This window comes from Leptolyngbya sp. 7M (assembly GCF_018128485.1).
Genome location: NZ_CP070897.1, coordinates 5,191,837 through 5,415,361 on the forward strand (window position 1 = coordinate 5,191,837; position 223,525 = coordinate 5,415,361).

242 protein-coding genes, 2 tRNA genes and 18 pseudogenes (2 of these 262 running past the window's edge) are annotated in these 223,525 nt (G+C 50.0%); 137 read left to right on the top strand and 125 right to left on the bottom strand.

The features are described from left to right. Positions 1-337, bottom strand: partial view of a calcium-binding protein gene (locus tag JVX88_RS27060; RefSeq protein ID WP_211621686.1) — the 5' end (the start) only. Its footprint begins 542 nt before the window's first position; the window shows 337 of its 879 coding nt (coding positions 1-337); its start codon is at positions 335-337; its stop codon lies off the left edge, out of view. Here JVX88_RS27060 and JVX88_RS44450 point away from each other — a divergent pair. The 3 genes from JVX88_RS44450 (at position 329) to JVX88_RS27075 (ending at position 2,562) form a co-directional block, all read left to right on the top strand. Then, positions 329-544 (top strand): AAA-like domain-containing protein, encoded by a 216-nt coding sequence (locus JVX88_RS44450; RefSeq protein WP_211621687.1) that lies wholly within the window; start codon positions 329-331, stop codon positions 542-544. The genes JVX88_RS27060 and JVX88_RS44450 overlap by 9 nt on opposite strands. Next, positions 531-2,066 (top strand): AAA-like domain-containing protein, encoded by a 1,536-nt coding sequence (locus tag JVX88_RS27070; RefSeq protein ID WP_211621688.1) that lies wholly within the window; start codon positions 531-533, stop codon positions 2,064-2,066. Before JVX88_RS44450 ends, JVX88_RS27070 begins: the two co-directional genes overlap by 14 nt. Before the next feature lie 142 nt (positions 2,067-2,208). Beyond that, the gene (locus tag JVX88_RS27075; RefSeq protein ID WP_211621689.1) at positions 2,209-2,562 is read left to right on the top strand and encodes a DUF1257 domain-containing protein; all 354 of its coding nucleotides are present in this window, start codon (positions 2,209-2,211) and stop codon (positions 2,560-2,562) included. A 93-nt stretch (positions 2,563-2,655) separates the two neighbouring features. Here the strand turns inward: JVX88_RS27075 and JVX88_RS27080 are convergent, their stop codons facing one another. The 3 genes from JVX88_RS27080 to JVX88_RS27090 all read right to left on the bottom strand — a co-directional run bounded on the left by JVX88_RS27080 (position 2,656) and on the right by JVX88_RS27090 (position 7,052). Continuing rightward, on the bottom strand, positions 2,656-3,273 hold the full coding sequence (locus JVX88_RS27080; RefSeq protein WP_211621690.1) for a hypothetical protein: 618 nt from the start codon (positions 3,271-3,273) through the stop codon (positions 2,656-2,658). A gap of 213 nt (positions 3,274-3,486) precedes the next feature. Next, a complete protein-coding gene (locus JVX88_RS27085; protein ID WP_211621691.1) occupies positions 3,487-5,037 on the bottom strand; it encodes a cytochrome P450 in 1,551 nt (516 codons plus the stop codon). Positions 5,038-5,318: 281 nt separating this feature from the next. Then, complete coding sequence (locus tag JVX88_RS27090; RefSeq protein WP_211621692.1) at positions 5,319-7,052, bottom strand: ATP-binding protein; 1,734 nt, start codon at positions 7,050-7,052, stop codon at positions 5,319-5,321. Here JVX88_RS27090 and JVX88_RS27095 point away from each other — a divergent pair. After that, the gene (locus JVX88_RS27095; protein ID WP_211621693.1) at positions 7,043-8,290 is read left to right on the top strand and encodes a hypothetical protein; all 1,248 of its coding nucleotides are present in this window, start codon (positions 7,043-7,045) and stop codon (positions 8,288-8,290) included. The genes JVX88_RS27090 and JVX88_RS27095 overlap by 10 nt on opposite strands. A gap of 351 nt (positions 8,291-8,641) precedes the next feature. Here JVX88_RS27095 and JVX88_RS27100 read toward each other — a convergent pair whose 3' ends face one another. Further along, positions 8,642-9,982: a mechanosensitive ion channel family protein gene (locus JVX88_RS27100; protein WP_211621694.1), complete on the bottom strand. Its 1,341-nt coding sequence runs from the start codon at positions 9,980-9,982 to the stop codon at positions 8,642-8,644. Between the two features lie 61 nt (positions 9,983-10,043). Further along, positions 10,044-10,301, bottom strand: a complete 258-nt coding sequence (locus JVX88_RS27105; RefSeq protein ID WP_263975267.1) for an alpha/beta fold hydrolase — start codon at positions 10,299-10,301, stop codon at positions 10,044-10,046. Between the two features lie 12 nt (positions 10,302-10,313). Here JVX88_RS27105 and JVX88_RS27110 point away from each other — a divergent pair. The 5 genes and pseudogenes from JVX88_RS27110 to JVX88_RS27125 form a co-directional block, all read left to right on the top strand. After that, positions 10,314-11,972 (top strand): annotated as a pseudogene (locus JVX88_RS27110) (AAA family ATPase); the annotation flags it as partial. 135 nt (positions 11,973-12,107) lie between these two features. Beyond that, positions 12,108-12,671: pseudogene (locus JVX88_RS44455) on the top strand (helix-turn-helix transcriptional regulator); the annotation flags it as partial. 171 nt (positions 12,672-12,842) lie between these two features. Continuing rightward, complete coding sequence (gene cas6, locus JVX88_RS27115) at positions 12,843-13,517, top strand: type I-MYXAN CRISPR-associated protein Cas6/Cmx6 (protein ID WP_211621696.1); 675 nt, start codon at positions 12,843-12,845, stop codon at positions 13,515-13,517. Positions 13,518-13,643: 126 nt separating this feature from the next. After that, entirely contained in the window at positions 13,644-14,351 is a 708-nt protein-coding gene (locus JVX88_RS27120; protein ID WP_211621697.1) for a 3-dehydroquinate synthase family protein, read from the top strand. A 101-nt stretch (positions 14,352-14,452) separates the two neighbouring features. Then, positions 14,453-15,292 (top strand): AI-2E family transporter, encoded by an 840-nt coding sequence (locus JVX88_RS27125; protein ID WP_211621698.1) that lies wholly within the window; start codon positions 14,453-14,455, stop codon positions 15,290-15,292. Here JVX88_RS27125 and JVX88_RS27130 read toward each other — a convergent pair. Then, a complete protein-coding gene (locus JVX88_RS27130; RefSeq protein WP_211621699.1) occupies positions 15,289-16,335 on the bottom strand; it encodes an Ig-like domain-containing protein in 1,047 nt (348 codons plus the stop codon). The two genes, JVX88_RS27125 and JVX88_RS27130, sit on opposite strands and share 4 nt — an antisense overlap. Positions 16,336-16,946: 611 nt before the next feature. Here JVX88_RS27130 and JVX88_RS44460 point away from each other — a divergent pair. Then, positions 16,947-17,033, top strand: a pseudogene (locus JVX88_RS44460) (hypothetical protein); the annotation flags it as partial. 69 nt (positions 17,034-17,102) lie between these two features. Then, complete coding sequence (locus JVX88_RS27135) at positions 17,103-17,306, top strand: hypothetical protein (protein WP_315875303.1); 204 nt, start codon at positions 17,103-17,105, stop codon at positions 17,304-17,306. A 534-nt stretch (positions 17,307-17,840) separates the two neighbouring features. Here JVX88_RS27135 and JVX88_RS27140 read toward each other — a convergent pair. Then, the gene (locus JVX88_RS27140; RefSeq protein ID WP_211621700.1) at positions 17,841-18,779 is read right to left on the bottom strand and encodes a lipid-A-disaccharide synthase; all 939 of its coding nucleotides are present in this window, start codon (positions 18,777-18,779) and stop codon (positions 17,841-17,843) included. Between the two features lie 166 nt (positions 18,780-18,945). On the opposite strand from JVX88_RS27140, the gene coaD reads away from it, so the two are divergent. The 3 genes from coaD (at position 18,946) to JVX88_RS27155 (ending at position 21,654) form a co-directional block, all read left to right on the top strand. Then, positions 18,946-19,512 (top strand): pantetheine-phosphate adenylyltransferase, encoded by a 567-nt coding sequence (gene coaD, locus JVX88_RS27145; protein WP_211621701.1) that lies wholly within the window; start codon positions 18,946-18,948, stop codon positions 19,510-19,512. A gap of 5 nt (positions 19,513-19,517) precedes the next feature. Continuing rightward, the gene (locus JVX88_RS27150; RefSeq protein WP_263975268.1) at positions 19,518-20,123 is read left to right on the top strand and encodes a hypothetical protein; all 606 of its coding nucleotides are present in this window, start codon (positions 19,518-19,520) and stop codon (positions 20,121-20,123) included. Positions 20,124-20,403: 280 nt separating this feature from the next. After that, entirely contained in the window at positions 20,404-21,654 is a 1,251-nt protein-coding gene (locus JVX88_RS27155; RefSeq protein WP_211621702.1) for a UvrD-helicase domain-containing protein, read from the top strand. Between the two features lie 237 nt (positions 21,655-21,891). On the opposite strand, the gene JVX88_RS27160 is transcribed toward JVX88_RS27155, so the two are convergent. The 10 genes from JVX88_RS27160 to JVX88_RS27205 all read right to left on the bottom strand — a co-directional run bounded on the left by JVX88_RS27160 (position 21,892) and on the right by JVX88_RS27205 (position 30,111). Then, positions 21,892-22,713 (bottom strand): cytochrome P450, encoded by an 822-nt coding sequence (locus JVX88_RS27160; RefSeq protein WP_211621703.1) that lies wholly within the window; start codon positions 22,711-22,713, stop codon positions 21,892-21,894. Between the two features lie 105 nt (positions 22,714-22,818). After that, positions 22,819-23,493 (bottom strand): SDR family oxidoreductase, encoded by a 675-nt coding sequence (locus JVX88_RS27165; RefSeq protein WP_211621704.1) that lies wholly within the window; start codon positions 23,491-23,493, stop codon positions 22,819-22,821. Between the two features lie 437 nt (positions 23,494-23,930). Continuing rightward, positions 23,931-24,854 (bottom strand): transglutaminase-like domain-containing protein, encoded by a 924-nt coding sequence (locus JVX88_RS27170; RefSeq protein WP_211621705.1) that lies wholly within the window; start codon positions 24,852-24,854, stop codon positions 23,931-23,933. A 31-nt stretch (positions 24,855-24,885) separates the two neighbouring features. Next, positions 24,886-25,371 (bottom strand): DUF5615 family PIN-like protein, encoded by a 486-nt coding sequence (locus JVX88_RS27175; RefSeq protein ID WP_211621706.1) that lies wholly within the window; start codon positions 25,369-25,371, stop codon positions 24,886-24,888. After that, positions 25,365-25,703 (bottom strand): DUF433 domain-containing protein, encoded by a 339-nt coding sequence (locus JVX88_RS27180; protein WP_211621707.1) that lies wholly within the window; start codon positions 25,701-25,703, stop codon positions 25,365-25,367. Before JVX88_RS27180 ends, JVX88_RS27175 begins: the two co-directional genes overlap by 7 nt. A 72-nt stretch (positions 25,704-25,775) precedes the next feature. Beyond that, positions 25,776-26,423 carry an ankyrin repeat domain-containing protein gene (locus tag JVX88_RS27185; protein ID WP_211621708.1) on the bottom strand — a complete coding sequence of 216 codons (648 nt, stop codon included), beginning with the start codon at positions 26,421-26,423 and terminating at the stop codon, positions 25,776-25,778. 300 nt (positions 26,424-26,723) lie between these two features. Further along, positions 26,724-27,437 carry an NAD-dependent epimerase/dehydratase family protein gene (locus JVX88_RS27190; protein WP_211621709.1) on the bottom strand — a complete coding sequence of 238 codons (714 nt, stop codon included), beginning with the start codon at positions 27,435-27,437 and terminating at the stop codon, positions 26,724-26,726. Beyond that, a complete protein-coding gene (rfbF, locus tag JVX88_RS27195) occupies positions 27,361-28,212 on the bottom strand; it encodes a glucose-1-phosphate cytidylyltransferase (protein ID WP_211621710.1) in 852 nt (283 codons plus the stop codon). The genes JVX88_RS27190 and rfbF overlap by 77 nt, the downstream gene beginning before the upstream one ends. A gap of 347 nt (positions 28,213-28,559) precedes the next feature. Continuing rightward, complete coding sequence (locus JVX88_RS27200) at positions 28,560-29,432, bottom strand: phosphatidate cytidylyltransferase (protein WP_211621711.1); 873 nt, start codon at positions 29,430-29,432, stop codon at positions 28,560-28,562. A 319-nt stretch (positions 29,433-29,751) separates the two neighbouring features. After that, positions 29,752-30,111, bottom strand: coding sequence for a hypothetical protein (locus JVX88_RS27205; RefSeq protein WP_317134454.1), 360 nt, complete (start codon positions 30,109-30,111; stop codon positions 29,752-29,754). 25 nt (positions 30,112-30,136) lie between these two features. On the opposite strand from JVX88_RS27205, the gene JVX88_RS27210 reads away from it, so the two are divergent. From JVX88_RS27210 to JVX88_RS27240, 7 genes and pseudogenes are all read left to right on the top strand, one after another. Beyond that, positions 30,137-30,595 carry a hypothetical protein gene (locus tag JVX88_RS27210; RefSeq protein WP_211621712.1) on the top strand — a complete coding sequence of 153 codons (459 nt, stop codon included), beginning with the start codon at positions 30,137-30,139 and terminating at the stop codon, positions 30,593-30,595. A gap of 104 nt (positions 30,596-30,699) precedes the next feature. Next, positions 30,700-31,650: an AAA family ATPase gene (locus JVX88_RS27215; protein WP_211621713.1), complete on the top strand. Its 951-nt coding sequence runs from the start codon at positions 30,700-30,702 to the stop codon at positions 31,648-31,650. A 101-nt stretch (positions 31,651-31,751) separates the two neighbouring features. Then, entirely contained in the window at positions 31,752-32,258 is a 507-nt protein-coding gene (locus JVX88_RS27220; protein WP_211621714.1) for a TOBE domain-containing protein, read from the top strand. Positions 32,259-32,525: 267 nt separating this feature from the next. Further along, complete coding sequence (locus JVX88_RS27225; RefSeq protein ID WP_211621715.1) at positions 32,526-32,975, top strand: DUF4383 domain-containing protein; 450 nt, start codon at positions 32,526-32,528, stop codon at positions 32,973-32,975. Between the two features lie 32 nt (positions 32,976-33,007). Then, positions 33,008-33,130 (top strand): annotated as a pseudogene (locus tag JVX88_RS27230) (glutathione-dependent formaldehyde dehydrogenase); the annotation flags it as partial. A gap of 175 nt (positions 33,131-33,305) precedes the next feature. After that, positions 33,306-33,509, top strand: coding sequence for a hypothetical protein (locus JVX88_RS27235; RefSeq protein ID WP_211621716.1), 204 nt, complete (start codon positions 33,306-33,308; stop codon positions 33,507-33,509). Positions 33,510-33,523: 14 nt separating this feature from the next. Then, complete coding sequence (locus JVX88_RS27240) at positions 33,524-33,934, top strand: hypothetical protein (protein WP_211621717.1); 411 nt, start codon at positions 33,524-33,526, stop codon at positions 33,932-33,934. 14 nt (positions 33,935-33,948) lie between these two features. Here the strand turns inward: JVX88_RS27240 and JVX88_RS27245 are convergent, their stop codons facing one another. The 3 genes from JVX88_RS27245 to JVX88_RS27255 all read right to left on the bottom strand — a co-directional run bounded on the left by JVX88_RS27245 (position 33,949) and on the right by JVX88_RS27255 (position 36,383). After that, positions 33,949-34,215 (bottom strand): SAVED domain-containing protein, encoded by a 267-nt coding sequence (locus JVX88_RS27245; protein WP_225931742.1) that lies wholly within the window; start codon positions 34,213-34,215, stop codon positions 33,949-33,951. A 900-nt stretch (positions 34,216-35,115) separates the two neighbouring features. Then, the gene (locus tag JVX88_RS27250) at positions 35,116-35,340 is read right to left on the bottom strand and encodes a DUF4347 domain-containing protein (protein WP_211621719.1); all 225 of its coding nucleotides are present in this window, start codon (positions 35,338-35,340) and stop codon (positions 35,116-35,118) included. A gap of 362 nt (positions 35,341-35,702) precedes the next feature. Next, entirely contained in the window at positions 35,703-36,383 is a 681-nt protein-coding gene (locus tag JVX88_RS27255; protein ID WP_211621720.1) for a potassium channel family protein, read from the bottom strand. A gap of 118 nt (positions 36,384-36,501) precedes the next feature. Between JVX88_RS27255 and JVX88_RS27260 the strand changes: the two genes are divergently transcribed. Further along, on the top strand, positions 36,502-36,804 hold the full coding sequence (locus JVX88_RS27260) for an alcohol dehydrogenase catalytic domain-containing protein (protein WP_263975270.1): 303 nt from the start codon (positions 36,502-36,504) through the stop codon (positions 36,802-36,804). A gap of 785 nt (positions 36,805-37,589) precedes the next feature. Here JVX88_RS27260 and JVX88_RS27265 read toward each other — a convergent pair. Continuing rightward, the gene (locus JVX88_RS27265; protein WP_211621721.1) at positions 37,590-38,369 is read right to left on the bottom strand and encodes a GMC oxidoreductase; all 780 of its coding nucleotides are present in this window, start codon (positions 38,367-38,369) and stop codon (positions 37,590-37,592) included. A 68-nt stretch (positions 38,370-38,437) separates the two neighbouring features. Here JVX88_RS27265 and JVX88_RS27270 point away from each other — a divergent pair, with 68 nt between their 5' ends. Beyond that, on the top strand, positions 38,438-39,058 hold the full coding sequence (locus JVX88_RS27270; protein ID WP_225931743.1) for a WD40 repeat domain-containing protein: 621 nt from the start codon (positions 38,438-38,440) through the stop codon (positions 39,056-39,058). Between the two features lie 146 nt (positions 39,059-39,204). Here JVX88_RS27270 and JVX88_RS27275 read toward each other — a convergent pair whose 3' ends face one another. Both JVX88_RS27275 and JVX88_RS27280 read right to left on the bottom strand, forming a co-directional pair. Then, the gene (locus tag JVX88_RS27275; RefSeq protein ID WP_211621723.1) at positions 39,205-39,600 is read right to left on the bottom strand and encodes a response regulator; all 396 of its coding nucleotides are present in this window, start codon (positions 39,598-39,600) and stop codon (positions 39,205-39,207) included. 209 nt (positions 39,601-39,809) lie between these two features. Beyond that, a complete protein-coding gene (locus JVX88_RS27280; RefSeq protein ID WP_211621724.1) occupies positions 39,810-40,046 on the bottom strand; it encodes a response regulator in 237 nt (78 codons plus the stop codon). A gap of 1,034 nt (positions 40,047-41,080) precedes the next feature. Here JVX88_RS27280 and JVX88_RS44465 point away from each other — a divergent pair. Next, positions 41,081-41,401: pseudogene (locus JVX88_RS44465) on the top strand (MGH1-like glycoside hydrolase domain-containing protein); the annotation flags it as partial. Positions 41,402-41,560: 159 nt separating this feature from the next. Here JVX88_RS44465 and queA read toward each other — a convergent pair. After that, positions 41,561-42,745 carry a tRNA preQ1(34) S-adenosylmethionine ribosyltransferase-isomerase QueA gene (gene queA, locus JVX88_RS27285; protein ID WP_211621725.1) on the bottom strand — a complete coding sequence of 395 codons (1,185 nt, stop codon included), beginning with the start codon at positions 42,743-42,745 and terminating at the stop codon, positions 41,561-41,563. Between the two features lie 625 nt (positions 42,746-43,370). On the opposite strand from queA, the gene JVX88_RS27290 reads away from it, so the two are divergent. From JVX88_RS27290 to JVX88_RS27305, 4 genes are all read left to right on the top strand, one after another. Further along, positions 43,371-45,047, top strand: a complete 1,677-nt coding sequence (locus JVX88_RS27290) for a non-ribosomal peptide synthetase (RefSeq protein WP_225931745.1) — start codon at positions 43,371-43,373, stop codon at positions 45,045-45,047. A gap of 472 nt (positions 45,048-45,519) precedes the next feature. Continuing rightward, positions 45,520-46,173: a MotA/TolQ/ExbB proton channel family protein gene (locus tag JVX88_RS27295; RefSeq protein WP_211621727.1), complete on the top strand. Its 654-nt coding sequence runs from the start codon at positions 45,520-45,522 to the stop codon at positions 46,171-46,173. Beyond that, positions 46,160-46,558 carry an ExbD/TolR family protein gene (locus tag JVX88_RS27300; RefSeq protein ID WP_211621728.1) on the top strand — a complete coding sequence of 133 codons (399 nt, stop codon included), beginning with the start codon at positions 46,160-46,162 and terminating at the stop codon, positions 46,556-46,558. Before JVX88_RS27295 ends, JVX88_RS27300 begins: the two co-directional genes overlap by 14 nt. A gap of 103 nt (positions 46,559-46,661) precedes the next feature. Further along, positions 46,662-47,576: a YegS/Rv2252/BmrU family lipid kinase gene (locus tag JVX88_RS27305; protein WP_211628888.1), complete on the top strand. Its 915-nt coding sequence runs from the start codon at positions 46,662-46,664 to the stop codon at positions 47,574-47,576. A 30-nt stretch (positions 47,577-47,606) separates the two neighbouring features. On the opposite strand, the gene JVX88_RS27310 is transcribed toward JVX88_RS27305, so the two are convergent. Continuing rightward, positions 47,607-48,176, bottom strand: coding sequence for a Uma2 family endonuclease (locus JVX88_RS27310; RefSeq protein ID WP_211621729.1), 570 nt, complete (start codon positions 48,174-48,176; stop codon positions 47,607-47,609). A gap of 250 nt (positions 48,177-48,426) precedes the next feature. Further along, positions 48,427-49,176, bottom strand: a complete 750-nt coding sequence (bioD, locus tag JVX88_RS27315; protein WP_211621730.1) for a dethiobiotin synthase — start codon at positions 49,174-49,176, stop codon at positions 48,427-48,429. A gap of 99 nt (positions 49,177-49,275) precedes the next feature. Between bioD and JVX88_RS27320 the strand changes: the two genes are divergently transcribed. Further along, a tRNA-Pro gene (locus JVX88_RS27320) sits at positions 49,276-49,349 on the top strand. A 17-nt stretch (positions 49,350-49,366) separates the two neighbouring features. Here the strand turns inward: JVX88_RS27320 and JVX88_RS27325 are convergent. The 6 genes from JVX88_RS27325 to JVX88_RS27350 all read right to left on the bottom strand — a co-directional run bounded on the left by JVX88_RS27325 (position 49,367) and on the right by JVX88_RS27350 (position 54,149). Then, on the bottom strand, positions 49,367-49,918 hold the full coding sequence (locus tag JVX88_RS27325) for an ABC transporter substrate-binding protein (protein ID WP_211628889.1): 552 nt from the start codon (positions 49,916-49,918) through the stop codon (positions 49,367-49,369). Between the two features lie 27 nt (positions 49,919-49,945). Further along, positions 49,946-50,527, bottom strand: a complete 582-nt coding sequence (locus tag JVX88_RS27330) for a Uma2 family endonuclease (protein WP_211621731.1) — start codon at positions 50,525-50,527, stop codon at positions 49,946-49,948. Between the two features lie 33 nt (positions 50,528-50,560). Continuing rightward, on the bottom strand, positions 50,561-50,785 hold the full coding sequence (locus JVX88_RS27335; protein WP_211621732.1) for a DUF2283 domain-containing protein: 225 nt from the start codon (positions 50,783-50,785) through the stop codon (positions 50,561-50,563). A gap of 86 nt (positions 50,786-50,871) precedes the next feature. Next, positions 50,872-51,081 (bottom strand): hypothetical protein, encoded by a 210-nt coding sequence (locus JVX88_RS27340; protein ID WP_211621733.1) that lies wholly within the window; start codon positions 51,079-51,081, stop codon positions 50,872-50,874. 218 nt (positions 51,082-51,299) lie between these two features. Continuing rightward, the gene (locus JVX88_RS27345) at positions 51,300-52,898 is read right to left on the bottom strand and encodes a GAF domain-containing protein (RefSeq protein ID WP_211621734.1); all 1,599 of its coding nucleotides are present in this window, start codon (positions 52,896-52,898) and stop codon (positions 51,300-51,302) included. Positions 52,899-53,177: 279 nt separating this feature from the next. Further along, entirely contained in the window at positions 53,178-54,149 is a 972-nt protein-coding gene (locus JVX88_RS27350; protein WP_211621735.1) for an MFS transporter, read from the bottom strand. Between the two features lie 495 nt (positions 54,150-54,644). Between JVX88_RS27350 and JVX88_RS43340 the strand changes: the two are divergent. Beyond that, positions 54,645-54,788 (top strand): annotated as a pseudogene (locus tag JVX88_RS43340) (ABC transporter substrate-binding protein); the annotation flags it as partial. Here JVX88_RS43340 and JVX88_RS27360 read toward each other — a convergent pair. From JVX88_RS27360 to JVX88_RS27385, 6 genes are all read right to left on the bottom strand, one after another. Next, positions 54,772-55,653: a rhodanese-related sulfurtransferase gene (locus JVX88_RS27360; protein WP_211621736.1), complete on the bottom strand. Its 882-nt coding sequence runs from the start codon at positions 55,651-55,653 to the stop codon at positions 54,772-54,774. The pseudogene JVX88_RS43340 and the gene JVX88_RS27360 sit on opposite strands and share 17 nt — an antisense overlap. Before the next feature lie 768 nt (positions 55,654-56,421). Further along, positions 56,422-58,065 (bottom strand): type I polyketide synthase, encoded by a 1,644-nt coding sequence (locus JVX88_RS27365; RefSeq protein ID WP_211621737.1) that lies wholly within the window; start codon positions 58,063-58,065, stop codon positions 56,422-56,424. A gap of 294 nt (positions 58,066-58,359) precedes the next feature. After that, on the bottom strand, positions 58,360-58,719 hold the full coding sequence (locus tag JVX88_RS27370; RefSeq protein ID WP_263975272.1) for a hypothetical protein: 360 nt from the start codon (positions 58,717-58,719) through the stop codon (positions 58,360-58,362). 390 nt (positions 58,720-59,109) lie between these two features. Next, positions 59,110-59,424 (bottom strand): cupin domain-containing protein, encoded by a 315-nt coding sequence (locus JVX88_RS27375; protein WP_211621739.1) that lies wholly within the window; start codon positions 59,422-59,424, stop codon positions 59,110-59,112. 282 nt (positions 59,425-59,706) lie between these two features. Further along, on the bottom strand, positions 59,707-60,534 hold the full coding sequence (locus JVX88_RS27380; RefSeq protein ID WP_211621740.1) for a hypothetical protein: 828 nt from the start codon (positions 60,532-60,534) through the stop codon (positions 59,707-59,709). 60 nt (positions 60,535-60,594) lie between these two features. Then, complete coding sequence (locus tag JVX88_RS27385; protein WP_211621741.1) at positions 60,595-61,368, bottom strand: hypothetical protein; 774 nt, start codon at positions 61,366-61,368, stop codon at positions 60,595-60,597. Positions 61,369-62,309: 941 nt separating this feature from the next. Here JVX88_RS27385 and JVX88_RS27390 point away from each other — a divergent pair. Further along, on the top strand, positions 62,310-63,113 hold the full coding sequence (locus JVX88_RS27390) for a serine/threonine protein kinase (protein ID WP_263975273.1): 804 nt from the start codon (positions 62,310-62,312) through the stop codon (positions 63,111-63,113). Here the strand turns inward: JVX88_RS27390 and JVX88_RS44470 are convergent. Next, a pseudogene (locus tag JVX88_RS44470) lies at positions 63,092-63,259 on the bottom strand (hypothetical protein); the annotation flags it as partial. The gene JVX88_RS27390 and the pseudogene JVX88_RS44470 sit on opposite strands and share 22 nt — an antisense overlap. Positions 63,260-63,377: 118 nt before the next feature. Next, entirely contained in the window at positions 63,378-64,658 is a 1,281-nt protein-coding gene (gene murJ / locus JVX88_RS27400) for a murein biosynthesis integral membrane protein MurJ (RefSeq protein ID WP_211621742.1), read from the bottom strand. A 774-nt stretch (positions 64,659-65,432) separates the two neighbouring features. On the opposite strand from murJ, the gene JVX88_RS27405 reads away from it, so the two are divergent. Beyond that, entirely contained in the window at positions 65,433-66,338 is a 906-nt protein-coding gene (locus JVX88_RS27405; RefSeq protein WP_211621743.1) for a DASH family cryptochrome, read from the top strand. Here the strand turns inward: JVX88_RS27405 and JVX88_RS42365 are convergent. Then, positions 66,282-67,868, bottom strand: a complete 1,587-nt coding sequence (locus JVX88_RS42365; RefSeq protein ID WP_317134455.1) for a calcium-binding protein — start codon at positions 67,866-67,868, stop codon at positions 66,282-66,284. The genes JVX88_RS27405 and JVX88_RS42365 overlap by 57 nt on opposite strands. Positions 67,869-67,940: 72 nt before the next feature. Here JVX88_RS42365 and JVX88_RS27415 point away from each other — a divergent pair. The 4 genes and pseudogenes from JVX88_RS27415 to JVX88_RS27430 all read left to right on the top strand — a co-directional run. After that, positions 67,941-68,069 (top strand): annotated as a pseudogene (locus JVX88_RS27415) (two-component system response regulator); the annotation flags it as partial. Positions 68,070-68,107: 38 nt separating this feature from the next. Next, positions 68,108-68,665, top strand: a complete 558-nt coding sequence (locus JVX88_RS27420) for a chemotaxis protein CheW (RefSeq protein ID WP_211621744.1) — start codon at positions 68,108-68,110, stop codon at positions 68,663-68,665. 477 nt (positions 68,666-69,142) lie between these two features. Continuing rightward, on the top strand, positions 69,143-69,586 hold the full coding sequence (locus JVX88_RS27425; RefSeq protein ID WP_211621745.1) for a hypothetical protein: 444 nt from the start codon (positions 69,143-69,145) through the stop codon (positions 69,584-69,586). Positions 69,587-69,851: 265 nt separating this feature from the next. Beyond that, complete coding sequence (locus JVX88_RS27430; protein WP_211621746.1) at positions 69,852-71,294, top strand: glycogen/starch/alpha-glucan phosphorylase; 1,443 nt, start codon at positions 69,852-69,854, stop codon at positions 71,292-71,294. Here the strand turns inward: JVX88_RS27430 and nuoB are convergent. Further along, positions 71,225-72,013, bottom strand: coding sequence for an NADH-quinone oxidoreductase subunit NuoB (nuoB, locus tag JVX88_RS27435; RefSeq protein WP_211621747.1), 789 nt, complete (start codon positions 72,011-72,013; stop codon positions 71,225-71,227). The genes JVX88_RS27430 and nuoB overlap by 70 nt on opposite strands. A gap of 1,373 nt (positions 72,014-73,386) precedes the next feature. Here nuoB and JVX88_RS27440 point away from each other — a divergent pair. Then, on the top strand, positions 73,387-73,743 hold the full coding sequence (locus tag JVX88_RS27440; RefSeq protein WP_211621748.1) for a septal ring lytic transglycosylase RlpA family protein: 357 nt from the start codon (positions 73,387-73,389) through the stop codon (positions 73,741-73,743). 51 nt (positions 73,744-73,794) lie between these two features. Here JVX88_RS27440 and JVX88_RS27445 read toward each other — a convergent pair whose 3' ends face one another. Further along, positions 73,795-74,448, bottom strand: a complete 654-nt coding sequence (locus tag JVX88_RS27445; protein ID WP_211621749.1) for a GntR family transcriptional regulator — start codon at positions 74,446-74,448, stop codon at positions 73,795-73,797. On the opposite strand from JVX88_RS27445, the gene JVX88_RS27450 reads away from it, so the two are divergent. The 4 genes from JVX88_RS27450 (at position 74,448) to JVX88_RS27465 (ending at position 76,970) form a co-directional block, all read left to right on the top strand. Further along, positions 74,448-75,431: a hypothetical protein gene (locus tag JVX88_RS27450; RefSeq protein WP_211621750.1), complete on the top strand. Its 984-nt coding sequence runs from the start codon at positions 74,448-74,450 to the stop codon at positions 75,429-75,431. The genes JVX88_RS27445 and JVX88_RS27450 overlap by 1 nt on opposite strands. A gap of 68 nt (positions 75,432-75,499) precedes the next feature. Then, the gene (locus JVX88_RS27455) at positions 75,500-75,829 is read left to right on the top strand and encodes a DUF433 domain-containing protein (protein WP_211621751.1); all 330 of its coding nucleotides are present in this window, start codon (positions 75,500-75,502) and stop codon (positions 75,827-75,829) included. A gap of 8 nt (positions 75,830-75,837) precedes the next feature. Then, positions 75,838-76,200 (top strand): DUF5615 family PIN-like protein, encoded by a 363-nt coding sequence (locus tag JVX88_RS27460; RefSeq protein ID WP_225931190.1) that lies wholly within the window; start codon positions 75,838-75,840, stop codon positions 76,198-76,200. Beyond that, a complete protein-coding gene (locus JVX88_RS27465; RefSeq protein WP_211621752.1) occupies positions 76,116-76,970 on the top strand; it encodes an aldo/keto reductase in 855 nt (284 codons plus the stop codon). The genes JVX88_RS27460 and JVX88_RS27465 overlap by 85 nt, the downstream gene beginning before the upstream one ends. 675 nt (positions 76,971-77,645) lie before the next feature. On the opposite strand, the gene JVX88_RS27470 is transcribed toward JVX88_RS27465, so the two are convergent. Beyond that, a complete protein-coding gene (locus JVX88_RS27470; protein WP_211621753.1) occupies positions 77,646-78,023 on the bottom strand; it encodes a hypothetical protein in 378 nt (125 codons plus the stop codon). 202 nt (positions 78,024-78,225) lie between these two features. Between JVX88_RS27470 and JVX88_RS27475 the strand changes: the two genes are divergently transcribed. Both JVX88_RS27475 and psaJ read left to right on the top strand, forming a co-directional pair. Continuing rightward, the gene (locus JVX88_RS27475; protein WP_211621754.1) at positions 78,226-78,711 is read left to right on the top strand and encodes a Photosystem I reaction center subunit III; all 486 of its coding nucleotides are present in this window, start codon (positions 78,226-78,228) and stop codon (positions 78,709-78,711) included. A gap of 33 nt (positions 78,712-78,744) precedes the next feature. After that, positions 78,745-78,873, top strand: coding sequence for a photosystem I reaction center subunit IX (gene psaJ / locus JVX88_RS27480; protein ID WP_036004000.1), 129 nt, complete (start codon positions 78,745-78,747; stop codon positions 78,871-78,873). A gap of 137 nt (positions 78,874-79,010) precedes the next feature. Here the strand turns inward: psaJ and JVX88_RS27485 are convergent, their stop codons facing one another. From JVX88_RS27485 to JVX88_RS27500, 4 genes are read right to left on the bottom strand one after another with little or no spacing between them, the layout of a single operon-like run. Beyond that, entirely contained in the window at positions 79,011-79,364 is a 354-nt protein-coding gene (locus JVX88_RS27485; RefSeq protein WP_317134456.1) for an ATP-binding protein, read from the bottom strand. Beyond that, positions 79,361-80,038 carry an ImmA/IrrE family metallo-endopeptidase gene (locus tag JVX88_RS27490; RefSeq protein ID WP_211621755.1) on the bottom strand — a complete coding sequence of 226 codons (678 nt, stop codon included), beginning with the start codon at positions 80,036-80,038 and terminating at the stop codon, positions 79,361-79,363. Before JVX88_RS27490 ends, JVX88_RS27485 begins: the two co-directional genes overlap by 4 nt. Beyond that, positions 80,022-80,384 carry a helix-turn-helix domain-containing protein gene (locus JVX88_RS27495; protein WP_211621756.1) on the bottom strand — a complete coding sequence of 121 codons (363 nt, stop codon included), beginning with the start codon at positions 80,382-80,384 and terminating at the stop codon, positions 80,022-80,024. Before JVX88_RS27495 ends, JVX88_RS27490 begins: the two co-directional genes overlap by 17 nt. 4 nt (positions 80,385-80,388) lie before the next feature. Next, on the bottom strand, positions 80,389-80,679 hold the full coding sequence (locus JVX88_RS27500; protein ID WP_211621757.1) for an acyl carrier protein: 291 nt from the start codon (positions 80,677-80,679) through the stop codon (positions 80,389-80,391). Positions 80,680-80,780: 101 nt separating this feature from the next. On the opposite strand from JVX88_RS27500, the gene JVX88_RS39195 reads away from it, so the two are divergent. Further along, a complete protein-coding gene (locus tag JVX88_RS39195; protein WP_317134457.1) occupies positions 80,781-81,365 on the top strand; it encodes a prolipoprotein diacylglyceryl transferase family protein in 585 nt (194 codons plus the stop codon). A gap of 278 nt (positions 81,366-81,643) precedes the next feature. Beyond that, positions 81,644-82,432, top strand: a complete 789-nt coding sequence (gene cobM, locus JVX88_RS27510) for a precorrin-4 C(11)-methyltransferase (protein ID WP_211621758.1) — start codon at positions 81,644-81,646, stop codon at positions 82,430-82,432. Positions 82,433-82,447: 15 nt separating this feature from the next. Here cobM and JVX88_RS27515 read toward each other — a convergent pair whose 3' ends face one another. Beyond that, on the bottom strand, positions 82,448-82,588 hold the full coding sequence (locus JVX88_RS27515; RefSeq protein ID WP_211621759.1) for a hypothetical protein: 141 nt from the start codon (positions 82,586-82,588) through the stop codon (positions 82,448-82,450). Between the two features lie 37 nt (positions 82,589-82,625). On the opposite strand from JVX88_RS27515, the gene JVX88_RS27520 reads away from it, so the two are divergent. The 6 genes from JVX88_RS27520 (at position 82,626) to JVX88_RS27545 (ending at position 88,705) form a co-directional block, all read left to right on the top strand. Then, entirely contained in the window at positions 82,626-82,898 is a 273-nt protein-coding gene (locus JVX88_RS27520; RefSeq protein WP_211621760.1) for a PleD family two-component system response regulator, read from the top strand. Further along, positions 82,895-84,367, top strand: coding sequence for a PAS domain S-box protein (locus JVX88_RS27525; RefSeq protein ID WP_211621761.1), 1,473 nt, complete (start codon positions 82,895-82,897; stop codon positions 84,365-84,367). Before JVX88_RS27520 ends, JVX88_RS27525 begins: the two co-directional genes overlap by 4 nt. A 20-nt stretch (positions 84,368-84,387) precedes the next feature. Beyond that, positions 84,388-85,683 (top strand): phytoene desaturase family protein, encoded by a 1,296-nt coding sequence (locus JVX88_RS27530; RefSeq protein WP_211621762.1) that lies wholly within the window; start codon positions 84,388-84,390, stop codon positions 85,681-85,683. 295 nt (positions 85,684-85,978) lie between these two features. Beyond that, complete coding sequence (locus JVX88_RS27535) at positions 85,979-87,127, top strand: AI-2E family transporter (RefSeq protein WP_211621763.1); 1,149 nt, start codon at positions 85,979-85,981, stop codon at positions 87,125-87,127. 112 nt (positions 87,128-87,239) lie between these two features. Beyond that, positions 87,240-87,569, top strand: coding sequence for a hypothetical protein (locus JVX88_RS27540; protein ID WP_211621764.1), 330 nt, complete (start codon positions 87,240-87,242; stop codon positions 87,567-87,569). A 32-nt stretch (positions 87,570-87,601) separates the two neighbouring features. Next, complete coding sequence (locus tag JVX88_RS27545; RefSeq protein ID WP_036002994.1) at positions 87,602-88,705, top strand: AI-2E family transporter; 1,104 nt, start codon at positions 87,602-87,604, stop codon at positions 88,703-88,705. A 16-nt stretch (positions 88,706-88,721) separates the two neighbouring features. Here the strand turns inward: JVX88_RS27545 and JVX88_RS27550 are convergent, their stop codons facing one another. Then, positions 88,722-89,135 carry a cell division ATP-binding protein FtsE gene (locus tag JVX88_RS27550; RefSeq protein ID WP_317134458.1) on the bottom strand — a complete coding sequence of 138 codons (414 nt, stop codon included), beginning with the start codon at positions 89,133-89,135 and terminating at the stop codon, positions 88,722-88,724. 2 nt (positions 89,136-89,137) lie between these two features. On the opposite strand from JVX88_RS27550, the gene JVX88_RS27555 reads away from it, so the two are divergent. From JVX88_RS27555 to JVX88_RS44475, 5 genes and pseudogenes are all read left to right on the top strand, one after another. Beyond that, positions 89,138-89,458, top strand: a complete 321-nt coding sequence (locus JVX88_RS27555; RefSeq protein ID WP_211621765.1) for a sugar transferase — start codon at positions 89,138-89,140, stop codon at positions 89,456-89,458. 583 nt (positions 89,459-90,041) lie between these two features. Beyond that, positions 90,042-90,713: pseudogene (locus tag JVX88_RS39200) on the top strand (YdcF family protein); the annotation flags it as partial. Continuing rightward, positions 90,644-91,087, top strand: coding sequence for a DUF1028 domain-containing protein (locus JVX88_RS27560; RefSeq protein ID WP_225931748.1), 444 nt, complete (start codon positions 90,644-90,646; stop codon positions 91,085-91,087). The pseudogene JVX88_RS39200 and the gene JVX88_RS27560, both read left to right, overlap by 70 nt. Positions 91,088-91,115: 28 nt before the next feature. Beyond that, on the top strand, positions 91,116-92,150 hold the full coding sequence (locus JVX88_RS27565; protein WP_211621766.1) for an ABC transporter ATP-binding protein: 1,035 nt from the start codon (positions 91,116-91,118) through the stop codon (positions 92,148-92,150). A gap of 24 nt (positions 92,151-92,174) precedes the next feature. Beyond that, a pseudogene (locus tag JVX88_RS44475) lies at positions 92,175-92,396 on the top strand (ATP-binding cassette domain-containing protein); the annotation flags it as partial. Between the two features lie 153 nt (positions 92,397-92,549). Here JVX88_RS44475 and JVX88_RS27575 read toward each other — a convergent pair. Then, on the bottom strand, positions 92,550-92,864 hold the full coding sequence (locus JVX88_RS27575) for an STAS domain-containing protein (RefSeq protein ID WP_211621767.1): 315 nt from the start codon (positions 92,862-92,864) through the stop codon (positions 92,550-92,552). An 81-nt stretch (positions 92,865-92,945) separates the two neighbouring features. Further along, the gene (locus tag JVX88_RS27580; protein WP_211621768.1) at positions 92,946-93,515 is read right to left on the bottom strand and encodes a 2'-5' RNA ligase family protein; all 570 of its coding nucleotides are present in this window, start codon (positions 93,513-93,515) and stop codon (positions 92,946-92,948) included. A 190-nt stretch (positions 93,516-93,705) separates the two neighbouring features. On the opposite strand from JVX88_RS27580, the gene JVX88_RS27585 reads away from it, so the two are divergent. Next, complete coding sequence (locus JVX88_RS27585; protein ID WP_211621769.1) at positions 93,706-93,978, top strand: hypothetical protein; 273 nt, start codon at positions 93,706-93,708, stop codon at positions 93,976-93,978. A 71-nt stretch (positions 93,979-94,049) separates the two neighbouring features. Further along, positions 94,050-94,892, top strand: a complete 843-nt coding sequence (locus JVX88_RS27590) for a glutamate ligase domain-containing protein (protein WP_211621770.1) — start codon at positions 94,050-94,052, stop codon at positions 94,890-94,892. A gap of 28 nt (positions 94,893-94,920) precedes the next feature. Here JVX88_RS27590 and JVX88_RS27595 read toward each other — a convergent pair whose 3' ends face one another. Then, positions 94,921-95,457 carry an NUDIX hydrolase gene (locus tag JVX88_RS27595; RefSeq protein ID WP_211621771.1) on the bottom strand — a complete coding sequence of 179 codons (537 nt, stop codon included), beginning with the start codon at positions 95,455-95,457 and terminating at the stop codon, positions 94,921-94,923. A 181-nt stretch (positions 95,458-95,638) separates the two neighbouring features. On the opposite strand from JVX88_RS27595, the gene JVX88_RS27605 reads away from it, so the two are divergent. Next, positions 95,639-97,081 (top strand): WD40 repeat domain-containing protein, encoded by a 1,443-nt coding sequence (locus JVX88_RS27605; protein ID WP_225931750.1) that lies wholly within the window; start codon positions 95,639-95,641, stop codon positions 97,079-97,081. A 100-nt stretch (positions 97,082-97,181) separates the two neighbouring features. On the opposite strand, the gene JVX88_RS27610 is transcribed toward JVX88_RS27605, so the two are convergent. Beyond that, entirely contained in the window at positions 97,182-97,658 is a 477-nt protein-coding gene (locus tag JVX88_RS27610) for a polysaccharide biosynthesis/export family protein (protein ID WP_211621773.1), read from the bottom strand. Between the two features lie 1,373 nt (positions 97,659-99,031). Here JVX88_RS27610 and JVX88_RS27615 point away from each other — a divergent pair. Both JVX88_RS27615 and JVX88_RS27620 read left to right on the top strand, forming a co-directional pair. Further along, complete coding sequence (locus JVX88_RS27615; RefSeq protein ID WP_211621774.1) at positions 99,032-100,528, top strand: class I SAM-dependent methyltransferase; 1,497 nt, start codon at positions 99,032-99,034, stop codon at positions 100,526-100,528. Next, positions 100,509-101,003, top strand: a complete 495-nt coding sequence (locus JVX88_RS27620) for a class I SAM-dependent methyltransferase (protein ID WP_211628895.1) — start codon at positions 100,509-100,511, stop codon at positions 101,001-101,003. Before JVX88_RS27615 ends, JVX88_RS27620 begins: the two co-directional genes overlap by 20 nt. A 77-nt stretch (positions 101,004-101,080) precedes the next feature. On the opposite strand, the gene JVX88_RS27625 is transcribed toward JVX88_RS27620, so the two are convergent. Continuing rightward, positions 101,081-101,359 carry a hypothetical protein gene (locus JVX88_RS27625; protein ID WP_211621775.1) on the bottom strand — a complete coding sequence of 93 codons (279 nt, stop codon included), beginning with the start codon at positions 101,357-101,359 and terminating at the stop codon, positions 101,081-101,083. 397 nt (positions 101,360-101,756) lie between these two features. Between JVX88_RS27625 and JVX88_RS27630 the strand changes: the two genes are divergently transcribed. The 3 genes from JVX88_RS27630 to JVX88_RS27640 all read left to right on the top strand — a co-directional run bounded on the left by JVX88_RS27630 (position 101,757) and on the right by JVX88_RS27640 (position 103,632). After that, positions 101,757-102,242, top strand: a complete 486-nt coding sequence (locus JVX88_RS27630) for a hypothetical protein (RefSeq protein ID WP_211621776.1) — start codon at positions 101,757-101,759, stop codon at positions 102,240-102,242. Between the two features lie 264 nt (positions 102,243-102,506). After that, on the top strand, positions 102,507-103,214 hold the full coding sequence (locus tag JVX88_RS27635; protein ID WP_211621777.1) for a hypothetical protein: 708 nt from the start codon (positions 102,507-102,509) through the stop codon (positions 103,212-103,214). A gap of 22 nt (positions 103,215-103,236) precedes the next feature. Then, the gene (locus JVX88_RS27640) at positions 103,237-103,632 is read left to right on the top strand and encodes a hypothetical protein (protein WP_211621778.1); all 396 of its coding nucleotides are present in this window, start codon (positions 103,237-103,239) and stop codon (positions 103,630-103,632) included. An 83-nt stretch (positions 103,633-103,715) separates the two neighbouring features. On the opposite strand, the gene JVX88_RS27645 is transcribed toward JVX88_RS27640, so the two are convergent. The 4 genes from JVX88_RS27645 to JVX88_RS27660 all read right to left on the bottom strand — a co-directional run bounded on the left by JVX88_RS27645 (position 103,716) and on the right by JVX88_RS27660 (position 106,996). Then, positions 103,716-104,684 carry an AMP-binding protein gene (locus JVX88_RS27645; RefSeq protein WP_211621779.1) on the bottom strand — a complete coding sequence of 323 codons (969 nt, stop codon included), beginning with the start codon at positions 104,682-104,684 and terminating at the stop codon, positions 103,716-103,718. A 369-nt stretch (positions 104,685-105,053) separates the two neighbouring features. After that, positions 105,054-105,317 (bottom strand): hypothetical protein, encoded by a 264-nt coding sequence (locus JVX88_RS27650; protein WP_211621780.1) that lies wholly within the window; start codon positions 105,315-105,317, stop codon positions 105,054-105,056. An 18-nt stretch (positions 105,318-105,335) separates the two neighbouring features. After that, entirely contained in the window at positions 105,336-105,866 is a 531-nt protein-coding gene (locus JVX88_RS27655) for a hypothetical protein (protein ID WP_211621781.1), read from the bottom strand. 254 nt (positions 105,867-106,120) lie between these two features. After that, positions 106,121-106,996 carry a hypothetical protein gene (locus tag JVX88_RS27660; protein ID WP_211621782.1) on the bottom strand — a complete coding sequence of 292 codons (876 nt, stop codon included), beginning with the start codon at positions 106,994-106,996 and terminating at the stop codon, positions 106,121-106,123. 26 nt (positions 106,997-107,022) lie between these two features. Here JVX88_RS27660 and JVX88_RS27665 point away from each other — a divergent pair. After that, positions 107,023-107,691, top strand: a pseudogene (locus JVX88_RS27665) (citrate/2-methylcitrate synthase); the annotation flags it as partial. Positions 107,692-107,700: 9 nt separating this feature from the next. Here the strand turns inward: JVX88_RS27665 and hpsU are convergent. Together hpsU and JVX88_RS27675 are read right to left on the bottom strand one after the other, a co-directional pair. Then, positions 107,701-108,333, bottom strand: coding sequence for a hormogonium polysaccharide biosynthesis acetyltransferase HpsU (hpsU, locus tag JVX88_RS27670; RefSeq protein WP_211621783.1), 633 nt, complete (start codon positions 108,331-108,333; stop codon positions 107,701-107,703). Positions 108,334-108,345: 12 nt separating this feature from the next. Further along, the gene (locus tag JVX88_RS27675; RefSeq protein ID WP_263975274.1) at positions 108,346-108,633 is read right to left on the bottom strand and encodes a hypothetical protein; all 288 of its coding nucleotides are present in this window, start codon (positions 108,631-108,633) and stop codon (positions 108,346-108,348) included. A 50-nt stretch (positions 108,634-108,683) separates the two neighbouring features. On the opposite strand from JVX88_RS27675, the gene JVX88_RS27680 reads away from it, so the two are divergent. After that, complete coding sequence (locus tag JVX88_RS27680; RefSeq protein WP_211621784.1) at positions 108,684-109,604, top strand: pyruvate kinase; 921 nt, start codon at positions 108,684-108,686, stop codon at positions 109,602-109,604. A 70-nt stretch (positions 109,605-109,674) separates the two neighbouring features. On the opposite strand, the gene JVX88_RS27685 is transcribed toward JVX88_RS27680, so the two are convergent. Next, positions 109,675-110,238, bottom strand: coding sequence for an NADPH-dependent FMN reductase (locus JVX88_RS27685; protein WP_211621785.1), 564 nt, complete (start codon positions 110,236-110,238; stop codon positions 109,675-109,677). A 51-nt stretch (positions 110,239-110,289) separates the two neighbouring features. Between JVX88_RS27685 and JVX88_RS27690 the strand changes: the two genes are divergently transcribed. Beyond that, positions 110,290-110,634 carry a hypothetical protein gene (locus JVX88_RS27690; RefSeq protein WP_211621786.1) on the top strand — a complete coding sequence of 115 codons (345 nt, stop codon included), beginning with the start codon at positions 110,290-110,292 and terminating at the stop codon, positions 110,632-110,634. Positions 110,635-111,597: 963 nt separating this feature from the next. Here the strand turns inward: JVX88_RS27690 and JVX88_RS41165 are convergent. The 4 genes from JVX88_RS41165 to JVX88_RS41170 form a co-directional block, all read right to left on the bottom strand. After that, the gene (locus tag JVX88_RS41165) at positions 111,598-112,254 is read right to left on the bottom strand and encodes a type II toxin-antitoxin system VapC family toxin (protein WP_263975275.1); all 657 of its coding nucleotides are present in this window, start codon (positions 112,252-112,254) and stop codon (positions 111,598-111,600) included. Beyond that, the gene (locus JVX88_RS27700; protein WP_211621788.1) at positions 112,251-112,532 is read right to left on the bottom strand and encodes a hypothetical protein; all 282 of its coding nucleotides are present in this window, start codon (positions 112,530-112,532) and stop codon (positions 112,251-112,253) included. Before JVX88_RS27700 ends, JVX88_RS41165 begins: the two co-directional genes overlap by 4 nt. A 106-nt stretch (positions 112,533-112,638) precedes the next feature. Beyond that, the gene (locus JVX88_RS27705) at positions 112,639-112,845 is read right to left on the bottom strand and encodes a hypothetical protein (protein WP_211621789.1); all 207 of its coding nucleotides are present in this window, start codon (positions 112,843-112,845) and stop codon (positions 112,639-112,641) included. Continuing rightward, positions 112,845-112,973 carry a hypothetical protein gene (locus JVX88_RS41170; RefSeq protein ID WP_263975276.1) on the bottom strand — a complete coding sequence of 43 codons (129 nt, stop codon included), beginning with the start codon at positions 112,971-112,973 and terminating at the stop codon, positions 112,845-112,847. Before JVX88_RS41170 ends, JVX88_RS27705 begins: the two co-directional genes overlap by 1 nt. Positions 112,974-113,132: 159 nt before the next feature. On the opposite strand from JVX88_RS41170, the gene JVX88_RS27710 reads away from it, so the two are divergent. After that, complete coding sequence (locus JVX88_RS27710) at positions 113,133-113,318, top strand: hypothetical protein (RefSeq protein WP_035999744.1); 186 nt, start codon at positions 113,133-113,135, stop codon at positions 113,316-113,318. 2 nt (positions 113,319-113,320) lie between these two features. On the opposite strand, the gene JVX88_RS41175 is transcribed toward JVX88_RS27710, so the two are convergent. Then, on the bottom strand, positions 113,321-113,452 hold the full coding sequence (locus tag JVX88_RS41175) for a hypothetical protein (RefSeq protein ID WP_263975277.1): 132 nt from the start codon (positions 113,450-113,452) through the stop codon (positions 113,321-113,323). Between the two features lie 166 nt (positions 113,453-113,618). After that, positions 113,619-115,190: an ABC transporter ATP-binding protein gene (locus tag JVX88_RS27715; RefSeq protein ID WP_410503803.1), complete on the bottom strand. Its 1,572-nt coding sequence runs from the start codon at positions 115,188-115,190 to the stop codon at positions 113,619-113,621. Here JVX88_RS27715 and JVX88_RS39205 point away from each other — a divergent pair. The 3 genes from JVX88_RS39205 (at position 115,116) to JVX88_RS27725 (ending at position 116,736) form a co-directional block, all read left to right on the top strand. Beyond that, on the top strand, positions 115,116-115,274 hold the full coding sequence (locus tag JVX88_RS39205) for a hypothetical protein (protein ID WP_225931867.1): 159 nt from the start codon (positions 115,116-115,118) through the stop codon (positions 115,272-115,274). The genes JVX88_RS27715 and JVX88_RS39205 overlap by 75 nt on opposite strands. A gap of 177 nt (positions 115,275-115,451) precedes the next feature. Next, positions 115,452-116,102, top strand: a complete 651-nt coding sequence (locus tag JVX88_RS27720) for a hypothetical protein (RefSeq protein ID WP_211621791.1) — start codon at positions 115,452-115,454, stop codon at positions 116,100-116,102. Positions 116,103-116,349: 247 nt separating this feature from the next. Then, positions 116,350-116,736 carry a calcium-binding protein gene (locus JVX88_RS27725; protein ID WP_211621792.1) on the top strand — a complete coding sequence of 129 codons (387 nt, stop codon included), beginning with the start codon at positions 116,350-116,352 and terminating at the stop codon, positions 116,734-116,736. On the opposite strand, the gene JVX88_RS27730 is transcribed toward JVX88_RS27725, so the two are convergent. After that, the gene (locus JVX88_RS27730) at positions 116,720-116,956 is read right to left on the bottom strand and encodes a hypothetical protein (protein ID WP_211621793.1); all 237 of its coding nucleotides are present in this window, start codon (positions 116,954-116,956) and stop codon (positions 116,720-116,722) included. The genes JVX88_RS27725 and JVX88_RS27730 overlap by 17 nt on opposite strands. 368 nt (positions 116,957-117,324) lie before the next feature. Between JVX88_RS27730 and JVX88_RS27735 the strand changes: the two genes are divergently transcribed. The 5 genes from JVX88_RS27735 to JVX88_RS27755 all read left to right on the top strand — a co-directional run bounded on the left by JVX88_RS27735 (position 117,325) and on the right by JVX88_RS27755 (position 122,800). Next, a complete protein-coding gene (locus JVX88_RS27735; protein WP_211621794.1) occupies positions 117,325-118,206 on the top strand; it encodes an MBL fold metallo-hydrolase in 882 nt (293 codons plus the stop codon). A gap of 543 nt (positions 118,207-118,749) precedes the next feature. Next, positions 118,750-119,964: a response regulator gene (locus JVX88_RS27740; RefSeq protein WP_211621795.1), complete on the top strand. Its 1,215-nt coding sequence runs from the start codon at positions 118,750-118,752 to the stop codon at positions 119,962-119,964. Positions 119,965-120,057: 93 nt separating this feature from the next. After that, positions 120,058-120,858, top strand: a complete 801-nt coding sequence (locus tag JVX88_RS27745) for a TldD/PmbA family protein (RefSeq protein ID WP_263975278.1) — start codon at positions 120,058-120,060, stop codon at positions 120,856-120,858. 59 nt (positions 120,859-120,917) lie between these two features. Next, positions 120,918-121,652 (top strand): DUF3153 domain-containing protein, encoded by a 735-nt coding sequence (locus tag JVX88_RS27750; protein ID WP_211621796.1) that lies wholly within the window; start codon positions 120,918-120,920, stop codon positions 121,650-121,652. A 14-nt stretch (positions 121,653-121,666) separates the two neighbouring features. Then, the gene (locus tag JVX88_RS27755; protein ID WP_211621797.1) at positions 121,667-122,800 is read left to right on the top strand and encodes an acyl-CoA dehydrogenase family protein; all 1,134 of its coding nucleotides are present in this window, start codon (positions 121,667-121,669) and stop codon (positions 122,798-122,800) included. A gap of 368 nt (positions 122,801-123,168) precedes the next feature. On the opposite strand, the gene JVX88_RS27760 is transcribed toward JVX88_RS27755, so the two are convergent. Then, positions 123,169-124,233 carry an LLM class flavin-dependent oxidoreductase gene (locus JVX88_RS27760; protein WP_211621798.1) on the bottom strand — a complete coding sequence of 355 codons (1,065 nt, stop codon included), beginning with the start codon at positions 124,231-124,233 and terminating at the stop codon, positions 123,169-123,171. A gap of 85 nt (positions 124,234-124,318) precedes the next feature. Continuing rightward, the gene (locus JVX88_RS27765; protein WP_211621799.1) at positions 124,319-124,657 is read right to left on the bottom strand and encodes a phosphopantetheine-binding protein; all 339 of its coding nucleotides are present in this window, start codon (positions 124,655-124,657) and stop codon (positions 124,319-124,321) included. A 415-nt stretch (positions 124,658-125,072) separates the two neighbouring features. Here JVX88_RS27765 and JVX88_RS27770 point away from each other — a divergent pair, with 415 nt between their 5' ends. From JVX88_RS27770 to JVX88_RS27785, 4 genes are all read left to right on the top strand, one after another. Further along, positions 125,073-125,504, top strand: a complete 432-nt coding sequence (locus JVX88_RS27770; protein WP_211621800.1) for a hypothetical protein — start codon at positions 125,073-125,075, stop codon at positions 125,502-125,504. A gap of 28 nt (positions 125,505-125,532) precedes the next feature. Continuing rightward, positions 125,533-126,135 (top strand): GNAT family N-acetyltransferase, encoded by a 603-nt coding sequence (locus JVX88_RS27775; RefSeq protein ID WP_211621801.1) that lies wholly within the window; start codon positions 125,533-125,535, stop codon positions 126,133-126,135. A gap of 27 nt (positions 126,136-126,162) precedes the next feature. Next, complete coding sequence (locus JVX88_RS27780) at positions 126,163-126,441, top strand: ester cyclase (RefSeq protein ID WP_211621802.1); 279 nt, start codon at positions 126,163-126,165, stop codon at positions 126,439-126,441. A gap of 201 nt (positions 126,442-126,642) precedes the next feature. Continuing rightward, positions 126,643-127,437: an alpha/beta fold hydrolase gene (locus tag JVX88_RS27785; protein WP_211621803.1), complete on the top strand. Its 795-nt coding sequence runs from the start codon at positions 126,643-126,645 to the stop codon at positions 127,435-127,437. Between the two features lie 567 nt (positions 127,438-128,004). Here JVX88_RS27785 and JVX88_RS27790 read toward each other — a convergent pair. The 3 genes from JVX88_RS27790 to JVX88_RS27800 all read right to left on the bottom strand — a co-directional run bounded on the left by JVX88_RS27790 (position 128,005) and on the right by JVX88_RS27800 (position 131,341). Further along, a complete protein-coding gene (locus JVX88_RS27790; RefSeq protein ID WP_211621804.1) occupies positions 128,005-129,459 on the bottom strand; it encodes an SBBP repeat-containing protein in 1,455 nt (484 codons plus the stop codon). A 384-nt stretch (positions 129,460-129,843) separates the two neighbouring features. After that, the gene (locus JVX88_RS27795) at positions 129,844-130,845 is read right to left on the bottom strand and encodes a diguanylate cyclase domain-containing protein (RefSeq protein ID WP_211621805.1); all 1,002 of its coding nucleotides are present in this window, start codon (positions 130,843-130,845) and stop codon (positions 129,844-129,846) included. 115 nt (positions 130,846-130,960) lie between these two features. Beyond that, the gene (locus JVX88_RS27800; protein WP_211621806.1) at positions 130,961-131,341 is read right to left on the bottom strand and encodes a sensor histidine kinase; all 381 of its coding nucleotides are present in this window, start codon (positions 131,339-131,341) and stop codon (positions 130,961-130,963) included. Between JVX88_RS27800 and JVX88_RS27805 the strand changes: the two genes are divergently transcribed. Next, entirely contained in the window at positions 131,292-132,245 is a 954-nt protein-coding gene (locus tag JVX88_RS27805) for an SAM-dependent methyltransferase (protein ID WP_211621807.1), read from the top strand. The genes JVX88_RS27800 and JVX88_RS27805 overlap by 50 nt on opposite strands. Here the strand turns inward: JVX88_RS27805 and JVX88_RS27810 are convergent. After that, positions 132,217-132,591, bottom strand: a complete 375-nt coding sequence (locus JVX88_RS27810; RefSeq protein WP_211621808.1) for a hypothetical protein — start codon at positions 132,589-132,591, stop codon at positions 132,217-132,219. The two genes, JVX88_RS27805 and JVX88_RS27810, sit on opposite strands and share 29 nt — an antisense overlap. A gap of 24 nt (positions 132,592-132,615) precedes the next feature. Between JVX88_RS27810 and JVX88_RS27815 the strand changes: the two genes are divergently transcribed. Together JVX88_RS27815 and JVX88_RS27820 are read left to right on the top strand one after the other, a co-directional pair. Next, the gene (locus tag JVX88_RS27815) at positions 132,616-132,888 is read left to right on the top strand and encodes a DUF1295 domain-containing protein (protein ID WP_211621809.1); all 273 of its coding nucleotides are present in this window, start codon (positions 132,616-132,618) and stop codon (positions 132,886-132,888) included. Positions 132,889-133,094: 206 nt separating this feature from the next. Continuing rightward, a complete protein-coding gene (locus JVX88_RS27820; RefSeq protein WP_211621810.1) occupies positions 133,095-134,141 on the top strand; it encodes a D-alanine--D-alanine ligase family protein in 1,047 nt (348 codons plus the stop codon). A gap of 340 nt (positions 134,142-134,481) precedes the next feature. Here the strand turns inward: JVX88_RS27820 and JVX88_RS27825 are convergent, their stop codons facing one another. From JVX88_RS27825 to JVX88_RS27835, 4 genes are all read right to left on the bottom strand, one after another. After that, positions 134,482-134,796, bottom strand: a complete 315-nt coding sequence (locus JVX88_RS27825; protein WP_211621811.1) for a class I SAM-dependent methyltransferase — start codon at positions 134,794-134,796, stop codon at positions 134,482-134,484. Positions 134,797-134,813: 17 nt separating this feature from the next. Further along, a complete protein-coding gene (locus JVX88_RS39220; RefSeq protein ID WP_225931191.1) occupies positions 134,814-136,109 on the bottom strand; it encodes a thioester reductase domain-containing protein in 1,296 nt (431 codons plus the stop codon). After that, on the bottom strand, positions 136,006-136,374 hold the full coding sequence (locus tag JVX88_RS27830; RefSeq protein WP_225931192.1) for a thioredoxin family protein: 369 nt from the start codon (positions 136,372-136,374) through the stop codon (positions 136,006-136,008). The genes JVX88_RS39220 and JVX88_RS27830 overlap by 104 nt, the downstream gene beginning before the upstream one ends. Positions 136,375-136,625: 251 nt before the next feature. Then, positions 136,626-137,399 carry a PspA/IM30 family protein gene (locus tag JVX88_RS27835; RefSeq protein WP_036005588.1) on the bottom strand — a complete coding sequence of 258 codons (774 nt, stop codon included), beginning with the start codon at positions 137,397-137,399 and terminating at the stop codon, positions 136,626-136,628. On the opposite strand from JVX88_RS27835, the gene JVX88_RS27840 reads away from it, so the two are divergent. The 3 genes from JVX88_RS27840 (at position 137,398) to glmS (ending at position 140,924) form a co-directional block, all read left to right on the top strand. Then, positions 137,398-137,571, top strand: a complete 174-nt coding sequence (locus JVX88_RS27840) for a hypothetical protein (RefSeq protein WP_211621812.1) — start codon at positions 137,398-137,400, stop codon at positions 137,569-137,571. The genes JVX88_RS27835 and JVX88_RS27840 overlap by 2 nt on opposite strands. A 102-nt stretch (positions 137,572-137,673) precedes the next feature. Next, positions 137,674-138,216: a DapH/DapD/GlmU-related protein gene (locus tag JVX88_RS27845; protein ID WP_211621813.1), complete on the top strand. Its 543-nt coding sequence runs from the start codon at positions 137,674-137,676 to the stop codon at positions 138,214-138,216. A gap of 11 nt (positions 138,217-138,227) precedes the next feature. Further along, positions 138,228-140,924 (top strand): glutamine--fructose-6-phosphate transaminase (isomerizing), encoded by a 2,697-nt coding sequence (gene glmS, locus JVX88_RS41180; RefSeq protein ID WP_263975279.1) that lies wholly within the window; start codon positions 138,228-138,230, stop codon positions 140,922-140,924. Here glmS and JVX88_RS27855 read toward each other — a convergent pair. Then, positions 140,886-141,299, bottom strand: a complete 414-nt coding sequence (locus tag JVX88_RS27855) for an SPFH domain-containing protein (RefSeq protein WP_211621815.1) — start codon at positions 141,297-141,299, stop codon at positions 140,886-140,888. The genes glmS and JVX88_RS27855 overlap by 39 nt on opposite strands. Positions 141,300-142,306: 1,007 nt before the next feature. Here JVX88_RS27855 and JVX88_RS27860 point away from each other — a divergent pair. Both JVX88_RS27860 and JVX88_RS27865 read left to right on the top strand, forming a co-directional pair. Beyond that, positions 142,307-142,552: a cadmium resistance transporter gene (locus tag JVX88_RS27860; RefSeq protein ID WP_211621816.1), complete on the top strand. Its 246-nt coding sequence runs from the start codon at positions 142,307-142,309 to the stop codon at positions 142,550-142,552. Positions 142,553-143,057: 505 nt separating this feature from the next. After that, positions 143,058-144,185 (top strand): ABC transporter substrate-binding protein, encoded by a 1,128-nt coding sequence (locus JVX88_RS27865; protein WP_211621817.1) that lies wholly within the window; start codon positions 143,058-143,060, stop codon positions 144,183-144,185. A 456-nt stretch (positions 144,186-144,641) separates the two neighbouring features. Here JVX88_RS27865 and JVX88_RS44480 read toward each other — a convergent pair whose 3' ends face one another. After that, positions 144,642-144,818 (bottom strand): DUF760 domain-containing protein, encoded by a 177-nt coding sequence (locus JVX88_RS44480; RefSeq protein WP_225931193.1) that lies wholly within the window; start codon positions 144,816-144,818, stop codon positions 144,642-144,644. A gap of 66 nt (positions 144,819-144,884) precedes the next feature. Next, a complete protein-coding gene (locus JVX88_RS27875) occupies positions 144,885-145,790 on the bottom strand; it encodes a hypothetical protein (protein ID WP_410503734.1) in 906 nt (301 codons plus the stop codon). A gap of 733 nt (positions 145,791-146,523) precedes the next feature. Between JVX88_RS27875 and JVX88_RS27880 the strand changes: the two genes are divergently transcribed. Both JVX88_RS27880 and JVX88_RS27885 read left to right on the top strand, forming a co-directional pair. Further along, a complete protein-coding gene (locus tag JVX88_RS27880; protein WP_211621820.1) occupies positions 146,524-146,970 on the top strand; it encodes a hypothetical protein in 447 nt (148 codons plus the stop codon). A gap of 65 nt (positions 146,971-147,035) precedes the next feature. After that, entirely contained in the window at positions 147,036-147,356 is a 321-nt protein-coding gene (locus JVX88_RS27885; protein ID WP_211621821.1) for a hypothetical protein, read from the top strand. A 69-nt stretch (positions 147,357-147,425) separates the two neighbouring features. Here JVX88_RS27885 and JVX88_RS27890 read toward each other — a convergent pair whose 3' ends face one another. After that, positions 147,426-148,928 carry a TonB-dependent siderophore receptor gene (locus JVX88_RS27890; protein WP_315875362.1) on the bottom strand — a complete coding sequence of 501 codons (1,503 nt, stop codon included), beginning with the start codon at positions 148,926-148,928 and terminating at the stop codon, positions 147,426-147,428. Between the two features lie 6 nt (positions 148,929-148,934). Continuing rightward, entirely contained in the window at positions 148,935-150,032 is a 1,098-nt protein-coding gene (locus JVX88_RS27895; RefSeq protein WP_211621823.1) for a hypothetical protein, read from the bottom strand. 482 nt (positions 150,033-150,514) lie between these two features. On the opposite strand from JVX88_RS27895, the gene JVX88_RS27900 reads away from it, so the two are divergent. Continuing rightward, a complete protein-coding gene (locus tag JVX88_RS27900) occupies positions 150,515-151,963 on the top strand; it encodes a response regulator (RefSeq protein WP_225931194.1) in 1,449 nt (482 codons plus the stop codon). Between the two features lie 159 nt (positions 151,964-152,122). Next, positions 152,123-153,310 (top strand): AAA-like domain-containing protein, encoded by a 1,188-nt coding sequence (locus JVX88_RS27905; RefSeq protein WP_225931195.1) that lies wholly within the window; start codon positions 152,123-152,125, stop codon positions 153,308-153,310. A gap of 421 nt (positions 153,311-153,731) precedes the next feature. Here JVX88_RS27905 and JVX88_RS27910 read toward each other — a convergent pair whose 3' ends face one another. The 3 genes from JVX88_RS27910 to JVX88_RS27920 form a co-directional block, all read right to left on the bottom strand. After that, complete coding sequence (locus JVX88_RS27910; RefSeq protein ID WP_225931196.1) at positions 153,732-154,727, bottom strand: class I SAM-dependent methyltransferase; 996 nt, start codon at positions 154,725-154,727, stop codon at positions 153,732-153,734. 110 nt (positions 154,728-154,837) lie between these two features. Continuing rightward, positions 154,838-155,314, bottom strand: a complete 477-nt coding sequence (locus JVX88_RS27915; protein ID WP_211621825.1) for a hypothetical protein — start codon at positions 155,312-155,314, stop codon at positions 154,838-154,840. Between the two features lie 51 nt (positions 155,315-155,365). Then, the gene (locus JVX88_RS27920; protein WP_211621826.1) at positions 155,366-156,310 is read right to left on the bottom strand and encodes a DUF2382 domain-containing protein; all 945 of its coding nucleotides are present in this window, start codon (positions 156,308-156,310) and stop codon (positions 155,366-155,368) included. A gap of 422 nt (positions 156,311-156,732) precedes the next feature. Here JVX88_RS27920 and JVX88_RS27925 point away from each other — a divergent pair, with 422 nt between their 5' ends. Continuing rightward, on the top strand, positions 156,733-156,975 hold the full coding sequence (locus tag JVX88_RS27925) for a hypothetical protein (RefSeq protein WP_211621827.1): 243 nt from the start codon (positions 156,733-156,735) through the stop codon (positions 156,973-156,975). A 151-nt stretch (positions 156,976-157,126) separates the two neighbouring features. Here JVX88_RS27925 and JVX88_RS27930 read toward each other — a convergent pair whose 3' ends face one another. The 3 genes from JVX88_RS27930 to JVX88_RS27940 all read right to left on the bottom strand — a co-directional run bounded on the left by JVX88_RS27930 (position 157,127) and on the right by JVX88_RS27940 (position 158,512). Next, positions 157,127-157,411 (bottom strand): Mo-dependent nitrogenase C-terminal domain-containing protein, encoded by a 285-nt coding sequence (locus tag JVX88_RS27930; protein ID WP_211621828.1) that lies wholly within the window; start codon positions 157,409-157,411, stop codon positions 157,127-157,129. 146 nt (positions 157,412-157,557) lie between these two features. Then, on the bottom strand, positions 157,558-157,938 hold the full coding sequence (locus tag JVX88_RS27935; protein ID WP_211621829.1) for a response regulator: 381 nt from the start codon (positions 157,936-157,938) through the stop codon (positions 157,558-157,560). Beyond that, positions 157,913-158,512, bottom strand: coding sequence for a response regulator (locus JVX88_RS27940; protein WP_263975280.1), 600 nt, complete (start codon positions 158,510-158,512; stop codon positions 157,913-157,915). The genes JVX88_RS27935 and JVX88_RS27940 overlap by 26 nt, the downstream gene beginning before the upstream one ends. On the opposite strand from JVX88_RS27940, the gene JVX88_RS27945 reads away from it, so the two are divergent. Continuing rightward, complete coding sequence (locus JVX88_RS27945) at positions 158,506-158,850, top strand: DNA polymerase (RefSeq protein ID WP_317134461.1); 345 nt, start codon at positions 158,506-158,508, stop codon at positions 158,848-158,850. The two genes, JVX88_RS27940 and JVX88_RS27945, sit on opposite strands and share 7 nt — an antisense overlap. 99 nt (positions 158,851-158,949) lie before the next feature. Further along, positions 158,950-159,342 (top strand): nuclear transport factor 2 family protein, encoded by a 393-nt coding sequence (locus JVX88_RS27950; RefSeq protein ID WP_036005263.1) that lies wholly within the window; start codon positions 158,950-158,952, stop codon positions 159,340-159,342. Positions 159,343-159,392: 50 nt separating this feature from the next. Here the strand turns inward: JVX88_RS27950 and bioB are convergent. Continuing rightward, a pseudogene (gene bioB, locus JVX88_RS27955) lies at positions 159,393-160,117 on the bottom strand (biotin synthase BioB). 102 nt (positions 160,118-160,219) lie between these two features. Between bioB and JVX88_RS27960 the strand changes: the two are divergent. Further along, positions 160,220-161,254, top strand: coding sequence for an AAA-like domain-containing protein (locus JVX88_RS27960; RefSeq protein ID WP_211621830.1), 1,035 nt, complete (start codon positions 160,220-160,222; stop codon positions 161,252-161,254). Between the two features lie 100 nt (positions 161,255-161,354). Beyond that, a pseudogene (locus tag JVX88_RS27965) lies at positions 161,355-163,241 on the top strand (AMP-binding protein); the annotation flags it as partial. On the opposite strand, the gene JVX88_RS39240 reads toward JVX88_RS27965, so the two are convergent. Both JVX88_RS39240 and JVX88_RS27970 read right to left on the bottom strand, forming a co-directional pair. Beyond that, positions 163,239-163,466, bottom strand: coding sequence for a Uma2 family endonuclease (locus tag JVX88_RS39240; RefSeq protein ID WP_317134670.1), 228 nt, complete (start codon positions 163,464-163,466; stop codon positions 163,239-163,241). The pseudogene JVX88_RS27965 and the gene JVX88_RS39240 sit on opposite strands and share 3 nt — an antisense overlap. Positions 163,467-163,529: 63 nt before the next feature. Next, positions 163,530-163,730 (bottom strand): hypothetical protein, encoded by a 201-nt coding sequence (locus JVX88_RS27970; protein WP_211621832.1) that lies wholly within the window; start codon positions 163,728-163,730, stop codon positions 163,530-163,532. Between the two features lie 157 nt (positions 163,731-163,887). Here JVX88_RS27970 and JVX88_RS27975 point away from each other — a divergent pair, with 157 nt between their 5' ends. Further along, positions 163,888-164,214 (top strand): hypothetical protein, encoded by a 327-nt coding sequence (locus JVX88_RS27975; RefSeq protein ID WP_211621833.1) that lies wholly within the window; start codon positions 163,888-163,890, stop codon positions 164,212-164,214. Then, on the top strand, positions 164,199-164,432 hold the full coding sequence (locus JVX88_RS27980) for a DUF2283 domain-containing protein (RefSeq protein ID WP_211621834.1): 234 nt from the start codon (positions 164,199-164,201) through the stop codon (positions 164,430-164,432). The genes JVX88_RS27975 and JVX88_RS27980 overlap by 16 nt, the downstream gene beginning before the upstream one ends. Before the next feature lie 291 nt (positions 164,433-164,723). Here JVX88_RS27980 and JVX88_RS27985 read toward each other — a convergent pair whose 3' ends face one another. Both JVX88_RS27985 and gvpN read right to left on the bottom strand, forming a co-directional pair. Next, positions 164,724-165,212: a gas vesicle protein gene (locus JVX88_RS27985; protein WP_225931197.1), complete on the bottom strand. Its 489-nt coding sequence runs from the start codon at positions 165,210-165,212 to the stop codon at positions 164,724-164,726. Next, entirely contained in the window at positions 165,209-166,465 is a 1,257-nt protein-coding gene (gene gvpN, locus JVX88_RS27990) for a gas vesicle protein GvpN (protein ID WP_211621835.1), read from the bottom strand. Before gvpN ends, JVX88_RS27985 begins: the two co-directional genes overlap by 4 nt. A gap of 18 nt (positions 166,466-166,483) precedes the next feature. Here gvpN and JVX88_RS27995 point away from each other — a divergent pair, with 18 nt between their 5' ends. From JVX88_RS27995 to JVX88_RS28010, 4 genes are all read left to right on the top strand, one after another. Further along, entirely contained in the window at positions 166,484-166,837 is a 354-nt protein-coding gene (locus tag JVX88_RS27995) for a hypothetical protein (RefSeq protein ID WP_211621836.1), read from the top strand. A 533-nt stretch (positions 166,838-167,370) separates the two neighbouring features. Continuing rightward, positions 167,371-168,174 carry a hypothetical protein gene (locus JVX88_RS28000; RefSeq protein WP_211621837.1) on the top strand — a complete coding sequence of 268 codons (804 nt, stop codon included), beginning with the start codon at positions 167,371-167,373 and terminating at the stop codon, positions 168,172-168,174. Positions 168,175-168,792: 618 nt separating this feature from the next. Next, positions 168,793-169,140 (top strand): hypothetical protein, encoded by a 348-nt coding sequence (locus JVX88_RS28005; protein ID WP_211621838.1) that lies wholly within the window; start codon positions 168,793-168,795, stop codon positions 169,138-169,140. A gap of 571 nt (positions 169,141-169,711) precedes the next feature. Beyond that, positions 169,712-169,876: a hypothetical protein gene (locus tag JVX88_RS28010; RefSeq protein ID WP_211621839.1), complete on the top strand. Its 165-nt coding sequence runs from the start codon at positions 169,712-169,714 to the stop codon at positions 169,874-169,876. Positions 169,877-169,880: 4 nt separating this feature from the next. On the opposite strand, the gene JVX88_RS28015 is transcribed toward JVX88_RS28010, so the two are convergent. Together JVX88_RS28015 and JVX88_RS28020 are read right to left on the bottom strand one after the other, a co-directional pair. Continuing rightward, positions 169,881-171,158, bottom strand: coding sequence for a glycoside hydrolase family 15 protein (locus tag JVX88_RS28015; RefSeq protein WP_263975282.1), 1,278 nt, complete (start codon positions 171,156-171,158; stop codon positions 169,881-169,883). Between the two features lie 41 nt (positions 171,159-171,199). Next, the gene (locus tag JVX88_RS28020; RefSeq protein WP_211621840.1) at positions 171,200-172,861 is read right to left on the bottom strand and encodes a S8 family serine peptidase; all 1,662 of its coding nucleotides are present in this window, start codon (positions 172,859-172,861) and stop codon (positions 171,200-171,202) included. Between JVX88_RS28020 and JVX88_RS28025 the strand changes: the two genes are divergently transcribed. The 10 genes from JVX88_RS28025 to JVX88_RS28065 all read left to right on the top strand — a co-directional run bounded on the left by JVX88_RS28025 (position 172,823) and on the right by JVX88_RS28065 (position 178,781). After that, positions 172,823-173,596, top strand: coding sequence for a glycosyltransferase (locus JVX88_RS28025; RefSeq protein WP_225931198.1), 774 nt, complete (start codon positions 172,823-172,825; stop codon positions 173,594-173,596). The genes JVX88_RS28020 and JVX88_RS28025 overlap by 39 nt on opposite strands. Before the next feature lie 76 nt (positions 173,597-173,672). Continuing rightward, entirely contained in the window at positions 173,673-174,431 is a 759-nt protein-coding gene (locus JVX88_RS39250) for a hypothetical protein (RefSeq protein ID WP_225931199.1), read from the top strand. After that, the gene (locus tag JVX88_RS28030; RefSeq protein WP_317134462.1) at positions 174,428-174,898 is read left to right on the top strand and encodes a UbiA family prenyltransferase; all 471 of its coding nucleotides are present in this window, start codon (positions 174,428-174,430) and stop codon (positions 174,896-174,898) included. Before JVX88_RS39250 ends, JVX88_RS28030 begins: the two co-directional genes overlap by 4 nt. A 238-nt stretch (positions 174,899-175,136) precedes the next feature. Continuing rightward, a complete protein-coding gene (locus JVX88_RS28035) occupies positions 175,137-175,778 on the top strand; it encodes a type I restriction endonuclease (protein ID WP_211621841.1) in 642 nt (213 codons plus the stop codon). A 120-nt stretch (positions 175,779-175,898) separates the two neighbouring features. Then, positions 175,899-176,048 (top strand): hypothetical protein, encoded by a 150-nt coding sequence (locus JVX88_RS28040; RefSeq protein ID WP_211629109.1) that lies wholly within the window; start codon positions 175,899-175,901, stop codon positions 176,046-176,048. A gap of 207 nt (positions 176,049-176,255) precedes the next feature. Continuing rightward, entirely contained in the window at positions 176,256-177,023 is a 768-nt protein-coding gene (locus JVX88_RS28045; RefSeq protein WP_211621842.1) for an SH3 domain-containing protein, read from the top strand. Positions 177,024-177,038: 15 nt separating this feature from the next. Beyond that, positions 177,039-177,590, top strand: a complete 552-nt coding sequence (locus JVX88_RS28050) for an amidohydrolase family protein (RefSeq protein WP_211621843.1) — start codon at positions 177,039-177,041, stop codon at positions 177,588-177,590. Then, positions 177,587-178,045: an AAA-like domain-containing protein gene (locus tag JVX88_RS28055; protein ID WP_211621844.1), complete on the top strand. Its 459-nt coding sequence runs from the start codon at positions 177,587-177,589 to the stop codon at positions 178,043-178,045. The genes JVX88_RS28050 and JVX88_RS28055 overlap by 4 nt, the downstream gene beginning before the upstream one ends. Before the next feature lie 84 nt (positions 178,046-178,129). Next, a complete protein-coding gene (gene clpS / locus JVX88_RS28060; RefSeq protein ID WP_211621845.1) occupies positions 178,130-178,456 on the top strand; it encodes an ATP-dependent Clp protease adapter ClpS in 327 nt (108 codons plus the stop codon). Positions 178,457-178,466: 10 nt separating this feature from the next. Next, positions 178,467-178,781, top strand: coding sequence for a DUF2103 domain-containing protein (locus JVX88_RS28065; RefSeq protein ID WP_211621846.1), 315 nt, complete (start codon positions 178,467-178,469; stop codon positions 178,779-178,781). Here the strand turns inward: JVX88_RS28065 and JVX88_RS41185 are convergent. From JVX88_RS41185 to JVX88_RS28085, 5 genes and pseudogenes are all read right to left on the bottom strand, one after another. Continuing rightward, complete coding sequence (locus JVX88_RS41185; RefSeq protein WP_263975283.1) at positions 178,778-179,065, bottom strand: pentapeptide repeat-containing protein; 288 nt, start codon at positions 179,063-179,065, stop codon at positions 178,778-178,780. The genes JVX88_RS28065 and JVX88_RS41185 overlap by 4 nt on opposite strands. 36 nt (positions 179,066-179,101) lie before the next feature. After that, positions 179,102-179,188: pseudogene (locus JVX88_RS44485) on the bottom strand (pentapeptide repeat-containing protein); the annotation flags it as partial. Then, positions 179,160-180,653: pseudogene (gene psaA / locus JVX88_RS28075) on the bottom strand (photosystem I core protein PsaA); the annotation flags it as partial. The pseudogenes psaA and JVX88_RS44485, both read right to left, overlap by 29 nt. A gap of 106 nt (positions 180,654-180,759) precedes the next feature. Continuing rightward, entirely contained in the window at positions 180,760-181,569 is an 810-nt protein-coding gene (locus JVX88_RS28080) for an ATP-binding cassette domain-containing protein (RefSeq protein ID WP_211621847.1), read from the bottom strand. A gap of 11 nt (positions 181,570-181,580) precedes the next feature. Continuing rightward, positions 181,581-182,360: an FtsX-like permease family protein gene (locus tag JVX88_RS28085; protein ID WP_225931201.1), complete on the bottom strand. Its 780-nt coding sequence runs from the start codon at positions 182,358-182,360 to the stop codon at positions 181,581-181,583. A gap of 276 nt (positions 182,361-182,636) precedes the next feature. On the opposite strand from JVX88_RS28085, the gene JVX88_RS28090 reads away from it, so the two are divergent. The 8 genes from JVX88_RS28090 (at position 182,637) to JVX88_RS28125 (ending at position 189,510) form a co-directional block, all read left to right on the top strand. Next, the gene (locus JVX88_RS28090; protein WP_211621848.1) at positions 182,637-183,086 is read left to right on the top strand and encodes a GNAT family N-acetyltransferase; all 450 of its coding nucleotides are present in this window, start codon (positions 182,637-182,639) and stop codon (positions 183,084-183,086) included. Beyond that, the gene (locus tag JVX88_RS28095; protein WP_211621849.1) at positions 183,079-183,774 is read left to right on the top strand and encodes a DUF547 domain-containing protein; all 696 of its coding nucleotides are present in this window, start codon (positions 183,079-183,081) and stop codon (positions 183,772-183,774) included. Before JVX88_RS28090 ends, JVX88_RS28095 begins: the two co-directional genes overlap by 8 nt. 291 nt (positions 183,775-184,065) lie before the next feature. Continuing rightward, entirely contained in the window at positions 184,066-185,514 is a 1,449-nt protein-coding gene (locus JVX88_RS28100) for a cache domain-containing protein (RefSeq protein ID WP_211621850.1), read from the top strand. A 279-nt stretch (positions 185,515-185,793) separates the two neighbouring features. Then, entirely contained in the window at positions 185,794-186,204 is a 411-nt protein-coding gene (locus JVX88_RS28105) for a polymer-forming cytoskeletal protein (RefSeq protein WP_211621851.1), read from the top strand. A 49-nt stretch (positions 186,205-186,253) separates the two neighbouring features. Next, on the top strand, positions 186,254-187,198 hold the full coding sequence (gene aroC / locus JVX88_RS28110) for a chorismate synthase (RefSeq protein ID WP_211621852.1): 945 nt from the start codon (positions 186,254-186,256) through the stop codon (positions 187,196-187,198). Positions 187,199-187,276: 78 nt separating this feature from the next. Beyond that, complete coding sequence (locus JVX88_RS28115; RefSeq protein ID WP_211621853.1) at positions 187,277-187,870, top strand: chromophore lyase CpcT/CpeT; 594 nt, start codon at positions 187,277-187,279, stop codon at positions 187,868-187,870. Positions 187,871-188,089: 219 nt separating this feature from the next. After that, positions 188,090-188,710: a hypothetical protein gene (locus JVX88_RS28120; protein ID WP_211621854.1), complete on the top strand. Its 621-nt coding sequence runs from the start codon at positions 188,090-188,092 to the stop codon at positions 188,708-188,710. A 362-nt stretch (positions 188,711-189,072) separates the two neighbouring features. Next, positions 189,073-189,510, top strand: a complete 438-nt coding sequence (locus JVX88_RS28125) for a hypothetical protein (RefSeq protein WP_211621855.1) — start codon at positions 189,073-189,075, stop codon at positions 189,508-189,510. 28 nt (positions 189,511-189,538) lie between these two features. On the opposite strand, the gene JVX88_RS28130 is transcribed toward JVX88_RS28125, so the two are convergent. From JVX88_RS28130 to JVX88_RS28145, 4 genes are all read right to left on the bottom strand, one after another. After that, positions 189,539-190,219: a hypothetical protein gene (locus JVX88_RS28130; protein WP_211621856.1), complete on the bottom strand. Its 681-nt coding sequence runs from the start codon at positions 190,217-190,219 to the stop codon at positions 189,539-189,541. Next, positions 190,212-191,087: an aromatic ring-hydroxylating oxygenase subunit alpha gene (locus JVX88_RS28135; protein ID WP_211621857.1), complete on the bottom strand. Its 876-nt coding sequence runs from the start codon at positions 191,085-191,087 to the stop codon at positions 190,212-190,214. The genes JVX88_RS28130 and JVX88_RS28135 overlap by 8 nt, the downstream gene beginning before the upstream one ends. 141 nt (positions 191,088-191,228) lie before the next feature. Further along, positions 191,229-191,780, bottom strand: coding sequence for a DUF3865 domain-containing protein (locus JVX88_RS28140; RefSeq protein ID WP_211621858.1), 552 nt, complete (start codon positions 191,778-191,780; stop codon positions 191,229-191,231). A gap of 17 nt (positions 191,781-191,797) precedes the next feature. Further along, positions 191,798-192,418: a CDP-alcohol phosphatidyltransferase family protein gene (locus tag JVX88_RS28145; RefSeq protein WP_211621859.1), complete on the bottom strand. Its 621-nt coding sequence runs from the start codon at positions 192,416-192,418 to the stop codon at positions 191,798-191,800. A 157-nt stretch (positions 192,419-192,575) separates the two neighbouring features. Here JVX88_RS28145 and JVX88_RS28150 point away from each other — a divergent pair, with 157 nt between their 5' ends. Then, positions 192,576-193,421 carry an NADH-quinone oxidoreductase subunit J gene (locus JVX88_RS28150; protein ID WP_225931756.1) on the top strand — a complete coding sequence of 282 codons (846 nt, stop codon included), beginning with the start codon at positions 192,576-192,578 and terminating at the stop codon, positions 193,419-193,421. Positions 193,422-193,497: 76 nt separating this feature from the next. On the opposite strand, the pseudogene JVX88_RS44490 reads toward JVX88_RS28150, so the two are convergent. Together JVX88_RS44490 and JVX88_RS28160 are read right to left on the bottom strand one after the other, a co-directional pair. Then, positions 193,498-194,088: pseudogene (locus JVX88_RS44490) on the bottom strand (ABC transporter substrate-binding protein); the annotation flags it as partial. Positions 194,089-194,098: 10 nt separating this feature from the next. Continuing rightward, positions 194,099-194,977, bottom strand: a complete 879-nt coding sequence (locus JVX88_RS28160) for a TonB-dependent siderophore receptor (protein ID WP_211621861.1) — start codon at positions 194,975-194,977, stop codon at positions 194,099-194,101. Positions 194,978-195,090: 113 nt separating this feature from the next. Here JVX88_RS28160 and JVX88_RS28165 point away from each other — a divergent pair, with 113 nt between their 5' ends. From JVX88_RS28165 to JVX88_RS28175, 3 genes and pseudogenes are all read left to right on the top strand, one after another. Then, positions 195,091-195,738: an ATP-binding cassette domain-containing protein gene (locus JVX88_RS28165; protein WP_317134463.1), complete on the top strand. Its 648-nt coding sequence runs from the start codon at positions 195,091-195,093 to the stop codon at positions 195,736-195,738. Between the two features lie 129 nt (positions 195,739-195,867). After that, a complete protein-coding gene (locus tag JVX88_RS28170; RefSeq protein ID WP_211621862.1) occupies positions 195,868-196,176 on the top strand; it encodes an acyl carrier protein in 309 nt (102 codons plus the stop codon). Between the two features lie 20 nt (positions 196,177-196,196). Beyond that, positions 196,197-196,397 (top strand): annotated as a pseudogene (locus JVX88_RS28175) (beta-ketoacyl synthase N-terminal-like domain-containing protein); the annotation flags it as partial. A 100-nt stretch (positions 196,398-196,497) separates the two neighbouring features. Here JVX88_RS28175 and JVX88_RS28180 read toward each other — a convergent pair. Then, a complete protein-coding gene (locus tag JVX88_RS28180; protein ID WP_211621863.1) occupies positions 196,498-197,556 on the bottom strand; it encodes a mannose-1-phosphate guanylyltransferase in 1,059 nt (352 codons plus the stop codon). A gap of 537 nt (positions 197,557-198,093) precedes the next feature. Between JVX88_RS28180 and JVX88_RS28185 the strand changes: the two genes are divergently transcribed. From JVX88_RS28185 to JVX88_RS28205, 5 genes are all read left to right on the top strand, one after another. Further along, positions 198,094-199,389 (top strand): ABC-F family ATP-binding cassette domain-containing protein, encoded by a 1,296-nt coding sequence (locus tag JVX88_RS28185; RefSeq protein WP_211621864.1) that lies wholly within the window; start codon positions 198,094-198,096, stop codon positions 199,387-199,389. 302 nt (positions 199,390-199,691) lie between these two features. After that, complete coding sequence (locus JVX88_RS28190) at positions 199,692-200,165, top strand: glutaminase (RefSeq protein ID WP_263975638.1); 474 nt, start codon at positions 199,692-199,694, stop codon at positions 200,163-200,165. Between the two features lie 126 nt (positions 200,166-200,291). Next, a complete protein-coding gene (locus JVX88_RS28195) occupies positions 200,292-200,879 on the top strand; it encodes an HdeD family acid-resistance protein (RefSeq protein ID WP_211621865.1) in 588 nt (195 codons plus the stop codon). Between the two features lie 396 nt (positions 200,880-201,275). Further along, positions 201,276-201,689 carry a fatty acid desaturase gene (locus tag JVX88_RS28200; protein ID WP_317134465.1) on the top strand — a complete coding sequence of 138 codons (414 nt, stop codon included), beginning with the start codon at positions 201,276-201,278 and terminating at the stop codon, positions 201,687-201,689. Further along, positions 201,686-202,675, top strand: a complete 990-nt coding sequence (locus tag JVX88_RS28205) for a methyltransferase domain-containing protein (RefSeq protein ID WP_211621866.1) — start codon at positions 201,686-201,688, stop codon at positions 202,673-202,675. The genes JVX88_RS28200 and JVX88_RS28205 overlap by 4 nt, the downstream gene beginning before the upstream one ends. A 92-nt stretch (positions 202,676-202,767) precedes the next feature. Here JVX88_RS28205 and fni read toward each other — a convergent pair whose 3' ends face one another. From fni to JVX88_RS28220, 3 genes are all read right to left on the bottom strand, one after another. Next, positions 202,768-203,679, bottom strand: a complete 912-nt coding sequence (gene fni, locus JVX88_RS28210) for a type 2 isopentenyl-diphosphate Delta-isomerase (protein WP_211628906.1) — start codon at positions 203,677-203,679, stop codon at positions 202,768-202,770. 211 nt (positions 203,680-203,890) lie between these two features. After that, the gene (locus JVX88_RS43355; protein ID WP_211621867.1) at positions 203,891-204,781 is read right to left on the bottom strand and encodes an iron-containing alcohol dehydrogenase; all 891 of its coding nucleotides are present in this window, start codon (positions 204,779-204,781) and stop codon (positions 203,891-203,893) included. Between the two features lie 69 nt (positions 204,782-204,850). Further along, positions 204,851-205,396 carry a Ycf51 family protein gene (locus JVX88_RS28220; RefSeq protein ID WP_211621868.1) on the bottom strand — a complete coding sequence of 182 codons (546 nt, stop codon included), beginning with the start codon at positions 205,394-205,396 and terminating at the stop codon, positions 204,851-204,853. Between the two features lie 231 nt (positions 205,397-205,627). Here JVX88_RS28220 and JVX88_RS28225 point away from each other — a divergent pair, with 231 nt between their 5' ends. Further along, on the top strand, positions 205,628-206,020 hold the full coding sequence (locus tag JVX88_RS28225) for a uracil phosphoribosyltransferase (RefSeq protein WP_317134467.1): 393 nt from the start codon (positions 205,628-205,630) through the stop codon (positions 206,018-206,020). On the opposite strand, the gene JVX88_RS43360 is transcribed toward JVX88_RS28225, so the two are convergent. The 5 genes from JVX88_RS43360 to JVX88_RS28250 all read right to left on the bottom strand — a co-directional run bounded on the left by JVX88_RS43360 (position 205,916) and on the right by JVX88_RS28250 (position 209,785). Beyond that, entirely contained in the window at positions 205,916-206,527 is a 612-nt protein-coding gene (locus JVX88_RS43360) for an Hpt domain-containing protein (RefSeq protein ID WP_211621869.1), read from the bottom strand. The two genes, JVX88_RS28225 and JVX88_RS43360, sit on opposite strands and share 105 nt — an antisense overlap. 229 nt (positions 206,528-206,756) lie before the next feature. Next, positions 206,757-207,386 carry a methyl-accepting chemotaxis protein gene (locus tag JVX88_RS28235; protein WP_211621870.1) on the bottom strand — a complete coding sequence of 210 codons (630 nt, stop codon included), beginning with the start codon at positions 207,384-207,386 and terminating at the stop codon, positions 206,757-206,759. Next, complete coding sequence (locus JVX88_RS28240) at positions 207,313-209,082, bottom strand: condensation domain-containing protein (RefSeq protein ID WP_211621871.1); 1,770 nt, start codon at positions 209,080-209,082, stop codon at positions 207,313-207,315. The genes JVX88_RS28235 and JVX88_RS28240 overlap by 74 nt, the downstream gene beginning before the upstream one ends. Then, the gene (locus JVX88_RS28245) at positions 209,082-209,399 is read right to left on the bottom strand and encodes a phosphate-starvation-inducible PsiE family protein (protein WP_211621872.1); all 318 of its coding nucleotides are present in this window, start codon (positions 209,397-209,399) and stop codon (positions 209,082-209,084) included. Before JVX88_RS28245 ends, JVX88_RS28240 begins: the two co-directional genes overlap by 1 nt. A gap of 315 nt (positions 209,400-209,714) precedes the next feature. Beyond that, positions 209,715-209,785: transfer RNA gene (locus JVX88_RS28250), tRNA-Gly, on the bottom strand. A 383-nt stretch (positions 209,786-210,168) separates the two neighbouring features. On the opposite strand from JVX88_RS28250, the gene JVX88_RS28255 reads away from it, so the two are divergent. The 3 genes from JVX88_RS28255 to JVX88_RS28265 all read left to right on the top strand — a co-directional run bounded on the left by JVX88_RS28255 (position 210,169) and on the right by JVX88_RS28265 (position 213,837). Continuing rightward, entirely contained in the window at positions 210,169-210,723 is a 555-nt protein-coding gene (locus tag JVX88_RS28255; RefSeq protein WP_211621873.1) for a DUF3370 family protein, read from the top strand. Between the two features lie 1,234 nt (positions 210,724-211,957). Continuing rightward, a complete protein-coding gene (locus tag JVX88_RS28260; protein WP_211621874.1) occupies positions 211,958-212,317 on the top strand; it encodes a twin-arginine translocation signal domain-containing protein in 360 nt (119 codons plus the stop codon). Then, the gene (locus tag JVX88_RS28265; RefSeq protein ID WP_211621875.1) at positions 212,314-213,837 is read left to right on the top strand and encodes an Hpt domain-containing protein; all 1,524 of its coding nucleotides are present in this window, start codon (positions 212,314-212,316) and stop codon (positions 213,835-213,837) included. The genes JVX88_RS28260 and JVX88_RS28265 overlap by 4 nt, the downstream gene beginning before the upstream one ends. 316 nt (positions 213,838-214,153) lie before the next feature. Here the strand turns inward: JVX88_RS28265 and rfbB are convergent, their stop codons facing one another. Then, the gene (gene rfbB, locus JVX88_RS28270) at positions 214,154-215,251 is read right to left on the bottom strand and encodes a dTDP-glucose 4,6-dehydratase (RefSeq protein WP_211621876.1); all 1,098 of its coding nucleotides are present in this window, start codon (positions 215,249-215,251) and stop codon (positions 214,154-214,156) included. A gap of 468 nt (positions 215,252-215,719) precedes the next feature. Here rfbB and JVX88_RS28275 point away from each other — a divergent pair, with 468 nt between their 5' ends. Then, positions 215,720-216,970, top strand: a complete 1,251-nt coding sequence (locus JVX88_RS28275; protein ID WP_211621877.1) for an oligosaccharide flippase family protein — start codon at positions 215,720-215,722, stop codon at positions 216,968-216,970. Between the two features lie 171 nt (positions 216,971-217,141). Here the strand turns inward: JVX88_RS28275 and JVX88_RS44495 are convergent. Next, positions 217,142-217,318 (bottom strand): annotated as a pseudogene (locus tag JVX88_RS44495) (LysR family transcriptional regulator); the annotation flags it as partial. Positions 217,319-217,598: 280 nt separating this feature from the next. Here JVX88_RS44495 and JVX88_RS28280 point away from each other — a divergent pair. After that, a complete protein-coding gene (locus tag JVX88_RS28280) occupies positions 217,599-218,279 on the top strand; it encodes a type 1 glutamine amidotransferase domain-containing protein (RefSeq protein WP_211621878.1) in 681 nt (226 codons plus the stop codon). 28 nt (positions 218,280-218,307) lie between these two features. Here the strand turns inward: JVX88_RS28280 and JVX88_RS28285 are convergent, their stop codons facing one another. Further along, positions 218,308-218,505, bottom strand: coding sequence for a PQQ-binding-like beta-propeller repeat protein (locus JVX88_RS28285; RefSeq protein ID WP_211621879.1), 198 nt, complete (start codon positions 218,503-218,505; stop codon positions 218,308-218,310). Positions 218,506-218,673: 168 nt separating this feature from the next. Here JVX88_RS28285 and mreD point away from each other — a divergent pair, with 168 nt between their 5' ends. Further along, complete coding sequence (gene mreD / locus JVX88_RS28290; protein ID WP_211621880.1) at positions 218,674-219,243, top strand: rod shape-determining protein MreD; 570 nt, start codon at positions 218,674-218,676, stop codon at positions 219,241-219,243. Here the strand turns inward: mreD and JVX88_RS28295 are convergent. From JVX88_RS28295 to JVX88_RS28310, 4 genes are all read right to left on the bottom strand, one after another. Continuing rightward, positions 219,240-220,022 (bottom strand): HAD family hydrolase, encoded by a 783-nt coding sequence (locus JVX88_RS28295; RefSeq protein ID WP_211621881.1) that lies wholly within the window; start codon positions 220,020-220,022, stop codon positions 219,240-219,242. The genes mreD and JVX88_RS28295 overlap by 4 nt on opposite strands. A 113-nt stretch (positions 220,023-220,135) precedes the next feature. Next, positions 220,136-221,563: an NADP-dependent isocitrate dehydrogenase gene (locus tag JVX88_RS28300; protein ID WP_211621882.1), complete on the bottom strand. Its 1,428-nt coding sequence runs from the start codon at positions 221,561-221,563 to the stop codon at positions 220,136-220,138. 63 nt (positions 221,564-221,626) lie between these two features. Beyond that, entirely contained in the window at positions 221,627-223,222 is a 1,596-nt protein-coding gene (locus JVX88_RS28305) for an MGH1-like glycoside hydrolase domain-containing protein (RefSeq protein WP_211621883.1), read from the bottom strand. Then, on the bottom strand, positions 223,186-223,525 hold the 3' portion of the coding sequence (locus tag JVX88_RS28310) for an NAD(P)-dependent oxidoreductase (RefSeq protein WP_211621884.1). The gene runs 62 nt beyond the window's last position; only the last 340 of its 402 coding nucleotides appear in the window; the start codon falls outside the window, past its right edge; its stop codon occupies positions 223,186-223,188. Before JVX88_RS28310 ends, JVX88_RS28305 begins: the two co-directional genes overlap by 37 nt.

Here is a 223,525-nt window from a genome sequence, read left to right on the forward strand (position 1 = left end):
CTCTGGTTCCCTGTACCAACCGTAGGGCATTTGCAGGTAGGGTCGGAGTCGTTGGGCTAGATCCTGTAGCATCTACAGGATCCGTGGTCACGGTGGTATCGACTGTGGGCGGTAGAGTTCCAGAACTAGTGGCAGATGCGCTACCGCTGCTGGCAGTTGCACCGGGAGTATAGATTGTGTCGCTGCTGCTCGTGATCGTACCATCAGGAGCAATGATAGTGGCGCTACTGCTGCTGCCTGCTCCCGTAGGGTCTACAAACGAATTAGAACTGCTAGAGTTACTGCTAGTCGCTGCAAGATTCTGATCGGTTCCTGAATTGTCAGCAGTTTGATTCACTGGGTCACGCTAAACCAACAGCCACAGCTTGCAGGAGCGTTTCACCAAGTCGTAACCGCTATGCAGCCAATTCGCTTATCGATTACGCATGTTTATAAACTCTATAGTATGGGTCTGATTACACGACAGGGAGACTCTGTTGTGCCTCGCTGTGAACTGTATCGGCAATACTTCCAAGAACGGCTTGATCCCTATGCTAAGCGATGATTACTATCAGGTTGGTGGCTCTCTGGAATACCAGCATCCTACCTATGTGGAGCGGCAGGCGGATCACGATCTGTTTCACCACTTAAAAGGTGGGCACTATTGTTATGTGCTAAATTCGCGGCAAATGGGGAAATCGAGCCTGCGGGTCCAGGTGATGAAACGCCTCAAACAGGCTGGAGTTCAGTGTGGATCAATTGACATCACGGGTATTGGCAGTAATGTAACGCCAGCAGAATGGTATGGTGCAATTGTTTCAGAACTGCTGCGGGGATTTGGACTAAGCAGAAAAGTTGATTTTAGAACTTGGTGGCGAGAACAGGAAGTTTTATCTCCGATTCAACGGCTGAAGGAATTTATCGAGAATATACTACTGCAAGAATTCTCTCAGCCAGTTGTTGTCTTTATCGACGAGATCGATAGCATTCTCAAGATTTCCTTTAAAGATGACTTCTTTGCTTTTATTCGTGCCTGCTATAACCATCGAGTTGATGATCCAATCTATAAGCGATTAACGTTTTGCCTACTCGGTGTGGCAACACCCTCTAACTTAATTCAGAATAAAGAACAGACACCTTTTAACATTGGTGAAGCTATTGATCTATCTGGGATTGAGTTAGAACCAGCCAAAGCAGCGCTCTTACCTGGGTTGGTAAATTATGCAGAGCATCCAGAGCGAGTCTTAGCTGAAATTCTTGCCTGGACTGATGGACAACCGTTTCTGACTCAGAAGGTTTGCCGCCTAGTGCAAACGCTGACCAGCCCCATCGCCAGCGGGGAAGAACCCAACCAAATCGCGCAGTTAATTCGCCAGCGAGTTTTGGATAATTGGGAAGCACAAGATGAACCTGAACATTTGCGGACGATTCGTGACCGTGTCTTGCGCAATCCTAACCAAGCCGGACAGTTGCTTGGACTGTATCAACAGGTGCTAGACCAAACGGCTATTGATGACCCAAATGCTGGACTTGTAGCCGACGGCAGTGCTGAACAAATGGAGCTGCGTCTGACCGGGTTAGTGGTCAACCACAAAGGTAAATTGCGCGTTCACAATCGCATCTACGCTGAAATATTTAATCACGCCTGGGTAGAGCAAGCCCTAGCCGATCTGCGTCCCTATGCCCTAGCCCTCAACCTTTGGATCGCGTCGGGTGAGCAAGACGAATCCTGCCTGCTGCGGGGTCAAGCCCTCCTCAACGCCCAGTCCTGGGCTGCAAACAAGTACCTCGGCAGCCAGGACTACCGCTTTCTTGCGGCCAGTCAGGAATTAGCCAAACAGGAAATGCAGCTCTTTCTAGAACAGGAGAAGCAGGCATCCCTAATTCTGACCGCAGCAAATCAGGAAGCAGCTCAACGGATTCGCATCGGTTCCGCCATTCTGGCTGGCTGTTTGAGCTTGGCCGTCTTTGCAGGCATTGTGGCAGCTAGCACGACCTATCGGCAGCGAGAAGCCCGGACCATCTCGTGTCCTACTAAAACGCCATTCCAATTCCAATCCAGACCTGATGTGCTGATAAATCATTAATCAGCCTATTGTCTCTCCCGTACCTACTACTGTACGTGCACTATATGCAGCCAAGTTGGGCTGGCTGTTCTAAACCGGTGGACAGTTAGCCCAACTTCAGTATGCAACTTTCAATTCTTCAGAATCATCCTTGGAGGAACTCATGTCTCATTTTCAAACGCTACGCAGCAAACTCACAGATATTGAGCTACTGAAAACATCCCTGCGAGAGTTGGGCATCACAGTCCAATCCAACACTGAAGTTCGCGGTGCTGGATGTCAACGCATTCAGGCTGATGTTGTGGCTGTGCTAGAGGGTGGCTACGATATAGGTTGGTCTCGCAATTCTAATGGCTCACTCGATCTGGTTGCTGACCTCTGGGGTGTGGCCAGCAAACACAACCTTGCCGAGTTGATGTCCTCGATTAACCAAAAATATATGCTAAGTAAGACATTGACAGCAGTACAGCAACCGGGACTACAGCATGCTAGAGTGCAAGTGATCATGCAAAGCTAACTAAAGAATCGCTAAAAACTAGTTATAGATATAGCTAACGTAACTGAGTATAGCTAGTAGACATAACTGAGCCTACCTCAGTGTTCTCCATCTCTATGCTTGCCAACCCACTGCACTCACCCTCAGCGCTGTTTTCAAGTCTGGAGTCAACGTGATGTTGTAGCTAAAGGGAGACTTCTTTGTTTGATCAATCTGCTGCATCGGAGCGCCGTCCAGCTTGCGGGGGGCAAAGTAGGATAGACCATTCACCCACAGGTTGTTACCGCTCATGCTCATGCCCTTCACCACAAAGCTATTGCTTTTGCCGTTATTAATGGCTGACAAGTAAACTGCTGATAGCAGCTTGCCGTTAGCTGGATCTAACCGGGCGACTACCGCAACCTTGGGACCGCCCCCGTTTCCATAACTGCGCAACCACGGTTGAGTTGCTCCTCCGCTCACTCGACGAAAGTCTTGGTTCGGCTGTCCCTGAGTCCCATCGATGCTAAAGGCGGCATACAACTGCTTGCCGTTGTAGAACAAGCCGTAGCCCCGACCGTCAGCGCCGGTAGTTTCATACTTGGTGTTGGCCCACTTTAGCCTACTGCCTTCATACGCTAGCACAATCGGATCCTGGTTGAGTTTGGTTACTTGGTTGGTGCCAATGAATAGCGTCATTCGCCCTACAGTGATCCGAGCTGCCCCACTAGCAGCGGCGGCTTGAAAGCTCATATTGCGGGTCAACTTGATCGTTCGATCTACAACTGATGCTGCTGAGCGCCTTGTGCTGGAACGAGTTTCAAGCAGAGAATTGCTCAGTTTAGAGCGACCAGAGACTGACGTTTCCAGAGCCACCGATTGATGGATTGAACTGTTTGAATAAGGTACTCGAACCATAGCTAAGACTGTAAAAGCGGTTGAATAGTTTAAATAAACACTCTGCTTTTAGAAAGAGCAGTTAGAAAATGGCAGTAGCAATGTGATCTGAAACAAACAACAGAAAAGGATTTTATGAGAATCAGGACATTGATTTCGAATGAATTTATCAGTTACTTTGCTACAGTAATCCTTTGTAGAATCTGAACGGGGTGCAGGGGTTCCACCCCTGCGTGGGGGCGCTGCCCGCAGTTGCAAATTGCCTGGAGGCACAAAGGTAATGCCACGGCGGGCTGGACGGTGTATAGGCTGGATGGGTCGCGTTGAAGTGAACTGGTAATACCGCATCAGGGTGGCCAAAATTAGCTTCATTTCAAACAGGGCTAGGGCCATACCAATGCAGCTACGATTGCCGCCCCCAAAGGGGAAATACTCATACGGCGACAGTTTGCAGTTCAAGAAGCGCTCTGGACGGAATTGGTCGGCCTCTGGATAGGTCTGGGCACGGCGGTGCGCTAAATAGATACAGGGAACCAGAACAGTACCCGGCTCAAACTGATAGCCCTTCAGCTTAATCGTTTGCTTTACTTTCCGCGGCTGGGAGATCAGCGCAATTGGATAAACCCGCAATGCTTCTTTACAAACTGCCGTGAGATAGGGTTGTTGGGAGAGCTGAATCGGATCGATATCCGTCGGCAGGTGTTCCAATTCGCTGCGCAAGCACAACAGTACCGCTGGATTTTGGTAGATCCAGTAAAAGGCCCAAGTTAAGCCTGATGCCGTCGTTTCATGGCCCAATAGCAGCAGGGTCATCAGTTGATCTCGCAGTTCCTGATCGCTGAGGGGCTGATCTTCACTGTCGCGGGCGGCAATCAGCAGCGAGAGGATGTCCGTTGGCTCTGACGGCTGATCTGGCGGTTCAGATCGTTCCGTCGGTTCGCCTGCCATCCGTTGCCGTCGTTCGGCAATTTCGGCATAGAGCAATTCGTCGATCTGCTGACGCAAATGCACAAATCGACCCCAGGGACTCCAACGACCCAAATCCTGCTGTAAGGGCGGCAAAAAGAACTGCACCGAATAGAGGGGCGAATTCACCCACTCCAGCAAGGTATGCAGCAATGCCTTCAACCGCGTATAGCGTTGACCGAGCTGCATGCCAAACACCACCTGCAGGATGAGTTCTAACGAAATCTCTAGCATCTGCTCTTGCACCGAGATCACCGATCCCACCGACCAAATGGCCGCCTTTTGTTGTGTGATGGTGCGAATCAGCTCACCGCAGCGAAACAGTCCTTCTCCATGCAGAGCGGGCATCAAGAGCTGGCGCTGTTTCTGGTGGCTGGTCCCGTCTTGCATAATCAGGGACCGATCGCCGGTCAGGGGCCGAAACACATGGGTAACTTTGCCTAACTCAATTTGATCTGCCAACTGGGTATAGATCGCCTGAATCGCCCCTGGATCGCTGAAAAACACAACCGGCGGCGAATTAGAACCGAGCACACGCAAGGTAAACGCATCGCCATAGCGCTGAGCACAAGTATCTAGAAAACCCGTTGGGTCTGCAATCATATGGAGCGTTTGCAGCAAGGCTGGCGTAGTAGGACCTTCTGGCAGTTTCATCACTCGGTTCCAAGCTCGATGGTGAACGTCGATGGAGGCACAGCCCTATTGTAGGCACACATATAAGCCCACTATTAAGCCCACCATTGCAGGCACACTGTTCTTTCACCGTCGCCTACTGACTCACAAGCTAGCACAGGGGTCGCAATGATTCGTTACCTGATTTCAATCCTCAGGTCGGCTGAAACGGCCAAAAACCGCGCTGATTCATCGTACAATTGCAACGGTTGAAACCCTCACGGTGAGAAGGTTCCGGGTCTAATCCCAGCTTTCCTGCTCTTTTAACAAAGCGGATTTAGCTTGGCTGATTCGTTCTCACTAATGCGTAGTCCTAGCCATGTAAATCCAGCCTGAGAAGCTAAACAAAATCGCCGATCTGGTTCATCCACCTGTGAAGACCAGTGCTGCCATTCCTGAATAAACGTTGTATCATCCCCCAGTAACCATATATCAAAGCATCGTAGCAAAGCAGATTCAGCCGCTGCTATTAAGCCAGCATCTTCCAAATCGCCATAGTATGTACAAGGCGCAGCGCACTCTTTGCAGCCTGAATGGCGCATTAATGCCAGCGACTCTTCTCGAAACAGCTTGATTGGACTCAACTTCCGATGAGATAACTGTTGCTTGGCATTGTCTACTTGTACCAATACCGCTTTGCCAATCCGATCATTATGAACAACACTCATACCCGGAGCAAGCAGGTTTAAATACCGCTGTTGCTCTTCATTCAAATTCAGTGCTGATCCTACAGCCATCCGGTCATCGCCAGCGACTAAACGATGTACAATCTTCAAGTTTGTGATCTTAAGAACTTCTGGGGCGAGTTTGGTAGGAATCTGATCGGCCACGATGAAACCCTCACCGTAAGCCCGCATTTCTGCTAGCAGATCCGTGAACATCTCTACAGCCTTGCTGCGCGGATCTCCATGTTCTGGCGAGGAGGCACCTCCTCTAGCGGCCAATAGGCGGTGAGCTTCTTCTACTAGGGTAAGATGCTGCAACTGTTCTATGCGACTAGCGGGCTGATAGCGTTGGCGAACCTCAGCATACTCATGCAAAAGTACCAGCAGCAGCGCCATCATGAACGCCTTCTCTTCATCATCGCCCAAGTGCTTCAGCTCAATCACGGTAGGATGTTGAAACAATTCCTCAGCCGGAGTCGATCGCTGAGTATTCAAGGTTTCCCCCTTACTACCGAGAATCAGTCCTTGTAGACGGGAGCGCAGGGCGGCACCTAAATTTTGATGTACTTCCTGGGCATATTTCTTGCGTTGGAGGACCACCTCGATCTGGTCGTGCAGGTCTTGAAGCGTTGGCATCAAGGCGGCTTGCTGAGCTAGTGTAGGCTCCTCTGGCAGAAAACGGTTGAGTCCTGTGCGTAAGCTCCAGCCGCGCTCTGTGTAGACGCTAATCAGTGCCTCTTCTAAAACTTGGTGCATACCGCCGTACATAGAAAAAGAGGCGTTGAATACGGCTTTGAGTAAATCGATGTGTAATCCCAGAGGTGTGCCCGGTACCGGAGCTAAGGGATTGAGGCGCAGGGGTCGCGCATTTGCACTACCAGGGGAATAGACTCTCAATTCTGCAAGCATTGGCAGCCCAGTTAGCATCCGGTATTCTGATTTAGCTGGCTCAATCACTAAAAAGGGAACTCTAAAATGCTCATAGGCATTCAGCAAAAGCTGCATACAGGTATTTGTTTTGCCATATCCCGGTAAACCCGTAACAAAAACATGTTTATTCAGCGTTCCGCTATCAAGTTTGAGTTGTCCTACGACTTGGCCCGTTGCATCAACTATCTGTCCAAGTGGGATCGTGATTTCTTTAACTTCGGGAACTGTGACTCCGAAGCAGGCTGTCTCCCGTTGGGGAATACCCGGAATTTCGCGTTGAGGCAGATTTATAAGGGTTCCCAATTCGGCTGCTGTGGTGCAGGTAAAGAGACCACCCCAAGTATTATCAAGCTCAGGTTGATGAGCTGGCCGGCCAACTCGCCCAGAACGGGTTGCAATCACCTCAGGTAGACGATTCGTTAGCAGAACTGCGCAGCCTCAGCCAGCAATTGATTGCAGAAAATCCATTTGCAGGAGCAAATCAGGAGAATGCTTGGGCTGCTGTACAGCAACACCTACGAGCAAGAACGGAAGAACCGTTCGCCAGAGAAGCATTTAGTCGGTTCTGGAGTGCGACCCATTTAGCCGAACAGGGATGGCAGCAGGAGCTTGCTTTTTGGGATGACCAAATCCGTCCCTTGGTGGAAGCTAACTACTATCGTCGGGTTGATCAGGCAGGCAGAGCCGTCGATTATTTCTGGCTGATCGATCTGCCATTTGTGACTCTGTTCGCGACCGATATTTTAGCCCGCACGCTCTCTTTACGATATCGAAATCCTAATTTAACCTGGCTGAATGTTGGTTTGCGGCGCTGGTACGACCTATTTTTACTGCTTCCCTTTTGGCGATGGCTACGAATTATTCCGGTTGCTTTGCGGCTGTACCAGGTTGATTTACTGGATCTAGAACCGATCCGCACTGAGGCGCAGCGAGATACGATTGTGCTAGTGGGAGCTGATCTAGCCGGTATTGTTGGGATTCAGCTGATCGAGCAAATGCAGACTGCGATTCGGCAAGGCGATTTGCTAAGTTGGTTATCCTCTTTTGAGGATTCCAATCATGATTCCAACCGTTTGCTTAGTGATTCTGCTGATCGTCTATCGAATCCTGAATCGGATCATGCCCCTAGTCAAAATTCTGATCAAGATTCGCCCAATACTCCCCCAGCCCTTGTTGATCAGCAGGAGATCGCGGCAATTGCAAATCACCTGTATGATGTCGGATTACACCAGATTTTGCCCCGAATTCAGCCGGACCTGGAGGATTTGGTACAACACAGTCTGACTAACACCCTAGAGCAGGTGCCAGGATACGCTCAGTTAAATCATTTAGCTGGGTTGGGTCGCGTTTCAAGCCAAATGGTACAACAGCTAGCCAATTCAGTCGTGCACGGTGTCTATCACACTATGACTGGAGTTTTACTGGATCCAGAAGGCAAAGAAATCACGGCGCGCTTACAGCGAAATTTACGCATCGCAATTGTTGAAGAGCTAGGCCAGGATCATGCTACGCAGGAAATTCAAAATGAGCTGGTGAATATCCTCGAAAACATCAAACAGAATTACGTTAAAGCTGTGGTGGAAGCTAGTGGCGAAGAATTAGCAGAGCGAACAGAGGTATTGCATCGGCAAATTCGTTAGTGCCAATATTAAGCAAGTCAACCTGATTAAACAGTAGATGCAGTGCGGGCATCTTGTCCGCGCCGAGACATTTGCACTACGGATCTTCAAATTTGTTGCTCTAAGTACCTCGGCATAATTAAAAACCAGATTCAAAACCCTGCGCGGGCGGCGCAGGGTTTTGGGTTTTATGTTTAATTATGCTCACCTACTTAGCTAGTATCAATGTTGGAGCTAAATGTTAGCACCCATCACAGATGAACCTGGACTCAGTTAACTGATTAATCCCTAGATATCTCATTTTCCTTTGCCGCAAGTTCTCCCAGCTTTGGGCTCCACCATCCCTTAGTGGTTTGAAAATAAACTACATCTTTATGCTTGCTGGTCCTCTAGCAAAATCAGAAATCCATTGATCACATCTTTGATCAGGTTTTGGGAGGCCAGCGAAATCCCGACGCCCACTACCCCAGCCAAGGTCAGCAAGGCAGGACTGATAGAAACTCCTATCGTAGAGAGGGCTGCAATAATGCCCACACTGCCCCACACCAGTACTGCAATGCTTTTGGTCACTCGCGAAAAGGTGGTGAATCGCAGCATCAGCCGCTGAGAGGTGTTCGTTGCTAAACTCGTGCTGCTTTGCAGCGCCCAAAACAGCCGATCAATAATCACTTCGCTGAACCGAATGGCTAGATAGATCATCAAAACCACCATCAACAGCCGAATCGGAATTTGCACCCACTGCACCATGACGGGCTGAAGCCAGCGCGTGTAGGGGAACAGGCCGAAAACTACAAATAAGCCAATGCCCCAAAGCAGCAGTTGGGCAAGTTGAGAGAGCCGCCACTGAATGTCGTTAAACCGACGCTTTTGCTGCACCATTGCTTGGCGCTGAAGTAAAACCGTGGTGATTTCAGGCGAAGTTTCCGGATTAGCAGCCACCGACAAATCGGTTTGCTCGGAGTGGGATTGAACCGATAGTTTTTTGCGCTTGGCCCTTAAGTAGCGCTGCCAGAGTGATAACAACAAGCTGCTAATCACCGTAGTTAACAAAATTGCTCCTGCCCACCAGACCTGCTGCTGTAAAAACTGCGGCTGTCGCTCCTGCTGAGCTGAGAGCAGAGCATCTTCTACAATGGCGCTAATTTCTTCGGCCCACGCAGAGGGGTTAGTACCGTTGATCTGGGCGTCAAGCGCCGTAACGGTGAGTAACTGATCGTAGTTGGATTCACCATCGCGACGGTAGCTGACATAAATTACAGGCTGTCCACTGCTAGAGTCAGTTTCTGTTGTGATCTCTAAACTTTCTGGGTCAAATCCGCGATCGACAATTTGCTGGAGTCGCCGTTCAATAATCTCTACGCGAGATTGCAGCGAGGCCGAGTCTTCCTGTGAATCTGCCTGATCCTGAAGCGCAGGAACCGCAATGGTAAACAGCCGGCGACCATCCAAACGCACGACCCCACGAGTTATCTCGGCTGTATCGAGCAAATCACCCAGAACCGGCAGCCGATTTTCTAACTGACGCAGCGGGGAAGACAGAATTTCCGTCGGATTGGGGCTAGATATCTGTCCCCAAGCAATTGTCTGCGGCCCGCTGATCACTAGCGCACTGACTAGCAAACTCAGCAAGATGGCGAACCAAGTCGATCGGCCTTGGCAAATTCGATAAATTCGCTGTTGGGTTTGCCGCATTGAATCCAACAAATTTCTCATTTGGCTTTGCCTCACACCGAATTTTAGAGTTTTAAGGTTAGAAGTCTGGAAGAGGAAGCGGCTAAGCGGGCGGTAGCTGCAAAAATTCCCGCATGTATTGGTTTACGAGGTCAGGTTTTTCCTGCTGCACCCAATGTCCGCATTGGGGAATGTAGCGCACTGTCAGATCAGCAACATACGCCTCGGTGCCATAGGTTAGCTCTTTACCCAGAGCCACGTCATCTTCTCCCCAGATCAGCAGCGTCGGAGTCGTCAGCATACCCCAATTTTGGGACGTTAACTCTGGCTGCCAGAAGTTGGCCCGGTAGTAGTTGAGCATTGCTGTCAAGGGCGGGGTGAATTGCGCTGTATCGGAGCCACTACGCTTGACGAATACCGCAAACATATCGAAAAGGATGCAGCCCTAGAGCGTCGCTTCCAGCAGGTGTATGTCGGTCAGCCCAGCGTGGAAGATACGATCTCGATTCTGCGCGGTTTGAAAGAGCGCTATGAGCTGCACCACGGGGTGAATATTTCCGATAGTGCCTTGGTTGCTGCTGCCACTCTCTCGAACCGCTACATCAGCGACCGCTTCCTACCCGACAAGGCGATTGACCTGGTAGACGAAGCTGCTGCCAAGCTGAAGATGGAAATTACCTCCAAGCCAGAAGAGTTGGACGAAGTGGATCGCAAGATCCTTCAGCTCGAAATGGAGCGGCTGTCGTTGCAGAAAGAAAGCAGCGTTGGCTCACGGGAGCGCTTAGAGCGGCTAGAGAAAGAACTGGCCGACCTGAAGGAAATCCAGAGCAGCCTCAATGCGCAATGGCAGGCGGAAAAAGACGTGATCGTTCAAACCCAAAAGCTGAAGGAAGAAATCGACCGCGTCAATATCGAGATCCAGCAGGCCGAACGCGACTATGACCTCAACCGAGCTGCGGAGCTGAAGTACGGCAAACTCACCGATTTGCAGCGCAAACTCCACGAGGCCGAAGCTAAGCTGGCTCAAACCCAAACCAGCGGTAAGTCGCTGCTGCGGGAAGAAGTCACTGAGGCGGATATTGCCGAAATCATCTCGAAGTGGACCGGCATTCCGGTCAGCAAGCTGGTCGAGTCGGTGATGGCAAAGCTGCTGCATCTCGAAGAAGAATTGCACCGGCGAGTTGTAGGCCAAGAAGAAGCCGTCACGGCGGTAGCGGATGCAATTCAGCGCTCACGGGCTGGACTGGCCGACCCGAACCGTCCGATTGCTAGCTTTATCTTCCTCGGTCCGACCGGTGTGGGTAAAACCGAACTGGCTAAAGCCCTAGCCGCCTACCTGTTCGATACCGAAGAAGCAATGGTGCGGATCGATATGTCCGAGTATATGGAGAAGCACGCGGTTTCGCGGTTAATTGGTGCGCCTCCAGGCTATGTGGGTTACGAGGAAGGCGGCCAGCTCACCGAGTCGATTCGGCGTCGCCCCTATGCAGTGATTCTGTTTGACGAGATCGAGAAGGCCCATCCCGATGTGTTCAACATCATGCTGCAAATTCTCGATGATGGTCGCGTCACCGATTCGCAGGGCCGAACGGTGGACTTTAAGAATACAGTGATCATCATGACCAGCAACATCGGATCGCAATACATCCTGGATATTGCCGGAGACGATCAGCGCTACGAAGAGATGAGATCGCGGGTGATGGAAGCAATGCGGACCAGCTTCCGTCCTGAATTCCTCAACCGGGTAGACGAAATCATCATCTTCCACAGCCTCCAGAAGTCCGAACTGCGGCAAATTGTCCAGCTTCAGGTCAAACGCCTAGCCGAGCGTTTAGCCGACCGCAAGATGGCGCTGCGCCTCTCCGATGCAGCCCTCGATTTCCTGGCTGAGGTGGGCTACGACCCAGTCTATGGTGCCCGTCCACTGAAGCGAGCCATCCAGCGCGAACTGGAAACCCAAATTGCCAAGGCAATTCTGCGCAGCGAATTCCACGATGGCGACACAATCTTTGTCGATGTGGAAAACGAGCGCCCGGCAATTGCTCGACTAGCCGAACGACTGCCGGAACAAAGCTGGGTAGACCTGCAACAGGTTGCCGATGAGCGGATTCTGTTTCGCGCTGGAGCCACCACCGACCTTGATCCGGACATCTGGCATCAGTTAGAAACCGCCTGCCGCACGCAAAAAACCGTGCAGATGACCTATTACACCGCCAGCCGCGACAGTACCTCTGAGCGCAAGCTGGACCCCTATGTGCTACACATCTATCGCGGCACGAACCCCTACGTGATCGGCTTCTGCCATCAGCGGCAAGAGATTCGCTGGTTTCGGGTAGACCGAATCAAAGTGCTCACGGTTCTAACAGAGAGCTTTGTCCCTGATCCCACCTTTGATGCCAAAGACCATCTGGAGCTAATCTTCCAGCATGAGGCAGGTGGTGTACCCCAGCCCGTGGCGATCTGGTTCGATGCTAAAACGGCTCCCTATGTGCGAGAGCGGCGCTGGCATCCGTCACAGGAAATTCAAGAACACCCAGACGGCTCGATGACGCTGCATATGGTTGTTCGCGGATTGAACGATCTGAAGCGATGGGTGCTGGGCTATGGAAAGGGAGCAATCGTGAAGGCTCCGCCAGAGTTGGTGCAAATGGTGCGCGAGGAAGTGGCTATTATGTATTGCCAATATGAGATGAACCAGGATGCAAACAATGCGATAACGGCTGATCTGTGAGCCAGCGGAACTCAGTCATTTTCCTGATCTAGTCATCATCACCCTGGAGGTGATGTAGGTGCAGTGAGGGCGTGTGTGAAGGAATAATAAAGCGGGAATTCTCGAAGGTGGGGGAGTGGGTAGAGGTAAGGCGAGTAAGCTATTCAAATTTGTGAGTGAAGGAGATGCAACGTGAATTTTCTAGAGGTTCAATTTACTTTACGGGGGAAAACACTACCTGCAGATCATGGCTATGCGCTCTATTCAGCCGTGAAACAATTGATGCAAGGGTCTCCGCCAAGCTGCGGTGCAGAGGAATCTGCTATTCCCATTAATCTTCCAGTCGATGTTCGACTATGCAGTATTGCAGGCATCCCCGATAAAGACGGCATGATTTATTTACATCGCGGTTCACGCATGCGGTTAAGATGCCCGGCTGAGCAGGTGCAATTCTGGTATCGTCTGCTGCAAAATCAGGTTCTTGATATTCGCGGACATCTGATTCGATTGGTTCAGCCACGGCTGACGTTGCCCCAACCCAGCGATACGCTCAAGGCACGATTGGTCACGTTTAAGCTAGAGGCAATCAATCATGCAGAGGTTCCGTACTATTTTTTGGAATCTTGTAAGAAAGGATTAGAGCGTTTAGAAATCAATGCTCAAGCTTCGATTGACAGCACAACCGAGGGCGATCTAGCACGGCGTACTTTGCAGGTCAAAGACAAGAAAATCTTGGGGTATGGCGTGGTTGTGGAAGGGCTAAGCGATGCGGATTCGCTAAAGCTGCAATGGTATGGCTTAGGGGGACGGCAACACTTTGGCTGTGGCTGGTTTTACCCGGTGCGGGAGGAAGCCAATGTTAGTTAAGCATCCAGTAAAGCATCAACCCTTACGTCCGAAATTGCTGCTGGCAAAATCGAAGGAAACCCCTTGGAAAGGAGCATATACATTAGCTGGACATACAGCGTCTGTGGTTGAAGCCCCCTTCTGGCCATGGTGGATGCGGCGATTGGAGGCAAAACCGGCGTCAACCATCCTCAGGGCAAAAATCTGATCGGTGCCTTTCATCAGCCCAAGCTGGTCTTGATCGACCCGCAGGCATTGGCAACGCTGCCGCCGCGTGAGTTTCGAGCTGGCATGGCTGAGGTGATTAAATACGGCGTAATTATAGATGCGGAACTGTTTAGTCAACTCGAAGCTGCCAAGCGGCTTGATCAGCAGCGCTATATTCCAGAGCCTCTGCTGCAAGAGATTCTCACCCGTTCCTGTCAGGCAAAAGCCGATGTGGTGGGCAACGACGAAAAAGAAGCAGGACGGCGGGCAATCCTGAACTACGGGCACACGATTGGCCACGCGATTGAAAGTTTGACCGGCTATCGCGTGGTGAATCACGGTGAGGCGGTTGCGATTGGGATGGTGACGGCTGGGCAAATTGCAGTGGAACTGGGCTTGTGGGAGCAAGATGCTGCCGATCGTCAAAAGCAGCTGATTCAAAAAGCCGGATTGCCAACCAAATTACCTGCCACTAACCCTGCGATTGACATCGACGAAATCGTGGCCGCTCTGCAAACTGATAAAAAGGTGACGGCTGGCAAAGTGCGGTTTATCTTGCCTACCCGCATCGGCGATGTAACCATCCGGGATGATGTCGAGAACGACTTAATTCGCAGGGTTTTGCAGAAAATGCAGACTCGTGAGTGATGGGTTGACAAAACTGCAACCGCTGACGGCTGAAGTACTGTTTCAGGCTCTAGGATCGAGGCAGGGGATGGGTGTCATGTTCACTTTCTTAGCTTTTGCGGATGCAGCTTTCTGAACTGATTCGACGCTATCTGCTGTACGGACTCAGCGGACCAATTATTGTCTTAAACCTGTGGGTGCTGAGTCAGGTTTTTCAGTACTTTGAAGGTTTAATTACCTTCCTGATTCTCAGCATCATTCTGGCGCTAATTTTGGATTACCTAGTGCGGCTGTTCGAGCGCTTTCGCCTCAACCGCACCCAGGCTGTCCTGCTGGTTCTGTTTTTGTTTCTGGTGACGCTGATAATCTTGGGATTTACACTGCTCCCGATTGTGATTGGGCAGGCCACCCAACTTTTGCAAGGGCTGCCAGCTCTGCTCGAAGCCGGAAATCGCAATATCAACTGGCTGCAAAGCTTTATTAACCAGCACAAACTGCCCTTTGACCTCGACCAGATCACGAATCAGGTCAACAATCAGGTTCAGGCTGGGATTGCCGAGCTGCCCGAATTGGCCATTAATACGGTCGGTCAGATCTTCGCGACGATTCTGCTGATCGTACTGGCGTTTTATATGCTGCTCTATGGCGAACGCTGTTGGAAAGGCTTAACTAATCTGCTGCCGAGCAAACTGGGCAATGCCCTCAGCACCTCTCTGAAACAGCAGTTTCACCAGTTTTTTTTGAGCCAACTGTTGCTGGCGCTGGTGATGGTGCTGTTTCTGATTCCGACGTTTTTGATCTTGCAAATCAAGTTTGCACTGCTGTTTGTGCTGATTATTGGTTTGCTGGAAGTGGTGCCGCTGTTTGGAGCCGCGATTGGCATTGGCTTGGTGACGCTGCTGGTGCTTGGCCTACAGGGATTTCTGCCCGCCGTGCAGGTGGTGGTTGCTAGCGTAGTTTAAGTGGGCTGAGCTACTGGAAAAGCAGCGGTAAGCCCATCGGCTCCCGCTCCCAATACCGGACTAGATTCGGTGGAGTTTGCGCTGCCGAACAGTCCTGCTATCAACGAAGCAACCTCAGGGATAGGATTTGTTGTGATTCCCAGCTCAGATCCCCCAGTCTCAGGTGTTTGAGTTGCAGAAGCTGAGTCACCACCAGATCCGGATTGCAGCCCGCCTGTAAGCAAATCGTCGCCCTTGCCGATAGCAGGACTAGTCCCACTACCTTTGTTTGGGCCAGTTATGGTATCACTGCTCTGAGCAGTCGAAGCCTCATTAAGGCCAGTAATAGTGAGCGTCACCGTTGCTGTCGAAGAGCGTCCGCTCGCCCTCAGCGTGTATTGAAAACTGGTGGAGGCCGTTTGTCCAGCCGTTAGGGACTGAAAGGCAGAACCGGGGTTGTAGGTAAAGCTGCCGTTGCCGTTGTTGGTCAATTTGCCCTGTAGACCATTGGTGTTAACGCTGATCGTAGGTGAACCACTGAGCAAAAACGTGTCGTTCTTGCGGACGTTAAAGGTGATGGGAGCGTCTTCGGTAGTTGTAACTGTATCGGCTCTGGCGACTAAAACTGGAACTGGGGTAAAGCTCAACGAGCCAATCCGGGCGCTTTCAATTTGTGTCAGGCGGAAGCGAGAGATCAATTGCCCGTCAAAGGCAGCGGAGACGTTGTTGATTGGATCGAAGGCTGAGACGCTCAAGGGCACAACCCCAAGACTTTTACCATTGACATCAAAGGCTTCTAGCTCAGCTTCTGCATATAGATCATCTCCATCTGAAGTGGCAGCAGAGTCTAGCATGTAGGAGATTTTAGAAGCTGCGCCTTGATTAAAGGATACGAAAATCGACTCTCCTTCATCGATGGTGGCGTCGTCTACCCCCAGGCCCAAAGAGTCGCTATCCTGACTAATCACGAGTTTGCGGTCTGGATCCGTTCTGATGGTAATGCCGTTTCTTTGAAAGGATGGGGCCGAGGAAGGGGGTAATTGAGTGAAATCAATGGTAGGCATAGAATAGAAAACTTTGAGCGGTAGATTATTGAACGAGCTATCCAAGAATTCGGGCAAAAATTAACTCATCAGCCAAATTACGCAGCCAAATGATAAATTTTCTGGGCTGCAACCTGTAAAATCCGGCCAGTGCAACCCACTGTCAGCATTTCATTCCTTGTGATCCGGCAGAAATCAGGAACTCAAATCGTGAGGCTGGAGCGCAAGCCAGGAAAGGAACACTAGCTAATGTGTCAGATGGCACAGCAAAACACAAGAGATTTCGGTAAAGACTAGACAAAGTTTTGCAAAATCTTTTCTACGGGACCTTCTCTACGGGACCTTCTCTACAGGGCTTTCTACAGGAGCTTTGACCAGCGGTTCAGGTGCATTGCGCCAAGAAAGTGGCAGTGCCATCTCTGATGTCTTAGCAAAAACTACTATCAGCTAGAAGCGTGGGGCGACACCGATATCCGAGCCGGCTGAGCGCTAAATTCCACATAACTAAACCAACAGCGTTGATGTTCATCTTGGCATCCAAAGAATGTCATTTTGATTGTCCCTATCCTATTCACTGGCAATCAGCCTAACTCTGTTGTCCAAACATCAGGGCTTTCAGCCTAGAATGAAGGATCGGCGAAGGAACAAAGATAGACAATCTTGTTCAGGTAGGTCATAACGTCCAGATCGGCAAAAGGTGTGTCATCGCCGCCCAGACCGGTATTTCAGGCAGCGTCGTTATCGAAGACGATTGCGTCATCGGCGGCCAGGTAGGTTTCGGTGACCACGTGCGAGTGCAGAGCGGAGCCGTAATCGGTTCGCAGGCAGGAGTTTTGCCCGGAAAGATCGTCCGGCCAGGGGTTTGGTGGGGTACGCCTATACAACCTCTCGATGAATATAAACGCCAAAACGCCAGGGTAAAGGGGCTTGCCAGATTAAGGGACGAGGTCGATCGACTCAAGAAAAAGCTAGCTGATCAGCAAGAAAATTAGGGGAACAGCGTTCTTCAATTGAAGATCACGGAGAAATTGCTATGGAGCGTTACGTCTTTGTCCTCTCATTTCTGATGATCATCTTGTGAATGACCGCTAGATCGCAGACAGCCAGGACGCTGATCGACGATTATCTGGATTATGCAGAAAAGATAGTCGTGGCACGATGCATAGAAAGTGGCCCGGTAAATAAGCAAGATCGCACAAGCAAAGGTTGAACTTGAGGTCCTGCACATCTTAAAAGGTAAGCAGGACCTTACAACAATATCAACCTCATATACCGGCGGGCTTACCCCCGGCAGCATCTATCTCATTAGAATTCGCGATCGAGAGCGGGTGTCCGAAAAAGAGAAGTTCGGTTCGAATGGATACAATGTGATCAAGCTCGAGAGATATGTTGATATTGAGTTTTGAAGAGCCTTCAGCCCCGGATCATTGTCCTAAGAATAGTAAATTCGCGTTTGGAACAGCTTGAGACCACGATCCGTAGTGCGGAAGACAAAATCGGCACATCAAAAAGCTGAAGGCCGGAAACTAATACTCCAGTAGTCGAGCGATTGCTTCTGCCGCCCGCTTTGAAGCGCCGCCGTGCCCAAGTTTATCGGTCGCCGATCTTAGTTTCTCACGGACTAATCCGTTATTAACCGGATCAAGCAATCGAAAGAGTTCTTCTCCAAGTGCTTCGGGCGTGAACTCATCCTGTATCAATTCTTTTGCGATGCGTTCACCCGCGATCAGGTTTATCAACCCGAAATGTTCAACATCTATAAGCGGTCTAAGCAGTTTATAATTTAGGGCCGTTGTCTTGTAAACGATCACCATTGGAGTGCCGATGATCCCTGTTTCCAAGGTTGCCGTCCCGCTTGCAACCGCCGCTGTATCTGCCGCGTTCAAAAGATCGTAGGTCGCTCCCGATATAAGTGAGATAGAATCGCGGAATTCTTGCGGTGCATCTGTAATGCTCTCAACGGCGTCAGCGGCCAGCGGGCGAAATCGCTCATCTGCCAATGCGACGGCAAATTGGAGCTTGGTATCCCGCGAATGCATCTTGGCCGCTGCCTTCAGCATTGTAGGAAAGATCTTGGTTACCTCTTTTGTTCGGCTGCCGGGCAATAACGCCACGATCGGACGTGAGGGATCAAGAAAGTAGTTTGAACAGAATTCTGACTTCTCCAAGGAAACGTGAACTTCCCTGGCCAGCGGACTGCCGACGTATTCGACATGTGAAATACCGCGCGAGGCATACCAATCCTTTTCAAAAGGCAAGATCGAGATCAAAAGATCCACATACCGCCCTTTAGCAAAATTGTGCCCCAGGCAGAACTGGCGCAGCTTGAAGAAGTCGGCCATTACCCTCAAGAAGACTGGCATGAAAAGGTCAACGCCGTGCTGCTTAACTTTTTGCGCCGTCAGTCGCTCTAGGGGAGCAAGTTTAGGAATTACAGTTTGGAGGCAAATCAGGAAGCAAGTCAATGCTTAGCGGCCAACCGAAGACTCAGGTATAATCGCTAGACATTCCCTGTCATTCAGCCCGGCTCTATTATTCACCCTAGACTGTCCGATATAATCGCCTCAGCGAAGGGCGTTTGTCTTTATTTTCTATCTCTGGTTCAAGCTAAACCAACCACCGGAAGCGGCTGTGATTGCTATTTACCCCGGCAGTTTTGATCCCATTACCCTTGGTCACCTTGATGTGATTGAGCGCGGCTGTCGCCTGTTTGAGCAGGTGATCGTAGTGGTGTTTCAAAATCCAAACAAAAAGCCTCTGTTTCCGGTCCAGCAACGTATAGAGCAGATTCGTCGCTCGACGCAGCATTTACCAAACCTGGAAGTAGACAGCTTCGATGGTCTCACGGTCACCTATGCCCGTATGCGGCAAGCCAACGTGCTGTTGCGGGGGTTGAGAGTAGTTTCAGATTTTGAAATGGAGCTACAAATGGCCCACACCAATAAAACCCTCGCAGAGGATATCGAAACTATTTTTTTAGCCACTTCGACTGAGCATAGTTTTTTGAGCAGTAGCGTGGTGAAAGAAATTGCCAGGTTTGGTGGTCCTGTTGATCATCTCGTTCCTCAAGCTGTTGCTATAGATATTTACCAATGCTACGCCAAGACCCCGATCGCATCAGCCCCGACCGCCGCAGAGCTGCCCTCCCCAATGGAGGTGCCTCGAACCGATCACCCCAAAGAGACACCACCCGTATAGGGGGCGTGGACATTCAGCGGGAGTTGAACAAGCTCGAGGAAATGATTCTGGACAGTCCGCGGATTCCGCTCAGCCGACGCACGGTGGTGGATGAGGAGCAATTGCTGGACCAGCTTGATCTGGTGCGGTTGAACCTACCCACGGCGTTTCAGGAAGCGACGGAAATTCTGCTGCACAAGGAAGAAGTGATCTTGGAAGCCGAACAGATCGCCCAGCAGATCATTGCCACGGCAGAGCAACGGGCCGCCCAGATTCTGGATGAGATGGATATTGTCCGGATGGCGGAACGGGAAGCTCAGCAGATCCGGCAGCAGGTGCAGCAAGATTGTGAGCTGATGCAGCAACAGGTAATGGCCGATATTGACCAAATGCGCCGCCGCGCCCAGCAAGAGCTAGAAGACATGCAGCGGTCGATGATTGCCGAGTGCGAAGATATTCAGCGCGGAGCCGATGACTATGCTGACCGGGTGCTCAGTGACCTAGAAGCCCAATTCACTGAGATGATGCGCGTAATTCGCAATGGTCGTCAGCAAATTCAATCCGATTCTGCCGCCAAACAGGCTGAGATGAATTCCTTTAGCCGTCGTCTACAAGACCGCTTGGGGCGATAGGGGTTTACTGCAGGAGCAATGACTTGAACAGGCGGATCAGTCTGCATCAATCCCTTCCCAAAGCTGCTCTACGGGAATAGTATTGCCAATCATTGCATCGCGCTATCCCTGACGAAATCCCTCGATTGCAGGCGGCATGATCTAACGTTTTCACTAAACTATCACAGCAGTGAAATATCAGGCTTGATTTGTTTTGCTTGAGTGCGCAAGGTAGATGTTAGCAGCGGCAAGTTTACGGGCATTCTGCACAAAAAATAGCATCGAGTATGGAGTACTGAATATGCAATGGATCGATTTTCAGCAAACGCGAGAGCGGCGGCTGGGTCAAGCACAGCTAGATGGGGAGCAGAATCGAGCCAAGAATTTTGGCATTGTTGGTCATGCATTGGTGCGGGGTGTGGCAGGAGCAGGGAAATCGTTAGTGTTGAGAAATCGGGTTGAGCAAATCGTTGAGCAAAAGCTATCCTCGGTGCTGGTGCTTTCCTATAATCGCTTTATGCGCGGCTGGCTGCAAGCGAAGCTCTATGAAAAACAAATCAACGTTGAGTGTGATACGTTCCATGCTTGGGCCTGGCGTCATCTAGGGTATAGCTATGAGTATGATAAGGATATCGAAAAACGACAAAATCTGGTTGATTTGGCAGAACAAAGTAAGCTGAAGTATGAAGCAATTTTGGTCGATGAAGCACAAGATTTTTACGATGAATGGTTTCAAGTCTTGCTAAAGGTGTTGGATCAAACCACCAATTCTCTGTTTTTTGTTTATGACAATACGCAGTCGGTTTACGGTCAGGCGCACCGCAGAAAATCAGGCTGGAGCTGGCGTAACCTCGGCATTGATGTGGTGGGTCGTTCCCAGATCTTTGACTTAAACTACCGCAATGCCCCAGAAATTTTAGAAGTGGCCTGGAAATTTATTTATCCTGCGCTAGAAAAAGCAGGCATGAAAGTAGATAAGAAAGAGAACAGTCCGTCGATTGATAAGCTGATTGAGCCGAAGAAAAAGCCGTCCCGTAGTTCTGGTGTTCAGCCCTTGCTCTTGCAAATTCCCTATGCGGAGATGGCAATAAAAATCGCGCAGCAGGTGAAGCTAGCACTAGACAGCTATGCCGATTCCTCAATTGGAATTTTGCTGCATCCGACCGAGCCGAAGATAAAAGTGCTGAAGTCTGCACTCAGTCAAGAGTTACGGCGTTTGGGTGTGCCCCATCATGCGCCAATGCAGTCAGGGGAACGGTTTGGCAATGTAGTGGATAGACCATTGGTGGTTGTCGATTCCTGGAATGCGTTGAAGGGCGTTGAGTTTGACGCGGTGGTGATTGTTGGAATTGATGCAATTCCTGAAAAAACTGAACAAACTAAGAAATCTGAATCTGGCGATGATCAAGATTTTGAAGCGAAAGCAGGTTTGTATACAGCGATGACCAGAGCTAGGGATCATCTCGTCATGCTGTATGAAACTAAAACTCCGGTGGTCGAGCAAGTGGAGATGGCAATTCGTGCTCCGAATCAACTGATGAGTGGGGAGTAGCAATGGAGTCAGGAGCCAGGAGCTAGGAGTCAGTCGGGTTTGTAGAGAGGGGAACGGTATTAGTTTGCTCAACCTGCCCAGACAGAATGCAGGAAGGAAACCAGATTGGCATCAACTCAAATTGAAATGTAACGAAAGCTCAAAAAAGTTAACGAATTGGGTATAGAAGATTACGCCTGCTCATCGTATTCTCATTACCAAAGACAGCAGTGATTTAGACAAGAAGCGCGTTTATGATTAGTCCTCATCTTGAAGCACAGTAGTCTCATGGCCGGCCAGCAGAAAGGTCATCACCTCATCGCGTAACTGCTGGTTACTCATGCCTTCACCGGCGTCATCGCGCAACGTTAGCAGCATGGACAGGAGATCACCACGCTCCTCCGGGTTACTACGTCGCTGTTCAATCAAGCGATAAACCAGGCGATCCAGATCTTGCACAGCCCGTCGGTAGCGCAAATTATTGGGAGTCGGAATGGGATCGGGCAACAGATAGAGCAGCATATGCCGTGTGCGGAGGTCGAACTGCTGCTGCACCCGTAGCATCGCCTGCTCAATTTCGTGCATCGCCATTGGCACATCCGTACCGAAAAAAGCTTGGGTTGCGACTTTTAGCGTCAGTGCCATCATGTCTTGACCCAGGTTACGAATTTCGCCATTTTGCCAGGATGCGGTTAATGCTTGGGTTTGCTCAATCATCAAATTGCCATAGGCCGTGATTCGCTCTCGGTGAAATGCGGGCTGCATCAGGTGTCGCTGTTTCCGCCAAAAATCACCTTCACTGACTACTAAACCATTCCCCAGAACTTTCCCCACAATGCCGAGCAGGCGATCTTTGCGCATGTGGCTCTGTTGAGTCACTAAAATCTCCTCAATCGCATCTGGATGGTTGAACAAATAGGCTTTACGAAACCCGTACAGCGTCACCACGTCGCCATATTCTCTGGCCCATTGAGTCAGGAAACCAAGCGGATCGCGGCTATACTCAGGTAAAACCCCGATGATGGGATGGCCTTTCGGTCCGGGAGGGATTGGGGCAGCGCGGAGCAGTTGGGAAGTCATGGTCCACCTCCTGAGGGGTGTAGAGCATTAAGGAGGGCTAGGTGACGTTTTTACTCTACCAAGAATCTGGAACAATGGCCTGCCCCAAATGGGTATGTTTACGGCTCAGGCGAAGCTCAAGATCTCAAACTCGGTTTGACCGTAGGTCATATTGCGATCAACGGCAGACAGCACCCGATTATTTGCCTTGTCAGATAGCAGACATTGACAGACCAACTGAGCCACATCAGCGCGGTGAATCGTGCCAGCCACCGTCGGATCGGGAGTCAGCACGCCATTGCCGGTCGCCGGTTCCGATTTCAAACCACCCGGACGAATGATCACATAGGTTAAACCGCTGGCGATCAAATAATTTTCTGCCTGCTCTTTCTCGATTAACACTGAGCGTAATGTTTCCAACGCTTGGGGCGGTAGGGCTACAGCGCTATTGCCACTCCCAATCGACGAAACCAGAATAAATTTCTGCACGCCAGCTTGTACAGCTGCGTCAATTAAATGTTTATTCCCCAAGTAATCGGCTCGTTGACCATCTTTGGGGAGTCCTCCAATCGTGCTGATCACTGCCTGAGGTGGATTAGCCGCCATCGCTTTGACCATAGCAGCGGGATCGAGCGCATCGCCTAGGACCACCTGAATTCCCATTGCCTCTAGCTCTGGACGGACCGCTTCACTCCGCAGCAGAGCTATAACAGCTAGAGACTGCTGGACCAGACGGTGGGCAACCTCTCGCCCAACGCCACGGCTTGCTCCGGCTAGAAAGATAGAAGATAGATTGGCCATAGGACTGCTCTAGATTGATAAATCAAGTTGCTGAAGTAAAATCACAAAAGCCGCTAAGTATGCTCAACTTCTGTTCATAAAACTTGAATGCTGCTTCACACTGACCGTTGAACATTAGATAGGGACTCAATTGCATCATGGTACTCCTTGAGTAGATGTTCAAACCAATGATTGAATGAACTACTGACTAGTTGGGGAATAACGCTCGGCTTTAATTCAAACTATTGATCTGCCGACTGCTGGTTTGCCAGAAAAATCAGAGAGGAAGTCAAACTGCAGAAATTGAAGTTTAGAAAGCTAGAAATCGAGGTTTTCACCTGTAGTAGTTGTTCAGCAGATTAGAATCAAAGATGAGGTAGCCTCAATTCTGTTCAGTTCAATTGTACTATATTTGTTGGGTGCGTTGCTTGGCGAAACCCATTTTAGTCAGATTTTAATCAGAAATATCCAGAAAGAGCGTTGAAGTCGTTCTCAATTTTTTCCAGGCAATTCAGTACTCCGTTGCAGACTGTAGCAGGCACGCGCAGCCGATCGTCGCTTTCATAGCGTTTACACAGTTTTGGAAGTGAAGTATCGGGTGATTGAGTCAGGGACGCCAATTCATCAAAAAACATAAGCTGCTTCCGATTCAACGATTCATTAGGAGAGGGAATGGCTCCCCAAACATCCCAGGGCAGCATTTCTACTTTGTTGAGCGCTGCAACATCACGAATAATTTCTCCGGCAACAAACCAAAGTCCGCGCAAGTTGCCCTTGAAAATCCCGAATTTTGCTGGATCTGCAATACCTGATCGACACTGCGCCCAAGCATCACTTGCCGTAATGAACTTATGCCGTGGTACATCCAGAATGTCATGCTCAATCTTTAATTTCTCTCGCCAAATTTCGTCGAATTGTGGATCGACAATGATCCAACGTGATTCTAGAGCATGCCAATACTCGCAGACTACATGTTCTTCAAAGTAAGGCGGATTGAAATAAGTGCCGAATCCACAACGATATCGCGCAGGAATGCGCTTAGCCCGCAAGATGGCAACAAGCAACAGCGCAAAGTGATGACAAATTCCAATCAACCGCTGATTAACAGGTCGAGCCACGCAGAGCGGCTGATCGTTGAGCGTGAGGAGATGATCTAACATTCTCTCGATTGTGCGAAGATGGGTTTCACGTTTGCGCTGCTCTGGAATTGTAAAACCATAAAAGTCGTGTGCTACATACTCATACAGCACTAGACCTTGAATCATGTGGACTAATTTGCTAATACTGTTCGGCAGCTCATGAAGCAGGGTTGTGTATCGTCCAGCAGATGTCATTGCAGTTGGATGCGAATAGAAATCGAGGATTTGTTGTTGTGTCGTCATACAAACTTATAAAAGTAAAGAAGATTGAAATTCATAGGTGCTGGATCTCGATTGGTGATGATTGCCAGTTGTTGTGGCGACCATCAACATAAGTGATTGGTGAATTGATGAGTTCAGCAATCTCTACATCATCCAAACAGGTAACATGAATGGCGTAAAACTTGCCTTCTGCACTTTCGCCCCAGCCAAACGACCGCACGCCGCAATGTTTGCAGAACAGGTGATGAATGTTCTTGGTATTGAACTGATACTCGGTTAGATCGGCGCTGCCTGCAAGGAACCGAAATGAATCCGGTGGTACTGTAGCGAGCCAAGTTCTTGTCTTAGTACAAATTGAGCAGTTGCATTTGAAGGTACCCTGCCGTCCTTCCTGGGCTGCCCACTCCAAAATGGTTGGATCGTCCTTGCCTGATAACCCAATATCTTGAACACGAACCATGTCAAACTGAGGATTACGGCGAAACAAACCTCGAACGATCGTGTTATCGAAGTTTTCATCAACAAGCAGTTTTAACATGCTTCTTGTTCTGCTCTACGAGCAAGCAGGCGATCGCGCAAGCCTTGGGGGTCAAATCTCGCTTGATTCATGTCCCGAATCTCTTGCGATTGTTGACGTCGCTGTTGCAAGTAGGCTTCTACTTCCGATTGGTGATTGAGATAGAAGGCGATCGTGGCATAAACGTCAGCGAGATTGAGAGATGGATATCGGTAAGCGATTTCCTCTGCTGTCGCACCCTGATTGAAGACAGCAACCACGGTATCTAGAGTTACACGAGTTTTTCCGACGAGAATTACACCGTCTTCGTTTGCCTTCAGAGGAGCAGGTTCAGCCACAATTGCCAACGTCATAAGCACTTCCAAGTTCACTACTTTGATGGTAGCAAACGAAAGTCCTTCCAGAGAGCGAGTTTGGATTGCTAATTATTCGGCTCCAGCACGATAAAGAATTCGTGCCACCTCTGCTTGACGAGATTTCTCAAGCTCCTCAACGTTGCCCAGCAGATCGAAAAGCTGAGGAATCATTGTCTGTGCGTCCCCCATCATGGATGTTTCCTTAAGCTGCTGAAAAGCTTGCATGGGCTTTAATTCATCTTCCATCGAAACAGATGCGGCATCAAAATCGTTGGAAACATAGTCGAAAGCTATGCATCCTTTGCTATCTTTAGCAACAATTTTTGCACCAGCTTGAACTAATAAATCGACAACACCAACCGAACCAAATTCAGCAGCAATGATCAAAGGAGTTTTTCCAGATTTGTCTCTGGCATCAATTTTTGCACCAGCCTCGATCAGGATTCTGGCAATTTCCACTCTTCCATAGCAAGCAGCAGTCATCAAGGGTGTCCAACCGTGATAATTGGAGAATTTAGGATCATCGGTCACAGACAAATCAGTTCCTGCATCGATCAGCACTTTGACAACTTCGGCGTGTCGCAAATTCTCACCTGCAATGTGAGCAGGCATTCCATCTCCTCGAACAGCGTAATGCAGTGGAGTGCCTTCTTCTCGAATGTAAATTACATTGGCTCCCGCTTCAATAAACAGTTTGACAATTTCAGCATGTCCCATCAAAGCTGCTGTTCATATTGGTTCTGCAAAAACTCGAACTTTGTTCTTCTGTTGACTATACGTTGTAATCAATTTCGCCGCAGTGCTAATGTCACCATCGAAAGCCGCATCATCTAATCTGGTCATACTTGCCTCAAGATTGCAGTGATCAAGAATCTTGCTCACCAGCATACCCAGCATTCAAGGCGGTCTAACGACCAAGTTGAGCGGCGACCAGTATCATTGAAATGAAGCAAGAAGATTACATTCGCCGCTCCAACGACTTGTTATCTTGCTGGCACTAATTTCAAGATTCCATAATCATGCTCGTTTTCGGATTCGTTCCTGAAGACGTGCAACTGCATCTGGATTCAATTCTACTTCTGCATCAACTTGTTCGCGCGCTGCCAAAACAGATTCAATTTCAGAAGTCGAGACCTCTCCTAGTTGCTTGAGTAGTGACTGAACCAGGTTATTCAGCACCAGATCAAAGCGGATACGCGGCGACGCCCCAAACGCTGTGGCGTTGCGTAAATAGGTGGGGCTAAAGGAATCGTCAGCCAGCCTAGCCAGATTGGCTTCAGCCTCTGCTTTCGACTTGCCATAGGGCGTGACCGGATTCAGCGGCGAGTCTTCCGTTAGCCAGTCTTGGCCACCAGCTCCGTAGTTACTGCAAGACGACGAAAATAGGAACCGCTCAATGCCAACCTGTTTACACAGCTCAGCCAACCGCACCGAGGCGCAATGGTTAATCTCATCGGTCAGGGTAGGATTGAGGTCTCCCATCGGATCATTCGAGAGGCCAGCCAGGTGAATCAGCGCTTCATAGCCCTCTAAATCGGCAGCGTCTAGATCGCGGATGTCTTTTTGCAGCTCCGGTACACTAGGCAAACCATAACCCGGCAGACCATCGCCAAAGGTGCTACCGCTAAACAGATCGCTATCAATCCCTAGGACCTCATGCCCGGCGGCTTGCAGCATAGGCCCCATTACTGTGCCGATGTATCCCTTGTGCCCCGTTACGATGACCCGCATCCGTCTTCTCCCATACTTTCCAAGGTGCGTTGCCGCTTTGCCACAATGACTCCAATAGGCGCTTCTCGCGCAATGTATCCATGCATTGCCAGAAGGACGTATGGCGATAGGCCATTAGCTGTCCATCTCTAGCCAATCGTTCCAGCGGTTCCTTTTCCCAAAGGGTATCGTCTCCGTCGATATAGTCGAAGACGCCCGGCTCTAGTACAAAGAATGCACCGTTAATCCAGCCCTCGCGCGTCTGAGGCTTCTCGGAAAATTCCACCACCTGATCGCCATCGAGATCGAGGTAGCCAAATCGGGCCGGTGGACGAACAGCCGTCAGGGTTGCCAACTTGCCATGTGAGCGGTGAAAGGCAAGCAAATCGTGCAGATCGATATCCGAAAGACCATCTCCCCAGGTCAACATAAAGGTCTCGTTGCCCATGTGGGGAGCCAGCCGCTTGATTCGTCCGCCGGTGTTGGTGCCAATACCCGTCTCGATCAGTTCTACTTTCCAGTTGGGTTGTGCATTATCCTGCAATTGAACAGTAGAGGTCTGAAAATCCACCATGAGATTACTGTGTAGCAGGCAGTAGTCTACCATATACCGCTTGATTACCTCGCCCTTGTACCCCAGGGCGATCACAAACTGGTCAAAACCGTAATGAGCATAATGCCGCATGATGTGCATTAAAATAGGTTGCCCGCCGATTTCAACCATCGGTTTGGGTTTTACATCGGTTTCTTCTGCTAGTCGAGTCCCGTATCCCCCCGCTAAAATTCCAACTTTCATGACGGGGTACCTCCTGGCTGAGGAGGGAACAAGTCTATAATCAGGGAACTGTTCAGAATAATCTGCATTGGCTGTTCTCTTAATGTCTACATTGATTGGTGGCTTGTTTTCTCTACTGTTGATAACTGTTGATGAGCTAGCTGACAACTTGCTTGACGCAGTCTGTACTTGAGCAGGAGACAAACTAACTCCCCAAAGCAACCGGAACCGTCTGGGGATCGGAGGGTGTGGTCTGCAAATAGCGCTGGATAATCTCCACAGCGCAAGCTACGCCATTTTCAGCCCGAACTTGTTCACCTACAGCCGCCAGTTGAAGCGGTTCTTCATCTGGAGCGCAAATTGCTGATTCAGGCAGGCAACAGGGGCAACAGCAGAGTGACAAAGTAATACACCAACGGCGCAATGAAAACATAACTGTCGGTGCGGTCGAGAATTCCACCATGACCAGGAATTAACTGACCTGAATCCTTAACTCCGGCATCGCGTTTCATCATCGACTCAGTTAGATCACCCAAGAGGCTGGCAATACCGATTAACAATCCCAGCGCCATGCCGCTTAACGGTGACCCAGCCCAACCCAAGTACCAGGAGCCAACGGTCGCTACCGCAATGCTGCCTAAAACGCCGAAAATTGCACCTTCAACGGTTTTTTTAGGGCTGATGTCCGTCAGGCGAGTTTTGCCAAATAGCTTACCGAAAATGTAGGCCCCAATATCAGCCGCCCAGATACAGGCGAAGGCAAGTAGAGTCACCGTTAAGCCAGGAGGCAGTAACTGGGGATGGGGCAGGGGAAACTCTGGTAAATAACCACCCAGGGGCAAATTGCTCGCTTCTGGGCTACCCAAATTCCGCAGTCGCACCCAGTAGCTGGGTAAATAGCCGCCGTAGAACAAGCCCAAGATTGAGGAGGAGATATCAGCAATTGTGGCCAGCTTGGGCTGAAACAACAGGTAGAAACAAATCAGCGTTCCGGCGACTGGCATCGCGGCATCGACTAGATTGGGAGCAAGATTAGCTGTAATCAGCAAAATCAGACTCACCACAATGGTGGTTTTAGCTGCCGGAGCAATTCCAGTTGCACGAACTAAATCAAAGTACTCGTGCAGCCCCAAGTAGACAATCACGCCAAAACCAACCGTAAAATACCAACCGCCCAAGACAATCATCCCCAGAGCAAGGACGATGGCAACAATAGCACTGAGGATTCGCGATAACGGCATAGGGAATAAATTGACAATAGACTACCTGAACTGAAGTATGGATGAACTCTCATGCCTTTTCAGACAGCCTCTTAAATTCAGGTTAAGAATCACTCTGGCATAAATCGACCAATTTTTAGCGATTTGAATTCTGCATTACCAGAACGAGAGATCAATTTTCAACTGGATTCTTACTCTGGATAAATTCAGTCTTCATTGCTCTCATTGCTTCAACCACATGAATTCAGATGGTGTCTTGGCAGATTGCACCCACTGGAAACCTGTGGCTATGCTCATGGCAAATCAACCTACAAACCCGATCTGGCCCAACACAATCTCCCTATTCTAATTTTTCTCCGCTAAGGATATATATGGGATCTACGGCTGCAAACACCTGATGGTCGCCGCGAGTTTCCAGGCGGTTGATGGCCGACTGTACCACCTCAACATTACGGGCCTGAACTTCTGCCAGACTCTCAGAGATAGCGTATAGCGTTTCAAAATTAGTAGCCGTTGCGACGATCCGCCCTTGGGGTTTTAACCGCTGCCATGCTGCTTGCAGAATGGTCTTGATCGCTCGCCCACCTTCGATACAAATACGGTCGGGGGCTGCTTTTAACTGCTGAAGACAGTCAGGCGCACTTCCTTCCAAGATCTCGACATTCTCCACGCCAAAGCGGTCGCAGTTGCGACGAATCAAACTGGCTACCTCTTCATCCCGCTCAATGGCGACAATTTTGCCTTGGGGGCAGAGCAGTTACCTCGCCAAAACCCCACTAGCGCTGCTGGCAATCCAGGCGGCGGTCTTGCTCCTGGTGCTGATCTGGGGCCAGCGACGTCTGGGACCAGCGAAGCGGCTTGTAGAGCCAACGCTTGATAACAGCGAGGCTTATGTTCAAGCCCTAAGCCGTGTTCTACAAAAGGCAAATTGCAGCGATTTTGTAGTTCAGACCATCGGTAAAGCCGAACAATTCAGGCTACAGCGGGCACTTGGACTCGGCAGCGAACCAGTTGAGCCACAAACTTTAGTTGAGGCTTGGGTGCAGCAGACCGGACAGCCCGCAACTGAACTAGAGGCTGTCTTGGCCCCCCTAAACCAATTGCGCCGCTTAAGCAATCGAGAACTGCTGCTATGGCTGGAGAACCTGCAAACTCTCCAGCGTCAGTTAAACAGCATCAGTTGAACAGCGTCAGTTAAAGTAGTGCTGATATCACATGCTGATCTGGGACCTCTTCTGACTCCTGACTCCTAATTCAGCAGTACCAACTCACCGTATCCCATACCATCGTGAGCGAAATCCAACCCGTTTTTACCCAACTTGCTAAAGCATTGAGCCAAGTCGTCGTGGGTCAACCTGCCCTTGTGCAAAACCTAATCGTGGCCTTGCTTTCCGGCGGGCATGTGATTTTAGAAGGGGTGCCGGGTACTGGAAAAACCCTGACAGTCAAGGCTCTATCGCGGCTGGTGCAGGCCGAGTTTCGCCGGATTCAGCTAACGCCAGATGTATTGCCATCAGACATCTTGGGCACCAATATTTTCGATTTCAATACCCGCACGTTCATGCTCAAAAAAGGGCCCGTGTTTACGCAAATTCTGCTGGCCGATGAGATCAACCGCACGCCGCCCAAAACCCAGGCTGCTCTCCTCGAAGCCATGGAAGAACAGCAGGTGACGCTGGACGGAGAAAGCCTGCGGCTGCCCGATTTGTTTTGGGTGATCGCTACCCAAAATTCCCTGGAGTTTGAAGGCACCTATCCGCTGCCAGAAGCCCAGCTCGATCGGTTCCTTTTCAAGCTGATGGTGGACTACCCAGACACCCAATCCGAACGGCAGATGCTGCTGAATGCTCAGGCCGGTTTGCAAACTAAACGCCTCGATCTAGAGAAACTGCAGCCCATTGCTACAGTAGAACAGATACTGCTAGCGCGTCAGGCAGTGCAGTCGGTGCGAGTGACGGAGGCATTACTGGATTATCTGCTAGCTCTGGTGCAGCGGACTCGTCAACATCCAGATTTGGCATTAGGAGCTTCACCCCGCTCGGCTGTGGCCTGGCTCCAGGCGAGTAAGGCTAATGCTTGGTTATCGGAGCGGGACTATGTCACCCCCGATGATATTAAAGCCACTGCTTTTCCCCTATTGCGGCATCGTTTGATTCTGCGTCCAGAAGCCCAATTGGATGGGCTAAACATGGATGGCGTGATTAGCGCTTTGTTAGGGCAGGTTGCAGTACCGCGATAAGTCAGCCTGCTCTGGTTAAGATTGAGTTATTCTATGCAGCGTCGACTCGAGACCCGCCCTTTCATACTTCCAGCATTTGCAGGTATTAGGAATCTTCAGTCATGACATCTAACGTAAACGTAAAGTTAGCCTTGTATGACATTGACTACCAACTTTGGTTGGAGCAGACTATCGGCAGTCCCCAAATGAATCTGCTCGACTTGAACTGTGACCGGGGTGCTGCTGTGTTAGGCGACTATCGAATTCCTCTGCCCACAGGCGCAACCCCACCGGCTAGGATCACGCTGGGTATCCGTCCAGAGCATGTAGAGTTAGCCAATTCGGATGTGAATGGGGATACCCAAACGGTGCAGGGTAAAGTCATTCTGATGGAGAATTTAGGCATGAGTAATTTGGTCAGCATCCGCATCAGAGGTGCAGAGAATGTGACACTGCGTGCTTTAATTCCTAGTGATCGCGCTTGGCGCGAAGAAATGATTACTTTAGCATTGCCGTCGGAACATATCCATTGGTTTGATATGGAGACGGGAGAGCGTCTATTCTCAGAGCCACTGCAGATGCCAACAGCCCACCCCCAAACCCAACGGCTAGATATCCGCTCAACCTAGTGACGGTTGATACGCTAAGTCTTAAAAGCAAGTAAAACTTGGTAGGTAAAAGGGCGCTTTGGGGTGCCCTTTTCTGTGTATATGGCGTGTTTATAGTGTTGTATCTGTAGTGGCGCTACTATAGCGGATACCAATTGGCTTAACATTTCTCCTTTCACCCGACAGAGGTTGGCAAAACGGCAAATCGGTATGTTGAAGGAATCAAGTCTAAAGCGGAGTTATATCCGTTAACACACGATTTGACTCCATTAAGTTAAGGAAACACCAATGTCAGCACGTAATTTTGCCTTATTTAGCGGTATCTTTTTTATCGCTATTGGTATACTTGGATTTGTTCCAGGTATGGTAAGCGTTCCTCCTAGCCAACCCGATCCAGAATTAGTGATCAATACAGGCTACGGCTATTTATTTGGTCTATTTCCAACGAATTTACTGCATAACTTGGTCCATTTGGCAGTAGGTGTCTGGGGCGTTACCTCAGCTCGCACTCCTAAAAGCGCTATCTTGTACTGTCAGGCGTTCGCAATTCTGTATAGTTTGATTGCGGTGATGGGCCTGCTTCCCGGCGCTGGCACCACCTTTGGTTTGATGCCAATCTTCGGCGGCAATGTGCTGCTGAATTTGGGTACGGCGGCAATTGCAGCCTATTTTGGCTTTATCAAGGTATCTGGAATCGATGTGGGGTCGAATGACAAAGGCAGCCGTATAGCAGGCTAGTTGATCGAAGGAGCCAAGCAAAGGAGCATACAATGAAAGCAGTCTGCTGGCACGGTGCCCAGGATGTGCGCGTAGAAACGGTTGCCGATCCCAAAATCCTCAATCCGCGAGATGCAATTCTAAAAGTCACTGCTACAACGATTTGCGGGAAAAATCGATCCATCGCAGGTGTTCACTCACCAGTTGCCGCTGGAACAAACTAAACAGGGCTTCGAAATGTTTAAGCACAAGCAGGACAACTGCATCAAAGTGTTGCTTAGACCCTGAGTAGCGTTCCTGGATCAGTCGATGTCTCTCTAGTTTGAACAACCCTTTTATCCGTAAATAACTATGAAACCGGAAGAATCCTTTAATCCCAATGCGCCCCAACCGACTGGGGTACAGCACGATAGTGAAACGCCATTGCCAAAAAAGCCTTCATTTTTGTATCTCGTTAGCACCACGATTGGTGTTCTCGTAATTATTCTATTGGCAGTTAGTGCTTATCACGGAATATTGAAAACGTCAAACGCACCTTGCGTCGAGAGCGCGTGATCGGATCAACCCTAGTGGACTATTACCTGCAAGACGCTAGTACAGAACCCACTGAGTTCAAATTATTGCAGGCACGCGGCTTTCAAAACGTGCGATTTCATATCGAAGAAGCTTCTCTCCGTCGATCGCCTGGTGACGTTGTGGTTCTGGATCTGGAAAATTGGGTGAATCGGTCAGGAGAGGCATTCTCTCAGCTATCAGAAGACATGCGAGAGCAACAAGCTAAACAACAAATTGATGCATTGTTGAATATTCTGCCTACTTCTACTGTTCTGGTTGTTTATGTTCGATTGACTGTTAAATACCTGTTTAAAGTGTCAAAGGATCGCTATGTGCTGCCTGCTAACAACCCCGTCACATTAATAGGCAACACGGCAGATGCAGCCTATGTGGCAACAGGTGAGCGCAGTACAGAAAATTCTTGAATTAGACCAACCATTCATCCAGTCTGCAATTTCAGAGCGGCTTGATAACTTCCATCTAGGGTACGTTCATAAGCGATAATTTCACCCACTGCATTGAGTCGTTGTCCTAAAAATAAGCAGAATCCAAGCGGTGCATAAAGAATTAAATGGGTTGAAGCGGCACGATAGGTTTGACGATAGTGTCGAATTAACTCTTTACCGTGAATTGCAAGCGCTGTAGCGTCTGCATCCGATCGAATAACGGCGTCACCTGTTCCGATTTCTGGCTCTGCATAGACCATCAAAAATCACATTGGTGTGATTTGGAACTTCATCCATCACTACAACCAGAAGATTCGAGAGAAATTGCAACGAGAGCAGATGGCTACTTTTTCTCCATCCTTTACATAATGGCACTACCCACTTTTTTAAAGTTCTAAAGTTAATTCGGTGGAAATCGGGTTAGCACTAAATTTCCCCTAAGCAGTAGTAAAAACCGTACAAGAGCGTTATTGAATAGGGGCTATTTTAAAGTAGAAATTCCGTTTGGAGGACTTGTTATGAATCTAAAAACCTTTCTAGCAAACCTTACAGGGAGAAAAAAATGACCATACATCGAGACCGCGAAGGGTACGACGGGTACTCAGGAACTGAAAAGTCGAAGGACTGCTTGAGCTACCACAAAAAATTCAGAAGTACATCTATGACGAGATACAAGGTTTTATCGCAATGGTCACGATTCAGGAGGAATTCCTGGGTGCGGAAATTGCGTGCTGTTTTCGGAGCAGTTCATCTTATAGCCATGTGCATCCGTATCGCATTGTGGCTGTATTATCGGCTACCTAAAGTTGTCGATTTCGTCAAAAACTTTCTTCACTTCTTAGGAGAGCTTCTCTAATAACAGAGATAAGTTTTTGAATGACAGGGGTGTAGCTAAACTAAGCTGCACCCCTACTTTTTCATTTTTAGTCCCCTTGCGGGGAAGAATCAGGGACTTCACAAAAATTCAGAAGTACATGCCTGATCGAGAAACAACGTTTCCGTTCCCTTGCGGGAATGTATTACCGAGGATGATAGCCCTTAATGAGGATAAAAGCAACTGCTTTCAAATAAGCTATGACCGTATAAACTTTACATGGTTGATGCTGCCATCCTCTTTCAGCGATTTTATTTGCACCTTGACTGTCCCGCTATTGGGAATACTAGGAACCGAGCCGGAGACCGTTGGCATGGGTAACCGCGACAATGTGCAACTGCTTGATGCCAGTGTGGTTTGCTAAGGCTGCAGTAATTTGGGCTACGCCATCGCTATGGCCATGCAGAACCAATGCTTCAGCATCCGGTAGAACATCCTGGAGCAGAGTATGATAGTCGTCAACCGCAGAATCGATCACAACCAAAGCGGTGCGCGTAGAAGGACAGGCCATAGGTCTATTGCAAGCAAGAGTGAAAAGGCACAACACCAGCGGGGCTAGGAGTTAGGCAAACAAAGTCATTCGAAGTCAATTAATGGCGATCAATCTGAAGGGGCAAGGATCGCCATCTACCTGAAGCCAGAGTGCCCTTGGATGGTTTTCGGTCAAGCTACAGCCATGCAGTTGGAACAAAATCTTCAATTAGGGGCAAACCGTGGCGTAAATCTACGGAGAAATTTTGATTACCGAAAATAGCAGCTCTCAAAAAGTTATTAGGAGCATTTTCCTCATCAAAAAGTTATTAGGAGCATTTTCCTCAAAAGAGCTTTTGAGCAGGGATTAGACTGAACCTTGCGAGCTAATTCGTCCGATTGCTACGGATTACATCCCTGAACAAAATTGATCACCTCATGTAGGGCACCAGGTTTTGTCACCATCAGCACGGTGGAATCAGCTTCTAGTACCGTATTGCCGTTGGGGATTACCAAATCTTCATGGGCATGGGCCTGATAGCCAATAATTAGCGAGCCTTTTGGGAAACAGGGATCTTGAGCAATTTGGGCTAGGCTTTGTCCGGCAATTCGCGATCCCGTTGGGATTGGCAGCTTCAAGACTTCAATTTGATCCTGCTCGAAGTGCATGATCGATTCCACCTCTGGGTATTCGATGGCATTCACCATCGTCGATACAGCCAAATCGATTGTGCTAATCACCGACGTGGCCCCCGCGATCCGATAGGGTTCAGCAAAGTCGCGATGCCGCATTCGCACTAAAATCCGCGAGACGCCGTAGGGTTTCGCCAAGGCTACCATTGCCAGGTTTAAAGAGTCATTGCGCAGCACGGCTGCCACCGCATCGGCTTTGCGAATGCCTGCTTCTAGCAGCGTTTCAGTACTGACGGCACTGCCTTCAAACGCCATCACGCCCATCTGCTCACGGGCATAGCGACAGGCGGTTGGATCAATGTCAATCAGCGCCACGGTATGGCCTAAGTCCACCAACTTCTGCGCCAAATTCAGCCCAATCAATCCGGCTCCGCCAATCAGAATATACATGCCCAACCTCAGTAACGCTCAGCATCTCCTTTGGTTCACTGTATCGTCGTATCTGGCTTCTGCGCATCCCGTCACCAATCCCTGATACAGTTAAACCCAGGGATTGTTAAGCAGAGTTATGAAAGCACAAGTTTTTCGGGGCGTTAAGCAGCTTAGATACGAAGAAATTCCGGTTCCAGACATTGCTGACGACGAAGTACTGGTTCAGGTTCAGGTGGTGGGCCTGTGTCAGTCAGACATTAAGAAAATTCTCTACCCGCTCTATGAGCCACCGCGAATTTTTGGTCACGAAACGGCTGGCACGATTGCTGCCGTGGGTTCAGCCGTGAAGGACTGGCAAGTCGGACAACGGGTCGTAGTGTTGCATCACATTCCCTGCATGCATTTGTCAGTGTCCGCTAACTCCCTTCTGTCAGATTAAGTTTCATCTATTACAGATTACCAGCGACTGCCCCTGCCCTCGGAGGCGTTCATTCACATTGCTATGATTCGCCTCATGCTCCGCAGACTTGCCTAACTTTTTTTGACCTTCTCCGTATTTCCAAACATCCTCTAAACATCCTCTCAGATCAAGACTCTACTTAAGCAATTTTTCGAGGTTCCCTATGGTTTAATAGGGAAGCTTTAGTACGGTCAATAAAGCGAGGAAAGAATGCAAAGCAGTGGAACAGGCATAATTTATCTAGCTCTAGGTGAGCAGCACAAGAACGAGTGCCGCAAATCTGTTTACTATTTAAAGCAAACTAATCCAACAATTCCGGTTTCTGTCTTTACTGATTCATTTGATCGTGTCTTGGCTGAACTAGGTGTAGAGCAACAGTTCATTCGAGTTGCTGATAAAAGCCCCTTTAAGGTCAAAGTCGAAATTCTCAGGGACTCCCTTCATCTAAAAACGCTTTCCTAAGAAACAGAGTTTTGGCTGACAGGTTGCAGGGTGAACCCCCAATTCAGCCGCCTTACAATGCAGGGTCTTGACAACACGTTGGCGGTATTGCTGTTCATAGGCAAACTGATGCACTACAGGCAGTCCCGTTTGTCCAGATTGACCTGACATCGATAGTCCTCTACTCAAGGACATGGAGATAGACCGGACGGGAACTCGGAATCAATCTATCTGGGAGGTGATGAGTCACGAAGGCCGTTTTTTAGGGGAAGCTCAGTTCGCGTAGCGTTCCCGAAGGGTACTCCCCCACTGCCTCCTGACTCCTATCCCAACCGCTCAACCAAATGCTCCCCGACCCGCAACGCATTGGCAATTACCGTCAGGGCCGGACTCACGCTGGCATTGGCCGGAAAGAAACTGCTGTCTACGACATAGAGATTGTCTACCTCATGGGTGCGGCAATTGAGATCGAGCACCGACGTAGACGGATCGGCTCCAAAGCGGCAGGTGCCACATTGATGCGCGACCACCTGAATCGGCATATCGCTGCGGGGATGGATGCCAGTGCGGCTAAACAAACTACTATCAGCAGTTTCTACGGCCCTCAACACTTCGAGCCAGCGATAGACTAACCGATCGTGGGCTTCCACATTATTGGGTTCGTAATCGAGATGCAGCTTTTCGCCGACCCAGTGGACGCGATTGTTGGGGTTGGGTAAATCTTCTGTTTGTAACCACCAGCCGATTGAACGAGTTGCCAACTGCCGCAGACCAAAGTCGGGCAGGACTCTGGTAACGAGGGACAATACCGGCGGCGCTTCTGAAAAAATTACATCTTGCAGGATGCCGCCTGAGTTTTGGATGTGGCCCATCGGATAAGTATAGTTCTGGTCACCCCAGTAAAAGTCATTCACCGACACGGTCCGTTGGAACAAGCCAGAATTGGAAGTAGCGCTGACCTGCACCACCACCGACAGCAGTTGCTTCATCAGATTGCGTCCTACGAGATCAGAGCTGTTGGCGATGCCGTTGGGGTGCTTTTCATTGGCAGAGCGCAACAACAACGCAGCGGAGTTAACCGCACCGCAAGCCAGCACAATCATGTGCCCTAGAAACAAAAACGACTCGGAGCCAATCGCCGCCTCAACGGTGGGATGTTGCCAATGGTCAAATCCTCAACGTTTTACACGGACATCAAGATTGGATTCGCTCAATGGATTTCAGTCCCAATGGTAAGCTGTTGACAAGTGCAGGACAGGACTTGAGAGTGAATCTTTGGGATGTTCACACCGGGGAATGTTTGCGAACCTGGCAAGATTTTGATACTTGGGTGTGGGGAGTCAGTTTTCATCCCGATGGCGATCGCATTCTGACTGCATCCGGCAATCTGCTAAAACTTTGGGATGTCCATACAGGGTCACTGCTCCAGACCTATGACAGGCATACCAAACGAATTCGCAGCGTTGCGATCAGTCCAAACGGAGAATGGTTTGCATCCGGTGGGCAGGATAATTTGATTCATTTGTGGCACATCAAAACAGGTGAAATCTTGACAACCTTATTGGGTCATGCTGAGCAAGTTCTATCGGTGAAGTTCACCCCCGACAACTGTTACTTGATTAGCGGCAGTGCTGATGAAACGATCAAGATATGGAATATTCACACTGGAACACATCAAACCTTAAAAGCCGAAAGACCTTATGAAGGAATGAATATTGCAGGTATAAAAGGATTAAGCGAAGAAGCGATCGCAACCCTGATTAGGCTGGGTGCGAAGTCGGATGTCACTTAACAAATTACCCGTGCCTCTAGCGGCATGGCCATGAATGCACTGAGGCAAACAGTGGGCACCCAGAACATTTGGTTTTAGGTGCCGGCCGTTATCTCAAAGCAGCCCATGAAACAAGTTAGATAAAACAGATAAAACAGCAACCTGCCCTAGGATGAGCAGGCATTCTGCCGCAATTGTAAGAATGATTCGATTCTCGACAACAGCTTGTCGAACTCAATTGGCTTACGAATAAAATCATTGGCTCCCAGAGCTAAACCCTGAGCCGCATCCGCATCGGCATGGGCTGTAACAAGCAAAATCGGAATATCGACTAAGTTGCGGTTTTGACGAATCTGACGAGTTACTTCATATCCGTTCATATCCGGCATCATCACATCTACCAGAATCAGATCCGGCGGCAGTTGCTCTACCTTGGTCAACGCTAATCTACCGTTGTCTGCCGTATCAACCTCGTACCCTTCTGCTTCTAGCACCGTTTGCAGCAGGAACAAGTTATCGATTAAGTCATCTACAACCAGAATGGGGGAGGATGAATTAGACACAGGCACTGCAACTCAAAAACAGGAATAGGCTAAGGCGATAATACCTGCTCCATTTTGCCCGATCTTCGGGATCAGCACTTCCTACTTTAGACAGATGTTCGCTTTCATACGTCTACTACATACGGCCTAGAGCACGCCTCCGAAATATCGGAAGTAGATGCTTGCTCGATTAAATTTCAGACCAAAGCTAAGCCCCAAAATCCTATGTGCTAAGCACTCAAGCGACTATGGACTGCCAATTCCGCAATCGTATCGACTAGAACCTTCAAATCAATCGGTTTTCGCAGGAATGCATTATACCCCATTGACAGCGCCTTCCAGCGGTCGTCGGGTAGTGCCGTAATCGCGATAGCAGGAGTGGTCCGGGTTTGGCTGGCTTCAAGTTGTGTGATTTTGCGAATTAAGGAGTATCCATCTTCTCCGGGCATGGCAATATCGCTGATCAAAATATCAGGCCGGAGTCGATGACGCGATTCTGAAGGAGCGCCTGTTTGGGTTGACGGGCACGGAGGGCAACCACGGAGAGGATGTCAAAGAGTATTACTTTTATCTCGACAGTACTCCTACCCATTCCTATATGAAATTCCTCTACAAGTATCCGCAGCGAGCCTATCCCTATGGGCAGTTGGTGGAGGAGAATCGACGGCGATCGCGGCGCGATCCGGAGTTTGAGCTGATTGACACCGGCGTATTTGACGAAGAGCGCTACTTTGATGTGCTGGTGGAATATGCGAAGGCCGCTGCGGAGGATGTTTTGATCCAAATTAGCGTCACCAACCGGGGGCCAGAGGCGCATCCGCTGCATATTTTGCCATCCCTGTGGTTTCGCAATACCTGGTCGTGGGATGAGCAGGCGGCCAAACCGATATTGCGCAAGCTGGAAGGGCGGGCGTTTGCGGCGATTGAGGCGGTTCATCCGGTTTTGGGGCGGTATCTACTGGAGTGTGAGCAGTCGTTGGATGCGAATATGGCACTGCTGTTTACGGAAAACGAAACAAATCATCAGCAGTTATATGGAGCGCCGAATGCCTCTGCCTATGTCAAGGATGGTATCCATAATTTTTTGATTCATGGTCAGCAGGAGGCGGTGAATCCAGCGCAGGTGGGAACAAAGGCAGCGGTTGATTGTCAGATGTGGATTGCTGCGGGTGAAACTCGGGTGATTCGACTCAGATTTAGAAGAGATACAGGTGAGGTATCTGAATCGGCATTTGCGGTAGAAACGTTTGATCAAATTTTGCAACAGCGGCAGCAGGAGGCAGATGAGTTTTATGCTCGGATTGCGCCCTATGAAATGAGCCAGGATATGCGTGCAGTCCAACGGCAGGCATTTGCGGGAATGCTGTGGAATAAACAGTATTATTCCTATTCGGTGGATCGCTGGCTGAAGGGTGATCCAACCATGCCGACACCATCGCTAGAACGACGCCGAGGTCGCAATCACCAATGGATTCATCTGGAAACGGAAGATGTGCTGTCGATGTGCGACAAGTGGGAGTATCCCTGGTTTGCGGCTTGGGATCTGGCGTTTCACACAATTCCGCTGGCGATGATCGATCCGGAGTTTGCGAAAACCCAACTCGATTTGATGACGCGCGAATGGTATATGCATCCAAATGGCCAGATTCCAGCTTACGAGTGGGCCTTTGGAGACGTGAATCCGCCGGTTCATGCTTGGGCAACTTGGCGGGTATACAAGATTGAACAAAAGATGACCGGAAAAGGGGATCGGTTATTTCTGGAGCGGGTGTTTCACAAGCTGCTGCTCAACTTTACCTGGTGGGTGAACCGCAAGGATCGGGAAGGTAGCAATGTGTTTGAGGGCGGCTTTTTGGGATTGGACAATATTGGCGTGTTTGATCGCAGTGCGCCTTTGCCAACGGGAGGCCATATCGAGCAGTCGGACGGCACGAGCTGGATGGGGATGTATTGCCTGAATATGCTGACGATTGCTTTGGAATTAGCGAAGCAGAATCCGGCCTATGAGGATATGGCGACTAAGTTTTTTGAGCATTTTCTCTATATTGCTGATGCGATGAACCACATTGGCGGTGATGGGGCGCAGCTCTGGGATGACGAGGATGGGTTCTACTACGATGTGCTGCATTTGCCAGATGAACATACAATCGCCGTAACTATAGAATCGGTAACGCTGTTCGATAGCGTGATAATATGCGCTCATTATAAGTTTGTGTCCAGCAAAAGTGGAAACCAGCACAAGCAATGAACTCTTCGGCAAATGAAAATTCGTGATCAATCCATTTACCACACGAAACCGATATCCTGGTGTCACAGTAAGCTGAGCCGTTGATCTGCACTCCCGTATCTCTCCAAACTCAGCAAAACACGCTTCAAGAGCTCGCGTCGAAGTAGTTCCGACAGCAACAATGCGTCGGTTTTCGTTCATCGCTTCACGGATCACATTCGCTACCTCAGCTTCGATCGAATAGCGTTCGGGAAGGACCCGATGTTCATTCAGGTTGTCAACTCGGACCGGCTCAAATGTTCCATATCCTACGTGGAGTGTGATCTCTGCGATCTCAACCCCGCGTTTCCGCAATTCGGCCAGGGTCCTGTGAGAAAAATGCAGTCCTGCAGTCGGAGCCGCTATTGCTCCGCTCTCTTTTGCATAAACCGTTTGATATCTTTCTCGGTCCGTATCAGGACCTGCAATCGATCTTTGGATGTATGGCGGGACCGGCGTTCTGCCCACTTTGTCGATCAGGTACTCTAACTCTCCTTCGGCATCAAACTCTATGGAAACGGTGCCAAGCTCTTTGCGCTCAAGCACGAATGCTCGCAGTTTTGGAGAAAAAGCGATCTTTTTTCCCGGCTTCAGGCGGCGTGCAGGCTTTGCGAGTGCATTCCATCGATGTTCGTCAACTCTTTCGGTCAATAGAAGTTCCACCACCGCACCGGTATCTGTTCTCCCCAGTAAACGTGCTGGGAAAACTCGGGTGTTATTCATCACGAGGACATCGCCGGCACCGAGTATATTGGCAACGTCGCGAAACTTTCTGTCTTCGAACGTTTTGCGGGTTCGATCGAGGACCAGCATTCTTGATGCATCCCGCTCAGGGAGTGGCTGGTCAGCGATCAGCTCAGCCGGGAGTTCGAAATCAAAATCGCTTAGTTTTTGGGGCACAAAGTTATTGAATATCAAGGATTTGTTGGATATAATGCGCAAAAAGCAGTTTTCAGTTTTAAAGATAGCATTCAGAGGTTTGATTCTACCAGAACCGCAAACTCGATCCTTAGATCTGGTCTTGGGATTAGCGACGCGCGGCTAAAAAACAGGGAAGCAACGAACAATTAGGAGCAAATATGAAAACACGGATCTTAAATGTGATCACAGCGTCAGCGGTATTGATGATCGCGGTAACACTTTTCGCTCAGAACAGTCTCGCGCAGGGACGTTATGTTGGTCAGTATTCGAAGGCCGACGTGGATAATATTATCAGGCGCGTTGAGGATAGCGGCGATGAATTTCGTCGAGATTTCCGCAGGGAATTGGATCGAAGCAATCTTAGCAGTTCACAGAAGCGAACATATCGCAGCCAGGTCGATGCGTTCGAACGTTCGAGTGATAGACTGCGCAGCCACTTCAACAGCCAAAACAATTGGTGGAACAGCCGCTCACAGGTTCAGAATCTATTGAACGATAGCTATCCGCTCAATAACACAATGAACTCGATCGGATTCCGCCGAAACATCGAGCGACAGTGGAACCGATTACGCAACGATGTGAATACTCTCGCAATTACAACCTGGTGGGACACTGTGTCAATCTGTTACCACTGCGAACTCAGATTGATGGCAACCAATCTTTCAGCCATTACCTACAAGCGCGCCGATCGAGCATTCTGGATGCCTACGACCATCAGCAATTCACCTTTGGCAGTCTGTTATCCAAACTGGTATTGCCGCGTGATCCAGGCCGAATTCCCCTTGTATCGGTTATTTTCAATCTGGATCAGGGATTGGAGGGCGATCGACTACCGTTTGATGGACTCGTTGTTCAGTGTCTATCCAATCCCCGTCGATTTGAAAACTTTGAACTATACGTGAACGCCACAGAGTTTCAAGATAGACTGACGCTGGAGTGGCAGTACAACACCCATTTGTTTGATGCAACCACCATTCGTCGCCGGATTTTGGAGTTTGAAACGCTGCTGAAGGGCATTGTCGCCAATCCTGACCAGGTGATTGATCGCCTGCCTCTGTTACCTGCCGAGGAACAACACCTGTTAGCAACATGGAACCAGACAGAAGCAGCTTATCCCCACGATCGCAGCCTCCAACAATTGGTCGAGGAACAGGTTGCCCGCACGCCGGATGCAGTTGCTGTCACATTCGCCGGTCAGTCGTTGACCTATCAGCAACTCAATCAGCGTGCTAATCAGCTGGCCCATCACTTGCGTCATTTGGGGGTTGGGGCGAATGCCCTAGTAGGGTTATGCATTGATCGCTCCCTAAATTTGATGGTGGCGATGTTAGGCATTTTGAAAGCAGGTGGAGCCTATGTGCCCCTCGATCCAACCTACCCCCAAGAGCGGCTTGCCTTTATGCTGGAAGACTCCGGGGCCGCTGTGCTGTTAACCCAGGAATCCTTGCTGTCCGCTCTGCCTGCAAATAATGCTCAGATCGTTTGCCTAGAGACTGATTGGGCAACGATTGCGCAATACAGTCAAGACAACCCAACGCACCAAACCACGCCTGATCATCTTGCCTATGTGATTTACACCTCTGGATCAACAGGTAAGCCCAAAGGTGTGTCATTAAATCATCGTGTGCTGGTGAATTTGCTGGCATGGCAGCTAACAGTATCTCAAGTGCAGCCGGCAGCAAAAACGCTGCAATTTGCGCCGGTGAGTTTTGATGTTTCCTTCCAAGAGATTTTTTCGACCTGGTGCGCCGGTGGCACGCTGGTTTTAATTACGGAAGATGCTCGTAAAGATGCGATCGAAGTGCTGCGTTTGCTCAATCAACAGTCAATTGCCCGCTTGTTCCTGCCCTTTGTTGCGTTACAACATTTGGCAGAAGTAGCAGAGAGCCAGAGTGAGACCTGTCCAGCATTGCGGGAAGTAATTACGGCTGGAGAGCAATTGCAGATTACCCGATCGATCGCGAACTGGTTTAGCCAGCATCCCCACTGTACGCTACACAACCACTACGGACCATCGGAAACCCATGTGGTGACTGCCTACACCCTGACTGGGGATCCTGCAACCTGGATGGCCCTGCCTCCGATCGGTCGTCCCATCTCCAATACTCAGATTTATCTCCTGAATGCACACACCCAACCGGTGCCGATCGGGGTTGCTGGCGAACTCTGTATCAGCGTTGATGATCCGGTGCGGGAATACATCAACCGTCCCGACCTAACCCGAGAAAAGTTTATTGCCGTTAATCGGTTCGGGCGATGGCAAAACCTGGGGCGACGGTGAAACACGGGGTTCAGGTGGAACAAGGGTAACTTCCGTTGGTGTCCTAGGTTTAAGGCTCCAACGACGGTCAGCTTGCAACGACAAAACCAGGATATGCAAAAACAGCGATGCCAGCAGACTAGTGCCGACAAATCGCCTCAATCCTCTAGTTTCTTTGGCTCGCTGCCGCTCCGGCTCTTCTGGTCGCATGGTGACAGTTTTTCTTTTTATCGCAACTACAGCCATCCTTTCTTGAGTTTGAACGGGGTGCAGGGGTGGAATCCCTGCGTGGGGGCTTCGCCCCCACACCCCCTTGTTCACAACCTATTTATGAACGCTGTATTTCTTGAGATTTTTTTAGGGGGGCAACCCCAAGGCTAGTGATCCAAACGAATTCATGTTCGATCTCCTGACTCCTGACTCCTCAAACTGACTTCTCTCTAGTATAGTGACATTATGCGAATTATTTGCAAGAAGCCTAGAGCGGTTGATCATGCGAATTGGAGAGATATTTGCAGCCGGTGGAGTCGTGATGTATCCCTTACTGGGATTTTCTATCCTGTCCACTGCTCTAATTGTGGAACGAATCACCTTCTGGACAAGGTTGAATCGGCGGCAGCGGCAGGTTGCCCGTGAGGTGCTCAAAATTTATCAGCACGATCCGGAAGCAGCTATCCTACAGCTCAGGCAAGCCATTGATTTACCAATCTCCCGTATTTTTTTGGAAGCCCTGACGCTAGAAAACCCGTCCCCTAATGTGTTTCGCCTCGCCCTCGAAGGCGCATCTCAGGCAGAAATTCCGATTTTGCGGCGGTTCAGTACAGTTTTTGACATTATTATCACAGCTTCACCCTTGTTGGGTTTACTGGGAACGGTGTTGGGATTGATTCGCTCCTTTGCTTCGGTGAATTTGGGCAACATCGGCACCCAAAATGCTGGCAATGTCACAACCGGGATCAGCGAAGCTCTGGTTTCAACGGCTTCTGGAATTACGGTTGCCGTGTTCACGCTAATATTCGCAACTGCATTTCGCGGTTTCTACCGCCGTCAACTCGCCTTGATTCGCGAATATGGTAGTCAAATCGAAATGCTGAATTTGGCCCGATATGAAGCTGAACATGGAGTCAAACCCTATGCACGTTCCTGACGATGATGGCGATGAAATGCCGCAGATTAACATCGTGCCGATGATCGATGTGGTATTTGCGCTGCTGACCTTTTTTATGATGGCTAGTCTTTATCTCTCCCGCCCCCAAGGTTTGGATATCAACTTACCCGAAGCTTCCACTGCCGGCACCCAAACCGAGAGCGAAATCAACATCACCATTAGTCCTGACGGTAACATTGCCCTCAACCAACAGCCGATCGCAGTTGAGCAATTACCAGCAGCGATTCGTGCGATCAAGGGAGACAGTCCTACCGCCTTTGTAGTGATTAGCGGCGATGTAGAGGTAAACTATGGCCGGGTGATTGCGGTGATGGATCAGCTCCGCTCGATTGAGGGCGTGAAGATTGGAGTGGCAACTCAGTAATATACCCAGAGTATATATCCAGAATATATCAAGTAGTCCCCAAGCGGCCAATCGGTGATGAAAAATCTGACAATTCGAGTGGTCAAAACCAACCGCTACGGCGATTGTTGGCAGCTTGGCTCGCACGCGGGTAGCCCATTTGATCTTTAATCCGGTCGCGGGACAGGGAAATTCGGAGCAAGAACTGGATCTGATTCAGCGAATGCTGGAACCTCATTTTCACCTAGAGGTGCACCAAACGACTGTGGATGACTGTGCTGAAGATTTAGCTGAAAAGGCGGTGGCGGCCCATGCCGATTTGGTAATTGCTTCCGGCGGCGATGGCACGGTTTCTGCAGTGGCGGGTGCTTTGATCGGCACGGAAACGCCATTGGGAATCATTCCTCGCGGTACGGCCAATGCCTTTGCAGCAGCGCTGGGAATTTCTGCCACACTGACGCCGATTCGCAATGCCTGTCAGGTGATTTTGGCTGGAAAAACCCGCAGTGTGGATGCGGCTTACTGTAATGGCCTGCCGATGGTATTACTGGCAGGAATTGGCCTAGAAGCTGAAGTAGTAGAACGAGCCGACCGGGAAACCAAAGATCGTTGGGGCGCATTGGCCTACCTGATGGCGGGCTGGCAGCAACTCGATGAACAGCAGCTATTTGACACCGAAATTGAAATGGACGGCAAGATCGAACGCTTCCAAGCTGGAGCAATTACGATTGCCAATGCCGCTCCAATCACCTCGGTTTTGGCTCAAGGCATTGGCCAAGTCGTGTTTGACGATGGCCTGCTGGATGTGACGATTGCTAGCGCCAGCAGCAAACTGGAAGCCATTCGGCTCATGACCCAGCTCATTGGAGCGGCTCTAATGAAACCAGTCAATAGCCCCAATGTTGTGCATATGGGAGCGCGTCGCCTCAAGGTCACCACCGATCCGCCGCAAAAAGTTGTGGTTGATGGTGAAGTGATTGGCACTACACCAGTAGAAATTGAATGTATTCCTGGAGGATTGACGGTGTTTGTACCGTGAAAGTAGATCAGCCTAGGTCACAGAATTCTGCTAGTTTTGCTTGCTCGGAGCGACTTTTAGCCATGCAAAAATTTGTTGGGCGGTTAGGGTCAATTGAATGTCTTCTATTACTTTAAGCGAATGCTCTCCTCTATAGACTTCCGGTGCTTGTTGGGGAGTGAAAATTAAAACAGAATAATCGTCTGGATCGAGCATCCAGCCTAATTTACTGCCATGTCTGAGACAATGCAAAATATTGTCGATTACACGATTGACTTTCTGATCCGGTGAAAGAATTTCAATGGTCCAGTCTGGCGCTTCAGTGAAGTCATCCTCTGGCTCACCTCTTTCATTGATTTGGATTCGACTCCACGCAATGACTGCAATATCAGGAACAATTGAACGCCCACCAAACGTACATCGCAACTCAGGTAGAGCAGTATATGTATCAGTATGATTGTCAATTGTGTTCAGAAGCCGTTTTTGTAAGATTGAGTGGCGAGTCTTTGGCATTGGCTTTTGCACAGCGACTCCATCCACATATTCCCATGCTGGAGAATCCTCTATGGAGGGCAATTTGAGGAACTCTTCAAGCGAGAGAATTTGAGTTGAAGCCGTCATTGGTTTGAGCAAAGCGTTTACTTCGTGATTTCAGTATATTTGACAATCATCTTGATGGCTCTAAACGCCAAGCAACTTGGGTTGATAATCGCTATAAACGCCTTTTAACAAATTTCAAGCATATCATGCTTTTCTAGGAATGGCACCCCCTCTTGAAAAAATTGTTTTATTTGGTTGTTTTATTGGGGTTGTTTTACTGGGGCTAGAGTTCCAGAGGGTCCTGTTGCATAGGTCGTCTCTAGCTGGGTCTCTAGCTGGGCTGCAAAAGCAGTTCCTCTAGGCCGGGCAGCAACCGTTCTAGCTCCCATTCAGCGGCTACCTGAGCGAGTTTGTTGAGATCCGCCAGATCGGCCAAGTGCGGCATACAGCCCAAAACCGGCTTTCGAGTCAAGGATTGGATGAGGTCAATCGGTGCCCAGTTCGCCCAATCTTGAGCACAACAAGGCTGGACGGCATTCAGAATGATGCCTTTGAGGTGGACTTTGGATTGATTGGCTAGAGCCACATTAGCCACGGCATGAGCTACAGCTCCGGGCTGGACGGGCACAACGAGCACAGTGGGCAAATGCCAGTCCCAAGCGAGATCGGCCATCGTGGTTTCGTAGGTGAGCGGGGATCCCAGACCACCCCAGGCTTCTAGTAAAACAAAATCGCGCTGCTGAAGCTGCTGGATCTGCTGCCAAACTAGCTCTAGTTCGATTTGCCTGCCGTCTTTAGCGGTAGCAATTGCTGGCAAAGTGCTCAACTTTAGCGGCGTAATCTCTGTGGCAGACTGGTCAAGCTTAAACTGGCGTATCAGTAACTCACTGTCCCCAATAGAAGCCCCGTCAGTAGAAGGACTATCACCAGAAGCGCTGTAGTCGTCCCTAGGGCAATCGATTGGCTTCATAACACCTAAGCGGCGAGAAGAGCAATACCGCTGCCAATAGGCGAGCAGCGCCATCATCACGGCAGTTTTCCCAACCTTGGTATCTGTTCCAGCAATGAGTAGCGTGTTCAAGCATCCTCCTAATTTCAACAAGATTTCAACAAGTGGTTTCAGGTGGCGAATCAGCCCCGCTTCCAGTTAGTATGAGAAAGCGGCTATAATTTAGCCTAACGGGATGTAGCGCAGCTTGGTAGCGCGCCTGCTTTGGGAGCAGGATGTCGCAGGTTCAAATCCTGTCATCCCGACTTTTAGCCTACTTGAATTATTTACCGGCAGGATCTTTGCCAGCCTGAATGGTGGAATCGATTTTGATTTTGCCCGTATAGTCAATAGTCCAAACCTCATAGCTACCGATGACATCGCCACTTTTGGTGAAATCAACTGGGCCACTCACGCCCTGATAGTTGATGGCTTTGCCTTCACGCACTAGCGCCAATGCTCGGCAGATATCGCTAACCTCCAAACCGGGCGGATTAGCAACTTCCAGAATTTTGCCCTTAATAGCGGTGCCGCTGGTGGCCTTAGCTGCTTCAGCAGCGAGGATAGTGACGGCGGCAGCATCCCATGTATTGGGATCATAGAGATTGGGAGCGCGGTTAAAGCGTTTTTTGTAGTTATCGCGAAATGCCTCCATCACAGGACTAGATGTAGCAGGAGCAATACCCACAACCCCGGAGGCAATATAGCGGCCATCAATAGATTGCCCAACCCGACTCGCCAGGTTTTCGGTTTTCATGCTGGCGGTGAGCAGAACCTTGGTGTTGCCACTCCATAGCCCTGACTCAAACGCGGTTTTGAGAATTTCGCTGCCCAGGTAAGGTTCAGCAGGAGGTCATGAAAATTAGAACGAGAGCTTTTGGAATAGATCGGCTACGGGTAATGTAAATCCGGGAATCACTTCTTCCCCATCGAGAGAATCGACAGATTTCAGCAGGCGATCGGGTTCTTGGGCAGGGCGATATACTAAGACGTAATTTTCGTTAGGGTGAATAATCCAGGCTAAACGGGTGCCGTTCACGAAGTATTCCACCAGTTTGTCGTGGATTTCCTCTACAGTATTGCCGGGAGACAGCACTTCAACGGCAAGATCAGGCGAACCATCCAGAAATCCAGAGGGGAGTTCGGTCATCCCTTGCAGACGTTCTTTGGCAAAGAAGGAAATATCGGGCGATCGCCGATTTCCATTCTTCATCTTGAAGGCAGTGCTGGAGTCTAAAATAACTCCCAGCTTTTTAGGCAAGACATAACTGGCTAAGGCTGCTACTAGCAGGCTACAGATATAGCCATGCAATGCCCCTGAACTTCCCATATCAATGAGTTCTCCGTCCACAATTTCATAGCGATGCCCATCTTTGGGCAGTGCCATAAATTCTTCATCTGTCCAAACTTTTTTATCAGTTTTTAATTCAGTTGCGGTAGACATCAATAGTCTCCTTATTCAAGTGATGCTGATCTTCTAAGCTGCACTTCCTTTTCCTGATAACAATTCAGCAATCAATGGCTTAGATTTAGCAAGCTGGCTAACCGCCAGAATAGAAAAACCGAGAAGGTTGCCATCCAAATCGACACGTTCCATCACCGCATCATTTTCTGTTTCCCGCATATAGCCAGGAGCATCAGAGAAAGTGACCTCTAGAAAATCAGCTTCAGAATCAAACCAAACTTTTACTCGCTCTGTCATAGGTCTTCTCCTTTTTTCGGTTTATCAGTGAAATATGCAGTCACAATAAAAGCATCATCAGGGAGGTATTTAACAACCACACAGAGCTATTTATCTCCAATCACCGTTTGGGTATAGAACCGATAAAATAGCGCTGCGCTTTCGTCACTGCGAGATTGCCGTACCAGTTGTGGATGCTTCAACGTATCGGCAATTTGAGCTTCCATCCCGACCATTTCAGGGTGAGCCAGGATATGCGCCAACCGTTCTTCAGTCAAGCGCACTTCCCGGTTCTGATAGTCGAGCAGGATAGGCATTGGGCTACACCTCTACCTCTACAGTAATGGAGGTATCGCAACCGAAGGTATCGACCACTTTAACGCAGGCAGTGTATTTGCCGGTCGCGGGGTAGGTATAGCCCGCATCGCTGATGGTTTTGAGCGATCGGTCTTTGCGGGTGCGATAGTCTTGCCAATCGTGGGTGAAGGGTTTGCCCGGTTGCCAGTTGAAATCTATGGCCCAGAAGTCGATAAAGTCAAAGCCGCTTTTGATCGCCCGTTCTTTGATGGCTTCCAGTTCTTTGGTGGGTACTTCGGCGAGGGAGGGGATGAACTGGGTGAGTTTGATGTCTACGGTGTGTTGGGGTGGATGAGTGGATGGGTGAGTGGGTGGATGGGTCGAATCGGGTTTGCGGTAGACAGGTTCGACGGTGAGGACGGCGACTTCCAAAAACGGCGGCGGTGCCTTGCGGTTTTTCTCCATGATTTCGCGGGGAATCTGCACCAGCTTCAGCTTCACGCCCAACTGCTAAAGCTTTTTGCCGATCGATGGCCTGATGAAGCGTGGCCGTGCGTTCCTGGACCTGTTGCTCTAGACCGGTATTGAGTGTTTGCACCTGGTGGTAGAGGTGGTACTGCTGCACCGCCATCGAGAAATGTTCGCCTAACGCTTGCGCTAATTTCAAATCTGCCTCAACCCAAGGCATGGTTTGACCGCCTTTGAGTTCTCGCCAAGCCAGGAAGGAGTCCCGCGGCATTGTTTGGCGACGATCCGGATCAAACTGACCGGCCCAGAGGGTTTCTGTTTCGATAGCTGGTCGAAAGATCGTTAAACAGCCCAGGCATTGCTGTCCATAATGCAATGGGATAACCAGTAAACCACGAATCGAGGTAGCTTGGAATATAGACGTTAAGGTGCGAAAAGCGGGTTCTTGATACAGATCCTTCACCGCCCAAGCGGTTTGGGTACTGTCGCCCCTGAGATAAGATTGCCACAAGTAATGCTGCTCAAGCGGTCGATTACCATCTAGAAGCGCCGGTTGCTCACCACTGGTATAGACTTCTGGAGCCTCATTACCTTTAAGCAAATATAATCGACTGGCAGTTCCCTGCAGGACAGTCGTGGTTTCTTCTAACGCATGTTGGAGCTGGATTCTAGGATCGGCATGCAGCAACCTCGAAATTCGATTAACCTTGGTTTCGTGCTCAACTTGCTGCTGAATTTTCTTGACAAGGATGGCTTGAGTAATAGCAATTTCTAACTGATTGACCACAGACTGAAGAAATTGCAGTTCGGCCTCTGTAACCGAGCGCGGTTTGACATTGTGAGAGACTAGCAACCCCCAGAGCTGCTCGGCTTGCAGTATCGGTACCACCACCGAGGATTGGACACCCATCGCTCGTAGATATTCAACATGGCATGGATCAACTGGGCGGTAACGAACATCAGGGATTTCTTGTTCAGGATAACTCAAGCCGATCTGCTGGGTTTCTAAATCTACAATCGAGCGCTGTCGAGCGGAGAGGAATAGCTCGCGGGCCTGTGGCGGAATGTCATCAGCTGGAAAATGCAATCCTAGTAGGGAGGGCAGACGGTCTTGATGAATCGATTCAGCAATGACTTGTCCATGACCGTCGGCATAGAACTGGTAGATTTTGACCCGATCCGTCCCCAAGAATAGGCGAACTTCGGTAGCAGCCGTGTTTAAAATCTCTTCTAGATTGAGGGATTGACGAATTTGAGATGTAATCCGGTGAAGTAGCCTATCTTGCTCCAGCGTTTGCTGCATTTGCCAACTCCAGGCGAAAAGAAACTTTAAGTCGTCTGAACCAAGTGCGCCCCAACCCTTTCCCATGATTCTCCAGCAAGACTTTGGGATAGAGAGTCCTTAACAGCCTTCTGGTCAGAATTAATGCACCAGGAATTGCTCAGTTCATACAACTTACAACTTTTTTAGAGAGTTCCCCAAGAAAGCAAGCGTTTATCAGTAGCTGTCTTAAAGTTGACAAGACTTTGTTTAGGTTTGGAAGCAAGCTCTAAGCTTATTTTTCGGTTCTGTTGAGAGAAGTTACGATCTAGGCAATAATTACATGGATGGAAGATGGAGCGGTAGATTTTAGTAGGGAGTAGGGAGTCAGGAGTCAGAATAAATTAACGCGATGTGCAACGCACTCAGACTGTTATAGAGCGTTACTAAACTAATATCGAGATGCAACGTATTGAACAAATAAAGATTGTAGAAAGGAGCACTAAGGTTAAACGCAAAGGTCCATCCGGTGAAAAACACTAGAAATGCGATTAGAGATGTTTGCGTTGAAGTTGAGGTAGCTTCATCTGATGTAGTTGGTGTGGCGGCAAGATTGTGTTGCACCTGAGGATTTACATCAACCATAAACCCCTGAAAAGCCAAACTAATGATTCCTGCTACAATTCCCAAACCAAGAACCACGCCGTATCCTTGGATAGAGCCACCGTACCAATGGGAAATTAGCAAGCCCATCAGCGGCATAGCAATCAGATTAGTTAGATTAGCAGCACTATTGCGAAACCCGAAATAACGTCCTCGAATTCGTCGCGGCACCAGCACAGCCATCCAGCTCATCCAAGCAGCACTGCCCAATGCACCTAATAGATGACTCGCTGCCGCTACGACCAGTGTACCCAACAGCAGCCAATGCAAATTACCGTGCTGCCAAGTTGTCCAGCCAATGGCCAGAGCCAGAAACAACCACAGCGAGCGAGAAACGCCGTAAATCCACAGGCAATAGAGATGGCGACTGGTAGTGAGTTCGGAGATATAGGCTCCCAGTGGCTGCAACAGGTTGGCTAGCATGGGAATTGCAGCCAATAGCCCAATCTGACTTGAATTTGCGCCCAATTCCAAGAAGAAACCGCTCAGAATTGCTCCACCGGTTGCATTCGAGAACACAGCTGCAAACACGCTATCCAGTGTTGAGGCGTGCAAACTGCGGCGAATTGCAGCTCTAGCATCACTGGGACTTTGAGTCTGCGATGGAAGTTCGTTTTGGGGCAATGTTGGAATTGCCAAGCTTAGGGAAGCTTCGAGCGAATCATCGGGAGGAGGTGCGTCAACTGCAAGATTCACTGCTGGTTCTACTGGGTTTAATAACTGGGGTGGTTAGATTAAGAACTGAAAACATTTAAACACTCATTGTAACCGCTTGCTCAGACTATTTTGGGCAACCTATTTCTGACAATCTATTTCTGACAACAAAATATTGGTGACGGTTTCCGTAGGCACGTTTCAGCAGAACTGTTAGAAAGTCAGTAATAGGACTATTCCGGTGAATTAGCGCAAAGAGCAGGCATGAAAATTAACAGCCCCCAAACGGCAATTTGATTGGGAAAATCGCTATGCTAGATTTGGGATGCTTAAAACTCAATGGATGCTCCGTGTCTTTGCGCTTCACGTGAATTGCTGTTAAGAAAATAGAGGTTGATGCTGAGCTAACACACCACCCGCTCGGAAGAATTGCCTATGGGATACCGCCGCTTAAAATTATTCCTCCTGGTAGTTTTAACGCTAGGTTTGGTTTGGGCCTGTCAGGGAACGGCAGTCAATTCTGGAGTGACACTAAAGATGAGCGGTTGGGGAGCTAGCCCATCTGAACAGCGGTTGTTGCAGGCCGTCTTGCGTCAGTTTGAAGCAACCCATCCAACCATTCGGGTTCGGTTCGAAACCATTGCCGATCAGTATATGGATGTAATCAAAACCCGCCTGATTGGAGATGCCGCCCCGGATGTGTTTTACCTAGAAGCGGCTGAAGCGCCATTTCTGCTCGATAGCAAGAAATGCCCTCTTCGTAGTAGGGGGACACCTTGTCAGCCTCAGCAATAGGATGCCCACAGCTCAAGCACATCTCGTGGTTGCCTGGTTCTAATCCATGCTGGACCGCAACCCGCTGATCAAATACAAAACACTCGCCCTGCCATAAGCTCTCCGCTGTAGGCACTGCTTCTAAATACTTAAGAATGCCGCCTTTTAGGTGATAGACCTGCTGAAATCCCTGCGCCAGCAGATAGGCGGAGGCTTTTTCGCAACGGATGCCGCCCGTACAGAACATCGCCACTTTCTGATGCTTGGCTGGATCGAGCGTTTGCCGCACATAGTCTGGAAACTCTCGAAAGGAGCGGGTGCCTGGATTCTGCGCTCCCTTGAAGCTGCCAATCTCCACTTCGTATTGGTTGCGTGTATCGATCACCATCACATCTGGATCAGAGATGAGTGCATTCCATTCCTGTGGTTCAACATAAGTTCCGACCTGTTCGTTGGGGTCAACCGGCACACCCAGGGTGACGATTTCTCGCTTCAGGCGGATCTTCAACCGCTCAAAGGGCATGGTGGGGGCAAAGGATTCTTTGTGCTCCAAATCGGCCAATCGCGCATCAGTTCGCAGGTAAGCCAAGACATGGTCAACCGCCTCACGAGTCCCTGCAATCGTGCCGTTAATACCTTCTGCTGCTAGCAAAATTGTGCCGCGAATATTCTGTTCGGTGCAGTATTGGAGCAGCGCGGGCTGTATCTCGGCACAGTCGGGTAGACGAACAAATTTGTAGAACGTGGCAACAACTATGGGCGAAACACTCATGAGCAAAAAATACCTGAAACCCTTGCATAAACCGCTTTCCCAGTTTAGCTCTGATTCTTAACCATGTGGCTCTTGAAGCAGTTTGGCTGCTTTCTGAAGGAAACCCTTTAGGATATAAAGAACTCTGTGTAGAATCGTGCCCGAATCTGCCATGACGACTCAAAATCAGCCTCAAAAACAACTGGTCAATGTCAAAACCGGGGAACCCTATCAGCCGGTGCGGATTTACTATCAGATCTTCAAGAACAAGAAAAAAACCGTCTTGAGTGCGCTACAAAAACTCAAGTGCATTGAATATGAACCAGAGCGGGATCGTTGGAATTGGCTCTACGAAGCAGAAGCCAAAAAGCTGAGATTCACCCGTTCTTACGGCTCTCTCACTGCTGCTGACAAACCCTTAATCTTAGGCTATTTCACCTTTCGCGGGGACGATCAAATGCTGCTGGATTTGCGGTCGTTTGAGCGAGCTACCCATGCCATCGACTTTTTTGATAAGCGCATCAATCGCTATGCAGCCACTCCGACCCACATGCGGATTGTAAATCGCTTATTCTCTTTGGAAGACATGCCGAATCGCGAAATTCATCCATCGCTGGATCCGTTCTTCGATCGGGAAAATGTTCCCTGTTTGGCGCACCAAATGGAGCAACAGTTCGAGCAAATTGAAGCCGAATATGCTGATGACCCAGAAGGCAAGGAAAAGGCACTGCAAGCCTATCTCGATCAGCACATGAACCAGCCCCACCCCGAAATTGAAGAGCTAATCATTCACCCCGACAAAATTGATCGGCTCGGCTTACCAATGGCGCTGCAAATGCGGCAAGTAGAAGCCTTGGCCGTAAAACAAATGTGGGGCAGCAATTCATCGGCTTGTGTCGCTAAGAATACCTCATAACGTTCTGCAAGCTGTTTGAGGGCCGGACGAGTTTTAGCGGAAATTGTGAACAGATAGGGCGGTGGTGGATTCACAACAGCGATTGCTTCAGTATTTATCTGTTTATCTGCCCGCTCATCTACAGCTTCCTCTACAAACTCTTCTAAAATCACATGCACATTTGTGCCGCTCATGCCAAACGAACTGACGCCCGCCAAACGCGGCTGGTGAGCTAATGACGGCCAGGGAGTGAGCTGCGTTGGGACTTGAACCGCGAGTTGTTGCCAGGGAATGTAGGGATTCGGCTGCTGAAAATGCAGATGGGGTGGAATTTGTCGATGCTGGAGCGCCAGGATGGTTTTGATTAAGCTTGCTACTCCTGCTGCCGATTCTAAGTGGCCTATATTGGTCTTCACCGAGCCAATCCAGAGCGGGTTATCCGCAGACCGTCCTTGAGCCAACACCTTGCCCAATGCCAACACTTCGATTGGATCACCCAACGGTGTGCCGGTGCCGTGAGCTTCCACATACTGCACCTGAGCGGCTGCGACGCCTGCCTGCCCCAATGCTTGCTGAATCACCGCTGCTTGGGCCTGACCGTTTGGTGCTGTGAGTCCGTTGCTTTGCCCATCGTGATTTGCTGCCGATCCTCGGATGACCGCCAAAACTGGGTCGCGATCGGTAATCGCATCCTTTAGTCGCTTCAGCACCACGATACCGCAGCCTTCCCCGCGAATATATCCATCTGCATTCGCATCAAAGGTACGGCATTGTCCACTCGGAGATAGCGCTCGCAGTTTACAAAAGCCAATTGTTGGTTCGGGAGACAGCATCAAGTTGATGCCACCTGCTAAGGCCAAATTAGATTCACCGCTGCGTAAACTCTGGCAAGCTAAATGCACCGCTAGTAACGAAGATGAGCAGGTGGTATCGAGCTGCATTGTCGGCCCTTGCAACCCCAATACATAGGCCAACCGCCCTACCGCCATGCTGTGGGTATTGCCCAAACTGCTGTAGGCATCGATACGAGACAGATCGCCCGAATGCAAACTTAGCTTGGCGTAGTCGGCAAAACTGATGCCAACATACACTCCGGTTTGACTGCCCCGCAGCCGATCGATTGCCTGCCCAGCCCGCTCTAGAGCCGTGTAGCTCACCTCCAGCAACAACCGCTGCTGCGGATCAAGACTGACCGCTTCACGAGGCGAAATGCCAAAGAACTGCGGATCAAATTGATCGACCTGATCGATAAAACCACCATGCCGACTGTAGAGCCTTCCAGGCGCATCTGGGTCCGGATCATAATAGGCAGTCCAATCCCAGCGACTGGACGGTACTTCAGTGATGGCATCGATCCCGTTCTGCAGCAAATCCCAATAGGCTTCTGGTGAATTAGCGCCGCCGGGAAAGCGACAGTCCATGCCAATCACAGCAACAGGTACATTGGCCTCAGTAAGGGACTCTAGTTCCAGGCGCATCTGCCGCATTTCTTGCCATGCGTCTAGGAGTAGGGTGCGATAGTCGGGGGTGGGTGTCATCGACGTTTCCTCCCTTTGGCAGCGGCAAGTTCAGCAACGAGGAGGGCAGCGAGTTCAGATCAAGCGTCTGGACAGGCTCAACTCGCCAAGGCATGCTTTCCAAGCAGTGGCTTAGACAGCACTCTTTGGAGCATCAATCACTTCATGTTTACTTACATGTAAGTAAACATCTTTTAATTAAAAATGTCAACCCACATCTTGCACCTTACGCTCTAGACTTCCATTCATGTTTTCGTCGCAACAGCCGTTTGCACTCCGTATACAACCGTTCTAGCTCCCTTCCTTGACTGATTGCTATATCAAGACTTTCTCTCTTGATCGAGCCGCAACAACCAGAACAAGACACAACAGTGTGATGGTCTTCTGCCACTCTTGGCGAACGTCAGATTCTTCAATAGGTTCAAAGGCAACCACTAAGCGAGGAACCGCTTGTTCTAAAGCTTTTGGAGGAACAGGTCGATGCAGTTCCACTAAACGTATCAAGCTTTCATGATTATTGACAAAACCAATGACCCATTTCGTTGTGTGATCGGGGCTATCAGGGACACGCTCAACCCCTAATTCATTCTTGAGCCAATCATAGAAAGGAGGTAGTTTTTCAGCAAGTACCACTTCTGCGATCGGAAGGGTTTGCTGAAGCAAAGGAACATTCAAACTCTCCAATTTTTGTTGAATGATGGGGGTTTTGAGAAACGACTGTAGATCTAGGGAGAACAGTTGCTCAACATCCCGTTGAGAAAGCTGTAGATGGTCGGTGAACGTTTTAAGCATACTCCTTGTCAGTAGTTGAATAGATTCAGAGAACGTGTTTTGAAAACATTAGACAATTGTTGCGCTTCCTGAGAAAGCGGCAAACAATATCGAACTTCCACTACTTTGACAAAATTAAGCAGAGCATTCTATGAGCTACCTCATAGAAAAGAATTGCTTTTAGCAGGAAATACTTAAGAGAACAAATCACCTTCTGAATAATCTGTTACAAGGTAGGCTTCTCAACATTCAAAACTGAAGTAGTCGCTTGCGCCGAAATAGACGAAGTATAAGTCAGCCTTCAGGATAGAACACAAATAATGTACATCCTGTTTGAGATTGCGGTACATGGCTGGAACCGACAGGATTATGAATAAAAGAACCAGCCGGATAATCGCGAGTACCATCGTTGAACACACCGGACACAACAAAAGCTTCCTCTGGACCCGGATCGTGGAAATCGATTCCATCCCAGCAAGCCCCTGGATCGATTTCTAACAGGACTGCTCGTTGGTTCTTTTCACCTTGCCAAAGGGTACGAGCACGAATTCCCTTAAACAACTCACGAGCAGGAACGTCCTGTGCATTGATCCATTCTATAGAATTCATGGCACCGCCTCATCGATTCTTAATTATTTTGGACTCCTAAATAATAATTTCAATAGCCCTAACAGTCAAGTTTTACATCACTTGACAGGAAGTAATTTATGATCTACTAATTACTTAGGATTCCTAAATATATTTTTGATTTGAATAATTATCTGTAATTCACCAATCAAGGAGGAGATCGCTATCATGAGTACTAGAATCACAGGTTACACCTACGGAATGGAGGCAATCGCTCTACCTGTCAGTCATCGATGCAACGTGTCAATGCTTACTTTGAAATCATTAGCAGAATCCAAGAAGGAATTTTTCTATGCCAGTGACCAACACCAGAACAATTACTGAACCTGCGGGCGGAGCAATCGGCAATCGATTCGCCATCACAACAGAAAACCAGCCGTTACCTGTCAGTTCCGATTCGCATTTGCCCTGAAGACTCTGCTGATCAATCTGCCGGACATGGGTCAGATACTTCAGCTCACCCAGTCTGGGCAATAGGGCTGTGAATGTCGCCGGTGAAAGATTGATGGCTCGACAGGTTGCCTGCGAATCATCCACCACGCTGAGTTGAATTGCTGGCCCCAAAACGCCCGCTTCCGGCTGCACAATCTGGCTCAGGCTGTAGGTTCCGGCCCCGGTTGGGTTAGATAGAGTCCCCGAATTCCCGGCAGGGGCAATCAGTTCGCTCTCCTGAAACAGCAGCAGCGCCACCCAGGGAATTGTATTGTCGCTGGGTTGGAGCAGCCGCTCCCAGGGAAGGGCACGTTTCGTCAAGACAATATAGGGAAACTGTTGATCGAATTGTCCCTGGCTTTTGTTGGCAGGAAACTGGGTTTGAATATCTGCTGCCGTGATGCTAAATCGTGGTCCCTCCACCAGAAACTGCTGCGTCTCGGTGAAGGGCTGCGGTGGGGAAGGCGGCAGCTTGGCATCTCCCGAGATCTGATGGGTCATCGTGATCGTGTAGGTGTCTGCGGTCAATGCCGGAATGTAGTTGTCGCAAAATTGAATATCGGCAAGGGTTGAGCTTAAATCACCCAGCCGTTGCGTCTTGATATCTGATGCATGATCCGATGCATGAGTTGTTGGATTCATCGAGGGATTCGTAGTCATATCAATCTCGCTAGAGGGGTTGAAAGCAAGCAAAAGAGAAGGGTCAGAGAGTTGGCCAGTTCAGGCAAGGGCAACTGAGGTCGGAATTCCATCGGGAGTACCGACCATCGGCAGCGCCTGATAGTTCAACCCCAGGTTTTGCTGGACATCACTCAAATCACCATCCATTCCCGCATTCACGCCCAGGGTTGCCAATGCTGCAAACAGGCTGCTGCGTTTGGCCTGCACGGTCGCATTCGTCAGGGTCTGGCTGATCAGCGTCAGGGCCTGATTGTTGGTGGCAGGAGGTTGATTGATCACGGGAGCCGTTGCCGAGACCGGCAGGTAAACGGGGATGCCCTGGCTATTTTCACCGATGATCAGATAAGCGAATGCCTGCGCCGCCGCGACTGGAATTGGTGTAGCAGGAGCACCCAGCTTCAGTTGTATTTGGCTCAGTCCAACCAAGCGATTCGGCAGCAGCGTGGCCTCAGGAGTAGGCGTTTGGTTGGGGCCGAGCGGTGCTCCCCACATGGCTTCGGGAACAGCGCGCTGGTTGAGTACCCACTGCCAGTCCTGGTTCAGATCCTGGTAGGCACCTTGCGAATTGGTGATCTGCACCTGGGCTGTGGAGGTAACGCTGGCAATTCCCATCGGGCGAATCCCGACCGTGTAGCTGGTGGTGGGCGCAATCGAGGTGTCCTGCTGATTGGGACCAACCAGGGTCATGCCGGTGAGGGGAATCGCCGTTTCCACTGAGAACTGGAACTCATCGGCCCGAATACACCAGAGTCCGGACTCGGTTTGCTTGAATAGCCCATTAGATGCCCGAATATGACAAACCGCCAGATCCACAACAACTTGGTCTCCCCCAAGCGTAGTTGGGGTGTAGATTTTGGTTGTGGGAATTTGAGGTACTCGTGACGATTAACGGAGTCCAATGACAAAACCCCTGCTGTGAGAGGTGGCGCTCCCATCCCTCCGCATAACCGTTGAGGATGGCTAGAGAAACAAGCGATCCGTCTCGATTAAACTTGCAGTCCTCATAAGGCTTGGTGACAAGTAACCGCCGGTTGTGCTGAAACTCTGTCTCAGTACGGCTAACGGATCACACTTGAAAGAAGTTGATGCATCTGAGTGAAATCAACCGAGAACACCGAAGTTGTTGGTGAAGATAGCGTAATTTCGTCCATCCGCTCTAGCGAAATTTCTCTGAGAGCGTTATTTAAGTAGATTCACTGTAATGTTTTTTAAAACTGATTGTTTTTTTGTTCATATTTAAGTGAATTTCCGTAACATTTAGGCAAAATAAAATATTTCCTTAAGCTATAAAGTATCAGGTTATACAATTTTTTGATTTGTTACATTAGGCACCTGAAGACACTTTTTCTACTCCTGAAGGTGGCAGGGTATTCTGCCTAACCGTGAAACTACTGGAGAAACATCAGTTTGGATATTCAAGCACGCCATCAGGTAGCGAAATTGCGGATCAAGTAAAACCCTTTTGGCTGCATCTGCCTCAAGCAAGTGCGATGGATCTCTGGCAGCAACTCAGAAACAACAAGTTCTTGGCAAGACAGATTGACAGCAGGGCGAAAGTTGCTTAAGCCAGTTCCAAATTTCCAAGTTTATCCGTTCAGGGGTTCAGGTCTCCGAACTTGTCCCATCCATTGCCACAGTTGCCACAGTTGCCACAGTTGCCACAGTTGCCACAGTTGATCGCCACCCTGTGGAGAAGCTGCTGCAAAGCTGGGCAAACTAGCCTGGGGTCAGTTGTAACCAATCGTGAAGAAACAATGGCGAAGCAGATGCAGATCCAGATCCAGGGATATCAGGTTCTAGATACGATCTACGACGGTGCTAGAACGCTTGTTTGTCGCGGTTATCAGGAGTCGAATCAACGGCCTGTTGTGATCAAGCTGCTGAAAAGCCCCTATCCCAGCTTTACGGAGCTGGTGCAATTCAAGAATCAATATACGTTGATGCGGCAGCTTCACCTGCCTGGAGTTGTGCGTCCCTATAGCTTAGAGCCTTACCAAAATGGGTTTGCCCTGGTGATGGAAGATTTTGGCGGCATATCGTTGCGGGACTATTGGGCAAACAAGCAGGCAAAGTGTCAGGATGACCTGACTGAGTTTCTGCAAATTGCAATCGCTCTAGCCGAAATCCTGGATCAACTTTATCGCCATCGCATCATTCATAAAGACATCAAACCTGCCAATATTCTGATCAACCCGGTTACGAAACAAGTGAAGCTGATTGACTTTAGTTTGGCATCCCAGTTGCCGCGAGAAACACAATCTCTAGTCAGTCCAAATGTTTTGGAAGGAACTCTAGCTTATCTCTCACCGGAGCAAACCGGACGCATGAATCGGGGGATTGATTACCGCACCGATTTCTACTCTCTAGGTATTACCTGCTTTGAATTGTTGACGGGGCAATTGCCATTTGACTCCAACGATCCGATGGAGTTAGTTCATTGCCATATTGCCAAACAGCCTCCTACCGTTGAGCAACTCAATTGCCGTAGCAGTTCGGCCGTTTTCGGATTGGCCTCGATCGCGATGATCCTGGACTGCCTGAAGTGCCTTGCCAGATAGAGGCTCCAGAAGCCGATATTCGCTCCTACGTCGAAGAAAACCCCGGTACGCGCTTCGCGCCTGATGAACGCGCGCTCGGCTCGATCATAGAGGTGCGGGAGGAACCAGAGACCGTTGTCGACGCACTCAATAGGATCGAGATACATCTGCGATCCGAGAACATCGACTGTGGCACCCTTGAGGCCAAAAAACTTGTGGATCGGCGTAAGCAAGCGTGGGGGGATCGATCGTACATAACGCACGTTCGGCGTCAGAAGGCCGATTCTACGCAGCAGGAATTTCAACAACTTCTTTCTTCCTAGTCGATTTTGACGCGATATAAAGCGCAAGCGCTTGAAACGCGAAGACGGCAATGCCCGATGCGGCGAGGCCGACAAGGCCAAATTGCCATACCAGCCAAAGCCCGATGGTGAGCTTGATCACCAACATGCCCGCGGAAATCAAAGCGACAACGCCATACTTCCCGTTGGAATAGTGCTGCTGGGAATAGAGCAGCGATAGGAGATAAAACGGCAGCTGCCAAATCAGTATTGTGAGAACTTGCGCAACTGCGATCGTATCGGTGGCGGTGAATGCGCCTCGTTGGAAGAGACTGCCGACGATGGTTGTCGAGAACGTGGAGGTCACGACCGCGACCAGCACGCCCGCCATTCCCAGTAAAAGGCCCCAGCGAAACATGAAGCGCCTGGTGGCTTCGCGATCGTGCGCGATCGTTGCCAGCGCGGGTAAAAGCACCCGAGGTAGCGCGAGCGCGGCCAGTGTCAGGAACATGGCGAAAATTCGGAACGCGTAGTTGAACGTCGCCAGCGAGCCCGGCGCCAGCTGGGCAGCATAGAGCTGGTCAACCATAGGAGAGGATGATTGCAGGGCTTGGACCCCTAGCATCACCCCAAAACCCGGCCAGAAGGATCTCCACGCGCCGAAGTCAGGTCGGGACGGCAAGTGCAGGCTTCCGGCGCGCGCCGTAGAGGCAAGCGTCGCCGCCATCTGTAGTGCAAAACCAACGGCTGTGGCGATGGCGAGAGCCATTATGCTGGGCGGATAGGCCAGGACGGCGATCACGATCACAAGTGCCGGCAGTCCCTCGTACAGGCTGTTCGCATGTCGATTTCTCGCCATCAGGCACGATGCGCCGAAATGTGCGACGAAAAGAAGCGGGATCATGACCGCCATCAGGGGGAGGATTTGCAGTGCGTAGCGACCTGTTTGGTCAGTCAGGCCGGACCAGCCTTCGCTGACGAATGCATAGACCCCGCAAGTCCACGCCAGGCTCACGAACAGTCCCGCGATCAAGCTGATGGTGAAGAACTGCGAGCGTAATCGCAGCGCCGACTCAGGGTCGGTGCGCTCGAGACGAATCAGAAGAGGAGTAAGCGTGGCAAATATCGCACCGAACCAGATCGATGTCGGTGTCGACAGGAGGTTGAACACGAACACGTAAGCGTCGATCCGTGGGCCGACGCCGAACTCTGCCGCCACGGCAAGTTCTTTTGCAAGCCCCGCGAGCTTGGCAATTCCGGCCAGGACCACAACCAAGCCGAACATCCGCAGAGTTATCGATGCCTGATCAATCGAAGCTTTCGTAACAAGCGTAGCGTTAGGAGAACGTCTAGTAGTTGAAATCATTGCGCAGTAGACTGAATCGTTTGAATCTAATCCTAACTTATTCTTGGTAATTTCAATCATCTTTTAACCATAAATCTAACAATTTCAATCATCTTTCCATGATAAATTCCGGTCGAAATTAAGCCCTGTGTTACTTGGCTGCTCATCTCTTACTTGCTGAAACCGCCAGTCTATCGGAAATTGCCCAAAATCTTGCTGCCGATCGCTTGCCCCAACTTCCCTGATCGTCTAGAACCTTTCACTCTTTCTCGATTAATCACTTCATTCGCCTAGCCATCTCTGGATTGTTCGGCTAGCTAGCATTTTGATAGTTTTGCCACAGTTTTGCCGCAGTCTTACGATAGTTTCGTCACAGTTTCGGCCATAGTTTCGCCTAAGATTTAATCCTATCTCTTGGCTACTGCCTCAGATCACTCAAAATGGCACTCATCTTACGTCAAAAGTCGCAGTAACATCAGCAAAGTAGCGGAGCCGTTCCAGGCTCAATCGCTACAAATGTATCATTGTATGAAGAATTGCAACCTCAACTAGTGGTTTGCGATTTGGAAGACGCAAAACCAAGACACGATTTAATTTGCCTACAAGCCAATTACGATCTCGTCTATGATTTGCTGGTTGTGCAGGGTCTTATTTTTAGCCCTGTTTTCAATCCTATTGCTAGCCCTGATGTAATCATTAATATAGAACATTCCTGTGAATTCCCGAATCCTTCTTTGGTATCGTAACGACCTGCGCTTGCACGACCATGAACCTCTAGAGCAAGCACTTCAGGAACAAGCAACCATCATCCCCGTCTACTGCTTTGACCCGCGCCAGTTTGGTAAAACTCAATTCGGCTTCCCCAAAACCGGCAGATTTCGGGCTCAATTTTTACAGCAGAGCGTCCTCGATCTACGCCGATCGCTGCAATTACTCGGTAGCGATCTGCTAGTTTTTCACGCGCTGCCAGAGCAGGTGATTCCAGACTTAGTAAAAACGCTGAAAATTTCAGCCGTATACTATCACCAGGAAGTGACTGCCGAAGAACTAGCCGTTGAAGCTGCACTGAAGCAGGCTCTGGCTCAACTGCGTGTTCCACTCAAGCCATTCTGGGGGCACACACTTTATCATCCGGATGATTTGCCATTTGATCGGCACAATATTCCAGAAGTTTTCACTACCTTTCGCAAGCAGGTCGAAAAACAGTGCTCGATTAATCCGGCCTTTGCAGCACCGCGTGCCCTCTCCCCTTTACCGACAGCCATCGCCCCTGGGCCAATTCCCAGCTTGAGCGATTTAGGTTTAGAGCCGCCGTTGGCTGAGCCACGAGCCGTATTAGCCTTTCAAGGTGGAGAAACCGCTGGTCAGGCTCGTTTAGATCAGTATTTTTGGCAGCAGGACTGCTTGCGTTATTACAAAGAGACACGCAACGGTTTATTAGGAGCAAACTATTCATCCAAGTTTTCACCCTGGTTAGCCCTGGGCTGTTTATCCCCTCGTTATATTTATGAACAGGTGCTACGCTACGAAGAACAGCGAGTACGCAATGATTCGACCTATTGGTTAATCTTTGAGTTGCTGTGGCGAGTTACCGATACCAACTGTAGCCGTACCCGTTAGCGTCAGTGCCTCCAGGTGATTGCCAAGCGTCAAACTTACTCCGGACTCTACTGTGTCATATCCCTCGTTAAGCTGCTCGATCACAAAATCATTGGGACTGTCCACCACATACAGGTCATCACCGAGGCCGCCCTCTAGCTGATCGTCACCAGAGCCACCGTCGAGGCGATCGTTGCCCACATTGCCGCTCAGCACATCGTTACCAGCTTTGCCAAAGATGACATCATTGCCGAGGCCACCGGACAAACTATCGTCTTGCAAATCGCTGCCCAGGAGAGTGGCCGTACCCGCAAACCCTGTGAGGCGAAACACCTCGAAGCCGTTGATCACGGTATTGCCTGTCAGGATGCTGCCGACTTGATTCACCGGGTTGTCAACATCGATGATGGCTGTGCCGCTACCGTCGAGCAGGGTGAAGGTATCGCGTCCTAAGCCGCCCTTAATCGAGTCGTTTTGCTGCAAGTTCGCCAAAATTGAAACCACCGAATCGTCGCTGGCGAAGGCATCGATCAAATCGGTAGCAGGAGTGGTGAACAGCGAACCATCGGGACCGAGGGTGCCATTGCTGAGCTTGATCGAACTGATCTGGACGCGGGTTTGGGCCGGTTCGCTGCTGCTGCTGCCGTTGCGGAGTCGGAACAGGATAGTGCGGGTGGTGGTGTCGATTGCAGGGTCGGTGTTTTCGTATTTCACCGTGCGCAGAACCTGCAAATAGTCTCCTAGTGAGCCGCGTCCGCTTAGAGTCAAAACGCTGCGGTTAGCATCATAGCTGGCGACAATCTTGGTTCCCGCCGTCACTGCCGAGAGTTTTTCGTTGATGCCATCGAGTGGGTTGGCAATCGACACCTCAGCCGAGGTCAAGACCGGATAGTTCTGATTGGTGAAGCGGGCATCCGTTGCCACAGTCGCCACGGGCGGACCGCCAATCACAAACGTACTGCCATAGTCCACCCCAACCGCTGTGCCATTTAAGTCAATTGTCGGAACGTTGCCTATGGGGGCAAATTGAATCTGAACTCGGCCTGGATTGCTGTTAGATATGCCGTCCATAGCCTGAAACTCCAGCGTGCGGGGTGTTCCAGTTGGAATGGGTCGGTTATTGGCAAACCGAATCGACCGCAGGGCCGAACGATAAGAGACGACTGGTGCTGAACCGGACAGGCGCAACACACCCGCAGCGGGATCGAAACTGCCTGTGATGCCGTTCTGGTCTTTGAACAGCAGGTTGTCTTCTCCAGCAATGTAGTCCCGGATGCGCACGATTGCGCCGGATAAAACCGGACTGTCTACATCGTTCAGGTTCAGTTTTGGATCGATCAAAATCGAACCTCTAGTGAAGGTAAGTTCCTGCACGGATGGTTGTAAGACGGGGGCATCATTGACGGGAAGGATTTGGATTGAACGGGCGGCCAAATTGCTCGTGGTGCTATTGTCTTTGACGCTAAACTGAGCCGTGCGCAGTCCCAAATTGGGATTATTGCTGCTGTTGCTGTAGGTAACGGAACGCAATACTGACTGATAGGCTGTCACCGAGGCTGTACCGTTGAGAGTCAGTACGCCGGTAGCCGCATTGAAACTACTCGTAATGCCCGCTTGATTCGTATGTGTTCAACCAAAGGGGGTGATATGGATAAATACTGGGGCATGAAGCAGGGGGCTGATGCCTATCTAGCCAAGCCTATTGACCAAGAAGAATTTGTGCGCACAGTCAAGCAATTGATCAAACATTGATGGAAATTGATGGAAATTGATGGAAATTAATTAAGCCCATGTCTGAGTTTTCGCCCCTTTCCAGCCCACATCGATCTGACTCACGAGGATCTACGGTTGATTCACCAACCGGCCATAGTACTGAACAGTTCTTACAGTTGCGGCTAGCCGCAACTACCAGGGTTCTTCTGCCAATTCAGCAGCTAATAGAAGTGCTGACCGTCTCTGAAGGGCAAATCATTCCCATTCCTCACATGCCTGCTTGGGTCATGGGCGTTTACAACTGGAGAGGGGATATTTTGTGGATGATTGATCTGGGGCATCTGTGCGGGCTGGCTCCTTGGTATCAGCAATCGGTTAGCCGGTCAATGCACTCGGCAGTTGTTTTGAACATCACTGAGCATTCAACCGCTGCTCCTGCTAGAAGCAACATCCTTGGTCTTGTGGTTAGCCAAGTAGAAGAGATTGAATGGTGCCAACTGGACGCGATTCAAGCTTTATCACAAACGCCAATTTTACCTGAGTTAGAGCAATTGGCAGCAGGATACTGGCAGCGAGAAAATGACAGCCTTGTCATCCTAGACGGTAAAGCCATTTTGAACCAGATGCCTCAATAAACAAAGCGATTAGAGCGATTTACTCACAGTAAACGTAATCGATACTCAGTAGCTCGCAAATCATGTTGAGATCCCCCCTAGCCCCCTTACGAAAGGAGGGAACCATAGGCGAAGCCTGTGCCTAGCACATACCAACCATGATTTGAAGTCCCCCTTCATCTACGCCGAAGGCGCATCCCCGCTGGGGTTTAGGGGAATTTAAGGGGACTGTGCTATGCACACGCTGCGCGAACAAACCCACGTCTAGGGATTCAAACGAATTCATTTTCGATCTACTGATACTGACAAACCAACCCATAATCTAAATCAGTGAACCATGCACCTACACCAACTTTCTCGAAAATAAATACAGATTAAATTCCACAAATCAGCACAATCCATAGACTCCACAATTACGAATTGCCGGATATAAATTACGAATTGTGCGTCAATCAGTGAATGCTCAAATCCACTTCTGTCGAAGATAAGGTTTACGTCATGTCTCAGCTTCCTTCCGAACCAACTTCCGCCAACACTAATAATCATTCCTCGCCCAAAAATCTGGAACCGCTCCAATCAACACCCGCCGTTGTTGCCGAAAATGAAGCCATGCGATGGGTAGATGCGACCGAATCTGAACGAGTTACGTCCCAAAAATCGATGACAGCAGATGAGCAGGTGTCAGATTTACAGGCCAATTCGCAGGCAGCACCGCTAGCCACAGAAGTGCCCAATGAATGGCTGTCCGGATCTTTGCCGAATGTAGTCGTCCCCCAGTCGCGAAAACTGCGGGTGCGGCTGAGAAACTCAATTGGCTCCAAGCTATTCTTCTACGTGCTGGGTGGAGCTTTAGTGGGACTGGGCGGCATGTCTTACTTTTTCTATCAAACGTTGGAAAACCAAGCTGAGACTAAAATTCAGGACAAGCTAGCTTTTTTATAAACATATGGATGTAATCAGTTTTCAGAGTTTATATACTGGATGATGTATTTCATATCACCTCTAAGGTTGGCTGCTGTCTGAGAGAATAAACTGACTTGGAACCACTTGGCCGGTGAGCGCGCAGCATATTAAGGCGCAGCATATTAAGGCGCAGCATATTAAGGCGCAGCATATTAAGACAATGTTGAAAAATCTTTCAAAAGTTTTAACACTTCACGTTTGATCCTTAGCAAGTTGGGGCGATAAGTCAGCAACTTTACGCAGTATGGATTCTGCTAATGCTTTATGGTTACTGCCAGTGGTGCTGTTGGGCGCAGGGCTTGCGGTTTTGACGAGAGGAATTTGGTCATCAAGGTCTGGAGCAGTTTTGAATCTGGAAGGGGATAGCTCTGAGTCCAATTTCCCCGATTTGGTGGGGCGAGAATTACAAAGGGCTGAAACAGAAACGGCTGTAGTCAATCAACCAGAAACGATTGCATCAACTGTAAAGGACGAAATGAACTCAACAAATGAAAATGTGATCGAAAATACAGATCTGTCCGAGATGGCAGCACAGCAGGCTGATCAGGTAATTGAAGTAAGCGAAATAGAGGAACCTTTAGATTTAGCTGCTTATTCGCCCGATCAGAACCTAACGGAAGAAGCTGAAATTGTTGAAGAGGATGCTGATCAAGACGCTGAGCAATTTGAAGAAGCGCAGGTGACAGATGCACAAGTGACAGATGCACAAGTGACAGATGCGCAGGTGACAGCTGCAGGAGCTACTGCGGAGAGCGCTGAATCAACAGCAGACTTGGCAACACCGAAGGCATTTAGTAGCTTAAATCCAGCTGATCCGTCTCTGGAAGTTCGTACAGCCAGTCAGGTAGATAGTACACCCAATCCTATCTCAGCAATAGATGCAGCGATGGCAAAGATTATTCCAATTGCAACTCGCGAGTCCTTCAACATCCGAATATTTCAACAGGCGTTCGTGGATATGTTGTATCACATCCGACATCGAACCCTACAAACCGCTACCGTCGCAGATGCCTATGTAGCCTTGGCAGCGATGGTGCGAGCATGTCTGCTGCGATTCAGTTCCACTGAGCCATCGGCCCAAATCCAGCCCGTGCGGGTTGAGATTTCTCCTGAGTATGCCGTGGGGTTGCAGCTAGAAAATCATCTGGCCAATCTGGGTTTATTCGATCTAGTCCGGCCAGCCCTACAGGAATTGGGGCTGAATTTAGACCAGCTCTGTGATCAGGAAAACTGGTCAGGGCAGGAGATGGACGGTTTAGGTTGTCTAGTTGGCAGTAATTTGGAAGCCTACACAACCGCTGGCCTTGCTGCAATTGGATATGGGATTTATTACGATGATAAATTTGGTGGGCTTGATGCACCTGACGCACCTGACGCACCTGACGATGCATCGTCTGCCCTGGATGAACATGATTTAACCCGAACCATCTGGGAGCTGGAACAGGCTGCTAGCGTTGAGGTAAAGTTCGGTGGTCATACCGAATTCTATACCGACGAGCAGGGACACTATCGCAAACGCTGGGTAGCCGCAGAAGTGGTACAGGCAGTTCCCTTTGATCTGCTGATTTCGGGATACGAGACAGAGACGATTAATCGGTTTGCCGAGGTACTTAGTTGCTATTCCACCGTGCCTTCCTTCTCAAGCCGAGCTTCAGTTTGGGAATCGACTAGAGAAATTTCCTTTTGAGGTTCGGTTGCCAGCGCCGGAGGGATAGGCATGCCAATGGCCTCAGCGACAGCCGCAGGTGGATTGTATCGGTTTGCCGAGCGCAGATAGGCTCCTGTATGAACGGCAGGAACTGGCTTCAGATTGTGACTAATTGTGTAGTAGCGATGGGTTTGCCCCTTAAAGCCTCGTTCCTGAAGCGACTCATTGGCGATCTTTTTGCGCAGTTTAGTAATGCCATCGATAATAGCTTCCGGGCGCGGTGGACAGCCAGGAATATACACATCGATAGGCAAAATTTTGTCTGCACCCCGAATTGCCGTGGGTGAATCCATGCTGAACATACCGCCTGTAATCATACAAGCACCCATCGCGATCACATATTTTGGATCGGGCATTTGCTCGTACAGACGCAGGGTTGGCTGAGCCATTTTCATGTTCAATGTACCAGCCAGTATGATCAAATCTGCTTGGCGCGGACTGGCGCGGGGAAGCAAACCAAATCGATCAAAATCGAAACGAGAGCCAATTAAAGCCGCAAACTCGATAAAGCAGCAGGCCGTACCATAAAGCAACGGCCACAGACTAGACATCTTCGCCCAGTTGTAGAGGTCATCAACTGTGGTTAAAATCACATTCTCTGAAAGCTGCTTCGTAACCTGAGGTGGGCCAATTGGGTTGATAATAGGGCTTGCCGGTTCCAGCGGTTGCCCTGCGGCAGAAGAAAGATGGCTAGTCATAGAAACAAAGCCTATTGCAGTTCCTTCTTTACCCTAAGGATTGTCACTCTAGCATCCGTCTGTCACTGGCAAGATTCGATATTAAGAGTCTAAGTGCAGCAGAACACATCGATTTTGTGTTTAATAAAACCTTAGTAAACTAAAAGCTAAACTAAATCAGTGAATCACGAAGTTCAATCACGAAGTTCAATCACGAAGCCAAATCACGAAGCCAGTAGATCAATATGACCTCAATATGACTTCAATATGACCGTAAATTAGTAGGTACACACAACACTAAAGTGCCAAGCTATTGCTCGAAGAGTTTACTAGCTATACCTTATACAGCGTTTTTCACTCATCTGAGGTACAGGGGGTGTGCGGGTTTCACCCCCACGCAGGAGCAGTGCCCCTGCACCCCGTTTTTCGTACTTCACTAGCCTGAAAAAGGCTGTACTATTGATTGACATTATTGTTGTGTTCCAGTTCTGATTTAATGTTGATCTACCCGATTGACTGACAGAACTCTAGTCACTCAGGCCGCTCTACAGCCCTTCCTTTCCCCATCGCGGCTGCTTTTGATTTCTTAGCTTAGTAAAATTTGAACATTGATTGGATCTCACCTCCGACTGAGGTGGAGCATATGTTTTACAAGTTACAAGATACAGAATCATCTTCACCGGATTTCATCACTGAAATAGCTTAAAAACACTAACCTTGGTTTCACTCTTCCTATCCATCTTTGAGAAGGATTATGAATATACTACCTCTGAAAAAAACTGCTCCAGTAAAAAACAATTTGCCTCACGCTTTAGTCGATCCCCTGCCTAGCGACCCTAGCCTAACAGGTAAATAGGTGAGGTAAATAGGTGAGGTAAATAGGTGAGGTAAATAGGTGAGGTAAACAATGGCCTGTTCAGTAGCCTTCTGTGCTTTACGGATAGCTTGTATGGCTTTAGTGAAGTTAGAGCAAGTCGTAAGAATAATTTCTTGAACTTTTAGTAAAGTTGAAAAAAAGTACTCTGGGTTTGAAATGAAGTTTGCTACTTTACACGAAGTAACACTATGAACTTTCTCTGAGGCATAGTACAAGTTTGTACTCGGATGTAAATTTCCTATCCATTTAATGTTCGGTTTGAAATTGAACTGAACGCAGGTGCATCCATCTTTGCGATCGCCTTTTGTATAGGTTTGAGAGGCAAGTTGAAAGATATATGATAAGCTTTCAACCATCAAGATCCAACCATCAGAATTCCGAACACCAGAATATGTGCTTTTACACGCTCTAGTCCCTAGTTCGAGCTGTTTCTGGAGCCGTGTGGTTCCTGTTTTTGACGCGATATGTTGACGGAATTAGGTACCCAGCATTAACAGAGACAAAGCAGGTATTAATTATGCGAATTCTAAGTATTTTGCGTTTGTTCATAACTACCTTATTTGGCTGTCTTGGCATAGCTGATGCTGCTCAAGCAGGAACAGAATGCGGAGTCGCTGCCTATTATGATCAGGGTGAACTGACTGCCAATGGCGAAGATTTCGACCCCAATCAACTGACTGCGGCTCACCCCTGGTTGCCGTTTAACTCCTGGGTTACGGTTGTAGATCAGCACACAGGGATTTCGGTAAAAGTACGGATTAACGACCGTGGTCCTTGGGACGGTGAACGGATTTTAGATATGACTCCAGCCACTATCAATGTGATCGATCCTGATCGGACATCCGATCTGCGCCATGTTTGTATCCACTGGTGAGGTTGTTGAGGCTGTACTGTCTTTCCCTTCAACCAACTCCTACACAACCTCCTACACAACAGCAGTTTCTGTAGTATCTAGAGGCTGATGCAGTTGCTGTAACTCATCCACAACTCTAGCCTTGCTAGCGAGTAAGTGGCTCTGGATGGCTTCTACTGCTGCTGCCGAGTGTCGTTGGGCGATAGCTTGATAGATCTGCCGGTGTTCAATGCGAATTTCTAGCACTTGGGGATTATGGCGAGTGGTCTGCACCCGCAGCAGCATCATTTTGTCAAATACCTGATCGAGCAGCGTCACCAGCCAGCGGTTTCCCGAACTTTCGGCAATTAAGCGATGAAATCCATAGTCAAGGTCGAGTAGATCCATCACCTTCAGGGCTGGGGTTTGCTCTTGGACCAGTTGCTCAGCCTGCAAAACGTAGCCTTCGAGCTGCTGTAATTGCACCGAGTCGGCGTGTAGACACGCTTCGGCTACAGCCAGTTCTTCTAACGCCAATCGACAATCATAAAGCTGGGCGGCATCGACGGCAGAAATGGTAGTGACTTGCAATCCTCCCAACCCGTCGGCAGTGACCAAGCCGTCTTTTTGCAACTGCCGAATTGCTTCCCGGATCGGAGTGCGGCTGACCTGCAAGCGCTGGGCCAACTGAGTTTCGACTAAACGTTCCCCTGGGGGCAGCTCACCGGATAGAATGCTAGCCCGCAATGCCTGATACGTTTGCTCATGCTACAACACTAACAACAGGCGAATATGCTGGTCAAGCAGGTAGCCCTATAACTGAGTGGCTGAAGAGCTATGACACCACAAAGTCAAACGATTGGTTTGCTCAGTGGGCAGAAAATCTCTCTGAGACTTGTAAGGTTCCTTATGACTCAATGAGCTACGCAGGTGCAGACGGAGTTGAACGTATTGCTGGAATGTTTCCTAAATCACATCGCTTTCAATCTTTGGGGCATGATCCAGTTCTCGGCTTTGTTTTTGGTGTTTTAGATATTATGCGAGGAACGATTACTGGATTCTCCTACGATAATCTGACTCATACCCATACATGGATGCAAGGAGCCGTTTGGTCTAATCTTGAACCTGTTGGACTCATTGAAGCAATCCTTCGCCAACTTGGACACCTGATTTCTGATGTGGCTACACCAATGGGTTTACCAGCACCCTTCATGACGTTAATTCAGGGGATTAATATTGGTAGCTTTGGAGAGAAGGGGCGCACAGTTGGAGAGATTGCTCGATGGATGTATTTAAATGGATATGATTTCAGGCATTTTCTAGTTTCTGGAATTACACCTGCGGTTATCGAAATTGCTCTTCGTGCGTATATTATGTTGAGACATTATTCTGAATATGGGGAAACGAAATTTGATCTAGCCTCTCATCCAAAGTACCGAACAATGCTACTGATGGCTCATGGTATTGCGACCTTGGGGAATGCTGGGAAAATTGCATTGATGCAGGGCAATCCTTTAGCGATTAACTATGCAGAGTGGATGGCTTTTATTCGGTATCTTATTCCAAGCATCAAATATTGGGTGTTTGACCAACACCAGTTACGAATGGAACATTTGGAGCACATTAACGCAACTGGATGGGATCAGCTATTGCAGAGTAGCGATCAATTACTTACAACTGTTACAAAACTTGACTCTTCAAAGATCATTCTGGGAACTACACAGGATTAGTAGGTATAATTAGAGCAGTGCCTTCAGCTTGAAGCCTGCTCTAATAGTCGCTATATGGAGATTGAATTGTGAGTCTTGTTTTGGAGTGCGAATCCCCACCACTTAGGGAAGATGAAACAGGAGCAATTCGGATTGGTGATTCAAGGGTTTTGCTAGAACTGGTGATCCGAGCATTCCAGGATGGTGCTTCTCCAGAAACCATTGTGCAAAGATATTCAACGCTTTCTCTATCTGACGTTTACCTCACGATTGGTTATTATCTTCGGCATCAGCAAGAAATAGAGTCCTATCTGAACGAGCGCGAACGTCTAGCAGAATCTGTTCGTCAACGTTTTTCAGAAATTCAGCCTGACCTGAACTTGATTCGAGCCAGACTTCTAGCACAACAAACTCCTTAAGCCTTGTTATGCTGAGGCTATTGAGTGATGAAAATTTTAATGGCGATATTGTGCGAGGATTGTTTCTTCGTCAACCAGATCTTGACTTATTGCGTGTTCAGGATGTTGGGTTGCGAAAAGTGGATGACCCAGCAATTCTAGATTGGGCAGCAAGCAATGGGCGTATTCTCTTAACTCATGATCGTGCAACAATGCCAGACTTTGCTTATGAGCGATTATCTCAAGGACAGCAAATGTCAGGGCTATTTGTGATAAATGATCGGATGCCAGTTTCACGACCTGGGACTTGGCCGATCACTATGGTCCTGCGGAAGACTTTATCGGTGAATTTCGTCGTCAGCTCAAGGCGCAACGCGGCGAAGCAGCCCTGAATCAAATTCAAGCTTTTACTAAGTGGGTGCCGCGTCCGGGGCGAATGACTCACGCCATCGTGGAAGAAAACATCCAGATTTCACTGCGGCGGATGGATGTAGCTAGTTTGGATTTGCTGCAATTTCACTGGTGGGAATACCGCGATTCCGGCTACCTGGATGCACTCAAATATATGGCCGAGCTACAGGCCGCCGGCAAGATCAAGCATCTGGCGCTGACTAATTTTGATACCGAGCATTTGCAGATTATTCTCGACCAAGGCATTCCAATTGTTTCCAACCAGGTACAGTATTCGCTAATCGATCGGCGGCCTCAGGTGGCGATGGCGAATCTGTGTCAGCAGCACGGCATCCAGCTCTTTGCCTATGGCAGTCTCTGCGGTGGTTTGCTATCTGAGCAGTATCTGGGTCAACCCGAACCGGGCCGCTGGGATCTGGATACGGCTTCGCTGCGCAAGTACAAAAATATGATCGACGCTTGGGGCGACTGGTCCCTGTTTCAATCCTTGCTGTCTAGGCTGCAAACCATTGCCCAAAAACATGGAGTCAGCATTGCCAATGTGGCTGTGCGGTACGTACTGGAGCAGCCGGCAGTGGGCGGGGTGATTGTGGGCGCACGGTTAGGGGTAGCTGAGCATTTAGCAGACAACGCCCAAGTATTCAATTTTTCGTTAGATAATGAAGATCAAACTCTGCTTGAAACAGTCCTGAATCGTTCACGCGATCTGTATCAACTAATCGGCGATTGTGGTGATGAGTACCGACGTTGAACTGGAACCTGAATTGCACAACATTATTACGACAAATTACGGCAAATTACGGCATGGAGTCGGTGCTAGCTCAGCCAGTTCGTAGTTCCCTGTTAGTCGCTGCGTCTAAATCAATTTTCCCCGCATGGGTACTGTTTATTCGGTGGCAGATCGCCTATAACGGGGGTAGCGCTGTTTTGCCTCAGCAAGGAGCAGCGTCTAGCCAGTTCTAATTGCAAGTTCTAGTCATCAAGTTCTGACCACCGGTTCTGTGATTCGCTGAGCTTCATTGGATTCGTCTAGGATTGTGGAATGTCGGTACTACCGAATCCCCACTGGGACCGCCCAGGTGTTTGCATTCGCTCTGTGAGTCTGGCCTGGACTCTGTGTTCCTCATTTTCAGTTTGCTCGTTGTTCAGTTTGCTCGTTGTTTAGTTTGCTTGGCTTCAGTTGACTTGGCTTCGGTTCGCTGATCTGACTGGTTCGTTTTGGCAGAGCTTCCCGTCCGTACTCTGTTCCCTGTCTGAGTTATGCCCCCTACACGCTCTCCCGATGGTATGTTGGCTGCTTTTTCGCTTGTGAACCGTAAGGGTGATTTAACCAACCGGGTGCGAGATCTACCTATTGACCAGTTTCGTCAGTTTTTGGATCAAATCACTAGTGAGTTTGGTCATTTTCTTCGCGCCATTGATCTGATCAACAACGATGCCCTAGAGTCGCTGTTAGAGCAAATTCTGGAAGCCCTGACGCTGAAGATCGGGCAGATCTTGCAGGCCGACCGCAGGTTTTAGCCGCTGTCACCCCGACTAGCAAGGCTCCAACCAACCCCGGTGCACAGGTGGCCGCAACGCCATCAATGCCAGACCAATCCAAATCGGCCTGCTGTAGAGCCTGCTCAACCGCCCAGTTCACCATTTCTACATGCTGCCGCGACGCCACTTCTGGTACAACGCCACCATAGGGCTGATGCACCTGAATTTGGGAAGAGACGACGTTGCTCAAAATTTGCCGCTCTTGCACAATGGCTACAGCAGTCTCATCGCAGCTTGTTTCAATTGCTAAGACGGTTGACATAGGGATAAACCAGGGACGTGAATAGGCAAACTCCGGGCTGTCGCCGACAATTGCCAACAATTAAGTAAACTTCTTTTAAGAGCTTAACTTTACTGGGCAGACCTTGGGGGTATGATTGCTCTCACAGCCCAATTTTTTTGTGCGAATTACTTAACGTTTTGTACGAAATCTCTGCTTTTTGTAAATAAAGGGAAACAATTCCATGCGAAAATTGTTTGCTCTAGTGCTTGTTCTTTTCCTGTGGGTTACGTTTAGCGCTCCTGCATCGGCAGATGTAGCTAATTTGACCCCCTGTGGTGAGTCCAAAGCGTTCTTGCAGCGGGCGGCAAATGCAAAGACGCCTCAAGCGAAAGAGCGGTTTCAAAATTATGCTAACTCACAGGTTCTCTGTGGACCCGAAGGTCTACCTCACCTGGTTGTAGATGGCCGCCTTAGCCATGCCGGTGAGTTTCTGATTCCTAGTATCCTGTTCCTCTATATTGCAGGCTGGATCGGCTGGGTTGGTCGTGCCTATCTGATCTCGGTACGCGGTGAGAAAGATCCTGAAATGAAGGAAGTGATCATCGACGTGCCTCGTGCGATCAAGTTCATGCTGACTGGCTTCGCTTGGCCGCTGGCAGCGCTGAAAGAGCTTACTACCGGTGAATTGGCTGCAAAAGACAGTGAAATTCCCGTTTCACCCCGCTAAAGTAACCCCAGTCCTTTGATTTTGGAGTTCGCTATGCAATATCTGCTGAAATATTTATCCACTGCTCCGGTGCTGCTTACGGTCTGGATGTTCATTACTGCTGGCATCCTGATTGAGTTCAATCGGTTCTTCCCCGATCTGCTCTTTCATCCGATGCCGTAAGCCGTTCATTTCAACCTTTGGTTGAGTGATTTCATAGCCTAAACCGAGTGAGTGGTTGGTAGCGAGAGTCGGATTCACAGACTGACTTTTGCTTCAACCACTCACTTTGCTATTGGTTTGCTTAACTCAAAACTGCTTCAAATCTTCCCCACTTCCTGCGTTTTAGCTTCAATTAAGGGACAGCTCTCCGGAACCACGCTCAGGTCAAACCAGAAGGTGGTGCCAACGCCGACTTCACTGACTAGATGAACTGCGCTCTGGTGCTTTTCGATAATATTGCGCACAATCGATAGCCCTAGGCCAGTTCCTTCTAGCGTATGCACTCGGTTCTCAACTCGGAAAAACCGATCAAAAATTGCCTTCTGGTCTTCTGGGTCGATGCCAATCCCCGTATCCGAAACCTCAATTCGCACATGGCTGGGCAGAAGATCACTCGACTCTAACCGATAGGCCCGAATCGCTACTTTGCCACCCGCAGGCGTAAACTTCAACCGGTGGGCAGAAACGCCAAGTCTCCGGCCACCAGATCAATGGGGCGGTCCAGCCAGTGAACGTCCACAACGATGAGGTTCTGCGGCGTGGCACGGCCGCGGAGCGACTGACGGATGTCCTTGGCCTGGAACCCGAGCAGATGGTCGAAGACACTTCCGGCCAATGAGCGGATCGTCCATCGAAGGTGATGGACGAGTGCCTGGTAACCCACGCCGAGGTATCCGGCGGCGATGTAGACCTGCTCGGGCGTCGGGTGTTTCAACGACCATCCACGCGCCGCAAACACGCGAGCGACCGCGGCCTGAGGCATGAGGAGGTGACTGCCGAAGAGGTTCGCGAGGGACTCGTCTGGGTCGTCAGATCTGGCGCGACCGGCGCCCTCGACATACTCATCGACTCTGGTTCCATGCCCAAACACATGGTGACCGATCTCGTGCGAGCAGACGGATGCCTGGTAGCCGGCGGGGCGGTCCGATCCGATGATGATCGTCGGGTCGTCTGCCCCGGAGTACATCCCCGCCAGGCTCGCGAGCGGCTTGAACCACACTTCGAGGTCGAGTTGCTGCGCGACGTCCACAGCGCAGACGGCGTGGTCCATCGGGATCGCCAATCGCTTGCGGGTCTCGATAGCCTTGCGGAGCGCCAGGCGGGCGACATCAACGGTGATCGCCATGGCCACCCCCTCTCTTCTTAAGGGCGGTGAGCAGCTTGATGACGCGTTGGAGGTCGTCGGGCTTGAGCCTCCCGAGTTCCTTCGCCGCGAGCTCGAGCTGGGGGTCGGCCTGGTCCTGGTCTGGTTCTCCGGTCTTCGCCAACCACGACACCGAGACGCAGTAGTGTTTGGCGAGCGAGGCGAGCTCTTCGGCGCTGACCCGTCGCTGACCGGCCTCGATCTGGCTGACGGTAGGGCGGTGCCAGCTCATGAGCTTGGCCACCTGTCCCTGACTCAGGCCGGCCTGCTCACGCGCGACACGGAGCCGCCGCGCGATAGCTTCACGTTGTACGACTGCTTCGTCCATTCTTTCAGCCTCCCTTCTTCGCCGTGGTCGGCTGCTGGGCGCGGGCCCACGCCTTGAGTTCACCGAGCGTGCGCATGCGGCTTCCGCTCTCGTGGACGAGTGGGTTGAAGTCGCCTGGGACGATGATGCCCAATCGCGCCTCCAAGTCGCAAGCCATCTCAACGCCGTCTTGGCTGGTGAGTCCCGCCTGCATGAGGTTGTCGCCGTCTCGCACGGAAGACGGATGGCCTCCACGGCCCAGGAGTTCGTGTACGATCCGCTCGACGGCCTCATCGGACTTGATGCGTGTGGTCATGGGCGTCCTTTCTACTGGTAAGAATATCTTACCGATCCTTCCTCACGCGGTCAAGCCTCTGGAAAGCGCGTGGTCGGTCGTCGTGTCCACCCCGGTTCCGGGTGCGTAGCCGGGATCGATCGACGAACTGCGACCACCAGGCGATGATCTCTCACATCACGTACCGCCCGAACTTCGCTGTTCGGCGTTCGACGGCGCGGGTGACGACGAGTTCGAGGGCGTCGGGGCCGTCGTCGTGTGCGCCGAGTGGAAAGTGGCGGAGCTGGTCCAGCAGCGTGGATTGGCGGCGGCTGAACTTGAGGCGGCCGGAGCTGAGGCCTGCAGGCTATACTCAGTTCGACTATTTCCATCCCACCTTTCTCTACGAGTCGCTGTGGAACCTGGGTGTCTTTGCCCTGCTGATGACGCTGTTCTTTCGGGGGCTGAAGTCAGAAAAGCAGCTCAAAACTGGCACGCTGTTTCTGGTCTATTTAATTGGCTACAGCATGGGCCGCTTTTGGATTGAGGGATTGCGTATGGACAGTTTAATGCTGGGGCCACTGCGCATTGCTCAGGTGGTAAGTTTGGTTTGCATTGCGATTGGTGGGCTAGGGCTGTTCTGGCTCTATGGCCGCAATCGTCCTCTGCCTGATGTTGTCACTCCAGCTGAGGCCAAGCGGGTTTCATCGTCTAAGCCACCTTCGTGATACCAGCCCACGGTGTGGCTAAAGCGACCTCGCCCCACTCCCAACCAAAACCCAAAGAAAAACCCCAGAGTTTCCTCCGGGGTATGAATCAGGGTGCATCTACCATCCACTTTTACTCAAGATCGGGGATGTGTCCGAAATAACCGAGGCGTTTCATCAACCTTTTAAATTTGGCGGCAAATTGTCAAAGATTTTACAGAGATCACCGCATCAAGCCAATTTTCTGCACAGCCGTGAGGCAGTATGCTTGAGCCAATCCTTTAGCCAAATATACGGAAATGAGTGAGTTAAAAACAAAGCTAGCCCCTGCCGTTTACCTGATCGGAGCTGGACCGGGCGATCCCGACCTCCTGACCATCAAGGCTCAGAAACTGCTGATGCAGGCGGATGTGATTCTGTTTGCCGATTCCCTGGTGCCCAAGCAAATCCTGCAATGGGTCCGTCCAGACGCAGACGTGATTCCTACCGCGAACAAAACTCTGGAAGACATTCTGCCCTTGATGATCGAGCAGGTGCGGGCTGGTAAATCGGTAGCTCGTCTGCAATCGGGCGATCCCAGCCTCTACAGCGCCATTCATGAGCAGATCCAGGCGCTTGCTGCCGCCGCCATTCCGTTTGAGGTGATTCCCGGCATTAGTGCCTTTCAAGCCGCTGCGGCCAAGCTCAATGTTGAGCTAACTGTCCCGGAACTGGTGCAGACGATTATCTTGACCCGAATCAGCGGCCGCACTCAGGTGCCAGAAACCGAAGAATTGGCTGCTTTAGCGTCTCATCGCGCCAGCCTGTGCCTTTACTTGAGTGCCCGCCATGTCGAAATGGCCCAAGCCAAACTGCTCGAACACTATCCGGCTGAAACGCCAGTCGCAGTTTGCTTTCGGCTCGGCTGGCCAGATGAGAAGATCTGGATCGTCCCCCTAGAGGAAATGGCGGCCCTAACCGCCCAGGAAAACCTGATCCGCACAACGCTCTATCTAATCAGTCCCGCCTTAAACAGCAGCCAGTCGGCCCACCCGACTCGGTCCAGGCTCTATAGCCCAGAACATACCCATCTATTTCGGCCCCGCTGAGGTGAGACAGGCATCCTACTGACCAACACCAGAATCAGAGCCAGTTGGGGGAACGGTCGTACTGTCGGGAGCGGCGGGTTGGGTAGGCTGGGTAGTGGCATCCGACTCGGTTTGAGGCTGGGTGAGGTCGGGCTGAGTGGTCGGCGGCTGAGTCACAGAAGGTTGGGTGGGTTGAGTTGCCGGAGCCGGAGCGGTGATTCTAGATTTAGAGATGCCCGACTTGGATGGCCTCCAGCTCTGTCGCGTTGTGCGTAGCGATCTCTACTGGTCTAGACTCCCAATTGTGTTTCTTTCTAGCCACAGCCAGTCTGAGCAAATTGACCAAGCGTTTATCGCCGGAGCCGATGACTACATATCCAAATCAGCCGCTGCCCACGAAGTCACCGAGCGGATTGTGCGACGGCTAAAACGGGCAGGCTTTCGAGAGCAAACGGGCAAGGACATTGAAGAATGCATAGAACAATGAAGCAACAATTCTCCAGGTTCATTGCGTCCCGGTGCTGGCTCCAAGATAAGCTCCTGCTGCGCGGCGGCTTGGGCATCTCTCTCCTATTACTTTGTGGAGTTGGGACGGCCTCCTATCTCAACACGCGACAATTGGCCGCCAATCGCTATTGGGTGGAACATACCTATCAGGTGTTGGGAACGATTCAAGATGTTGAGGATGGCCTCCAAAATGCAGAGCGAGGACGGCGGGCTTATAGATTGACCCAAGACCAGGAATTTTTGCAAATCTACCGCCAGGGTATTCAAGGCACCCAAGCCTCCTTGCAGCGCTTAGACAGCCTCACGGCAGACAACTCCCGTCAACAACAGCGCTTAGCTCTGGTGAATCCCCTAATTGAGCAGCGGATGCGCTTACTGCAACAATCCATTCAGCTACCTCCCACAGCCACAGAGGAACAGGCGGCGTTAACCCGTCAGGATATCCAGATGCAGCAGGGGATCCAAACGCTCCTCAAGACTATGGAGGAGGAGGAACAGACTCTATTACAGCAGCGCGCTCAAGCCACGAACATCATCCTATCTGTGACCAACCTGTTCAATGTTCTGGGGTATGGCTTCAGTTTCGCTTTACTAACGCTGATCTATGCGTTGCTAGAACAGGAAATTCGACAGCGTCAGCGGGCAGAAATTGCGATTAAACAATATGTCGATGAAGTAGAAGACCTCTATAACCATGCGCCCTGTGGTTATCATTCGCTGGATGCAGAGGGACGATTAATTCGCATCAACGATACCGAGTTAAAGTGGTTGGGTTATGATCGTTCTGAAGTAATTGGTAGGCTCTATACCGAACTTTTAACTCCCAACAGTCAGCAGAGTTTCTTCACGAACTTTCCCAAATTTGTCGAGCAGGGCTGGATCAACAATCTGGAGTTTGAAGTCAAGTGCAAAGATGGCTCGATCTTGCCGGTAGAGGTCAATGCTACCGCCCTCACAGATGCCGCAGGCCAGTACGTCAGAAGTCGCTCCACATTGGTAGACATCCGAGACCGCAAACGGGCTGAAACCGCACTCCGCACCAGTGAAGCCAAATTTCGTTCCCTCAGTGAAGCGGCGCCGATCGGGATTTTCATGGCCGATGCCCAGGGCTACATCACCTACACCAATCGGCGTGCCCAAGAAATAGGCGGCTTTTCGTTAGACGAATCGTTGGGCTACAGCTGGATGCAGTTTATCCACCCCGATGATTCTCAGTGGATGTTAGCCCAATGGCAAGCCGATTCTGTTGCTGCACAAGGCAGCATCTACAACGACGTTCGGTTTCTGCACCGCAATGGCATCATTCGCTATGCCCGGATTCAAACAGCCCCGATTACGGTGAGTATCGCTTCTGTGCCGATGTGCATTACATTTCTCAATGCGGCCCCGGACAAACTATCGATCAATTCCTCAACTATCTGGAACGGCCAATCCCCTTCAACTCGCTAGATCCCGATTGTATTGATCGGGTGATTACGCCCGAAGTGGATTTCAAAATTCCACTGGGCTGGGAAGCCCTACGGGCGCGCCTGTTGGCCACGTTTCCAGATGAAAGAGCGGCGATCAACCGCTACTGCGATGAGATTCGCCACCTGCATCAAGAGATTCACAACCTGGTGCGAGACGTGCGCTGGTATGACCAAAAGTGGTCGGATTGGTTGAAGCTGCCCAAATACTGGAACCTGTTCACTAAGCGGAACTGGACGCTGCAAGATCTGTATGACCATATTGGCCTCTCACCCAAGCTGCAAAATCTGCTGGCAGGGCAAAGCGGTGACTACGCGCTACCGCCGAATGAAATTGCCCTCCTGACCCACACATCGTTAGTTTGGGACTATTCTGAAGGAGCCTATTATCCCAAACATCACTTTCACCATCTCGTAGATACCATTGTGGATGCCATTACCGCTAGAGGAGGAATGGTGCGGCTGTCAACCCCGGTCGAGCATATCGAAGTCTGTGGCCGTCAGGTGCAACATGTCACCACCACCGATGGCACTATCTACCATGCCAAACATGCCTACATCAGCGACCTGGATCCCAAACTCACGGTGGCGCTGATGCATCAAACCGATGGTTTCAGTCCACGTGAACATCAGCGTTTGACTGGATATCAATATTCAGCCAGTGCATTCAATATTTATCTGGGCTTAGATAGCCGCTTTCAGCCTGAACGCTATGGCATTGGCAACTGGAATATCTGGTACTATCCTACGGGGAATTTGAACCAGGAATACCAAAAACAACTGCAAGGTGATCTCAGCCATCCTTGGATCTTTCTATCCTGCCCTACGATGAAATCCCAAGAGCCAGGTATGGCCCCTCCTGGTCATCATGTTTTGGAAATTGCTACGGTCTGCCCCTATGAACCATTTGAACAACTCCACAAAACTGATTTGAATGCCTATAAAGCGAAAAAACGGGAAGTCTACAAACAAATCATGACCAGTGTGCGCGATTTAATCCCCGATGTAGATGCCTATGCCCGTATGAAGGTCTACGGTACCCCAACCACGAGCGAATACTATCTGGGACAACCCCAGGGCAATATCTACGGAGCCAAGCTGATTCCGCAACAGGTAGGGCTGAATCGCCTCGGCTATACCACCGAAATTCCCAATCTTTTCTTGGTTGGAGCCAGTGCCGGCTACCCCAGTGTGCCCGGTGTGATTGGCAACGGCATGGATGTAGTTGAGCTAATTACAGGCCGCTCGGTCTGGCAGAAGCAGCAGGATACGGCTCGCCAATTGGTAGGAGCAAGGTAACGTCAGCGATTGCTGTGGAGACAGGATAACTCGGAGCTATGTTTATTGACAATAGCTCCATTCTCATGGTGCTTGCGTAAGTCTTGGATTTAAAACCGGAAGACAATTCCCACATAGGGTCCCTGCATCAGCAGATCTAGCTCAAAATCTTCTCCTTGAATTTCCGTAGTGTATTGCAGGCTAGAAATACGGTAAGCCCAGGCTACGCCACCAAAACTCAAAACTTAAAACTCAAAACTTACTATTAGAATAAGCCTGTCGGTCTACTGTCTGTTAGGAGTCGGGAGTCAACGCAGTGAATCTTGGTCAATGGCTCAGTTTTCTTTGCCTGGTTATTGTGCTGGTGTTTTTGTGGCAGATTCGTCAGGTGCTGCTGCTAGTCTTTACAGCAGTGGTGTTGGCAATCGCCCTGAATGCGGTGGCTCGACAACTGCAAAAACTAGGGATGTCGCGAGGCAGAGCGGTCTTACTAACCGTTAGCTTATCGCTTCTGCTGACCTTTCTGATTTTCTACTTGATTGTGCCGCCGTTTGTGGATCAGCTCTTGGAACTGGGTGCGCTAGTGCCGGTTGGGTTCTTGCGGGTGGTGTCCTGGGTAGAAACGTTGCTGAACAATCGGCCGGACTGGTTGACGGATGTGGAATTACCCAGTCCTTCTCGCCTGATCGATGAAATTCAGCCATTTTTGCGCGATGTTTTGCCTAACTTCTTCGCTATTTTCTCTGGATCGCTGGCTGTTCTGTTACAGGGGCTATTGCTCATCGTCTTTACCTTGATGTTACTGGCTAATCCACTCGCCTATCGTTATGCTGTTGTTCAGCTTTTTCCAGCCTTTTACCGTGAGCGGATCGATACCGTGCTGGGCAAATGCGAAGTAGCTTTAGGAAGCTGGCTAGGCGGAGCCTTGATTAGCTCTACCGTCGTGGCTCTCCTATCAGCGATCGGACTATGGGCACTGCAAATTGAATTCGTGCTGGCTCAGGCGCTGTTGGCAGGGTTACTCAACTTCATTCCCAACATTGGACCGACGCTGAGCATGGTGTTTCCGCTCACGGTGGCAGCTCTAGATGCGCCTTGGAAAGTGCTGGCTGTATTGATTCTCTATATCGTGATTCAAAATCTAGAAGCCTACCTGATCACGCCAACGATTATGGCAAACCAGGTTTCGCTGCTGCCCGCTATGACGCTAGCCGCCCAGTTAGTGTTTGCTCGCTTTTTTGGCTTTCTAGGACTCTTGCTGGCCTTACCACTGGCCGTGATCGCCAAAACCTTTATTCAAGAAATTCTGGTCAAAGATATTCTGGATCAATGGCGCAGTCCCAATCACCGCAATCATCGCGATGATTACCCGACCAATCAGCAGGCTAAACTCCACAACACCAAATCGACAGCCGAAGTCGAAAATCCGTTCAAACTGCCGCCAGATGACTTATTTCATGACTGACAGGAATAGATAGATGCCCAGCAGATGTCCAGTAGGTGAAGGCCGATGAAACCACTGAATTCTTGGGAATGTTAGAAGTGGTTTTAGCAAACTGGAATTATTGCCTGCTGCCATGTTACCGACCAGTGCATGTCCCAATCTATCACCTGGCCCGTCACCTGACCTTGTTGGCTACTCCATCGTTGAGCAACTCTATGTCGGGACTCGAACCGTCGTGTATCGAGCCGTGCAGCAGTCCAGTCAGCGCCCAGTGATTATTAAACTGCTGCAACCCGATTATCCTAGCTTCAACGACTTATTGCAATTTCGCAATCAATACACCATTACCAAAAATTTGGACATTACTGGCATTGTGCGCCCCTACAGCTTGGAACCCTACCGCGGAAGGCTTTGCATCAAATGCTTCACCCCTACCAGAATTGGCCGGTCTATGGCATCCTAGGGGCATAATTCTGCTCGTGCGCTTGGGTGCCTATGTTCCAGTTTGCTAACAAGCTGCCCCGCTGGTATGGCGTTGGTTTGGCGTTTCCACTGATTTTTCTCAACGGCTGGCTGCTGTTGCTGTTGGTTGACAAGCTAGAGCCGCTGGTCAGTATTTTGATCACCGCGACGCTGATTGCGTTTCTACTCGACTATCCGATTCGGTTTTTAGAGCAGCTCGGTGCCAAGCGCGGCATTGCCATAGGACTCGTGTTCCTCTTGTTTCTGCTGCTACTAGTGCTGCTGGTCTTGGTGTTGGGGCCGCTGATTATCCAACAAGCCAACGAACTGCTGACCCGGTTGCCAGACTGGATCGAATCCGGTAAACAGCAGGTGAAAACGGTGGAGACCTGGGCGAAGGCGCAGCAGTTGCCGATTGATGTCAGCAGCGCCATTACCCAATCGGTAGACCGGCTGACGATCGCCCTGCGTTCGTTTACGCGCCAGTTAGTCAATCTGATTTTCAATACGATTGGCAGCATTGTGAATGTGTTTTTGACCGTGGTGCTGTCGGTGTTTCTAGTGCTGCGGGGGCAGGAGCTGTGGAACGGTGTGCTAGGTTGGCTCCCGGCGTCCTGGAATCTGCAAGTGCGGGAATATTTGCCGGATAACTTTGAGCGCTACATTGCCGGACAGGCGACGCTTGCAGCCATTCTAGCTAGCGTGCAGACGATTGCTCTGTTTATTATGGGCGTGCCCTTGGCGCTGCTATTTGGGTTTACGATTGGCGCAGCGAGTTTGGTTCCCTTTGGCGGTACCCTAGGCATCATCACCGTGAGTCTGCTGGCGTCGCTGCAAAGCGTTTGGCTGGGGGCCAAGGTTTTAGTCGTATGTCTGATCGTGAATCAGATTAGCGAGAATGTGATTGGTCCCCGAATTGTGGGTGAAATGACCGGACTCAACCCAGTCTGGATGCTAATCTCGGTGTTTATTGGCTTTAAGCTGAAGGGCGCCCTCGGTCTGTTCATTGCCGTACCCATCGCCAGCTTCATCAAAGGCACGGCTGACCGTATCCGGACTTCTAAAACAGTGCCACCCCTACTGGCCCTTCCCGAAGAAACGACTCCAGTGGAAAGCGGTGCAACTCCCTCCTCTTAGACTGGTTGGGCATTGCTTACCCACGCACTCGAAACAAGCGCCCTTCGCGGATCTGCACGACCGGATAGGTGGATTGGCGCACCAGATGCTCATCATGGGTGGTGATAATCACCGTAATGCCAACAGTATGAAGGCGGCGCAGAATGTTGATCACCTGCATCGAGTTGTCGGGGTCGAGGTTGCCGGTCGGTTCGTCGGCCAGCAAAATTCGCGGCGTTCCGACTACGGCACGGGCAATGCTGACCCGCTGCTGTTCTCCACCCGATAGCTGATCGGGAAAACAGTTGGCTTTATTCTGTAGCCCCACCATACGCAGAGTCGGCATCAGGCGACGGTGAATTTCCTTGCGGGTAAAGCCCTGTGCCCACAGCACAAAGGCCACGTTTTCAGCCACGGTGCGTCTAGGAATCAGCTTGTAGTCTTGAAACACGAGTGGACCGCTTCTTGCGCAAAACTAGCCTGGATGAGCTGCCCCAGTTTTGGAATGTGCTGAAGGGCGACATGAGCTTGGTCGGCACTCGTCCCCCAACTCGCGATGAGGTTAGCCGCTATGAAGCTCGCCATTGGTTGCGGCTAAATGTAAAACCGGGGCTAACGGGTGAATGGCAGGTCAACGGTCGCTCTGCGATCAAAGATTTTGAGGAAATTGTCGATTTGGATCTGCGGTATCAGCACCGCTGGAGTCCGGTTTACGATCTGGCGCTAATCTGGCAAACGATCTGGGTTCTAATCAATAAGTCGGGAGCCTACTAAGCGCCTATCTAAATTTGGTCAACTGTCGGGGCTACCCCCTGATGCCGCATGCATGCTCGCGTAGCCTGTTCTCTATCCTGCTTCTAACTCTCTGCCGCGATAAATTTCCTAAAATTCCCACAAGCGCATGGTTGATTTGGCTCTAGTTTCAGTAGAGTTAAACAGGTTTGTGTGAGTCTACTGCCGACTGTGGCTCGCGCCGGAGGTGGAAGGAAAAGCGGCGATGTTTGAACTGATTACTCAGATTTTGCTTCTGGTAGGGCTTTACTACCTGCTGCGGGCATTTTGGCCCAAAATTTACAATACCCAGTACTTTGCCTGGTTTGGCGTTGCCGTTCTGATTGCCCTGATCGTGATGGCCTTCATTCAGCCCGGCAATCGCACTGTTGGCATCCTGTGGGCCATCCTTTCCTTTCCTTTACGGCCCTTAGGTTTAGTCCTGGTTTTGCTGGCCTATGCACTGGCTGAGGGACCAGGAAAAATTAAAGCGAACCAGGTAATTGCCGCCTTTGTGATTCTGTTGATCTTCAGTTTGCCAGTCACAGCCTATTTACTGACGGCCCAAACCGAACAGCGCTCGGTGATGGAAGCAATTCGGCGACAGGAAGTTTCTAACCCACGAGCCGTGCAGGCGATTGTCGTTCTGGGGGATGGCTCTGTCCCGATTGATCCAGCCGCTCGCATCCGCACCCAGATGACCCGTTCTGGCGATGGGATTAGCATCACGCTGCAAGCGCGTTTGCTCTATGCCGCTGAGCTATACACCACCCGGACACAACGCGGTAACAACCCACTCGTCATTGTCAGCATTGGTCCGCAGCCGGTTGATTCACGCGGACGCCCCTTAACCAGCGAAGACCAGGCGGTGATTGCGCTATTAACCCGCAATGGAGTGCCCCAAAGCCAGATCAAACTCGATCGAATTGGGGTGGATCCTCGCACTAGCGCAATTGAGGCCCGCCGCATTCTCGATCCGCAAAGCCAGAATATAGAGTGTCGGCTGTTTGCCGTTTGTGACAATGGCGTGCGCGAGCTGCCGTCTTCTGGGTCAATCAGCGCCCGGATTCCAATTGTGCTCGTGACGCCAGTGATTATGGCCCGGCGAGCCAGTTCCACCTTTCGGCGGTTGTACTTTGAAGTCATCCCCTGCCCTACCGACTTCTACGTGTTTCAGCTACAGCGGGGCTGGGAGTTGGCCGCCCTCACCGATCTAATTCCGAGTGCAGAGGCGCTGGTGATTACCTCACGGGTGGTGAACGAGTATCTGACCACGGTTTACTACTTCCTGCGAGGGTGGCTAGCCGATCGGCGACCGTTTACCAAGACAATAGTCCGGTAAGGTTTGTCGATCGGTTGCTGCTGGCGCTCGAAGCAGGACAGTCCGCAGGTGGTGATAAACGAGGCCGACAATCTGCCGCGCTGTATGTAGTGCATACTGAAGTGTACGCCTATTTAGATTTGCGGGTGGATGATCATGTTAACCCAGTCATGGAGTTACGCCGACTGTTTGAAGAATCTCAGCAAGACTATTACGTTTCTTTTCGGCATGCGCTACCCACGGCCCGCAATCCCGAAGGCTGTTTTAGCCGAGAATTGGTTGAAGCGCTGATTGCTCAACAGTCTACGTAAAAGTTCATGTAGAAGTTTACTTTGATTTATGAATCACCTGCTTGAAGTTCGGCAACTCCAAACTCGCTTTTTTACTTCGAACGGCGTTGTGCATGCGGTGAATAACGTTTCGTTCCACGTTGACCAACACGAAACGGTTGGCATTGTCGGCGAATCGGGATCGGGTAAAAGCATTACAATGCTATCGGTCATGCGGCTAATTGCCTCACCTCCTGGTCAAATTACGGGCGGTGAAGTGCGGTTTGAGGGACGTAATTTGCTGCAGCTCAGCGATCAGGAGATTCGCAGGATTCGCGGCAACCAGATTGCGATGATCTTCCAAGACCCAATGTCTTCGCTCAACCCCGTGCTGCGGATCGAAAAACAAATGACTGAAGCAATTCAGCTGCATCTAGGCATGACATCTACCGAGGCTAAAGCCAGAGCCATTCAGCTTCTACAATATGTGGGCATTCCCAATGCGGCTGAACGGATTCGTAGTTACCCCCATCAGTTTTCGGGCGGAATGCGGCAGCGGGTAATGATTGCGATGGGCCTGGCCTGTAATCCCAAACTGCTGATTGCCGATGAGCCAACCACCGCCCTAGATGTGACCATTCAAGCTCAGATTGTAGAACTGGTGAAGCGACTCAAAGCCGAACTCGGCATGGCAGTGATCTGGATTACCCACGATCTGTCATTACTAGCTGGCCTGGCTGATCGCATCCTTGTCATGTACGCTGGCCAAATCATTGAACAAGCCCCACTGCGGCAACTCTACAAAAATCCGCGCCATCCCTACACGATTGGTTTACTGCAAAGCATGCCGCGCCTGGATGAACAGCGTCAAGCCACACTCAAGCCAATTGAAGGGCTACCACCCAATCTGATTGATTATCCGCAAGGCTGCCCATTTGCGCCGCGCTGCCGGTTTGCGATCGAGCAGTGTCACGTCATCGATCCCCCCCTAGAGTTGGTTGGCGATCATCACACGGTGGCTTGTTGGGTGAAGCCGGTCGGTGCCACCATTCTGCAAGAAACCAACCCCCAACCGCCAACACCCAATGCTCCTTCTGTCGCCTAACCCTATTTGTGTCCTAGCCCTATGATGCCATCTCAAACCAGCGATCAACTGACGCAGCCACAAACTGATACTCTGCTGCAGATCGAGAACTTGCAGGTTTACTTTCCCTTGATGCGCGGCATGGTATTACAGCGCCGGGTTGGCTGGGTCAAGGCGGTCGATGGACTATCGTTTGAAATCAAGCGAGGTGAAACGCTGGGACTAGTGGGTGAATCAGGCTGTGGCAAAAGCACCACCGGACGCTCAGAAAACACTTTCAGAAAACGCTACAGACTAAAACACTCAGCTAGGCTTTGCACGGAGTTACGGTTGTTACGGTTCAATTTGGATCGGATAGTTGATATTTGGATAGCTGCTGTTTGAATAGATGCCTACACCAAGAGCCGGTACTAGCATAAGCTACACCGATTGCTTAAACGCTTCACAGCTCGGAAATATTTTAAACACCTTGCTCATATTCGTCAGATCTAACAGCATTTTGACCTGATCGTTGATGCCGCAGAGCGAGAGTTGTCCACCGAGCAGCTTGGTCTGTTTCAGCGCCATGACTAGAGCACCTAAACCAGAACTATCCATAAACTCCACCGCAGTGCAATCTATCAAAATCACACGAGTTCCGGCCTTGAGCATCTCATCAATGGTACGACGTAGCTGCCCCCCATTCATTCCATCTAAAATACCGGACACTTGGATGATTTGCACTCTGGAATCCATATCTCAACTCTTGCCACTAGCACTGCCTTGCTTTAGATTCAGCTTCAAGTATGCCCGATCCGCAAAATTCCTTAACGATAGTCATAGGGCCGTAAAACGGTGAGCGAATGGAAATTCGGCCTGAATTTGCCAGCGGTGGCCATCATGAATCAGTAGGGTTAGTCGTTCTACCACAAACTGCCACTCGGCTTGGCGCGACCGCAATTCAGCCCAAGCTTGCCGAAAGGTCTGGCGAGTCACGTTGCGGGAAGCGACCGTCAGATGGGGCGCAAAAGGTCGTCGTTTAGCCATCGGATCCACGATGCCCAATTCAGTTTCTAGCTTGCGGCTAAGGGCAGTCTGCACGGTCAACAGCTCAGGCGTTGGTAAGACATTGATATAGAGCACCCGTGGCGCGAAGGCACCAAACCCTGACAGGTGGATCGGGATCACAGACTGGTGGCTGGCAAATGGAGCTAGATGGTTCTCTAGCGTGCTCACCTCGGCCCACAGAAAGGGCGGTTGTAGGGTGATGTGAGGTGGTGCCTTGGCGGCAGAGGTGCGGTAGCGCTGGCCTAGCTCCTCAATAATTGCGGCTGTATCTTGCTGTACCTCAACCGGAGGCAGCAATGCTATAAAAAATCGCTTTTGCCCTGCTTCGACCCCAATCATCTCTATTTCCAGCTCTTTTCGCCCACACTCTCACAATTTTTGCCGATGTCAACGGTTCTTTAGCGCAACCACTCCAGAATACAGTAGGCTTAATTATGCAAATACAGTAGGCTTAGTTATGCCGTTTTGATCGGATTTAGAATTCAGATTAAGCTACGGAGTGAGGTTACGCACCGAAGGTGATTAAGGAGTGGACGTTCAACCAAATCAATTAGAGTCTGTAGTCCTCCAGATTGGAGAAGCTGTGTTGGCGACGACCGAAGCCGTGGATCGCCTAGCCACTCAGGTCGATGCGCTGGCCACTCAAGTGCAACAGCAGGGATATCAAATTTTTGCGCTGAGCGATGCGGTCCAAACCCTGGCAGAAAATCATGATAGTGCACTGGAGCGCTTGGGCCAATTAACCGATACGTTGCAGCGTCTAGTCGCAGCGGTCGAAGAAACTGACCGGCCAGCAGGTTAGCGCAGATTAGCAACTATCAAGCCCGCGAACTGACCACTGACTCGCTTGAGGATCTTGCGCGGGTAAAATCGGTGATCCCGCGGGCCGTAAGTAAGAACGGATATGCTGTCTTGAATGCAGAGGATCCGCTGGTGTACAAGATGAAGGAGTTGGTAGATGGCCGCGTCGTCTGTTTTTCGATGGATGAGAATAATCCGACGATAAAGCGGCGTGCCGAACGCGGCCGCGTTTCGTGCGTCTATGAGAATGGCTATGTCACGATCCTCAAAGGTAAATGGAAGGTTCGAGTGGAGAAGGCCAGCAATATTCCGCTAACGTATGGCGGCCGTGCGGAATTTATGATCCAGAACGTGCTTGCGGCAACGCTTGCCTGTTTTGTTCACGGGATCTCGATCGAAGACATTCGGGTTGGTCTGACAACCTTCAATGCCGGAACCGCGCAAACGCCCGGACGACTCAACTTCATTGAGGTCGGGAGTTGTACGGTGCTTATGGATTATGCTCACAACCCGGCAGGTTTCAGCGGATTGGTGAACTTTATTTCCAAACTGCCGAACAAGTATCGCACCGTCGTGATAAATGTCCCAGGTGATCGTCGCAATGACGATATCAGAGAGATGGGCGAGATAGCAGGAAACAATTTTGACCGTATTGTGATCCGCGCGGGACACTACCTTCGTGGGCGCGACGCTTCTGATATCGCAGCTCTGATCCAGGAAGGGATCAATAGAACCGGTAAGGAACCGCAGGTTCGTATTATTCCGGAGAGCCGCGACGCAATTCAGCACGCGATAAAATACGCCCGCAAGGGTGAACTCGTGGTTACGCTGGCTGACATTGTCCCTGACGATATCTCTCACGTACAGGAGATACGGGATCAGATCCTTAAGAAACAGCAAGCGACGGAAGTATGAGATCAAGATCATCTGCTCTTCGGTAGATTCAGGAACTCGCAATAGCCGGATGCGTGGAGGCTAGCAGAATACCAACGATGGTCTTAGCATCTTCGATCTCGCCGTTTTGGATCATTTCGAGGAGGGCAGGGAATGAATGTCGTTCGATTGTGAGGATCTCGTCTGCTTCTAAATTCTGCTTTGTTTCGGTGAGATCTGTTGCCAAAAACAAGTACATTTTTTCGGTTAAGAAACCGGGCGAGACGTAAAATTCCGAGAGCTTTTCTATCTTGCCTGCGGTTACGCCGATCTCTTCTTCAAGCTCACGTTTTGTACCGTCCAGCGGATCTTCACCAGCTTCGAGCGTTCCGGCGGCAAGTTCAAGCAGATATTTCCCAGCCGCGTGCCGATACTGCCTTACAAGAGCAATCGTTCCATCGGCAAACACCGGTAAGATCACCGCACTCCCGCGATGAACGATTATGTCCCGCTCATATCTAACCTCACCTTCGCGGATTTTATCCACGCGAATATCAAAAACCTTTCCGGTGTAAATTGTTTTGGAAGAAAGAATCTCGGGTTTCACGCAACAAGTCTATCGCAGAACGAAGACGAAAACACGTGAATAAGAATTGTAGTAAAATTTGCACAAGTGATAGATGATAGATGAGAAATGAAAAATATCGGGTCTTCGTAGTCCTAAATCGGGTGTGGGCTACAGACACGGCGTTCTAATGACGTGGCAGAACTTGGTACAACATGAATAAATTTCGAGGAATTGGGTCAAATCGGTCGCCTTCAGCCCAGACGGAAGCTGGATTGCCAGCGGCAGTAGCGATCACACAATCAAACTCTGGCAGGTTGAAACCGGGCAATGCCTTAAAACCTTACAAGGCCATCAGGAGACGGTTACTGCTGTTGCCTTCAGCCCAGATAGCCAAAAGCTTGCCAGCTCTAGCTACGATCAAATGATCAAACTATGGGATATATCCTCTGGCGAATGTATCCGTACATTGCAAGGACATAGTAATCGCATCTGGTGGGTGACGTTCAGTCCAGATGGTCAATCCCTAGCCAGCGGTGGCGATGACCATGCGGCTCGTATCTGGGATCTTCAGACCGGTAGGTGTAGTAAAACCTGGAGAGGGCATACCAATGGCATTCTCTGTTTGACGGCCAATACCACGCAGCACCTGCTCGCCAGCGGTCACGAAGATGAAACGATCCAACTCTGGCATATCCAGACTGGCGAAATCCTTAGAACCTTGCGGGGTCACACGCATCGAGTTTGGTCTGTGGCATTTGCGCCCCAAGCTCTGGTTCAACCTCTACTCGCTAGCAGCAGTGGCGATCGCACCGTCAAACTTTGGAACTGGCAAACCGGGCAATGTCTCAATACCCTACACGGCCATACAAGCTGGATCTGGTCAGTCATGGTTAGCCCAAACGGAGACCAGATAGTTAGCAGCAGCGTTGATGGCTCAATTAAACTATGGGATACTCATACCGGCCACTGTATTAGAACTCTACAAGAACATAAAGCTGGTGTGGTCAAAACCATATTCGGTCCGAACAGGGAGACTTTAATCAGCGGCAGTTTTGATCAGACAATCAAGATTTGGGATACTGCTACGGGCGCTTGTTTGAACACTCTAGAGGGACATCAAGGTACAGTTTGGTCAATTACTTTTCACCCCCAGAATCAACAGTTAATTAGCTGTAGTTTTGATAAAACAATTAAAATCTGGGCTATTGAAACAGGTGAATGCTTACGTACCTTAACTGGACATCAAGCGGCGATTATATCCATTACTCTTAGTGCGGGCGGTCAATATTTAGCAAGTGGCGGCTTTGATCAAACAGTAAGATTATGGGATCTACAGTCTGGTGAATGTATTCAGATCCTGGAAGGTCATACTGGCATTGTCACAAGTGTCCTCTTTTTGCCAACGGTTGATCAACTTGATGAGCAGAATCAGCCTGATTTGACGCTTCTTCCCCAACCTGACGCTAGCGAAATCCTGGTTAGCAGCAGCTATGACGAAACAATCAAATTTTGGGACATCACTACTGGAACCTGCCTCCATACCTTACGGACGCCTCGCCCCTACGAAGGCATGAATATTACCGGAGCCACAGGTCTGACCGAAGCCCAACGAACCACCTTAAAGGCACTGGGTGCCTCAGAGTCAGGCTCGCGTTTTGGTTGAGTTGCTCAAACAGCTTATTTTAGGTTTAGCGAAGCCTTGATTTGAGTTGAAAAAAAACCAGATCAATCCTTGCCTCGATCATTCCTTATGAAAAACTCAGCTAGGTTTCACAATTGTTGCCTAACTTAGAAAGGTGAACTCTAGGAGGATCGGTTGTTGTGAGACTGAATCTGAAACTGAATCTGAAACTGATCAAGCTAACGGTTACAATCGGGTTTCGCAAGATCCGCCGCTGGGAGTACTGCGCGGCAATCGCGCTGGCAGCCTGCTCAAGCGTCATTCCTCGAATATATACACTACCAACCACAGGAAGGTTGAGTGTACCATCCACAAGAACAGTGTTCTCACCACTGTATTGGGTTAGCTTAAAGATGTCGATTCTAATTTGATCCCCTGCCCCTAAGGTATAGGGGTCCTCCGCCCTCGAAGAAGTAGTTTCTCTTTGCAGTGAACCAGTTGGCAGAGTAGCTGAAGCAATGGCTGGACTCAAGCAAAGACAACTCACACCAAAACTCACACCAAAGGTTCCCACCAATCCAATTTTATAAATATTTAATACTAGAGAGCTGATCTGCATTGTGTCTAATAGTGCTATATAAATTCATGCGTATGCAAAAAACTCTTTTGCTAAAAAATAATACATGCCGTCTAATCAGGACTCCTTAAAAAAGACAAACCGCCAAAGACTCTCTAACACAGAATCCAATATACAGTGACCTCGGCTCTATTCAGAACCCTAATCATCGCCACCTGATTCCGGCTAACTTTTTGTGAGATTTACACTATAGCAACTCAAATTGCCAAATGGATACCTATTACTCATTTCGTTATTTGGAGCACAGTTGAGAGCAGCACCAAGATTTGGGCCACCTTCTATTAAAGTATTTTAATATACTGGACTTGTGCGGATACTCAGGTATACTGAGTTAAGTACATTCCCATAAAATTCTTTCAAAATTATTAAAATGATCGAGATGATTGAGAAAAAAGTTAATCATGATAGAATTGCGTCTGTGTTTACAACTAGGGTGCAAGTCGTGAATGATTCTCAGATCCAGGTCTTCAGCTCAGCTGCGATCCAACCTACTGATCAATTCTTTTACACACGAATGGTATTACGGTTTTAGCAGGCGTTGATTTTAGACGTGGGCTACGTCGGAGTAATGCTTTGCCATTCAGCTCTTGGGGCTAGAGCAAGGATGATATTTTACTAAGCAAGATTAGCAATCAAGCGTTCGAATTTGTTTTGTCTTTGGACCAAATGGCACGGTTTGTATACTGGCAGCTTACTTGTAGTCGATGTCGCATGTAGTTTGATTGGATATCTGGGAAATTCTCACCTACAGCAAGTCAGGATTGTGTGTTGTGCAATCAGCAGCCAACCGTACACAATTGTCTTTCGAGTAATTTTGGTCACGACTGGGAATTTATTTCTATGTACTTGAGAGATCAGTTTTGAATCATTAATGTTGAGGTATATGGCTATGGGAGTATTAGGTCGATAGCAATCCTCAACGCCCTAATCCCACATCTATTGCAGATAGATTCTTATCACTATCAAATGATTGGGGTTGATCTAGCTGCCTTTTTTTCACGAGCGAATATTCCGTTTGTGCGGAGATTAGAATGAAAGAGTAGACGCTTTTTTATATATGTTCAATGATAGAAAATAGGCATTGGGTTGTATTCAATACTAATGTTTTCGATCTAGTGCAGATGTGCATTAGCACACCATTAGTCACATTAGGGTTTATTGATCGTTGGGAAAGTCAGAACTCGAGCAGTTACTTGAAAATTTAGCAACTGTTGGGATCTATAAGGATCTGGATTAAGGGCAATTAACTTTAAGGTAGGCATTCGCGGGTTTGCAATGGCTTTTTCTCAGTTGCTCATAGGCAACATGACTGCATCTGCGCAATCCTCTACCTTTCTGGTCAAGCAGCGCTAGTGATGGTGCTGGGTGTGATAGGATTAGCCACCTTTGCACTCAGCACTTTCTTTCCTAATCTAACTGCTGGCGGCTACAGACGCATTGGCGATAGCCTGACGGCAGGCATATCGTACACCATTAATTCACCGTACACCATTGATTGTATGAATCCTTTAATCGATTCCTTCCATGCCATCGTTGCTCAAGATCAAGTTGATTCTATGAATCCTGCCATTGATTCTCTCGATGCTATCGTGCACCAATACGAAGCAGCGCCCTATCCAGCTACTCCGATTGATCAACCACTTCAGCCGGAACCGAGTAGGCTGTATCAGCAGTGCATGCCAACGCCCTATTATTTACAGCATCGCCGAGTGGTGAGTTCTCAGGGCAGGACGATTTTGGACGTGGGTTGCGGCAGTGGGCTAACAACCCTGACGCTAGCACTTGCCAATCCAGGCGCGCGAGTAATTGGTGTGGATGTTTCGCCTGCTTCAATTGCGGTGGCTCAACAGCGGCTATCGCACCTGAATGATGGACAAATCGAGTTTCATGTGCTGGCGGCAGAGGAGTTGCCGCAACTGGGCCAGAAGTTCGACTACATTAATTGTGACGAAGTTTTATATTTACTGCCCGATCCAGTCGTGGCGCTGCAAACCATGAAAGCCGTTCTCAAGCCGGACGGAATTATTCGCGCCAATCTCCATAGCGTCATTCAACGGCAGCATTTTTATCGCGCTCAAAAAATGTTTGAGCTGATGGGATTGTTTCATGAACAGGCGGGTGAACTGGAAGAGAACTTGGTACGAGAAACCATGAAGGCTATGCCCAACTGGGTTGATCTGAAGGAAAAAACCTGGACGCCGGAAGCAGATGGTGAAGTCAGCGATCAGGTGATTCGGATGAACTATTTGCTGCAAGGCGACAAAGGCTATACCATTCCCGATCTGTTTGCGATGCTGACAGCAGCAGACTTGCACTTGATTGAAATGGTGAACTGGCAGCAGTGGAATCTCAAGCCTTTGTTTGGCTCCTCGGAGGAAATGCCCGCCTTTATTGGCTTGAGTTTACCGACCCTATCCTATGCCCAGCAGCTTCAGCTTTTTGAGCTGATTCACCCCATTCATCGCCTGCTAGATTTCTGGTGCACTCACACTGAAGTTCAAGCGGCTGCACCAATGCCGTTTCACCAAAATTTACCCGATATTCATGCTAGCGATCGGGTTTATTTACATCCCCATTTGCAAACAGCTACCGTTCGCGAGGCGATTGAGCAAGCTGCTGAGCGCAATCGTCCGCTGATGATGGACCAGTTTCTGGAAATTTTGGGAGCAAGAACGATCGAAATTGATGGCAACCTCGCTGCTTGTCTGTTACCGCTGTGGCAAGGGCCGCAAACGGTTGAAGTCATCACCCGACGTTGGCAACAGATCAGATCCCTGCACCCTTGCACCTTGGAGCCAGTTTCTCAGCAGCAGGCATTCCAAGACGTGACCGATTTGCTCTCGGTCACCTGAAGAGCAGCGAGTTAACGTTTACCAGGCCGATATCACGCAGCCGCTCGACTTTGCCGATGATGGCAGCTTCGATCTGGTGCTATGTCCGCTTGTGTTGGACAACATTGCCGATTGGCATCCAGTGTTTGCCGAATTCTTTCGGGTTTTGCGTTCTGGTGGCAGGTTTGTTTTCTCCTGCGGCAATCCCACCGCAGATTTCATCTATACCCAAAGCAAGCAATTAACGCCGGGTAATTACTTCGAGGTGGAACAATTCACAATGGAGTGGCATGGGTTTGGTGAACCCTATCCGGTGCTGACCTCCTATCGGCGCTCTTGGCAGGCGGTGTTAAATCCATTGATTGAAGCTGGTTTTGTACTAGAGCGGATTCTGGAACCGCAACCAACCGAGCAATTTCGTCTAACCGATCCGGTTGGTTACGCGAAATTAATGTGCGAACCGGGTTTCTTGTGTATGCGTGCTCGTAAACCATGAGCTAGTTCCTTGTGTGACCGAACGGGAATGTGTCCGGTAAAAGGATTATTCGTAAATCTTTTATTCAAATCTCTTTTTTAAGTGTCACTTAATTTCTCAATAGTGTTGATGAATTGAATTGCTCGATGTTTATTCGATGCTCTCTCAACCATTGGATCAGTAAAAGGTTCATCTCTTTGCGCTTCTAGGGGTGGTGGTAAGACTTCTGGCACTCCTGCATTGAATAATTCTTTGTTGGCATTGATCCAGGAACGGTAGTGGCGTTGCTCAATCTCAAGATCATCTAATTTATCAAACGGCCATCTAATCAACGGTTTTGCATTGGCGTCGAGGTCGTAAGGATGGAGTAAGGACACCTTATCGTATGGGATGTAATTCAATAAAGCTAAAACGTTTTTCTGATCCGGCTAAGGAAACTTAATATATTCAAATAAGTAGGTGAGCATAATTGAACATAAAACCCAAAACCCTGTGCCGCCCGCGGCACAGGGTTTTGAATCTGGTTTTTAATTATGCCGAGGTACTTAAAACACGTTGCTCAAAGCCAATACAGTACTGCGGTAGTTGCTTTGTAAACTTTTTTTGATTCATCCTGATATCTCTAAATTAAGCTGAATTTTGATCAAATTGCTTACTCAGTCATACTTGTTAGTAAAGTTTATCATATTGGAATACTATGCCAAAACCTATCAAGCAATTCTGAGTTTATAATAAAGAGTTGAATAAAAGATCGATTTGTATATGAAATTTAGTATGAAAAATTCGCCTGTTTCTACTGGCAAAACGAAAGCTGCCCTGCGTTCTCTAGCTAATCCTAATCAAAATTCCTATCAGGTCGGTGTTGCCAAAGCTAATATCACTCCATCCGATTGGCAAAGCCGCACCTACTGGCTGGCTGGGTTTAATGCCGACCGTCCGGCCAACCGCGTTAACGATCCGCTCTACGCCCGTGCGATGGTGGTGGATGATGGTACTACGCCCTTAGCAGTTGTGACGCTCGATTTAGTCGGACTCAGTGCTCCTGATGTCCAGCGGGTGCAAAAGGCGATTGCAGCCAAGGTGCCCCAGTTGGCCAACCGAATTCTGGTTCACGCTACCCATACTCACGCCAGCCCCGATACGATTGGCCTCTGGGGAGGCGTGTCAGTTGCGCTTCGGCCAGCTGCAGTTTGCTTCGCAAGGACAGGATTTGCTGATTCAATGGCGGGGTCGTTCCCTTGCCCGATTGATGGGTGTTGAGGAGGTGTCTGCCTCTGATTTTGTAGCAATTGCGATTCGCGACTGAGATGAGCTGCCACAGACAACTTCTGGTACTTACCGGTTCCCCTTTGTCGGATAGCTCTAATGTCGGGTTGTACTGTCGGACTTTGTAACCAATTCCTGAATACAGGACAAAATATTGTAATAAGATAAAGATTCTTCAAAGCACTCTGGAGTAAACATAGCTCCAGGCTAACTTCTAGGTAGTCTATAAGGACAAATAGCCACTTCACACAGTTGCATATGGATGACAACAAGATATTGTTTGATTACTGGCACGAGCGAGTTCGGCTGAAAAACTATGAGTTAATTGCGGCTCCTGAACATGTTCAAACTCAAAGGTTACGCCACGACTGTACTAACTATGATGAACTCTGGCGTAGCCCCGCGGTTCAACGCTTGAATGAGCCAGAGCGCAGCAAAATCATTGCGATCATTAAGTACGAATGTACAGCCAAAGTTTTACAACATCGAGCTGGTTGTCTCCGAGATCGAGCGCATGAGCTTGAAAAAGCTTGTTACGAACGAGATCAACAAAAATCAAAGTTACTGAATCTGATCAAAACCTTGCAGGAGAAGCTATTCGGTAAGGATAAAGAGATCCGGCGACTAGAAACACGAATTGCGTCTCTTGAGGCTGAAACTGAAGCCCTGCAGACTGAGGCTGAGAACGGCAAGGCTGAGGCAGAATTGCAGGCAGAGCTAGAACAACTCAAAAAACGCTACGATGCTGTTGAGAAGCGGAGACAGGAATTAGCTCAAAACAACAAAAGCTTAGGGGGCAGAGTTGCTCATACAAAGCGGTATAAACAGCAGAGGGATGAAGCAAGAGCATTAGTAGAGCAGCGGCAGACACAAATTACGACTTTAATCCAGGAGAATCAAGATCTCCGTGTGGAGAATGAACGGCTTCGTGAAGAACTGAAACAAATCCAAATAAGAAAGTCCTAAGGTTAGGGCATTCAATGTAGTTATGAAACTTCAAGAGCTGAAAGCCAAAGTTTATGAGCTAGCTGAGGTCAATAATACTCAGCAACTGAAGGCAAAGTATGAGGAAATCGAGGCGCTTGATATGCGCCGAAAAAACTCATGGCAACAGGCTCTTGCTCTTGTTCAGCAGCGGAGAAATGAGTTTGAGAAGTGGCTAGAAAATCCTCCTGAGGAATACAAAGCTCTGTTTGCAGAAATTATAGAAGCCTCACAAAACTATGATCAAAAATCGGCAGAAGCGAAACAGCTAGCACAAGAAGTATTATCGGTAGCAAATAGTCTTGAAGAATTGGCAGAGGAATATCAAGGCGGAGCAGATCAATTAGAACGAGAGGTTAAAGAAGCTCAACGGATTTCAAGACAAGCTGAACTAAACTGAACCTTAGCATCAAGTGATAGCTGGTCAAATCGCTGCACTAAAAAGATGCACTAAAAGAGTAGTAGAAGCCTGATTAACCCCGATTAGAGGCAAGCCAACCTGAACAACTCAAGCCAACCTGAACAACTAGGGATAACTGACCAAACTGTTGTTTCTGTTGGTCCGTACATATGCCACAGAGAACCACCTTTGGCCAGCAGTTGATTCGCTAACGAGCGCGGCAGAGCTTCTCCGCCGCAAAGCATTTTGAGGCGGTTATTGCCTTGCCAACCTGCTGCCAAAACCAGTTGCCAAGTAGCCGGTGTTGCTTGCACAAAAGTGACATCCGGCTCAGACAAGAGTTCAGCCAGTTGGGCAGCATCGGATGACACGTTCTGAGGAATTAGGCGAATTCGAGCACCCGTTACTAAAGGCAGATAGAGATCGGGAACCGCCATGTCAAAGGAGATGGTGGTGATCGCCAGCAGCGTATCTTCGTGTGTTAATCCTGGTTCACGCTGCATTGAATGCAATAGATTGACCACAGAACGGTGGGTGATTTGCACACCTTTGGGCTTACCGGTAGAGCCTGACGTGTAGATGGTGTAGGCCAGGTGGTCGGGGGCCACGCTACTGGTAGGATTTTCTTTGCTGAGCTGGCTGATGATGGGCCAATCTGTGTCGATGCAAACAACTTGAACTTTTTCAAGCGTCGGCAATTGGCTGAGGAGTTGCTTCTGAGTGATAAGAACAGGAAGCTGAGAATCTTCCAGCATGAATTCTAAGCGGTCCTGAGGATAGTTAGGGTCAAGCGGGATGTATGCCCCGCCTGCTTTAAGAATCCCTAAAAGACCAATGAACATAGTCAATGACCGTTCAACACAGATGCCAACTAACGTCTCGGGCTGAACGCCTAACTCTTTGAGGTAGTGGGCTAGTTGATTGGCTTTCTCATTCAGTTCCCTGTAAGTCAGCTGCTCCTGTTGAAAAATTACTGCTGTTGCATTAGGAGATTTTTCTACCTGACGTTCGATTAACTGAGGGATTGAGTGATCTTGAAAACCTGTGACCATGATGTTCTCCATGCTGTCTGAGAAGCGACACGAAATAGGCACACATCTACGTAATACATAAGTTCAGCGTGCCCGCTTGTGCATCATATAAAACATAGTTTTTCAATTTTTAAGTAGCTTTACATAAGAAGCTAATTTTGTTAGTTTGATGCAAGGCGATTGCGCCTAAGATTCTGATTTTCAGGTCTAACTTGAGATAAACTAATTAAAGTTATATTTAATACATTAAATTGAGATTTAACTAGCTTAATTAAACAATTTACTATTTCTAGGCTGGCCTATAGACCTTATCTTGAGTGCAAACTCAGTTTCTAAACGCCTCAAAGCACACAGCCATCTTGCAGCAGGCCAGATGCTCATACTCTGAATTTAATTGGGTTGAATCGCTGCGTAGAGTGGCAATGGTCTGCAAAAGCTAAAAACAAAGGTTAAAAACACTGTTATAATCACTCGCAGTTTGGCGTGAGTGAGCATGAAACTAAAGTTTTCATCGATTGGCATTTTTTTATCGGTTTGCTTTGTCGTTCTGGTTGCAACTATCCAGCCTGGACGCCCTGAGCTATCCAGAACTGAAAATCTGCTGCCTCCTGCACTATCTGTACCGACTGCACCGAACTCTGCCGGTTTGGGCATTCCGCTGGGCTGTGCGATTCAGCCAGAACGCCATCCTGTCAAGCCACCGGTATCCCCTGCCAGACCCGTCCAGGTGGAAAACAGAAATGCGGGTTGATTGGCTGCCGTTTCTCCCAGCGTCATGACCAAACTAAACTCTGGTGTCAGCGCCAGACAAAACTGCTCGGCTGCCAAGGGATCATCGGGACGTAGCGGTAGGGTAGGAATTTCTTTCCAGGGAACCTCTGGTTTGTGCTCAGCGGCTGGCAAAAGCTGCACGACTTCTCCCGGTGCACCCACCGTAAACACCCAGGTAGCAATTTGATCCATCCAAGCGGCCTGCTGCAACACCGGAAACGGGCCAGAGAGCAGCAATCCCGTCACAGGCGGTGTATTTTGGCTACCCTGAGGTGCGCTATTGAGCGTAGTAGACTCAGACTCGACCCCCTGCTGCAATAAGCCATTGAGGGCCGCAACCGCTCCTGCCCATTCCCGCTCGGCTTTGAGGCGCTGCTGAGCCGGAAATTGGTGCGATTGATTGTCCTGAATGGGGTGCTGATTTTGCTCCAACCCACTCAGGCTCAAGATTTCACTTAATGTTGGTAGATACCACTTATACACGAGACTGCATCGACTCTGTTGCAATAGTCTAGGCGTAGAAAGAGGCTTAGAATGCGCTCTACTACGACAATACTGGTATCTGTAGAGTTGCAACAAGCTCAAAACCGAACCAACCGATTCGCGATCTCCCCCTTAACTGGCTCTGTTAATTATTGTTCAGATTGTTCAGATTCTATAGGGCAAGACACTTATGGTGATGCGGCCTATCGGGTTTTGACACGCAGATTCCTGTCGAGATTGTCATAGCCAGCTACAAAACCATTCTTGAAGTTGATGCTGCTGCTGCCGTAGTAAAAAGTTTCAGAGCAGGCTGAATTATCGAGTAGCACCTGAGTTGGAGTACCCTGAACCCGCAGAATCTCCTCTCGACTGGAGTCCAGCGTCCAGACGTTACCCGCGCCCTCGTTGCCGCTCAAGATTGGCACAACCCGTACTCGAAGATTGCCACCTTCGTTGCTATAGCCAGTGACCCGCTGCTTGGTTAGTTCAACGGTGCTGCTGCCGTAGTACAGCGTTTCCCGATCTGAGTAGTCATAGTTGACGATCCGGGTAGGAGTTCCTTGAATTTGAAAAACATCTTCCTTGGTCGAACCTAGGTTCCAGGCTGAACCACTGCGGGCTGAAGGAGGTGGTTCTGTTTCAGAGACCTTGAATTTGCGGTCGAAGTCTTCGTACTGGGTCACCATACCATTACTCAGCTCGATCCTGCTTTTGCCATAATGGAGAACTTCTTTGCACATTGAATCATAGCGATCGACTTCAGTTGGCGGGCCTTGCAGTTTGAGGACCATTGCCCGGCGAGAGCCAATGCCCCAGAGGTTTTTCGTAGCGGCAGGTTGGTCGGCAGCAGCGGCTGAGCGATTTTGGGCATAGGTCAAATTGTTCTGATACTCAGTAATTTTGGCGAGCGCCACGGCATGGTTAGCGTCTGAGCGAGGAACCGCCTGCATCAGCTTCACGGCTTCTTGCCACCAGTTGGCTACCTGCTGCCATTCTTTAGCTGATTGGGCCGTTTGAGTTAGTTCTGCGGCACTCATCGCTCGATTCACGGCCCAGCGAAATGCTTCAGACCTAGGCACTTGCTCGCTGGTTTCTAGCTCCCGATCCGCTGGCCGCCCATATTTTTGATGTTTGTCTAACGCTACACGCGGAACATACCATCAATGCCTCGACATTCTCGGCGATGGTTACGGCTTCCACCCTGACCGATCCCTATGGCGTAGTTGCCTCGGCAGTTGGCACCTTGGCTGGACCACTGCATGGCGGTGCTAACGAAGAAGTGATCTGGATGCTAGAGGAAATCGGTTCGATTGATAACGTCGAGCCGTACCTGGACGATTGCTTGCAGAAAAAAGCCAAAATTATGGGCTTTGGGCACCGAGTCTATAAGGTGAAGGATCCGCGAGCGATTATTCTGCAAGAGCTAGCCGAACAGTTGTTCGAGAAGTTTGGCCGCGATGAATATTACGACATCGCCGTAGCCCTAGAACAAGCCGTTGAGGAACGCCTGGGTCACAAAGGCATTTACCCCAACGTCGATTTCTATTCGGGTCTGGTGTATCGCAAGCTGGGGATTCCGACAGATTTATTCACGCCCGTGTTTGCGATTGCTCGCACCGCTGGCTGGCTGGCCCATTGGAAAGAGCAGTTGGCTGAGAACCGCATCTTCCGCCCAACTCAGATCTATACTGGCGACCGCAACATGCCCTATGTGCCGATCGAAAAGCGCCAGTCGGCTCAAGATCAGGCCCTGCTTGGCATGGTCACTGGCTAGAGAACTGGGTTACAAATTCGATATCTGCCTGAAATAGCGGGGCTGACAGGGGCTACCCCAGCACACCTGCTGATTTGGCATGTCTCGCAGGACGGTACTGCGTGCCCCAATCACCGCATTGGCTCCGATTTGCACTCCGGGCGCAACAAAACAATCCGTCGCAATCCAGGCTCCATTGCCGATAATAATCGGAGCGGTTTTCAGTCCAAAGGCCGGATCCTGGAGGTGGTGACTGCCGGTACAGAGGTAGGTTTTCTGAGAAATGACGCAGTGCTGCCCGATCGCAATTCGGTCGAGACTGTAGAGCACCACATCATCGCCAATCCAGCTATAGTCGCCAATGCTGACGTTCCACGGATAGGTAATGCGGGCAGTGGGACGAATGCTAACACCCCGACCGATTTTGGCTCCAAACAGACGCAACACCGCTACCCGCCAGCGATGAGCTGAATGGGGCGTCAAGGGGAACACAATTGCCTGCACCAGCCACCACAGTAAAATCACTGCACCGGGTCGTCCTCGGTCAAACCAGGACTGATCGTAGCGCCGCAGATCGACCAAGGCCGGAGCATTAGGATCGAAGCAGAACTGAGGATGATCGCGATCGCTGAGGCAAGGCGGCTGGGAATTAGTGAATGTCATAGGTGAGTTCAATCAAGCTTCGGGCTGGGGAATGGGATCGAGCGAGGCAGGGGTTGCAGCTATCGGAGCCGGATCAGTGACTCGATCCAGATCAGTCGCCTTATTTAGACGACCGCCGTATTGCAGCTCGTAGAGCTTGACGCCAATTTGATATTCGTATTGGCTCAGCAGCCGCGCGTAGATGTAGCCTGCTTTGCCGTCTAAAAAGCCTAAACGCAGCACATAGGCTAGGAAAAATCGCAGTGTTGGTTTGAAGGGGAGCCGCACCCAAATTTTCTTGAGAAAACGCTTCCGCTGCACTGAACTATGTAGCCTTATCCTTTGTCCGCACCGCCGAGGATTGCCGTGTGGTGAAAGAAAGGATAAAGGAGCTTAACCAACGCAAGCTCGGGCGTGCACTGCTAGTTGCAAAGATAGAAAAAGCAGAGGCGATCGAGAATCTAGACGCCATAATTGCAGAGACCGATGGTGTAATGGTCGCACGCGGCGACCTGGGTGTTGAAACATCGGTCGAGCATGTACCTGTCTATCAGAAACGAATAATTGAGCGGGCGGTCGCTAACGACCGATTTGTGATAACGGCCACACAAATGCTCCAATCGATGATCGACAACCCTCATCCGACACGAGCAGAAGCGTCCGATGTCGCAAACGCAGTCTGGGACGGCACGGATGCGGTGATGCTTTCTGCGGAGACCGCAACCGGAAGCTATCCAGTGGAAACGGTCAAGACAATGGCACGCATCATAGATGCCGCGGAGACTATAAAGCCGGACCAATTGAAGAAGCCGGTCAAGTTCAGCCAGCCCCCGACCAGGCGTACAAGCCAAGCTCTATGCAAGGCAGCTGCTGCAGCCGCAAAAGAGATCCAAACCGAGAAGATCGCTGTATTTACCGAATCGGGACTGATGGCAAGAAGACTATCATCGTTCCGCTCCGGCCTTCAGACCTTTGCTCTTACCACCTCACCGGATGCATGCAGCCAACTTGCCCTGATCTGGGGCGTGATCCCTCTATACGACGAGAAACTGAACGTAAGCGGACAGGATGCCGCGATCGGTGAAGGTACTATGATGGATCTGATGCGTTCTGAGAGCGATGCAACCGAGGAAATGCTTAAGACCGGGGAACGAACACTGCTCGAAGCAGGAGCGGTCAACGATGGTGAGACGATAGTTATGCTTGCGGGAAGACTCTCGGGACTCGGCCTCTCAAGCTCGGTCGTAGTCTGGACAATAGGTGAAACGGTCCCGCTGCAGGAATCCCGATAGTTGAGCGTGAACGCTCGTCAGCATCACACGTTCACCGTGTTAATGGATTAAATACGATTAAAATTAGCGACTATCCGAGATTTTCCCGGCCCCAGCGAAGAGATTTAGCCATCCAAACCAATTCATTCAGGAACCGTTCCGCCCGCTTGTGATAAGCGTCGTCCAGGATATTTCCTTGCTCGTCAAAGAGCTTGCCGACACGCGGAAAATGCAGATCAGTAAAAGTAACCGCAAGGCCAAGTTCCCTTACTACAGGCAGCAAAGATTCTATGACCCGCGTTCCCCCAAATGGCCCGGCCGAAACGCCAACGAGAGCAACCGCCTTATGTATGTATTCCTTCAGCAGCAGATCAAGAACACTTTTGAGCACTCCGGGGTAACCGTGATTATATTCCGGTGCGACAATCACAATTCCATCTGCACGTATCACGGCCTCACGCCACTCAGGGAAATGATGCCCCACCTCCGTGCCATAATGATCGCCGGGCAGTTCAAAATCACGAACGTCGAAATAGACAGATTCGAGATCCTCCCGTTCCTCGATCTTCGTTAGAACCCATTTTGCGACGTGTTCACTCTTCCGATCCCTTCGGTTCGTACCGAGCAGGACCGGAAGAAATAGCTTCTCGCTCATAAATACTTAGGATCACAAAAAGCACCTACACTGGCGGCTGGTGTACTTCCAATGGAACTTCCTGTTGGTGTGACAACCTCGACGCTGTTCGAACTAGAACTGATGGGATCAGAATTGGCAGCGCTAGAACTAGCAGAACTAGCAGAACTGGAACTGGTGGAACCAGAACTAGCAGTGGCAGTAGAGGTAGCTGTACTGGCAGTTGGTGTAGTGGCAGTTGGTGCACTGGCAGTTGTTACAGTAGCTGTGGTTGCGTCGGTTGCGACGACAGTGGGTGCAGCCGTAGTTGTAGCAGCCGTAGTTGCAGAGGTTGTAGACGTGGTGCTCGGAGCAACAGTACTCGTTGTTGAGGGATCGATTGATGTATTAGAACTCACAGGCGGCGAATTTAGCTGAGAGGACAAAGTGGAATCTGCTGCGGGGGCGGGAGCAGAAAATTCGTTTGTTTGAGCTGAACCTACAGCGGTGCTAGGACCAGTCGAATTAGAATGGACCGCAGTTGTGGTTGCAGCCGTGTTAGTGGTGGAATTACTCTGGGGCTGAGTTTCTGATGCACTGGAACTTGGAGGCGAATTTGAATCGGTGGGGGATTGTGGATCAACAGATGTTAAAACCGTCATAAAGAGTGCTCCAAAAAATCAGCGATCGCAGCAAGACAGCTTGCAGAAGACCCTGAAAAGCGGATGATCACCCTTGTATATAAAATTCGTTCTCAGAGGAATCAACCTCGGTATCTGGTTTAATGTCACAAGAAAACTAGCACTTCACTGCCTTCAAACTTGAACAGTGAAACGTCTAACCTTTCTATGCAATCCAAAAGTTGATGCACGCTCCCTGAAGCGTTTTCTCATGGATAATGGGATTCTTACGTATCAAGTTGCCATACAAACCCAGATTGTACGTAGGAGCATGTACAAAATTTATCGAGATTTCATAGTCATACGGAAAGTATAAGTTCAGGGTAAACCTTATTACATTTAGACAGGGGTTCGTCAGGCCATCAACAGCAAGTTGCTAATTAAATTACTGTAAACTTTACTTTGTAGGCATGATAAATCAGGGAACTAACTCAAAGCGGTGTGTGAATCTAAGGATGGTTTTATATAAAATTTGTGTAAAGCCGCTGGACTTTGCGTAAATCTGTTGAATAAGCTGTTCCCTAAATGACCAATTTTTGATTAATTCCCTACACCTAGGGCGTATCTTTCAGGTCTGTGCATTTCGAAGTTACGGATTGAAGGTGGTCCGACAATTAGCTCGCTGTCAGCTTGAGTTCTGCCAGATATTGTTCACATAAGTAGATCGTGTTCACATAAGTAGATCGCAAGCACTGTCGTTCGGAAAGCAGTTTGATGCGATTCATACACCTGGTACCACTACTAAACTACTGTGATAGCCAATGAAAGGTAAATTCATAGTTTCTCTCTCGGCTAACGAGCGACAAATATTGCGAAAAATTATCCGAGATGATAGTACTTCCGCGTCCGAAATTAAGATTGCTCGTGTTCTGCTCAGATCAGATATCAACAACCGTGGTAGACGTTGGACGGACAAAGCGATTGGAGAGACATTTGATGTCAAGCCTGCTTTTGTCAAACGGGTGAAAAAGCGTTTTGTCAGAGATGGTCTAGATTCTACTAAATGTTTGTCATATGCCAGAGCTTCTAAAATCTTTTTCTGCTGCATAAAGCAGAACGAGGCGCAGTCTGTATGGCTCCAGGCTTGATCAGGACGTTGGATATAGAGCTTGAGAGCTTGTTGAAACAGATCAGGAGTTTGAGCAACAATCTCAATCGCAGAATTTTCCTGAGCACTCTGAATCAATGCGGCGGCTGCCTGTCTGAAGAAATTACCGCGTTTGGCAAAATGATTCAGAACTTCGGTAAATACCATTTCGGTAGTACAAAACTGTTCTTGAGCTAAAGTGATGCTTAGACTAACAGCAGTTGAATGGAGCGTGTCTTGAGGATCGAGTAGGGCAATCCAGTACCCAGTATCTGCAAAGATGGTTTTCATTCCTCGACCTTGGGCGCACCATAGAGATAGTGGTCATGATTGATGGAGCCATCATGGGGGAGCTTGTCCCATTCTTCAGCAGGGATCTGAGCCTGAATCTGCTTGACTCGTTCTAAAAGATCGAGAATACCACTACTTTGGGGTTCAGCAGAGGCCTGCTGAGTCGTTGCTTTGGCCTGATAGCGTTGTTTGATAAACAGGCAAAAGTCAAGGATTTCCTCAACTAGTGAATCGGGGGCTTGGGCGATTTCTTTGATCAGCTGTTCTCTTATCGTCATTGGTTTGTCCTCCAGGCTTTCTATCTCTCCTCATGATGACCCAAGTTGGAGTTAATCAATAGGTAGGCGCAATTAGTTGGAGCCTGTCCCAAGCAATTTGTAGCCTCTAATTCTCCAACCTTAATTGCCGCACAATTTCCTCTGCCAGGTTCTTCGACCAGAGTGCCTCAAACGGACAGAGGATCTGGCGATTCTCCGGCGACAGCCAAACCAGCGCGTCTTCCACATCGGCGAGGCGATAGGTCTCGTTCAGCAGGATGCAGGTGAGCAAACGATGCAGAATCACGGCCTGCTCGTCGGTAAGCACAATCATCAGTTTCCTCCTTGGTCGTGTTTGGCCAAGATAACCAAAGCTTTGTCGATATCGCGGACTTTGATGCTGCGCAGCGTGGTCAGCAGCGAGCGAATCAAGACGACTTCATCGTCGGAGAGGGTAATCATGGTTCTACTCCATAGGAATTTAACCCAGACAGCGTAAAGGAGCTGGGCGTTTTTTGAGCTGAAAGCATCATACAAGAAGAATCAATTGCTGGCAATTGCCTTATAGCCATATATGCAAATCGCCTTCACCGTTATTTTGCATAAGAGAAAATAGGGCTTATGCCAAAACGTAAGCCCCAAGTCAGGATCTATGTGTCTGAGGATGTGGATAAGCTCCTCAAAATCATTGCTGCTGTCAAAGAAATTTCAGTCAATGCGCTAATGAACGAAGCAATTGAGGACTATCTAAACAAGCCAGAGATTCAGCAGATTATCGACAAGCATCGCCTAGATGAGTTGGATTGAGATCAGGTGTCTGGACCAGATTGCAGCTTGGCTCGGATTTGATCAGCCACCTGTCGCAAGATCTCAACCCCAATTTCATCACCAATGGCGGCTGCCGCATCAAGAGAGCGCAGTCTGTATCCCCTTGTCGCCATTGAGCTTTGACATAAATATCAAGAAGTTGTGTCCCTGGCTATATTGGCTGTATCTGGCATAAATAGCAAAAGAGCGGATTCACAGCCTACTAAATTCAATCTGTAATATCTGCTGCTTTTGTAGCTCTTTTTCAAAAAAGCCGTTTTAGTTACCAGCTTCCATCAACTAGGCAATCAACTCACCTGTTTCCTGCAGTGTATGCAGACGGTGATAGATGCCACCGTGATTCAACAACTCGTCGTGGCTACCAACTTCGATAATCCGCCCTTGGTCCAGCACCACAATTTTGTCTGCTTCTCGCACGGTGCTGAGTCGGTGGGCAATGATGATGGTGGTACGAGTGCCCAGAATACTACGCATAGCAAGTTGAATCGTCCGCTCCGACTCGTAGTCCAAGCTAGAAGTGGCTTCATCAAACACTAGCAGATCAGGATTCATCAACAGAGCGCGAGCAATTCCCAATCGCTGCCGCTGGCCACCCGATAGACGCACCCCTCGCTCGCCGACAATCGTCTTGTACCCCTTGGGTAACAACCGCACAAATTCATCCACCCGGGCAATCGCACAAGCCGATTCAATTTCGGTCATGGATGCTGTCGGGTTGCCGTAAACCAGGTTATCAAGCAGCGTTCCGTTGAAGATATCCACCTCCTGATGCACAATCGCCAACCGTTTGCGGTAGCCGGTAATATCGAGCTGTCGAATATCCTGACCGTCGATCAAAATTCGACCGGCGTTGGGATCAAAATAGCGGAACAGCAGTTTCACCAGCGTGGACTTGCCTGAGCCGGACCGTCCTACTAGAGCCACGGTTTGATTCGGTTCAATCAGCAAGTCAATGTTCTGCAACACTGGGCGATCGGCGTCGTAGCCAAAGCTGAGCTGATCAAAATGCACCTTACCCGTAAACTGGTACTGCCGCACGGCGGCGGGGTATGCCTCGGCTTGTTCCAGCAGGGCCGCATCGGTGCCAGAGGGCAGTTCCATGAATTCGTGCAATCGTTGCATCGAGGCATAGCGACGGGCGAACACTTCGGCAAGCTGGCTAATGGGTTCGAGTTCGGCATAGGCCATGCTAGAAATTGTCAGCACCGTGACAAAATGCCCCAGGGAAATCTGCCCCCGCACCGTGGCCCATAGGGTTAATGCCAGCACCGTAAACACCGACGACTCGATCACCAAACGCTGCCAGGAAAACAGCTTGGTATAACCTTTGTGGATGCCGTAGTTGAGGAAAGTAAACTCTCGCTGGATGCGGCGTTTTTGGTGGTTTAGTTCTGCAGCTTCGGTAGCAAATGCCTTGACGGTTTTGATGTTTGTAATAATCTCCGACGTGCGACTTTCCGTATTCTCTTCGTGCTTATCCAGGATTTCCTCCTTCTTCATCAAACGAGTCAGATTCTTCAAAGTGAAGCTGAGAATGAAGATAAATGAACAGAGAAACAGTATTGCGATCCGCCATTCAATCAGCAGAATCATCACAAAAATCCCAATTACGCGAATGATTTTAGGAATCATTTGCCCAGCAATTTCAGGATAGGTCCAGGTATGGTTTGATAAACCTCTGGCAACACGTCCAGAGACACGGCCTGGATTATTTTCATCATAAAATTCCAACGGCAGGGTCAGAACTTTCCTAATCGCTTCCAGGGTGTGATCTCGTTGACAGACCCCGTACCGGAGCAGCCGCCCGCCCAGCCGGCACCCGAACAGCCACCCACCACCGGAGAAGCCCAGCCCAGTGATCCGGCTCCCTCGCAACCTGAAGCACCGAACAACGTTGGGTCGGGATCGGTTCAGACTTCGGAAGTGAGTTACTAATTGCAGGGACACTTCAAAAAGCGACATCCTAACTCGGTGATTTTCCTGAAATCGGCAATTTGCCTTTGGAATCAGTAGACAGAACGAAAGAAAACCTGAACGTCACTCTAATTTTGCTTCATCGTTTTGTGTTCGTATTGTCTACCGATTATCCACAACGTTTCAGGAAATATAGCAATGAAATTAGGTTATGTGATTGGTGCGTTGGCTGGTGTGGCGGCTGGTGTAGCCGGAACCTGGGGAATGAATGAGTACTTCTCGATTAAATCTGACCTTCAGGCTGTTCAGCAATCTACCGTAGTCCAAGCTACTCCTCAAACTAAAGCAGCCCAGCCTACATCTCTTCAACCATCTGTGGCTCAGTCTCCTGTAGCTCAGCCTACTGCGGCTGCCGTGCCCAACTTTGACGATCTGCCCTTATGCGATCAGCTTGATGCCATTGCTAAGGCGAGCAAAAGTGTAGCTCAGTTCATCGCCGACTCCGGACGGTATGGCCAATTTGCAGCCCATGTGTCAGCGAACTGTAGCTGGCATTCCGAGCAATTGGCGAAGGCTAATGCCATTTTGAATCCGCCGGTTGTGCCAACTCGCGTTGTAGTGCAGTCCACTACGGTTCAAAGTGCGGCTCCGTCACGCCCATCTGCACCCAGTCGCCCCTGGAATAACTGCAATGGCATTCAGGAACCTGGCGAATCCTATAGCGCGGCCTGTCATGGGGCGCAACTGAGAAATGACAGCACCTGGGGCCGTCGCGATCCGATCGATCAGCGTCGTCGAGACCCGCATACTGGTGCATGGCCTAGTCCTAATGGGTATTCAGCGAATTAAAACAACAGACATGCAGGTTGGCCGCTTTAATGATTCCACCGATCACCCGATCGGGTGAAATTGGGTGAAATCATCTCCTGTCTCCGATTTCTATCCTGAAGCTTAAATTCATCAGCCGTAGACACAGATAGAAAAGACACAGATAGAAAACTGACTTTGTGAACGTTACTTCAGGACGCCCCAACCGCATCCCGCTACAAACGATTGGATGCAAATAACTCTGTTTTTACGAATCAAGGTGGGAACAATGTCACACATTCCAGGTTATGTATTTATTGGTACACCCGCTAACGATTGGATTGAAGGCTCGCCCTACGATGATTTACTTGATGGATTAGCAGGGGATGACGTTTTATTGGGCGGTGCTGGCAATGACGATATGTACGGCGGCAATGGCGCAGATTGGATGGAAGGGCAGTCCGGTCATGATCTGCTAGTTGGCGGCTACGGCAATGATGTGTTGCTGGGTGGAGACGGCGATGATCTGCTCGCTACCGGCAATCCCCAAGCTTTCTCTTCTTCAGGACCCATTCCAACGAATGAGGTCGATCAGCTCTATGGCGGTAGAGGACGCGATCTATTTGTGATTGAGTCCGACTATATCGGCAGCGGTCGGTTTATAATTCACGATTGAGCTGCACCGCCAACCGATTCACCGTTTGTTGCCCGTGCCACCACGATAGCCAGCCGATCAAGGCCACCACCACTACGATCTGGATCAGGCTGGGAACTGTCAGCAGAATGCGAATCGGAATCTTCTGGAAGCAGCCAATTCCCGACCATTTGCCAGCAGACTTTAAGGAAGGAACATCACGACGCAGCATGAAATCAGCGAAGTTGCTCAAGAGGTTCATCACCTGCTTTCACAGCTACAGGCGACTAATCCGTTGAAATTCAGATGAAATTGATCAGGCGTATGGCTAAACCGAAAACTGCTGGGAACGAAAGATAGACGATCGGCGCAGATTTTCTGTAGGTGAATTTGGTGACTCAATTAATGTCTCGTTGCTAGTGGGTAGAATGACACCCTGCACAATCAAGTTTTAATTCCAAATGCTGATTTCGGATCCTTTTACTCAGCCAAATAGACTATCTAGGGAAAGTGCAGAACTGGAGTAGACATGAGGTTAGAGCAGGTTAGAGCACCCAATCCGTGAAAGATTCTCCACAATAGAGTTAGATCCTACAGAATAACTGAATTTTGGGTAGGAGCGAGATTGACATGGCTCACTTAACACAACGCCGTCCCGAAAACACGGAAGGCGATTTCTACGTCGATTCCACCTGCATTGATTGCGATACCTGCCGCTGGATGGCACCAGAAGTATTCTACGAAATTGGCGATCAGTCGGCGGTTTATCATCAGCCAACTAATCAAACCGAACGCCTACGGGCAATGCAGGCGCTGCTATCCTGCCCAACCGCATCGATTGGAACGATCGAAAAACCAAGTGATATCAAACAAGCCCAGGACAGCCTACCAATTCAGTTGGCCGAGCGAGTATACCACTGTGGCTATCATGCCGAACGGTCTTTTGGAGCCGCGAGCTATCTGATTCAGCGCCCCGAAGGTAACGTGCTGGTTGACTCCCCCCGGTTTGCACCACCCCTGGTCAAACGTTTGGAACAGCTCGGAGGCGTGCGCCACCTCTACCTCACTCATCGCGACGACGTGGCCGATCATCAGAAGTTTCATCAGCATTTTGGTTGCGAGCGGATTTTGCATCAGGATGAAATCAGCAGCAGCACTCGCGATGTTGAAATTAAACTCACTGGCTCAGACCCAATTCAATTTGCTCCGGATTTGCTGATTATTCCGGTGCCCGGTCACACCAAAGGCCACACGGTTCTGCTTTACGACCAAACGTTTCTGTTTACCGGCGATCACTTGGCTTGGTCCCCGCAGTTGAATCATCTTTATGCCTTTCGCAGTGCCTGCTGGTACTCCTGGACTGAATTAACGCACTCCATGCAACGCTTAGCCAACTACTCGTTTGAATGGGTGCTTCCCGGCCACGGACGCCGCTTCCACAGCGACCGAGCTACAATGCGGCAGCAAATGCAGCAATGCCTAGCCTGGATGGAAGGGAAAGGGAAGTTTTAAGCTTTAAGTTTGGGGGGGCAGCCGCAGTTTGAGTAAGAAGGCAACGAAGTCAGGTGGGGTGAACTGGTGTAGGGATGATAGGGTGAAAGGGATGTGATTGCCCCGATTGCCCATGGATATTAGCGGCACTTGGCTTGGAACCTACTACGTAGCTCGCGTTAAATTAGGATGACAATCAGTATCTTTACTAATTCTTCACCTTGAACAACGCTTTGCTAGTTTGTCGATGAACTGATTAATTTTACCCTGTGAAAGTGCTTGTTAAGTTTTTTATCTAATTTCATGATTACTAATCGTTTACTGGAATAAACCTTAAAACCCTATTGAACCAAAGCTCAAGCGATTAAACTCAGCCGATTTGCTCAATCCGATTGCTAATGGCGGTGTAAAAGCATTTCAAGCTATTAGCTTGAGCACTAAAGTTAGCTCGGCGGATCATCTGTACATCGAGCAGGTGATGAATGCATCCTAAGCCTAAATGCGATTGAACACTCTTAGATGAAATAACAGATTAAATATTCAATTTTTGCAGTATGCAATACGATGATTATTCCAAAATCGTTCAGCTTTACGCAATTTAAAAATGCAGCATTTATTACAGTTGAAAGTATCGATGCTTTGAAAAATCAACTTCAATTTTGTCACCACGAGAAGTTCACTGGTCAATTGAATCTGCAACTTCAATCGCTTCAAGAGATGTGGAGCTTGTATTTCGAGAAGGGGTATTTGATTTGGGCAACAGGTGGAGTGCATCCAGTTCGTTGCTGCTATAGACAATTGTTACAATGTGGCTTAATATCACCTGCACCAAAGGATGTAACAAAGGATAACCTTTGGAGCAAAGATGAAGCATTGGCACGACTGATGCAAGATCAGCTTCCGCCAAACGATATGAATTCGATTGTTCGAGGTCTGATTCGAGAAATCTTGTTCGATCTTTACCGGCAGTGGGCACGCTTTCCCTACTCTAAGCTTCAGATGAAGTTTAGCTATGCTGATGAAAAGTTCCAGCCAACCGTGAGTGGGATTCCAGCTGATGAAATTTGCTTACAAGCATTACAGGACTGGCGAGCATGGCAGCAGAATGGATTGGCCGGTTACTCTCCTAATCAAGCTGCCTTAATTTGGGATGCGAAAGGGCTACAACAACAGATTTTGCCAAACACCTACCAAACTCTTGCTGCTATGCTCAACGGACAGCAGACATTAAGGGATATAGCGGTTCAATCAAACAAAAGCGTATTAACTTTGACAAAAGTACTAATTCCCTATATTGAACAAGGACTGATCAAATTAGCAGAGATTGCAGACCTACCGCTACCGCGGGCGCCTTTGTTGTCACAGTTGACACAGCCATTTTCTGGTTCTTCCTTCAGTTCAGACTCATTAGCAAAGATGCCTCTAATTGCTTATGTCGATGATCATGAAGAAGATGGACAAAAAATGTATGAAATTCTCAGCCAATTAGGCTATAGCTGCATTCATATTCAGGATCCACTTCAGTCATTGCCACTTTTGCTTGAGCATAAACCTGACTTAGTCTTTTTAGATTTAGTGATGCCAATTATTAATGGGTATGAAGTCTGCGCTCAAATCCGTCGTGTTTCAAAATTTAAAGACATACCGATCATAATTCTTACTAGCAGCGATGGAATTGTCGATCGAGCCAGGGCAAAATTCGTTGGCTCAACCGGTTTTCTAGCCAAACCTATCAAGTTTCACAGAGTCCAAGCTGTACTACAAAAATATTTACCCTAATGCTCCTCAAGAACGGTCAGAATTGCCACCAGCCAGGATGTCTATGCTGAGCGCACCAGCCATACGACCAGTACAAGCCTGTCGGGTAACTGGGTGCGGGGCGAAGACTTCTTGCAGGCTGGCAGCTCGGATGTGGCACGAGACCGTCAGCCCGATTATGACCAGATTCTCAATCGAGTGTTGCAAAAGTTTCGCTGGGCTGAGCAAAGTGCCACGATCAGCAGTGGCTCCTTTCCGGTGTTGTTTACGCCTAGAGCCGCTGCCATCACCCTCGGCTGGCTGTTTTCATCGGTGCTATCAGGGCAATCGGTGGTGCAAAAAGCCTCGCCGCTGGCTGAAAAAGTCGGAGAAACCTTGTTTGATCCTCGCCTGACGCTGTTTGAAGACCCCAATCTAGGCGTGAACGCCTGTAGTTTTGATGACGAGGGTACGCCGACTAGCCGCAAGGCATTTATCGAGCATGGCACGGTAATGGGTTTCTACTGGGACCGGCGCTGGGCCGCACGAGCAGGGCTAGCTTCAACCGGCAACGGCTTTCGCGGTGGGTTATCCCGCCCCAGTCCGGGGACGGTGAATCTGTGTATGGCTCCCGGTAGTACTGCGACCGCAGCAATGATTTCTGGCATCAAAGAAGGACTGATTGTGGATCAGGTGCTGGGAGCCGGACAGTCGAATCAGCTGGCGGGCGAGTTTTCCGTCAATCTAGATCTGGGCTATAAGGTGGAAAACGGCGAAATTGTTGGGCGCGTCAAAAACACAATGGTGGCAGGCAGCATTTTTGAAGCCTTTCAGCATCTAGTCGATCTGGGTGATACGCCCGAATGGGTTGGTGGCCGAGCCTATCTACCGAGTCTGTTGTTTGAACAGCTTGGGGTGGCGTCGCGGCAAGGGTAGAGCGTAAAGTTTTGAGTTTTGAATGATGTATTACGAACTACAAACTACGAATTGATCTTATGGGTACCGCGCGTTTACAGCGTTTACATCGGTCAGCTGCGAAACGAACAGCGACTCGCCCTAGTTTGCCGCGCATCGTGATTTACTGGCTGATAAAACTGCGATTGCTCTGGCTTATTCTAGTGGCGTTTCTGTTTCTTTCGGGCTGTGTGCGCTATGACGTCGGTCTTAGCTTTGCTGATGCCAATCACGGTAGCTTGGTGCAGCAGGTGCATCTTAGCCAGCAGCTCACGGGGGTGAGTCGGGCAACGGCCAATCTCTGGCTCGACCGGCTCACCGAACAGGCGCAGCAGCTAGGCGGGACGGTAAAACGCTCGACTGAACAGGATCTGGTGATTACGATTCCGTTTTACAACGCTAAAGATCTAACCACAAAGTTTGATCGGTTTTTTCAATCTGTCACCTCAACTGAAGCCAAGCCGCGTTCTTCCCTGACGGATTCTACATCAGGTTCGCCTACATCGCATTTGCAAATCCGTACCAGCAATTTGCTCCTGTGGCAACGCCATCGCTTGGAGTATGACTTGGATTTACGCTCGCTGGTGGTGCTTCCCGAAGCTAACAATGCTGCAACGTTGTTGGTTAACCCTCAAGATCTGCTGGCGCTCAATTTTAGCCTGAACACTCCCTGGGGTGCGCAGACTCTGCCGGATTCCCTAGCGGCGCGTTCCTTAACCGTCCTTTTTGCCATATTCTTCAATTCAAAACTCAACTTGCTACAGTTTTCTCAGTGATTTTAGAGAAGCTTATGTCGTCTTGTTTGAATCAACCACTGCTGTTGGAGCAGTCTGTACTGGACAGAGCTGCCGCTTTTTTGCAGACCGTCGTAGCTCCAACAGCTGCCCGCTTGGACATGGATCCACAGGCATTGCAGCAGGCATTCAGCGAACTGGGTGAGCAGCAGCTCCTCGCCTTACGGGTTGCACCAGAGTGGCAGGGAACGGGAGTCAATGAACTCACCTTTCGTGCATTTCAAGAATTGACGGCCCGATATTCGGGTGCTCTCGCCTTTCTGCAAACCCAGCATCAAAGCGCAGCAGCAAGATTGGCCCAAAGCAGCAATGAGTCGTTGAAGCAGAAGTATTTACCCTACATGGCAACGGGCCAAAAGCGGATTGGCTTGGGGTTTTCCCAACTGCGACGAGCAGGTGAACCCGCAGTGAAAGCCATACCCAGCAGCAATGGATATTATGTGAGTGGGAATGTACCCTGGATTACCGGCTTTGGCTGTTTTGAGCAGTTTATTCTCGGTGCAGAGCTGCCTGATGGACGGGCGCTGTTTGGCTTGGTGCCCCTACGGGATGAAACAATGAACGGTGGCCGGATCGCGCTGAGTCAACCCTTGCAGTTGGCGGCAATGGCATCCACTAATACGGTTACTGCCCAATTGACCAACTGGTTCTTACCAGTTGATCAAGTACTTGATCAGAAGCCCGCTGATTGGATTCACCAAAGCGATCGCAGTAACGTGTTACATCACGGTTTCTTTGCATTGGGATGCGCGCAAGCTGGGTTAGATATCCTGGCAGCCGCTCCAGCTCAGTCGGTTATTACTGAGACGCTGATGGCCCTAGCACAAGAATTGGAAACCTGTCGGTTGGCCATGTATCAGGCGCAGGCAATCGGCGATACAGGTATGCATCGGCTTGATCTACGCGCTTGGTCTATTGATTTAGCAGTCCGGTGTGCCCATGCGGCTATAGCGGTGTCACGTGGCTCTGCTAATTACGCTAACCATCCGGCCCAGCGCGTCTATCGAGAAGCACTGGCATTTACGATTTTTGGTCAGACCACAGCGGTGATGGCAGCAACGTTGAAGCGATTAACGCGCTGCATGGATCAAGTGATGGATCAAGTGCAGGTGCAGGCAATTCAGCCATAGAGCAGTGCTGTGATCGCCTCCAATCTCTTAACCCATCGTTTAACGGTTTCTAAACCAACCTGGGCTGTCTCTTAAAGCTGCTGTGGGATGCTGTGAGCGCAAACAAATTGTCATGTTGCAGCATTCTATACAGAAGTTATGACAGATACCACACTTAAAGGATTTGCGTCCCTACCCGCAGACACATTTGCAGCGGGTCCTGCGGCGGGTAAAGCTGTGTCTGCCAACGGTCGAACCGGCCCATTTAACCAGGGTCAGCCCGTTCAAGGATTTAGTGCCGTTCAGTTCGCCGATCAGAACACGTACTGGTTCATGGCTGACAATGGCTTTGGGTCCAAAACGAACAGTGCGGATTTTTTGCTGCGGATCTATCGGGTTGAGCCTAATTTTCGCGATCCGGAGCGCTGCATCAACTGTTTCAGATAAGGCAATCCTGCCATGACAGAGTCTGAGTTTTGGACAAAATCAATCAAACAGGCAATCTCATCGACGCCCACTTGCCGAGCTTGTTCGACAAATTCCTGACAGCTTTCTGGGGTGCCAATCAGCGATCGGCCATTCATAAATCCTTCTACACCAAATTCCAGCAGACTATCAATATCGTCTTCAGAGAAGTTTTTCAGACTAACATTTAATCCCATTCCTTTAGCTAAATTTTCTAGTAGATCATAGTGGTTCTTTAAGTAATCACAAAATGGCTGCTTAACTTGTGATTTGACTGTAGCCAGATCTGCGCCCAGAAATGTATGTGTCATCATCGCTACTGTCCCTGCCTGTGGATCGTGGCCCTGTCGCTGTCGTGCCTCGCGGTATAGCCGAATTTTAGGCGCAAGGCTGTCCAAGGTACTACCCAGCAGCGACGTTAGCACATTCGCGCCTAGTTTGCCTGCTTCAATGAAAGTCTCATTCGATTGACAGGTAATCCAGATGGGTAACTCTGGCTGAATTGGTTTGGGGAGGGTTTGAATCGTAAATGTCTTACCGGCACTGTCCTGTCGTTCAATCGACTCACCGCGCCAGAGCCGCTGAATTGTATCAATGTCACGCCACATAACGGCTTTGCGGTTGGTATGCCGTTCCCGCGATAGGACAAAATCGGCGACGGTCCACCCAGAAGCGAAGGCAATTTCTGCTCGTCCGTGCGAGAGATTGTCAACCATCGCCCATTCCTCGGCAATCCGGATTGGGTCATGCAGGGGCACCACCACACTTCCGGCCCGCAGGCGCACCCGTTGCGTAATCATGGCGAGCGCGGCGCTGGTAATGGCTGGATTGGGATAAAGTCCTCCAAAGGTGTGAAAGTGGCGTTCCGGAGTCCAAACGGCAGTGAATCCGTGGCGATCGGCAAACTGGGCACTTTCCATTAGTAACCGATACTTATCGGTTTGTGTACTGGACCCATCTCCGTCAAAATAGAATAAACTGAATTCCATGAGTTTCTCCTATCTACTTTAGCTATTACCGACTGTTTGTTTATAAGAATGAGCGATACTATTAGTTTGTTTTTTCTAAGTTTTTCTAAGTTTTTTCTAAACTCACATTGACCTCATCACTATCCATCTGTTCGATTTGCGTCAACAGGTACGCCATTGCCTGAAGGTCGGTAGAGGAATCTGCTTTGGCTTGATTGTCCGTAATAATCTTGGCGATGCCTGCCACGGTAGGTGACTCAAACAAAAACTCCCGCATCGGCAACTCTACCTGATAGGTTTCTCGCAGACGGGATACGGCTTGAATCGCCATCAATGAATCGCCGCCCAACTCAAAGAAATTATCGTGGATGCCGATGGTCTCGATACCGAGCAGGGACTGCATCGCCTCCGCAACAGTGTGCTCGATTTCGTTACGCGGTGCCACATAGGCCGTCGAGAGTGGGGGACGACTGTGCTGGGTTACTGCCGATTGCTGATTCGATTCAATATTTACACCATTGGGTTGACCAGAAGCTGAACTTGTGAGTGAACTTATAGCTGAACCTATAGATGAACCTATCCGAAGAGACTGCTGGATGCGAAACTTGATCTGCGTGGCTTCTTTGGATTAGATGAAACCATTTCAGCCGGTTATCAAGATCTGAGTTGGCAATTAAACGTCAAGGGAAACGCAACTCCGGAACAGTTTCAGCAAGTGTATGAAGCAACGATGGCTGCATCTCCTAACCTGTGGAACTTGGCCCATCCGGTACCGATCAAGCCTGAGTTACGAGTTTTGTGATTTCTGAGATGCCTTTCAACCTGCTAAGCCCGTCTGGGCAGCTAAGCTAGGAGTAGCCATGAATTACACACGACTGATCGTAACCTCTGTTGCCATTTTTATCTTTGCTCTGCTTTGGAATGGGCTAATTCACGCTGTGGTTCTCCAGGATGCGAATGCTGCCCTAGTGAACGTGGCTCGGCCTGCCGCTGAACGCAACATGGGATTAGCACTTCTCTTAACCGCTGGATTGGCTTTCCTGTTTGTTTGGAGCTATGCGTATACAGCTCAACACGGCACATTGCGCGAAGGCATAGCTCATGGTTTATTCTTTGCCGTTCTTGCAGGATTTCTAGTGAATTTGAATCAATATATATTGTATCCGTTACCCGCATCTTTAGTGATGAAATGGTTTGTCTCAGGACTAGTGGAATTCTGTATCTATGGCGGCCTGGCAAGTTGGCTCTATCCGATCAAAAGGATAACTGCTCATTCTGACGAACGCTATTAAGCATATGCTTTAGGAGAAGTATGATTCTATGAATCTGACAACTAATATGAAAATACAATTTCGCCCTGCTCAAAAATCAGATTGTCGTACCATCGCATCTCTCTACAGTATTTCGTCGGATGGAGTTGCTGATTACATTTGGACAAAACTGGCTCAACCCGGTGAAGACATCCTAGATGTAGGACAACGACGCTATGAACGGGAAAATTCTCTGTTCAGTTATCAAAACTGTACCTTGGCAACTCTAAACGAGCATGGTGTAGAAACCATTGTCGGAATGGTAGTTGCATTTCCCATGATTGTCGATGAGATGGCAGAACCAGAAGATGATCCGGTACTAGCACCCTACAGCAAGCTCGAAGCAGACAATAGTTATTACATCTGTGGTATAGCCTTGTTCCCAGCCTATCGAAATTGCGGCATTGGCACTCAGTTGATGCAGAAGGCAGAAGTTGACGCTGTTGCCAAAGGCTTTACTAAATCAAGCCTGATTGTTTTTGAGCAGAATATAGGTGCTAAGCGGCTGTACGAACGTCTGGGCTATCATGAAATTGCGCGTGAGCCGATTGTGCCACATCCGTTAATTCACTACTCAGGCGATGCCGTTCTAATGGTGAAACAGGTACAATAAACTATGTCTGCTTTGGTCTAGCTGGCAATGTATTCGGAGTTGGATGCTTGCAGGAAAGTCACAGAGAATACCACAGAGAACATCTCGGAGAATAAAAGAATTATTCGAGAGTTCGTTGCGGCAGTCAATCATCAAGACTGGGAAAAGCTGGCTCAGGTCGTGAGTCCTGACTTTGTTCGACATAGCTCGGCAGCTGGCCAGCCCGGAATCAAGAGCCGTGATGGTCTGATCGAGTTCTTGTCTAACGAATTCACCGTCTTTCCTGATGCTCACGAAACCATCGAAGACTTGATGGCCATCGGGTGAGGTGATTGATTGAACCAAAAAGAAATCAAAAAAGAAATCAAAATTGCAATTAAACTGCAAATTCAGCCAACCAGAATAACGATTGAGCTAACTGACAATTAAGTCTGTGAACAGCATGGAGTCTATCCTACGGTACTGGACAAAGACTGAAAAAGCAATTAGCTTGGTCACAGCATTGATTCAAGTCGAGGCTAACCATATTTGTTGGTATCCAGGCAAATTGACTTAGGCGACTATCTGATTTCGTACAAGCACGGAGGGAACGGGCTTGACTCAACTCCGCTGCTGTTTATTCACGGCTGGGGAGTTTCAACTGAACCCTATCAAGAGATTTTGGATCAGTTGGCTCAGCACCATGTTTTAATTGCACCAGATTTGCCAGGAACTGCCGACTCGAAAAGCGCTCAGCCGCTAGAAGATTATCAGAGTTATGCCAAGGCCCTGTTGCTACTGCTCGATGCTCTTAACATTGAGAAGGCTCATGTGATTGGTCATTCATTGGGCGGTGGCATTGCAATTATGATGGCAGCACTTGCCCCTAACAGAGTTAGAAGCCTTGTTTTGGCAAATAGCACGGTGAGGCCAGCTGATCCGCTCTGGGAAATGCTAGTGCGACGGGTGCTTGAAATTCTGATGCAGTTCTCAATTAGTAAGTTGAAGCTGCAACTCATCACCGTTCCTCAGGTCTTACTCCACAATCTTCTATTTAACCCCCATCATCTGATTCATTCTTTCAATCTCGTCATTCGGAAAGACTTGAAGACCTTACTCTCCTTGATTCAAGCCCCCTGCCTAATTTTATGGACAGAGCAGGATTTGACAACGCCAATTACGGTTGCCCATCAGCTACTGGAACGCATTCAGCAATCCAAGCTGGTGACGATACCAGAAGGATTTCACGAATGGTTTTTGTTGCATCCTAAAGAAGCAGCATCAATCATCACAAACTTCATCAATCAGGTTGAGGAAATATCATCGCCAGATTTGACAAATTAGGGGCCTGTCATTATGGCTAGAGCAGTTCAGATCGCCTGTTTTGCGTCATAGCTTGTCTCCACAATTCCTGATCAGTTCCCTGTTGCATGAAGAATGGATAGAACTGTTGTAGAGATATACCATAATCATGCCTAAATCATATTACGTCTCAGGACAAGGGAACGATAACAACACGGGTTTGAGTTCAAATTCGCCCTTCCGAACGCTACAGAAAGCAGCCGATCTGACTCAACCCGGCGATACAGTTTATGTAATGAATGGCACGTATACCTACGCAGATCCCTTTGACAGTGTTCTGAATATTAGAAACTCAGGAACAGCAAATGCTTGGATCACATACAGGGCTTATCCGGGCCATGTTCCTAAACTAAAATCTAATAACTGGAATGCGATTGAAGTGCAGGGAGCAGCCTATATTGTTATTGACGGATTAAAGCTAGAAGGTAACAACAACAACATCAAACTTGGATACGCACTTTCCCAAAAGAATAATCTCGGTAATCCAGCCACATCGGGTAACGGCATCGGCATTCGTCCCTCACGACAGGGACCTAGAAAGAACCCACATCATATCATTATTCGCAATAACGAAATCTCCAAATTCGCGACAGCTTGGGCCGAGTCTAGCCCTGTGCCGCCCACCTGCTTCACCCATTGCAGAGAACCACTGCCGTTGGTGAGGATGTATTTTGCAATAAACCCATCAGCTTCGCCGCCTCCATAGGTGTTGGCAGCCAGACTGCCCGAAGGCAGCGTGCCTCCAGTTTGACCCACGATGTACAGCTCAGAACCGTTGACGGCAATGGCGCGAGCATAGTCAGTTTCTGCACCGCTGCTTAAAGTTTGATTCCACAATAGATTGCCGCTAACCCGATCAAATCCAGCAACAAAGGCATCTCCGCCAGTCAGATCCACATCATTGTTACTCGCCAGACTCAGCGTGGCGTCTGTAATGCCCGTGATGTAAATCGTGCTGTTGGCGACTGTAATTCCCGATGCAGCAGTGGTTTTCGTTTGCCGAAATTCGGCGATACCGTTACGACCAAAACTGCTGACAAGGTTGCCGTTACTGTTGTATTTAGCAATGAAGGCATTCCCTTGACTGAACGGAGCCGGTGCCGCTTGACGAATGCCGGTAACAAAGATGTCATTTCCGTCCAGAAAAATACTCGACGCCGCATCAACAGCGCTGAAACCCAACAATGTACTCTTGATTTCCCGGATCCACTGCTCTTGGCCTGCACTGTTGTATTTCACAACAAAGCCATCGCTATTAAACCCGTTGATTGTGGCTCCTACAACGTAGTAATTTCCAGTGGCGTCAACCGCAATATCCGCAACAGCTGTAGTGCCGGAAAGAGACAAAGCCCGCTGCCATTCCAACGAACCATCTTGCTTATATTTCGTCACAAACCCACTGCCGCTGAACGCATCCGAGGCGGTGCTGACCCCAGCTACGTAGATATCACCCGAACCATCAACCGCTGTACCAAAAGCATAGTCATTACTGCTAGCGCCGAATTGACGAATCCAGGTTGGGCTAGGAAAGGAAGTCGTCGGTGTAGGAGTCGGGGAGGGAGTCGGAGCGGGAATTGCACCCGAACTGACAGACGCATTCAGGCGATAGCGATTGTCTCCTTGACTGCGATAGACCCGTACAAAATAGGTACCGCCATCAAGTAGCAGGGACAGGGTACGACTGCGGCCACTGCTGCGGGCATTCAAGATGTTGATATGCTTTTTAATTTGCTGGCGAGTGAGATTACTGAATGGGGTTCGACTAATGGCTCGGAGTTGTTTGGGCAATCCTTTGAGAGAAAACAACTGAAAGGCCATCTTTGAGCGATTGCCAATTCCGTTTGTACTGAGATTGAGCGTACTGCGGCCTGCGAGTCGAAGTTTATAGAGGTCATCCGGATCTGCTCTGCCGACCGAATCTGAAAAAACTTGTGAATTACTAGTGAGATTACGGATGACTCTAGCGCTCTTGATGGTGTTTTTTGCCCGATCAAAACGTGCCATAATCTAACTTTTCGTGTGACTGAAAACAGATTTAGCAGTAAATGCAGCAAGATTATAAAAAGAATCCGAAACTGATCCTGAATTGGCATCAGTTAAGGTATTCCTTCACAGGATTACTGCAAGATGTTCAGTCTAGCAAAGGCAAAGACGGGTTTTTGTGATTTCTCTAGAGACTTCGCAGGATGTTTACAATCTTGGCTATTCTGCTTTGCCTGATTGGTCCTAATCGACTTGAGTAAACTAGAGTAACTGGAAATGGCTAATCTTCACAAACGAAATTTGCTACAGAAAATGAATGAATCTAAAGGAAAAAGGTGTGAAAGCAGTTATATACCAAGAAATCGGTGACAAATGAACACAACAGCACAAAATAAGCGAGGTGCATTACCTAGTTTCCTTAACAAGCAGCGCTGATTTGGCAGGAATTTGCATGGTAGGGTCAAAGACCTGAAAGCGGCCCTTGCCCTGAGCCTTAGCGCAGTACATGGCGACATCGGCATCGCGCAGCAACTCTTCTGGACGGTCATAGCGTTTGAGACCCAGAGAATTGAGCGTAATCCCAATGCTAGCTTGGGAATAAATCTCCATCTCCTCGATCTGAAAGGGGCGTTCTAGTTGGGCTTGAATCTGCTGCACAGTTGCAATAACTGCTGTAGTATCTTTTACATCTTCCAGCAAAATTGCAAACTCATCGCCCCCCAAACGGGCGACTACACCGGGTGATTGTGGGCATGATTTCAGGGAGTGTTGGAGTCGTTGTGCCACCTGCGTGAGCAATGCATCACCAATTACATGACCGAAACTATCATTGATCAGCTTGAAGCGGTCGAGGTCAATAAACAGCACCGCATAGAGGTGATTGGAGGGAGGCTGCTCGATCAGCTGCGCCAAGCGCTGAATGAACCAACTGCGGTTGGGTAAATCCGTGAGAGGGTCGTAGTAGGCAACGCGCATCAGGGCTTGCTGGGCTTGCTGCAGTTGCTGCTGCTGCGCTCGGATTGCTTGAACTGACTGCAGGGTCTTCTGAATCGTGAGTTCGAGGTCTTGGAAGTCGATGGGTTTGGTGAGAAAGTCGAAGGCTCCCTGGTTCATCGCCTTGCGGATGTTGGGAATGTCTCCATAGGCCGAAATCACAACAGCTTTTAACGTTTTGTCAATTTCGGCAAGGCGGCCCAACAGAGTGAGGCCATCCATTTTGGGCATGTTGATGTCGGTGAGCACCATATCCACTTGGCTACCGGATTGTAGCCATCTCAGTGCCTCTACACCATCGGCAGCAAACAAAAAGTCGAACTCCTGAGCCTGGATCTTTTTGCGAAAGCGCTGTCGAATCAAACGCTCCAACTCCACCTCATCGTCAACAACTAGGATTTTTGCAGGTGTCATACCAGCTCGCTTACTATCCAATCAAATCACGAAGAGGCGAGGGGGCAAACCTACCACTCCATCGTGTTTAGCTATACACTCCTTCTGAGCAATAAACATTCGAAAAATTACGGAATTATAGGGGCAGCGTGACGATGAATTCCGTGAAACTACCCGGCTCAGAATTAACACTCAGCGTGCCGTGATGCTGGCTAACAATCACATCATAAGTAATTGAAAGCCCCAATCCCGTTCCTTCGTTGGCTTTGGTCGTAAAGAACGGGTCGAATACCTTAGTTAGAGCATCGGATTCGATACCAATGCCGTTGTCCCAAATTTTGATTTCGATTTGATCAACGAATTTGCGAGTCGTAATGGCAATCCTTGGTGTGTGGGCTGGGTTTTGTTGCTGTTGTTTGTAAACAGCATAGCAGGCGTTGGCGGCGCTGACGGGTGTGCCGTCGCGCGTGGCGTACTGGCTGGCGCGCAACACGCGCTCGGGCTCGCGTCGCAACATCGTCGCGCACTACGACCTCTCCAACGAGTTCTTCTCCACGTTCCTTGATCGCGGGATGGTGTACTCCTCGGCGTTCTACCGCTCGGGGGCCGAGTCGCTCGAGGCGGCGCAGGTCGAGAAGATGGATCGCGCGTGCCGGAAGCTGAGGCTGTGCGCGGACGATCACCTGCTGGAGATCGGGACCGGTTGGGGCTCGCTGGCGGTGCACGCGGCGTCGCGATACGGCTGCCGCGTGACGACGACGACGATCTCGGACAAGCAGTACGAGGCGGCCACGCGGCGCGTGGAGGCGGCGGGGCTGTCGGAGCGGGTGCGGGTGGTCCGGCAGGACTACCGGGACCTCGGGGGCACCTACGACAAGCTGGTTTCGATCGAGATGATCGAGGCCGTGGGTCGCGAGTACCTCGGGACGTTCGTCGGCAAATGCTCTTCGCTGCTGAGCCCGCGCGGGCTGGCGCTGATCCAGGGGATCACGATCCGCGACCGTCTGTACGCGTCGGCGTCTCGAAGGGTCGACTTCCTGAAGAAGTACATCTTCCCCGGGTCCTGCCTCGTCGGCAGCGAGGCACTAACGAGGGCCGTCGCTCGGCACGGGGATCTCGAGATCGTGCACGCCGAGCACTTCGGGGAGCACTACGCCCGGACCCTGTCGGACTGGCGTGGCGCGTTTCTCGCCAACCTGGGCGTGGTGCGCCGGCTCGGATACGACGATCGCTTCATCCGGATGTGGGACTATTACCTGGCGTACTGCGAGGGCGCGATGCGTGCGAGGCGCACGGGTGTGGCGCAGTGGCTGCTGGCCAAGCCCCATGGACGCGGAGGATCCGCGCTGACGTGGGGGCCCGACTGGGGCGACGCCACGCGGCAGGGCATCGTCAGCCCCGCGGGCGTGGATCGGGCGTGAGCACGGCGGCAAGCGTCCGGCGTGAGCGGGCACGCCAGAGGAGCCAGGCGAGGGCGGCGAGGCTGCCGGTCAGGAAGAGCGCGACGCCCCAGGCCAGCCCGCGAGCGCAGGATCGCTCCACGACGCCGATGAACAGGGCGATGAACGCGAAGGCGATGTAGATGTCCACGATGATCGCGACCCCCCACATCGATGAGACCAGCCAGGCCACACCCTGCGTGAGGTTCTTCTCGAGCCCGGCGGCGACGATCGCGGCGACCAGCACGAGGCCCAGCACCATGAACGAGGCGATGGCGGCGAGCAGGCCACGGGAGATGGGAACGGACGGGCGCTGGCGTTCGGCCATGGGGCGGTGCTCCGGGAGGTCGCGATGACGCTGACGATCGGCGTGCAACTTCTGGTGATTCTTGGGGCGTCTGCGGCGATCTTCGCGGCCCTCTGGGCGGTGCAGGTGCGCACGCGCGACGCGGGCGTGGTGGACGTGGGATGGTCGGGGTGCCTGGGGCTGGCCGCGGTGTTCTGCGCGCTCACGGGCGAGGGCGACGCGACCCGGAGGCTCATCGTCGGGGTCATCGGCGGTGTGTGGGGTCTTCGGCTGGCGTGGCACCTGCTCAGTGATCGCGTGCTGATGCACCACCAATAATGACTAAGGGGCCTCGCTTTTGCTCAGATGCCATATCGGTTCCTCCGAAACTGTATTTGTAATAACATAATCGTCTACTTTAAGCGTTGGTATAGAACCGGGACATCACCACGAGGGTAGAGCTTACTTCGCTTCTCAATGACACGAAACTTAAAGACAAGGTATGATACGCTATCTGCGATCAGGCTGGGTCAGAGGAGAAAGGTATGGTACTGCGCGTTGGAGTATTGTTCGGTGGCTGTTCAGGCGAGCACGAAGTTTCAATTTGCTCTGCCCAAGCGATTACTCAAGCACTTCTGGACGCTGCCAATCAAGGCAATTATGAGATAGTTCCTTTCTACATTCAAAAGAATGGGCTATGGCAAACAGGAGAGTTGGCGCAAACGGTCCTAGAATCTGGAGTGCCGGCTGATAAGGCTGCGGTAGATGCATCGCTTTGGATGTTTCCGGCAGAGGTGGCGCAGGTCGATGTCTGGTTTCCCATTCTGCATGGTCCCAATGGGGAAGACGGCACTATTCAGGGATTGCTGAAGCTGATGCAGGTACCATTCGTGGGCTGCGGTGTTTTGGCCTCGGCGATTGGTATGGACAAACTGGCTATGAAAACAGCGTTTGCCCAAGCTGGATTGCCCCAGGTTAAGTACCTTGCCGTCAATCGGAGTGAAGTTTGGTCCAATCCCTGTGTGTTCCCCAAGCTCTGTGACCAAATTGAAGCCGCCCTTGGCTATCCTTGTTTTATCAAACCGGCAAATCTCGGCTCATCCGTAGGTATTGCTAAAGCACGTACCCGTTCAGAATTGGAAGCAGCTCTAGACAGCGCGGCGAGCTACGACCGACGACTAATCGTAGAAGCAGGGGTAATGGCCCGTGAGGTGGAATGTGCCGTGTTGGGCAACGACCAACCTAAAGCTTCTGTGGTAGGTGAAATCATCTTTGACAGCGATTTTTACGATTACGAAACAAAATATACAGCAGGTAAAGCAGATTTGCAGATTCCGGCGATGCTACCAGCTGAAGTTATCAACCGCATTCAAGAAATGGCAGTACAGGCATTCAAAGCGATTGATGGTGCCGGTATTGCTCGTGTAGATTTCTTTTATGTCGAAGCGACTGGAGAAATTTTGCTTAACGAAATTAATACGATGCCCGGTTTTACAGCAACCAGCATGTATCCCCAACTTTGGGCAGCTAGCGGCATTTCATTTCCTGCTTTGGTCGATCAGCTGGTGCAGTTGGCACAGGAACAGCGCTAGCCTAGCAAATCAGACTGAGCATCGTTCTTCTCTGCCCGTACTGGTCACATCCTCAGGAAGAGCGTAGAATGATATTGACCAAAAATAATTCGTGTGTGAGCGAGTAGCTGGCAAGAGGCGATCTGAGATGATAGTCTGAGAAAGTCTGAGAAACTGTTACAGCAGCTTTTTGTAGTTCTTTGTGCATCCCTCAGCAGCCTCTCTTGGGGGAAGGTCTGGGAATCATAATTTCAATATTCAGTTCTATTTGCTTTTTATGAAGGTCTAGCCTATGAGGAGGCAGCAAACTGTTCGCAGCCGATCACGGCAGCCCATCCGACCTTCGCAGGACACCTCCTACTCAGAATTGATCGGGCAAGTGGAAGCGACGGGCATCGGCTAGAACAAATTCTGCCTGAGGAGCGTTCTGATGGGCATAGTCGAGCATGGCTTCGGAGCCGTCCAAGCCAGTCACCGAGTATCCCCGCTGCATCAGTTCCTGCACAAGTTGTCCGGTGCCGCAGCAGAGGTCGAGGAGGCGGGCGTGGGCGGAAAGAGCGGGCAGCAGCAGGGTTTCCAGTGGGCGAATTTGGTTGGCCGAATACTGGGGTCCCATCGTCTGGTTGTAGAGCCAAGCCCAGGTGTCGTATTGGGTGTAGCGATCGTTAGTGACCATGATGGTTCGGGAAGGAGCTAGGGAGTTGGCAGGAGGGAGGCGAGAATCAGGTTTTGCTGAATCAGATGATTGAGGTAGGTGGTGAGTAGATGGGTATCGATGGGGGGACAGGAGATAGGGCTGTGAATCAGGGCTTGGTTCGTGTTTTGGCAATCAAATTCGAGGGACATGGCGCGTTCTGCTTGGGATTGGGTATGACTGGTGGAAAATAAGGGAACAATCGAGTAAAGGGGATGATCAGGGGAATGTTGAGCGATATCGAGAAGTGACTGACGCCACTGGTCGTAGGGAACTGACTGAATGTTATAGTGTCTAGATCGCAGTAAATCAAAGAGCAGGATTGAGGAAATAGGTTGGGGATGGACAAGATGAAAGGCTTTACCAATCGAGTTTTGCTGTTGAGATAGATAGACGATAGCGCGACTAACATAATCAACAGGTAAGAGATTTAACGTTATTTCTGTAGCTGGAACTTGACCAAGCTGAATGCAACCTTGAATCAGTTTGTATAAGAAATCATTATGGTTAAATACACCAGTTTGGCTATGTCCAGAAATCGCTCCGGGACGGTAGATGCAGACGGGTAAACCTCGCGCTTGGGCAGTTCTGACCAGGGACTCAGCTACCCATTTGCTCTGAGCGTACCCTCCAGAAGGAACGGCGTTGGGATCGAGAGGATGGTGCTCGTAGATGACCTGTACGCCTGGTTGGGTGGCGACAAAAACGCTAATCGTGGAAATAAAATGCAGTGGCTTGGGTTTGCCCTCACAGGCGAGCCGTAGAATTTCTTGGGTTCCTAATACATTGGTGGCTTTGAGCTGGGTGTAGGGCAGTGTGTGATGGACCCAGGCTCCGTTATGATAAATGGCGTCGATCTGCGTGGCTAGCGTTTGAAATAATTCGGGTGTTAGTCCTAACAGGGGCCGCGACAAATCCGCCAAAATTGGCACAATCCTGGACTGAATCGGTTGCTCGATGCGGAAGTCAGCAAAGCGCTGCTGGAGTTTCTGCTGGGCCTGGTGTTCGGAGTCGGCCCGGATCAGGCAGTAGATGGTTGCGGTGGTTTGTTGCAGCAGTTCGGCAAGGAGAAACGCTCCCAAAAAACCGGTGGCTCCAGTAAGCAGGATCTGCTGAGGGGAAGTGGCAAGGGCAGCATCTGAAGTTGAGCAAGGACAAATCGCTGGATCAAGGACGGCTTCAGCCGCGAGATCAACTGCAGGGCGGGACTGGGCCGTAAGAAAGGCAAGGATTTCGGGCTTGCGCTGTTTGAGTTGGGCTTGCAGTTCCGGTGTCAGAACGTCCTTCGGTGGCATCAATGACTTTGCCTTGCTGAAACAGACGCAGCGCTGGTACCCCTTCGACCTGACATTGAGCAACCGCTTCTGGATTCGGATCCACTTCCATTTTGACGACTTTGAGCCGATCGTTGTATTGCGTCGCAACTGCCTCGATTGCTGGCGACATTAAGCGACAGGGGCCACACCACGATGCCCAGAAATAAACCAACACGGGTTGGGATGCATCGATCACTTCCGAGGTGAACTGGGGATCAGAGATGACGATAACACTATTGCTCATGTCAAATAGTCATAAAAGTTTAGATTTCCTCTTTCTAGCTTACTGGGCTAGTAGCGCTTATCCCAGTCCTAATCAATTCAATGCAATCACTGGAATAGCTAGACAAAACCCTATCGAAGGTAAGCGAACAGGCGCACACATCATAAAAAAGGGTGGAAGATACTTCATGCATCACTCCACCGCCGACTAAATGGCTAATTCAATTAAATAGGTTGGCAAAAGTAGATCGATTCAGCAGTTTTGGGCTTGGCTTAGAGCTGATCAAGCTGTTGCTTGAGGGCTTCTAGTTCCGCATCGACTGCTGCATCCTGGGGCGGAGCGCTGGTAGTTGAAGTGCTGGGAAGCTGGGCCTGATTGGGTGCCGCACCTCCTAAAAGCTGAGCCTTCATAGCGGCCAATTCCTCATCGACATCGCTGCCGGATTCCAACTGGGCAAATTGACTTTCTAGATCGGCTCCAGCCAGTTCAGCGGCAGCTTGGGAACGGGCCTCCATTTGCATCACCTTCTCTTCCATCCGCTCAAAAGCTGACATGGCAGTGCTAGTTCCCAAATTGCCCACGGTTTTTTGGAGCTGCTCATTGGCTTTGGCGGCACTGGCTCTAGCCTTGAGCATGTCTTTCTTGGTTTTAGCTTCCGAAATCTTGCCTTCTAGGGCAATCAGATTACGCTTAAGGGTTTCAACCGTACCGCTTTGCTGATCAAGTTGGGTTTTGAGGGCTGTGGCCGTCTCGACCTGTACTTTCTTACGGCTGAGGGCTTCGCGGGCCAGAGTTTCATCACCCTTTTGCAGGGCTAGCTGGGCACGACGTTGCCAGTTGTCCGCTTCTGATTGAGCCTGAGCATACTGTTGCTGAGTTCGCTTTTGGCTGGCAATCGCAGTGGCAACCGCCTGACGCAACTGCACCAGGTCTTCCTGCATATCGATGATGGCCTGTTCCAGAATTTTTTCTGGGTCTTCTGCTTTACTGATAGCGTCGTTAATATTGGCTCGCAGCAAGCGGCTTACACGGTCGAATAGTCCCATGACTCTATCTTTCCTTTCGGTATACGAGGTCAGCGGCTATGAACTTAACGAAAATCTACCTTCTAGCCTATCGAATTCACTGCGAGTTGTGCAGCCTGAAGCCAAACAATTGCCGGTCAGCCACTGGTTTGAAAGACTCAGATCCGCAGACTCAGCCGCAGCATCGACCTAGCTTCGTGAGGGTGCTTCTGTCATAGCATATTTCTAGAAGTTCTCGATGAAACAAGAGGTTAAGCCTTGCCCCATCGGTGCTTGAACCAGCGCAGGAACAGCGGTGCCTGCTTTGATGCGACCGGCACTTACCGATGGATGTGTCCTTCGTCCGGGTTCGCGAATAGTAAATTCCCGTATTGGCCGAAATGTTGAGATCCGCGATAACTGTCTAATAGTAGATTCGGAGGTCGGTGATGACTGTGCTGTCGGCCCGATGGCACATCTTCGCGGAAATGCGGTGATGCGGCCCGGTTCCAAGGTTGGGAATTTCGTCGAGATGAAGAAGACCGTGCTCGGCGAAGGCTCAAAGGCAAGCCATTTAACATATCTCGGCGATGCAACTATAGGAGAGAACACGAATATCGGTGCCGGTGTGATCACCTGCAACTATGATGGTGTTCGCAAACACGAGACCCACATCGGTAAGAATGCAAAGATCGGCTCGGATACGATGCTTGTTGCACCCGTCTCGGTCGGAGACGGTGCAGTTACAGGTGCTGGAAGTGTCGTCACAAAAGACATCGAACCCAACAAGCTTGCGGTCGGAGCTCCGGCGAGAATGATAAAAAGCCTCGACAAGAATGTTTCAAAAGATGAGAACTGATTCGCTTTAATATGTGTGGAATCGTTGGATACGTTGGAAATAAACAGGTTGTGCCGCTGATAATCGACGGGCTCAGAAAGCTCGAATATCGCGGTTATGATTCGGCTGGCATCGCCGTGGTCGATGAAGAGCGGCGCCTTGAGTTACGACGCGCGGAAGGCAAGCTCCGGAATCTTGAAGAAGCGATCCGGCTTGCCCCGCTTGATGGAACATACGGTATCGGCCACACTCGATGGGCAACGCACGGGCGACCGACCGAAGAAAATGCCCATCCGCACCGCGACCAAACCGGCAAGATCGTCGTTGTCCACAACGGCATTATCGAGAACTATCTCACTCTTAAAGAGCGCTTGGCGGCCGAAGGTCATGAATTCAAGACAGAGACAGACACGGAAGTGGTCGCTCACTTGATCGGGTATTTTGCTGAAAAAGAGGGCCTTTCGCTTGAACTTGCCGTGCGCAAGGCGGTTGCGGAACTGCGCGGGATATTCGCGCTCTCGATCATCTCGGTCGATGAACCGGACACCGTAATTGCCGTTCGCGAGGGCGCACCGATCGTGGTCGGGCTCGGAGACGGTGAGTTCTTTGTTGCCTCGGATATACCCGCGATCCTACAGCACACCCGAGATGTTTTCTATCTTGGCGAACGGGAGATTGCAGTGCTCACCAAAGAAAGCGTCCGCGTTACCGATTTTGACGGCAACGTGGTCGAACCCAAACAGCAGCGGATAACCTGGGATCCGATAATGGCTGAGAAAGGCGGCTTCAAGCATTTTATGCTGAAGGAGATCTACGAACAGCCACGCGCGGTTCGAGATACCGTCCAGGGCCGTGTTTCGCTTGACACAGGACGCGTCTATCTTGATGAGATGGACATTTCGGAAGAGGATTTCCGCTCGATCTCCTCAATAAAGATCGCTGCCTGCGGAACATCTTGGCATGCCGGGCTTGCCGGCAAGTATATGATCGAAAAACTGGCGCGTGTTCCGGTCGACGTTGATTATGCCTCCGAATTCCGCTACCGCGATCCGGTACTCAACGAGAATGACCTTTTGATCGTGATCTCACAATCCGGTGAAACTGCGGACACCATCGGTGAGCACGACGCACGAAGCCGCCGCTTCGAGCGCGAGGTTGAACTGGCCTCAAGTCTGCGGCACGCGGGCATTGTGAGCGTGCTGCACTGTGAGCGCCTCCGCGATACCCGCTGCGCGCTGATCATGGAGTACATCGACGGCGTTCCCATTGACGAGTGGGCGGCATCCCTGAGCGCGGACCCGGCTGACCGTTCGGCCCGCGAGTGCCTGCGCGCAAAGCTGCGGGCGCTGTCGCTGGTCGCCGAGGCACTGCACCACGCCCACGCTCACGGCGTGGTGCACCGTGATCTGAAGCCGGAGAACATCCTTGTTCGGCCCGATGGCGAGGTGCGCATCGTCGACTTCGGCGTCGCGAAGCGAGCGCACGACCTGGCGCGTGCCACGCTCACGGGCGGCTTCTCCGGAACACTGGCATACGCAGCGCCGGAGCAACTCTCCGCGCTGGATGAGCGGGTAGACATCAGGGCCGACATTTACTCGCTGGGCGTGGTGATGTATGAAGTGCTCGCCGGCCGGCGACCGTTCGATTCTCATCGACCGCTCGAGGTCGTGATCCGTGACGTCATCGAGGCCGCTCCGCCTCCGCTGGGACGCCTGCTCCCCGAACGTGTGCCCGGCATGGCGGACATCGATGCGGTTGTCGCCAAGGCACTGGCAAAGCGACCGGAAGGCCGGTACCAGTCGGCCGCCGCCATGCAGGAGGACATCGTGTGCCTCATCGACGGCCGACCGGTGAGCGCTCGACTTCCCGGGACTGTCGAGACCTTGAAGTCTCTGGCATTCCGCCACCGAATTGCCTTCGGGTTGGCGAGTGTGGCAGTGGCGCTCCTGTGTGTCATCGCTTTGGGCATGACGTGGGCATCGGTCCGGCTGTCCTCGCAAAAGGAGCTCCTCGCCGAAGCCCTCTTCGTCAGCAATATCGAGCGGGGCAGGACCGAAAGCAACGCTGGCAATCTCGTCAGAGCCGAGAAGCAGCTCTGGCCAGAACTGATCGCCGCCGGCGCGGATCCCGCGAACGCTTCGGTCCTGTTCAAGGGAAGTCCGCGGCAGCTTCAGGCAGCATGGGCTCTGGCCGAGTTGTACGCCCGGGTGCCAAGTGTGCTCTCTCAACCAGTGCCGCCCGGGAGCCAGCCGATCGGCTTCGCGCAGGGTGGCGAGATCTTGCAAATCGTGCACCCAGACGGGACCGAACGCACGGTGTCATTGCGGGATGGAAGCTGGACCGAGCACGCCAAGGGCCCTGGGGGCGGCTCCGGCGCGCGCGTGTCCTCTTCTGGTCGCCATGTCATTGTGACCACTCCTGACGGCTGTCTTCTTCGTGAGGCCGGGGGCGAGACTCTTGTTAAGATGGATCGCTCTGCGATTCAGGGCAACCAGATATGGGATGTGTCATCTGATGGCACTCGCATGCTCGTCGTGACGCCGCAGTCGGGTGTCGAACTTTGGAGCGTGTCGCCTGTTGCCGCCGTGGCAGTGCTGGCAAGCTCCGGATTCACTTCGAACCGTCCGTCGTTCTCGCTCAAGGGCGATCGAGTGCTGTGGGGTTGCGATGACGCCATTCGGGCGTGGACTTCAAGCAGTGGCGTGGCGTGCGGAGAGTGGCGCTTTTAATACTTCTTGAATCGACGGGGTAATAATCCGCTCAATGGCCGCATCGATATTGCCAATCTGCTGAAACAGTAAGTTAGCCTGTTCCGGAATAATATGCCAGTTGAGTGCCACATCCGTAAATACATCCTGGAGGTCTCTAGAGGATGCCTCGGTCGAAATTTCTTGCTTTTGCACACGCACCGTTAGTTTCTCGACGGTATTGACAAGGGGAATAATCGGATGAATCCCTTCATCGAGTACTTGCTCCTGCACCTGCCCAAACCGCATCAACACACCTCGCTCACCAGCATGGACAATCACGAAAAAGCTGGCAAAAATCATCAACCCCAGCAGCAGTGACAAAATTCGACTGGCAAGAAATAGATCTGTTTTCATCGATTTGGATTGAAATTTTTGTTGATGGAGACAGGAGTTAGAAGTCAGAATTTATATCAAATTCAACGAGCTAAGTAGGTGAGCATAATTAAACATAAAACCCAAAACCCTGCGCCGCCCGTGCAGCATTTTGAATCTGGTTTTTAATTATGCCGAGGTACTTAGTGATCAGTTCAGTAGAGGGGTGTTTCGTATGCGTGTAATTACTCTGACTCCGGTCTACTCCAAAATTTCGCTTCTATAAAACTGCCAGCTTCCCACTCCATGATTATTTTTTATGCTTTTAACTGATGGGAATACTTCATTTTATGACAAACCCATTTTTGGGATAGAAATCAGCTTGCATCAATTTACTTTATCGTTTTGACAAAAAAGAGTATTTGATTCTATGAATTGTCCTTCCTAGAGTAGGAAGGGTGAAAGCACACCATTTCTGATGATTGCCTGCTAGTTGAGAACTTCTAACCTTACAGCAGGATGTTTAAACAGATGCTTGAACAGATGCTTGAACAAAACGCTTTAGCAAAGAGTAAAAAGAATAAGGGGCTTATGTCCACTCAATTCCTTCAAAGTCTACATGGCTTAAAGCCTAATTGTCTCTCATTTGGGGAAGTTTTAGCTCAGCATTTGCGGTGTAGCCTATGGTGTAGCCGCTTTGACAGTTGCCAACGGCAGCGATAATGTGAGAATTTATCTGCCGCTGTTCGCCCACTGCACTTGAGAAACCCTGGAGATGATTCTGTCGATTTTCTTCGCCTTGGTCGGCGTTTGGTGTTAGGCTGCCTATCAGTTAACTCGTTTACCGACGGTTGCAGACATGCTAACGCAATATGGCAACTAATTTGTTCCCTATGTATTAATTGGGTTAGGAGTAATGACTCTGTGGGCTAGTCAAACCCTCACTGACCGAGGAGTGATGGTGATCACCCTGCTAATCGAGATTGGCTACCTGATGCGTGTGAGCCGAATTCTACCATCACAGATTGAGGAGTGACGCCGTTTCGGCCATGAATGAGCTGTCTGCTGCACTGATTAAAGGCATCACGTCGTTTATCGCCACTAATCTGGATGACATCGTGATTCTAACGATCTTTTTTTCTCAAGTAAATGCGAATTTCCGAGTGCGGCATATTCTTGTGGGCCAATACCTGGGATTTCTGGTGATTATTCTGGCCAGCTTACCGGGATTTCTGGGCGGCTTGGTGCTTCCCGAAGCCTGGATTAATATTTTGGTAAGAACTGTTTTGCGCTAAACCAGCGTTAAACCATTAGTGTCTATGGCTTTGACGCTCCGACAGCAGCAGGAAGAGCCAAAAATTCTTTTTATAAAATAAATTATTGGCTTTGGCTCAAATGGTGGTTTTTTGACGTTGAGTGGCTTTTCATTTGGTTGAGTTGAGCTTGACGACTACGATGTTCGTCTGAGCAGATTGACTGGGTCAGATAAATTTGAAAAGTAATTGAAATTAAAACAATCGCTAAATTTTCAATCTGCAACTAAAACCACTGTAAATATTAAGAACTCTACTAAATCGTGTCTCTCAATTAGTTGATTTAATAGGCTAAACGAGTGTTTTCTAGGGAGTTTAAGTTGCGGTTTGAGATTAAAAGCGAATCATGCAAAATAGTGACAATTTATTACTGCTGTTTCCGCCCAATTGAAGCGAATTGCATAATTGACTAGCATTCTCCTGGGTAGCAACCGTTACTTGTATCTTTGTGCTCAACTTGTGCTCAACTAACATCAACTGACATGAAATGGCTGCTGTGTTGAACTTGCGAAGTTGGTTCTCCCGTCGTCGCTATCTGATCGGACTAGCAATTCTTTGTTGCACCGCTGTGGTGCTGGGGAATCTAGTGGCTTGGCCTCAGCCGCCGATTCATCTCACTATGCTGACTTCGGCTTTGGATGCGGAGCAGGGGCGGAGTTTGGTGGCGGCGTTTGAAGCGAAAAATCCCGATATTAAAATCGATGTAATCGAAGGCCCGACCGGCTCGAATGCCATCGAAGACCTCTACACCACGTCGTTTTTGTTGGGCGGCTCGCCCTACGATCTGGTGATGATGGATGTAGTCTGGCTGCCCAAGTTTGCCGCCGCGGGCTGGCTGCTCGACCTGAGCGATCAAATTCCTGCTGCCGATCTGGCCGATTTTATGCCCGCAGACTTGGACGGAGGACGCTACAACGGCAGGCTGTATCGGTTGCCAATTCGCTCTGATGCGCAGCTTTTGTTTTATCGGCAAGATTGGCTAGAGCAGGCAGGCATTCAACCCCCCGAAACCTTCGACGATTTGATTGCAGCCTCGCAGCAGCTTCAGCAGGCAGGCACGACTAAATGGGGCTATGTTTGGCAGGGGCGGCAGTTTGAAGGACTAACTGCCGTTTTTGTCGATGTGCTGGCGGGCTATGGTGGCTTTTGGGTCAATCCCAAGACGTTAGAAGTGGGGTTAGACCGTCCAGAGGCCGTTGAGGCGGTCCAGTTTTTGCGTCGTACCATCGAGCAGGGCGTGTCGCCACCGGGAGTGAGCAACTACCAGCACGAAGATGCCCGCCGTCTGTTTCAGGCTGGTGAAGCTGCGTTTATGCACAACTGGCCCTATGCCTATCCGCTCAGCAACGCCGATGATTCGCCGATTAAAGGCAAGTTTGCCATCAAAACAATGGTGCATGCGCCCGGATTAACGAGCGCGGCCTGTTTGGGCGGTTGGGGGTTGGGTGTGGCAAAATCAACTGCCCATCCGGAAGCGGCCCTGCGAGTGGCCCAGTTCTACGCCAGTCCGGAAGCCCAGCGCTTATCGAGTTTAGAAAATGGCTATTTGCCTACCCGGGTTGCCAACGAATTAGAGACATATCATTCACCTCCATTTCGTTGTTTAATTAGATAGTTCAGTCGAAGTAACTTCAGTTGAAGTGTTTGATTCAGCCTCTCTAATTTCAGATTAATCCGTGAGTCAGTCGCTGTGGGATGCTGTAAAGTTCGGTTCTCTCGAAAAATTTGTTTCCTGCTTCCGAACCAAACTGATTGGATGCATCAACCTATTGTTGTCTAGCATAACTATTTTGCCTAGCTTAACCAGCACCAAATTCGACCCATACAGGTGACAATCTGCGTTGTAGCGGTAAACGATCGCATTCTGGTAACGATTCCGACGGTAAACGGTCCACAAACTCTGGCGGAAACTCTTGTCGGCAGTGGCTGCATAACCAATAGATGCTGTTTCGTCGAACATGACGCAGCAATCGATTATCGCAAAATGGACAATAACGCTGCATTACTTTGCGACACAACCCATTACTCTCTCAGTAGTACCATGCCGTCTACGGTTGGGTTTCCTGTTTATTTAATCATTGGTATTAACGATTGGTATCAATGAGAGAGGTGTTGATACAAATAGAGAAATCTCCCACTGCTTGTTCTCTGTCTGCGATACTTTACCTGCCGGTAGCGCCTGCTCCAGCAATATTTGCTGTTGGGCATTTCTGAGAAAATAGCCGCTCATCATCGTAGAAGCCAACAAGTTTGGTTCATCGAATTATTCATAGGCAGATTTCTTTTTGGGTCAAGCAGTTCATAATCCCAGTGTTCACAACTGGGGCATAGCAGGAAGAGCTTGCAGAGGCAGTTCAACTTCCAATTTGCCTCCCCGCAACCAGTGGGACAACCCTGCGGGAGCCTCTGCCCGATCCAGATACAAGCGCAATTCCTCACCCTCCAAGATTTCCTTTTGCAGCAAGGTTTGTGCCGTTTCCTCTAGCAAGGCTCGATTATGCTGAAGAGTTTGGAATGCTATCTGGTGAGCACCATCAATAATTTCCTTTACTTGCCGATCAATTTCCTCGGCCACCCTCGGACTCACAGAACGACGTGGATTGCTGTAGCCTTCTAAAAACTGCGGCTGGCTTTTCTCGAAGGCGATTGGACCCAGTTCATGGCTCATGCCGTAGAGCGTCACGGCCCGTTCGGCCAGATCTGTGGCCTTTTGGATATCATCACTAGCTCCAGTCGAAACTTCACCAAAAATCAGTTCCTCGGCTGAGCGTCCCCCTAGCAGTGTGGCAATCCGACCGCGCAGTTCGCTTTCAATCATCAAAAAGCGGTCTTCTTCGGGTAACTGCACTGTGTAGCCCAATGCACCGACACCACGCGGCACGATCGAGATTTTCTCTACTTTTCCGGTACTGGGCATCAGCGCCCCGACAATCGCATGTCCAACTTCGTGATAGGCGACAGTTTTCTTCTCGACCTCATTCAATACGCGCGATTTTTTCTCTAATCCAGCCACGACTCGTTCAATCGCTTCATTGAAATCGGCCATTGTCACTGCATCGCGATTTTGGCGGGCAGCTAGCAGGGCAGCTTCGTTGACTAAATTAGCTAGATCGGCACCAGCGAATCCCGGCGTTCGGGCCGCAATCTTGTCTAGATCCACATGGAATGTACCCACAGCCCGTCTGTGATGATTTCTCGTTTGATTAGAACCTAAAACCATGTTTTGTCCTCCTACATTGATCATTTGGCGAGATCATTTGGCGATCTTGGCAGTGCCCCTATCTCGCGAACGGCAAGCCAGATATCCGAGATGCGCCCTCAAGCGATTGCTTCAGCTGCTTAATCAGGTGCATTACTTATTACAGATGAATAATGCTCTCTATCTAGTAATCCGTCGTTAAATTGCTTAAATGCATTGTTCCATGGACATGTGAAGCCAAAAGCACGCTTGCCGTTGATTCTATTGTTTTTCAGGTAACGCTTATCTGTAATTGTCCAATGACTGCCTATGCACCCAAGCTTTCTACGGACTGTATTTTCTATCGCTTACTCACGTTACCAACTTCAGCTTCGCTTCACCCTCTATCCTTTGAAGCAACTTACGGCTGTTTTTATCTCCAAAATGATTTATTGCTGCAGTAGGATAGCTAGATAAATTATCTACACTGACTGTGCAAACTTTTGTAAATTCGATGAATTTCACTTAGGCTGAAATTCCTGCGCAAAAATAGGCCATCTGCCATTGCCAACAAATGTCTAAAACAATTGAATTCTCGCCACTTCAGGATTCTCCAGTCTCTGCTATTAGATTTGCTAAGTCGAGTAATTTTCATATGTAATATGACTTCTGAAGGATGGCTATAGAAAGTATTTTTTCTAGGTTTAGAACTACGAACTAAAACACCAGAGTTTTAACTCTTTAAGTCTGTCAAGCAATAAGATTGGAGGTTAAAGTGAATCTATTCCACAGAATTCGCGGCGTTTTGGTTGCTTTCTCTTTAGTATTTATCTTGACGGTTACGAGTGCCTGTGCCGGAGCCGTTCAAACCGATCGTACATCTTACCAACCCAGTGGCACCGCTAGCTACAATAGCTACAATCAGCTAGAGCGAGGCGATACCGCTGTGGGTCAAAACTTTGCCGACTGGGTTGTGCAGACGGCGCATGGTTTAGTCAAAGATGCCTACGTGCGGGACGATGACAAACTGGGTGTAGTCATTTCACCTCAGGTGAAGCCGAATGAAGTTCGTAATCTTGCCAGGTCTCTAGCTCAGGGATTTCACCGCAATTTTCCTAACCGGGACTTAAACGTGTTGATGTATGCCCCCGACAAAAAGCTAATTCTCAAAGCTCGCTATGACAACACGACCAAGCAAATCGAGTACCAGCCTGTTGGTTAAACCCGACTGAATAGCACTAGAACACTTCGATTAATTGAAATTCTGAAAATCGTGAGGTAAAACCAATGCCTAGCAGCAATGAGTATAAGCGTCAGATCATGGACGATCTGGCCCAGGGGAATGTGGAATCGCTGGATGATGATACGGCCAGTTCTGGTAACGAATACGACAACTTCGACGATTTTGCCCGTCGGTCTTCTAGAGAAGAACGCCACTCTCTATTTCGTCGCTCGTTCCATCCCGACCGCATTCCTCCGCAGCAAATGGAACCTGAATTACAAAAAGCGATTGCCCAAATCAAACCCAACGAACGGGATGATGTGGCACGCGAATTCTTCAATCATCTCAAGAAGCGAGGCCTGAACTGTGCGAAGGTAACTGGGTAGCGCAAATGTATTGTCCAAATCTCCCTCGCGATCGCCTACATAAAACAGTCCGATTCCAAAGCCCAACCCTTACAAATCACCTGCTTGAATTTCGTAGCTTGTCCATATATTGAAAGCATGTTCTGGCACATTGTTCAAACGATTCCCTACTTCAAAGGTGTTGTCTTCTGTGATTCGGGCATCGGTATAAGCATAGCCTGCAATGATATTCCATCCTGGAAGAATCTCTCCGGCAACGTTCAATTCAACGCCACGACTATTTTGTTCGCCGGTTTGAATCGAAAAATTAGGATTATCTGGATCGCGAGTAGTAACATTCGTGCGCTTCAGATCATATAGCGCTAGCGTCGCAGAGAGGCCATCGTTAATATCTGCTTTGATGCCAATCTCATATTGCGTACCACGTCCCGGCTCAAATGGCTCATTATCACCGGATCGCCCAATAGCTGGAGTAAACGAGCGGCTACAGTTGGCATAGAGCGAAATGGGTTCAATCGGTTGATAGACAATGCCCAAACGGGGACTAAAGGCATCTCCAGATTGGAATGTCTCAGTATCCTCGGTTAAATTTCGATCCGTTTGCTCAAAATAATCAAATCGACCGCCCAATAGTAGTTTGAGATTATCTGTGAGGGTGACTTGATCTTGAACATAGATCCCTACAGAATCGGTTAATCCGGTACGATCGAAAGGCGCTCCGTCCAGATCGAATCTCTCTGAACTGTAGACTGGATCAAAAAGGTCAAGGGGTGCTGCAATAAAGGCTCCTCCTATAAAATCCTCTGTCTCGATTCGTCGCAAATCTGCACCCAATAGAAGCTGATGCTGAATCGAACCTGTGGAAAATCTGCCAACAACATTCGTGATCAGGTCGAAGGCTTGACCGTAAGAATCAGCATCATCGACGGCACGCTGTACCGTTCTTAGATCGGGGTCCAAGCTTCTCAAAGCGTAAAGGTTTCTATTTCTGTAATATGAGTCGGTAAAGTAAAAGGAATTTCGCAACGACCAGTTTTCACTAAAGCAGTGTTCTAAGTCATACCCAACTCGAAGAATCTCTGGATCAAACTCACTACTCTCGTCCGCAATATTACGATTGCGGGGAATCTCTCCGTTTGGGTTTGGTAGTACCGTTCCTCTAGCGGGAAGACCGGGGTTCCATCCTTGATTGATGTCGCTGTACTCCACATTCAAGGTGAGATCAGTCTGATCGCCAATCTCAAACCTTAAAGCACCTGCCACGCCAAAAATATTTCGATCCAGAAAATCAACAAAGCTATCGCCATGTTCGTAAGAGGCATTCAGGCGATATAGGATTGTCCTTGAATCGTTCAGCGGCCCCGTTAAATCAACTGCACCCTGGTAAAAGCTATAGTTTCCAACAGACGCTTCCACCGAATAAAATGGTTCACGCTGGGGTTGTCTGGTGACAATGTTGATTGTCCCACCGGGAGCGCCCTGACCAAATAGAACCGAAGCAGGACCCCTAAGAACTTCAATTCGTTCAATGTTCGATAAAATTACTGATGCTCCCCCATCTCCAAATGAATAATCCAATAATCCGTTTCGGATGAAGTTCTAGTCAATTTCGTCTGTCGCGGCTGCTGGACTGAGGGGACGCCCCAACTGCTTTTCCACCTCGGCTCGAAACTTGTCGAGACCCCACTCGTCAATTAGCCACATCAGGCGAGCTTTCTGGCGATTTGCTCGCAGACCGTGATCCCGATACACCACCAGAATGGCGCGGCACAGGTCTACCACGTCTTCAGGCGGTACCCAGGCGTTGAGCGGAATCGCTGCCTCACAGCGCTTAGCCGAGAAGAAGCCACCAACCACCACGTTGAACCCAAGTTGACGAGTTGGTGCGGCAGGAGCAGGCGTTGAACCGTTGGTTGAACCGTTAGCTAACTGCGTCTGCTGGTTATAAATGGCCCAGTATCCAGCCGGCTGATCGCGCCATGAGCCAGATTCATTAGATGGGGACGTTTGAGACGAATCAACATCATCCGCAGTATGAACTGAAGTATGATCTGAATCGATCTCTTTGAATGCGGGCACAAAGGCAATATCGTTAATTTCGGCGTGAACTGAATTATCTCGTCCACCTTCAATCGCGATATTGAACTTACGGGGCAGATTGGTAAACTCAGGATTTCCTTCACCGTTGTTGGTGATCATGTCCTGTACCTGCTGCACCAGTTCCCGCACGTCAATCAGTTCGTTGGCGTCTAGCCCTGCTACCGGTGAAGCAGTGATGTTGCGCACATTATCCATGCCAGACTGGACGCTGGTCATGCCCACTTCCTTCATCCGATTGAAGATGCTGGGAATATCCTCAATTCGGATGCCTCGAAGCTGGAGATTTTGCCGGGTTGTGATATCAGCATTGCCGTCTTCACCGTACCGCTGCACAATCTCGGCCAAAACCCGCATTTGCTGGCTGGTAATAATGCCGCTGGGCATCCGCAGCCGCATCATGAACTTGCCAGGTGTAACCGGACGAAAGAAAATGCCCAACCACTTCAGCCGGTGATCGCGATCGGTGGCATCAATGGCTTCCCATCCAATCTGAGCAAAGTAATCCAGTTCATCCTTGACAGCTAAACCGTCTTTTTCGGCTTTGAACTTTTCAAACTTGTTCTGACTGGCGGCTTGATTGGTGATAACGCTGGTCACGGTTCTATCCCTCGCTGGATCAAGATTGAAGCTGCCTTGTAGGACTCATTTGCAAGACAGATTAGGAAAAAGGCCGGGGTGGTTTCGTAACTTAAGTTACAAAAATTTGCAATTTATGTTCTTTCTGCATTTTGATCATGCAATTGCTGCATCTGGGGCTGGTTTCGTAGCTGTTTTTACAAAACTGAATTGGTATCAGCTAACGCTTCGAAGCAAGCAGTTTCTATCATCGGAATCGCTAATCTCTAAGATAAAAAATTGCTATCTTTGGCGTTAATTGCTCAGATTAAAACTGGATTTAGGTTCAAAGCAGCAGCAAATGCTACCGATTTGAGGGAAGGAATCGTTAGATTGAATCGAGCTAAATTCTGCCATTGATTTTTCTCGATATTTAAATCGAGTTTTGCACTAGCCTGGACTGATTTCTGGCTTGTCTCTTTGGCTTGAATTGGGCATAAAACTGTTAAAAATTCCTGCCCAATTTGATCCGCTTTATCGCTACCCTTGCCGCCAACCGGGCAAAAAGCGAATTTTTAGCCAATATGAGCCACGAACTTCGGACTCCGCTCAATGGAATCTTGGGTTATGCTCAGATCCTGCAACGCTCACAAAGCTTGGCAAAACGGGAAAAACAAGGCATTGAGATTATCAGGCAATGTGGTCAGCATCTATTGACGTTGATCAACGATGTGTTAGACCTTTCCAAGATTGAGGCTCAAAAACTGGAATTACAGCCCATTGATTTCCATCTTCCTTCCTTCCTCCAAAACGTGGCGGAAATTTGCCGCATCAAAGCTGAACAAAAGGGATTGAACTTGATTTACCAACCTGATCTCCATTTGCCAGGCGGAATTAGAACCGATGAAAAAAGATTACGGCAGGTCCTGATCAATTTGTTGGGGAATGCGGTCAAGTTTACTGATACAGGCAGTGTTATATTTCTAGTCAAATGTCAAAAACTTGAGAGTAATAAAGATTGTCCTTCTATCTACAAAATTCGATTTCAAGTAGAGGATACAGGTGTAGGTATTGCTTCAGATCAATTGGATAGAATCTTTCTGCCGTTTGAGCAGACTGGAGATGCCAAGAAACAGTCTGAAGGAACCGGGCTGGGATTGGCAATCAGTCAGAAGATTGTTCAGCTAATGAATAGTACATTGAATGTTCAAAGTCAGCTTGGTCAAGGTAGTATCTTTTGGTTTGATGTAGAACTACTCGAAGCAAAAGAATGGGCTAAATCCTCCAGGATTTCTAACCAGGGTGTGATTGTAGGAATTCAAGATCAACAACCTAAAATTCTGATTGTTGATGATCTGTGGGAAAATCGCTCTGTTATTGTTAGCTTATTGAAACCAATTGGATTTGAAGTGTTTGAAGCTTTCAATGGTCAGGAAGGGCTGCAAAAGGCAAGTGAACTACAGCCGGATCTAATCATCACCGACTTGACGATGCCAGTCATGGATGGCTACGAGATGCTGAAGCAGATTCGTCAGCTACCTGAGTTGGCTCATATGCCTGTGATTGTTTCCTCGGCCAGTGTATTTGAAACAGATAGGTATAAAAGTTTAGACGCTGGGGCCAATGAATTTCTACCGAAACCAGTGCAAATAGACAGTTTGTTAGAGGCTTTAGCAAAGCATCTAAAATTGACTTGGATATATGCAGAACGAAGCGATGCAGTAGAGACGCAACAAACAGCCGAACTTGAGAGCGAATCAGCTCAAATTATTCCACCGCCCCTTGAGGACTTGGTTTTGCTGCATGATTTAAGTCGCAAAGGTTTGGTCAAAGACCTGCTCAAGGAGGTAGAAAGGTTAGAAAACTTTGACCGCAAATTCATACCGTTTACTCAACAGCTTCGCCAATTTGCCAGGGAATTTCAGTTGAGGCAAATTCGCACTTTTGTAGAACATTATTTATCAACGAACTAGATTGTTTTTATTTAGCAGGTATTGCTCTGTTTCGGTTGATCTACTGCCCAAAGTGTCTAATGTTTCATAAAACAACGATGTTTAATCTAGAATCCCAAGCTATTTTGATTGTGGATGATAATCCCACAAACCTGGAAGTACTGTCCGAGACTTTACTCAGTGCTGGGCTTCAAGTTGCTATCAGAGTTGCTGGGGGAAAAGGTCGGCAAGAAGAATTTGCAGGCGGCGTTGCGACGCTATCAGCAAGAAAAGCCGAAGCCGGATGGGTTGAGTCAGCCCGTTGGGGTAAATTTTGCGACGATTGCACCCGATAAACTGGAATTTCCGAGTGGTTCGGTGCCGCTACATTCACCGTTTTATGTTGAGCGTGCTCCCATCGAGGCGCAGTGCTGGGCTGAGGTCAGCAAACCCGGCAGTTTAATTCGGATTCGTGCGCCCCAACGGACGGGCAAAACCTCACTGATGCAGCGAATTGTTGCCTACGCGAAGCAGACTGGTTTCAATACCGTGACGCTGAACCTGCAGCAGGCCGATCGCCGTGTTTTTGAATCGCTTGATCGGTTTCTGCGCTGGTTTTGCGCTAACATCAGCCAGCAGTTACAGCTACTGCCTCAGTTGGATGAATATTGGGATGAAGATATTGGTAGCAAAATGAGCTGCACGTTGTATATGCAGCGGTATATTCTCAAATCGGTGGATATGGCTCTAGTGTTGGCGTTGGATGAGGTGAACCGCCTGTTTGAATATCCAGATTTGGCCAGCGATTTTTTGCCCCTACTGCGCACCTGGTATGAAGATGCCTCCGAATATGAAGTGTGGCAAAAACTGCGGCTGATTGTAGTGCATGCCACCGAGGTTTACATTCCGCTTAACTTGAACCAATCTCCCTTTAACGTCGGTCTGCCAATCAAGCTGCCTGAGTTTACTTTGGCGCAAGTGCAGGCGCTGGCCCTAAGCCACGGTTTGGAGTGGGCTGCGAGCGAGGCAGGTGTGCAAAAGCTACAGGCCCTAGTCGATCTGATTGGTGGTCATCCCTACCTGGTGCGTCTGGCGCTCTACCATTTGGGGCGGCAAGAGGTGACGCTCGACCAGCTTTTACAAGAAGCTGCCACAACATCTGGCATCTATGCTGACCATTTGCGCCAGCAGTTGAGTCATCTACAGGACCACCCTGAATTGGCCATTGCCCTTCGCCAAGTCTTCACCGAAACGACCGCCCATTTGGAACCGATTACTACTTACAAGTTAGAGAGTTTAGGACTGATTACCTTACACGGAGAACAAATAAAACCAAGCTGTAAATTATATCGTAAATACTTTCAAGAAGTTTTGGGTTTTGAATTTTAAGGTTGGATTCTGTCCGTTAAGTCAGCACTAAATCTTTAAATGGCCAGTTGCAAATCATGAAATGGAATAGCTTCCCAAACTTAAAACTACGCGCGATGTCTAACGGCGGGCTACCGCCAACGCCCAGGCTTTGCTAATCACACTTAAAACTTAAAACTATTCGAGAGGATTAATTATGCCTGCGTCAGGAATTCAGTATGAATATCAGTTGGGGGTAGCCTCAAAACTGATGCGCCGAGCTATGTAGAGCGGCAGGCAGACATTGACCTCTTCCACGCCTTGATGCGGGGAGAGCTGTGTTATGTGTTCAACTCGCGTCAGATGGGGAAATCCAGCTTGCGGCTACGCACCAAACACCGCCTCGAACAGATGGGTATGAGCTGTGCGTCCCTTGACATGACTCGGATTGGCAGCAAAACTATCACACCATCATTTTTTCCGCCAACTCCTCGCCCCACATTGCACCCAATCCCGCACCGCCGTATGCGAGCGAAACCGTCATGCAATGCCAGCAGGAGATCGTGTAGAGCCAAGGGCCAGCCGGCAGTTCGAGGTTATTTTCCAGGTGCGAAGAGCCGGTGATGTCCTGAACCAGATAAACGCCGTTTGGCCGCAAGGCTTTATAGATGTTCCGCAGCATTCCTGCCGGGTCAGCTTGGTCGTGTATCGCGTCAAACGACGTGATCAGGTCGTATTGCTCTGTCTCCCCGATATTTGCCGCATCGCGGACCTCGAACCGGAGGTTGGTCACTCTGGCCGCTTTCGCTTCCTCTCGTGCAGCTTCGATGCCCTCTTCGGAAAAGTCGTAACCCGTGAAGAGGCTGTTCGGATATGTTTTCGCCAATGTGATCATTGCACGGCCTTTTCCGCAACCGACATCTAGTACGTCAATTCCGGTCTCGAGCCTTTCCTTCAGCCCGGGAACGATGGGTAGAATGAACGGCTCCAATGCGGCAACGGTCGTCTGGTCGCTTTCCGAAGCCATCACCTCATGGAAGCGCGGATATTCCGAATACGGCACACCGCCACCATTCCGAAAGCTTTCCAGCAATTTATCTTCTACACCGGCCAGCACCGGGATGAACTGCATTGCCGAAGCCATATTGTAATCCCCCGAAGAAGTGAGAGCCCTAGCGTGCTCTTCGGGTAATTGATAGATCATGGTATCCGGAAAATAGTTCACTACCCGCGCGGTTACCATAGTTCCGAGCCACTCGCGAACATAGCGTTCGTTCAGCTTTGCGGCATCCGCTATCTGCTGTGATGTTGAAGCAGGCAGAGCTGCCATCGCCTCAAACAAGCCGCTCCGATGGCCGATGCTTAACGCGAGTGCGATCGCACCTTTGTTAAGCACGTCAAGCATGCTGGCCGAAAATGCCTCGGCTTTCTTTTGGTCAAAATTAGTATCTTTCATCATTGCTCCTTGAAAATATATGAATTTGTGCCCTAAACCTAATGGCACAAGTAAACGATACGACGGGCGCTGACAACAGGTCTTGAAGAAGGTATGAACTTTTGATGAGGAATCTATGATTTCATATCGATCGGTTGTATCCTCAATTCTTCAATGAAGGCATTCGCATTAACAACCTTTGCATTGGTCTGCTTTGCCCTTAATTCTATACTTTGCCGTTTGGCATTGGCCGACGGCCAGATCGATGCCGCAAGCTTCACAATGGTTCGGCTGGTATCGGGAGCGGCCGTGCTCGCTGCGGTCGTTGCCCTAAGCCGAAAGACGGAAAGCATTGCCAAAAACGGAAACTGGACATCCGCGTTCTTTCTTTTTGGATACGCTATCGCGTTCTCATTCGCATATCTCAATCTTACGGCAGGAACAGGAGCACTTATCCTTTTCGGCTTCGTGCAATTGACGATGATCGGTGTCTCTATCGGGCGCGGTGAGATGCCCACGCGATCTGAGGTTGTCGGATTGCTGATAGCTGCGGGTGGACTGACGTATCTGGTGTTCCCGGGCCTTTCAGCACCACCTATGTTTGCCTCCATTCTGATGGCGGCGGCTGGAGACCCCAATAGCTGGGCTAGTTTGCCTCACTTTTACTCACGGGTGAGGGGATTACCGTCTTTGTCGATGTCCAGACGCTCTTTGCGAATGGTTTCATCGGTCTCTACCGTATCCCGATCCACTTCTTTGCGCACCCGCACTTCCTCACGCACAAAGGCTTCCTTACGAATGTCAGGAGTCTCTTCGTAGACTTCCATGCGGACGACTTCTCCCTCTTGGAATGCGCCTGTACCAACGGTAGAAGCAACGTCAGTGTCTGTGGGATTAACCCGTTCAATTACTACCCGCTCTTTCTCAACCGGTACAGAGACATGCTGAGTTTCAGTTTCTACATGCTTACCGACAGCAACTTCACCAGTCTTGCGCCGAGTCTTGTCAGCAACCAGGCGCTCCTCATAGAGTCTGAGGGTTTGGTGATCCCGCTCGTTCAGGTTATATAGATCGGGATCATAGTCATAGCGATAGGAGCTACGGTCGTAGTTACGGCCCAGGTTGACATCTCGGTTGACACTACGATCTGCGGCCGGAGCACCACCCAGGGGTAGGGTAGTATCATCAGTCATGCCAGGCGTTGCATCCAGCGAGGTGGGGCTTGCCATCGTGCCAGTTGTACCCGTCGTTGTGCCCATAGGCCGATAGACGCCGCGAACGCGCTCTTCGTAGTCGTAATCTAGCGCTGCGTTTGGATCGTACTCTGGCAAGTTCTCGACCTGTTCACGGGTCAAACCGTCAGCGTAAATGCGTTTATCGTTGTAATCGATACGGGCACGACCGATTGGTAGCAGCACTTTCTTGCCAAAAATCCAGGCTCCGGTATTGATTACCAGGTAGCGAAAACGACCTTCATCATCCACTAACAGATCATCAACCGAGCCAATTTTGTCGGTACCACTATAGAAGCTGTATCCCAAAACGTCATGATCGCCAAACTGATCGCGATAATCTGGATAAAACTCTCTAATTTTGTGCAATGGCATTTTATTCACCTCAATTCCTTGAGTTACAGTTCCCATGCTAGGAGTCCGCTTTCTGTCCACCATCTGTCTGCTGGGCTAGATGGCGCAATCTTTTGAGGGATCTCTTAGCTGGCTATAGCCTGACAACCTCTATCCTTAGAATCTGCCTTAGAACCGGTGTTTAGTGACCATCCAAACATGGCAGAGAAATGTTCACAAAACTAAACTTTTTCGCTTTCGTTTCTAGCTGCTGATACTCGCTGCCGATATTTGTTGCTTCTATATACGCTAATATTCGCTTCTTGCTTGGCTGGTCGCTTATTGAGCAATGGTTAATTTCTCTCTTAAGGCAGGTGTACTGCTGCTAACTCCTTTATATTGTTTGAACTATCAATTAAATTAGCCTCATTTTCAACTTAGAAGCTTGTAGGAGTCGGTCAGCTATGACTTACACGAATGAACCTGTGAATCCGATCAACCGGGGAGCGGAGCGAATTGCCCCAGTGCCGGCTGTAGATTACCATGACCGGGTCCGTTGGGGTCCGATTCTGGCTGGATTGGTAACAGCGATTAGCTCGCAGCTCGTTCTGAGCGGTATTGGCGCAGCCATTGGTCTGACTACGCTAGCCAATTCGGGTGCTATGGCTGCTCGTCCGCTATCCAGACGAGTATTATCCGATTCATAATTTTGCGACATTTTAATCTTATGTTCGTTAGTGTTTGTTAAGGGTTCTGGATAGCATGGCTTTTTGAGAAGCGCTGCTGGACTCGCTGCGTGCGTATGCGTTGTGGCCATGAGTACCTCGATTTTCAGGGGAGCTTTCCCACGAAATTAGATCAAAAATAGAGCGTTACATCTTCACCACACTGGTCCGCTAAATATACTAATGACTTAAATCGAAGATGCACGATTTGATCGTAAAAAGGATTCAGTTTGCAAAGGGGCGGAATCCGAACCAGGGTGTAGTCAAACAGTTTGATTTGTCGTTCGAAAGGGCAACGAGCTGGAATCAGTTTACAAAGAGACCGGGCAGTTTGGGGATCAGAGATTTCAATCGCTTCCAGTCGTTGCCGAATTGGGTGGAGGAGGGCACTAAGGGGATAAAAAGCTGAACGGTTCACAGTAAGGTCAGGCAGAGAGCCAGGGGGGAACAATCACTCGAATGGTAAATGCGATCAGAATTTCACTGACACCTTCGAATAGCTTCTAAGTTAGACCTGAAAAATGCAGAACTTGTGTAGATCCAGAGAATTAATCTGGCGTTTGTCTACTGGTCGTTCCAGCCCAATATCTTCGCGATCTGGCCTGGTAGTTTCATGGCTTTGAAGGGTCTCGTGATAATTCCTGCGACCTCTAGTTCGGCCAATCGTCGTTGCTCAGCAGCTTGTACCTTAGCCGTCATCAGAATCACCGGAATCGGTTGGGTAACCGGATTGGCTTGCAGCGCTCGAAAGGTTTCGATCCCGTCCATTTCAGGCATCATCACATCGAGCAAAATGACATCGGGCGACTGACCAACCGCCTTCTCCAGTCCTTCTTGTCCCGAAGCGGCACTCGCTACATCCCAGCCTCCAACCGCCTTCAAGGTGAGTTGAACCACAGCCCGAATATCATATTCATCATCAACTATCAGAATGCGTTTCGTCATTAAGGCGGTCTCCTGTCTTGCCTCGAATCATCCGGTTGAGTAGATTGATCACCCGCTGCTCAAATTCCTGGGGGCTAATGCGGCCTTTAGTCAGGAATAGCGTTTGTCCTAGCCGTAGCCGTTCCCGCTCATGGTCATTCAAATCGCGGGCAGTATAAACCACTAGGGGCACTTGGCAGAGCCGATTATGCTGCCGCAGCCAGTCTACAACAGCAAAGCCATCATTGACGGGTAATCCTAAATCGAGGACCAGCAAATCCGGAATCACCTGCTGACTGAGTTGAATTGCTTCTCGTCCAGTTTGGACATGGAACGTTTCGATTTGATGACGAGCAAATAAGGTGGTCAGGACCTGCGCCAAATCTAAGTCATCTTCGATGATTAGCACTTTCAGCGGCTGATTATGGTTAACCAGAGCACGCTCCAGCGCTTGCCACAGCACTTTAGGTTCTGGCGGTTTCACCACCCAATCGCTAATGTCAGCATAGGGAGCTTCTCTAGCATCGGGCAACAGCCCACTCAAAATGATCACTGGAATGGTGCGCGTTTCAGACTGCTGTTTCAAAATTGCCAAGGTTTCCCAGCCCCGATCCCAGCCACATCGAGCTAGCCAAACTGAAATTGCGCGATCAATACGACGCCCAGCTTTTGCGCGCCGCTGCCAACGCCCCAATTCAAGGCTCCAGCGCTGACATTATCAAGATCGCTATGGTGAAGCTGCACGAGATTCTCAAAGGTCGCCGCGCTCACCTGTTGCTGCAAGTCCACGATGAACTCGTGTTTGAAATCCACCCCGACGAATGGCAAGAACTACAGCCGCAGATCAAAACCACAATGGAATCTGCTGTTGAACTATCTGTGCCGCTGTTGGTAGAAGTGCGAACTGGGCAGAACTGGATGGAGGCGAAGTAGAAAGTTTTGAGTTTTGAGTTGGGCTTCCAGCTTAAAACTTAAACCTCAAAACTTAAATTGAAGCGCTACAATCTAGACCGCTAAACTCGGAGGTTTTCTATGACCACTGCTCAAGATGTATTGGCAACCAATCAAGCCTTTTATCAAGCCTTTGAGCGACTAGACATTGATGCCTTGAGCCTAGTTTGGTCGAAGGCTCCTAAGGTCACCTGCATTCACCCCGGACGGTCGGCTCTACGCGGATGGGAGCAGATTCGCTTCTCCTGGGATCAGATCTTTAGAAACACCAAGCAGCTCGAAGTAGCCGCAGATGTAATTGCCACTGAAGTGATTGGTAATGTCGCCTATGTGGTGCTGGTAGAAAACCTGGTGCAGGTAGTGCCAGAGCGACGGATGGAAGTGCAGACCATGGTGACCAACATTTTTGAATACGAAGACGGCAACTGGTTCTTGGTGCACCGGCACACCAGTCCAATGATGCAGGCAGCCTAGTGCAGGCAGCCGATTGAAAGAAACTCGGGAATGCTAATGTGCCTCAGCAACTAATGTGCCTCAGCAAACGGCTGGAGGGCCACGGCCCCGATTGTCTCTAATAGCTGATTGTCTGCATCCCGCTCTGGGTTGCTGGTGGTTAGCAGCGTTTCGCCATAGAAAATCGAGTTGACTCCAGCCATGAAGCAAAGCACCTGAGCTTCCGACTGAGACGACTACGTCCGGCGCTAAGGCGAATCTTGGCTTGGGGCATCAAAATCCGAGCGGTGGCACACATCCGCACCAAGTCAAACGAATCAACGGGCTGCTGGTTTTGCAAGGGCGTTCCTTCGACGGCGGTTAGAGCATTGATTGGCACACTTTCGGGATGGGGTTGCATGGTTGCCAAAATCTCTAGCATGCGGGCACGGTCGGTGACGGTTTCGCCCAGACCAATGATGCCGCCACAGCACACGGTAATTCCAGATCGGCGCACACAATCCAGCGTCTTCAGGCGGTCCCCATAGGTGCGGGTGGTAATAATCTGGTCGTAATATTCCGGGCTGGTGTCAAGATTATGGTTATAGGCTGTGAGTCCCGCCTCGGCTAAGCGCTGTGCCTGCGCATCGTTCAGCATCCCTGCCGTCACACAGGCTTCCAGTCCCAAGGAGCGCACTCCCCGCACCATGGCCAACATCTCTTCAAATGCCTTGCCTTCGCGGATCTCCCGCCAAGCCCAGCCCATACAAAATCGAGTCGCGCCCAACTCCTTCGCCCGCTGCGCCGAGGCTAACATTGTAAAGCAGTTGGAATTGAAGACTGGCAAGAAATTGTCGATTGGTCAGCGTTAGAGGAGGATGGAGCGGAACTTGAAAGCAAAGCTGGTGAAGAACCTTTATTGCCTGCTATTGTCGGGGAATTTCCGGAAGGGCCAGTACCTGTCAACTCTGACTTTTACATTGATCGCGCTCCGATTGAAGCCCGTTGCTACGATGCGATTCTGCGGCCGGGGGCATTAATTCGGATCAAGTCGCCTCGCCACATGGGTAAAACGTCGCTGCTGTATCGGGTTTGTGACCGCGCGGAAAAACAAGGTTATCGAGTCGTGCGGCTCAATTTATCCAAAATTGATGCGACGGTTCTGAGCAATTTAGATCGGCTACTGCGCTGGTTTTGTGCCTGCATTGGCTTGGAATTGAAACTAACAACCCAGCCCAAAGACATGTGGAATCTGGACCGGGGTAGCATTGTCAACTGCACCACGTTTATCCAAGAGCAGGTTTTAGAGCCGATTCAGCAGCCATTTGTGCTAGCACTCGATGAGGTGGATTGGCTGTTTGATGCGTTGGCGGCGAGTCAGGGGTTCTTCTCGATGCTGCGGAGTTGGCACGAAGAAGCCAAAACCATTGAGGTTTGGGAGAAGCTGCGCTTGGTTGTGGTGCATTCGACCGAAGATTATGGCCGCTTGGATTTGAATCACTCGCCGTTTAATGTCGGCTTACCGGTAGAACTACCCGAATTCACGGCCCAGCAGGTTGAAGATTTACTCAAGCGCTACGGCCTTGATTGGCATCAAAACTGGGTGCAGCGCCTGATGGCAACGGTGGGTGGGCATCCCTATCTAGTGCGGCTGGCGATCGACGAATTGGCTTGGCAAAAAGTAACGCTGACCCAACTGCTGCAAGAAGCTGCCACCGATGCTGGAATTTACACTGATCACCTGCGGCGTTATCTCAAGAAATTGCAAGAACGACCGGAGTTAGCCAAAGCATTCCGTCAAGTGGTTATGGCTCCCGAACCGCTACAGTTGGATACAATGCAAGCCTACAAGCTCTACAGTATGGGACTGGTGAAAAAAATAGGCGATCGGGTCGGTCCCCGCTGTCGGCTGTATCAAGAATATTTTCAGACACGGTTGGCTGGCGGATGTTGACGGGTAAGTAACTTGTCAGGAGATGATAGAATACTTCGCTAGTTTTGTTTGTGTCATCGTGATCCCAATGGCAGACTACAACGTCCAGCTTCGTGCTCTAATGCAGCCCATCGGGATGACTAGCTTTCGAGCATTGAGTCGAGCGGCAGGTGTGTCTAAATGGCAGGTTGAACTGCTGCGAACCGGGCGAGTAGCACAGATGCGAGTGGAGGTGCTGCTGAAGTTGGGGCAGGTGCTCCAGCTTTCTATCGATCAACTGGTTGAGCGTTTTTCAGGAACACCGATTGAGTCGAACGGTTCAGTTGTTAGCTCAACTGCTCAACCGGTACAAAATCAAGTATCTGGTCGTCAATCCCAGCAATCCGAAGCGGTATTGCAACAATCCTTAGAGCAACTGCGGCAGGAATATCAGCGACTGCAAACCCAGCTAGCGCAACAGCGAACCACCCTAGACGACTACAGCGCTGAATCCAGTCAAATTCACGGAAAAGCGGCCCTTTTGCGCGATGCGATGACGCTGCTAGAAAATCCGCCCATCCTGACCGAGCAGGCGTTACAGCCTCAGCTTCAGTCCTTTTGCCAGCAAGTGGATTGCCAACCTCGTGCGATCCTGACTCTGGAAGCCCTGTTGAACGAGAAACCTGCTACAGAATTTTATGCCGCCAATCCTGATGATTTAGCCTTGCTGTTGTTCACATCGGGCAGTACCGGAACTCCGAAGGGCGTGATGCTGAGTGGGCGAAATCTGATGGTCAGCGTCTATGGCATGGCAACCGCGAATCGGCTCACGTCAGACTCGATCAGCCTCAACTGGATGCCGCTAGAGCATGTGGCGAGTTTGGTGATGTTTCACCTGACGCAGATGTATCTTGGCTGTGATCAAATTCATGTAGCGAATGAGCTGGTGCTACAACAGCCGCTGCGCTGGTTAGATTGGATCGACCAGTATCGGGTGACGCACACCTGGGCACCCAATTTTGCCTATAGCCTGATCAACGACCGGGCCGAGGAAATGCAGTCACGCGTTTGGGATTTGTCTTGTTTGCGCTGGATGGGCAACGGAGCCGAAGCGGTAGTAGGCAAAACGACGCGGCGATTTTTGCAGCTATTGGCTGACTATGGCTTAGATCAAACTGTAGTGAGTCCTGGCTATGGCATGTCGGAAACCTGCTCTGGAATTGTGCATTCGCATCAGTTTACTCTCGATACTACTTCTGATGCAGATACTTTTGTGGATGTTGGTGTACCAATTCCAGGAGTAAAACTGCGAATTGTAGATGAAAACAATCAAGTATTACCAGAAACAATAATAGGACATCTACAGGTAAACGGACTAACGGTGATGCAGGGCTACTATCGCCGCCCGGATTTGACCGCAGCTGTATTCACACCCGATTGTTGGTTTGACACAGGCGATTTAGCCTTTCTCAAGGCGGGCCGTCTGACGATTACCGGACGCCAAAAAGAGGTGATTATCATCAATGGCGTCAACTATTACAGTCACGAAATCGAAGCGGCGGTAGAACAGTTAGCGAGCGTTGCCATTTCCTTCACAGCGGCTTGTGCCGTGCGTTTACCGAACGATTCCACTGATCGCTTGGCAATTTTCTTCAGTCCGCTCACCGAATCCGTGGAGCCATTAATCAAAGCAATTCGGCGACAGGTGATGCAGACGATAGGCATCACACCGAGTCTGGTGATTCCGCTGCCGCAAACCGAAATTCCCAAAACCAACCTCGGCAAAATTCAGCGGCGGCAATTAGTCGAGCGATTCGCGGCAGGTGAGTTTGACTCATTGGTATCCTCGCTTGCTGCAACCACGGCTTCTCTACGAGATCAACCTCAAAATCAGCTAGAGCGTCAGATTGCCCAAATTTGGCAGGATGTCTTGCGGTTGCCTGCTGTTGGTGTACAGGACAATTTCTTTGAGCTGGGCGGCAATTCGGTGTTGCTAATGCAAGTCTTGCAGCGATTACAGACCGAGCTAGCCCCCTCTCTGACTGCCGTTACCCTGTTTCAGTATCCTGCGATTGCGGCATTGGTGGGGTTTGAGTATCTGGTTGATGGTTGCACTCAGATCACCCTGGATGGTGCTGTGCTTACCTTGGGGCATCGGCTTCTGAATAATTTGGCCGTCAATAAACTCGCTGGCAGGTTTAGTTTCCGGCAGCTTGAGAAATTCCTCCAGGGACGGGCGAGAGAGTTGCACCATTTCCGTTCTGGGTAGGTTTGCTGAAGCAGACTGTCAGTATTGTAGCTCTGGCTCAGGAGCAGATTACTTGGGCGGTATGAAGGTCGGGCGATCAGCTTCTGCGCCTCGCCAAAGGTAGCGAGTAAGGGCTTCTCCCAGTTCGCGCTCCTCTTTGGGATTGTTTGGTAACGGCCAGCGCAAGGATTGGTTCCATTTCTTTGCCCTGGGGCAGGACAGCAATTGCTCAATCAAAGCTACATACGTCTGAAATCGCTGCTGATCCATAGCCCACCATCCTCCAGAGATTTATTGCCCATGATTACACGGGTTTTTCAGCAGATTTCGGAGAATTTAGAAACCCTTTAGCATCAGACAGGCAGATTGTAGTTCCATCCGAAAATTGGCTTGCGATACGATGAGTCATGCAAGGCAACGTTTTCATATGGTTGAGTCATTTACCTGCCCTTACCTCAGTACTACAATCGAACTGACCGAGGAGCGCTATCAGCATATCCTGGAAAACCACCCAGGAACCTTACCCGACTACCTCACCCAACTGGCTGACACTCTACTAGATCCCGATCTGATTCGTTCTAGTAATCGTGACCCCAGTGCCTTGCTTTTCTCGAAATGGTTTGAGACGATTCGAACAGGGCGGCATTTGATTGTCGTCGTTGTTAACCCACTCCCTTTGAAAAGACCCTGGATCGTTACGGTGTACACAGCTCGCAGAATTGCAGGAGGGCAAGTCGTATGGACAAAAAACTGACGCTGCGCTACGACAAAATCGGCGATATTCTCTACATTGATACCTGCCCACCTTACCCAGCACAAGAATCGGAGGAACTGGGCGATGAGATCATTGCTCGCCTCAATCCGATCTCCAGCAACGTCGAAAATCTGGAAATCCTCTTCTTTTCCCAGCGCCCAGAACCCCTCAATCTATTGGAACTTCCCATCAGCACCGCTCTCCGCGTCGCAGGCTGAACCAGAATTGCCATTGAAGCGCTCGATCGATGGGGAAACCCAGCGTTATGAGCAGAGCTAGAAGCCATCCGCTTGAGGGCAACTGAACCGTCCTGGATTGTTGAGAACGAATTGGGCCAAAATCCAATGGAGTCCTAGCACCATACAATCAACCCAGTTTGAGCAACTCACTCCGGCTGTTGCTCAGGTGATTCTAGAGCAATTGCCCGAACGGATCAGAACCGCATTCCTAGCTTGCGCCAAAGCAATTAACTATCCAATCGAAGCAATGCTGGAAATGGCCCTCGCAGGTTATCTCGATAGCGAAGCAATTGGTTTCGCAGACTGCAAACCAGAACGAGGACAATAAACCTCAAACCTGAACAGCGCCGCTAATCGGTTCAAACTGAGCCTATCGCTAAAACTCGGCATACTGAGGTGGGCTAGCCCCGATGCGTTCGGTGATGCGAGGATTTCGGTCTCCAAGTGGCTAATCCGGGCTTGCATTTGCTGGTTGGCTTCTAGGAGCTGTTGGTTGGCTTCTAGGAGTTGGCTGGCCTTACTGCTCAGGTAGGGATCGTTTTCCCACCAGTTGATGCCCATTTCTTTGGCTTTATCGACTGAGGAAACCAGCAGGCGAATCCGGATACTCAATAGCTCGGTGGAGCCGACCGAAACCGAAATGTCGCCAGCAATCACAATGCCTTTGTCGAGAACCCGCTCTAAAACATCGGCTAAGGAAGAACCGGAGGTGGCGGTGGCAATGCGTTGATTGGGGGAAGTTGGCATTGTAATGGTCATTGGTCTAGTTCTGCTTGCAAAACGGTAATGGGGGTATCAATGGGTTCAGCGTCTGCTACGGTTCGAGCGGCCAGTTCAGCCCAAAACTGCTCTGTCTCTAATGCATCCGAACCGCTAGTTGAGCCAACAGACACAGCATCGACAGCATCGGCCAGGATAGAAGGTGAATTGGTTGAGGATTGCAGATCCGGGTTGGATTGGTCTGCCGCTTGGGTTTCTGGCTCAGCTTGTTCTTCGATCAGCCATCGACTGAGGATGTCTGCTCCTTCAGTTGAATTTGGACTAACTGTGGAGTTTAGGGTTGGTTCAGCCGCTGGAATCACGCGAGGCAGAGGAGCAAAATTCTGGGCTTCTTGCTGCATAGCGTGAGCCGTGATTAGCTCATTGAACAGATCCCACAGTGACTGGGTGGCTTCCGCTAGGGGTAGATTAGAACGAGACAGCAGCACATCTTGACACATATCGCGGAACTCTGGATTTTCCGGCATCGCCAGAATTTCATGTTCCTGGCAGACCTTAGCCAAGATTAGGCAGGACCGCAAACCAGATGATTTTTCAGCCTGAGTGCGAGTACGAAAGCCTTTCACCACCTGCACCACCGTGGCCGCACTTTCGCGATCAATGCCGGTTTTTTGCATGACGATTTCCTGCTGCGTTAGCTCGTCCGGCTCCGGAATATTGATGGTAATTAGCCGATCCAGCAGCGCATCCTGGGTGGCATGGACCCCGCAATATTCCTCTGGATTAGACGTGAGAATGGCACGAAAATTGGGATTCACTCGGACATACTCGTTACGACCACCGTTAGGAGGCAAAACCAGTAACTTCTCTTCCAGAGCGGATAGCAATACATTATTGACTTCTGGCCGAGACCGATTGAACTCGTCGTAAATCAGTGTAAATCCTTCCCGGCACGCCAACGTCAAACGAGAGTCAACCCAATTATGTCGTAGTTCATCTTCAACCTTGACCACACTATGGATAAAGTTATCCACCATGCGTTTACGGGTATATCCCTTTTGATTGCCAATCAAGTCAGATGTTTTAAAGTCATCATCGCCATACAGCAACATCATCGGACGGGCCAGCAAATCGGCTAGATGGAGCGCGAGGGTAGTCTTTCCTGTACCTGCTGGTCCGCGCAAGTGCACTGAAAATCCTGATTGTAAGTAGCGAAACGTCCTGGCTACCAGCCGTTCAATGGCCGGTGTACTGACAAATCGCCGGGGGCTAGCTCGTAGAACAGTAGTCACAGCTTCACGACCGACAAAGTGGCTGAAGTTGCCGACAAAGTAGCCGATCAGGTAACCGATAAAGTTGCTACAGTAGCTGATGCTCCAGCAAAACCTGAATTGACAAGTAATGGTACGGCTCCAGTTAATGAAGCCAAATCCAAAGCAAAAAAATTTAAGAAAACGAAAACTGCGGATAGCACAGCCTCTGAGGCTAAAGTGGCAGAGCCAGCTCCGGTCGCTAAACCTGTTGCTAAACTAGCCCCACAGCCGGAACCGGTTAAAAACTTTGCTACTGACTACTTGATGCCTTCTGCAACTCCACGGCGGCGTCCCGGTCCGAGTTTGAACATGTTCCGCGATATGGCGAAGGATGTGAAGACTCGCAAGTAGCAAAATTGGTGTTGGGAGTAAAACGTTAGGTTCCCACCATTGAGGTGGGTCAGTTTACCAATGCTGGTGCTTAGCAATGGTAACGGTATAAGCTGCGTACCTTGTTGGCTTTGAGTTTATGCTCTTTACTACCTATCCGATTTCTCTGACTGCAAGTCAGTAAACTCGTCAGAGTTCTTGAATTTCAAAACCCTTAGGAGAGTTTTGGATCGGCTCTTGATCATGTCATCTACATGAGGCACGGGTAACTGTGCCTTTTTGTTGTGCTTGATCTGGTTGTGCTGTCGTGAAAGAGCGATAGCAGTAGTTCGAGTTAATACTATTCCGTTTTAATCTGTTTCGGGTTGAATTCCCCGCCCCTTGGGGCGTTTGTATTTGATCACGTGAACCGGAATACCCCGCTGCAAGCAGCGGGGTGAGTTTATTTAAAATTAATGCTAGCGGCTGATTCGTTGGCTTGTAATCTCTGCTACAAGAATGAGGCGGACTATTACCTTTTGGGATTGTTAATCTCAAACCAAGTTGAGCCAGTTATGATTCTTCCAATTCCGCTGCAATGGCAAGTTCTGCGTCTACTCAAAGGACGTCGAACCTACCAGGAAATTTGCGATCAGCAGTGGGTCCTGCATCCCCAGGAAAGCTGTTTGACTCCAAGGGCAATATACCGGAGTGAAGACCTGGAACGGGTGACGGCGGTTCATCCAGAAACCACCTATGCCTATGAAGTAGGACGCATCCAGGGAGGCAAAGTGGACCATGCGGCAACAACGGTTTATCAGATACGGCAAACCCATATCCAGAATGGGTCTGTTTACAAAGGTGCAATGAGGCACTGCCTTGCTCCAGCCCAAACCCACTTTCGTTCAGTTTCAACTACCGAGTTGCTCGACCGAGCTGCCTTAGCCTGCACATTTGCTGGGTTGCGTTATTTCGGCCATTTTGTCACAGACGATCTAACGCTAGCAATGGCGGCTGAATCGTTAGCTCAGCCCATTACCATGTCCCAACGTTTGACAACTCATCAGTTGGAATATCGCCATCTATTTGGCATCGATCCATTGCCGGTAGTTCAAGCTCAATGCCAGGAACTGCTTATTATCGACGATGTAGGACAAAATCGGTTTAAGCGCCAACGCTATGAAAGGATGCGCTCACGGCTGCGGCAATTGGGTCCTTCTACCTGTGAAGGAGTGATGTTTCTCCGAAAGTCTTCTGGAGTGCGGCGCGTCTCGACCCCCACACCGGACACTCGGTCTACCAGTTTCAAAAGCTTGTTCACATTTTCAGGGGTTGCCAAGGTATCGATGTACCTAAAACACATTGGGTTGTTCTCCTGATTCTGCGAGGACTTTCAGCTCGTTGGGCGTGATGCGATGATCCTGACTGTATGAGCATCTTGCTCATTTCAATCGAGAAATCATTTACTAGTGCAGCAACGAGACTTTGTAATCAGATTTGGTTATCAGATGCGCTGCCAAAGCAGACCCAGGAAGCCCAGAACAAGCCACTTGCTCTCAGTGAGACAAATGAGAGAATGACAGAAGTTTTACCCTCACTGCTGGAATTCTATAGGTGTTGTGTCAGTGAGTCAATCACTGCTTTGGTCCATCTGGAGATCGACTCGTCACCTCATTGCGAACCCGTCACCTAGATGTGGGAAAAACCTATCGTCATTGCTGCGGCTACCTTTGTGGCAAATAGAATGATATTCAGCTCCACCTAGGAGTTTAGGGTATGGTTGGCGAAAGCACTAGTTTGCCCTCGCCTTGGGCGAACAGAGCTGATTCCGCAACATCCACAAAGATATAGCCAAACTGAATCGTGTTATAGTCACTTTTGAATAAATGAAGATCAACGTGAGGTCATCTGTAAAAGTTCAAGATTGGCCTGCAATTGATGAATAACCGTTAGCCAGATAACCTGTTTATTACCTTACTTTTAGGAAGGTAAATCCCATGAGAAAGCCCATTGCCCTATTGGGATGTCTTGTACTTACAGCTGTTTCCCTATCTGCTTACGCGCTGAATAAAGCCGAATCCGATCAACCCATGCTCGTCAGTGCTGCCCGCGAAGGTTTCACACCTGCTCAAGCGGAGGACTTGGCTGCGAAGTTCAATGACCCCTCAGGAGTCGTGTTGGAAGGCGGTGACGTGGCGCTGTTTGGGTTGTTGAATCATCCTGAAGTGAGCAAGACGGCTGTGATTGCCCGCAGCGGTCCGGTCATGGAGTTAGAGGTTGCCGAGAATCCAGAGATTGGACAGGTGAGGTTTCAAACCGACCTGGGCGACAAGACACTGGAGTGAGTATCTCGCCGATCCGCAATCGCGAGTTTAGGGCTTCATTGTGGTGCATCGGGGTCGCGTTGTGTATGAGCAGTACCCCGGCATGAGACCGAATGACTATCACATGTGGATGTCGGTTGCGAAGACGGCAGCCAGTCTGATGGTGCGGCTGCTCTATCAAGTTCCAGGCTATGCTCGCGCCATTGCTAAGGCGCTCAATTAGTTACAAGCTCTTGATTTAGACAAGATTGAGACTGGCGAGCAATAATATTACTTGACTTTGTAAGACGTTGGGAAACACTGGAGACTTGAGGAGTCGAAAATCAAAGAGGGACATTGGAGGAAATACCCCCTAATCCTGATGGCGACTACAGTACATCAGTTCGCCAGGATGTTAGTTTAAGTCAATCAACTTCGGCAATTATATATTGCAGCGATTGCTACAATACATCCTACAGCACTGACTAATGGCAGAATAGACAATAGGCAATAAGTACCTCGGCATAATTAAAAACCAGATTCAAAACCCTTCAATGTAACCGCAGAAGAAACCATCGCATTTGAAGATTCGCCTTCGGGGTTATGCTCAGCCGTGGCAGCCAATATTTTTACAGTAGGAATTGCTACAACTCACGATCCAGAAGATTTGTATCGGCTTGGAGCTGGATTGGTGGTTCCCGACTTTGCAGACGAGCGTTTGATCCAGTTGCTGAACCAACGGCTGATCCAACGAAGCAGCAAGGCGTTGACAGTATAATTGCTTAGTTCTTTAGCTTCAGGGCTTGCGGTTCAGAGATAGAGGCATTGCCAGAAGTACTATCGGAAACATGGTCGGAAACACGGTCGGAAACACGGTCGGAAACACCCTGGCCGTGGCCCAATTCCAACAAGAAGCGTAATGCCTTAGCGATGTAGGTAGCACAGACATAGGGTGAGGTTTCATAGAACGACCGCCACGCCATACCCTTTTGCTGATCGTACAGAGCCGCCTGATGAGAGGGCTGATCCAACCAAGCTAGACGAACCGCATGCCCAATCAGCACATCCAGCACAATGTATTCCTCGATTTGCAGTTCGGGATTTTGCTCTACAATCACCGCTAGCTCCATTAGCGCCTCAATGTTCACTTGGCGATATTCTGGCGCTTGAATATTGTTGAGCAGGTGTTCAACCCGCAGAGCAAAGTTTTTCTCACCGGGTGTCATTTCCGACAGCAACAATTCGCTATCTAATCGGTTGCGGCGGTCCAGTTTGTCGCCGATCACCAAACCTTTGCAGTGCTGCATGACTTGCCAGACTCGCGGGTAAAAACCCTTCGGAACGCGGTTCAGCGCCCCATCCCGTTGGCGTTGCTGCCACCAGCTAATTGGGGGCGATTCTGCCGATTCTTCTGACCAGAGGTTAGTAGCGTCGGGGGAAACCACCCATTGAATGGGTTGCTGCTGACGGATATGCAGCGATTCTTGCTGAAACAGGGTTTGATTCAGGCTATCGTAACCAGCCAACACCCGCATCAGCCGCAGTTTCACTTCAAACGGGCTGAGCTGCACCAGATGCTCGTGGGCTTCATCGGGCGTCACGTTCAGTTCTCGCGCCAGTTCGCTAGTAATCAGCAGAATCAGGTAGCCTACTCGCAACGTCAACAAGCCGTTAAACAATTGGGGATCAGTTTTGATCAAAACGCTGAGGTAGACCAGAATTTCCTGCGTCAGAGGGCGATCGCGCACATCATTACCGCAAAACATCTGGATTTTTTCCATGATTTCATCCGGCGGCATTGGGGCAGTAATCAAGGAGGCTTCGCTGTAAGCCTTGCCGACGGCGATCTGTTTGCCACGCACCAGAATATCGGTAACCGCATCCGAGAGGCAAATATCGATTTTGTTGAGTAGCCCCGCCGAGCGGCGAATAATCGCCCACAGATGCAATTGGCTCGCCTTGCTGTAGACCTCAGCTAGCAACTCAGCCACCGTCACGGGTTGGGTTCCTAAGCCAGTATCCAGGTCCAACCCAGCCAGATTGCTCAAAGTTTCTAGCAAATCAATCTGCTCATAGAGGTTTTGGGAATGGCGCAGGCGCTCTAATAGGCGCGGAATGCTGGTTTCGTAAGACAGCAGGTTGCACTGAACAGAAACCGATCGGCATCTTGTCCGCCGGTTAAGCGGTCGTTGCCTGCGCCACCAATTACCGTATCGTTACCTGCACCGCCATTTGCCACATCATCGCCGCGACTACCATTGATACGATCTGGGCCGGCAGCTCCATTGACGGTATCGTTCCCGCGACCGCCATTTAAGTCATTCCTTAAATCATTACCCTGAATTACATCGTTGCCATCTCCGGTGACGGCGTTTTCAATGATGGTACCGTCTTCAATAGTGAGCAAGCTGCCGAACAGCAAACTACCCGTCCCGGGAACTAGATTCAGGACAATATCGCTGGTAATGGCGGCAGCATTGAACATGTCGTTGCCAGCGGCATCGCTGAGAGTGCGGCGGGTCGGATTGCTCAGCAGTTTGGCAAATTCGTTCGTGTAGATGTAGGTATCATCGTCGCTGCTTTTGTCACCATAGAGCCGTAAGGACCAGTTTTTGAGGGTGCCACTATTGCCTTTGCTGCGGTCTCGCACAATCAGAGACCAAGTACCAGTACTGGTTTCGCTCCAAAATTGGCTGCTAGAGAAGGTAAAGCGCGGTTTTAGCTCATACAGCGGTCCCAATAGAGGGTGAAAGATCGAATTGTCGTTGCTGGGTTGGCTGACCAAAACGCTTTCCGTTCCGCTGGGCGATTTGAGGACGATTTCTAACTCGCCGATGATCGGATGGCTTAGCTCTAACTCTACTTCTACAAAGTCAAGCTCTAGCGGATTGTTGACCGTGACACTAGAACGCAAGCTGCCGGTACCGTCCGGAATCGGCTGATTCAGACTGCGGCTGACGCTAATCCGCTCTTCGTTAGCAAAGCTGCGCTGCGTAGACCAAGTCTCGGCTAAGCGCACGGCTGCCTCAGCATCGACCATACCAAAGCCATAGTCAGAGCTGCTGTGCAGGCCGCCACCGTTCCAATTGTTCGCACCATTGATCAGCCAACTGGCGTTTTTGGCATCGGTGCGGCGAGCCGAATAGGCTAAAATTTCTTGCACATCACGGTAGCCTAAATTCGGATTAGCATTCAGAATCAACGCTGCCACGCCAGACACCATCGGAGCTGCCGCAGAGGTACCGCCAAAATTATCGGTATAGTCTGAAGGCGCATAGGGATTGTTTGCTAAATTGTAGCCCGGAGCACCTAATCGATCCGCAGTGACAATACCATCCTCTAGATCGCCACCAAAGGCAGACACCAGCAGGTTCGCGCCCGGAGCACTGTAGTAAGTATGTTTGCCCAAATGATTGAGCGCCGCAACGGCAATCACAAAGCGAGAGTTTATATGATTGTGATAGTTAGCGCTGTCTCCCTCGACGCGACCATTACCGCCCGCGAAGACCACCACCGTGCCCAATCTCACTCGCCCGTTCTGAACGGCATTCTGAATCGCAGATTGATTCCTGGCAAAAATAGGTTCTAGAAAATTATCTGAAAACGAATAGGTATAGCCCCAACTATTGTTGACGACATCAAACTTGGCCATTTGCTGAAGTGCAACCGCGTCTTGATCGGCACTGCCGAAGGCTCCGCTAAAGTCAATGCGCAGACCGGCACTGTGGCGATTGAGTTCGAGATGATGTATGGCATCATCCACGCCGCCAAGTCGTTCCTGACTGATTCCAGCATCTTTGGTGGCTCGAATGGCTACTGGCGCACCTCGGTGCTGAAGCGAATCCGGTTTAACCCCGTCATGCTGACTGAGGACATCGACGCCTCAATGCGTACCCTACTCAACGGCTATCGGATTTTGCATGACCGCAGTATTATCAGTACCGAACTGGCTCCGGTTGACCTCTACTCCTTTTGGTTTCAGCGCAAGCGTTGGGCACAGGGCTGGCTGGAGGTAGGATTGAAGTACCAGCGCCATGTCTGGAGGTCTGATAAGCTCAACTCATTACAGAAGGTCTTTTGGACCTATTTGCTCTATTACTGTGAGTTTTACTCGCTGGTGGCGATTCAGATTATTCCGTTGATGATCAGCCTATCGCTGCATCGGACCACGGTGCCGACCACAATCAGTCATTACCTCTGGTTCAGTACGCTGCTCTCGTTCTTCAGCGGCGTTTGTCAAACCTTAGTCACCGCGAAAATTGGTGCGATCCGCTATCCGGTTTCTTACTACATCAAGCACATGCTGCTGCTGATTCCCTACATCACCTTCAAAAATGTGATTGCCATCGTTGGAGTCTATGATCACCTGCGGGGCAATAATAGCTGGAAGGTGACGCCCCGCGGCAAACAGCCCTACTACCATTCGATTCTGCATCAAACGGTGCCATCAACCTCGAATGAACCAGTCGTGGTGCACTCAACTACCAAACGGTTGTAGGGAACGGCTATAGGGAGCAATTGTAGAGGCCGAATCAGTAGCAAGCGTCATCTTGTCTTTGTGGAAAGACTCGGTCATGGAACAGTTCTTTGAGACAGCACGACCCCTCGTTACCTACATCGGACCTTTAGTCTTGTTTGTTCTCGGAGCACTTTGGGCATTAGACCAACATAACTCCAGATTTGAGTCGAAGCTGGCTGCCGTCAGTGCTTTAGTGGCCCTAGCGCTGCTGCTCAATTTAAACAGCCATGTGATTTTAGATTACGCAGTATCCCTTGGGTTGGTTGCCATTACCGCAGTGGTGATTGTGCAGTTGATGCGGAAGCATCCCAGCTATGGGCAGAATTGGCGGCAAAACTGGTTGATCTGGTTGGTGATTCTCCTCGGTGGATTGGCCAGCCTCTGGCTATTTGGGCATTACTATCAGCAAGATATTCGCAATGTCACCATTAAAGTAATGTTATCGACTGAGCCAGCACCCGAAACTCTGGACCAACGACGTTCAGCCGACTGGGAGCAGCGCACTGCTGAGCGCTTTGGGCAAAAAACGGGAGCACAGGTGATGATTATTCCAGCTCCTGCCAATGCCACCCAACGCCTCGAAGCCTATCTCAAGCAGTTCGACGTGCCTCAGCAAACCGATCACTGGAGAACCAATCCAACCAACGATGTTGATGTGTTCACCATCGATTTGGCCTGGACTGGAATTATGCAGCAATATGCGGCGGATCTGACTTCGGCCCTCCAGGAGGTGCAAAAGCAGTTTATTCCAGCCATTACAGTCAACAACACGATCAATGGCAAATTACTCCCCTCGTGGGCTGGGCGGCTGTGACGGGCGAACTCAACTGGGCCGCTTGGCTGTATTTCCTAATCATCTTTCTCTGGACGCCGCCCCACTTCTGGGCACTGGCAATGATGATCCAACAGGACTACGCCAAGGTTGGGGTGCCGATGCTGCCGGTCATTGCTGGCGATGAACCGACTGCGAAGCAGATTTGGCTCTATACGCTGCTGCTGATTCCGGTGACGCTGCTGATGGTGTACCCGCTGCACGAGCTGGGAGCCGTTTATGCGGTGATTGCTTTGGGACTGGGAGCCGTATTTATTGCAAAAGCCTGGGCACTGCTGCAAACCCCGTCGGATCAGCAGGTGGCCCGCTCGCTGTTCAAGTATTCCATCCTGTATATGATGCTGCTATCAGCAGGGATGGTGATTGATAGTTTGCCTGTGACGCGGCAACTAATTGCTAGCTTCAGCGATAATTTGACCACCGTGCTGATTAATTTGCCGCTTGGCTAATCAGCCAGAGCAGGTTCAGACGCCTTGGATTGCCCATTCGCTCTATGCCTCAATTGGTTTGGCATAGTTTGGTAAGCCGCGATTCCATCTAAAGGTAGGGTTACCCAAGGATGGACTGAACCTGCCTAGGAAATTAGCCGCAAGACGAATCTGGGCCACTGCGAATCTCGTCAGAGGATAAATCTCTATAATGAATCCAGCGATTGAGCAAGCTCTAGGGTAAACCAATAGCAAACTAATGGCCAAAATAGTTGCAGTCACAGATGCGATTCAAAGCCTTGCTGAAGCTGAAATTAGGCTAGGACTGCGGCGAACAGAAGACGAAGATTTTTTCCGAGAGTGGCAGAACGACCTGCCCCCCTTGAGTACCACCGAACAAGAAGCGCTGAAGGTAGTCTGGCGGCGGCTTTTGTATCATCGAGCCGATAGTGAGCTACTAGAAGGAGCGGTGATGCTATTGGTTGTCGCACCGCTGCTGGAGTTGGCAGGTTTTTATGATCCACCCTTTAAGCTTAAGGCTGAAGCAGCCATCGAGATTGCTGTCAACGATGGAGAGGAAATTCTGCGAGGTCGGATTGATGCACTCGTGCTGCAAAATCAGCTTTGGGTGCTGGTTCTAGAGGCAAAAAAAACGATGATATCGGTGCGTTCTGCCCTACCGCAGGCGTTGGCCTACATGATGTCGAATCAACAGCATCAACCTACATTTGGAATGCTGACCAACGGAGATGACATCCTGTTTGTCAAGCTTTGCCGAACACCGACGCCCCAGTACGATTTGTCGCGTTCGTTTGCCATCTATACGGTTGTGAATGAACTACATGCAGCTTTCCGAGTTCTGAAGCAGTTCGGACATTTGATTTCTCAAGCGTTTGATTAGGTGAATGAATTCGCTTGGTAGTCAAGCACCGCTCAAATCGGCCAGTCAAACTTACAATAAAAATTGAGAAATGTAACGATTGCTAGTTCAACAGTTTCAACAGGCAAGGTGAGTGCAGCTATGACTCCTGCGGTTTTGATTGAAAAGCTCCAAAAACGCTACGGTGCGGTAGAAGCAGTCAAGGATGTTTCGCTTCAGGTGGAACCGGGTAGCCAAAACCAATGCCGCGCTTGTCGCCTACGTGCGTTCAACCGGGCGCTTATACTATAACTCAAATGGCACTGAAGCCGACTTTGGCAGTGGCGGTTGGTTTGCTACCCTAGAGCGTTCCAAATCAGCCAACGGCAATCTGACTGCCTCGGATTTCTTAACCCAGCGCTGAGATCTGCGATAACCTATGTAACTAACTGATTTCAATGTGCCAAGCTGTGTTATTATGGCGCATCAAAAACTTGCAATCTGGTGAGACTGAATGGCATGAATACACAAGGGTTCAGAAGTGTTGTCTTCGTGCATGTTGCGACAGGTTTACTCACAATCGCTGCGGCTGGAGCCTGGGCCAATGAACCCAATCTTGCCGAAGGTCAATTATTTAGCCAATCATCTGGTCAGCCATCTGGTCAATTATCTGGTCAACTATCTGGGCGCGAGTTGCTGGCTCAAGCCGTTCCAACCACCGAAACGGGATGTCGTCAGGCTAACACCACTACCGGCGTATATGTGCAACCCAGCTTTGACAGTGAATCACGCGGCATTCTGAATCGCGGTCAAACGGTACGGCTGGAGCTGGTTGGCACTGGTACGGGTTGGGCACGGATCACAGCCCCTGTGACGGGATGGGTGGAGGCGAAATATTTGTCACCTGCGTCAGCCTGCACGGGTCTTCCATCCTCGCAGGCAGTTCCGTCTACACCCACAGGAACTGGCGTTACGGCTGCTGGTTCAGTATCGAGTGCTTCACCAGGAACACCGATGGTTTCAAGCGGCACAATTGTCACCGCTGTTTGTGAGGTGCTGCCGAGCGAGGGATTGGTCGTTCGCAGTGAACCCACGATTGCAGCTAACAATGCACTCCACACCATTCCCAAAGGCGCTCATCAATTTCAATTTACGAATGACTACGTTCGCTCCCACTCTGGCAATGTAGAGCGCTATTGGACCTACATTACAGCGCCCTATCCAGGCTGGATCTCGCTGGGCGTTGTCGGCGGCAGTTTCAACTTAGGAGGTCATGCCTGTGGCTAAAGGCGGGATAGTTTGATGGTTACTGATTCAATTCAACCCCGGAAAGCGTTTCGAGGGGCTTTGTTAGATTTCGTCGATGACCCGTTTTATGTCAGCGAAGCTGAAAGTGTTCGCTATATTCCCGATGGTTTGCTGGTCCTGAAGGACGGCAAAATTGAGGCATTGGGGCATTATGAGGACCTGAAGGACTTTTATGCTGACGTGGCAATCGTGGCCTATCCTGGCATGGTGCTAACACCGGGGCTGATCGATACTCACATCCATTTTCCTCAGACGGAAATGATTGCCGCCTATGGCGAGCAGCTTTTGGAATGGCTGAGTAAATACACGTTCCCCACTGAGCGAAAATTTCAAAGCAAAGATTATGCCCAGCAGGTCGCAGCGATTTTCTTAGATGAATTGCTCAGAAACGGCACCACAACGGCGCTTGTGTTTGCTACGGTGTTTCCGGAGTCGGTGGATGCGTTTTTTGAGGAAGCTGAACGGCGGAATTTACGCATGATTGCGGGCAAAGTGATGATGGATCGGAACGCACCCGATTTCCTCAAAACCTGCCGCTCAACTTGAGTCAGTCGCCGTTTAACGTCGGCTTGCTGTTGGAGTTGCCCAATTTCACCTCAGAGCAAGTGCAAGATCTGGTACAGCGCTATGGGATTGAAGCCAAAGATGCCACTCCTAACCTCATGGACTTACTAGACGGTATCCCCCATCTCACCCATCTCGCCCTGCATCATCTCAACCGCAGAGACATTACCCTAGAGCAGCTAATCCAACCTGAAATTGCTGTAAACGGCATTTTTAGCGCCCATCTGCGCCGCAGATTGTCCTATTTACAGCATCACCCCGAACTGCTAAATTCCCTAAAGCAGGTCATGTTGGCTGCCGACCCTGTCGAGCTGCATCCGCTGCAAGCTTTTACATTGCAGAGCCTAGGGCTGATTCGTCTCACTAATCTCAAAGCTAGTCCCACTTGCAGGCTGTATCGAGATTACTTTACGCAAGTGTTACCCATTTTGCTGTAGAGCTGGATCCGCTATGTCAGGATGGAGCAGGTAAGTTAAAGTAGGCATAATGTAGTTTTGTAACGATATCCCTCGGTAACGCCTATGACTTCCGTACTATCAGTCGCGCCTGTAGCCATGGCAACTGCTCCTACGGTAGCTCCTGACCGAGCCAGTCAAGTTACGCAGAAGCCTTACCCAAACTACAAGGTGATTGTGCTCAACGATGACTTCAACACGTTTCAGCATGTAGAAGAATGTTTGATGAAGTACATCCCAGCGATGACCGTTGACCGGGCCAAGCAGCTTACCAAGCAGGTTCACTATGAGGGGCAGGCAACGGTTTGGGTCGGTCCACAAGAGCAAGCCGAACTCTATCATCAACAGCTCAGCCGGGCTGGTCTGACGATGGCTCCCCTAGAGCAAGCTTGAGGTCGGCAATATGGGAGCAGGTATAGGAGCAGAATCGCTTAAAGGACGAGTAGTTTGGAATCATTCCACCCATCTGCCGGGGCTAATTCCGGTGCTGGAGCGACTAGCCGACCAGACTGGCATTGGTACAATTACCCCAGCTGTAATCGGTCGCACTAAAGCCAATACACCCAAATTGCTGCTCAAGGTTTCTGTTCCCATTCGCGGTGGCTTTAAGCTGATTGCCCGCAAGGGTAAAACCTTTCAAGAAGTGTTTGTATTGACCCACCTGAGCCAGACAGAATTAGAGGCAACTATTGCCCAGGTGCTGAATCGAGCTGCCTAAGAGTTGACTCGCCCATCGGGAAGGGTGGCACCCTGTAGAATTGCCCCTGCTAGATTTGTGCTGCTCATTTCGGCCCGGGTGAGGTTGGTGTTGGTTAAATCGGCTTTCGTGAGATTAGCTCTAGCCAAATAGGCATCCGTAAGATTGGCTTCCTGCAAAATGGCTTCCCACAAATTAGCGCGGCTTAAATCTGCTCGCCCCAGTCGAGCAAATGCCAAATTAGCGCGAGCCAGATGGGCTTTACTCAACTTAGCGTCGGCCAGCAGCGCCCCCTGTAGATTCACACTGGCGAGGTCGGCTTCTACTAAAATCGCGCGTTCCAGTTTGGCATTGAATAGGTTCGCGCCCCGCAGAATCGCCTGAGTTAAGTTGGCCCGCCGTATGGATCTGCTGAATCCACTGGGCAAAAATGGGCTGAAGCTGAATTCCCGTATCCGAGAACATATCTTGAGGTCGCCCAAAGGCCCGCATCGTGTCGTTATGACAGTACATAGCGAAGCTGTGGAAGCCCAAGAACTGACACACCCAGGCGAGGTGGGAAATAATGGCATCTCGGTGACGGATGACCCGGTCCAGCACATTGTTGACATGATCTGCCGGATTATAGTCTCGCACCATGAAGATAGCTGCGTGAGCCGCTCCTCCAACAATGCAGAAGCCTGCAATCCAGACATGATGGGTGAATAGCGAAGTAACCGTGGCATAGTCGGTGGCCAGATAGGGATAGGGCGGCATGGCATACATATGATGTGCCACCAGCAGGCTAGCGGTTCCCATCTGCACTAGGTGAATCGCCAGGTTGGCGTGCCAAGATGTCTCAAAGATTTTGTCGAGACCGCGATGGCCCACGGGTCCAATGAAATTGAACAAGGGGAACATTTTTGGAGTACGGGCATCATCCAGCAATTCTCTAAAGCTGTGCCCAATTCCCCAGTTGGTGCGGTAGAAGTGACCAGCAATGATAAACAGCACTGCAATTGCTAGATGGTGATGGGCCGTATCTGAGAGCCAGAGACCACCCGTAACCGGGTTCAAGCCACCCTTGAAGGTGAGGAAATCGGTATAAGCGCCCCAGTTGAGGGTAAAGAAAGGAGTCAACCCCTGGGCAAAGCTGGGATAGAGGCTCGCCATCAAATCCCGATTCAGAATGAACTCATGCGGTAGTGGGATATCCTTGAGCGGCACGCCCGCATCTAGCATTTTGTTCGTGGGCAACGCAACGTGGATCTGATGCCCCGCCCAACCCAGCGCACCGCAGCCCAGCAAGCCTGCCAAGTGGTGGTTCATCATGGACTCCCAATTTTGGAACCATTCCAATTTGGGTGCCCGCACGTGATAGTGGAACCAGCCGGCAAATAGCATCAGGGCTGCCATCACCAGTCCGCCCATTGCCGTGCAGAAGAGCTGGAACTCATTTGTGAACCCAGCGGCTCGCCACATCTGAAATAGCCCGGAGGTAATTTGAATTCCGTGGAAGCCACCGCCAACATCGGCATTGAGAATATCTTGGCCAAAAATATTCCAGACGACTTGGGCACTGGGTTTGATATGGATTGGGTCTGTCATCCAGGCTGTAAAGTTGGAAAAGCGAGCACCGTGGAAATACATGCCGCTTAACCAAATAAAGATGATGGCCAAATGGCCAAAATGAGCCGCAAAGATTTTGCGAGAAATATCCTGTAGATCGCTAGTGTGACTATCAAAATCATGAGCATCGGCATGGAGATTCCAGATCCAGGTTGTGGTTTTAGGTCCCCGTGCCAACGTGCGGTCAAAATGTCCAGGCTGCACCCACTTCTCAAATGAAGTAGGAACAGGGTTGTTATCCACTTGGACTCTGGCTCGCCGTTGCTCTGGAGGAGTGATGGTCATGGAGTCGCTCCTTTAATGGGACAAAGGTGAAACATGAGAAGGTGAGATTAAAACAAAGGTGAGAAGGTGAGAAAGCAATGAAGGTGGTTGCAAGCATTAGGAGCCGTCACATCATAAACATGCGGCGATCCAGATTTTTTGGATCATGGGTATTGACAAAGTTCTCCAGGTTATCGTCGGTTTCGAGGCGGCCATCGACTAAGGTGATGATGCGGTCAGCTACATCCAGAATTCGGTTATCGTGCGTCACCATTAGAATCGTGCGGCCTTCTTGTTTAGCGAGTTGTTGCATCAGCGTCACTACTTCCCGGCCAGATTTTTTGTCGAGGGCGGCGGTAGGCTCATCGGCCAGAATCAGAGCCGGCTGGTTGACGAGGGCACGGGCAATTGCGACTCGCTGCTTTTGGCCACCAGAGAGGGCGCTGGGCTTGTAGTCTACCCGGTCTGCCAAACCAAGCTGGCTCAGTATTTCGATGGCTTTTTGGCGTTTATCGCCCCATTCATCGAGCAGTTCTACCGACATTTCCACATTTTGAGCGGCGGTGAGCGAATCAAACAAATTATGAGCCTGAAAAATAAAGCCAATATTGCGGCGCACATTCACGAGTTCAGCTTTACTGAGACCGACAATTTCCTGGCCTAATACCTTGAGGCTGCCTTCCCGCACCGTTCGCAACGCGCCGATTAGCGTCAGCAAAGTTGTTTTACCAGAGCCAGAAGGTCCGGTCATGATCACAATCTGGCCTTTGGGAAGATCGAGATTAATGTCAAACAAAACCTGTTTGCGCAAATCGCCCTGACCAAAATAGTAGTTTAATCCACGGATCTGCACCGCATAGGCGTTTGGATCCGAGTTTGCTTCTAGAGTTGATGATTCAACTAATTGACTCGTGGATTGGCTTTTGGATTGGCTCATGCTGACACTCCTTAGGATCCAAAAACTTCTGCTGGATCGGTAGCCTGAACTTTGCGCACAGCAATTGTGCCAGAGATTAAGCACATGATTGTCGTAGCAATAAACAGATTAATCACCCGTGCTATTGTCATCTGCATTAACAAGCCAGTAGCGTTCATTGCCAACTCATAGAGTGCCCAACTAATCAGAAAGCCGGGAACGAATCCAATCACAGCCAGAATAATCGCCTCTTGCAGCACAATCCCCAACAGGTACCAATTCGAGTATCCCATCGCCTTAAGAGTAGCGTATTCCGCCCAATGTTCGGCAACGTCAGTATAGAGGATTTGGTACACCAGAATAATCCCGACAATAAAGCTCATCGTCGCCAAGAGGGAAAACACAAACCCGATACTGGTGTTGTTGCGCCAGTAATCCCGCTCCTGCTGGACAAATTCAGCCTTGGTCAGGATTTTTACATCCTTAGGAAGCTGATTCCGCAAGGCTTGAGCCACCGCCTCTACATTCGCACCCGACGCTAGTTTGAGCAGGCCGACATCGACCGTATTGAGCGTGCGGCGGTCTTCATCGGGTCCCAGTGCGCCAAAATAGCGCAAAAAGTTTTGGTCGCTCATGACGATGTTGCCGTTACCAGACGCAAAATCGGTACCCAGACTAAAGGTTCCGACCAGACGCACCTGCTGTTCGGCCAGTTCGGTGACAATGCCCGCCTCGGTGGGACCCACTTCCGGACGGGAGCGGTCGTCGATGAGAACGAAGAACTGAACCTGTTCGATGATGAGAAATCGCAAATCTGGATTATTGGCACTAGAGACCAAGTGCTGCACCAGATCAACGAGTTCTACGTCAAGCGGATTGCTACCGACCGAGTCCGGTTCACGCCAATTGTTCCTGCTCCCTTTGCTAAAGGCAAATTCATGACGGTGTTAGAACGCTAATCGAGCTGCCAATCAGGGTATTGATCGATTGAAAGGCCGGCAGGAGTGGGGATTGCTCTCTGCTCCTGCCTTGCTGATGAGAGCTAAACATACTTCAGTGTATACAACTTCAAAATATACAACTTCAAAATGAATATTACTCTGCGTTCCATTTTAGAAGCTGATTTTGAATTCATTTACACCGTGACAAAAATAACGATGCAAGCCTATGTAGAGTTGACTTGGGGATGTTGGGATGACAATCATCAGCGGACACTCATCTACGACTCCATCGATCCATCCACTCACCAGATCATTCAACTTGATGGTCAAGATATTGGTTGTTTAGCGATAGAACGTCATCCCACTCATCTACAATTAACAAAGCTCTACTTATTACCTCAGTTTCAGCGGCAGGGAATTGGCACATTTCTTGTGCAGCAGTTGATCGCAGAAGCAAAGCAGCGTCAGTTACCCCTACGGTTGCGGGTACTAGCCGTAAATCCGGCCTATCAGTTTTATCGACGGCAGGGGTTTGTAGTGCACGAGCAAACAACTGAACGGTTTTTGATGGAGTATGGGGGAAATACCAATGCTTGAATTTGCACCGTGGGACCAGATGCTGCGTCAGTATGTCGATACCCAGGGCCGAGTCGATTATCAAACTTGGCAGTCCTCAGCTCAGTTGCTCAAAGATTGGCTGCATCAGATAGCCCAACTGGAATTAAACCACGCATCCGATCCAAATCTGCGCTTGGCGCTTTGGTTAAACCTCTACAATGCGCTAGTGATCGATCAGATCCTGGAGGTGTATCCCATCCGTTCGATTCGACCCACATTTCTCGGCATTCCCAATTGGGTTGCCTTTCTGCAATTTTTTCAACAGCCGGTTTACCAAATGGGTGGGCATTCCTACACGTTGAACCAGATCGAGCATCAGATCATTCGGCCTGAGTTTCGTGACCCGCGCATTCATTTTGCCCTGGTGTGTGCAGCAGTAGGGTGCCCGCTATTGCGAAATCAAGCTTACCAGCCCGATCAAGTGCAGGTTCAGCTAGAGGATGATGCCCAGCGATTCATCAACAATCCCCAAAAAGTATGCTATCAGCCACCAGTCCTGTATTGCAGTAAAATCTTTCAGTGGTATCAGCAGGATTTTATTCAGCATTCCCACTCAATTCCACAGTATGTTCAAAAATATTTAGCATCCCCGCCTCAGCTTAGTGCCACCACACCAATTCGCTATTTAAGCTACGACTGGGCGCTAAATCAACGCACCTCTTCATAAAACCGCTTTAGGATAGGGGCGGGAACTCCAATTCCCCAAAGCACGCCAATCATTGTATAGATGCCGGTGGCTTTCCAAGCACCCCATTTCGCCACTCGCCGATCCGAAGACTGAACGACCCGATTTACCTGCTTTGCACGGGTGCAGCATTTAGACAAAAGATTTTGCAGTGATTTGAAATTCCATAAGCTGAATGCTTTGCCCTTACCCTATCATCCCTAAACTGCTATGGATTCCCTGCACTCTGACTCAACTCCAATCTCACCGCCTACAGATTCAAACACTAATCCGTTGTCCGAATCTGACGTCACGGCTCCATCCAGCGCCTTGTTCCCCTTTCAACCGCAGCGGAATCTGCTCAAAACGATCAGCCTACGCTACTTGGTCGCAGGGTTGTTCCTGCTTCCCCTGTTTACAGCAGTAGGATTAACAACCTGGCTGTCGATCCGCAATGGTCAAAAGGCAGTAAATGATCTGGCCCACCAATTGCAAACCGAAGTGGGCAATCGCATTTCCGCTCACCTGGATCACTACTTGAGCATTCCGAATCAAATCAACCAAATTAATCTAGATGCAGAAGCATTAGGAATCTTGGATCTGCAAAACTTTAACAGAACCGGTAAATATTTTTGGAAACAGATGCGCGTGCTGAATGTTGGCTATATCAGCTATGCCAATCCGCAAGGTGAGTTTATTGGAGTAGAACGATTAGACAATGGGCAGTTGTTAATTAATGAAGTATCTCAAGATAAAACACAAGGACAGCTCTATGTTTATCAGACAGATGCTCAAGGCAATCGTATTAGGCAACTAGCAAAGAAAGCCTACGACCCCAGAACCGAAGCCTGGTACACTGATGCTGTGCGAGCCAATCAGCCGCTCTGGAGCCAGATCTATCAGTGGGACGACAAACCAGAGGTGTTATCGATTTCATCGAGCTATCCGGTTTATGACAGCGACAAAAAGCTGGCTGGTGTAATCGGTATTGATCTGATCCTGTCGCAAATTAACCAGTTTCTCAACCAGCTTGACATCGGCCCATCGGCTAGGGTGTTTATTGTTGAGCGCAATGGCCTCTTGGTGGGTAACTCAGGTTCATCTATCGCTTATACGATTAGCGCCGACAAACCCCAACGCCTGAGTGCGGAAGACAGTTCGGATCCATTGATTCGGGCAACAGCTCGCCACGTAGCAACCACGCTCGGCGGGTTTGATCAAATGCAAACGACCCAACTCTCAGACTTTAACTTCGATGGACAGCGGCGGTTCGTGCAAGTGCTGCCCTGGCAAGACCAATTAGGGTTAGACTGGCGGATTGTAATCGTAACTTCTGAAGCCGATTTTATGTCGGCAATCCATGCCAATACTCGTAACACTCTCATTCTCAGTATAGTAGCCTTATTGATTGCGGTTCTATTAGCCGTGCTGGCCTCGCGTTGGATTACCGAGCCGCTGATTCGGTTGAGTCAAGCTTCCCAGGCAATTGCCCAAGGCGACCTGGAGCAGCGGGTGGATGTGAATGGTATGGGGGAATTGAGAGTGCTGGCGCAGTCGTTTAACCAGATGGTACAGAAACTCCAGGCATCGTTTACTGAGCTAGAAGACACAAACAAATTTCTGGAACAGCGGGTGGCTGAGCGGACGGCGGCCCTGCAAACCGAAAGTCAAGCGTTGCAACAAGAGGTCGATCACTTACTGCAAGTAGTATTGGCCCTGACGGCTCCTGCTATCAATGGCTAATTAGCTAAAAACTTGAACTAGGTTTCTTAGCTCTAGTCGAGGCGACCTCAATCATGGGGTCGCTTTTTGCATGACTACAGCAGTGACAGTTCGGAACGAATGCAATGATTGTCTACTGCGATGTAGACTCCAGGAATTGCTTCCTTGTAAACTTCACACTAGTAATTCATCCGGCTCCCTCTCTGTGATAGCCCTGGATAATTGGCCTGGATGGCGAACAAATTCGAGCAAAATACTTATACCACCGAACTTCGCTAGACTCATTACCCAAGATTGATCATGTTTAAACGCAGCCAAGGTCGCATCCTCACTTACCTAAGTGCCACTAGCGAGATTCAGGGCACTCTCAATGTAGAAGGCAATTTGCGCATCGATGGAATTGTGCACGGAACGGTTGAAGTTAGAGGCGATTTAGAGGTCGCTAAAACTGGACTTGTGGAAGGCCCAGAACTGAAAGCTCACAACATTGTGGTGCATGGCGTGATCAAGGCGCGTATCGTGGCAGAAGGGCGGCTGATTTTAACCCGGACGGCTCGGCTAGAAGGGGATATTACGGCTCGCTCAGTAGATATTGAGGCAGGTGCCCATTACGTCGGCCATATTGTTACGCCTGAAGTCAAAGCATTGCCAGCTCCTAGCCCATATCCAGAATTAATCGGTGTTGAGGACCAGCGACTGCCTACTCCGTGATGGCTGTCGACAAGGTAAAATAGGTTTTCTTGGCAAGTAGCGCAAGATTATGGGCAATACGTTTGGTCAGCTATTTCGAGTCACGACATTTGGCGAGTCTCATGGCGGTGGAGTCGGTGTAATTATTGATGGCTGTCCTCCACGACTAGAGATCGCACCGGAAGAGATTCAGTTTGAGCTGGATCGGCGGCGTCCAGGGCAAAGCAAAATTACCACACCTCGCAGGGAAGCTGATCAGTGTGAGATCCTGTCAGGTTTGTTCGAAGGAAAAACCTTGGGAACCCCAATTGCGATTTTAGTGCGGAACAAGGATGCCCGGTCGCAAGACTACGATGAAATGGCCCAGAAGTACCGTCCTTCCCATGCAGATGCAACCTACGACGCTAAGTATGGTATCCGCAATTGGCGGGGCGGTGGGCGGTCTTCAGCTCGTGAAACAATTGGTCGGGTTGCCGCAGGTGCGATTGCTAAAAAGATTCTCCAACAGGCCGCCGGGGTTGAAATTATCGGCTATGTCAAGCGCATTAAAGACTTGGAAGGCGTTGTTGATCCAGATACGGTAACGCTGGAACAGGTCGAGAGTAACATTGTTCGCTGTCCAGATGGAGAATGCGCCGAGCAGATGATCGAGTTGATTGAGCAAATTGGGCGCACCGGGGATTCGGTTGGAGGTGTGGTGGAATGCGTAGCCCGCCACCTGCCGAAAGGGTTGGGAATGCCGGTCTTTGACAAACTGGAGGCCGATCTAGCCAAAGGCGTGATGTCCTTGCCCGCTAGCAAAGGGTTTGAGATTGGCTCTGGGTTTGCTGGAACCTTGCTGACTGGCAGCGAGCACAACGACGAGTTTTACATCGACGAGCCCAAGGACTCACCAGCCCTAGAGAAAATTAACGCGGGGCTGACCACCCTGTTTAACAACGGCACCTACGCCCAAATCTACAAAAAATGGTTTGCTACCGAGCCACCCCAGCTACCGGAAGCCGCGCCCATTTAAGGCATGCCGTTCAGCTTCAGGCCATCTGCCCTCTAAAATAAGGGGGATGATCTTGTTGCAGACGTTACGGTTCCGCTCATGACCCACCCGACAGATGTTGCCACCTTGGTGCGCTGGATGGCCGCCGATTTTAGCAATCAAGCCCAGGCAATCGAAAATCCACCCTTCTATGCCCATATCCGTGTTTGTATGCGGCCCCTGCCCTACGAGTTACTCTCAGGAGTCAGCTTGTTTCTCGAGCAGGCCTACGACTACATGCTGAATTACCCCTACCGCTTGCGCATCCTCAAATTCACACCCCAAACCGATCACATTTTGCTGGAAAACTATCTGGTCCAGGACGAAGCCGCTTTCTATGGCGCGTCTCGCAATCTCGATTTGCTGCACACGCTAACTCCCGAACGGATCGAAAAGTTACCAGGCTGCGACATGCTAGTGGAATGGACCGGCAAAAGCTTCAAAGGCCGAGTGGAACCTGGCAAGAATTGTGTCGTCATCCGAAATGGCAAAAAGACCTACCTCGACAACGAATTCGAGATCGACGAACACCAGTTGCTCAGCCTGGATCGGGGCAAAGATCCAGAAACCGATGAGCTAGCTTGGGGATCGGTTGCCGGACCGTTCCATTTTCTGCGGCGCGTCAGTTTCGCCAATGAGGTCGAGCTAGGCTAGAATTGCCGCCTCGGTGCCTTGATGCAGCTTGGCTTGATGTAGCTTAAATCACGTCTAACCAGATAGAGATACGGAAACAACGCTCGATTTTTCAGGATTTGAAACGGCGAGTTAAACAATTGCGCCCTAATGGCAATTGAATTATTATCTGTACTGGGATTTGCACTGAAATCTGTTCGGTAAGCGAGCGAGCGATAGTAGCATAAGATACAATCTCTCATGGATTCATGGTCAGATTACTATAACCGCCGCCTCACCAACCGCCAGACTACCTTTCTGGAGGAAGAGCAGCTCTATGAGCACCTGCTGGATTGCGTCCGGACTGAAACTCCAGAGGAATCGCTAGCTCGATTTCGCAGCTTATTCATCGAGGGCAGCGGCTATTCCGAGCATGCGGTGTGGCAAGCCTTGAAGAAAATTGTGGATTCGCCCTTCGTCGAGAAGGACTTCAAGTTTATCCTCAACCGCAGCTCCTATATTTTCATTAACCACTGGCTGATGCAGCCGCGCTTGCACAGCGCTATCCCCGAACTCGTGGCCCTGTTTGATGCCAGTCCAACGGGGTTAGGGCGCTCTCGCACCACCCAACGCCTGCGAGACTTGGTGCGGCAGTTTCGCACAACTGAACAGTACATGGCGCTGAAGCGCATGGCCCAAGTGGTGAGTCAAACTCCCGACTGGACTGCCAACGGAGGCAGCACACTGGGCACCCTGATTCGCCGCTACCCTTGCCTCTACAACTACAACCTGCTCACAACCGACAGTACCGATGAGATTAAAAACCAGATTCGAAACCCGCCCGCTGCGCGGGCGGCGCAGGGTTTTGGGTTTTATGTTTAATTATGCTCACCTACTTAGTCAATCAGTTTATAGTCTCCTGCCGCAATGTCAACAGATTGGCCTTAACTACAGTCAGACAGCAATCGTTTCCTGATGGCGTTGCTGAATAGAGGTATGAATCGTGGAGTTGCTGTAACTTTGGTAGCCTCGCAGAAAAGGAGGATAGGCGAGAGCCGTAGAAGCTTAAACTCACAGCTCATCATTTTTCAATCATCCTCTGAGAATGTTGGCAGTGGCTGAAGATGATCTGAGGCTGATCTAAGAGACAATCAACGAGTTGACTGAGTCTTAAGTGAGGCTTGCACCAAAATGAGTCCAGAGTTTTGATGAAAACATCGAAACACATCACACAGGGAAAGCTTATGAACTCTACTCCAACTGGATTTGCAGAATATACTCAATTTTCTCACAAGCTAGCACAAGTAGATCTAGCCCCCGTTGCTCAACGGCTTTCTCAAACCGAGGGTTGGAGCGATCAGCAAATTGAGCAGGCAATGGTGCGGTACCAGCAGTTTTTGTTTCTGATTCAACAGTATCCCGATCAAGAATTTGTGCCTGATCGCGAAACCGACTCAGTTCTGCATGCCCATTTGGAAACAGACCAGTATGTTCGAGACTATCAAATCCTGTTTGGCGCTGATTTGCTCCACGAGAATGGATTTGGTACACGCGGAGAGGCAGATCGTTGCTCCTGGTTGGAGCGGTTTAATTACACAAAAGAGCGGATTCAACAGCATTTCAACTGGGCTAGACTGAATGCACTCAAGCCTGCTAATTGTGTAGTGCAATTGGCGTTTTAATCTGGGCAATCGTTTTGATCTGGGCAACCTACACTGGCGAGGGAGAACTTTTAGCTAGGGTTTGTAGCAGTGTCCTGATTGCATCCGCTTCTGCATCCATGCTTAATTTTTCGAAATTATCTAATGCTTGCAATGCCCATTGTCGGGCGTCTTCTGGCTGGTTTTGAATGTGTGCCAATTGAGCCAGGGATTGCTGACAGCAAGCGCTTTGATAGATGTCGTGACTCACTTCAGCACTACGGCATTCTTCCTGCAGGATCTGGGCAGCCGTTGCATAATCTCCACGATGGGTAGCGATATCGGCCAGCCAATTACGAGAACGATGGATCACTTTCTGCCAGTTAATGGCTTGGGCATATTTTACGGCTTCCAAAAAGTATGTCTCCGACTGAGCATAGTCTCCCAGTGTGAAGCTGGCTCTGCCTTGATAATAGCGAATCCGGCTCAGGTGTAGAGCGCGTTTAGACTCGGGAATGCTATCCTGCTTTAGCAGCATCAGGGCATGATCGAGCCAAGGCTGCATTTCGGTCTGACCTTGATGAACTCGTAGCACCAGCAGATTCACGGCCAGATCCAAACTGCGCTGCTGTTGATCGAGGCTCTGGGCAAGGGTTTGATTAAGCGACCATGCTTCTGTGTAGAGCCGCTCGGCTTCTGCCAATCCATCCGGTTGTCCGATCGTTGTGTAAATCCAACCGCGACTAGCCATGATTAGCCGCCAAAGGCGTGACTCGAAAAATCGAAACATTGTCGTTGGCTGTATTCACCATCCAGTTGGGAAACACAAAGCCTTGGTAAGAATAGGAATCGGTGGCTCCCGCAAACGAAGGATGGGTCTCGCTATCGGATCGATATCCCACCTGAATTTGATAGTGGCGTCCATCGGGGCTGGTATGAATCTGCTTTGGATCGAAACACTTAAGGCTGCGAGCATGTACCGTAGACAGGTGATAAGACTCCAGGTAATTCTCGACAAAAAATTTCCAGTTGACCGAGTGCTCATACTCCCAGTGATCGACTTGCCGCAACTCTTCCCAAGCGTGGGGATACTGACGCAGATAATCCCCAAATCCAGCTAAATACTCCTGTAGGGATTCCTGTAAAAAACGGCGATCAGCAGCCAGATGCACAAACACAAAGCCGCCCCAGGTTTCGACCTGTACTGGAGCCAAGGCCACGGTGGAACGATCTAAGTTGGGAAAACAGTCGGCTTGCGGCAGTGCTTGCAGAGCACCATCGTAACCAAAGCTCCAGCTATGATAGCGACAGCGAATTTGTTGGCAATGTCCGTGTCCGTCAAGTAGCCGAGCGCCCCGGTGTGGGCAGACATTATGCATTGCCTTGATGGCTCCAGTCTGGGAGCGAATTAGTAAAATTGGCTGTGTGCCTATTGTACAGGTCAGATAATCGCCAGCCTTAGCCAGATCCGCTTCGCGGCCAACCAGCTGCCATGTTGCGTGCCATAGGGTTTCGTACTCGCGCTCCAGAATTTGCTCAGAGAAGTAGCAGTAGCCCGGTAAACCTTGAGATGTAGGAGCTGTGGTATTCGGTAATTTGAAATCTGTTTGGGAAAGCATGATTGAATTGTCCAATAACTTTTTAAGCCAGCGTGAGTAGATATGAGAGCAAAAGATATGAGAGCAAAAGTGCGGGCATCGTGCCCGCCAAAGAAACGCTGTTACTGTAATATCTACAATTAAGTCCCCACAATTAGGTATCTACGAAACAGCCGCATTGACGCTATCTTGAACTTGCTCCTGAACATGCATTGGTTTGCTGGCTTGGGCATAATTGAGTAGCATTGCTTCCACGAGTAAGTTATGCCACCAGGCATCCATAATGGTCATCACAGCACGAAAGCCCTGCTGAAATTGGTGAAAATCGTTTGGAGTTAGGTAGGTCGCAATGGCAGTTTGCAGTTGCTCTTCATGGGCTGGCTCCCACTCGTTGAGGTGCATCTCAAAAAAGTAGTGCAGGGGTTTGGGCAGTGCCCCTTCCATGAGAAACTCAATCAGGCGTTTAACTAATTGCAGTTCGGCAATTGAGGTGGCTTCAACTGCATACATCGCCCCCAAGCTGTAAACAACTGGCTGATCGAACACCAACCGCAAAGCTTTCAGCAGAACGAGAGTGGCTTCAGAAGGAGGTGTGCCCAGAACAGGCACGTTTAATCCCATTTCCAGTCCTTGAGCTAGCAGCTCTGCATGGGAAATGTTGTGAGTTTGGCTGCCTAGTTCCTCGGCAATGTTTTCGCTTAGTATTTCTGACACTGCTGTCCAACCTGCTGCTAACACCAGACGGTGATCGCCACGGTCAGCCAGACCGCAGCCGAGACCGCGTCGCGCTGAGGACCGGGGTGGATGGGGTCGCCCGCGCCGAGCACCAGAAGCACAAGTGGGACGCACGCCGACTGCAGTATCATTTTCAGTTTGCCCGACCATGTGGCGGAGAAGTCCACCCCTCGGGATTCCATGACGCCCCTGAGGGAGGTGACGAGCAGCTCTCGGGCGAGCATGACCACCGCCATCCACGGGGCGACGGCGGTCATCTGGCGTCCCGTCGCCAGGTCGGTGAACCCGGGTCCGGCGAGCAGGATGAACGCGCCAAGGACCAGGATCTTGTCGGCCATGGGGTCCATGACCCGGCCGAACGGGGTGATGGCATTCCAGCGCCGGGCCAGCAAACCGTCGAGCGCGTCGCTGAGGGCGGCGAGGGCGAAGAGGCCCGCGGCGAGCAGGCAGAGCCAGTCGAGCGGGGCGGCCTGCGCAAGGTCGGGGTCGTGGAGTGCCTGGGCTCGTGCGCGCGCGTGATATGGCTGCAACGAGAGGAGCACGAACACCCCCGTGGCCATGACGAGCCGGGCGACGGTGATGGCGTTGGGGAGAACTCGATGGAGGTCGGTGGGCACGGGCTGGGGGTCCTCGCGGTTGAAGGTGTGGAAGGGCGGCCCTATTCTGTCCGCTCTCTCGGGCTGCCGCCGCGTCGCGCTGGGGTTCCCGGTGGCTTCGGATCGGTCGTGGCCGGCGGTGTCGCGGGTAGGCCTTGCGGGGACGATCTTGGAACAGATGGTCAACCCCATGTTGTTCTACACGCTTCTGGCCCTGGGTGGCCTGGGCGTGTGCCTGGCGCTGCCCAGGCGAACACTGAACCTTCAGTTCGTGGGCGGGTTGGTGGCCGGGGCCGCCGCCGGGCTGGCGATCCTGCTGCTCTCGCTCCAGGCGGGTCGGGAGCAGCTCCCCAATCTTTACTTCTACGTGTTTGGTGTGCTTGCGCTGGGCGGGGCGCTTCGGGTCATCACTCACCCTAAACCGGTGTACGCCGCGCTGTACTTTGTGCTGACCATCCTTGCCACAGCCGGGCTCTTTGTGCTCCTCTCGGCCGAGTTCCTGGCCTTTGCCCTGATCATCGTGTACGCGGGCGCGATCCTCATTACCTACCTCTTTGTCATCATGCTGGCGACGCAGGCTCCGGTCGAGGGGCAGGAAGAGGTCACGCCCGTCTACGACACCGTGGCTCGGGAGCCGGTGGCGGCGACGGCGGCGGGTTTCGTGCTGCTGGCGGTGCTGACGACCATGATGTTCCGCGGGCTTGGCGAGCCCATGCCGGCCCCGGCGGACCAGCGGTCCCGCGATGCGCTGCTGGCGGTGATGCCGGGCAAGATCGAGAAGTCGCTCCGCGACGCCGGCCTGATGGGCCCGGGCGATGTCCTTGCGCGCAACGAGACCACGGGCCAGTGGCTGTTCGACCTGGATGCGGGGGTGATCGAGGTGGTCTCGCGGCAGGGTGAGGTTCGTCGGATTCCGCGTGAGGAGTGGCCCTCCACGCTGGCGACCGGGAACGTCGAGGGCGTGGCGTGGAGCCTGCTGGCCCCGGTGGTCGCTGCAAACCGATATCCGAAAAAATTTGACTAATGTGATGCGTTGCATCCGGCGTTGAAAGGGGTTCGCCATATACATGAATGACAGACACTTGAATCTCGTTCAGCCGTTCTGCCAGTGCTTGTTTAAGCTCTTCAACTCTATCTTGATACTGGCTTAGAACTTGATTGGCTTGCTCGCTTTTCCCAAGAACTCCTGCAATGTAGCGAAACCTATCTTTGAAGGAATCAAATTGATTATGATCAATAACTACAGTCGGTGCAATGGACGAGAGATGGCTGTAAATTTGATGATGCAAATGATGGGTCGCAAAAATTAAATCGGGCTTCAGTGCTGCTATTTTCTCTAGGTTTGGTTGCTCCATACTTCCAAGGACTTCAATGCCCTCAGACTGTTCAGCCGTCAATCCTCGAAATGCAATTCCTTCCTCAGATGCATAGGTGGTTGCAGCGATCGGTTTAACACCCACAGCAATGACAGGATCAAGAATGATAGTGTCATGGAGAACGACAACTCGCTGCGGATCAGTCGGAACATTGGTTTCACCGAGGGCGTGATTCACCAACTGAGTTGAACTTGATGCAGTCGGCTCTCTGTTCGATGAATTTGAAGAGAGACTTTCACCACAAGCGATCGACAGCAGACTGATGAGTCCTGTGATCAACAACCATTGTCCCAACCGATTTTTTTTAACCGTCATACTCCCTAACTCAAAAATTAATGGATAAGGTTGCGATCACTGTCAATGGCAAACCGGAATCGATCGCAACGCGAGAATTGCTTGCCTCAAAGTATTGAACATCAAACAAGTTTTTGATATTGAGAGCCACCTGAAAACTGGGTCTGCGGTAATACAATGCAGCATCGGTTCTGACAAAGCTAGGCAATTGAAAAGTATTACTAGAATCGCCTTGACGACTGTCTGAAAAGAAGGCCCCAATCCCAAATCCTAGTCCTTGTAAATCTCCCTCTTGAATTTCGTAGGTTGTCCACAAACTCGCACTATGTTCAGGAACGCCCCTCAGTTGATTTCCTTCAAGCGGACTTGTATCTCTGCTAATGATCGCATCCGTGTAGGCATAGGAAGCAATAACATTCCAACCATTGAGGATTTCTCCAGCGATATCCAATTCAATGCCACGACTTCTTTGTTCTCCGGTTTGAATTGAAAAGTTTGGATTGTCTGGATCATCGACGGCTACGTTAGATTTTGTAATTTGGTATGCAGCTAGCGTTGCTGATAATCTGCCATCCAAGAATTCGCTTCTGACACCAATTTCATATTGAGTTCCCCGTTCTGGATCAAGGCGAGAGCCATCAACGGTTCTGGAAAAAAGATTGGGGGTAAAGGAACGGGTGTAGCTGGCATAGAGGGAAACCGTTTCGATGGGTTGATAAACAATGCCAATTCTGGGGCTAAACGCATCATCATACAAGCTCGTTGTTTCTGCGGCTAGGAGGTTGATCGATTCATAATCAATGAAATCAAAACGTCCTCCAATGAGCAGCTTGAGGTTGTCTGTGAAGCTGATTAAATCTTGTAGATAGATGCCGATGTTGTTTGTAGTATTTATGATTGTGATCTGCATAGTGTCTGGCTTGTTTGCTATCAATAAATTACGGCTAGCCGATCCAGCCGATGTTTTCTAATCCACTCTTTTCTAACTCTTTTCTAACTCTTTTCTACTCTTTTAAGACAACAATGCCCCCACCCATTCTTTCAATCCGCAATCTCAACCACTTTCTTGGTTCACAGTCTTTGCGCTGTCAAGTTCTGCATGATATTGATCTAGACCTTCACGGTGGTGAGATTGTAATCTTAACCGGACCTTCGGGAGCTGGTAAATCTACCCTGCTCAGCCTGATCGGTGGCTTGCGTTCGGTGCAATCAGGCAGCCTCAAACTATTTGACCGTGAGTTATGCGGTGTCAGTACTAGCCAGTTAGTTCAGATTCGCCGTCAGATTGGTTTTATTTTTCAGTCTCATAATTTGCTAGAATTCCTGACCGCTCGCGAGAATGTGCGCATGTCGGTTGAATTGCAATCAGGGATTTCCTATCGGGTTGTGGAGCAACGGACTACCGCCATGCTGAATTTTGTCAAGCTGGGAGACCGGCTCGACTACTATCCCCATCAGCTTTCCGGAGGACAAAAGCAGCGAGTAGCAATCGCCAGAGCATTGGTTAACCAACCCAAACTGGTACTGGCCGATGAACCAACTGCATCTCTGGATAGCAAAACCGGGCGAGATATCGTTGAGATGATGCAGCGTTTAGCCAAAGAGCAAGGTTGCACAATTTTGATAGTAACGCATGATCATCGATTCTGGATATTGCCGATCGGGTGCTGAGAATGGAGGATGGACATTTACTGAGCAATTTTGTAGAGAATAGTAACGAAAACCGCAATAGAATAATTGAACTCTCCCAATATGGTAAGTAGTTAAAAACAGAAAATCTTGTGATGAATGAGGTGACCCATGGTTGAACCAATATTAGATAATTGGTTGGAAGAGCTAGATGAGTCAGAAACGCCAACTTTAACTACGGCTGATGAAATTGAAACCTGGCTAGCTGCAAAACTGGCTGAACGATTAAGTGTAGACCCTACTGAGATCGACACACAAGTTCCGTTTGAAAGCTATGCCTTGGAATCCGCTGATGCTCTAATTCTCCTCGATCATCTAGAAACCGAACTGGGGTGTACCCTCTCTCCTACCATTCTGTGGAACTATCCCACAATCGCAGCCCTCTCTCACCATTTGTCTACGCAAACGCTTACTTACTAAACGCCTACTCACTAACGCTGATGGAACCAATTGCAGTCATCGGAAGCGGGTGTCGTTTTCCAGGTGCTCACAACCCGCAGTCGTTTTGGCAACTGCTGTGTCGGGGAGGAGATGCGATTACGGAAGTCCCGCCTGATCGGTGGGACATTGACCAGTTTTATGATCCAACTCCTGGTCGCCCTGGCAAGATGAACACTCGCTGGGGTGGTTTTTTAGACCAGGTGGATCAGTTTGACCCACAGTTTTTTTGGGATCTCGCCTCGCGAAGCGGTTTCGATGGACCCACAGCAACGGCTTTTGCTTGAGGTAGCTTGGGAAGCACTAGAAAGCGCGGGACAGGTGAATGAACAACTGGCGGTCCTGGAGCTGTTTCAATATCTTCTTAATGTCCTGTGTTCGGTCTTTTTTGACAATTAGCGTCACCTTACCGTCGCGAACAATCACCGTATCGTCTAAGCCAATCGTGACAATCAAATCATCATCGTCGGTGGCATAGAGCAGCGCACCCTGGGTATCGAGTCCGACATGTTTGGCTAGCTCCACATTGGGGTTCTCATCCTTGAGCAGACGTTCGATGGCGTTCCAATCCCCTAGGTCATCCCAACTAAAGCTAACCGGCAGCACATAGGCCCGGTCGGTTTTTTCCATTAGCGCATAGTCGATGCTGAGTTTGGGCAGATTCAGATAGGCCGAGGGTCCCTGCTGCTGCAAGGGTTGCAGAATCTCTGGCGCGTGAATTTGCAGCTCCTTAAGCACGACGCCCGCTGGAAACACAAACATGCCGCCATTCCAGCTAAACTGACCCGTCGCCAAAAATTGTTCTGCTGTCGCGAGATCGGGCTTTTCGGTAAAGCGGCTCACCTTATAAGCCGGCAGTTGATTAAATGTACCGATGGCTTCCCCCTGTTCGATATAGCCATAGCCGGTAGAGGCATAGGTGGGTTTGATGCCAAGCGTGGCAATAGCAGCATTTTGCTGGGCCAGCTCTTCAGCGGCCTTCAGGGTTTGCTCAAAGACATCTTGCTCCCCAATCCAGTGGTCAGCGGGGAAAAAGCCGATAATGGCGTCTTCTCCATAGCGCTGGGCAATTTCCAGCGTGGCCCAGGCAACAGCGGGTGCCGTATCCCGGCCTTCCATTTCCACCAGCAGGTTTTCTAGCGGCAGATTCGGGAGCTGCTGCCTCACTCCTTCTTCTAGATGAGCAGCTGTAATCACCCACAACCCTGACCATCCACCGGCCAGGTTCAACAAACGGTCTGCTGTTGCTTGCAGCAAACTCCTACCGCTGCCATCTAAGCTGAGAAACTGTTTGGGACGATGTTTCCGACTTAGAGGCCAAAACCGCTCTCCTTTACCACCAGCTAAAATTACGGGGATCATGACATTTGGGTGATTGTTCTACAATTCCGCCCCATCCTAACAAGTCTTGCGCGCGCCTCAGATCCGCTGAAATACTCGCTTTATTGCAATTTCATCAGCAACTGGTCAATTCGCCCCGATTTTCACGGAAGCAAAATCTCTTTGCTCACTCGTGTAAGTTGGACCAGAGGAGGGAAGACAGTCTATCCACGGTTCAGGTTATAATTCGGGGGCAATTAAACAAAACTAAACATTTAGCGAGATTATTCTACTTAAGTAGTCATTTTAAGTAGTCATTCAGCTAGGCCATTCCGTTCGATAGCTCCTCTAGGTATTCCATTGCTGCGGCGTTTGCCAATGCCATCGACCTATAGCTGGATGCGGGTTACAAAAGCCATCAAGAGGTGAAAGCGTGAAACAGAAGGGATATGACTCTCAATTGCAGCGTCCGACCCAGGAACCTCCTAATGAGGTAATTAATGGGGTGACATCTCCTCCTGCATTAGAGCCTGACCATTCTGTAAGTCCGTCGATTGTTCGCTCGTCTGGTGTGGGCAGATGGCTATTTCGAGGGTCGTCACCAACCGGATTCTAGAAATCGATCGAGGCGAGCTGTACACCTATGACGGTAACTATTCCTACTATTTAGAGAAAAAAGCCGAGGCTGAGGAAGTCGAAATCAATTCCCAACGCAAACATCGAGGTGTCTTACGACGAGAGTTGGAATGGCTGAAGCGGGGTCCCAAAGCCCGTAGCACAAAGCAAAAAGCCAGAATCGACCGCATCCGCGATATGCAGGCCCGAGAATTTAGGCAGACCCAGGGTAATGTGGATATTTCAACTGCCGGTCGGCGGATTGGCAAAAAGGTGATTGAACTGAACGGCATCGGTAAAGCCTATGGAGATCGGGTGCTGATCAAAGATTTTACTTATGCCTTCAATCCGGAAGATCGGGTTGGCGTAATTGGCGCTAACGGAACAGGTAAAACGACGTTGATGAATCTGATTACAGGCCGAGTAGAGCCAGATATTGGTACGGTGGAAATTGGCAGCACGATTCATATCGGTTATTTTGATCAGCATTCCGAAGATTTGCTGCTCAACCCAAATCAACGAGTAATCGAATACCTCAAAGACGTGGCCGAGCTAGTCAAAACGGCGGATGGCTCGATTATTACAGCGTCCCAAATGCTGGAGCGATTCCTGTTTCCGCCAAATCAGCAATATGCGCCGATTAATAAACTTTCTGGTGGAGAAAGGCGACGGTTATTTTTACTGCGGGTGTTGATGAGTGCACCCAATGTCTTGATCCTAGATGAACCCACGAATGATCTAGATGTACAAACCCTCGCGGTTTTAGAAGAATATCTCGAAGACTTCAACGGCTGTGTGATTGTGGTGTCGCACGACCGCTATTTTCTGGACCGCACCGTAGACACAATTTTTGCTATCGAAATCGATGGCCTGATTCGGCAGTACCCCGGTAACTATTCGGTTTACTTGGACTACTGCGCTGAGGTCGATGAGGAGAGTACAAAAGCTTTAGAACCAAAATCTCAGTTGAAAGCTGAGTCAAAGTCTGAGCAGAAATCTGCCTCTGCCGCACCTGCCGCCAAGAGTCCAGATACCACCAAACCGCGTCGCCTCTCCTACAAAGAAAAACGCGAATTGGAACAGCTAGAAATCCAGATTCCGCAGTTAGAAGCCGAGAAAACAGAACTGGAGAAAACCCTTTATAGCAACCCGCCAGCTGACTTCACAGCAATGCAGACGTTGACTGAAAAGTTGGCTGAATTGGAACATACAATTGAATCCAGCACTGAACGCTGGTTAGAACTGGCCGAGTTGCAGTAAGCTGGACAGTCGGATAGATTGATCAAACTATACATTTGACTGGTTATCCCGTAATCAACGCTGCTATCTTTCCTGCAAAAACCCTGCCTAATCTTCAATTAATGACTCTGCAACTTTGCCAGTCAATCCACAAACCGTGGCAAAGTATCGTCGAGCTTTCACACCCTCTCGCGCCAAAGACGATCCAACTGACGCTTACATTCTGCTGGAGTTGCTGCTCAAACATGGATACGGATTGTCTGGCGCTGTACTGGCCCTCACTCCAACTCTTGACTCCCGACACCTGACTCCTGGCCCAGGAAATCTATCAATCCGAAGCCGCAACAAACCAGCGAAACAAAGGCATTGCTAAGATTCTCCAGGCTTACGACCGCATCTTTTTCGATCCGATTGCTGCCACTGATATTTACACCAAGCAATGTTCGCTGAATGTCACTGCGAAGGATCTGGCTGTCATGGCCGCGACGTTAGCAAACGGTGGCGTCAATCCGGTCACAAAGGAGCGAGTCATCGATGCTATCCACTGTCAACATGTGCTAGCGGTGATGGTGACTGCCGGTCTCTACGAAAACTCTGGCGACTGGCTGTATGAAACTGGTTTGCCCGGTAAAAGTGGCGTCAGTGGCGGCATAGTAACGGTTTCACCCGGTAAAGGCAGCCTTTGCACCTTTGCACCACCTCTGGATACTGCCGGGAATAGCGTTAAAGGCCAACTGGTAGCCAAATTCCTTTCTGAACGCTTGGGGTTGAATCTATTCGCATCTCAGCCTTTGTAGGTAAGACTTGGTAGGCCATAAAACTTGGTAGGCCATAAAACTTGGTAGGCCATAAGACTTGGTAGCAATACTGCGATTCATCTGCTTTTGACCTATGAACTAATTTACATCAACGAGGACTGTTCTATGTATGCTGATTTGCCTTCTTATATCGATGTCCGAAAATCTACCGGCTGGATCATTGCCCTCAGTATTGCCCTGATCATTCTCGGCATTCTAGCGATCTCATCACCTGTGATCGCCTCTGCTTTTTTTACGGTTCTGATCGGTTGGATTACCCTGATCGGCGGCGTAATTAGAATTATTCAGGCTTTTAAAGCCAGACCACTGCGAGGATTCTGGTGGAGCCTTGTGGTAGGTATTTTCTACGTGATTGCGGGTATTTACATTCTGTTCAATATTGCAGCCTCAGTAGTAGCACTCACATTTGCCTTTGGGATTCTGTTTGTTGTTGAGGGCATTTTTACCATCATCATGGCCTTTACCAATCGAACAGGGCGGGGAATGTCGTGGTTGGTCGCGTTAAGCGGCATCGTAACGCTAATTCTAGGCATTATGGTGCTGAATCGGTTTCCCTTTAGCGCTTTGTGGTTGATTGGTTTATACGTTGGAATTAGCTTGCTGTTCAATGGCATTGCTTTCCTGTTTGCTGCACTCGCCGCTCGACGGGCTGCTGCTGAGTATCTGCCAAGAACCGATGAGGCCAATTATTAGCGACCCCGCAGTTGACCGACAAAGCTGCTAAGCAACTCTTCGCTGCGATTTTCAGTTCGTTTGAGAGGAGGTTCGCTGTGAGCTAGACAGTTTTTTGCAGCATAGCGACAGCGCAAGTAAACTAAGCGGACATTTATGCTTAAACGTTCTCCTGACGCTTATTTATATCTTTCGCTGCTATTACTGCTACATAATGTTCGATTTCCTATCAGTTTCATATAACTGTCTGTCTATAATCTAGACTGCAGATGTTTCAAATAGCACTGCCTTTTCTACAAAAGCTTGTGAAAGCGAGGTTTTCTATGGTTTCTAATCGTGTATTTAGTGTTGGTTTAGCAGCGTTACCAATTCTGTTAGTAGTGAGCTGTACCAATCAGACTGCAAATTGCATTAGCGGTGCTCCTCTACGGGCTAGGTGGAATGCCCTTTGTCGTGTGGGGTATTTTCGTGCGTTTATTTGTGGGCTTTCATAGCACCTGTTTCGTCAATAGTGCTTGTCACAACTTTGGCTATCGTAACGTTGACGTGGGCGATCGCTCTACAAATTGCTGGTGGGTGGCGCTGTTGACCTTTGGCGAAGGATGGCACAACAATCATCATGCCTGTCAATCCTCGGCGCAGTTTGGCTGGCGCTGGTGGGAGGTGGATATCATTTGGTTGACGATTCGAGTACTGGAGAAGCTGAAACTAGTCGCGAACGTCAAAACCGCACACTTGTTGAATTCAAACGATGTGATTAGCGATAACGAAAGCCAGACTACAAAGATACTGACATTTCCATTGAAACTCAAACTCCGTAAACATCTATGAGTCTATTTCTTGTTATCACTGGTTTGCTATTGGCGACTCTGGCGATCGCGATTGCCCTTTATCTGGCTACAGCTCGTCGATATCAGTCGTCCTACTCGGTCGCCAATTCCTATGATCAATGGACACAGGATGGAATTTTAGAGTTCTATTGGGGCGAACATATTCACTTGGGGCATTATGGCGCTCCCCCGCAGCGCAAGGATTTTCTCAAAGCCAAGGAAGACTTTGTGCATGAGATGGTGTGTTGGGGAGGATTAGACAAACTCCCTCCTGGAACCACCGTTTTGGATGTAGGCTGTGGCATTGGTGGCAGTAGTCGCATTCTGGCACGGGAGTATGGCTTCCATGTGACTGGCATTACCATCAGTCCTCAACAAGTTAAACGTGCCCAAGCATTGACCCCGACTGGGGTGAGTGCCCAGTTCCAAGTTGATGATGCCCTGGCACTGTCCTTTCCCGATGCCAGCTTTGATGTCGTCTGGTCGATCGAAGCAGGTCCTCACATGCCTGATAAAGCACAATTTGCCAGAGAGCTATTGCGCGTTCTAAAACCAAGCGGAATTTTGGTGGTTGCTGATTGGAATCAGCGGGATGATCGTCAGCTTCCACTCAATTTTTGGGAAAAGCCAGTCATGCAACAACTGCTCGATCAATGGTCTCATCCGGCGTTTGCCAGCATTGAGGGATTTGCAGAATTATTAGAGGCAACTGGATGGGTTGAGGGAACTGTAGAAACCGCAGACTGGACAGAGCAAACGCTTCCTTCCTGGCTCGATTCAATCTGGCAGGGAATTGCTCGTCCAGAAGGCTTAGTCCGCTTCGGTCTATCGGGTTTTATCAAATCAGTGCGAGAAGTTCCCACCATTCTGCTAATGCGATTGGCGTTCGGCACCGGACTTTGCCGATTTGGAATGTTTCGGGCAGTGCGGACGAATTGCACCGTGCCATCAACAGAAACGATAGAAAACCAGATTGCGTCTGTTTAGGTTCTCAGGAAATGCCATGTCACAAGAGACTTTATTGGTTTGTATTCTCTGCCGCTCGTCTCAAACTGAGGCAAGGCAAGCAGGTTTGAGTGCTAAGTACAGGACAAAAAATGAAGGGTGTGGAAAAACTCATTTGTGAGTAAGTCAATGTTGAGCCCGTCTCGCAAACCCCCAGAGGCGATCAAAGCAATGGTCGGCGCCACCGAACGCACCGCAGTGATGCAGTCAGCAGTAGGAATCCCCCAATTGGCGAAGGTTTGCCCCAGACGGCGTTGGCGCAGATCCGCTGCTCGCTCGCTTTCAACCCTAGCCCAAGAGGTACCGCCCGCCCCTGCTACATCGATGGCACTGACGCCCGCCTCTATCAGCTTTTGTGCCATCGAGCCAGAAATACCATTGCCCACCTCCTTGGCAATCACGGGCACCGGAAGCTGTTGGCATAGCTGCTCAATTTTTCTTAGTAGGCCGCGAAAATTGGTGTCGCCGCAAGTTTGGACACACTCTTGCAGAGGATTGAGGTGAAGCACCAACGCATCCGCTTCTAATAGATCAATGACCCGCTGGCATTCGGTGACGCCGTAGCTGTAGTTAAGCTGCACAGCTCCTAGATTGGCAAACAGCAGAATATCTGGCGCTACCGAACGCACGGCAAAGGTAGCCGCCACCTGGGGGTTCTCAATTGCCACCCGTTGGGACCCAACTCCCATTGCGATTCCATACTGCTGGGCCACTGCTGCCAGCCGATAGTTAATCAACCGCGCTAACTCGGTGCCGCCCGTCATGGAGGAAATCAACAGCGGAGCCGCCAGCGACTTGCCTAGAAATGAGGTAGACAGATCAATTTCCGCCCGGTCGAGTTCGGGTAGACAGCAGTGAGTAAAGCGATATCGTTCTAAGCCCGTTGTCGTTTGGTGGAACTGGACATCTTCTTCGAGGCAAACACGCAAGTGATCGGCTTTGCGGTTTTGAGTAGCAGCCGCTTGCTCTGGAGCCGCTTGAGAGATGAAATCGCTGGCCACACTGGGTGCAGCACTCGAGAGAGAATCACCAGAAAAATCGGTTGAAGAATCGACAGAGTTAATGGTTGTATCCACAACAAGTTAAAAAGAGCCAACTGCTTAAGCTAGTTTGCCATGCTCTTGTTCATTCCTGATGCCAAACACACAATGCGCAACAACCAACGTGCAACAACCAGTTGCCAGACACCAACTCGTACTAGGACCGGACCTCGTACTTATGGGCGTAGGTTTTGAGCAAAACACTCACCTGAGAAAGCATCTCATCGCCTGCACTCTTACCCAACGCCTGCCGTTCTGGGAAAAACTCTGGCTGATCGAGGTTGCGGGCAATTGCCTCACTAACCTGCTGAGCAATCAACGCTTGCAGTTCATCCTTAGCTCGCCCACGCTGATATTCTGCCCCTTCTTCGGTGGTGGCATAGAGGGGCGGCAGACGGTTGAGGGCGTAGGCAGCAATGTCTCCTAAATCGAGGGTGCAATCGCTGGTGGCTTCGATTTCGGCAACGCGGGCAATCGCCTCGGTCAGCACCAGTTCTTCCATGACGTTAATAAACTGCTTGCGGGGCACCGCTACCACTTCACCGGTTAACAATGCTCCCATCAGCCGATCGAGCGCCATGTATTCTTCAATCGACAGCTCAGACGCCGTATCACAAATGCGGCCTACTTCTGCTTCCATTGCCGGGGTGAGGTAGCCATCTTGCAGAACCGGCAAATGGCATTGATAGGCCAGGAGTTTGGCTGCATCCAGGGCTTTACCGCCGCCCACGCCAATCACCACATCCGCTTGATGGGCGCTAACCGTCGCCCGCAGGCTACCCAGTTCCGCTTCGCTGCAATGCTCGCCGTAGTTGGCATAGGCCAAGCTAAGCTGGTGCTGATCGGCTGTCGTTTGCAATAGAGCCTGCACCACGCCCAGGGTCCGATCGCCCACCACCGCCAACGGACGCTGACCCAAACGCGCTAGGGCCGCTCCAGACTGGACCAACATTCCACTTCCCCGCATCACCTGAGCTGGCGCAATTGCCAGGGGCAAAATAGGTGCGGTTGACTCTGTTAAATTCACTCGCAACGTTAAATCTGTCATAGCCGAAATACCTCAACTCCATGAACAGTGAGGTAAAGATTACTTTACTATACTCAACCTGCTTTCATCCTAACTATTCTGCGGAGAGGCATCTGGGGCTTGGGGCTGGGGCGGCAGTTTGGCGATGTTTTCTGGAAATAGCTCAAGCACCATTTGGTCATCTTCCCGTACTGTCAGCGAGCGGCGAATTTGCCCCAAATACAGCGGCTGCGTCACTCCTGGCTCTGGGTGTAGCACGGTGCGAGCGCGAATCGTCAGTTGGTCTTGGCCGCGACCTAACCGTCCGGGAGAAAACAGATCGTTGGCGGCCTGCCGTAGAGTGGCGTCGAGTTCAGATTCGGTAATTGTAGGAGGAACGGCAATCACCGCTTGGGTGGCACCTGTGTCGTAAACGGTGGAAAATTTAATTGCGCCTGGAACCACCGTGCGCGTAAAGGGCACCAGCCCCAAGGCAAACAGGCCGCCCGTCAAAACTGCCATGAAGCCAGTCACCCCGACTAACCGAAAGCGAATCCCCCACTTGAGCAAAAAGCTCAACGCAGTCAGTCCGGCAAACGCAAGCGTAGCGATGCCTGTCCACTGGGTATAGGTTAAGAAGTCGGCAGTTGTTGGCATGGATAATCTAAAACCGCAACGTGGCGATAGAGTGCAAAGTATTTCGATCCTAAGGCAATTAGGGTGCAAGTAGAGCGATCACAAGTAGAGCGTCAATCAGGTTAAAGGAGGTTAAAGCATTGAGCTGTTCGGTGGCCCAGCCCAGATGCGGCGAGGCCAATTCCTGATATGCTTAGTAGCCAGCACTTTCCCCTCTAGTTCATCCCCTTTTCAACCCGATCTCACCCACCCATGACTCTGCAACTGCGCGTTTATGTTCCGCCTCATCCGTTGATTAAACATTGGCTGGCCGTGGCCCGCGATCAAGCGACCCCCTCAGTGCTGTTTCGCAGCGGCATGGCCGAACTGGGCCGGTGGCTGACCTATGAAGCGATTCGCGAATGGCTGCCCACCATTGACACCCAGGTGAATACGCCCCTGGCACCTTGCGCAGCTAGCTTTATTAATCCAGAAGTGCCGCTTGCCGTCATCCCCATTTTACGAGCTGGTTTGGCGCTGATGGAAGGAGCGCAGGCGTTATTACCTCTGGCATCGGTTTATCACATTGGCGTGGTGCGCAACGAAGAAACGCTGGAGCACTTCTTCCCGCAGGCGCGGATCTTGGGTTGTCAATACCGTTTCTAACCGCTGAAGACAGCCTTCTACCTCGGTTTGAAACAGCAGCGGAATAATGTCCTGTCCTTCTTCGGGTGACAGAATCGACTGGGCATCTTCATCGGTAGGATCGCCGAGGCGCTGATGCAGCTGGGCGAAAATGGGGTTTGCATAGCTTTCAAGCCAACTGGGATTGACTCCCAGGCATTGCCGTTCCCAGGCGATTACTTGCCGCAGACAATCCACAGCGGTTAGCAAAAGGTGTTCTAATTCTGAATCAACCTGAACACTATGTTTTTGGATTTTTAGAACCTTGAACGAATCTTCTAAACGATGGGCCAATTCGCTCAGGGTTTGGAATCCCATCATGCCCGCGCCACCCTTAATCGAATGGGCTGAACGCAGAGCTGCATTGATTTTATCGATATCGATTCCGTGACTGGTTAACCCTAGTAGCGCAGCATCCAGTGTGGCGACATAATCTAATGCCTCATCGAGAAACTGAAGCTGGATTTCGAGTTCCTTATCCTGTGACATAAGCCAAGCGGTTGGGGAAGTTTTGAGGTTTGAGTTGTGGAGCTATTTAAGGTTTGAGTGAGTGTGGTTTGCTGCTGCGGAGCAAGTTGAGGTGTGGAGCAAGTTGGCAGAATTGAGGTTTGAGTGTAGTTTTGAATTTTGTGGCATGACTGACTGTTCACTAAGGGGAGCTTGCAAGCCAGAAACCAACTGGAACCTACGCGCTGCGCGCAGGCTACGCTACTAAAACTCAAAACTCAAAACTTGTCCGTTCCTCCCCGACTTCAAAGGTGCCAACCGACGCTTGCAGGTCTTGGGCAATCGACACGGTTTGGCGCAATGCCTGAGAAACCTGACGAGACGAGGCTGAGGTCTGCTCCGAGACTTGAGCAATTTGCCGCATCAGGTGAGACACGATTTCCGAAGTTTCGGCCTGGGAAACTGTGGCCGACGAGATAGATTGCACCAGTTCATCGATTTGTCGCGAAACAGCGAGGATTTGGCTGAGGCTTTGCTTGGCTTCTTCTACGAGATGGGTTCCTTCTACTACTTGAGTGGTGCTCTGCTCCATCGCTTCCACCACCTGACCGGTCTCGCGCTGAATCGCCGCCACACTTTCCTCAATTTCACGGGTAGCAGCAGCAGAACGGGCCGCCAACTCCCCTACTTCTTCAGCCACCACAGCAAAGCCCTGTCCTTCTTCACCAGCCCGAGCTGCCTCAATACCAGCGTTAATGGCAAGTAGGTTGGTTTGCAGTGCGATCTGGTTAATCAGCGAAACGACTTTCGAAATTTGCTGCGACGATTCACCCAGGCGTTTGACTTTTTTGGCGGTTTCTCCAATCGTTTCCCGCAGGTTGAGGATGTTTTGTACCGTCATGTCCATTGCACTGCCGCCCATTTCTGCTGTGGTGGAAGCGGCACGAGCCACCTGAGCGGCCTGCTGAGCTTTTTCGGCCACCATCTGAATCGACTGGGTCATGTGCTCCACTGAATTGAGCGTGTGGGTCGTTTCTTCGGCCTGTTTCAGAGCCGCTTAGGGCGGTCAGAGCTTGTAGGTAGGCTTGAGCCACAGGTTTGATGGTGGAGCGATAGGGGCGACTATAGATCCAGCGCGTGTGGAGCTGGTCTTGAGCGAGCCAGGCGTTGATTTCCAGCCAATAGGGACGTGGGTTCAGCGGACTGTTGAGTGGTCCCAAGGGTTCTCTCGCCCAACCGAGGAGGAGGGATGATGGCTGCATCGGCAGATCGATCGATCCGAGGTAGTTGAACTTGATTTGGGCCGGAGGCAACTGGGCAAGGCGAGTTCGGATCTCGGCCTCTGAACTGAGATAGCGCAATAGGCCATAGCTCAAACCATGCCGGGGAACTTGCCGCAGTGTTTCTTTTACCTGTTTGAGCGTGTCAATCAACGGCTGGGCGCTGAGCTGGAAGGCAATCGGTGCAATCGTGGTAAACCAGCCTACCGTGCGCGACACATCCAGATCGATATGCTCGTTGCGACCGTGATGTTCCAGGTCAACTAGCAGAGTGCCACTACCGAGCCACGGCTGCATAGCCTGAATGAAGGCCGCCAGTAAAAGTTCTTCGGTGCGTGCACGGTAGGATTTTGCTACGGCTTCGAGGAGTTGACGTGTTGGTTCCATCTCTAGCACTAGCTGAATCTCTTCTGTATTGCCATAGATGTTTGAGTTTGTATTCTCTAGTGGTAACGTCAGCGTTGGTAATTGGGATAACCAATAGTTCAATTCAGCGCGAATCGTTGCGGAGTTTGCCTGCGTTTGTAAGGCTGCGGCCCAATCTCGAAAGGCAGTGGTTTTGGGCGGTAATTGAATCGGTTGACTCTGTTCAATCTGAGCATAGACGCTGGTTAAATCCTCTAACAGAATCCGCCAAGAAATACCGTCAATAATCCAATGGTGCAAAATCAGCAGCAGTCGGTCGGGTTGGTCGCTGCCCATGCGAAACAAAACGCTACGCCAAAGTGTATGGGATAGATCCAAGCTGGCTTGCAGTGCAGTCGCTATCTGCGTCACAGTTACCGTTTGTTGTGCCAGCGGCAGGTCGGACAGATCCACAACGGTGAAGCATATGGGTGTTTCCAGCGCCGCATGGACTGAATGTAGATCAGAATGTAAATCAGAATGCGGGCCAGAATGATTGGATGAGTCCAGTCGTAACCGCATCGCATCGTGATGTTGCCAGAGATGGATCAGGCTTTGGTGTAAGTGGGCGGCTGACACTGTTGGAACGACCTCTAGTAGCACCGCTTGATTGACGTGATCGGGATGGGGTAGCTGCTGCCCTATCAACCAGTGCTGAATCGGAGTCAGCGGTGCTGGACCTGTAACAGGTTGCTGTTCGGGGGGCGATTCTGTTTTGGTTGGGGTCAGGTTGACCTGAGCGGCGAGTTCAGCAATGGTCTGATATTGAAAGAGCTGACGCGGGGTGAGTTGGATCCCGACCTGTTTGGCTCTAGCAATCACCTGCAGGCTAAGAATCGAGTCACCGCCCAGCTCAAAGAAATTATCGTTAATCGTGACGGGAACACCGAGTAATTCGCTCCAGATCTGCATCAGATGCGCTTCAAGCTCCGATAATACAGATGAACCGCCACCCCAATCGAAACCCGCTGCTCTTGCAAATAGATAATCAGCAGCCGAAATAGTTCCACTAAAATCAGCAAAAACAGAATATCGGCGGTGACAGCCGTAAAGTCAAGCGGCGGCAACAGTGACAGAAACATCTCCCGCAATTGAATCAGCATAAAGCTGAACAATCCAATGCATAAGGACACGACAATCAAATCTTGAACGGCTTCTAGCGCCCGCACCAATTGGTTTTGCTTGAGCCACTCATAACGGGTGCTTACGGGAGGAATTGAGTTCTGCATGGCTTTACTCCTAACAGCTGACGCAATCCTCCTTAGCTTATCTTCAGCTCCTCTTATCAGAAAAGGTGTCTGCAATCAAAAAAACTGATGCTATTAATATGAGATTAGTTAACTTGCCACAATAGGCAATTTGGTCGCGGCCTGCTGGCTTTCGCGCAGCTTTTGCGTCTGCAATTGCCGGTCTCATTCCCAGTTCCAACAATTGCTACTGTATAAATCGCTGGATTCAGGATTCCTTAGCTCCGCGCGCTGTGCAAATTCGCAGGATGACTGCGCCGAACTACCAGTCGCACAATGGCTAATCAAACCTAATAAAGCGGGCACGGGGAATCGAACCCCGATTAACTGCTTGGAAGGCAGTAGTTTTACCACTAAACTATGCCCGCATTTCACAAACCTATCCTAGGATAACATAGGTTGAACCTTCTGACTAGAGAACCTTGGCAGCTCTAACAGCTCGCGATTCTTAGGAGTTCTAGCGAAGAAGGGTCCAATCGAATTCCGATCAGTGTTATTCAGTGTTATGAAGATTATTTGGCGATTGAGTATAAATATAGATTTCCTTAATGATATGGTGGAGGATGGGCTATTCACCCCGTTGCTGCGTAGTTGACGGATCAAAAAAGTGAGGAAATCCCGTATGATTACGCATCTAGCCATTATTCGGGTGCAAATTGTTCGTTTTGGGCATAATTAGTCTGCTCGCCGGTGCATCAACCCATTGCTAGTTGTGTTGTCTGTTGATCTTTAAGGTTTGTCAAGTTCGCTCATGCTCAAAGTTTTATCGTTATTGCCACTCGCTCAAATTCTTTCACCGCTTTCTGTACCCGACCTACCTGCATCTAACCTACCTGCATCTCTCGCTTCAACAGAGACAGTCAGCAGCGATCCGTTTTCTGGAACCCCTATTGCTCTACCCGATACATCTCCCCTGCCGCAGACAGTTCCCCAACGCTTGGATGTCGTTCGCTCCCAGCAAGTGCGTCCTCTGCCGGGGCAGTTGGATGACGTTCCGGTGTTTAACAGCAATAGCCCTGAGTTGATTCAAAAAGATGGGATTTTGCTTTCCACCTTTCCACCCGAGGGCATGCAAGTTCGATCGGCCCATCTCAACCATCCGCTGCAAGGCCGCTTTGACATTTTTGCTCATCATGTTGCCAGAGGGATAAATGCCGATGATGTGCGAACGCTGTATGTAGGCGTTGTGGTGTACAACCCAGCCGACCGACCAATCAAACTCGATATTTTGCAGGGTGTCACCTATCTGAGCCAAGAAGCTCCGTTCAACCAAGCAAACTTTATCTTCAAGAGTTTTTCTAATTGAGCAATGATATTTTCCTTGGCTCAGTAGATTCTTACGGCTAAAAACTCTAATAGTCCAAGACTCTGAAACGTCTTACAGAAGGGAAAGACAGCCCTCTCTGATATCGATCTACTAAAGGGCTGTAATCTGTTATCGGTGTATTAGCTTAATGGTAGGCTCCCTATTCTGATGTCAGTTCAATTTTGAATTGACTATTAGGTATTTCTCAGATTTCCTCACAACATCAATTAATAGGATGTTAAATCGGATTCTGAAAGGTTGTGAAGCTCCTTAGTTTGTTCAGCAATTAGCCTGAATTAGCATACCGCCAACAAAACCAGGCTCCCTTCACAGTTAAGGTGAAGAGCTATCCTGATCAACCTCAGCGAATGTACCGAGTTCTTAACAGCAGAGACAAATTTGGGATAAAGACAAACTTGCTCAAAACTACCGATCTCGATGACAGTACGGTTGTAAATAGGTCATAACTCGTCATGGAGTTTGCTGTTGGTGCTACCCGGGCAAAACCGCAACAGTACTCAAGACAGCACTCAACGACAATAGCAATGACAGCCTAACCAAACAGTGACAGATTACGGAACTCACGTGAACTCACTCTAAGGTGAACTAGATTTCAACAGGGATATAGAACAACTTGCCTCGTCCCTGATTCTATAGCCGGGGTTAGGGGAACTCAGCGGTGAAAGTGGTAACTTTGCGAAAACATTAAGGAAAGTTGTGGGATCGGTAAAATTGCTGATTCGCTGGCTTAAAAAGCGGAAGCTTGGGCAGGTCATCGCAGGCATCCATATTGTTGAATTTACTGGGGCTTCAACACACCAGCATAAATTTAAGGCAAAATTGAGAACGACTTGGTAAAGCATGGGAAGCAAGCTTGGCTGCTTCGGTCCAACCAAACAGGCAGATCTCAGGTGTGGCTCGTGGCTACAGCTCATGATTCAGCCAATTGTCGTAAATCTGAGCCAGCAACTGGCCCTTATTCGTCACCTATCAACCCACTGTTTATTCACAGCCTAATTTTGTTGCTAGCCCCTACAAAACTTGCAATAGTTGCAAATGGTAGTGAGATAGGCAAAGTGGTCGCAATAGTTGTCATAGATTTTTACTACTGACTTACCGATCCGGAGACTTTGCGGAGTTTTGAAGTTCAAGAACTCTAACAAGTTTTCGGATCGGCTCTAAAAGTTCTATTCAGTGCTACCGATCTGCATCAACAGCTTTTCTAGATTGACCTATGGCTCACCAGAACTCACCCAATTCCGACTCTTCCTTCCCTTCCATCCACCAGAGCAGACGGCATCCGACTCGCCGCCGCTTTCTCCAGTTCTCAGCTGCTGCCCTTTCAACGGTGGCCCTCTCCAACTGTGCTCGCAATACTCTCAACCAGCAATCGACTGCTTCGTCCCCGGTTGCCCAAACCGACTCTAAAACGCTCTATCTCTATACCTGGGCCGACTACTCCAGTAACGAACTCTATCAACGCTTCCGCGATCAGACCGGCATTCAAGTCGTAGCGGATGTTTACGATTCCATGGCACACGTCCGTTTGCCGGCGACCCGATCTTCTCATTCGCCTCAGAGATCGGATCGATGATCGCTGAGACCGCGGCCACAATGTCTGAAGCCCCGATAAGCGAATTGATGTCGGCTATCGAACGACTCCAGAGCACTAGGTCAGACGAAGCAGACAGCGCGATCCGAGACGCTCTTGATCGCATTGCAGACGTCGAATCATTTCTTGTGAACTCACGGCGTGATCTTAGCGAATTGGATGTTTCGTCGTTCATTGAAGCATCTTTTAGCCATCTAGTCGCTGACCCTACACAGCCAGATGAGACTGTTAGCGAAGAAACGGAATTAGATTCTGATATCGCTGAGATATTTATTGCCGAGGCAGATGATCTCCTTTCGGCAATCGAACAGAATTTGGCGTTGATGAGTAATGGTCAGTACACTGATGCTGAACTGTGGAACATCCGCCGTGCGGCTCACACATTCAAAGGTTCTGCCGGAATGGTTGGCCTTGCGGATCTATCACGCACCGCCCATAAAATTGAAGATGTGATCGAAAGCCTGTCTGAAACCGCAGAGATGGAGCGTGCCGGCGTAATTCTGCAGCTCAGGTCGCTTGTCGGTGAGCTTCGGGCTAGTCTTCCAAATACGGAAAATACTCCAAAGGGAGATCGGCAAGGTGAAGCTGACCACCAACCGTCACCAACTGCTCTTCAGAACGCTGAACCGCCCGAAGTTTCGGCAGATCCGATCGCCATCCGACCAATATCCGAAAATGTGCAACTCGAATCCAGGGATACCGTGCTTCGGCTTTCTGCCTCAAGGCTCAAGGACTTGGAATCAGAAATAACATCAGCACTTGTGGATAGCCGGCGGATCGCAGACCGGTTCGATGATCTGTTTTCTCAGCACAAAGAACTGCTCGACGCCGGATATCGCCTATCTAATGCCACCGAACGCTTGCGCCTTGCTGGTCTTAGACTTCCTGATGCGATCGTACCCGAAGTTTTAGAAAATGAAGCCATACCTCATGATCCCACAACGTCTGAGCAGGAAGATAATGTGGCCTCCTTCGCAGAATGCACCTACAAACTTGAAGAGACGGCTTCAGATATCTTGATGATCAACGCTCAGGCAAGTGCTCTTCTAGGGACTTTGAAAGGTGTCCTCGATGCAAGAGAAGAGCAGTTGGAACTGCTAAGAAGAAAGGTCTCCGGATTGCGTATAGTTGATCTCGGCATTATCCAGAATCGCTTAGAACGCGCCGCCCGTGTTGCCGCCGAAGAGACTGAACGAATCGTCGAACTTCACTTTCCCGATGCTCAGGTTTCTATCGACGCTCAGATGCTTGAATTGCTAACAGAACCTTTACTTCATATCGTAAGGAATGCAGTTGTCCACGGCATCGAAACGCCAGATGAGAGACGATTCCTTGGCAAATCGGAGTGTGGAAATATCACGATAAGGTGCCGCAAGACCCCTATCTCAATTTCTATCGAGATCGCTGATGACGGGGCGGGCATTTCAATGGCTCACCTTCGCCAGAAAGCTGTGGAATCAGGAAAATATGAAGCAGCAGAAGCCTATAATCATAAACCTTAGAGGAGCTGGCGGAAGTTGTCGGGGAGGAACAGGCGAACACTAAAGACAAAACCAGAATAAATAGCGTCGCCCAACCAATCGGTCGAGAAACAACCTTCTTAAGCCCAAATCGCTTCTGCCTGAAGTTCATGCTCACCCTCCATGTTCAGGATTTACTAATAAGCTACTGGTATATTGTCTCTTGAACCAATTAGCTAGAACGACTATTTTGTCACACCCTATTTTCTGATGATGAAAGCAGTTCTCAGTTGATTTAATTTGATGTTGTCAGAGATGTCGCTCATCGCATTGTGATTGATGATATAAAACACCTGTTTTATTTACTCTCAGCGTACACCTGGCGATAGTAAGCCTGGTATTCCTCCGAGAGCAACGGTTGCCACCAGTCCCGATGGTTTAAGAACCACTCAACGGTTCGCCGCAGACCGGTTTCGAGCGTTTCGGCTGGTGTCCATCCCAGTTCGGTACGAATTTTGGTAGCGTCGATGGCATAACGCCGATCATGGCCTGGACGATCTTTAACAAACGTGATCAGATTCTGAGCTGGACGAACGGGTAGATCGGGAGCTAGCTCGTTCATCAACTCACAGAGCATGTGCACCAAATCAATGTTCTTAACTTCGTTATTGCCACCGATATTATAGGTTTCTCCAGGTTTGGCTTTATGGATTACCGTATCTATTGCATTACAATGATCGCCGACATATAGCCAGTCCCGCACATTTTGACCATCCCCGTAGACGGGTAGCGGTTTCCCCATCAGAATGTTGATACACATAAGGGGAATCAGCTTTTCGGGAAAGTGGTAGGGGCCGTAGTTGTTGGAACAGTTGGTGATTAGTGTTGGCAAACCGTAGGTGTGATGGTATGCCCGCACCAAGTGATCGCTGCCTGCCTTAGAGGCCGAGTAGGGGCTGTTGGGCGCGTAGGGAGTGGTTTCGCTGAAGCCCGGCTCGGTTGGGTCGAGACTACCGTAGACTTCATCGGTTGAAACATGGTGGAAGCGGTAGTAACTGGGCTGTCCGGCGCTAAGCCAATGTTGTCGAAAGGCTTCCAAGAGGGTGAAGGTACCAACGACGTTGGTTCGCACAAAAGCATCGGGTCCTAAAATTGAGCGGTCTACGTGAGACTCAGCAGCAAAGTGAACAATTGTGTCAATGTCTTCTTCTACAAGTAAATCATCTACTAAAGAACGATCGCAAATATCGCCTTCCACAAACCGCAAGTTAGCTTTGCCTTCCAGATTGACCAAATTGCTGCGGTTGCCGGCATAGGTGAGAGCATCTAGCACTACGACTCGATCCCCAGGATAGGTCTGGCACCAGTGGTGGACAAAATTGGAGCCAATAAAGCCTGCGCCTCCAGTCACAATCAGCTTCCGGGGAGTTCTTGTTAGCGTTTCTTCAAAAGCCATAGGTTTAAGTCGTTTCAGTGGTGTTTGGCAGTGTTAGTCGAAATAGCGAGTAGCAATGTTAAGAAACTCAATCTCGGTGAGTTTCAGGTTAATTCAGTTCAATTTGGCAATCATCGCCAATCATGAATCGCAAAGCTTTGCTTTCCTACAACCTGAGGCAGAGAGCGGGCAATTCATGAAAAACTTACAATTCTGTTTCTTCGCGCTATTGTCATATCAGCAAGATCATGTAGAATCTTATACAATTCCTCATATCAAATTTGTTGAGCAACAAACGCCCAAAATAAACGCCCAAAATATTAGTTCGTGCATCACTTGCGTATCGCAGCTAATTGTATCATAAGCAACCATTGTGAGAGCGTTATACATAGATGGGCATACATCACAGTTGACCAACAGTTGGCTTGGCATGACTGGTTAGGGAACCTGGTTTGGGCACGCGCTACCGTTGACGAAAGCATGAATGCATTGAAAAAAGTAGTAATCCGCGGCGCTTTTTGGACGGTTGCGGGATATGGAGCGAGTCAGATCCTCCGCTTTGGTGGCAATTTGCTACTCACCCGACTCTTATTTCCAGAGTTTTTCGGGCTGATGGCCCTGGTGAATATTTTCATCATTGGGCTGAACTTGTTCTCGGATGTGGGAATTGGTTTGAGTATTATTCAAAACCGCCGAGGTGATGAACCCGCATTCCTCAACACAGCCTGGACTCTGAAAATCATCCGTGGATTGGGTATCTGGATTGCCTGTTTGTTACTAGCTACTCCCCTAGCTTCTCTGTACGAAGAGCCACAGTTGCAGTGGTTAATTCCCGTGGTAGGGTTGACTTCGGTTATCGACGGTTTTACCTCTACTACTGTTTATACGCTAGAGCGCCACATGGCGATCAAAAAGCTGACGCTACTAGAGCTAGCGGCCCAAGCGGTTCAAATTACTGTTATGACGGTTTGGGCGGCGATGAGTCCAACGCTCTGGGCTATGGTAGTTGGGGGTCTAACCTACAGCAGCGTTAAGCTGATCTGGAGCTATCGATTGATACCGGGATACAGTAACCGATTTCAGTGGGAAAGTGGCGCAGTGCGGGAGATTTTCAACCTCGGTCGCTGGATTTTTGTCTCTACCGCCCTCACCTTTCTAGCCGAGCAAGCCGATCGGTTGCTGCTAGGCAAGCTATTTTCACTGGAGCTACTAGGCGTCTACGGCATTGCCCTGATGCTTAGTGATGTGCCGCGCCAGGTTGTTGGGGCCTTGAGTATCCGGGTTGTGTTGCCAGCAACCTCCAAGCTAACAGATCTGCCTCGGCCTGAACTGCGAGCCAAAATCCTGCCCTACCGCAAGCGGTTGCTGCTGGTTACGATCGCGGGCATGGCACTGTTGATCAGTGCGGGCGATCTGCTGATCCTGACCCTCTACGACGAGCGGTACGCCGATGCGGCCTGGATGCTGCCGATCCTAGCGCTGGGGATTTGGCCGCGCTTGCTCTGCTCCACGATTGATTCTTCCTTGATTGCGCTGGGTGAAGTTCATTACACGGCAATCGGCAACTTTTTTAGACTGCTATCAACCGTAGGTGGGATTTTGCTGGGCTTCAACTTGGCAGGTCCGGTTGGGGCAGTGGTGGCCGTAGCGCTGAACGATTTGATGTACTACGCCTGCGTCAATTTTGGGCTGCATCGAGAAGGCATAGGCTGCTTTAAGCAAGATCTGCTGCACCTTTAACAGCGATTTCTCTGGTTTCGGTAAACGTTGTAAAACATATTCGCTAAAAAAATCGGTTGGTGCACCCAGACGAATCAGCAGAGGCGCATTGGCTAAACCAGTTTTGGTCGGAATCGACTCCAGTGTTTCGATCGCAGCCCCAACCTGGTTATACAGCCGCTTTCCTGCTTCTGTAGGCTGCATCCGACGCGGCAGGCGCTGGAACAGCGAAACTCCTAAAGCAGACTCCAGCGCAGCAATATGCTGGCTGATAGCAGGCTGAGTGAGATGCAAGACTTCGGCTGCACCCGATACCGTTCCGATTCGATAAACCTCAACAAAGCTGCGATACCACTCCAAGCTAACCATAAATTAAATTATGGAAATTTCAAATATTTCTTATTTGTATTCTAGATGAATACCTTTTAGGATGAAGTAGGTAGGAGGGATGAAATCAAGTTAGTTGATGGATTTGGGTTTCGGCTCCGCTCAACCCTCCTCTCAGCCAAGAATTGAACATTGAGCGCAGTCGAAATGCGTCCTACCTCGCTCAACCCTCCTCTTAGCCAGGGATTGAACATTGAGCGCAGTCGAAATGTTGATCAATTGTCCTGATCGATTTGAAGTTCACCCATTGGAGTTCAATAATATGTCTCAGAAGATCCTGATCGTTTTGACAAGCCATCACACCTTGGGTGATACGGGCCAAGAAACCGGGTTTTACCTGCCTGAAGTTAGCCATCCCGTTGATGTATTCGAGCGGGCTGGTTTAACCGTGGAGTATGTCAGTCCCAAGGGAGGAAAAGCACCGATGACTGGCATCGATCGCAGCGATCCGCTGAACGCCGAATTCCTCGATAATCCTCAAAAAATGGCACAAGTCGAAAATACCTTACATCCGACTCAAGTGAACCCGTCGGAGTATGCAGCGATTTTCTATGCTGGTGGACATGGCACCATGTGGGATTTTCCTGATAATCAGGAGTTGGCTGGGATTGCGGCCCAAATCTATGGACAGGGCGGCGTTGTGGGTGCCGTCTGTCATGGTCCTGCTGCGTTGGTCAACATCCAACTTGCTAATCAGGACTATCTGGTGGCTGGAAAGGTTGTAACTGGCTTTACGAATGAGGAGGAAGTAGAAGTGGGTCTGGCGGAGGTGGTGCCGTTTTTGTTGGAGGATAAGCTGAAGGAGCGGGGTGCCCTGATCGAAAAAGCGCCGAATTTTCAAGCCAAAGTAGTCGTGAGCGAGCGCCTAGTGACAGGCCAAAATCCCGCATCTGCCGCAGGTGTGGCAGAACAGATGGTTGGATTGCTGGTAAAAACGCAGTAGAAGTACTATCTTCCGCTGGTAAAGACATCTAGTTGTTACGTGGAAACGCATATAACCGTCCACCTGCAATCAGATAAACCGTTCCATTCGCAGCAATTGTCGGTGAAGAAATGCCGCCACCTTCGACTTGATAAGTATTCACTCGCTCTAGGGTTGGGCTAAAGGTGCTCAGTCCTCTGGCATCGCTCACGTACAGATAATTGAAAGACATGGCAGGCGCAGCCATACTCTCTGCCCCCAGGTATGCAGCTCCGATCAGTCGTTTAGAGTGGGTGATTGTTTCGCCGAATCCGAAGGCGGGCGCAGCAGAACTATCCTCTCATACCGATCTGGATCCGAATCATAAAAATCAGCTAGAGCGTGCTAGCGGTGTTGCATCAGCAGAGGACAGACCGTGATTGACTTGACCCGTTGGCATCCCACAGCTCGACAAGCGCTCAATTGGGGCGTCACCGTAGGTTCGGTGCTGCTGTGTTTGTTAGTATTACCCACTCGCTTTCCAGGTATGGCGTTGCTGGATGTGGGGCCGAATTGGTTGCTGATTTGGGTGGTAGCTTGGAGCATCAACCGAACCGTATTTGAGGGAGCCACTGCGGGACTAATTTTGGGTTGGCTGCAAGACGGGATGTCCTCTCCTAATCCAACCCACGCTCTCAGCTTGGTGGTAGTGGGTGCGCTCACGGCTCGTTTGCAAAAACAGCGTTATATCCAGGAAGACTTTATTTCGATTGCCTTGATCGTATTTGGCATGGCAGTCTTAGCTGAAACAATCACAGCGATCCAGTTCAGCTTGCAGACCATAGGAATCGCATCTGCAAATCAACATCTGGGCAATATCTGGCTCTATCATCAGCGCATTGCCCTGACTTCAGCAATTCTGAGCAGCCTTTGGGCACCAGCCGTCTACTACCCCTTAAATCGCTGGTGGGAACACATGGCTGAGTTTGAGCAACCTCAAGCCTAGGCTACGGTTTGAGCAGGGTGCTGGGCAGAATCGGTCAAGAAATGAGCTGCCGAGAGCAAATCAGCGTGAATTCGAGTCGGCTGAAATTTCTGCAGGTAGGTGCGGCTGCGAATACCGCAAGTCAACGCAATCGTAGGAATAGAGCTAGCCTGCCCTGCTAGAATGTCTGCCTCGGTGTCACCCACCATCCAGGCTGCAGCCGGAGCACAGTGGCCAATCGCGGTTTGCAGTAGGCGAGTTTTATGCTCCGATTGGTTCAAATAGGCCGCGTCTTCATCCTGAGTACCCCAGATCTGGCTAAACAGCGGTTCTAGTTCATGTTCACGCAGAATTTGCGCAGCTTGGTTTTGCTGTCGCAGCGTTACCAACACCAAGCGCACCCCCTGGCTATGCAGGAGCGCCAAGGCCCATTTCACACCTGGCTGGATCTGGTCTTGATTCAGCAGCTTGGGCTGATTCACAATTTGCTTAACTCGACCCAAAAATTGTTCAATCTGGTGGCCCCGCAAACCCGAACGCATAGCAATCTCCATATCGGGCGTGCGTTCCTGCTTCATTTGCCAAAACCGATCTTTGGTCAACTCGTTCAACCGCGGAGCGATGCCTTGCCGCTGATACACTGACTTGATTTCAGCCAGTCCCAATCGATAGGTCTGGTAGTAGCGTTCAGAGACATCTACAATTGGCCCATCAAAGTCACAAAACAAGGTGAGCGGCGCATCAGAGGAAACAGAGGACTGGATGAATCGGTGAGCTGAGCCTGCAGCGGCATGAATCATAAAAATTTACTTAAGAAACCAAATGCGAAATGTTTATTTACATTAGCAACTGTTTTGATAAGTCGTCAATGCTCAGGTTGTAGGAGCTGACCAGTAACTCAAACCAAACTCGATCAATCCTCGAAGTGTTTGATAATCGCCTCGGCAAATTCAGAACACTTGAGTGGCGGTTCTACTGGGGGTTCCATTAAGCGAGCTAAGTCGTAGGTAACTTCCCGGTTCGAGATGGCGGCTCCGATGCCCTGTTTAATTAAATCTGCCGCCTCTTGCCAGCCCAGATACTCCAGCATCATCACACCCGAAAGAATCACCGAACCGGGGTTGATTCGATCCAGTCCCGCATGTTTGGGAGCCGTGCCGTGGGTGGCTTCAAAAATTGCGCAAGAGTCGCCGATATTGGCTCCGGGACCCATGCCCAAACCACCAACAATCGCCGCCGCCGCGTCCGAGAGATAATCACCATTCAGGTTCATTGTGGCCAGAATCGAGTACTCATCTGGACGAGTTTGGATCTGCTGAAAAATGCTGTCAGCAATCCGGTCGTTCACCATCACCTTGTCTTTCCACTGACCGTTGCCGTGGGTTGCCCAGATCGAATCTAGAACGGCCTGCACCTCGGCACAGACCTTTTGCTTTTTCTCATCGGTGAGGGCATCGTAGCCCGGTTCAATTTGGCGGGCATTGTCTTCAACGCTGAGGTCGGGGTTGCGTTCTTTGTTGCTGAGAATCCAGGATTCCCGTTCTGTGACGCATTCGGCCCGAAATTCGCTCGTCGCCAACTCATAGCCCCAGTCGCGGAACGCCCCTTCGGTGTACTTCATGATGTTGCCTTTGTGCACCAGCGTCACCATTTGCTTGGGTTTGGGTAACCGCAGGGCATGGCGAATTGCTCGCCGCACTAGCCGCTGAGATCCGGTCTTACTGATCGGCTTAATGCCAATCCCAGCATCGAGAGGAATTTGCTTCTTACCATGTTCGGGCGTTGCCGGAATCAAATCTTCGTTGAGGATTTTGATCAGCCGCTCGCCGATTTCGCTGCCCTGCTTCCATTCGATGCCAAGGTAGATATCTTCGGTATTTTCCCGATAGACGATCACATCTAGCTTTTCCGGCGTTTTGTGGGGTGACGGCGTGCCTGCATAGTACTTACAGGGACGAATGCAGGCATAGAGGTCAAAAATCTGGCGCAGAGCCACATTCAGCGAGCGGATGCCGCCTCCGATTGGTGTAGTCAACGGCCCTTTGATGGCAACACCGTAGTCTCGAATTGCCGTCAGGGTGTCTTCCGGCAAATACTGGTAGGTGCCATAGAGTTCGCAGGCTTCATCCCCGGCATAAACCTTGAACCAAACAATTTTGCGTTGACCGCCGTAGGCTTTTGCCACAGCCGCATCAAACACTCGCTGCGCGGCGGGCCAAATGTCTACCCCCGTCCCATCGCCTCGAATAAAGGGAATAATGGGGTCATTCGGCACCACGGGTTCGCCATTGCTGAACGTAATTCGGGTTCCGGTGGTTGGGGGAGTAATCTTCTCGTACATAGCTGCGGCAGCTCCTGTTCAGCAGTGCAATAGTTCAGACAGTAGATTACCGGATCTCTAGCCCTAGAGTGATCCAGTTTGAACAAAAGTGGGGTACATGAGTTTTTCTACTACTTCAGGTACCAAAGTACCGTAGGCTTGAATGACCTGGGCAATGCAGCCCGTCCAGCCGGTTTGATGACTTGCGCCAATGCCCGCACCGATGTCACCGTGAAAGTATTCGTAGAACAAAATTAGATCTTGCCAGTGTGGATCGGTTTGGAATTTTTGGGCAGCTCCAAAGACAGGGCGCTCGCCCTTGCTATTTTTGAGGAACAGACGAGTCAGCCGATTGCCTAACTCCTGCGCTACTTCAAATAGAGTCATATACTGCCCCGATCCGGTGGGGCATTCCACCTTAAAATCATCTCCGTAGTAGGCATAGAGCCGTCGCAGGGCGCTGATAAACAGGATATTGACAGGCATCCAGACCGGGCCGCGCCAGTTGGAGTTACCGCCAAACATACCGGTATTCGACTCGGCGGGCAGATAGTCTACCCGGAATTCTTGACCGGCATGAGAAAATACAAACGGATGGTCTCGGTGATAGCGAGAGAGGGAGCGAATTCCATAGGGGCTAAAAAATTCGGTTTCGTCAAGCATGCGAGCCAGCACTCGTCGCAATTTTTGCTCGTTAAAGACCGATAGCATGTAGCGTCCAGCCAGACCGGGTTGGGTGGGCAGGTGGATGTTATCAGTTAGGTGTGGATGACGGAGTTTAAACTGATCGACGTAGTTACGGAAGTTGGGCAAGTTGGCAAAATCATCGGCATCAAAAATCGCCACTGCCGCTAAAGGCAGCAGCCCAACCAAGGAGCGGACCTTCAGCCGCATAGCTGTGCCATCGGGTAAGCGCAAAACATCGTAGAAGAATCCATCTTCCTCATCCCACATTTCATCTTGTTGGATGCCCACTCGATCCATTGCACCCGCAATCCAGGCCGTATGCTCAAAGAACTTAGTCACATATTCTTCATATTGAGGATTGTCCATTGCCAGTTCAATTGCGATCCGCAACATCTGCTGACTAAAAAAGACCATCCAGGCTGTTCCATCTGCCTGTTCCAAGCAACCGCCCGTTGGCAAGGGTGAACTGCGGTCGAACACGCTGATATTATCGAGTCCTAGAAAGCCGCCTTCAAACACGTTTTTGCCGCGCCGATCCTTGCGGTTGACCCACCACGTGAAATTAAGCAGCAGTTTGGAAAATGCATGTTCCAGTAAGTCAATGTCTCCCTGGCCTTGATTGCGGGCCTTGTCCATCAGATAGACTTGCATGATGGCATAGGCATGAACGGGCGGATTGACATCGCTAAAATTCCATTCATAGGCAGGAATCTGACCATTTGGGTGCAGGTACGTAGTCCGCAGCATTAAACTGAGCTGGGACTTGGCAAAGTCTGTATCTACCATTGCTAGCGGCAGCATATGAAATGCCAGATCCCAAGCAGCAAACCAGGGATATTCCCATTTGTCTGGCATTGAGATGATATGCTTGCTGTATAGATGAAACCATTCACCATTGCGAACATTGTCACGTTCGTCAGACCAAGGGGTGACGTTGCGCTCGTTCAGCCACTGATTCACATCGTAGTAAAAGTACTGCTTTGACCAGAGCATCCCCTACTGCCCAGTACCGGAGCCTCCAGATACTCACCACCGTTGGCTTGCACTGCTTCGGCAATCCAGCGGCTTTCGCTTGGCCCAATCGTCCCCATCTGGATCAGTGTCCGTCCGGCCAGACTAGGGGTTACGTCTTCGGCCAAAATTACGGTCTGGATTGCTGCCGCGTCGCTCAACATCAAAATTACTGCATTGCACTGATGCAGTAGAGCTGGCACCGAGGCTGCAAGTTCTACGCCCAACTGCCGCAAAGATGTCAGTTTTTCCGGTGTGCGGTTGTACGCGACTAAAGCCACCTGG

What these genes read in the sequence shown, in the direction of transcription:
- JVX88_RS27200 (WP_211621711.1), bottom strand. Translation starts at nt 29,432, where the DNA reads ATGCCGTTATCGCGAATCCTCAGTGCTATTGTTGCCATCGTCCTTGCT.
- JVX88_RS27260 (WP_263975270.1), top strand. Translation starts at nt 36,502, where the DNA reads ATGAAAGCACAAGTTTTTCGGGGCGTTAAGCAGCTTAGATACGAAGAA.
- JVX88_RS41175 (WP_263975277.1), bottom strand. Translation starts at nt 113,452, where the DNA reads ATGGCGACAAGGGGATACAGACTGCGCTCTCTTGATGCGGCAGCCGCC.
- JVX88_RS27475 (WP_211621754.1), top strand. Translation starts at nt 78,226, where the DNA reads ATGCGAAAATTGTTTGCTCTAGTGCTTGTTCTTTTCCTGTGGGTTACG.
- JVX88_RS27380 (WP_211621740.1), bottom strand. Translation starts at nt 60,534, where the DNA reads ATGACTACGAATCCCTCGATGAATCCAACAACTCATGCATCGGATCAT.
- JVX88_RS27330 (WP_211621731.1), bottom strand. Translation starts at nt 50,527, where the DNA reads ATGTCTACCGCAACTGAATTAAAAACTGATAAAAAAGTTTGGACAGAT.
- JVX88_RS27235 (WP_211621716.1), top strand. Translation starts at nt 33,306, where the DNA reads ATGAAACCGGAAGAATCCTTTAATCCCAATGCGCCCCAACCGACTGGG.
- JVX88_RS27245 (WP_225931742.1), bottom strand. Translation starts at nt 34,215, where the DNA reads ATGGTCTATGCAGAGCCAGAAATCGGAACAGGTGACGCCGTTATTCGA.
- JVX88_RS27685 (WP_211621785.1), bottom strand. Translation starts at nt 110,238, where the DNA reads ATGAGCGAGAAGCTATTTCTTCCGGTCCTGCTCGGTACGAACCGAAGG.
- JVX88_RS27170 (WP_211621705.1), bottom strand. Translation starts at nt 24,854, where the DNA reads ATGACGACACAACAACAAATCCTCGATTTCTATTCGCATCCAACTGCA.
- JVX88_RS28225 (WP_317134467.1), top strand. Translation starts at nt 205,628, where the DNA reads ATGACTCTGCAACTGCGCGTTTATGTTCCGCCTCATCCGTTGATTAAA.
- JVX88_RS27855 (WP_211621815.1), bottom strand. Translation starts at nt 141,299, where the DNA reads ATGAAAACAGATCTATTTCTTGCCAGTCGAATTTTGTCACTGCTGCTG.
- JVX88_RS27130 (WP_211621699.1), bottom strand. Translation starts at nt 16,335, where the DNA reads ATGCCTACCATTGATTTCACTCAATTACCCCCTTCCTCGGCCCCATCC.
- JVX88_RS27160 (WP_211621703.1), bottom strand. Translation starts at nt 22,713, where the DNA reads ATGACTTCCCAACTGCTCCGCGCTGCCCCAATCCCTCCCGGACCGAAA.
- JVX88_RS27935 (WP_211621829.1), bottom strand. Translation starts at nt 157,938, where the DNA reads ATGACGAAACGCATTCTGATAGTTGATGATGAATATGATATTCGGGCT.
- JVX88_RS28170 (WP_211621862.1), top strand. Translation starts at nt 195,868, where the DNA reads ATGGTTGAACCAATATTAGATAATTGGTTGGAAGAGCTAGATGAGTCA.
- JVX88_RS28185 (WP_211621864.1), top strand. Translation starts at nt 198,094, where the DNA reads ATGGCTATTTCGAGGGTCGTCACCAACCGGATTCTAGAAATCGATCGA.
- JVX88_RS27495 (WP_211621756.1), bottom strand. Translation starts at nt 80,384, where the DNA reads ATGGACGAAGCAGTCGTACAACGTGAAGCTATCGCGCGGCGGCTCCGT.
- JVX88_RS27365 (WP_211621737.1), bottom strand. Translation starts at nt 58,065, where the DNA reads ATGACACCCACCCCCGACTATCGCACCCTACTCCTAGACGCATGGCAA.
- JVX88_RS28130 (WP_211621856.1), bottom strand. Translation starts at nt 190,219, where the DNA reads ATGGCTAGTCGCGGTTGGATTTACACAACGATCGGACAACCGGATGGA.
- JVX88_RS27250 (WP_211621719.1), bottom strand. Translation starts at nt 35,340, where the DNA reads ATGGCCTGTCCTTCTACGCGCACCGCTTTGGTTGTGATCGATTCTGCG.
- JVX88_RS27580 (WP_211621768.1), bottom strand. Translation starts at nt 93,515, where the DNA reads ATGATTGGGGTCGAAGCAGGGCAAAAGCGATTTTTTATAGCATTGCTG.
- JVX88_RS27740 (WP_211621795.1), top strand. Translation starts at nt 118,750, where the DNA reads ATGATTATTCCAAAATCGTTCAGCTTTACGCAATTTAAAAATGCAGCA.
- JVX88_RS27225 (WP_211621715.1), top strand. Translation starts at nt 32,526, where the DNA reads ATGTCAGCACGTAATTTTGCCTTATTTAGCGGTATCTTTTTTATCGCT.
- JVX88_RS27440 (WP_211621748.1), top strand. Translation starts at nt 73,387, where the DNA reads ATGCGAATTCTAAGTATTTTGCGTTTGTTCATAACTACCTTATTTGGC.
- JVX88_RS27075 (WP_211621689.1), top strand. Translation starts at nt 2,209, where the DNA reads ATGTCTCATTTTCAAACGCTACGCAGCAAACTCACAGATATTGAGCTA.
- JVX88_RS27615 (WP_211621774.1), top strand. Translation starts at nt 99,032, where the DNA reads ATGGTGCTGGGTGTGATAGGATTAGCCACCTTTGCACTCAGCACTTTC.
- JVX88_RS28035 (WP_211621841.1), top strand. Translation starts at nt 175,137, where the DNA reads ATGGCCAAAATAGTTGCAGTCACAGATGCGATTCAAAGCCTTGCTGAA.
- JVX88_RS27860 (WP_211621816.1), top strand. Translation starts at nt 142,307, where the DNA reads ATGAATGAGCTGTCTGCTGCACTGATTAAAGGCATCACGTCGTTTATC.
- JVX88_RS27815 (WP_211621809.1), top strand. Translation starts at nt 132,616, where the DNA reads ATGACGCTGACGATCGGCGTGCAACTTCTGGTGATTCTTGGGGCGTCT.
- JVX88_RS28135 (WP_211621857.1), bottom strand. Translation starts at nt 191,087, where the DNA reads ATGCTTTCCCAAACAGATTTCAAATTACCGAATACCACAGCTCCTACA.
- JVX88_RS28150 (WP_225931756.1), top strand. Translation starts at nt 192,576, where the DNA reads ATGGTCAACCCCATGTTGTTCTACACGCTTCTGGCCCTGGGTGGCCTG.
- JVX88_RS27390 (WP_263975273.1), top strand. Translation starts at nt 62,310, where the DNA reads ATGGCGAAGCAGATGCAGATCCAGATCCAGGGATATCAGGTTCTAGAT.
- JVX88_RS27210 (WP_211621712.1), top strand. Translation starts at nt 30,137, where the DNA reads ATGGCGACAATTTTGCCTTGGGGGCAGAGCAGTTACCTCGCCAAAACC.
- glmS (WP_263975279.1), top strand. Translation starts at nt 138,228, where the DNA reads ATGTGTGGAATCGTTGGATACGTTGGAAATAAACAGGTTGTGCCGCTG.
- JVX88_RS43360 (WP_211621869.1), bottom strand. Translation starts at nt 206,527, where the DNA reads ATGTCACAGGATAAGGAACTCGAAATCCAGCTTCAGTTTCTCGATGAG.
- JVX88_RS27540 (WP_211621764.1), top strand. Translation starts at nt 87,240, where the DNA reads ATGTTACCGACCAGTGCATGTCCCAATCTATCACCTGGCCCGTCACCT.
- JVX88_RS27470 (WP_211621753.1), bottom strand. Translation starts at nt 78,023, where the DNA reads ATGTCAACCGTCTTAGCAATTGAAACAAGCTGCGATGAGACTGCTGTA.
- JVX88_RS27795 (WP_211621805.1), bottom strand. Translation starts at nt 130,845, where the DNA reads ATGACACCTGCAAAAATCCTAGTTGTTGACGATGAGGTGGAGTTGGAG.
- JVX88_RS27980 (WP_211621834.1), top strand. Translation starts at nt 164,199, where the DNA reads ATGGACAAAAAACTGACGCTGCGCTACGACAAAATCGGCGATATTCTC.
- JVX88_RS27885 (WP_211621821.1), top strand. Translation starts at nt 147,036, where the DNA reads ATGCCTAGCAGCAATGAGTATAAGCGTCAGATCATGGACGATCTGGCC.
- JVX88_RS27650 (WP_211621780.1), bottom strand. Translation starts at nt 105,317, where the DNA reads ATGCCCAAACCGGCAGAGTTCGGTGCAGTCGGTACAGATAGTGCAGGA.
- JVX88_RS28000 (WP_211621837.1), top strand. Translation starts at nt 167,371, where the DNA reads ATGATTCTTCCAATTCCGCTGCAATGGCAAGTTCTGCGTCTACTCAAA.
- JVX88_RS27565 (WP_211621766.1), top strand. Translation starts at nt 91,116, where the DNA reads ATGAATCACCTGCTTGAAGTTCGGCAACTCCAAACTCGCTTTTTTACT.
- murJ (WP_211621742.1), bottom strand. Translation starts at nt 64,658, where the DNA reads ATGTTCGGCTTGGTTGTGGTCCTGGCCGGAATTGCCAAGCTCGCGGGG.
- JVX88_RS27165 (WP_211621704.1), bottom strand. Translation starts at nt 23,493, where the DNA reads ATGGCCAATCTATCTTCTATCTTTCTAGCCGGAGCAAGCCGTGGCGTT.
- JVX88_RS28095 (WP_211621849.1), top strand. Translation starts at nt 183,079, where the DNA reads ATGCTTGAATTTGCACCGTGGGACCAGATGCTGCGTCAGTATGTCGAT.
- JVX88_RS27500 (WP_211621757.1), bottom strand. Translation starts at nt 80,679, where the DNA reads ATGACCACACGCATCAAGTCCGATGAGGCCGTCGAGCGGATCGTACAC.
- JVX88_RS27420 (WP_211621744.1), top strand. Translation starts at nt 68,108, where the DNA reads ATGTCTGAGTTTTCGCCCCTTTCCAGCCCACATCGATCTGACTCACGA.
- JVX88_RS27610 (WP_211621773.1), bottom strand. Translation starts at nt 97,658, where the DNA reads ATGCAGATCAGCTCTCTAGTATTAAATATTTATAAAATTGGATTGGTG.
- JVX88_RS27255 (WP_211621720.1), bottom strand. Translation starts at nt 36,383, where the DNA reads ATGTATATTCTGATTGGCGGAGCCGGATTGATTGGGCTGAATTTGGCG.
- JVX88_RS27155 (WP_211621702.1), top strand. Translation starts at nt 20,404, where the DNA reads ATGCAATGGATCGATTTTCAGCAAACGCGAGAGCGGCGGCTGGGTCAA.
- JVX88_RS27425 (WP_211621745.1), top strand. Translation starts at nt 69,143, where the DNA reads ATGTCTCAGCTTCCTTCCGAACCAACTTCCGCCAACACTAATAATCAT.
- JVX88_RS27735 (WP_211621794.1), top strand. Translation starts at nt 117,325, where the DNA reads ATGGCTCACTTAACACAACGCCGTCCCGAAAACACGGAAGGCGATTTC.
- JVX88_RS27760 (WP_211621798.1), bottom strand. Translation starts at nt 124,233, where the DNA reads ATGGAATTCAGTTTATTCTATTTTGACGGAGATGGGTCCAGTACACAA.
- JVX88_RS27525 (WP_211621761.1), top strand. Translation starts at nt 82,895, where the DNA reads ATGAAGCAACAATTCTCCAGGTTCATTGCGTCCCGGTGCTGGCTCCAA.
- JVX88_RS28265 (WP_211621875.1), top strand. Translation starts at nt 212,314, where the DNA reads ATGATCGCTGAGACCGCGGCCACAATGTCTGAAGCCCCGATAAGCGAA.
- nuoB (WP_211621747.1), bottom strand. Translation starts at nt 72,013, where the DNA reads ATGACTAGCCATCTTTCTTCTGCCGCAGGGCAACCGCTGGAACCGGCA.
- JVX88_RS27705 (WP_211621789.1), bottom strand. Translation starts at nt 112,845, where the DNA reads ATGATTGTGCTTACCGACGAGCAGGCCGTGATTCTGCATCGTTTGCTC.
- JVX88_RS28165 (WP_317134463.1), top strand. Translation starts at nt 195,091, where the DNA reads ATGCCCCCACCCATTCTTTCAATCCGCAATCTCAACCACTTTCTTGGT.
- JVX88_RS27950 (WP_036005263.1), top strand. Translation starts at nt 158,950, where the DNA reads ATGACCACTGCTCAAGATGTATTGGCAACCAATCAAGCCTTTTATCAA.
- JVX88_RS28065 (WP_211621846.1), top strand. Translation starts at nt 178,467, where the DNA reads ATGGGAGCAGGTATAGGAGCAGAATCGCTTAAAGGACGAGTAGTTTGG.
- JVX88_RS27690 (WP_211621786.1), top strand. Translation starts at nt 110,290, where the DNA reads ATGGAACTTCCTGTTGGTGTGACAACCTCGACGCTGTTCGAACTAGAA.
- JVX88_RS27460 (WP_225931190.1), top strand. Translation starts at nt 75,838, where the DNA reads ATGCTGAGGCTATTGAGTGATGAAAATTTTAATGGCGATATTGTGCGA.
- JVX88_RS27710 (WP_035999744.1), top strand. Translation starts at nt 113,133, where the DNA reads ATGCCAAAACGTAAGCCCCAAGTCAGGATCTATGTGTCTGAGGATGTG.
- hpsU (WP_211621783.1), bottom strand. Translation starts at nt 108,333, where the DNA reads ATGACATTCACTAATTCCCAGCCGCCTTGCCTCAGCGATCGCGATCAT.
- clpS (WP_211621845.1), top strand. Translation starts at nt 178,130, where the DNA reads ATGACTTCCGTACTATCAGTCGCGCCTGTAGCCATGGCAACTGCTCCT.
- JVX88_RS28080 (WP_211621847.1), bottom strand. Translation starts at nt 181,569, where the DNA reads ATGAGCCAATCCAAAAGCCAATCCACGAGTCAATTAGTTGAATCATCA.
- JVX88_RS41165 (WP_263975275.1), bottom strand. Translation starts at nt 112,254, where the DNA reads ATGAAAACCATCTTTGCAGATACTGGGTACTGGATTGCCCTACTCGAT.
- JVX88_RS28045 (WP_211621842.1), top strand. Translation starts at nt 176,256, where the DNA reads ATGAATACACAAGGGTTCAGAAGTGTTGTCTTCGTGCATGTTGCGACA.
- JVX88_RS27340 (WP_211621733.1), bottom strand. Translation starts at nt 51,081, where the DNA reads ATGCCTATCCTGCTCGACTATCAGAACCGGGAAGTGCGCTTGACTGAA.
- JVX88_RS27800 (WP_211621806.1), bottom strand. Translation starts at nt 131,341, where the DNA reads ATGTTGCGACGCGAGCCCGAGCGCGTGTTGCGCGCCAGCCAGTACGCC.
- JVX88_RS27105 (WP_263975267.1), bottom strand. Translation starts at nt 10,301, where the DNA reads ATGCTCAACTACTACCGGGCCAACTTCTGGCAGCCAGAGTTAACGTCC.
- JVX88_RS28305 (WP_211621883.1), bottom strand. Translation starts at nt 223,222, where the DNA reads ATGCTCTGGTCAAAGCAGTACTTTTACTACGATGTGAATCAGTGGCTG.
- JVX88_RS27300 (WP_211621728.1), top strand. Translation starts at nt 46,160, where the DNA reads ATGCACGTTCCTGACGATGATGGCGATGAAATGCCGCAGATTAACATC.
- JVX88_RS27265 (WP_211621721.1), bottom strand. Translation starts at nt 38,369, where the DNA reads ATGATTGTGCTGGCTTGCGGTGCGGTTAACTCCGCTGCGTTGTTGTTG.
- JVX88_RS27345 (WP_211621734.1), bottom strand. Translation starts at nt 52,898, where the DNA reads ATGGGAAAGGGTTGGGGCGCACTTGGTTCAGACGACTTAAAGTTTCTT.
- JVX88_RS28125 (WP_211621855.1), top strand. Translation starts at nt 189,073, where the DNA reads ATGAACTCTACTCCAACTGGATTTGCAGAATATACTCAATTTTCTCAC.
- JVX88_RS27085 (WP_211621691.1), bottom strand. Translation starts at nt 5,037, where the DNA reads ATGAAACTGCCAGAAGGTCCTACTACGCCAGCCTTGCTGCAAACGCTC.
- JVX88_RS27545 (WP_036002994.1), top strand. Translation starts at nt 87,602, where the DNA reads ATGTTCCAGTTTGCTAACAAGCTGCCCCGCTGGTATGGCGTTGGTTTG.
- JVX88_RS28115 (WP_211621853.1), top strand. Translation starts at nt 187,277, where the DNA reads ATGACCCACCCGACAGATGTTGCCACCTTGGTGCGCTGGATGGCCGCC.
- JVX88_RS27180 (WP_211621707.1), bottom strand. Translation starts at nt 25,703, where the DNA reads ATGACGTTGGCAATTGTGGCTGAACCTGCTCCTCTGAAGGCAAACGAA.
- JVX88_RS27820 (WP_211621810.1), top strand. Translation starts at nt 133,095, where the DNA reads ATGGTACTGCGCGTTGGAGTATTGTTCGGTGGCTGTTCAGGCGAGCAC.
- JVX88_RS28280 (WP_211621878.1), top strand. Translation starts at nt 217,599, where the DNA reads ATGTCTCAGAAGATCCTGATCGTTTTGACAAGCCATCACACCTTGGGT.
- JVX88_RS27910 (WP_225931196.1), bottom strand. Translation starts at nt 154,727, where the DNA reads ATGATGAAAGATACTAATTTTGACCAAAAGAAAGCCGAGGCATTTTCG.
- JVX88_RS28050 (WP_211621843.1), top strand. Translation starts at nt 177,039, where the DNA reads ATGGTTACTGATTCAATTCAACCCCGGAAAGCGTTTCGAGGGGCTTTG.
- JVX88_RS27295 (WP_211621727.1), top strand. Translation starts at nt 45,520, where the DNA reads ATGCGAATTGGAGAGATATTTGCAGCCGGTGGAGTCGTGATGTATCCC.
- JVX88_RS43355 (WP_211621867.1), bottom strand. Translation starts at nt 204,781, where the DNA reads ATGACAGATTTAACGTTGCGAGTGAATTTAACAGAGTCAACCGCACCT.
- JVX88_RS27770 (WP_211621800.1), top strand. Translation starts at nt 125,073, where the DNA reads ATGAATTACACACGACTGATCGTAACCTCTGTTGCCATTTTTATCTTT.
- JVX88_RS28120 (WP_211621854.1), top strand. Translation starts at nt 188,090, where the DNA reads ATGGATTCATGGTCAGATTACTATAACCGCCGCCTCACCAACCGCCAG.
- psaJ (WP_036004000.1), top strand. Translation starts at nt 78,745, where the DNA reads ATGCAATATCTGCTGAAATATTTATCCACTGCTCCGGTGCTGCTTACG.
- JVX88_RS27775 (WP_211621801.1), top strand. Translation starts at nt 125,533, where the DNA reads ATGAATCTGACAACTAATATGAAAATACAATTTCGCCCTGCTCAAAAA.
- JVX88_RS27750 (WP_211621796.1), top strand. Translation starts at nt 120,918, where the DNA reads ATGGGTACCGCGCGTTTACAGCGTTTACATCGGTCAGCTGCGAAACGA.
- rfbF (WP_211621710.1), bottom strand. Translation starts at nt 28,212, where the DNA reads ATGAAAGTTGGAATTTTAGCGGGGGGATACGGGACTCGACTAGCAGAA.
- JVX88_RS27780 (WP_211621802.1), top strand. Translation starts at nt 126,163, where the DNA reads ATGTATTCGGAGTTGGATGCTTGCAGGAAAGTCACAGAGAATACCACA.
- JVX88_RS27375 (WP_211621739.1), bottom strand. Translation starts at nt 59,424, where the DNA reads ATGAATTCTATAGAATGGATCAATGCACAGGACGTTCCTGCTCGTGAG.
- JVX88_RS27865 (WP_211621817.1), top strand. Translation starts at nt 143,058, where the DNA reads ATGGCTGCTGTGTTGAACTTGCGAAGTTGGTTCTCCCGTCGTCGCTAT.
- JVX88_RS28300 (WP_211621882.1), bottom strand. Translation starts at nt 221,563, where the DNA reads ATGTACGAGAAGATTACTCCCCCAACCACCGGAACCCGAATTACGTTC.
- JVX88_RS28260 (WP_211621874.1), top strand. Translation starts at nt 211,958, where the DNA reads ATGGCTCACCAGAACTCACCCAATTCCGACTCTTCCTTCCCTTCCATC.
- cobM (WP_211621758.1), top strand. Translation starts at nt 81,644, where the DNA reads ATGAGTGAGTTAAAAACAAAGCTAGCCCCTGCCGTTTACCTGATCGGA.
- JVX88_RS27360 (WP_211621736.1), bottom strand. Translation starts at nt 55,653, where the DNA reads ATGAGTGTTTCGCCCATAGTTGTTGCCACGTTCTACAAATTTGTTCGT.
- JVX88_RS27725 (WP_211621792.1), top strand. Translation starts at nt 116,350, where the DNA reads ATGTCACACATTCCAGGTTATGTATTTATTGGTACACCCGCTAACGAT.
- JVX88_RS27730 (WP_211621793.1), bottom strand. Translation starts at nt 116,956, where the DNA reads ATGAACCTCTTGAGCAACTTCGCTGATTTCATGCTGCGTCGTGATGTT.
- JVX88_RS27220 (WP_211621714.1), top strand. Translation starts at nt 31,752, where the DNA reads ATGACATCTAACGTAAACGTAAAGTTAGCCTTGTATGACATTGACTAC.
- JVX88_RS27640 (WP_211621778.1), top strand. Translation starts at nt 103,237, where the DNA reads ATGAAACTTCAAGAGCTGAAAGCCAAAGTTTATGAGCTAGCTGAGGTC.
- JVX88_RS27915 (WP_211621825.1), bottom strand. Translation starts at nt 155,314, where the DNA reads ATGGAGGCAAACATAGGTGGTGCTGAAAGGCCCGGGAACACCAGATAC.
- JVX88_RS27120 (WP_211621697.1), top strand. Translation starts at nt 13,644, where the DNA reads ATGGTGGATGCGGCGATTGGAGGCAAAACCGGCGTCAACCATCCTCAG.
- JVX88_RS27835 (WP_036005588.1), bottom strand. Translation starts at nt 137,399, where the DNA reads ATGGGACTATTCGACCGTGTAAGCCGCTTGCTGCGAGCCAATATTAAC.
- JVX88_RS28285 (WP_211621879.1), bottom strand. Translation starts at nt 218,505, where the DNA reads ATGGCTGCGCCTGCCATGTCTTTCAATTATCTGTACGTGAGCGATGCC.
- JVX88_RS28005 (WP_211621838.1), top strand. Translation starts at nt 168,793, where the DNA reads ATGAGAAAGCCCATTGCCCTATTGGGATGTCTTGTACTTACAGCTGTT.
- JVX88_RS27985 (WP_225931197.1), bottom strand. Translation starts at nt 165,212, where the DNA reads ATGACCATTACAATGCCAACTTCCCCCAATCAACGCATTGCCACCGCC.
- JVX88_RS27920 (WP_211621826.1), bottom strand. Translation starts at nt 156,310, where the DNA reads ATGCCATTGCACAAAATTAGAGAGTTTTATCCAGATTATCGCGATCAG.
- JVX88_RS28245 (WP_211621872.1), bottom strand. Translation starts at nt 209,399, where the DNA reads ATGCAGAACTCAATTCCTCCCGTAAGCACCCGTTATGAGTGGCTCAAG.
- JVX88_RS27335 (WP_211621732.1), bottom strand. Translation starts at nt 50,785, where the DNA reads ATGACAGAGCGAGTAAAAGTTTGGTTTGATTCTGAAGCTGATTTTCTA.
- JVX88_RS27575 (WP_211621767.1), bottom strand. Translation starts at nt 92,864, where the DNA reads ATGGATTCCAGAGTGCAAATCATCCAAGTGTCCGGTATTTTAGATGGA.
- JVX88_RS28235 (WP_211621870.1), bottom strand. Translation starts at nt 207,386, where the DNA reads ATGACGGTACAAAACATCCTCAACCTGCGGGAAACGATTGGAGAAACC.
- JVX88_RS28040 (WP_211629109.1), top strand. Translation starts at nt 175,899, where the DNA reads ATGACTCCTGCGGTTTTGATTGAAAAGCTCCAAAAACGCTACGGTGCG.
- JVX88_RS27790 (WP_211621804.1), bottom strand. Translation starts at nt 129,459, where the DNA reads ATGGCACGTTTTGATCGGGCAAAAAACACCATCAAGAGCGCTAGAGTC.
- JVX88_RS28105 (WP_211621851.1), top strand. Translation starts at nt 185,794, where the DNA reads ATGTTTAAACGCAGCCAAGGTCGCATCCTCACTTACCTAAGTGCCACT.
- JVX88_RS28205 (WP_211621866.1), top strand. Translation starts at nt 201,686, where the DNA reads ATGAGTCTATTTCTTGTTATCACTGGTTTGCTATTGGCGACTCTGGCG.
- JVX88_RS28220 (WP_211621868.1), bottom strand. Translation starts at nt 205,396, where the DNA reads ATGCCAACAACTGCCGACTTCTTAACCTATACCCAGTGGACAGGCATC.
- JVX88_RS39250 (WP_225931199.1), top strand. Translation starts at nt 173,673, where the DNA reads ATGGAACAGTTCTTTGAGACAGCACGACCCCTCGTTACCTACATCGGA.
- JVX88_RS27975 (WP_211621833.1), top strand. Translation starts at nt 163,888, where the DNA reads ATGGTTGAGTCATTTACCTGCCCTTACCTCAGTACTACAATCGAACTG.
- JVX88_RS27645 (WP_211621779.1), bottom strand. Translation starts at nt 104,684, where the DNA reads ATGGTCACAGGTTTTCAAGATCACTCAATCCCTCAGTTAATCGAACGT.
- JVX88_RS27830 (WP_225931192.1), bottom strand. Translation starts at nt 136,374, where the DNA reads ATGAGCAATAGTGTTATCGTCATCTCTGATCCCCAGTTCACCTCGGAA.
- JVX88_RS27755 (WP_211621797.1), top strand. Translation starts at nt 121,667, where the DNA reads ATGTCGTCTTGTTTGAATCAACCACTGCTGTTGGAGCAGTCTGTACTG.
- JVX88_RS27970 (WP_211621832.1), bottom strand. Translation starts at nt 163,730, where the DNA reads ATGGATCAGCAGCGATTTCAGACGTATGTAGCTTTGATTGAGCAATTG.
- JVX88_RS27875 (WP_410503734.1), bottom strand. Translation starts at nt 145,790, where the DNA reads ATGGTTTTAGGTTCTAATCAAACGAGAAATCATCACAGACGGGCTGTG.
- JVX88_RS27310 (WP_211621729.1), bottom strand. Translation starts at nt 48,176, where the DNA reads ATGACGGCTTCAACTCAAATTCTCTCGCTTGAAGAGTTCCTCAAATTG.
- JVX88_RS27100 (WP_211621694.1), bottom strand. Translation starts at nt 9,982, where the DNA reads ATGAGAAATTTGTTGGATTCAATGCGGCAAACCCAACAGCGAATTTAT.
- JVX88_RS27630 (WP_211621776.1), top strand. Translation starts at nt 101,757, where the DNA reads ATGAAAAATTCGCCTGTTTCTACTGGCAAAACGAAAGCTGCCCTGCGT.
- JVX88_RS28180 (WP_211621863.1), bottom strand. Translation starts at nt 197,556, where the DNA reads ATGATCCCCGTAATTTTAGCTGGTGGTAAAGGAGAGCGGTTTTGGCCT.
- JVX88_RS27190 (WP_211621709.1), bottom strand. Translation starts at nt 27,437, where the DNA reads ATGCGGGTCATCGTAACGGGGCACAAGGGATACATCGGCACAGTAATG.
- JVX88_RS27450 (WP_211621750.1), top strand. Translation starts at nt 74,448, where the DNA reads ATGCCTGATACGTTTGCTCATGCTACAACACTAACAACAGGCGAATAT.
- JVX88_RS27825 (WP_211621811.1), bottom strand. Translation starts at nt 134,796, where the DNA reads ATGGTCACTAACGATCGCTACACCCAATACGACACCTGGGCTTGGCTC.
- JVX88_RS28255 (WP_211621873.1), top strand. Translation starts at nt 210,169, where the DNA reads ATGCTCAAAGTTTTATCGTTATTGCCACTCGCTCAAATTCTTTCACCG.
- JVX88_RS27840 (WP_211621812.1), top strand. Translation starts at nt 137,398, where the DNA reads ATGACTCTATCTTTCCTTTCGGTATACGAGGTCAGCGGCTATGAACTT.
- JVX88_RS27430 (WP_211621746.1), top strand. Translation starts at nt 69,852, where the DNA reads ATGGATTCTGCTAATGCTTTATGGTTACTGCCAGTGGTGCTGTTGGGC.
- JVX88_RS28195 (WP_211621865.1), top strand. Translation starts at nt 200,292, where the DNA reads ATGTATGCTGATTTGCCTTCTTATATCGATGTCCGAAAATCTACCGGC.
- JVX88_RS27635 (WP_211621777.1), top strand. Translation starts at nt 102,507, where the DNA reads ATGGATGACAACAAGATATTGTTTGATTACTGGCACGAGCGAGTTCGG.
- JVX88_RS27125 (WP_211621698.1), top strand. Translation starts at nt 14,453, where the DNA reads ATGCAGCTTTCTGAACTGATTCGACGCTATCTGCTGTACGGACTCAGC.
- JVX88_RS27175 (WP_211621706.1), bottom strand. Translation starts at nt 25,371, where the DNA reads ATGTTAAAACTGCTTGTTGATGAAAACTTCGATAACACGATCGTTCGA.
- JVX88_RS28160 (WP_211621861.1), bottom strand. Translation starts at nt 194,977, where the DNA reads ATGCAGATCACAATCATAAATACTACAAACAACATCGGCATCTATCTA.
- JVX88_RS28090 (WP_211621848.1), top strand. Translation starts at nt 182,637, where the DNA reads ATGAATATTACTCTGCGTTCCATTTTAGAAGCTGATTTTGAATTCATT.
- JVX88_RS27185 (WP_211621708.1), bottom strand. Translation starts at nt 26,423, where the DNA reads ATGGGACATGCTGAAATTGTCAAACTGTTTATTGAAGCGGGAGCCAAT.
- JVX88_RS39240 (WP_317134670.1), bottom strand. Translation starts at nt 163,466, where the DNA reads ATGGTGCAACTCTCTCGCCCGTCCCTGGAGGAATTTCTCAAGCTGCCG.
- JVX88_RS28295 (WP_211621881.1), bottom strand. Translation starts at nt 220,022, where the DNA reads ATGATTCATGCCGCTGCAGGCTCAGCTCACCGATTCATCCAGTCCTCT.
- JVX88_RS27925 (WP_211621827.1), top strand. Translation starts at nt 156,733, where the DNA reads ATGACTTACACGAATGAACCTGTGAATCCGATCAACCGGGGAGCGGAG.
- JVX88_RS41170 (WP_263975276.1), bottom strand. Translation starts at nt 112,973, where the DNA reads ATGATTACCCTCTCCGACGATGAAGTCGTCTTGATTCGCTCGCTGCTG.
- rfbB (WP_211621876.1), bottom strand. Translation starts at nt 215,251, where the DNA reads ATGGCTTTTGAAGAAACGCTAACAAGAACTCCCCGGAAGCTGATTGTG.
- JVX88_RS27720 (WP_211621791.1), top strand. Translation starts at nt 115,452, where the DNA reads ATGAAATTAGGTTATGTGATTGGTGCGTTGGCTGGTGTGGCGGCTGGT.
- JVX88_RS28240 (WP_211621871.1), bottom strand. Translation starts at nt 209,082, where the DNA reads ATGCAGATCTGGAGCGAATTACTCGGTGTTCCCGTCACGATTAACGAT.
- JVX88_RS27080 (WP_211621690.1), bottom strand. Translation starts at nt 3,273, where the DNA reads ATGAGCTTTCAAGCCGCCGCTGCTAGTGGGGCAGCTCGGATCACTGTA.
- JVX88_RS27070 (WP_211621688.1), top strand. Translation starts at nt 531, where the DNA reads ATGCTAAGCGATGATTACTATCAGGTTGGTGGCTCTCTGGAATACCAG.
- aroC (WP_211621852.1), top strand. Translation starts at nt 186,254, where the DNA reads ATGGGCAATACGTTTGGTCAGCTATTTCGAGTCACGACATTTGGCGAG.
- JVX88_RS27490 (WP_211621755.1), bottom strand. Translation starts at nt 80,038, where the DNA reads ATGGCGATCACCGTTGATGTCGCCCGCCTGGCGCTCCGCAAGGCTATC.
- JVX88_RS39220 (WP_225931191.1), bottom strand. Translation starts at nt 136,109, where the DNA reads ATGCCACCGAAGGACGTTCTGACACCGGAACTGCAAGCCCAACTCAAA.
- JVX88_RS27810 (WP_211621808.1), bottom strand. Translation starts at nt 132,591, where the DNA reads ATGGCCGAACGCCAGCGCCCGTCCGTTCCCATCTCCCGTGGCCTGCTC.
- JVX88_RS27700 (WP_211621788.1), bottom strand. Translation starts at nt 112,532, where the DNA reads ATGACGATAAGAGAACAGCTGATCAAAGAAATCGCCCAAGCCCCCGAT.